Annotated in this window: 53 protein-coding genes (2 of these 53 running past the window's edge); all 53 read right to left on the bottom strand. The window is 48.3% G+C overall.

Annotation, left to right across the window (positions count from 1 at the left end):
• Positions 1–338, bottom strand: partial view of a hypothetical protein gene (locus ACOMG9_RS17075; protein ID WP_448217780.1) — the start only. It extends 4,321 nt beyond the left edge of the window; only the first 338 of its 4,659 coding nucleotides appear in the window; its start codon is at positions 336–338; the stop codon falls past the left edge of the window.
• Positions 335–6,142: an AAA family ATPase gene (locus ACOMG9_RS17070; protein ID WP_448217779.1), complete on the bottom strand. Its 5,808-nt coding sequence runs from the start codon at positions 6,140–6,142 to the stop codon at positions 335–337. Before ACOMG9_RS17070 ends, ACOMG9_RS17075 begins: the two co-directional genes overlap by 4 nt.
• Positions 6,143–6,213: 71 nt before the next feature.
• Complete coding sequence (locus ACOMG9_RS17065; RefSeq protein WP_448217778.1) at positions 6,214–12,489, bottom strand: hypothetical protein; 6,276 nt, start codon at positions 12,487–12,489, stop codon at positions 6,214–6,216.
• A gap of 52 nt (positions 12,490–12,541) precedes the next feature.
• Positions 12,542–18,727, bottom strand: coding sequence for a coiled-coil domain-containing protein (locus tag ACOMG9_RS17060; protein WP_448217777.1), 6,186 nt, complete (start codon positions 18,725–18,727; stop codon positions 12,542–12,544).
• A 78-nt stretch (positions 18,728–18,805) separates the two neighbouring features.
• Positions 18,806–25,648, bottom strand: a complete 6,843-nt coding sequence (locus ACOMG9_RS17055) for a hypothetical protein (protein WP_448217776.1) — start codon at positions 25,646–25,648, stop codon at positions 18,806–18,808.
• A gap of 293 nt (positions 25,649–25,941) precedes the next feature.
• A complete protein-coding gene (locus ACOMG9_RS17050; RefSeq protein WP_494529151.1) occupies positions 25,942–32,754 on the bottom strand; it encodes a coiled-coil domain-containing protein in 6,813 nt (2,270 codons plus the stop codon).
• Between the two features lie 94 nt (positions 32,755–32,848).
• Complete coding sequence (locus ACOMG9_RS17045; protein ID WP_448217774.1) at positions 32,849–38,308, bottom strand: hypothetical protein; 5,460 nt, start codon at positions 38,306–38,308, stop codon at positions 32,849–32,851.
• 73 nt (positions 38,309–38,381) lie between these two features.
• Positions 38,382–46,142 (bottom strand): coiled-coil domain-containing protein, encoded by a 7,761-nt coding sequence (locus ACOMG9_RS17040; RefSeq protein WP_448217773.1) that lies wholly within the window; start codon positions 46,140–46,142, stop codon positions 38,382–38,384.
• 117 nt (positions 46,143–46,259) lie between these two features.
• The gene (locus tag ACOMG9_RS17035; RefSeq protein WP_448217772.1) at positions 46,260–53,069 is read right to left on the bottom strand and encodes a hypothetical protein; all 6,810 of its coding nucleotides are present in this window, start codon (positions 53,067–53,069) and stop codon (positions 46,260–46,262) included.
• 331 nt (positions 53,070–53,400) lie between these two features.
• A complete protein-coding gene (locus tag ACOMG9_RS17030) occupies positions 53,401–59,037 on the bottom strand; it encodes a coiled-coil domain-containing protein (protein ID WP_448217771.1) in 5,637 nt (1,878 codons plus the stop codon).
• 123 nt (positions 59,038–59,160) lie between these two features.
• Entirely contained in the window at positions 59,161–64,515 is a 5,355-nt protein-coding gene (locus ACOMG9_RS17025) for a coiled-coil domain-containing protein (RefSeq protein WP_494529150.1), read from the bottom strand.
• Positions 64,516–64,602: 87 nt separating this feature from the next.
• Positions 64,603–71,079, bottom strand: coding sequence for a coiled-coil domain-containing protein (locus ACOMG9_RS17020; protein WP_448217769.1), 6,477 nt, complete (start codon positions 71,077–71,079; stop codon positions 64,603–64,605).
• Between the two features lie 266 nt (positions 71,080–71,345).
• Positions 71,346–74,324: a hypothetical protein gene (locus tag ACOMG9_RS17015; protein ID WP_494529149.1), complete on the bottom strand. Its 2,979-nt coding sequence runs from the start codon at positions 74,322–74,324 to the stop codon at positions 71,346–71,348.
• Between the two features lie 83 nt (positions 74,325–74,407).
• The gene (locus tag ACOMG9_RS17010; RefSeq protein ID WP_494529148.1) at positions 74,408–80,533 is read right to left on the bottom strand and encodes an OmpH/Skp family outer membrane protein; all 6,126 of its coding nucleotides are present in this window, start codon (positions 80,531–80,533) and stop codon (positions 74,408–74,410) included.
• Positions 80,534–80,631: 98 nt separating this feature from the next.
• Positions 80,632–86,463 (bottom strand): coiled-coil domain-containing protein, encoded by a 5,832-nt coding sequence (locus ACOMG9_RS17005; RefSeq protein ID WP_494529147.1) that lies wholly within the window; start codon positions 86,461–86,463, stop codon positions 80,632–80,634.
• Positions 86,464–86,587: 124 nt separating this feature from the next.
• On the bottom strand, positions 86,588–93,013 hold the full coding sequence (locus tag ACOMG9_RS17000; RefSeq protein WP_494529146.1) for a hypothetical protein: 6,426 nt from the start codon (positions 93,011–93,013) through the stop codon (positions 86,588–86,590).
• Between the two features lie 86 nt (positions 93,014–93,099).
• On the bottom strand, positions 93,100–98,859 hold the full coding sequence (locus tag ACOMG9_RS16995; RefSeq protein ID WP_448217763.1) for a coiled-coil domain-containing protein: 5,760 nt from the start codon (positions 98,857–98,859) through the stop codon (positions 93,100–93,102).
• Positions 98,860–99,122: 263 nt separating this feature from the next.
• Positions 99,123–105,761 (bottom strand): sbcc family protein, encoded by a 6,639-nt coding sequence (locus ACOMG9_RS16990; RefSeq protein WP_494529145.1) that lies wholly within the window; start codon positions 105,759–105,761, stop codon positions 99,123–99,125.
• Positions 105,762–105,849: 88 nt separating this feature from the next.
• A complete protein-coding gene (locus ACOMG9_RS16985; protein WP_494529144.1) occupies positions 105,850–110,859 on the bottom strand; it encodes a hypothetical protein in 5,010 nt (1,669 codons plus the stop codon).
• 86 nt (positions 110,860–110,945) lie between these two features.
• Entirely contained in the window at positions 110,946–117,230 is a 6,285-nt protein-coding gene (locus tag ACOMG9_RS16980) for a coiled-coil domain-containing protein (RefSeq protein ID WP_494529143.1), read from the bottom strand.
• Between the two features lie 124 nt (positions 117,231–117,354).
• A complete protein-coding gene (locus ACOMG9_RS16975; RefSeq protein WP_448217757.1) occupies positions 117,355–123,657 on the bottom strand; it encodes a coiled-coil domain-containing protein in 6,303 nt (2,100 codons plus the stop codon).
• An 81-nt stretch (positions 123,658–123,738) separates the two neighbouring features.
• Positions 123,739–130,032: a coiled-coil domain-containing protein gene (locus tag ACOMG9_RS16970; RefSeq protein WP_494529142.1), complete on the bottom strand. Its 6,294-nt coding sequence runs from the start codon at positions 130,030–130,032 to the stop codon at positions 123,739–123,741.
• A gap of 168 nt (positions 130,033–130,200) precedes the next feature.
• Entirely contained in the window at positions 130,201–133,047 is a 2,847-nt protein-coding gene (locus ACOMG9_RS16965) for a hypothetical protein (RefSeq protein ID WP_448217754.1), read from the bottom strand.
• 20 nt (positions 133,048–133,067) lie between these two features.
• The gene (locus ACOMG9_RS16960; protein WP_448218589.1) at positions 133,068–134,153 is read right to left on the bottom strand and encodes an IS630 family transposase; all 1,086 of its coding nucleotides are present in this window, start codon (positions 134,151–134,153) and stop codon (positions 133,068–133,070) included.
• A gap of 77 nt (positions 134,154–134,230) precedes the next feature.
• Entirely contained in the window at positions 134,231–135,769 is a 1,539-nt protein-coding gene (locus tag ACOMG9_RS16955; protein WP_448217753.1) for a hypothetical protein, read from the bottom strand.
• 9 nt (positions 135,770–135,778) lie between these two features.
• Positions 135,779–141,043, bottom strand: a complete 5,265-nt coding sequence (locus ACOMG9_RS16950) for a hypothetical protein (RefSeq protein WP_448217752.1) — start codon at positions 141,041–141,043, stop codon at positions 135,779–135,781.
• A gap of 9 nt (positions 141,044–141,052) precedes the next feature.
• Complete coding sequence (locus tag ACOMG9_RS16945; RefSeq protein ID WP_448217751.1) at positions 141,053–146,383, bottom strand: coiled-coil domain-containing protein; 5,331 nt, start codon at positions 146,381–146,383, stop codon at positions 141,053–141,055.
• A 50-nt stretch (positions 146,384–146,433) separates the two neighbouring features.
• Complete coding sequence (locus ACOMG9_RS16940) at positions 146,434–152,397, bottom strand: coiled-coil domain-containing protein (protein ID WP_448217750.1); 5,964 nt, start codon at positions 152,395–152,397, stop codon at positions 146,434–146,436.
• Between the two features lie 87 nt (positions 152,398–152,484).
• Positions 152,485–157,821: a coiled-coil domain-containing protein gene (locus tag ACOMG9_RS16935; RefSeq protein ID WP_448217749.1), complete on the bottom strand. Its 5,337-nt coding sequence runs from the start codon at positions 157,819–157,821 to the stop codon at positions 152,485–152,487.
• Between the two features lie 102 nt (positions 157,822–157,923).
• A complete protein-coding gene (locus ACOMG9_RS16930) occupies positions 157,924–164,055 on the bottom strand; it encodes a hypothetical protein (RefSeq protein ID WP_448217748.1) in 6,132 nt (2,043 codons plus the stop codon).
• A 96-nt stretch (positions 164,056–164,151) separates the two neighbouring features.
• On the bottom strand, positions 164,152–171,423 hold the full coding sequence (locus tag ACOMG9_RS16925; protein WP_448217747.1) for a hypothetical protein: 7,272 nt from the start codon (positions 171,421–171,423) through the stop codon (positions 164,152–164,154).
• 290 nt (positions 171,424–171,713) lie between these two features.
• The gene (locus ACOMG9_RS16920; protein ID WP_448217746.1) at positions 171,714–178,610 is read right to left on the bottom strand and encodes a hypothetical protein; all 6,897 of its coding nucleotides are present in this window, start codon (positions 178,608–178,610) and stop codon (positions 171,714–171,716) included.
• 71 nt (positions 178,611–178,681) lie between these two features.
• Positions 178,682–183,577 carry a hypothetical protein gene (locus ACOMG9_RS16915; protein ID WP_448217745.1) on the bottom strand — a complete coding sequence of 1,632 codons (4,896 nt, stop codon included), beginning with the start codon at positions 183,575–183,577 and terminating at the stop codon, positions 178,682–178,684.
• Between the two features lie 180 nt (positions 183,578–183,757).
• Positions 183,758–184,138, bottom strand: coding sequence for a hypothetical protein (locus ACOMG9_RS16910; RefSeq protein WP_448217744.1), 381 nt, complete (start codon positions 184,136–184,138; stop codon positions 183,758–183,760).
• A gap of 121 nt (positions 184,139–184,259) precedes the next feature.
• Positions 184,260–192,566: a hypothetical protein gene (locus tag ACOMG9_RS16905; protein ID WP_448217743.1), complete on the bottom strand. Its 8,307-nt coding sequence runs from the start codon at positions 192,564–192,566 to the stop codon at positions 184,260–184,262.
• Between the two features lie 486 nt (positions 192,567–193,052).
• Positions 193,053–198,806, bottom strand: coding sequence for a hypothetical protein (locus tag ACOMG9_RS16900; RefSeq protein WP_448217742.1), 5,754 nt, complete (start codon positions 198,804–198,806; stop codon positions 193,053–193,055).
• Between the two features lie 85 nt (positions 198,807–198,891).
• Entirely contained in the window at positions 198,892–205,689 is a 6,798-nt protein-coding gene (locus ACOMG9_RS16895) for a synaptonemal complex protein 1 (protein ID WP_494529141.1), read from the bottom strand.
• Positions 205,686–206,120: a hypothetical protein gene (locus ACOMG9_RS16890; RefSeq protein ID WP_494529140.1), complete on the bottom strand. Its 435-nt coding sequence runs from the start codon at positions 206,118–206,120 to the stop codon at positions 205,686–205,688. The genes ACOMG9_RS16895 and ACOMG9_RS16890 overlap by 4 nt, the downstream gene beginning before the upstream one ends.
• A 477-nt stretch (positions 206,121–206,597) precedes the next feature.
• Positions 206,598–208,457, bottom strand: coding sequence for a V-type ATP synthase subunit A (locus ACOMG9_RS16885; protein WP_494529139.1), 1,860 nt, complete (start codon positions 208,455–208,457; stop codon positions 206,598–206,600).
• Positions 208,458–208,547: 90 nt separating this feature from the next.
• Positions 208,548–209,249, bottom strand: a complete 702-nt coding sequence (locus ACOMG9_RS16880) for a DUF2764 family protein (RefSeq protein ID WP_422134603.1) — start codon at positions 209,247–209,249, stop codon at positions 208,548–208,550.
• A 62-nt stretch (positions 209,250–209,311) separates the two neighbouring features.
• Positions 209,312–209,998: an ATPase gene (locus ACOMG9_RS16875; protein ID WP_422134602.1), complete on the bottom strand. Its 687-nt coding sequence runs from the start codon at positions 209,996–209,998 to the stop codon at positions 209,312–209,314.
• Between the two features lie 51 nt (positions 209,999–210,049).
• Entirely contained in the window at positions 210,050–210,499 is a 450-nt protein-coding gene (locus ACOMG9_RS16870; protein ID WP_317145793.1) for an ATP synthase subunit C, read from the bottom strand.
• Positions 210,500–210,501: 2 nt separating this feature from the next.
• Positions 210,502–212,310, bottom strand: coding sequence for a V-type ATP synthase subunit I (locus ACOMG9_RS16865; protein ID WP_448217739.1), 1,809 nt, complete (start codon positions 212,308–212,310; stop codon positions 210,502–210,504).
• Entirely contained in the window at positions 212,300–212,956 is a 657-nt protein-coding gene (locus ACOMG9_RS16860) for a V-type ATP synthase subunit D (RefSeq protein ID WP_422451436.1), read from the bottom strand. Before ACOMG9_RS16860 ends, ACOMG9_RS16865 begins: the two co-directional genes overlap by 11 nt.
• A 3-nt stretch (positions 212,957–212,959) precedes the next feature.
• On the bottom strand, positions 212,960–214,363 hold the full coding sequence (locus ACOMG9_RS16855) for a V-type ATP synthase subunit B (RefSeq protein WP_422134599.1): 1,404 nt from the start codon (positions 214,361–214,363) through the stop codon (positions 212,960–212,962).
• A 374-nt stretch (positions 214,364–214,737) separates the two neighbouring features.
• A complete protein-coding gene (gene argF, locus ACOMG9_RS16850) occupies positions 214,738–215,739 on the bottom strand; it encodes an ornithine carbamoyltransferase (protein WP_422451438.1) in 1,002 nt (333 codons plus the stop codon).
• Positions 215,740–216,084: 345 nt separating this feature from the next.
• Positions 216,085–218,208 (bottom strand): hypothetical protein, encoded by a 2,124-nt coding sequence (locus tag ACOMG9_RS16845; protein ID WP_448217738.1) that lies wholly within the window; start codon positions 218,206–218,208, stop codon positions 216,085–216,087.
• Between the two features lie 19 nt (positions 218,209–218,227).
• Positions 218,228–220,129, bottom strand: a complete 1,902-nt coding sequence (locus tag ACOMG9_RS16840) for a hypothetical protein (protein WP_494529138.1) — start codon at positions 220,127–220,129, stop codon at positions 218,228–218,230.
• Between the two features lie 70 nt (positions 220,130–220,199).
• Entirely contained in the window at positions 220,200–222,449 is a 2,250-nt protein-coding gene (locus ACOMG9_RS16835; RefSeq protein WP_494529137.1) for a tetratricopeptide repeat protein, read from the bottom strand.
• Between the two features lie 50 nt (positions 222,450–222,499).
• Positions 222,500–224,635 (bottom strand): hypothetical protein, encoded by a 2,136-nt coding sequence (locus ACOMG9_RS16830; protein ID WP_448217735.1) that lies wholly within the window; start codon positions 224,633–224,635, stop codon positions 222,500–222,502.
• A 49-nt stretch (positions 224,636–224,684) separates the two neighbouring features.
• Positions 224,685–226,985, bottom strand: coding sequence for a hypothetical protein (locus tag ACOMG9_RS16825; protein WP_448217734.1), 2,301 nt, complete (start codon positions 226,983–226,985; stop codon positions 224,685–224,687).
• A gap of 67 nt (positions 226,986–227,052) precedes the next feature.
• The gene (locus tag ACOMG9_RS16820; RefSeq protein WP_494529136.1) at positions 227,053–229,164 is read right to left on the bottom strand and encodes a hypothetical protein; all 2,112 of its coding nucleotides are present in this window, start codon (positions 229,162–229,164) and stop codon (positions 227,053–227,055) included.
• 66 nt (positions 229,165–229,230) lie between these two features.
• Positions 229,231–230,686 carry the 3' portion of a tetratricopeptide repeat protein gene (locus tag ACOMG9_RS16815; RefSeq protein WP_448217732.1) on the bottom strand. Its footprint extends 695 nt past the window's final position, so 1,456 of the gene's 2,151 nt are visible here — the last part of the coding sequence; its start codon lies beyond the right edge, outside the window; it ends in the stop codon at positions 229,231–229,233.

Raw genomic sequence — 230,686 nt, 5'->3', positions numbered from 1 at the left:
TCATTCTTGCCTGTTTCAAACTGATCAACGCTGGAAACGCCGCCATCAATGCCGGGAAGAACATCCGTGAAGCACTCATAAGGAAAATGATAGCCCGCTACGGTCTGAGTCTGGTAAGGGTAGATGGTTGTGAAAGATTTGGGTATTGGCTGCCGGTCGTCACCTACAGTTGGCTGAACTATGACCTCGCGCTGGGTAAACTCCACAGGTATTTTGGCATAAATACCGAAAGATCTTGTCTGCAGTCGGCGATCGGCCATTGCCTGTGCAGTAATGATGGAAGAGCTGATTGCAACGGCCACTGCAAGTCTTAACGCATTGGGGCGAACATTTGTCATTCTACTACCTCAGAGCTGCCGAATGACTCGAAGAAGACACCCAGAGTGTAGGAGTAAGGAATACTTTCTGTATGAGAGAACGACCATTTAGGTACATTTTCCCTGAAGTATTTCTCCCAGCCATCCGCAAACAGTTTTATGGTGCGATCACGGCGTTCACGAAATTGCAGATAATTTTCGTGTCGCGTCCAGCCATACATCCTGTTGTTTGCTTTAACGCGGCTTGCATACTCTTCATCGGTTTCACTGAAGCCCTGAGGTGATGCAATAGCGGTACGTTTTAAATACGCATCGTCCGTTTCGCCAAGACCCCGCCAGCGATTAATTTTGTCAAGACTGCGTCCAAGAGGTCCAGCCAGCCATTGAGTGAGCATCTTGTTGTCGTTCATAAAAAAGTCGAAAGTGAGACTCGACGCCAGGGCGAATCCGAAGGTTTGGGCATAGGTGAACCCGGATATAAGACCATGGGCGTATGCTCCGACAGTGGCTACCGGACCCAGCACAAGCCCGGCGGTGGCAGAAGCCAGAGTTTTTACTTTTTGTGGTGTCACTCTGTGTAGCAGCGGTACCTGAACCCCTTGTCCGGAACCCATGGATTTCACTATTTCGGGCACCAGACGGGAAATACTGCGATACCTCCGGGGGTTGGCGTTGTGCTGTCTGGCAAACAGCATAGAGCCGGTTTTCAGCAGAATGACTGAGGATGCAGCTTTACCTAATGGCATGGCCAGTCCGCCCACTTCAGAGATTTGTTCAATGCCACTGTGATAGGCATATTGGCCGGTTCGGTCAAGATCAACTCGGTAGCGTTCCAGCCAGTGCTGGAAAGGTGTGAGCATTCTGTGCAGATAATCCCCCCTGTTGGTCAGGTCCAGCAAATAGAGGAACGCCATGTTTGAGAGGGACAGCGTGGTAGCCTGCGAGGCAGTATGAGTCGCCAGTAACGGTTTGTAGCTGGAGAAGTACCAGGCGACAGCCTGTACCAGGAAGGCAGAAGGTTTGACCCAGTAATCCTTTAGCTGCTGCTCAACCGCTGCGGCATGGGCCTGCATCAATGCGTTATGGATAACCTTGATCAGGTCTGATTCAGACGGGTCGGCAGCATTGGCATAAGGTGTCAGGGTATCCTGAACATGGCTCAGGAAAGCTGCTGTCCTGCGGCCATTATCAAAGGCAATATCGTCAAGCACGTAGTTGGCGATGACTGCCGCTGCGTACTCTTGCATGCCGACAACCGATTCTTTCATTCCCGCCGGACCGGATGCCATCACGGTCACAGGCATAAAGGCACGCTGCATAAGTGCCTCAGCACCCTCATCGGACAGTTTCCAGACATGGCTCTCGAACCCAGACAATCTGACGCCATGTTGGTAACCAAGAAAGTGTTTAAATTCATCCACTGTCTGATAACTGTCGATTCTTTTGACGGCTTTTATGTAGTTCTCAAGTTCAACCTTGCTGATCAGACCTTCACGCAGCAGAGTGATGATCTTGTTACCAGTGGCAGAATGGCTGGCGAAGTATTCCGAGAAGCCTTTCAGGTCAACCGGTTCATGCTCGACGGAGTGAATACCTGCTGAGCCTGTTCTTTTAATCAGGTCGTCGTATTGTTGAGCCCCTGTTTTTATCTCATTCCGTGCTCTGTGAACCAGATTCTGAATTTCTTCCAGGATATTCACGTGCCGATCTTCTGAAGGCTCTGAGGGGTTTACCGGGAAGTTCCTCTTCAGACTTTTGAAGAATTCCACTACCCGGCTGGCCTGGTCAAACGTCAGATCTTTGCCAACCTCTGCCTGCAAGAGGATGGTTGCAAATTCATCGTCAAAATCGAAACCCTTGAGATATACCAGCCTCTTGCTGTTTGCTGCAAATACTTCCAGGCCTATTGCGACTTCCAGAGCCTGTTTCCTGAGAGGGTGCTGCTGCATGAATGTGTGGATGGCGTCCAGAACTTTTACCTGTTTCGGTGTGTACTGGAAGGGGCCACCGTCATTTTCGACCGTTTTCTCCGCAATCGCCAGGACTACTTTCAGTCTGTCAATGTCTGCTTTCCTGGTTTCAATCTCAGCTTCCAACTGAACCTGAAGGTCAGTGCGGCTCCCTTCACACAACTTCTGATCGCGACGAAGAGTAGCCAGTTTTAACTTCAGCACACTTTCAACCCATTCTATTTCCTCTCTGGCGCTGGCCACCTCACGATCAAGAACATATCGGGGCTTAGGTCCCAGGCGGGCCATTTGCCTGTCAAGCTCATTCTCAATGACGGCTACACGCTCATAAACGTCAGGCTCACCCGCCTTAAAAACTTCAACATCCAACTGTCGGAGTTTTTCATCAATCAGATCGGTCTGGAGGTCGATAATGGCATCATCTTGATAGTCTTTAATGTTGAGTTGATGAGCCATTTCATTGTTCCAGGCTCTTTTGGCAACTTCATCATCATAGTTTTTGTGAACTTGATTCAGTAATTCACGGATTTTTGCTCTCAGAACAGACTTCTGGCGACGCAGCAGGCTGACATGGTTTTCTGCAAAGGTTACCTCCAGGTCTCTGGCCAGTTTTGCAGTCAATGCCAGACCTCTTTCTTTAGCTGCAACGTTTTGATCAGAGCAGATTTTCAGTTTGCGTTCTGCGTCGGTAAGATCAGGATAATAGCCATATCCTTCAATGGCTCGCTTATCGACCTCTTCGACTTTATAGGTAAGACACCTGCGAAGCATATCAAGCCATTTTGGCCGCCTTTGCTTCCCACGAGAAAAGATAATATGAGCATCAGGGCTTTCAGGTTCGGGATCTTCTTTGAAGTACACAAGTTCAAAGGCCACACGCAGGTTGTCTGTCTGCCAGATATTTTGTAGTTTATCCCGCATGTACTCCGGGATATTATCGTCATTGAGCCTTGCACGAACCCTGGCAAGTCTTGCTGCATTGTCATCATCTTCATCGATTTCGATGTTAAATACTTCTTCTATGGCTTCCAGCAGGTCCTCAGCTTTTTCCTCTGCCCACTCTCTTGATTTTGTGATGAATTCCTGCATTTCTTCAGAAATAGACTGGCGACGGAGATACACATCGTCGTTTTGATTGGGGTCATGTATCTCCATGGCTTCTTCTACGTCACTCAATATCTTGAGTACTTCAGGCATGGCTCTGGGGTGGCCTGGTGTTCTGATGTCTTCCAGTTGTTCTTCCAGCTCTTTAATTCTGGAGAGCTTGTCTCTTATTGTCGACTCCAGGATGGCGCGGTTGTCCAGTGTGGTGACTTCCCCAGAGTGTGCTGTTGCAGCAGTTGATGTTGCGGCAACCATCGTTGCGGCAACTGCTGTTGAGCTAACCGGCGCTGTGCTAACCGGCGTTGGGGCAATTGATGTTGTGGTAACCGGTTGCCTGATTTCATGAATTTTCTGGTTGATAAGCCTGGCTTTTTTTTCTGGTGGCCGGGTATTGTCCTGGTCATCAATACCGGGGTCCTCTGTCGTTTGAGCATTGAGAGCTTTTATGGCATCTGCTCTGGCATCATGAGTTTGTTGTTTCGGCGCTGTAATTCGATCGGTTATCTGCTGAAGTTTTTGTAACGGGTTTTTCTGTTCTTCCTGCTCTTGTCGATTCTGATCAGGTTGTTGAATGAGCTTAATCGCCTTCTCGTGAAGGTACTGCAGAATTTCCTGGTGACGGGCTTCCAGGTCGTTTTCGCTTTTCGGAGTCAGACCGAACTCTTCTTCAATTTCAGCCAGCCGAATCTCTTCATCGATGGGGTCTGTATTCCGTTGCAGATGTCGTTGCATATACTGAAAGAGGGTTCCCTGATCGATTTCATCGCTCAGGATAGGACCAAAACGGCCTTTAATGGCTGCATATGTTACTTTTACAGCTTCTTCATAAAACGGTCCTTTTCCAGTAATTGCTGCGACCCCCGTCTGATGGATTTGATCAATTCTTTTTTCGATGCATCTGGCTTGTTCTTCGAGTGGTTGGGTATCATCCCAGTCATCAATACCCAGTTCTACTGCCCTTCGGCTGTTGTAAGTTTTTCTGGCCTCTTCTCTGGCATCACAAAGTTGTTGTTCCAGCTTTGGCGTTCGTTTGATTTCCTGCTGAAGTTTATTTAACTGGTTTTGCAGTTCTCCTATCGCTTTTCGGGTCTCTGCAAGCCCATTCTCAATTCCCTGATTGAGCACAATTGCTAAGGGTTTTTCCGTTTCGGTGGCAGCGTCTTTCTCCGTGGCGTGTTTTAAGTGGACTCTAAGCTGGATCATTTGTCTTTCTTGTGTCTGCTGGGCTTCCAGTTGGCTTTCCACCTCAATCAGCTGTCTGGAAATATCTCTCATGACTTTGGAAGTAAACTTTTCCAAGTCCCCGGGAACATCGGTCTGTGCCTGATCGGTATGACTGCCATCCGGTATCACTTTCAGAATATTCTGAATAAATAACGGGTTAGTCAGAAGATTTCCAAGTGCAGGCTTGAAGCTGAAGTGTTTTTCGAGTTGATTATGAATCCAGGTTGGCGTGACGACCGATGAAGTGACCTCGATGTGTCCTATTGTGAGTTCAAATTCATCCACTCCATCGGAAGTAGCACTGGTTAACAATGCCTGCTGGAGATATTCATAGTATGACAGTGTTCTCAGTTCATCTTCGTAAGCAAGCGTCGTTTGTCCACCTCCGTCAGGTTTAGCATTGTGCCCTGCAGCTAACTCTTCCAGCAGTGCCATCTGCCTGCTTCGAATGGTGTACTGGTAGCTTTTGACCTTGTCTTTTTTAACCTTTACTGCTGTTTCAGAGGAGGAGGTGCAGGCAAATCCTTTCGCCCAGGTGTCGTAAAGGCCATCCACAAATGCGATATCGGCCGGATTATGTTTCTGACCATGGAACACAATAGTTTCACCCGGAGCCTCAGTCACTTCCAGTTTCGGATAACCAGCAGGCACCGGATAAACCTTTGTGTCATCCTCAACGTTGACAACATAGCCGACGGGTGGATGATATGAAAACAGATCATTCAGGGCTTCCTGTTGTAAATCTTTCCCCAGAACATGAACCTGGGTATAAGCAGAGGTGGCTGCCGCGAAAAGTGCCTCATCATTGACAAAGAGCGATTGACCCAGGCGCTGCAACCCGGGAGGCTCATCGCCCGCTGCGATAAGACGCATGAAGGTGCGCCCGTTCACTTTCACGTCATCTACTTCAATGGTGGCAAGGGCAACATAATGATTAACTTCGCCAAGGTTTCCTGCTCTTTCATTCGCGCCTCTGAGTAATCCGGTCAGTTGTTGTGGGCTGGCGATTTTTGTTAACGGTTCTAATGGTTGGATATCACCTGATTGCGCACGAACAGCCGCAATTGAATCCAGAAGGGTCATTCCGTTTCTGACTTCAATGACCAGTTTGTCGTCTTCAAGGTTATGGCTGAACCTGAATACCCCCTCATTGCCAACCTTCAGGACTTTGGTGTACTTCAGAGCAGCATAATTTTCGTCTGTTTCAAACTCGTCAACACTGGAAACGCTGCCCTCAATGCCAGAAAGCACATCCGTGAAACCTTCAGAAGGAACCCTATAGCCTGCTCTTGCCCGAGTCAGATCAGGGTAGGTGGTTGTAAAGGATTTGGGTATAGGCTGCTGGTCATTCCCCAAAGTTGGCTTAACTATGATCTCACTCTGGGTAAATTCCACATGTCCAGTGCCCTGAATATCGACAGACCTGACTTGTAACCTGCGATCGGCCACTGCCTGTGTAGCAGCAATGGAAGAGCTGATTGCAATTGCCACTGCAAGTCTTAATGAATTGGGGCGGGCATTTGTCATTCTGCTGCCTCAGAGCTGGGTACTCTTATTACCGTGAAAAGTGATTACCACAACCGGAGTGAAAGCAGCTTTCAATCAGGGTGGTCTGCCGGGGCGGCAAGTGGAAAGCTTGATTGAGGAGTATTTCTCTTGTCATGACCCTGAACTTTCTGATCATCGCCCTGTTGCTGCTCATAGAAGGCACCCAGAGTGTAGGAGTAAGGAATACTTTCTGCATGGGAAAATGACCATTTAGGCACTTTTTCCCTGAAGTATTTCTCCCAGCCATTCTCAAACAGTTTCATGGTGCGATCACGGCGTTCACGGAACTGCAGATAATTTTCGTGCAGAGTCCAGCCATACATGGTGTTATTTGCCTTGACTCGGCTTGCGTACTCTTCATCGGTTTCAACATAGCGCTGAGGTGTGGCAATGGCCGTACGTTTCACATAATCGTCCTGCGTTTCACCGACGCCTCGCCAGCGATTAATCCTGTCAAGGCTACGACCCAGAGGTCCACCCAGCCATTGAGTGAGCATCTTGTTGTCGTTCATAAAAAAGTCGTAAGTGAGACTCGATGCCAGAGCGAAGCCGAAGGTTTTAGCGTAGGTAAACCCGGATACCAGACCGTGAACGTATGCTCCGACAGTGGCTACCGGACCCAGCACCAGACCGGCTGTGGCAGAGGCCAGGGTTTTCACTTTTTGTGGTGTCACCCTGTTCAGCAGCGGCACCTGAAACCCTTGTCCGGAACCCATGGATTTCACTATTTCGGGTACCAGACGGGAAAGGCTGCGATACATGAGGGGGTTGGCGTTGTACTGTCTGGCAAACAGCATAGAGCCGGTTCTCAGCAGAATGACTGAGGAAGCGGCCTTGCCCAATGGCATTGTCAGCCCTGCGACTTCAGAGACTTGTTCAATGTCATTGTGTTCGGAATATTGGAAGGTTCGGTCAAGATCAATACCGTAGTGTTGCAACCAGTGCTGGAAAGGTGTCAGCATCCTGTGCAGGTAATCCCCCCTGTTGGTCAGATCCAGAAGATAGAGTAACGACATGTTTGAGAGGGAGAGTAAGTTAGCCTGCCAGGCGTTATGGGCTACCAGTAGCGGTTTGTAGCTCGAGAAGTACCAGGTAAAAGCCTGTACCAGAGCGGCTGAAGGTTTGACCCAGTAATCATTGAGTTGCTGTTCAACCGCTGCAGCATGAGCCTGCTTCAAGGTGCCATGAATAACCCGGATCAGTTCTGATTCAGATATTCCGGCAGCATTGGCGTAAGGTGTCAGGGTGTCCTTAACATTGGTCAGGAAAGCTGCCGTCCTGCGGCCATTGTCAAAAGCAATATCGTCAAGAACATAGTTGGCGATGACTGCAGCAGCGTACTCTGTCATGTCGGCAACCGACGCTTTCATAGCCACCGGGCCAGTTGCTGTCACAGGCGTAAAGGCATCCTGCATGAATTCCCTGGCAGCCGTGTCGGACAGCATCTGGACGGCATCTTTGAAGTGAGGCACATTGACGCCGTGCTTGTAGCCAAGGAAGTGCTCAAATTCTGCCACTGTCTGATAACCATAGGCGCCCCTGATGGCCTTCACGTAGTTCTCAAGTTCAACCTGACTGATCAGACCTTCACGCAGCAGAGCTATGATCTTGTTACCGGTGGCAGAATGGGTAGCGAAGTATTCCGAGAAGCTGCTTTTCAGGTCCTCTGGTTCACGCTCGACGAAGTGAATGCTTGCTAAGCCGATGGCGTAAATTTCGTCATCGTATTCTGGTGCTCCTGTTTCCATCTCATGCTTGGCTCTATGTACCAGATTCTGGACTTCTTCCAGAATATTCACAGGCTGATCTTCCGCAGGCTCGGAAGGGTAGGCCGGGTAATCCCTCTTCAGGGTCTTGAAGACTTCCACAATCCGACTGGCCTGTTTAAACGTTAAGTCTTCGACCACTGTCTGCAAGTGAATGGGCGCGAATTCATCGTCAAAATTGAAATCCGGAAGATGGGGTATTGTCTTACCGTTTATTACTGCCAGACCCATTGCGGCTTGCAGAGCTTGTCGTTTGAGAGGTTGTTGCCACGTGAATGTCTGGATAGCGTCCAGAACTTTTGCCTGCTTCGGCGTGTACTGGAAGGGACCGCCTTGATTTTCGACGGCTTTCTGGGCAGCCTCCAGGGCAGCCTTCATTCTCTCAATGTGTGCTTTCCTGGTTGCAATTTCACCATCCAGGGAGGCCCTTTTCTGAATCAGTTGCCGGACCTTGTCGCTGATAACGTTTTCACTGCCCAGTTGTAACTGTCTGTTTCTCAGGGCATCAATCCGTTGTTCCAGGGGGGCAGTAGCGTCTGGTTTAAGACCCACGGCTTCTTCGACGGTTTCAAGAGCTTTTTTATGATAATCCCTCAGAGCGACTTCTGCTTTTGATACAGCTTCACTTTTCTGCTTCAGGGCTGAACCCGGCTCCATGTCTCCGGAATGGATAATCTCCTGTCTTTTAGCAACCAGACCCTCCTGCGCATTCCCCTCTTCAAGGCGGGTATTGGTCAATTCCATACTTTTCCTGTCGTGCTCATTCAGGAATACTGTGACATCAGCGTACTTTTTCCTGATTAAAGTCTGTTCATCCAATACCTCATCGATTTCATCGATTGCTTTGTGAATAATCCTGTCTCTATAATTGCCGTCAGAATGAATGGAGGAATAAGCTTGTTTCAGTAAAATGGTGTCATCTGTTGTCTGAGTTTCATGATCTATTCTGGCTTTCACTTTCTCAGCGATTTCATCTCGACTTCCTTTGAAACTCCGCAGGAAATGTTTTACGGTTTTTTTTCGCTCTAAAAGGAAGTGCTTGAAGTCCTTTGCTCGCTCTTCAAGGGTTTGCTCATCACTTGCAGTCTGACCCCACTCGACCTGAAGTTGTTTTATTGCCTGATTGAGAGCTTCTTTTTCTTCATCCAAGATTCCTTGGCGGACAACAGGGTTCAAGCTAAGCAAAAGCTGTGTGACATCAATAGCATCCCGTTTTTGATAAGCAGACCCCAGCTCACTTTTAGCTTTTTCTACTGCTTGCTCGGCTCTGGCTACTGCACGATCAAGAACGTATCGGGGTTTTGGTCCCAGCCGGGCCATTTGCCTGTCAAGCTCATTCTCAATGGCCGTGATATGCTCATTAACCTCAGCAAAACCTGCCTGGTATACTTTTTGATCCAGCTGTTGCAGTTTTTTACTGATTAGAATGTTTTGGTCTTCTATGGTGGCGTCATCTTTATAGTCGTCAATGTTGAGTTGATGAGCAATTTCATTGTTTCTGTTTCTTCTGACATCCCCATGGACATAGGCTTCGTCAACTTCGTCCATTAATGCCATAATTTTTTCGCTAATTTGATACTTGTTGTAAGTCATGTGAGCATCGTTTTCATATTTCACCCCCAGATCATTGGCCAGCCTGGCGAGGAAGGCTTTACCCTTTTCTATAGCCTCATTTTTTACAACGGAGTCGACCTGCAGTTTCTCTTCTATTGCTATAAGCAGCTTTTTCTGTTGTCTTCTGGCTTGCCTGTCCGGCTCCTGGACATGAAAAGTAAGACGCCGATGAAGCTTCTCGCGTTGCAGATCCCTTTGGTCGGCAGGTGTGATGTCTTCTTTGCAGAGGGTTTGCTCTATGGTATCCAGCGTGGCTTGCGAAACACCATTGTTGTCAAGTTTTGTACAAACCCTTTCAAGTCGGATTGCTTTGTCATCAGCTTCGTTGACATTGATCTTGAGTATTTCTTCTGCGGTTTTCAGAGCAACCAGCGCTTGTTGCTCTGCCCTCTGGCTGGTTTCTGCAATGTATGTCTGAATTTTCTCAGAAATGGCATCACGACGGAGGTACTCACCATCGTTTTCATCAACGTCATTCATCTCAAGGACATTTTCTGCGGATCTCAGTGTCTCAATTACTTCAGGCCTGGCTCTGGGGTGGCCAGGGGTTATGATGTCTTGCAGTTCTGCTTCCAGTTCTGCTTCCAGTTCTGCAAGCCTGTGGAGCTGGAAGTTTACCCTTGATTCCAGTGTCTTGCGGTCTTCTGGCGTGCTGTCTCCACTCAGCTCAATACCTGAAACGGCTGTCAGAGCAGCTTTTCTGGCCCTGGTATAAGAATTCTCTATATCCAATTGATCATTCAATGTCTCAACTATTTGCAGCAGGCTTTTTTGTTGCGCAGCCATTGTCTCGATTTTATCAAGCAGGCATTCCAGCTGAACGTCAATATCTGCATTGCCATCAAAATCCTGAATGTTTAAATGTTCGGCAAGGGTTGCAAAGCGAGCTTTGGTTGCCGCTATTTTTTCGGCTTCTGTTCTGATGCTTCGTTGCTGAAAATTTTCCTGCTCGACCTCAGCTGCTTGCTGCTTCAGGTACTGTGAAAGGGATTGAGAGCGGGCATCCGGATGGTTTTCATTTTCTGGAATAATACGGGGCTGACGTTCAATAGCCGTCAGACTGGGTTCTACAGTTTCTTGCTGACGCGGTTCTGTTGCGATAACTGCTGCGAAGATGTCATTAATTCTTTCTATGATTCGTCTGGCTTGCTCTTCTAGTGGCAGGGAATCATCCCAGTCAACTATGCCAAGCTTTGCTGCTTTTTCAGAATTGTAAACATTTCTGGCATTATGAAATTGTTGTTCCAGGGCTGGAAGTCGTTTACTTTCCTGCCGAAGTTTCTGTTCCTGGTCTTTCAGGGATGCCAGTTTGAAACGGAGCTTTTCAAGCTCATCATTGATTCGTACCTTGATTTCCAGTGCTTCGAATTTTTCCTTTACTCCAGCAACCTGCGTATCCACTGCATGCTGCAACTCATTGTTGATCTCCAGGATTTTGGCTTCTTTTATATGTAGCTCCTCCATTAAGTTGTACATTTCAGGCAGCTGTCTGGCTATGTCGCTAATGACTTTGCCAGCAAAGGCTTCGTCGTTCCCAAAAGCATCGGATTGCTCTTTGTTGATTACGCCGACAACAGGTATTAACGTGTCAATAAAGCGATGCTTAGTCAGAAGATTTCCAAGTACAGGCTTGAAGCCGAAGTGTTTTTCGAGTTGAAAATGTAACCAGGATGGCGTGATGACAGATGCAGCTGTTGTGATGTGTTCCAATGCGAATTCAAATTGAGAGGCACTATCGGGAGTAGCACTGGTCAATGCCTGCTGGAGATATTCATAGTATGCAAGCATCGCCATTGGATACAGGCTAAATTCACCATCGTGATGTTCGTGTTTTGCAGCCATCTCCTCCAGCACTGCCATCTGCCTGCTCCGGATGATGTACTGGTAGTATCTGGTTTCATAGCTTTTAACCTGTGTTTTTATTGCATCAGGCAGGTTTTTACCATCATCTTCTCGCCAGAATTTAAGGAGGGTTTCTATAAAAGCGACATTGGTCGGATACTGTGAATAACTCTTGAACACAATAACCTCCCCCGGCGCTTCTGTTACTTCCAGCTTTGGATAGCCGGCAGGTACAGGGTAAGCTCGCGTGTCATCTTCGACGTGCACAACATATCCGACCGGTTTGCTGTGTGCTAACAGTTCATTAAGAGCCTGCTGTTGTATATCCCGTTCCAGTACATGAACCTGAAAATAGGCAGAGGTGGCGGCTGCCAGCAGAACATCATCATTGACAAAGAGTGACTGACCCAGACGCTGCAGGTCAGGGGGCTGGTCGCCTGCAGCGACAAGACGCATGAAGGTGCGCCCATTCACTGCAACCTTGTCTACTTCAATGGTGGCAAGGGCAACATAATGATCACTTGTGCCGAGTTTTCCTGCCCTGTTTCCGGCAGCTACGAGCACTTCGTCCAGTATGTAGGGTGAGGCAGTTTTTGTTAAGGGTTCCAGTGATTCGAAGCCTTCCATTTGCTCAAGCACAGCGGCAACTGAATCCCGATCGGTCATTCCGGCCCTGACTTCAATGACCAGTTCTTCTTCTTCAAGGTTATGGGTGAACCTGAAGACGCCCTCATCACCCACCTTCAGGGTTCTGGTGTATTTCTGAGCAACGCTATTCTCATCTGTTTCAAACAGATCAACAATGGAAACGCCCTCGTTGATGCCAGGAAGAACGCCTATAAAAGTAGGAAAGATATAGTCGTCACTGAAATGAGACATATCAGGGTAGGTGGTGGTAAAGGATTTAGGTATTGGCTGCTGGTTATCATCAAGAGTTGGTTTAACTATGACATTACTCCGGAAGAGCTGCACTTGTCCATTGTCCTGAATACCGACAAATTTTGTCTGAAGTCTGCGTGTCGCCAGTGCCTGAGTTGCCATGATGGAAGAGCCGATGGCAATGGCCACTGCAAGGGTTAATGCACGGGGGCGGGCATTTGTCATCCGGATACCTCAGCGCTGGGTAGAAAGTTTGATTGAGGGGGCATTTCTCGTATCACGGAAAGCTTGATTGAGGGGCGTTTCTCTTATCATGATTGTGAAATTTTTGATCATCGCTCTTTTGCGATTCGTAAAAGGCTCCGAGAGTGAAGAAGTAGGGAATACTTTCTGCATGAGAAAACGACCATTTAGGTACATTTTCCCGGAAGTATTTCTCCCAGCCATTCTCAAACAGTTTCATGGTGCGATCACGACGTTCACGGAACTGCAGGTAATTTTCGTGTCGAGTCCAGCCATACAGGGTGTTGTTGGCTTTAACACGGCTTGCATATTCTTCATCGGTTTCACTGAAGCCCTGAGGTGAAGCAATAGCGGTACGCTGCAAATACTCATTGTACGTTTCACCCAGGCCGCACCAGCGATTAATTTTGTCAAGACTACGTCCAAGAGGTCCACCCAGCCATTGAGTGAGCATCTTGTTGTCGTTCATAAAAAAGTCGAAAGTGAGGCTTGACGCCAGTACGAATCCGAAGATTTGTGCATGGGTGATTCCAAATAAAAAGCTATGAACGTATGCTCCGAAAGTGGCTACCGGACCCAGCACCAGACCAGCTGTGGCCGAGGCCAGAGTCTTTATTTTTTGAGGTGTCACCCGGTGCAGCAGAGGTACCTGAACCCCTTGCCTGGAACCCATGGATTTTACTATTTCGGGCACCAGACGGGTAATACTGCGATACATATGCGGGTTAGCATGGTTTTGTCTGGTAAACAGCATAACGCCGGTTGCCAGCAGTATGACTGAAGATTCGGTCCTGCCAAAGGGCATGGCCAGCCCGAGCATTTCAGAGACTTGTTCAACTCCGCCGTGGTAGACATATTGGCCGGTTCGGTCAAGATCAATACCATAGTATTCCAACCAGTGCTGAAAAGGTATGATCATTCTGTGCATGTAATCCCCTCTGTTGGTGAGATCCAGAATGTAGATGCCCAGCGTGTTTAACAAGGACACTCCGGCAGCATCCCAGGTCTTAGTCGCTGCCAGTAGTGGTTTGTAGCTGATGTAGTACAAGGTGACAGCCTGTACCAGAGAGGCTGAAGGTTTGACCCAGTAATCCTTTAGCTGAAGCTCAACTGCGGTGGCCTGAGCTTTCATCAATGTGTCATGGGTAACCTTGATCAGTTCTGATTCCAATATTCCGGCAGCATTGGCGTAAGGTGTCAGGGTATCCTGAATATTGGCCAGAAATGCTGCTGTCCTGCGGCCATTTTCAAAGGCAATATCATCCAGCACGTAGTTGGCGATAACAGCTGTTGCGTACTCCTTCATACCGGCAACAGACTCTCTCATACCTGCCGGGCCGGTTGCAGTCACGGTCACGGGAATAAAGGCGCTGTGCATAAACTCTTCAGCGCCTTTTTCGGACAGCGTCCTGACAGCCCTCCAGAAGTGGTGCGTGTCGACGCCGTGTTTGTGGCGAATATAGTAATCAAGTTCGCCCTGTGCCGGATAACCAGGGGCACCTCCTTTGACGACCTTTACAATTCGGATGATCTTTATGTAGCTCTCAAGTTCAACCTTGCTAATCAAACCTTCACGGAGCAAAGTGATGATCTTGTTACCACTGGCAGAATGGCTGGCGAAGTATTCCGGGAAGCTTTTCAGGCCCCCAGGTTCATGCTCGACGAAGTGAATGGCTGTTTTGCCCATGTCGCGAATCAGGTCGTCGTATTGTTGGGCCCCTGTTTCTATCTGACGGGTGGCCCATGCCGACAGAGTTTCGACCTGTTTGATAGCACTCTCAGGTCGATTTGCAATAGGCTCGAGAGTGGATTCCGGGAAGGTCTTCAGGCTCTTGAAAATTTCCACCACCCGACTGGCCTGTTCAAACGACAGTTTGTCCCCGAGCTGCCCCTGTATGTGAATCACTGCAAATTCATTGTCAAAATCAAAAGCTGAAAGCGTGGGTGCTAACTTACGGCTTTCTCTTGCCGCTTTTCTCAGGCCAATTGCGGCTTCCAGAGCCTGTTTTTTGAGAGGGTGCTGCTGCGTGAATTTACGGATAGTGTCCAGAACTTTTACCTGTTTCGGCGTGTACTGGAAGGGACCAGAGTCACTGTCGACAGCTTGCTCTGCAGCCTTAAGGACTCCTTTTATTCTCTCAATGTCTGCTTTCCTTAATTCAATCTTGCCTTGCAGATCAGCCTGTTCCTGAATCAGGTGTCGGACAGTGCCACCATAACCATCATTTCCTCCATACTCTACCTTTCTGTTTCTCAGGGCATTAAGCCTTTGTTCAAGGGTGTCAGCAGGGGCTGGTTCAAGACCCACGTCTTTTTCAGTGGTTTCAAGAACCGCTTTATGAAAATCCGTCAGAGCGGTTTCTGCTTTTGATACCGCATCACTGGATTGCTCAAGGGCTAAATTCAGCCAGGCCATTTCGTTTTCCCGTTCGGCTTTAGCCTGCTCATCGAAGTCTCCTGGATCGATAACCTCGCATTTTTTACGCTCCAGATACTCTTGTGTATTCTTTGCAATGGTCACTTTCATACTCTTCCTGTCGTGTTCACGCAGAAAGTCTGTGAGCTGAGTGTACCTTTTCCTGTTATAAAGCAGTTGACCCAAGGCTTCATCGTCTTCGTTCTGACCATGAGAATCTGCACAGGATGCGGTGGCAATCAAATAATAAGATGCTTCCTCTAAACCGGGGTCACCTGTTGTCTGGATGTCCAGACCTGATTTGATTCTCAGTTCCCCAAGGATTTCATCTCGTTTTTCTGCACTGGATTCCTGCAGGAAATGCCTGATGTCTTTTAGTCGCTCTTTAGTGGTTTGCTCGTCACTTGCAGCCAGACCCAAGTCGATCTGAACTTCTTTCATTCTCTGGTTGAGAGCCAGGTTTTCTGTATCCGGGATATGTTGGAGATCAGCAAGGTTCCCCGCAAATACCAGGTTTTTGCCACGAAGCTTATTCAGTTTGTGATGAAAAGCTGCCAGATCATTTTCAGCTCCTTTAATTTCTCGTTTGGCCAAGGCGACATCACGATCAAGGACGAATCGGGGCTTGGGTCCCAGGCGAGCCATTTGTCTGTCAAGCTCATTCTCGATGGCTGCGATACGCTCATTAACCTCAGGCTGACCCACTTTGAACACTTCTTCATCCCGATGTTGAGGTGAGATACTTAGCGCGTTTTCCAAAGCGATAAGCTGATTTGCCTGTCGTTTTCTGGCTCGCTGATCCGATTCGTTGATCAATAAGTTGAGACAGTCACGAATATCGGAGAGCAAGACATCCACCGGCACCGGATCACCCTCCAGATCTGGCCTGTCAGTTGCCATCCGGAGAAGCTGGTCTATGTCAGCCAATTGGTCATTTGAGACATCACCGCCATCAAGTTTTGTAAGAACCCTTGCCAGTTTTGCTGCTGTGCCATCACTTTCACTGACTCTGTGACCGATGCCGAGATTGTCTTCCAGGAGTTGCAATATGATCCAGGCCCCTGACTCTTCCCGCTGTCTGGCTTCACTGATGTATCGACGTATGTCTTCAGAAATGATCTGACGATTGTAATATATATCTTCCCTTTCATTGACGTGACTCTGCTGCAGAATTCTTTCTGCGGCACGAAGTGTCTCAAGAACTTCAGGCGTGGCTTTGGACTGGCCTGGTGTGATGATGTCTTTCAGTTGCTCTTCCAGTGCTGCATTCCTGAGAAGCGTGGAATGCATTGTTGACCTCAGAGCATTGAGCTCTTCTGTCGTGATGACTTCATTCAGCTCACTCTGGTCTTGGCCAGGGGGCGCTGCCAGAGCAGATTTTTCGGGCCTGGTGTAAGAATTCTCTGAGTCCTGTTGTTTATTGATTGTTTGAGTACTGTGATGCAGGCGTTCTGGTTGGACATTCATTGTCTTGATTTTTTCGAGCAGGCATTCTTGTTGAGTCTCAATATCTGCATTGCTATCAAAATCCTGAATGTCTAAACGTGCGGCAATGGTTGCGAAGCGGGTTTTGATTTCAGCTGCTTTTGCAGTATCTGTTCTGGTGCTCTGTTGCTGAAGATGTTGAAACACCTCCGATCCCTGCTGCCGAATGCGCTGCTGAATGGCCCAGTGACGGGCTTCAAGGTCAGCGTCGTTATCCGGGCTCAGACCGAGCTGACCTTCAATGGTAGCCAGTCTGCGCCGGGTTCTCTCATTGGCCAGTGTTGCCTGATGTTGCATATGCTGTTGAATAGACTGAAAGCGGGCATCCAGATTGTTTTCATCGACCGGGGTGATACTGAGCTCGCTTTCAATGGCTGCCAGTTTTGCTTTTACAGTTTCTTTATCAGGCTGTCCACTTGCAGTAAATGTTGCGGCTTTGGCCTGATTGTTTTCATGGATTTTATTTTTGATGAGTCTGGTTTGTTCTTCGGGTGGCTGAGTATCATCCCAGTCAGCCATGCCAAGCTCTATTGCCAGTTCTGTGTTGCGAGCCCTTATGGTTTTTGCTGCAACGTCAAGCACCTCTTGTTTCAGGTATGGAATTCGATCGGCTTCCTGCTGAAGCATCTGATTCTGATTTTTCAGATCTTTCAGTTCGATAGCAAACAGCTCAATATTCTTCTCAAGTTTCTGTTCGATTTGCTCTACTCTGAGCTTATACTCATTCTGATCAATGGCAATAGCCATTCTTTCAACGTCTTCCTTCATTTCGTGAAGTGATTTTTTGTTTAGCTCGCCAAGTTCGGCCGCTTTTGCCAGCTCCTCTTCCAGCGTGTTTTCTAACTCAAGATGCTGACGGGCCACGTTACCAATCACTTTTTTAACAAATGTTGTATCTTCTCCAATAGCAAATTGCTGCATCAGTTTGTTGACAAAGTCTGTACCTTTTTGAACGTTGTGAAGAAAATGTCGACTCGTCAGAAGATCCTTGAATGCGGGTTTGAAACTGAAGCGTTTTTCGAGTTGAAACAACATCCAGCCCGGCGCAATAGCCGATGACGCAGCACCGACATGTCCTACTTTGAGTTCAAATTCATCGGTTCCGTATGAAGTAGCAATGGTTAATGCCTGCTGAACAGATTCATAGTACGCAAGCAATACTATTTTATCCTCTTCAAGTTCAGCATCGTGCTGTATAGCTAAATCAGCAGCAAACTTCTCCAGCAGCTCCATCTGCCTGCTTCGAATGACGTATTGGTAGCTTTTGACCTTACCTTTTTTAAACTGTGCAATGGGGTCATTATCATTAAGGTCGAATCCATCCAAGGGGGCATAGAGGCTTTCCACAAAAGTGAGATCGGTCGGATTCTGCTTCTGACCACGGAAAACAATAACCTTTCCCGTAGCCTCAGTTAGTTCCAGTTTTGGATAACCCCAAGGCACAGGATAAGCCTGAGTGTCATCCTCGACAGTGACAACATAGCCAAGAGGCTGATTGTAGTAGAAGAGCTTATCCAGAGCTCGCTGTTGTAAATCTTCTCCGAGAAGATAAATCTGGGTATAGGCAGAGGTGGCTGCTGCGAAAAGCGCCTCATCATTGACAAAGAGCGATTCACCCAAACGCTCCGGTTCAGGAGGCTGATCGCCTGCAGCGATAAGACGCATAAAAGTGCGCCCGTTCACTTCAATCTCACCTACTGTAAGGGCGGCAAGGGTGACATAGTGATCAGCTTCGCCAAGATTTCCCGCTCTTTCATGCGCGCCTTTCAGCACCCCGGCCAGTTGCTCGGGACTGGCGACTTTTGTTAACGGTTCCAATGGTCGGATACCACCTGGTTGAGTGCGAACAGCCTCAATTGAATCCTGACGGGTCATTCCGTCTCTGACTTCAATGACCAGTTTGCTGTCTTCAAGGTTATGGGTGAACCTGAATATCCCCTCATTACCCACCTTCAGGATTTTGGTGTACTTCTGAGCAACGTCATTGTCGTCTGTTTCAAACTGATCAACAGTTGAAACGCCACCCTGGATGTCAGAAAGAACGTCTGTGAAGCCTTCGGAAGGAACGTCATAGCCTGCTCTGACTTGAGTCTGATCAGGGTAAGTGGTGGTAAAGGATTTGGCTATTGGCTGCTGGTCATGATCCAAAGTTGGCTTAACCATGACCTCACTCTGGATAAACTCCACATGTTTATTGCCCTGAATATCGACAGATTTTATCTGTAGCCTGCGATCAGCGAGTGCCTCTGTTCCAATAACAGAAGAACTGATTGCAATGGCCACTGCAAGGCTTAATGCATTGGGGCCGACATTTGTCATTCTGCTGCCTCAGAGTAGGGTGCTTTTATTGCTGTGAAAAATATTGCTGTGAAAAATGATTGGACGGACAAGCAGCTTTTAATCAAGACTGTATGCTGCCGAGGTTGCAGGTAAAAAGCCTGATTGAGGGGCATTTCTCTTATCATGATTGTGAAACTTCTGATCATCGCCCTTTTGCGATTGGTAAAGGGCGCCAAGAGTATAGGAGTAAGGGATACTTTCTGCATGGGAAAACGACCATTTAGGTACATTTTCCCGGAAGTATTTCTCCCAGCCATTCTCAAATAGTCTCATGGTGCGATCACGGCGTTCACGGAACTGCAGGTAATTTTCGTGTCGAGTCCAGCCATACATCGTGTTGTTGGCTTTAACACGGCTTGCATATTCTTCATCGGTCTCACTGAAGCCCTGAGGCGAAGCAACAGCGGTGCGTTGCAAATACTCATCGTCTGTTTCACCCAGGCCCCACCAGCGATCAATCCTGTCAAGACTTCGCCCCAGAGGTCCACCCAGCCAATGAGTGAGCATCTTGTTGTCGTTCATGAAGAAATCAAAAGCGAGACTCGACGCCAGAGCGAATCCAAAGGTTTGAGCATAGGTGAACCCAGATAGAAGTCCGTGGGCGTATGATCCGACTGTGGCTACCGGACCTAATACGACACCGGCTGCGGCAGAGGCAAGCGTTTTCACTTTTTGTGGGGTCACCCTGTGCAGCAGCGGTACCTGAACCCCCTGTCCGGAACCCATGGATTTCACTATTTCGGGTACCAGACGGGAAATGCTGCGATACATCCGGGGGTTGGCATGGTGCTGTCTGGCAAACAACATGGAGCCGGTTCTGAGCAGAATGACTGAAGAAGCAGCCTTACCCAGCGGCATTGCAAGCCCGCCCAGTTCAGAGAGTTTTTCAAGTTCAGTGTGCCCGAAATATTGGCCAGTTCGGTCAAGATCAACACGGTAGCGCTCCATCCAGTGCTGGAAAGGTGTCAGCATCCTGTGCGTGTAATCACCCCTGTTGGTCAGGTCCAGGAGATAGAGGAAAGACATGTTTGTGAGCGATAGTACTGCAGCCTGCCAGGCGTCAGCCAACACCAGTAGGGGTTTGTAGCTGGAGTAGTACCAGGTGACAGCCTGTACCAGAAAGGCTGAAGGCTTAACCCAGTAATCCTTTAGCTGGCGCTCAACCGCTGCAGCATGAGCCTGCATCAATATGTCATGAATGGCCTTGATCAGTTCTGATTCCGATAGTCCGGCAACATTGGCGTAAGGTGTCAGGGTATCCTGAGTATTGGCCAGAAATGCTGCTGTCCTGCGGCCATTTTCAAAGGCAATATCGTCAAGCACGTAGTTGGCGATGACAGCCGCTGCATAATCTTTCATACCGGCAACAGACTCCTTCATACCTGCCGGGCCAGGGGCAGTCACGGTCACAGGAATAAAGGCACTCTGCATAAACTCCTCAGCACCCTTGTCGGACAGCATCCTGACAACCTTGCAGAAGTGAAGCATGTCGGCACCGTGTCTGCAGGCAATAAAGTGTCCAAATTCACCCTCTACCTCATAACCATCGACACCTCTGACGGCCTTCATAAAGTTCTCAAGTTCAACCTTGCTGATCAAACCTTCACGGAGCAAAGTGATGAGCTTGTTACCACTGGCAGAATGGCTGGCGAAGTATTCCGGGAAGCTTTTCTGGTCCCCTGGTTCATGCGCTACGTAATGAATGGCTGCTGAGCCCATGCCAAAGATTTCATCGTCGTATAGCTGTGTGCCTTTTTTCAACTCCATTCTGGCACTGTCCATCAGACGCTGGACTTCTTCCAGGGCACTTAGAGGCTGATCTTCCAGTGGGGTTGCCGGGGATTGAGTCTTCAGGCTCCTGAAGATTTCCACAATCCGTCCGGCCTGATCAAACGTCAGGTCGTCTCCGACCATAGCCCGCAAGCGAATCGGTGCAAATTCACCGTCAAAATTAAAAGTCGCAAGGTAGGGTACTAACTTACCATTCCTTTCTGCAGACTCTGCCAAACCCATTGCGGCTTCCAGAGCCTGCTTCTTGAGAGAGTGCTGCTGCATGAACAGGAGCATAGCTTTGCGGGCTTTTTCCTGCTTCAGTGTAAACTGAGAGGGGCCACCCTCATTCTGGACGGCGTTTTCTGCAGTCTTAAGAGTTTCCTTCATTCTTTCAATGTTTACTTTCCCGGCTTCAATCCTGGCTTCCAGACGGGCCTGTTCCTGAATCAGTTGCTGGATCTTGCCACCAGTACCATCAAACCCGCCCAGTTCTATCCGTTTGTCTCTCAGGGCAATAAGCCGTTGTGCACTGGTGTCTGAAGGGTCTGGCTTTAGGCCCAGGGCTTTTTCAGTGACCTCAAGAGCCTCTTCATTCTCCGACAGAATTTTTTTCGCTCTTGAAAAAAAATCACTTTTCTTCCTCGGGGTGGGAATCAGCTGCTCTCTTTCGTTCTTATTCCTGGTTTCAGCCTTCTCATCGATGCTTCCAAAATCGGTAGTCTTCTGCTTTTCAGGATCCGGATTCTCTTGTGCAGAATTCATTTCAACCATTTCAGAGGCCAGACCGACAATTTTCCTCTCGTAATCATGCAGGAATTGCGTGATCAGAGAGTACCTTTTCCTGGTTAAAGGCAGTTCCCCCAATGCCTCGTCGGCGGTATCGATTACGTCAGGCTCATGAGAACTTGTGGAGACTTTAATGAGATAATCAAATGCTTTCAGTGATCCGGAGTCACCTTTTGTCTGGATGTTCGGATCTTTTGCAGCAGCTTCCAGTGTATCAATGTCCTGACCTTGTAATTTGGCATCGATCATCTGAAGTAAACGTGTTAAGTACTCTAAACGTTCTTCGAGGTTTTTCTTATCATCTGCAGACGGAACCAATTTGCTCTGAGTTCGTTTCGTTGCCTGATTGAGAGCGCTGCCGTCCTCATCCGAGACAGGCTGGACACCATCGTGAATCTCAAACAACGATGGTTTGCGATGAGGATTCAGAGTCGCCAGTCTGCGATGATCATCTGTCAGTTCACTTTCAGCTTCATTTATTGCTCGCCTGACGGTGGCCAGTTCACGATCAAGAACGTATCGGGGTTTAGGTCCCAGGCCTGCCATTAGCCTGTCAAGCTCATCATCAATGGCGGCGATACGCTCATCGACATCAGGCTCAGCCGTTTTTTTAACTTCGACATCCAGCTGGTACAGTTTCTGCTCAATCAGACTGTTCTGTTCGTCGATGCTGGCATCGTCCTTATAGTCTTCAACGTTGAGTTGACGAGCCATTGCATTATTTCTGTCTCTTCTGACACTTTCATCTTCATAGACTTCGTTTACTTCATCCAATAATGCGTAAATTCTGGCTTTCAGAACATCCTTCTGGTCAGACAGGTTGGTATCTTTTTCTAATTCCACCTCCAGATCCCTGGCCAGTCTAAAAACCAATACCTCGTCTCTTTCTTTGGCAAAAGCGTTTTCATCCGGTTTGATGTTCAGCTTTTCCTCTATTGCTTTAAGCCATTTTGTCTGTTGATCTCTGGCTCGCTCCTCCCAACTCTCGACTTTATAGTCAAGACGCACTCGAAGCCAATCGAGTTTCATAGCCTTCTCATCCAGTAGTGTTCTGACTTCAACTCCGAGGGCATTATGTATCTGATCCAGCAGGTCTTCTGAAACATCTTCGCCGTCAAGTTTTAAGCGCACGTTGCAAAGCCTTGCTGCTTTGTCATCATCTTCATTGACTTTGATGTTGAGTATTTCCTCCATTGTTTCCAGTATTTCCAGAGCCTCTTCCTCTGCCCGCTGGGCAGCTTCTTTGATGTATGTCTGCATGTCATCAGCAATAGCCTGACGACGGTGGTAGACATCGTCCTCTTCATTGAGGTCTTTCATCTTCAGAGCTTTTTCTACAGCACCCAGTTTCCGGAGGACTTCCGGTTTGGCTCTGGGGTGCCCCGGAGTTCTGATGTCTTTCAGTTTTTCTTGCAAATCTGCAAACTCGATAACCTTGCTATAGGCTGCATCTATCAGGGCGCTTCGATCCTCTAATGTGCGCTCTTCATTCATCTCAATACCGAGAATGTTCGCCAGAGCATTTTCCCTGACCTTGAGGGAAGCTTCTTTCATCCCGTCCTGAACATTGATTGCCTCAAGTTTCTTAAGCCGGTGTTTTTGATGCGCATTGATGGTCTGTAGTTTCATAAGCAGGCGATCCTGCTGCGCAAAAATTTCGGCATTGCCGTCAAAATCCTCAATGTTTAATTGCGCAGCAATGTTTAAATAGCGGGCTTTGACTGCAGTCAGTTCTTCACTATATGTTCCGGTGCTCTGAAGAAGTTCCTTATCGAACTGGGCCAGCTTCAGCTTCTGCTTCAGTTGTTTTTGAATGGTCTGGCAACGGACTTCCGGCTCATTGTCGTTATTCGGGATCAGTCCGAGCTGTACTTCAATGGTAGCCAGTCTGTTGTCGATTGCCTTATCAGTGAGTTCTAACTTTTCTTGCAGGTGCTCTTGAATAAAGTGGTAGCGGGCATCCAGATCGTTTTCACTGGCTGGATTAATCTCAAGCTCGTTTTCAATGGCCGCCAGTTTTGCTTTTACAGCGTCTCCCCGAGGCTGTTCTGTCGGGGCATCTGTTGTCGCAACAGGTCGGCTGATTTCATTAATTTTCTGTCTGATGAGTCTGGCTTGCTCTTCTGGTGGTTCAGTATTATCCCAGTTCTCAATACCAAGCTCTTTTGCCATTTGAGTGTTGTAATCTTCTCTTTCTGTCAGTATTGAGTCACGAAATTCTTTTTGCAGCGCTGGAATTCGACTGACTTCTTCCTGAAGATCCTTTAACCATAATCGGTTTTCCAGTTGTTGATGCTGAAAAACTTGATGACCTGCCTGAGCTACCCGTTGCTCAAGTTGCTGATTAATGGCCTGATGACGAGCTTCCAGATCATCCTGGTTATCCGGATCCAGACCCAGCAGATCCTCAATAGCCGCGAGTTTTGTTTTAACTGTCTTTTCCTTAGACTTTTCTGTTACGGCAGCCGTTGAGGCAACTGCTCTGATGATTTCATCAATCCTCTCTATGATGAGTCTCTCTTGCTCATTGTCGGGCTGGGTATCATCCCAGTCATCAATGCCAAGTTCTGCTGCCAGTTGAGAGTTGCGAAATTTTGTGGCTTTCACTCTGGCGACACGAACTTGTTGTTCCAGCTCCGGGATTTGATCGGCTTCCTGGCGAAGTTTATCGACCCATTTTTTCACGTGTTTCCAATCTTGAAAAAGCCATTCCAGCTGCTCGTCAATTAGCCTCTTGAGTTCTTGTGCTCTCTGCTTTTTCGCTACGCTGATATTGGCTATTTCACTTAAATACTGTAAGAAGTTTTTAAGCTCGCCGAGTTTGCCTGCTTTTAAACTCAGCCCCTCCAGCTTGTCTTCCATCTCAAGCAGCTGTCTGGTCATGTCGCCAAAGACTCGGGTAGCAAACCTGGCGTCGTCTCCAAAAGTATCGGCAGACAATTCCGTTGCAACGGGTATAACTTTCTGAACTTGTTGAACAAATTGCTCGCTGGTCAGAAGATCTCTCAGTAACGGTTTGAAGTTGAAGTGCTTTTCGAGTTGCACCTGTATCCAGATTGGCGTCATGACCGAGGAAGCGACTTTGATATGTGCTGGTGTGAATTCAAATTCATCTGCATTATCGGGATTAGCACTGGTCAATGCCTGCTGAAGCGCTTCATAGCGTGCAAGCATCAACAGTTTATTTTCTTTAAATTCAACACCGAAATAGGCAGCCAGATCCGTAGCAAACTCCTCAAGCATTGCCATCTGCTTGCTTCGGATGATGTACTGATAGCTTTTGAGCCTGTCTTTTTTGACCTTTACCCTGACTGCTGGAGCGGGGGTATCAGCGATATCTTCCTCTCTCAGGTTTAAGAGGCCTTGTACAAAAGCAATATCGGTCGGATTCTGCTTCTGACCCCGGAAAACAATAATCTCCCCCGGAGTCTGTGTCACTTCCAGTCTTGGATGACCATCAGGCACATAATAAGCCTCTGTTTCATCCTCAGCGTGTACAACATATCCGACAGGTTTCTGGTATGCCAAAAGTTCATTCAGAGCTTCCTGTTGTAAAATCTCTCCCAGAACATAAACCTGGGTATAGGCTGAGGTGGCTGCGGCTAAAAGAACCTCATCATTGATATAGAGCGATTTATCCAGCCGCTGCAGTTCAGGAGGCTGATCGCCTGAAGCGACGAGACGCATGAAGGTGCGCCGGTTCACTTCAACGTCGTCTACTTTAATGGAGGCAAGAACAGTGTACTTATCCGCTGCGCCAAGGCTTCCTGCTCTTTCACTGGCGGCTTTCAATACTCCGGCCAGTTGTTCGGGGTCGGCAATTTTTGTCAGAGGTTCTAAACGTTCGGTGTCGGCCAATTGAGCGCGAACAGCCCTGATTGAATTCCGGGATGTCATCCTGTCTCTGACTTCAATGATCAGTTCCTTTTCTGCAAGGTTATGGGTAAACCTGAAGATCCCCTCATTACCAACCTTCAGAACTTTGGTGTATTTCTGAGCAACGTCATTGTCACCTGTTTCAAACTGATCAACACTGGAAACACCACCCTCGATGCCAGAAAGAACGTCCGTGAAACCTTCAGAAGGAACGTTATAGCCTGCTCTGGCCTGAGTCTGATCAGGGTAGGTAGTTGTGAAGGATTTGGGTATGGGTTGCTGGTCATCACCTAAAGTTGGCTGAATCCTGACCTCGCTGTGGGTAAACTCTACATGTTTATTGTCGGAAATATCGACAGATTTTGTCTGCAGCCTGCGATCGGCCAGTGCCTGGGTAGCAATAATGAAAGAGCTGATTGCAACGGCCACTGCAAGGCTCAGCGCATTGGGGCGAGCATTTGTCATTCTACTACCTCAGAGCTAAGTATTTTCAGTACTGTGAAAATCGATTGCCACAAATTGCCACAACCAATGAGGAAGCGGCTTTTAATCGCTTGTTTGATTGGCTTCAGACTTTGCTGGCTCAGAAGTCGGGCTCAGAAGGAAAGGTGACACTTGACGTTAGCGTCTTAGCGGTCATTGCAGGTCGTTGCCTGTTGCCTGATTAATTCAACAGGACTTTTCCGCTTATGCTACTTTTCCTGCTTGCCCCACTTGTCATCAGTTTCGAGCTCGCCTGAGGTGGTCGATATAAAGCTTTATTGAGAGGCGTTTCTCTTACCATGAACAGGCGCCTTCTTGTCATCGCCCTGTTGCCAATTGTAGAAGGTGCCCAGAGTGTAGGAGTAAGGAATACTTTCTGCATGGGAAAACGACCATTTAGGCACATTTTCCCTGAAGTATTTCTCCCAGCCATTCTCAAACAGTTTCATGGTGCGATCACGGCGTTCACGAAACTGCAGATAATTTTCATGTCGAGTCCAGCCGTACATCGTGTTGTTTGCTTTAACACGGTTTGCGTATTCTTCATCGGTTTCAGTGAAGCGTTGAGGAGAGGCAACAGCCGTACGTTGCAAATATTCATCGTGCGTTTCACCCACGCCCCGCCAGCGATTAATCTTGTCGAGACTGCGGCCCAGGGGGCCACCCAGCCATTGAGTGAGCAGCTTGTTGTCGTTCATAAAGAAGTCGAAAGTGAGGCTAGACGCCAGTGCAAAACCTAACATTTGAGCGCAGGTAAATCCGAATATAAGACCATGAGCGTATGCTCCAACAGTGGAGACCGGGCCCATAACCAGACCGGCTGTGGCGGAGGCCAGCGTTTTTACTGTTTGTGGTGTTACCCTGTGCAGCAGGGGTACCTGAACCCCCTGTCCGGAACCCATGGATTTCACCATTTCGGGCACCAGACGGGAGATACTGCGATACATATGCGGGTTGGCATGGAACTGTCTGGTGAACAGTCTGGAGCCGGTTGTCAACAGTATGACTGAAGAACCGGCCCTGCCATAGGGCATGAACAGCCCGAGCATTTCAGAGACTTTTTCAACTCCGCCGTGGTAGGCATATTGGCCGGTTCGATCAAGATCAATACCATAGTGTTCCAACCAGTGCTGAAAAGGTATGATCATTCTGTGCGTATAATCCCCCCTGTTGGTGAGATCCAGAATGTAGAGTTCCTCCGTGTTTAACAAGGACGCTTTGGCAGCTTTCCAGGCCCCAGTCACTGCCAGTAGTGGTTTGTAGCTGGTGTAGTACCAGGGGACAGCTTGTACCAGAGAGGCTGAAGGTTTGAGCCAGTAATCCTTTAGCTGGTACTCAACCGCAGCGGCGTGAGCCTGCATCAATACGCTATGGATAATCTTTATCAGGTCTGACTCAAACAGGTCAGCAACATTGGCATAAGGTGTCAGGGTATCCTGAACATTGGTCAGGAATGCTGCCGTCCTGCGGCCATTTTCAAAGGCAATATCATCAAGTATGTAGTTGGCGACGACAGCGGTGGCATACTCTTTCATGCCGACAACAGACTCTTTCATCGCTACCGGACCAGTTGCGATCGTGGGCACAGGTGTAAAGGCACTTTTCATAAATTCCTCAACACCCTTGTCGGACAGCATCCGGACAACCATTTTAAACTGATGCACATGGACGCCTTGTCTACAGCCAATGAAGTGTTCAAATTCGTTCCCTGTCAGATAACCATCAATACTTCTGCTGATCTTCATATAGTTCTCAAGTTCAACCTTGCTGATCAGACCCTCCCGTAGCAGAGCTATGATCTTGTTACCACTGGCCGAATGGCTGGCGAAGTATTCCGAGAAGCCTTTCAAATTCTCTGTTTCGTGCCCGAAGTGTTGAATGCCTGTTGAGCCTATGCGTTTAATGACATCGTCGTAATGTTGAGCCCCTGTTTCCATCTCATTCCTGGCTCTGAAAACCAGATACTCGAGTTCTTCCAGCGCATCCACAGGCTGATTTTCCAGAGGCTTGTAAAGGCTTACCGGGAAGTCCCTCTGCAAAATCCTGAAGACTTCCACAATCTGACTGGCCTGCTCAAACGTCAGTCTGTCTCCGACCAATGCCTGTAAGCGAATGGGTGCAAATTCATCGTCAAAATGGAAAGTTGTAAGGAAAGGTGTTCCGTACTCTATTGCTGCTTCTGTCAGGCCAAATGCAGCCTCCAGGGCTTGTTTTTTGAGAGGGTGCTGCTGCATGAATTCGAGGATAGCGTCCAAAACTTTTACTTGTCTCGGCGTGTGTTGGAAGGGAGCGCGATAATTTTCGACGGCTTCCTGAGCAGTCTTCAGGTTTTCCTTCATTTTCTTAATGTCTGCTTTCCAGACTTCTCTCTCAAATGTCAGACGGGCCTGTTCCTGAATCAGTTGCTGAATCTTGCAGCCATGACCATCATTACCACCCAGTTCTACCCTTTTGATTCTCAGGGCATTAACCCTTTTTCTGATGTCACTGGTGCCTGGTTTGAGACCCACGGCTTCTTCAGTGGTTTTAATATCCGCTTCATGAGCCTCCAGAACTTCCAAAGCTTTTGCTGCAGCGTCACTTTTCTTCTTCAGGACTGCATTCAGCGGTTCAATTTCGTTCTCAGTCTCCTCTCTACTATGATCCGGGTACTTCAACGCAATACTCTTTTGAAATTCTGCTAATGCCGCGTCCATACTTTCTCGGTCATGCTTATCCAGGAATTCCCTGACCTGAGGTTTGTTTCTCAGGGCATTAACCCGTTTTCTGTTCTCAGTAAAGTCTGGTTCAGGACCCTGGGCATCTTCAGTGGCTTTAATCTCTGCCTCATGAGCCTCCGGGGTTTTCAATGTTTCTGGTTCAGTGTCACTTTTTTGTTCCGGGGCTGTCTTCGGCAGTGCCATTTTGTTTTCAAGTCCGGTTTTAGCCTTTTGATCTGCGTCTCCGGAACGGTTAATCTCCTCCTTTTTAAGATCCAGATTCTCTTGTGCACTAATTTTTTGCAACAATGCAGATGCTGCGTCCTTAGCTTTTCTGTCATGCTCATGGAGGAATTCTTTGGCCTGAGAATATTTTTTCCTGGTTAAAGGCAGTTCACCCAATGCTTCATCGGCTGCATTGATTTCGTCCCAATCATGAGCCTCTGCAGAGGCGGAAATGGCAATAATGTAGTCAGCTTTTAGCGGTGATCCCGGGCCGCCTTTTATCCGGATGTTCAGAGCTTTTGCGACAGCTCCCAGTTGCTCAACGATTTCATCTCGTCTATCTGCACCTTGCTCCCCCATGAAATGTCTGATGTCGTCTACTCGTTCTTCAGGGGTTTGTTCATCACCCACAGGCAGACCCAGTTCGGTCTGAATATGTTTCATTGCCTGATTGAAAGCTCTGTCGTCTTCATCCGAGATGGGTTCAACGTCATCACGACTCACAAAAACGACTTGTTTGTGACCAATAGCATTCAGTTTGCGATTAACATCTGCCAGTTCACTTTCAGCTTCTTCCAGTCCTCGTCTGGCTTCAGCCAGACAACGATCAAGCACGAATCGGGGCTTGGATCCCTGAGGAGCCATTCGCCTGTCAAACTCATCTTCAATGGCGGCGATACGTTCATCAATATCAGGCTGGCCCGCTACAATGACGTCTTTGTCCAGCTGCTGGAGTTTTGCATCAATCAGACTGTTTTGGTCGGCTATAGTGGCATCATCCTGATAGTCTTCAATGTTAAGTCGATGAGCAATTCTATGGTTATAGACTCTCTTGATAGATTCATCATTTTTATCTTTAACGGCTGTGTTTACTTTATTCCGTACTACCTTAATTCTGCGTCTCAGATCATACTGATGGTCAGACAGGCTGGCACCTGTAGCAAACTTTACCTCTAGAATACTGGCCAGTTTAGTTGTCAAAGTTCTGCCTCTTTCTTTAGCGGCAGGGTTTTCATAAGGATCGATATTTAGCTCATCCTCCACAGTGGCAAGATATTCTGCCTGTTTTTCTCTGGCTCGTTGCTGCGATTCTTCGACTTTAAAGGTAAGACGCTCACGAAACCTGCCGAGTCTGATATCCCTCTCTGCCGGTTCCTCCTGAGCAGTGCTGTCAGCTTCCCAAAACAGGATCTTGTCCATCTCGTCCAGCTCGTAGGGCGTGATATCACCACCATCATCAAGCCTTGTACGAAGCCTTTGAAGTCTTACTGCTTTGTCATCTCCTTCATTGATTTTGATGTTGAATAAACTTTCCAGGTTTTCCAGTACGATCAGGGCTTCTTCCTCTGACTGCTTTCTGGCTTCTCTGATGTATTTCTTGATGTCTTCAGCAATGACCATGCTATGGAAATACAAATCTTTTTCTTCACTGAGGCGCTTCTGCAGAGCTGTTTTCAAAGCTCTCAGCTCTCTGGTTACTTCAGGCCTGGCTATGGAGGGGGGCGCTCTTCTGGTGTCGTCCAGTTGTTCTTTTGAATTTGCAGGGCTGGAGGAACGGCCATGTGTTCCTTCTATCAGTGTGTCGCGTTGTTCTATTGTGCTTTCTTCATCCATTGGAACAGGTAAATCTTTTGCCACAGCATCTTGCCTGACTTTGACGTCATCTTCTTGCGAGCGGTATTTAGCATCTGGTTTCCGAATACTCCAAAGCAGCTTTTCCAGATATTCGTCGATTTCAGCATTCATTGACTGAAATCTGTTAAACAGTTGATCTTGTTCAACATTCATTTCATCAAGACGCTTTAATGCAGCATTCAGTGACTTAAATCTGTGAAACAGCCGCTTTTGTTGAGAGTCAATGTCTGCATTGCTATCAAAATCCTTAATGTTTAAATGTCTGGCAGTGGCTGCATTGAAGGCTTTGATTTCAGCTTCTTTTTTAGCATCTGTTCTGGTGCCCTGTTGCGGAAAAGAATGTTCCTGGTCGAGCGGAACTGTCGACTGCTTGAGGCACTGCTCAATGGCCTGATAAATGGCATATTGACGGCCTATCAGGTCATCATTGTTTTTCGGAGCCAGACCCAGCACTCTTTCAACGATACCCATTTTCTCCAGGAGCACCTCATGGTTCTGTTCTGCGTATTTATGAAATTGTCTTTGAATGAACTCAAAGTGGGCAGCCGGATCCTTTTCAGTGACCAGAAAAATACCAAGCCGTAATTCCAGGGCCGCCAGTATTTCTTTGGGAGAATCTCCCACAGGCGGATCCATTGAGGCCGTCAGCCTGAAGACTTCATCAATTTTTTTTCTGATCAGTCTGACTTGTTCTTTGAGTGTCTTGCTAGTATCCCAGTCATCAATACCAAGATCGTCTGCCAGTTCAGCGTTGAATGCTTTTTTGGCATTTGCTCTGACAGCTGCGATATCTGCTCTGGTATCACGTACGCGTTGTTCCAGCTTTGGAATTCCTCTGACTTCCTGCTGAAGTTTCTGTGACTGGTTTTGCAGTCCTCTCATCAGGTTACGAACCTCTAAAAACTCATCCTCAACTTGTTTCCTGCGTTGAAGAAGTCTGACTTTACTCTTTACATCATCAGAGACTCTGTTCCTTATGAGCATTAACTCCTTTTCAAGCTGGATGAGTCTGACTTCTTTTACCTGCTGCTGCTCTTCCAGCTCGCTTTCTATCTTATTCAGCTGTCTGGCCATGTCGTCTGTGACTTTGAAAGCAAACTTTCTGTTGTCCTCAAAGACATCGGCCTGCATTTCGTTGATACGGCTTATAATGGTTGTTACTTCCTGAACATTCTGAATAAAGAGCTGACTGGTCAGAAAATTTTTAATGGCGGGTTTGAAACTGAAGTGTTTTACGAGTTGACTGTGCATCCAGGTTGGCGTGGCCATTGACGAAGCCAATCTGATGTGTCCTGATGTGAATTCAAAGTTATCTGCTTTTTCCGGAGTAGCACTGGTTAATGCCTGCTGGAGAGTTTCATAGTATGCAAGCGTAATCAGTTTTGCTCTGCCAGATTCACTATTGAGCTGAACAGCTATCTCCTCCAGCAATGCCATTTGCCTGCTTCGAATGACGTACTGGTAACTTTTGACCTTATCTTTTTCTACCTGAGCTGTTGCCGGAGGAATGCTGTTGTCAGTGATGTCTTTTTGAAGGAGGTTATAGAGGCTTTCCACAAAAGCGATGTCAGTCGGATTCTGCTTCTGACTATGGAAAACAATAGCTTCCCCCGGAGCCTGTTTCACTTCCAGCTTTGGATAACCAGCGGGCACAGGATAAGCCTGTGAGTCATCCTCAATGTATACAACGTAGCCGATGGGTTTATGGTAGGACAACAGATCATTCAGGGCTTCCTGTTGTAAATCCTTCCCCAGAAGATGAACCTGGGTATAGGCAGATGTGGCGGCTGCGAAAAGAGCTTCATCATTGACAAAGAGCGATTGACCCAGGCGTTGCAGATCCGGGGGCTGATCGTCGGTTGCGATAAGACGCATGAAGGTACGCCCGTCAACTTTAACTTCGTCTACTTCAATAGTGGCAAGGGCAACGTAATTATCAACTTCGCCAAGGTTTCCTATACTTCCACTGACGCCTTTCAGTACTGCGGTTAGTAGTTCGGGGCTGGCAACTTTTGTTAAGGGTTCTAATGGTTGGGTGTCGCCTGATTGAGTTAAAATAGCTTCAATTAAATTCTGATCGGTCATTTCGTTTCTGACTTCAATGACCAGTTCCTTTTTGGCAAGGTTATGGGTAAACCTGAAGACCCCCTCATTACCTACCTTGAGGACTTTGGTGTATTTGCGGGCAACGTCATTCTCGTCTGTTTCAAACAGATCAACACTGGAAACACCTCCCTCGATGCCAGAAAGAACGTCCGTGAAGCCTTGAGAAGGAACCTCGTAGCCTGCTCTGGTTTGAGTCAGATAAGTGAAGGTGGTTGTGAAGGATTTGGGTATGGGTTGTCGGTCATCACCTAAGGTTGGCTGAACCATGACCTCGCTCTGGGTATACTCTACGTGTACACTGTCCAGAATATCAACAGACTTTATTAGCAGCCTGCGATCACCCAGTGCCTGGCTGGCAATGATGGAAGAGCTGATTGCAACGGCCACAGCCAGGCTTAATACATTGAGGCGAGCACTTGTCATTCTACTACCTCAGAGCTAAGTATTTTTAGCACTGTGAAAAGTGACTGGCACAACAGGTGGGGAAGCCGCTGCTAATCCCTTATGGCTGTCAATGTCAATCGCTTATTTTCTGTTCATCGCCCTGTTGCAAATTGTAGAAGGCACCCAGAGTGTAGGAGTAAGGAATACTTTCTGCATGGGAAAACGACCATTTAGGCACATTTTCCTTGAAGTAATTCTCCCAGCCATTTTCAAATAGTTTCATGGTACGATCACGGCGCTCACGGAACTGCAGGTAATTTTCGTGTCGAGTCCAGCCATGCATCATGTCATTTTCTTTAACGCGGTTTGCGTACTCTTCATCGTTTTCACTGAAACGTTGAGGTGAGGCAATAGCCGTACGTTTCAAATATTCAGCGTCCGTTTCACCCAGGCCCCGCCAGCGGTTAATCTTGTCGAGACCTCGGCCCAGAGGTCCACCCAGCCATTGAGTAAGCATCCTGTTGTCGTTCATGAAGAAGTCAAAAGTGAGACTCGACGCCAGAGCAAAGCCGAATGCCTGAGCATAGGTGAACCAGGAGACAAGACCATGAGCGTATGCTCCGATAGTGGCTACCGGACCCAGCACCAGACCGGCAGTAGCCGAGGCCAGAGTTTTCACTTTTTGTGGTGTCAGACTGTGCAGCAGCGGTACCTGAACCCCTTGTCCGGAACCCATGGATTTCATTATTTCCGGTACCAGACGGGAAATGCTGCGATACCTGTGCGGGCTGGCGTTGTATTGTCTGGCAAACAGCATGGAGCCGGTTTTCAGCAGAATGACTGAGGAAGCCGCCTTGCCCAATGGCATGGCCAGCCGCCCGGCCGCTTCAGAGAATTTTTCAATTCCGCTGTGGTAGGCATATTGCCCGGTTCGATCAGGATCAACACCGTAAAGTTCCAACCAGTGCTGAAAAGGTGTGAGCATTCTGTGGGCGTAATCACCCCTGTTGGTCAGATCCAGAAGATAGAGTAACAACATGTTCGAGAAGGACAGCTCGGCAGCCTGCCATACGTCATGGGTCACCAATAGTGGTTTGTAGCTGGAGTGGTACCAGGTCACAGCCTGTACCAGAAAGGCTGAAGGTTTGACCCAGTAATCATTGAGCTGCTGCTCGACCGCTGTGGCGTGAGCCTGTAACGATGTGCCATGAATAGCTTTGATCAGTTCTGATTCAGATATTCCGGCAGCATGGGCGTAAGGTGTCAGGGTATCCTGAACATTGGCCAGAAATGCTGCCGTCCTGCGGCTGTTTTCAAAGGCAATATCATCAAGCACGTAGTTGGCGATGACAGCAGTGGCGTACTCTTTCATGCCGACAACCGACTCTTTAATAGCTGCCGGGCCAGTCGTGGTCACGGACACTGGTGTAAAGGCACTCAGCATGAATTTCTCAGCACCCTGGTCGGACAGCATCCGGACAACAGCTTTGAAGTGAGGCACATTGACGTCGTGTCTGTAGCCAAGGAAATGTTCAAATTCGTCCACTGTCTGATAACCATCGACATCTCTGACGACCTTTATGTAGTTCTCAAGTTCAGCCTTGCTGAGCAGACCTTCATGTAGCAAAGTGATTATCTTGTTGCCACTGGCAGAATGGCCAGCAAAGTATTCCGGGAAGCTTTTCAGATCCTCCGGTTCAGGATCTTCGCTGTGAATACCTGCTAAGCCTATACCGTGAATTTCGTTGTCGTATTCTTGTGCCCCATTTCCTGTCTCATCCCATGCCCGGTGCGCCAGAGAGTTGACTTCTTTGATGGCATTCCGGGGTTGCTCGAGAGTGGGGGCTGGGAAGCTTGTCGTCTTCAGTCTCTTGAAAATTTCTACAATCCGGCTGGCCTGTTTAAACGTCAGTTTGTCTCCGACCCCTGCCTGCAAGCGAATCGGTGCAAACTCATCGTCAAAATCGAAAGTGACAAGGCCAGGTACTGCCTTACCGCTTTCTTTTGCTGCTTTTCTCAGGCCAATAGCGGCTTCCAGAGCCTGTTTTATGAGAGGGTGCTGCTGTGTGAGTTTGTGAATGTCCTTCAGAACTTTTGCCTGTTCCAGCGTGAACTGGAAGGGACCGCCGTCACTTTCGATGGCTTTCTCTGTCGCCATCAGGACTCCTTTCATTCTCTCAATATCTGCTTTCCTGGTTTCAATCTCGTCCTCCAGACGGGCCTGTTCCCGCTCTGCGAGGGTTTGCACTTTACCAGACAGATTCAACTCGCTCTGAAGTGCTTTAATGCTTCGTATACGGTCGGTGTCGTCCTTATTATTACTAAGCCTGTTTAGTCTGCAATGAACATCTGCCAGCTCGCTTTCGGCTTTTGCTATCATTCGTCTGGCTCTGGCTGCATCACTGTCAAGAATGTATCGGGGTTTAGGTCCCAGACGAGCCACTTGCCTGTCAAGCTCTTCATCAATGGCTGCCAGACGCTCATTAACGTCAGGCTGACCGGCTTTGAAAACTTCTTCATCCAGCTGTTGGAGTTTTGCTCTAATTAAACGGTTCTGGTCGTCGATGCTGGCATCATCCTCATAATCTATAACCTTGAGTTGATGTGCAATGTTATTGTTCCAGGCTCTCCTGGCATCTTCATTTGCATGGACTTCGTGCAGTTCATCCCGTAATTCCTGAATTCTGCCTCCCAGAGCATACTGCCGGTCAGTCAGTTGTGCATTGTCTTCAAATCCTATATTCAGATCACTGGCCAGTTTGTCTGTTAAACTTTTGCCTCTCTCTCTGGCAGCAGAGTTTTCATAAGGGGCGATATTTAACTGGTCCTCCAGAACGATAAGATGACCTGCCTGTCGTATTCTGGCCCGCTGATCCGGTTCTTCAACAATATACCTGAGGCGATGACGAATGCTGTTGAGCTTGATTTTTATCTCTTCTGGATTCCCCTCCAGATCTCTCCAGCCTGGCCCGCCAGCTTCCCAGAGTATCCTGCGCATTTCATCCAGCTCAAAATTTGAAACATGACGGGCATCAAGTCTTGCAAGAAGCCTTTCCAGTCTTGCCGCTTTGTAATCACTTACATTGACTTTGATGTTGAATAATATTTCCAGGCAGTGCAGTGCGTTCAGGGCCTCTTCCTCTGACCGCTTTCTGGCTTCTCTGATGCGTAGATCCATTTTTTCAGAAAGGGACTGACGAAGGTCATAGACATTCTCCTTTTCTCTGCAATAGAAATAACTCTTTCCCTCCAGACCTGTTAACGTGGCAAGAAGTGTCCCCAATACTTCAGGCATGACTTTGGGATGGCCTGGTGTTTTGATGTCTTCCAATTCTGTTTCCAGCTCTGAAAGCTCGAAGAGCATGTCATTTACCTTTGATTCCAGGCTGGCACGGTCCTCCAGAAAGGGGTCTTCACCCGGACTGATCCCAAGGACCTCTGCCAGAGCGTCTTTTCTGGCCCTGGTGTAAAAAGCTTCCCTATGGAGCAGGTTTCTCATTGCGTTAAGTTGTTCGCGCAGACTTTCTTCCTGAGCACTCATTGCCTTAAGTTGCTGACGCAGAGTTTCTCCCTGAACATTCATTGTCTTAAGTTTTTGAATCAGGCGTTCTTGTTGAACTTCAACATCTGCATCGCTATCGAAATCCTGAATGTTTAAATACCTGGCAACGGTTGCACAGAGGGCTTTGATGTCAGCGTCTTTTTCAGACTCTGTAATGCTGCTCACTTGCGTGTCCATTTTGTTATCGGGGACCAGACCAAGCTGACCTTCAAAAAAGATAGCCAGTTTATGCTGGACTGGCCCATGGATTAGTTCTTCATTTTGAAGCAGGTATTGTTGGATACCCTGATAGCGTAAATCCAGATCGTTTTCATTGTCAGGAGTGATTTCGAGTGTGTTCTCAAGAGCCGTCAGTATTTCTTTTATAGCTTTTGTCCGAGACTTTCCTGTTGCAGGAACCGGTCGCATTTTCTTTCTGATGAGCCTGGCTTTTTCTTCGGGGGGTTGGATATCGTTCCAGTCATCAATACCAGGCTCTGCTGCCATTGCGCGAAGCAATTTTTTGTTTGGCTTACGTATTTCGGGTTGTTTTGCCCTCAGCTTCTCCAGTTTGTTGTAAATTTCAAGCAGCTGTCTGTCCTTGTTGTTTATGACTTCGGAAGTAAACTCTTCGTATTCCTCGGGAATCCTTGTTCGATTGATATCGGCGAGAAAGGTTGTGATCTCCTGAATTCTCTTAACAAAGTGCGGATTATTCAGAAGATTTCTGAGTCTGGGTTTGAAGCGGAAGTGTTTTGCGAGTTGAATTTGTAGCCAGCTTGGCGTGATGACCGAGGCAGCGACTCTGATATGTCCTAATGTCAATTCAAATTCATCTGCCTTGTCTGGAGTAGCAGTGGTCAATGCCTGCAGAAGAGATTCATAGTACGCAAGCATCTCCGGTTGATATGCATCAAATTTAATATCCTGATATGCAGCTAATTCCTCCAGCATTTGCATCTGCCTGCTTCGAATGGAGTACTGGTAGCTTCTGAGCTTGTCTTTTTTAACTAGTGTTGTTATTGCAGGATCGGGGTAATTGCCGCCATATTGATGCCAGGTGGAATAGAGAGCTTCCGCAAGAGCAATGTCGGCTGGATTCTGTTTCTGACCACGGAAAACAATCATCTTCTCTGAAGTCTCAGTCACTTCCAGTTTTGGATAATGTTCAGCTACATGATATGCCTGAGTGTCATCCTCAACGTATACAACATAGCCGACGGGTTTATGATCAAACAACAGATCCTCCAGGACCTGCTGTTGTATATCTCCTCCCAGAACATGAACCTGGGTATAGGCAGAGGTGGCTGCTGCAAAAAGCGCCTCATCATTGACAAAGAGTGATTGTCCCAGGCGTTTAAGTTCAGGAGGCTGATCGCCTGCAGCAATAAGACGCATGAAGGTGCGTCCGTTGACTGCAACCTTTTTTACTTCAACGGTGGCAAGGGCAACATAGTGATCAGCTTCGCCAAGACTTCCTGCTCTTTCGTTGGCACCTTTGAGCACTCCGGCCAGCTGTTCGGGATTGGCAATTTTTGTAAAGGGGTCTAATGGTTGAATGTCACCTGATTGAGCACGAACAGCCGCAATTGAATTCTGATCGGTCATTCCTTTTCTGACTTCAATGACCAGTTTATCCTCTGCAAGGTTATGGGTGAACCTGAAGACACCCTCATCGCCGACCTTGAGAACTTTGGTGTACTTCTGAGCAACGTCATTCTCGCCGGTTGTAAACAGGTCAACGCTGGTAACGCCACCCTCGATGCCAGAAAGAATATCTGTGAAGCCTTCAGAAGGTATGTCGTAGCCCGCTCTGACTTCTGTCTGACCAGGGTAGGTGGTGGTAAAGGATTTGGGAATGGGTTGCTGGTCATCACCTGGAGTTGGCTGAACCAGGACCTCACTCTGGATAAACTCCACATGTTCACTGCCCGAAATATCCACAGATCTTGTCTGCAGCCTGCGATCGGCCAGTGTCTGTGTACTAATGATGGAAGAGCTGATTGCAACGGCCACTGCAAGGCTTAATGCACTGGGGCGAGCATTTGTCATTCTAAAAACCATAGAGCTGAGTATTTTTATTACCGTGAAGAGTGATTGTCACACCCGGCGGGTTTTAATTAAGTTAGTCTGCGGAGGCAGCAGGTAGAAAGCTTGATTGAGGGGCATTTGTCTTTTCACCAGCAGGCGCTTTCTTATTATTGCCCTGTTGCCAGTCGTAGAAGGTTCCGAGAGTGTAAATGTAAGGAATACTTTCTGCATGGGAGAATGACCATTTGGGCAAATTTTCCCTGAAGTATTTCTCCCAGCCATTCTCAAACAGTTTCATGGTGCGATCACGGCGTTCACGGAACTGCAGGTAATTTTCATGTCGAGTCCAGCCATACAGGGTGTTATTTGCTTTAACGAGGTTTATATAGGCTTCATCGGTTTCATCGAAGTGCTGGGGCCTGGCAATAGTCGTACGTTGCACATATTCCTCTGTCGTTTCCCCTGCGCCCAGCCAGCGATTAATCTTGTCAAGACTGCGGCCCAGAGGTCCGCCCAGCCATTGAGTGAGCATCTTGTTGTCATTCATAAAGAAGTCGAAAGTGAGGCCCGATGCCAGAGCGAACCCGAAGTTTTGGGCGTAGGTGAACCCGGATATAAGGCCGTGGGCGTATGCTCCGACAGTGGCTACCGGGCCCAGCACCAGGCCGACAGTGGCGGAGGCCAGCGTTTTCACTTTTTGTGGTGTCACCCTGTGCAGCAAGGGGATCTGAACACCCTCTCCTGAACCCATGGATTTCACTATTTCCGGCACCAAACGGGAAATGCTGCGATACATTTGAGGATTAGCGTTGTGCTGCCGGGCAAATAACATAGAGCCGGTTCTCAGCAAAATGACTGAGGAAGCCGCCTTGCCCAATGGCATGGCCAGCCCGCCCACTTCAGAGATTTGTTCAATGCCACTGTGATAGGCATACTGGCCGGTTCGGTCAGGATCAATGCCGTAATGTTCCAACCAGTGCTGGAAAGGTATGAGCATTCTGTGCAGGTAATCACCCCGGTTGGTCAGATCCAGAAGATAGAGGTACGACATACTTGAGAGAGACAGTTTGGCCGCATTCCGGCTGTCAGTGGTCGCCAGTAGTGGTTTGAAGCTGGAGTAGTACCAGGTGACAGCCTGTACCAGGGAGGCAGAAGGTTTGACCCAGAAATCCGACAGTTGCCGTTCAACTGCGGCGGCATGAGCCTGCTCCAACGTACCATGGACCACTTTGATCAGGTCTGATTCAGACAGGCCAGCAGCATTGGCATAAGGTGTCAGGGTGTCCTGAACATTGGTCAGGAATGCTGCCGTCCTGCGGCCGTTGTCAAAGGCAATATCATCAAGCACGTAATTGGCGATGACAGCAGCGGCGTATTCTTTCATGCCGGCAACAGATTCTTTCATACCCGCCGGACCAGTTGCTTTTATGCTCACAGGAGTAATGGCACTCTGCATGAATTTCTCAACCCCCTTGTCAGACAGCATTTGGACAACGGCTTTGAAGTGGGGCACATTGACGCCGTGTTTATAGCCGAGGAAGTGTTCAAATTCAGCTACTGTCGGGTAACCTTCGACAAATCTGACGGCTTTTATATAGTTCTCAAGTTCAACTTTACTGATCAGACCTTCCTGCAGCAGGGCTATGATCTTGTTACCGCTGGCAGAACGGCTAGTGAGGTATTCCGAGAAGCCTTTCAGGTCTCCTGATTCATGTTGGACGTAGTGACTATCTGCTGAGCCCATGTCACGAATTTCTTCGTCGTATTCCTGTGCTCCTGTTTCTATCTCTTGCCTGGACAATTGCACAAGCCTGTGGACTTCTTCCAGGACATTCAGGGTCCGATATCCTGCAGGCTGGTCAGGGCTTTGCGGGAAGCTGGTTTTCAGATTCCTGAAGACCTCCACAATCTGGCGGGTCTCATCAAAGGTCAGAGCGTCTCCGGCCATTGCCTGCAAACGAATGGGTGCAAATTCATCGTCAAAATCGAAAGCCGTAAGGAGTGGCATTGGTTTACCGCTCAGGGTTGTTGCCTCTGCCAGAACCATTGCAGCTTCCAGGGCTTGTTTTTTGAGAGGGTTTTGCGTGAATCTTTGGATAGCGTCCAGAACTTTTACCTGTTCCGGCGTGTATTGAAAGGGCCCGTCATCATTGTTGACGGCTTCTTCGGCAGCCTCCAGGACTTTTTTCAGTCTCTCTATGTCTGCTTTCCTAACTTTAATCTCAGCTTTCAGACGACCATGACGGACCAGTTCCTGAATCGGTTGTCGGATCCTGCGGTCGTTAACGCCCAGTTGTCTCTGTGTGTTTCTGAGGGCATTAATCCGTTGTTCATGGGTGCCAGAGGCGTCTGGTTTTAGACCCAGGGCTTCTTCAGTGGCGTCAAGAGTCGCTTCATGATGATCTGCCAGAGCTTTTTCTGCTTCTGATACAGCTTCTCTTTTCTGATTCAGGGCTGAACTCAGCAGATCCCACTCGAGCTTATTTGAGCTTGTCGATTGCTCATTAATGTTTTCAGATTCGAACATCTCCGGTTCTTTAGGAACGGTATTCGCTCGCGCAAAAATCTCCTGCTCTTTACGAACCAGATTCTTTCGCGCAACAGCTTCTTCAGTGATTGCCTCGGCTAAATCCTTACTTTTCCTGTCGTGCTCACGCAGGAATTCTGTGACCTGGGCGAACTTTTTCCCGGTCAAAGGCAATCCATCCCGCGCTTCATCGATTTCATCGGTTGTGTCCCGGCCATGACTATCTGAATTGTATTCAATAGACATAATGCATTCACCTTCTCCCACTGATTCGGGGTTGGGATGCATCTGGATGTTCAGATGGGTTCTGACTCTCAGTTCCTTCAGGACTTCATCTCGTAATTCTGCACTCTGTTCCAGCAGGAAATTCTCGATCATGAGTAATCGATCTGCATCGGTTTGCTCGTCACCTGCAGGCAGACCCAGCTCAATCTGAATCCTTTTTACCGGCTGATTGTCAGCCGGGTCATCTTCATCCGAGGGATGTTGTAGGTCAGTAGGGTTCTGTGCAGATAGCCATTGTTTGCGACCCATAGCATCCAGTTTGCGATTAGCTGTCTCCAGCTCACTTTCAGCTGCTTTCAGTGCTCGCCTGGCTCCGGCTACTTCACGATCAAGGACGTATCGGGGCTTGGGCCCCAGGCGGGCCATTTGCCTGTCAAGCTCATCCTCAATGGCGGAGATACGCTCATTAACATCAGGTTGACCCGCTTTGAAAACTTCTTCATCCAGCCATTGAAGTTTTGCATTAATCAGGCCGTTCTGGTCGTCGATACTTTCATGCTCTTTATAGCCGCAGACGTTGAGTTGATGAGCTATTTGATTGTTCCGGATTCTTTTCACAGCTTCATCGTCATAGACTTCGTTGACTTCATCCCGAATTGCCTGAATTCTGGCTGTTAGAGCATCCTTCAGGTCAGACAGGCTGACATCGTGTTCAAACTTTACCTGCAGATCACTGGCCAGTTCAGTAGTGAAAACCTTGCTCCTTTCTCTGGCAGCAATGTATACAGAAGGGTATATCTGCAGATTGTCCTCCAGGGCCGCAAGCAAACGATTTTGTTGTTCCCTGGCACGCTGATCCACTTCTTCGACTTTATAGGTCAGACGCCTGTCAAGTAGATCAAGCCATTCTTGCCTTCCTTCTTTCTCATCAGCAGGGGTAATACTTTGGTGAGGGCTCTCGACCACGGGTTTGAAGTTCTTCATCATCACCAATGTGTCGTCTTGACAGAGAATGTTAACGATCTCATCCAGCATCTGTTTTGAGACGTCATCGCCACCAAGTCTTGCACGAACCCTGACAAGTCTTGCTACTCTGTCATCATCTTCATTGACATTGATGTCGAAAACTTGTTCTACGGCTGCCAGTAGACTCAGAGCCTCTTCCTCTGCCCGCTGTCTGGCGTCTGCGATCTGTGACTTGATGTCGTCAGAAATGGCCTGGCGGCGTTGATACTGATCCTGCTCTTCACTGGGGGGATTCATCTCCAGGGCTTTTTCCACGGCAAGCAGCTTCCCAAGCACCACAGGCGTGGCTTTGGGGTGGCCTGGTGTTCTGATGTCATCCAGTTCTTTTTCCAGATCTCTAAGCCTGAAGAGTTTGGAGCGTATTGTTAACTCCAGGCCGGCGCGATCTTTCAGTGTCTTGTCTTCAGTCAGATCAACACCAGGAACCGCTGCCAGAGCATTTTTTCTGGCTATGGTATAGGAGTTCTCTGAATCCTGTTCCAAGGCCATTATATAAAGTTGTTGACGCTGCCGTTGCAGTTGAGCCTCCATTGTATCAAGCCGTTGAATCAGGCGTTCGTGTTGAGCGTCTTTATCTGTATTGCTATCAAAATTCTCAATGTTTAAATGTGCGGCAATGATTGCATAGCGGGCTTTTATTTCAGCGTCTTTTCCAGTCTCTTTGCTGGTGCTCCCTGGCTGCAGGTGCTGTTGAAGGAACCGATAGCGGGCATCCGGATTGTTTTCATTGTTTGGGGTAATACCGTGATCGCTTTCAATGGCTACCCGTTTTGCTTTTACGGCGTCTTCGTCGGGTGTTGCGGCTAAGAATGGGTTGACTTCAGCAATTCTTTCTCTGATCAGCCTGGCTTGTTCTTCGGGTGGCTGGGCATCATCCCAGTCATCAATACCAAGCTCTGCTGCCAGTTGAGCGTTGCGGGCTTTTATGGCATCTGCTCTGGTATCCCGAACGAGTTGTTCCAGCTCTGGAGTTTGTCTGGCTTCCTGTTGTTGATCCGGGAAGGGTTGTTGAACGATTTCGGTCGCCTGCTGCCTCAGGTGCTGATGAATGGCTTGGTGTCGGGCATTAAGGTCATCTTTATTTTCCGGAACCAGACCGAGATAATTCTCAAAGATAGTCAGCCTTTCCGATACTTCCTGCTCGGGTCGTATAATGTTTTGTTGCAGCCGTTTTTGAATGAACAGAAGGGTGCGCGGATTGATTTTATTGACCGGAGCAATGCCTCGCCAGCCACCAATGGCCGTTGGTTCTGCGGCTAGAGTTTCTTCATCAGGCTGCCCTGTTGCGGCCATCGATCTGTAAATTTCATTAATTATCTTTTCTATGAGTGTGAATTGTTCGTCCAGTGGCAGGGTATCATCCCAGTCATCAATACCCAGCTTGGCTGCTGTATAAGCGTAGTGAGTTTTTCTGGCAATTCTCCTGACGGTAAGAAGTATCCTTTCCAGGTCGGGAACCTGATCGGCTTGCTGCTGAAGTTTCTGTAACCGGTTTTTCAGTTCTGCGTGCTGCTCAAGGTTTTCCAGAAGCCTCTCGTGACGAGCTTTCAGGTCATCTTCTTTATCCGGGACAATGCCCAGCTGAGCTTCCAGGGTCGCCAGCTCATCTTCATTGACCAAAATAAAGCAATCCTTGTTTCCAATGCCCGCCGTTTTTGCCTTTACAGTTTCTTCTTCAGACTGTTCGGTAACCGATGGTTTTATTTCCTGGATTTTATTTCTGATGAGTCTGGCCTGTTCTTCGAGTGGCAGGGTATCATCCCAGTCATCAATACCAAACTCTGCTGCCAGTTGCGCGTTGCGGGCTTTTATGGCATCTGCTCTGGTATCCCGAACGAGTTGTCCCAGCTCTGGAGTTTGTCTGGCTTCCTGTTGTTGATCCTGGAAGGGTTGTAGAACGATCTCGGTTATCTGCTGCTGCAGGTGCTGATGAATGGCCTGGTGACGGGCATTAAGGTCATCTTTGTTTTCCGGAACCAGACCGAGATAATTCTCAAAGATAGTCAGCCTTTCCAATATTTCCTGCTCGGGTCGTATAATGTTTTGTCGCAGCCGTTGATGAATGAACAGAAGGGTGCGCGGATTGATTTTATTGACCGGAGCAATGCCTCGCCAGCCACCAATGGCCGTTGGTTCTGCGGTTAGAGTTTCTTCATCAGGTTGCCCTGTTGCGGCCATCGATCTGTAAATTTCATTAATTATCTTTTCTATGAGTGTGAATTGTACGTCTAGTGGCAGGGTATCATCCCAGTTATCAATACCAAACTCTGCAGCCATTTGAGCGTTAATCGCTTTTATGGCCTCCGTTTTGATAATATGAAATTGTGTTTCCGGTTTCGGGACTTGTCGAACTTCCAGCAGACGTTTCAGCCTCAGATTTTCCAGATCTTCCAGTTCGACATGAAGCTTTGCAAGCTTGTCCTCAACTTTCCGATACCGGTATTGTGCTTTCAGTTTTTCCTTACGACTGACATGGGCTTGCTCCAAAGTGTGCTTTAAGTTGTCTCGACTTCTGAGGAGTTTATCTTCTGCTTCCTGCAGCTTGTCCAGTTTCTTTAGTAGCTGCTTGGTCATGTCTCCTATGACTTGGGCAGCAAACTTTTTGTCCTTCTCAAGAGGATCGGTCTGCGCTTGGTTTATATCGTTGAAAACGGGTATAAAATTCTCAAGATTCTGAACAAAATGCGGGTTAATCAGAAGATTTCTAAATGCGGGTCTGAAGCCGAAGTGTTCCAGGAGTTGAGTATGCATCCAGGGCGGCGTGATAACCGCCGAAGCAACTCTGATGTGTTCCATTGTGAATTCAAATTTACTGAGATCCGTCGAGCGAGCTGCACCAGCACTCGCTAATGCCTGCTGGAGATATTCGTAGTCAACAAGCGCACGCATTGCCAGTTTATCTTCGTTTGTGAGCGTCATCGGTTGATCTTCGTGAACTTGAGCATCGTGCCGCGCAACAAACTCCTCCAATATTGTCATTTGCCTGCTTCGAATGGCGTACCGGTAGTTTGTGACCTGATGTTTTACTACTGCTGCCAATGCAGGGGCGAGGTCATTAGCCTCAGCTTCTTTCCAGAGGTTATAGAGGCTTTCTACAAAAGCGATATCATCCGGTTTCGGCATCTGACCATGGAAAACAATCACCTCCCCCGGAGCTTCTGCTACTTCCAGCTTTGGATAACCTGAAGGCACAGGGTATACCTTTGTGTCATCTTCGACGTGAACAACATAGCCGACGGGTTTGCTGCGTGCCAACAGTTCATTAAGAACCTGCTGTCGTAAATCCCCCTCCAGGATATAAACCTGGGTGTAGGCGGAGACGGCGGCTGCCAGGAGGACATCGTCATTGATAAAGATTGATTGACCCAGACGCTGCAGTTCCGGGGGCTGATCGCCGGAAGCGATAAGACGCATGAAGGTACGTCCATTCACTTCAACTTTTTCTACTTCAATGGTGGCAAGGGCAACATAGTGATCGCTTGCGCCCAGGTTTCCTGTTCTGTCGTAGACAGCTTCCAGTAATTGAGCCATCTGTAAGGGGCTGGCGATTTTCGTTAACGGTTCTTCACTATTATCAAATAGCGCATAAAATGCACGAACAGCATCAACTGAATCCTGAACAGTCATTCCGGCTCTGACTTCAATGACCAGTTCTGTTTCTTCAAGGTTATGGGTGAAACGGAAGGCTCCCTCATCTCCTACCTTCAGGACTTTGGTGTATTTCTGAGCAACGTCATTCTCGCCTGTTTCAAACACATCAACACTGGAAACGGCGACACTAATTTCAGCAAGAAATGGTGTAAAGCTTAATGTAGGAATGTCATTGGCATATTTTCTCTCTTCATCAGCTTTAACAGGGTATGTGGTTGTATAGGACTTGGGTATTGGCTGCCCGTCAAAGCCTAAAGTCGGCCGAACCATGACTTCACTATTGGTAAACTTCTTATGTCCATTGACCAGAATATTGACAGATCTGGTCTGCAGCTTCCGATCGGCCATTGCCTGTGTGCCAATGATGCAAGAGCTGATTACAGCGATCACAGCAAGGCTTAATGCATTGGGGCAAGCATTTGTCATTCGACTACCTCAGGGCTGAGTAGATTGATTACCGTGAAAAGTGATTTCCACAGCAGGCAAAGAAGCAACTTAGAATAGACCATGGCTGGCAACCCATACCTTATCTCGCGTGTAAAATCAGTTTTTTACGTGGGGGTATGCATTCCCACGCAGAGCGAGGGAACGAGTTGTATGACCGTGGACTTTTTTATCATCGCCTCGTCGCCATTCGTAGAAAGTTCCGAGGGTATAGAAGTAAGGAATACTTTCTGCATGGGAAAACGACCATTTAGGTACATTTTCCCTGAAGTATTTTTCCCAGCCATTCTCAAACAGTTTCATGGTGCGATCACGGCGCTCACGGAACTGCAGATAATTTTCCTGTCGAGTCCAGCCATACATCGTGCTATTTGCTTTGATCTGATTTGCATAGGCTTCATCGGTCTCACTAAAACCCTGAGGCGAGGCAATAGCCGTACGTTTCAAATACTCAGCGTCCGTTTCACCCACGCCCCGCCAGCGATTAATTTTGTCAAGACTACGTCCAAGAGGTCCGCCCAGCCATTGAGTGAGCAGCTTGTTGTCGTTCATAAAAAAGTCGAAAGTGAGACTCGATGCCAGAGCGAACCCGAATGTTTGTGCATAGGTGAATCCGGATATAAGACTATGAGCGTATGCTCCAACAGTAGCTACCGGACCCAGCACCAGACTGGCTGTGGCAGAGGCCAGAGTTTTCACTTTTTGTGGTGTCACCCTGTGCAGCAGGGGTACCTGAATCCCTTGTCCGGAACCCATGGATTTCACTATTTCGGGCCCCAGCCGGGAAATGCTGCGATACATCTGCGGGTTGGCGTTGTGCTGTCTGGCAAACAGCGCAGAGCCGGTTTTCAACAGAATGACTGAGGACGCGGTTTTACCCAATGGCATGGCCAGTCCGCCCACTTCAGAGATTTGTTCAATGCCACTGTGATAGGCATATTGGCTGGTTCGGTCAAGATCAAGACCATAGCGTTCCAACCAGTGCTGAAAAGGTGTCAGCATCCGGTGCAGGTAATCCCCCCTGTTGGTCAGATCCAGAAGATACAGGAACGACATGTTTGAGAGGGAGAGCGCGCTGGCCTGCCAGGCAGTATGGGTTACCAGTAGCGGTTTGTAGCTGGAGAAGTACCAGGTGACAGCCTGTACCAGAAAAGCTGAAGGTTTGACCCAGTCATCATGGAGCTGGTGCTCAACCGCTGCGGCGTGAGCCTGTATCAATGTGCCATGGATAGCCTTGATCAGTTCTGATTCAGAAAGTCCGGCCGCGTTGGCATAAGGTGTCAGGGTATCCTGAACATTGGCCAGAAACGCTGCCGTCCTGCGGCCATTATCAAAGGCAATATCGTCAAGAACATAGTTGGCGATGACCGCAACTGCGTACTCTTTCATACCGGCAACCGACTCTTTCATTGCTGCCGGGCCAGTTGCAGTCACGGTCACAGCGGTAAAGACACTGTGCATGAATTCCTCAGCACCTTTATCGGACAGCATCCGGACAACGGCCTTGAAGTGAGGGACATTGACGCCCTGTTTGTAGCCAAGGAAATGTTCAAATTCGTCCACTGTCTGATAACCATCAATTCCTCTGACGGCCTTTATGTAGTTTCCAAGTTCAATCTTGCTGATCAGTCCTTCACGCAGCAGAGCTATGATCTTGTTGCCACTGGCAGAACGGGCGGCGAAGTATTCCGAGAAGCTTTTCAAATCTCCTGGTTCATGCCCGACAAAGTGAATGGCTCTTTTGCCCATGCTGCGTATTTCGTCGTCGTATTGTTGAGCCCCGGTTTTCATCTCATTCCTGGCCCTGGCTGCCAGAGTCTGGACTTGTTCAATGAGATTCCGGGGCTGACCTTCCAGAGGCTCGACAGGGGAGGGCGGTATGCTCGCCTTCAGGTTTTTGAAGACTTCCACAATCCGGCTGGCCTGGTTAAACGTCAGATCGTCTCCGACCAATGCCTGCATGCGCATCGGTGCAAATTCATCGTCAAAATCGAAAGTTGCAAGGTCTGGTATCAGCTTACCGCTGTTTACTGCTGATTCTGTCAGGCCGATTGCAGCATCCAGCGCTTGTTGCCGGAGAGACTGCTGCTGCGTGAAGCTGTTTATAGCGGCCAGAACATTGACCTGTCCCGGTGAGAACTGGAAGGGGCTAGCGTCATTTTCGACAGCTTCCTGTGCAGCCTTCAGGGTTTCCTTCATTCTCTCAAGGTCTGCTTGTCTGTTTTTAATCTCCCTTTCCAGACGAACCTGTTCCTTGGTCAGTTGCTCGATTTTTCCGCCGGTGCCATCATGTCCACCCAGTTGTATCTGTTTGTTTCTCAGGGCATTAATCCGTTGTTCATTGGTGTCAGCAGGATCTGGTGTAAGACCCACGGCTTTTTCAGCAGCGCCAAGAAGTGCTTCCTGATTCGCCAGAGCCTTTTTCGCAACGGATACATCTTCACTTTTCTGATCCAGAACTGAATCCAGCATAGCTATTTCGTTCTTATGGACGGTTTTAGCCTGCTTAGCGGTGTTTTCAGGATTGCTAAACAGCTTTTTTTTTCGATCCAGATTCTCCTGTGCAACAGTCTCTTCAAGCAGTGCATGGGCCAATTCTGCCCTTTTCCTGTCGTGTTCATGGAGGAATTTTGTGACCCGATTGTAGTTTTTCCTGGTCAAAGGCAGTTCACCCTCAACTGCATGGGTTTCATCACGACCACAGGTTTTTTCAGAGGCTGTATTGGCACTAAAGTAATCAGCTTCTTCCGGTAAACCGAGCTCACCTTTTATTCGCAGGTTCATGGCTTTTGTGGTTTTCTCAATGACTTCATCGCGTTTTTCTGCACTGCATCCACTCAGGAAGTATTTGATGTCGTCTACTCGCTCTTTGAAGGTTTGCTCATTATCTGTAGCCAGTCCCAACTCAGTCTGAATATCCTTCATTGCCTGATTGAGGGATGTGTCGCCTTCATCCGGAACAGTTTGGAGGTCAGTATGGCTCTGGGCGAATACCCAATTTGTGCTACGAATAGCATCCAGTTTTTGACGAGCAGCTTCCTGCTCACTTTCAGCGTCTTGTACTGCTTGTCTGGCTACTGCAAGCTCACGATCAAGAACGTATCTTGGTTTAGGTCCCAGGCGAGCTATTTGCCTGTCAAGCTCATTTTCAATGGCTTCTGTACGATCATAAATACTAGGCCAACTCATCATGCAAATTTCTTCATCCAGCTCCCGAAGTCTGTCTTCAATGAGGCAAGCCTGTTCATCCTCAGAGGCATCATCTTTATAGTCCTCGATGCACAGAAGACGAGCAATTTCATTGTGTGTCTCTCTTGTGAGATCCTCATTGTCGAAGAGGTTGTTTAGTTCTTCCTTTAATGCCAGAATTTTGCCTCTCAGGGCATCCTTCTGGTCATTCAGGCTGGCTCCTTCTTCAAATTCCACTTTTAGATCCGAAGCCAGTTCAGCAATAAAATCCATGTCTCTTCTTCTGGCAGCAGGATTTTCACTTGTGTCAATGTTCAGCTCTTCCTCTATGGCTTCAAGCATTTTTATCTCTTCTCTTATGGTGCGTTCATCCAGATCCGGGATTTCGATATAAAAGGAAAGACGCCCTTTAAGTTTCTCGAGTTTTCTTTCCCATTTTTCCCTCACAGGTGGGATGTCTTCTTGCCAGAGGGTATCTTCTATCTCATCCACCATGGATTCTGAGAAATCACCTGTGTCCAGTTTTGTAAAAATCCTCTCAAGCCTTGCTGCTGTGTGATCATCTTTGTTGACATCGATTTTGAATATTTCTTCTACTTTTTCCAGTATTGCCAGAGCCTCTTTCTCTGCCTTCTGCCTGAATTTTGCCATGTATAACTCCATTTCCATAGGAATGGCGTTACGACGTTTATACACATCGTCCTCGCCATTGAGGTCATCCATCTTCAGGGCTTTTTCCAGGGCAGCCAGTTTAGCAAGTACTTCAGGCTTGACTCCGGGGTGGCCCGGGGGCTGACCTATTTCTTCTTCCAGGTCAGCAAGCCTGAGCAGCCTGGAATGTACTGCCAATTCCAGGGCTTTGAGACCTTCTGGTGTGATGTCATCACTCAGCTCAACACCGGGCATCGCTGCCAGAACACCTTTTTTGGCCCGATTGTAAACATCCTCTGGGTCTGGTTGCTCACTCGTTGACGGAACTTTCTGAAGCAGGAGCTCATATTGAGCATACATTGTCTTAATTTGTTGACGCTGACGTTCATCCCGGGCTTTCATTGTCGTAAGTTTTTTAAGCAGTTGTTCCTGTTGAGCGTCAACATTTGTATCGCTGTCAAAATCCTGAATGTTTAAATGTGCGGCAATAGTTCTATAACGGGCTTTGATTTCAGCATCTGTTCTGGTGCCCTGCTGCTGACGAAGGTGTTGAGCGACCAATGCTTGCTGTTGCCCGAGCTGTTGCTTAATGATCTGGCGACGGACTTCGGGGTCCTTTTCGTTGTCTGAGGCCAGACCGAGCTTACTTTCCAAGTCAGTCAGTGATTTCTGAATGGCCACATTGTTCAGTTTTTCCTTTTGTTGCAGCTGTTGTTGAATGGACTGATAGTAGGTATCCAGATCATCTTCATTGTTCAAAGTAATGTCTAACCTGCTTTTAATGGGCGCCAGTCTTGCTTTTACAGCTTCTTCCCATGGCTGTCCTGTTGCGGCATTTCTTTCGTCAGGAGATGTTTTGATTTCAAGAATTTTCTCCCTGATGATTCTTTCTTGTTCCTCCAGTGGCCGGGTATCGTCCCAGTGATCAGTACCGAGCTCTGCTGCCAGTTGAGTGTTGATATCTACTCTTGCTTTTGCTGCGGCATCACGAAGGTTTTTGTCAATCGTTGGAAGTAGATTGACCAGGTGCTGAAGTTTCTGTAGCTGACTTTTCTTTGCTTCCAGTTTTTGTTGATATTGACGCTGAAAATGTGGCTGTTGACCCACCTTGGCCAGTCTTAGCAGAAGGTGCATTCGAATGATCTTTTGACGGGCCGCCGGGTCATCTTTCTTAGTTGGAGCCAGACCGAGCTGACCTTCGATTATCGTCAGTTTATCCCCGAATAACTCACCAGTCTGGTCTGGATGTTGTTGCAGATGCTTCAGAATGAGATCAGTGCGACCACCCAGATCGTCTTCATTGTCTGAAACAATGCCGAGCTGGCCTTCAATCGCTGCCAGTGTTTTTTTTGCAGCTTGCTCCGGAGTCAATTCTGTGTCGATAAATGTTGCCGCCACCGACTGGTTTATTTCATCAATTTTCTTGCTGAGGAGTCTGGCTTGTTCTTCTGATGACCAGGTATCATCCCAGTCATCAACACCCAGTGCTGCAGCTATATGAGCGTGGCGAGCTTTTGTGACATCTGCTGAAGAATCAGTGACTTGTTCTGCGGTCAGTTCGGCCTCTTTTGCCCGCAGCTTTTCCAGCGTTCTTACCGTCTCAAGCATCTGTGTGGCAATGTCGCCCACAACTTTTTGGGAAAATTTTGTGCCTTTGCCAAGCGCAACCGCGTTTATCATTTCGGTGACATAGGGCATCAGGCTCTGAATATTCTGAATAAAATTATGGTGAGTCAGAAGATTTTTAAGGACGGGTTTGAAGCTGAAGTTTTTTATGAGTTGAAACTGCACCCAGGTGGGCGTGATGACTGATGAAGCCTCCCTGATGTGCCCTGTTGCGAATTCAAATTCATCGGTTTCATCTGGAGTAGCACTGGTTAATGCCTGCTGAAGAGATTCGTAATAGGTAAGCTTCGACAGTTTATCCAGGTCAAGTCCGGCATCTTGCTGTGTGGCCAACCCGGCAGCAAGCTCTTCCAGCAGCGCCATCTGCCTGCTTCTGATCACGTACTGGTAGTTTTTGATTCTGGCTTTTTTAACTTCTGCAGTGAGTTCTTGAACACTATATACATCCCATAATTCATAGTGGCTTTCGACAAAAGCGATATCGGTCGGATTCTGTTTCTGACCACGGAAAATAATGATCTCCTCCGAAGCCTGTTCCACTTCCAGCTTTGGATAATCAGCAGGCACAGGATAAGCCTTTGTGTCATCCTCGACGTGGACAACATAGCCGACAGGTTTATGGTATGACAATAGTTCATTCAGAGCTTCATACTGTAATTCTTCCCCCAGAACATGAACCTGGGTATAGGCAGTGGTGGCTGCTGCGAAAAGCGCCTCATCATTGACAAAGAGCGATTGACCCAGGTGCTGCAGTTCAGGAGATTGGTCGCCTGCAGCGACAAGACGCATAAAGGTGCGCCCGTCCACTTTCACTTGTTCGACTTCAATACTGGCAAGATGAACGAAGTCATTACTTGCGCCAAGGTTTCCCGCTCTTTCATTGGCGCCTTTCAGCACTCCGGCCAGGTGTTCGGGACGGGCGATTTTTGTCAAAGGTTCTAAATGCAGGTCGTTACCTGATTGAGCACGAACAGTTGCAACTGAGTCAGGATCGATCATCCCGATTCTGACTTCAATGAGCAGTAGGTTGCTTTCAAGGCAATGAGTGAACCTGAAGACTTCCTCATTAGCGACCTTCAGAACTTTGGTGTATTTCTGAGCAACGCTATTCTCGTCTGTTTCAAATTGATCAACACTGGAAACGCTGCCTTCGATGCCGGAAAGAACGTCTGTGAAGCCCCTGGAAGGAACGTCGTAGCCAGCCCTGGCCTGATCCTGATCGGGGTAAGTGGTTGTAAAGGATTTGGGTATTGGCTGCTGGTCATCACCTAAAGTTGGCCGAACCATAACCTCGCTCTGGATAAACTTCACATGTCCATTGTCCGGAAAATCGACAGATTTTGTCTGTAGCCTGCGATCGGCCAGTGCCTGTGTAGCAATGATCGAAGAACTGATTGCAATGGCCGCTGCAAGGCTCAATGCATCGGGGCGAGCAGTTGTCATTCTTCTACCTCAGAGCTGAGTATTTTTATCACCTTGAAAAGAGATTGCTGGCAGGCGAGGAAGTAATACCAATCGAACTTTCTAACTCCCTATTGCGCTGAAGATTTGAGCCTTAATCCTGCGTTGGCGATCGTCGCCATAGCTAAGGCTATGACTCCTCACGCCGCCTTGTCTTAAGGCTCAAATCTCCATGCTCATTGCGGGAGTTAGAAAATACGATTGGTATAATTTTTAAAATCGCTCATTCCTGTTCCGGCATGAAACGTTCACCAGACCTGTCATGTTGGTCTGCCAGGGTTGCAGGTGGAAGGCTTAATTGAGAGGCACTTCTCTAATTATGACCGTGAACTCTCTGATCATCGCCCTTTTGCAAACCGTAAAAAGCTCCAAGAGTGTAGAAGTAAGGAATACTTTCTGCATGGGAGAATGACCATCTGGGGACATTTTCCATGAAGTATTGCTCCCAGCCATTGTCAAACAGTTTCATGGTGCGATCACGGCGTTCACGGAACTGCAGATAATTTTCCTGTCGAGTCCAGCCAGGTATCGTGTTGTTGGTCTTTACACGGTTTGCATAGGCTTCATCGGTTTCACTGAAGCCTTGAGGTGAAGCAATAGCCGTACGTTGCAAATATCCATCTTGCGTCTCCCCCAGGCCTGTCCAGCGATTAATCTTGTCAAGACTCCGGCCCAGAGGCCCGCCCAGCCATTGAGTGAGCATTTTGTTGTCGTTTATAAAAAAGTCGAAAGTGAGACTAGACGCCAGGGCGAATCCGAAGGTTTGTGCATAGGTGAACCCGGATATAAGTCCGTGGACGTATGCTCCGACAGTGGCGACCGGACCCAGTACCAGGCCGGTGGTGGCTGAAGCCAGGGTTTTCACTTTTTGTGGAGTCATCCTGTGCAGCAGCGGTATCTGAACTCCCTGTCCTGAACCCATGGATTTCACTATTTCCGGCACCAGCCGGGAAATGCTGCGATAACTATGAGGATTGGCATTGTGCTGTCGGGCAAATAACATAGAGCCGGTTTTCAATAGAATGACTGAGGACGCGGCTTTACCCAATGGCATAGCCAGCCCGCCCACTTCAGCGATTTGTTCAATGCCATTGTGGCAGGCATATTGCCCGGTTCGGTCAGGATCAACACTGAAGTGTTCTAGCCACTGCCGGAAAGGTGTCAGCATCCGGTGCAGGTAATCACCCTTGTTGGTCAGATCCAGAAGATAGAGGAACGACATGTTTGAGAGAGACTGCCCGGCAGCCTGCAAGCTGGTATAGGTCGCCAGTAGCGGTTTGTAGCTGGAGTAATACCAGGTCACAACCTGTACCAGGAAGGCGGAAGGTTTGACCCAGTAATCCGACAGCTGCCGTTCAACCGCTGTGGCATGAGCTTGTACTAATGTGTCGTGGATAGCCTTGACCAGGTCTGATTCAGACAGGCCAGCAGCGTTGGCGTAAGGTGTCAGGGTTTCCTGAATATTGGCCAGAAATGCTGCCGTCCTGCGGCCATTGTCAAAGGCAATATCGTCAAGAACATAGTTGGCGATGACTGCGGCTGCGTACTCCTTCATGCCGGCAACAGACTCTTTCATACCCGCCGGGCCAGTGGCACTCAGGGGCACGGGGTTAAAGGCCATCTGCATGAATTCCTCAGCACCTCTGTCGGACAGCATCTGGATAATGCTATTGAAGTGAGGCAAATTGACGCGATGTTTGTAGCCAAGGAAATGTTCAAATTCATCCGCTGTCTGATAACCATCGACACCTCTGACGGCTTTCATGTAGTTCTCAAGTTCAACCTTGCTGATCAGACCTTCACGCAGCAGAGCGATGATCTTGTTAGCACTGGCATAGCGGGCAGCCAGGTAGTCCGGGAAGTTGTTCAGGTCTCCCGGTTCATAGTCGACGTAGTGAATGGCTGTTTTGGCCATGCCGTGAATTTCGTCGTCGTATTGTTTAGCTCCGCTTTGCAGCTCATGTCTGGCGTTGTTTACCAGCTGCTGGATTATTTTCAGGACATTCGAAGGCTGATTTTCTAAAGGCTCGAAAAGGGGGGCCGGGAAGGTCTTCTTCAGACTTTTGAAAATTTTCACAATCCGATTGGCCTGATCAAAGGTCAGAGCGTCTCCGACCAATGCCCGCAGGTGAACCGGCGCAAATTCTTCGCCAAAATCGAAAGTCGTCAAGTCGGGTATGGCCTCACCGCTTTCCAGGGCTAATTCTGCCAGACCCATGGCGGCTTCCAGGGCCTGTTTCTTGAGTGAGTGCTGCTGTGTGAAGGTGTGGATGGCGTCCAGAACTTCTGCCTGCTCCGGAGTATACTGGAAGGGGCCGTCGTCACTTTTGACGGCTTTCCCGGCTGCCTCAAGGGCATCCTTCATTCTCTCAATGTCTGCTTTCCTGACTTCAATCTCAGCTTTCAGACGGGCCTGTTCCCGGGTCCTGCTGCCAGTACTGTCATCACCGTGCGGTTGTAACATAGCCTCCAGTTTTTGATGAGCAGTCTCCAGCTCACTTTCAGCTTCTTCTATTACCCGACTGGCTCTGGCTAGCTCACGATCAAGAACGAATCGGGGTTTAGGTCCCAGGTGAGCCATGTGCTTGTCAAGCTCATCTTCTATGGCTGCGATACGCTCATTAACGGTAGGCTGACCGGCAAGGTAAACTTCATCATTCAGCTCTCGGAGTTTTAGTCCAATCAGACTTTGCTGGTAGATGAGATCGGCATCTTCTTCATAACCCTCGATGTTGAGTGGACGAGCAATTTCATTGTTTGTATCTTTTCTGGAACCTCTATTGTCATAGAAGCCTTCTACTATGTCCCTTAATGCCCGAATTTTTTCTCTCAGGGCATTCTTCTGGTCATCCAGGCTGGTATCTTTTTTTAATTCCAGTTTCAGATCATCGGCCAGTTTAGCAAGGAAATGCTTGCCTCTTTCTTTAGCAGCAGTGTTTTCGCTGATGTCGATGTTCAGTTTGTTCTCTACAGCTCTAAGTATCTTTTTCTGTTCTTCTATGGCTCGCTCATCCACTTCTTCGACATAAAAGGCAAAAATCCCATCAATTCCCCCCCGTTTTACTCCTCTTATTTCGAACATAGCCTCTTTCCAGGGGTAATAATCTGTACCTTCCAGCGCTTTTTCGTTTATGTCATCGTCCGTAAGCCCGGCACGAAGCCTATCAACTCTTTCTGTGTTGTCATCACCTTCATTGGCTATTCTGTTGAGTGCTTCTTCTAACTCTTCCAGTATCTCCAGAGCCTCTTTCTTTGCCTCCGTAAGCTTGGCACGAAGCCTGACAACTCTTTCTGTGTTGTCATCACCTTCATTGACTTTTATGTTGACTAGTTCTTCTAAATCTTCCAGTGTCTCAAGGGCCTTTTTCTCTGCTGCCTGACTGGCCTTTGTCATAGATGTCTGAATTGCCTTGGAAATGGCGTCACGACGGTAATAGACATCGCCCTTGCTATTGAGGTCATCCATCTCCAGGGCTTTTTCCACGGCAGCCAGTTTCTCAAGGACTAACGGCATGGCTCTGGGGTGGCCTGGTGTTCTGATGTCTTCCAGTTCCTGTTTCAAATCTGCAAGACTCTGATGCATTGCTTCTATCTGTGGAATGTGTTTTGCCAATGAGTCGTCTTTACTCATTACGATACGCAAAATCGCTGCGATACCGTCTTGCATGAATTTGACGTCAGGTTTTTTCATATCGCCATCATCATTCAGTGTCTGGATTTTCTGAAGCAAACTTTCTTGAATCGGGTTGAGTTGAGCATTCGTTGACTGCAGTTTGTTAAGCAGGTGTTTTTGTTCGTCATTCAGTCTATAAGCATGCTGTATTTCGGCAGTCAGTGACTCAATTCTCTGAAGCAGATGGTCTTCTTGAACGTCAATGTCTGCGTTGTTATCAAAATCCTTAATGTTTAAATGAATAGAGAGGGTTGCATAACGGGCTTTTATTTCAGCTTCGCTGTCAGCCTCTTTTCTGGTGCTCTGTTGCTGAAGGTGTTGGGTCTGGTGGCGGGCTTGCAGATCAGCTTTGTTGATTGGGGCGAGCTGACTTTTAATGGAAGCCGGATCGCAGATATCATCAATTTTCTTCAAGAGGCGTTCGACTTGTTCAACTTCTGGTTGGGTGTCATCCCAGTCATCCATGCCAAGTTTTGTTGCTATTTTAGAATGGCGAGCATTTATGGCTTTTAAATTGGCATTAGAAACTTGTTGTTCCAGCAGAGGGAATTGCCTGACCTCCTGCATAAGTTTCTTTACCAGACTTTTCTGATCTTGCAGCTTAGCAAGAGTCCATGCATGTTTAGCCTTAACTTTCTGGTAGATTCGTTGCCATTCCAGTTTTTTCTCATCACTGGCATCGGCTCTATCCGATTCAATCTCTAACTTATATTTGAGCACGAGGAACTCGGCTTCTGCACTATATAGTTCATCCAGCTTGCTGAACATCTCAGCCATCTGTCTGGTCCTTTCACTCAGAACTTTGGATACAAAACGTTTATCGTCGTATAAACCGTCGGTCTTTAATTTGACGACAACGGGTATATGATCGACAATCTTCTGAACAAAATGCTGATTAGTCAGAAGATCTCTGAGTACGGGTTTGAAGCCGAAATGTTTTTCAAGTTGATTGTGCATCCAGATGGGTGTGATGAACGACGAAGCGACTCTGAGGTCTTCCAGTGTGACTTCAAACTCCCTTATTCTATGTATTTTATCTGGAGTGGCACTGACCAATGCCTGATCGAGAGATTCATAGAATGCAAGCGCACGCATCGCCCGTTTATCTTTGTTTGAAAGTGTCGTCGGTTGATCCTGATTGAATACAGCATTCTGCCGCGCAGCAAACTCCTCCAGCACTGTCATCTGCCTGCTTCGAATGACGTACTGGTAGGCTCTGACCTGATGGGTTTTAACTTTTGTTAATACTGCTGGGGAGGGTAGGGGACCCTCAGCTTCCTGCCATATTTCATAGAGCTTTTCTACAAAAGCGACATCATCCGGGTTTAGCCTCTGACTATGGAAAACAATCACCTCCCCCGGAGTTTCTGCTACTTCCAGCTTCGGATAACCCGCAGGAACAGGATAAGCCCGTGAGCCATCCTTGACGTGTACGACGTAGCCAACGGGTTTGCTGTGTGCCAGCAGTTCATTAAGAGCTTGCTGTTGTAACGCTTCTCCCAGGACATGAACCTGGATATAGGCAGAAGTGGCCGCTGCCAGGAGAGCATCATCATTGACAAAGAGTGATTGACCCAGGCGCTCCGGTTCAGGTGTCCGATCACCCCCTGAGACAAGACGCATGAAGGTACGCCCACTCACTTCAACCTTGTCTACTTCAATGCTGGCCAGGGTAACATAGTGATCACTTTTGCCCAGGTTTCCCGCTCTCTTCTCAGCACCTTCCAGCAGCCAGAGCAGTTGCGCGGATCTGGCGATTTTCGTTAACGGTTCCAATGATTCCATGCCAGTCAATTGAAAACGGACAGCCGCAACTGAATCCGGATCGGTCATTCCGCTTCTGACTTCAATGACCAGTTCTTTTTCTTCAAGATTATGGGTAAACCTGAAGATTTCCTCATCACCCAGCTTCAGGACTTTGGTGTATTTCTGAGCAACGTCATTTTCGCCTGTTTCAAACAGATCAACACTGGAAACACCCCCACAGAAATGAGAAGCAAAACCTGTAAAACTTTTAGCCGGCATGGCATAGCCTGCACTGACATCAGTGTAATAAGAGTAGGTGGTCGTAAAAGATCCGGGTATTGGCTGCTGGTCATCACCTAACGTTGGCCGAACAATGATCTCACTCTGGGTAAACTCCACATGTTCATTGTCTTTAATATCGACAGCTTTTGTCTGCAGCCTGCGATCGGCCAGTGTCTGGGTACTAATGATGAAAGAACTGATCGCAACAGCCACTGCAAGGCTTAATGCATTGGGACAAAACTTACTCATTCTACTACCTCAGAGCTGAGAATTTTTATAACGGTGAGCTGTGATTGCCATTGCAGGCGAAGAAGCGACTTTTAATCGCTCGTGGCCGTCAGAGGGCCACGATTGCAGGTAGAAATATTTCTCTTAATGATCATGAACTTTCTGAACATCGCCCTTTTGCCACTCATAGAAGGCACCCAGAGTGTAGGAGTAAGTGACGCTTTCTGCATGGGAGAACGACCATTTAGGTACATTTTCCCTGAAGTATTTTTCCCAGCCATTGTCAAACAGTTTCATGGTGCGATCACGGCGTTCACGAAACTGCAGATAATTTTCGTGTCGAGTCCAGCCATACATACTGTTGTTTGCTTTAACACGACTAGCGTATTCTTCATCCGTTTCACTAAAGCCTTGTGGCAAAGCAATAGCGGTACGTTGCAAATACTCATCGTCCGTTTCACCCACGCCCCGCCAGCGATTAATTTTGTCAAGACTACGTCCAAGAGGTCCACCCAGCCATTGAGTGAGCATCTTGTTGTCGTTCATAAAAAAGTCGAAAGTGAGACTCGACGCCAGTGCGAATCCGAAGGTTTGAGCGTAGGTGAATCCAGATATAAGACTATGAGCGTATGCTCCAACAGTAGCTACCGGACCCAGCACGAGTCCGGCGGTGGCAGAAGCCAGAGTTTTCACTTTTTGTGGTGTCGCCCTGTGCAGCAGCGCTACCTGAATCCCTTGTCCGGACCCCATGGACTTCACTATTTCGGGCACCAGACGGACAATGCTGCGATACCTGTGTGGGTTGGCGTTGACCTGTCTGGCAAACAGCATAGAGCCGGTTTTCAGCAGAATGACTGAGGACGCGGCTTTGCCCAATGGCATGGCCAGTCCGCCCACTTCAGAGATTTGTTCAATACCCCTGTGGTAGGCATATTGCCCGGTTCGGTCAAGATCAACACTATAGCGTTCCAGCCAGTGCTGGAAAGGTGTCAGCATTCTGTGCAGATAATCCCCCCTGTTGGTAAGGTCCAGCAGATAGAGGTACGACATGTTCGAGAGGGACAGCGCGTTAGCCTGCGAGACAGTGTGAGTCGCCAGTAGCGGTTTGTAGCTGGAAAAGTACCAGGTGACAGCCTGTACCAGGAAGGCTGAAGGTTTGACCCAGTATTCCTTTAGCTGCCACTCAACTGTTGCGGCATGAGCCTGCATCAGGGTGTCATGGATAGCCTTGATCAGGTCTGATTCAGACAGGCCGGCAGCACTGGCATAAGGTGTCAGGGTGTCCTGAATATTAGTCAGGAAGGCTGCCGTCCTGCGGCCATTTTCAAAGGCAATATCGTCAAGCACGTAGTTGGCGACGACTGCGGCTGCGTACTCCTTCATGCCGACAACCGACTCTTTCATACCCGCCGGGCCTGTTGCCGTTACGGTCACAGGAGCAAAGACACTTTGCATGAATGCCTCGGCACTCTCATCGGACAGCATCTGGACAACCTTCCTGAATTCAGGCACCTTGACGCCGTGTTTATTACCAAGGAAGTGCTCAAATTCAGCCACTGTCTGATAACCGCCGACACCTCTGACGGTCTTCATATAGTTTTCAAGTTCAACCTTGCTGATCAGGCCTTCACGAAGCAAAACCATGATTTTGTTACCACTGGCAGAACGGGTAGCGAAGTATTCAGAGAAGCTTTTGAGGTCCTCCGGTTCATGCTCAATGAAGTGAACCGCTCTTTTTCCCATACCACGAATTTCGTCGTCGTATTGTTGAGCGCCTTTGCCGATCTCATTTCTGGCCTTGTACACCAGTCTCTGGATTTCTATCAGGGCACCCTGATGCCAATCGACTTTCGTCCTCAGGCTCCTGAAGATTGCCACAATCCGACTGGCCTGATTAAACATCAGATTGTCTCCGGCCATTGCCTGCAAGCGAATCGGTGCAAATTCATCGCCAAAATCGAAAGTTGTAATGTCGCGTATTACCTTACCGCTTTTTGCCGCTGACTCTGCCAGAGCTATTCCGGCTTCCAGAGCTTGTTGCATGAAAGGGTGCTGCTGTATGAAGGCTTCCATAGCGGCCCGAACTTCTGCCTGCTCCGGCGTGTACTGGAAGGAACCGCCGTCATTTTCGACGGCTTTCTCTGCAGCCCTGAGGACTTCCCTCATTCTCTCAATGTTTGCTTTTCTGGTTTCAATCTCACTTTTCAGACGGGTTGATTCCTGATTTGCTGGTGCAGCAGCCCCTCCAGGCATTGCATCGGTTTCATCCATACCTTCCCTGTCGTGCTCACGCAGGAATTCTGAGATCTGAACGTATTTTTTTCTGGCTAACGGCAGTTCACCCGATGCGTTATCGACTTCATTGTGACCATGAGCAGCCAGCCTGCGATAAACTGTCTCCAGCTCAGCTATAGCGTCTTCTATCTCCCGTTTGGCAATGGCTACCTCTCGATCAAGAACGTATCTGGGTTTAGGACCCATTTGAGCCATTTGCCAGTCAAGCTCATTCTCAATGGCTGCAATGCGCTCGTTAACGTCAGGCAGACCTGCATTCATAACTGCTTCATCCAGCTGTCCGAGTTTTTTTTCAATCAGACTGTTCTGGTCGTCGATAATGGCATCTTCTTCATAATCCTCAATGTTGAGTTGATAAGCCATGTCATTGTTTCTGGCTCTTCTGACACCTTCGTCGTCGCCGGTCTGGTATAGCTCTTCTATTAATGCCTCAATTTTTTCTCTTAGTGCCTCACTCTGTTCAGCAAGGCTGTCATCCTCTGCAAATGCTACATTCAGATCTCGGGCCAGTTTAGCAGTGAAAGCCTTGCCTCTTTCCCAGGCAGCAAGATTTTCACGAGGATGGATGTACAGCTTTTTCTCTACAGCTTGAAGCAGACCTGTCTGTCGTTTTTTGACTTGCTTATCAAGGTACGAATCTTCGACTTTATAGTTAAGAATTGCACAAAGCTTCCTGATTCTGAGATCCTTCTTGTTCAGGGCTGTGCTTTCTTCTTGCCACAGGGCCTGATCTATCTGATCCAGCAAGTGTTCAGGAAGATCTTCGCTGTCAAGTATTGCATGAACCCGGGCAAGTCTTGCTATCTGGCCGTCCTCTTCATAGCTTTTTAGGTTGAGTGCTTTTTCTGCGGCTTCCAGCAGGTCGGCCCGTTGTTTTCTGGCAGGCTTATTCGGGTCGGGGTTTTCGGCTTTATAGTGAAGGTTCGCATGAAGCTTGATGAGTTTGATATCCTTCATGTCCAGCATTCTGCGTTCACGGTACAAGAGAATGGTTTCTATCCCAAACAAAATTCTGTCCAGTATCCTGTTTGAGAGATCACCCTTGTTAAGTACTTTAACAATCCTGGTGAGTCTTGTTTTACTGTAATCCTCTTCATTGGCTTTGATGTTGAGTTCTTTTTCAACCACATCCAGCATGTCCCGGGCCTCTTCCTCTGCCCTCTGTCTGGCGTCTTTGATATATTTCTGGATGTCTTCAGAAATGTACTGACGATGAAGATAGACATCGTTGTTTTGATCAAAATCAGGCATTTTCAGAGCTTTGTGCACGGCACTCAGTGTCTCAATGACTTCAGACCTGATCCTGGGATAGTCTGGTGTTCTGATGTCATCCAGTTCTTTTTCCAGAGCAACTTTTCTGGCACTGATTTGAGAATCTACTAAATTGATCTGAGCCTTCGCTGCCTGAAGACCGCGAATCAGTTGTCCTTCTTGCTCATTCAATGCCTTGTATTTCAGAAGCAGAAGCTCTTGCGGAACGTCAATATCCTCATTGCTATCAAAATTCTCAATGTTTGCAAATCGGGCTTTGCCTGCAACTTCTTTTTCAGCCACTTCGTCAAACTGTTCTGTTACGGCCTCTGCCTGATGGGTGTCATGAATTTTTATTACGGCCTCTGCCTGATGGGTGTCATGAATTTTTAATTTTTCGTTTAGCTCGGCGAGTTGTGCCTCTTTTGCCTGCTGTTCTGCCAGTGCGCAGTCAAATTCAACCCGCTGCCTGAGTGACATGTCGTTGATGACTTTTGAGGCAAACTGTTCGTCTTCACCGGGATTAGCGAGCTGCGCCCGGTTGTTATGGCTGATATCGGGGATCACTTTCTGAATATTCTTAACTATGTGCGGGTTACCCAGAATATTTCTGAATATGGGGTTGAAGCCGAAGTTTTTCAGGAGATGATCATAGATCCAGAATGGCGTGATGAGTGACGAAGCGACTCTGACGTGTCCTAAGGTTAATTCAAATTCATCGCCATTATCCGTACTGGCACTGATCAATGCCTGCTGGAGAGATTCATAGTATGCAAGCTTCTCCAGTTGATCCTCCAGCCTGGCTTCGCTAAATTTATTAGCACCGGGATTTGTAAACATGGCATTGAGCATTTCCATCTGCCTGTTTCGAGCGACGTACAGGTAGCTTTTGACCTTGTCTTTTTTTACCTGTGTTGATACATCAGTGGCAGTGGCGGCATCAGAATCATGTTTATCCCAGTGCTTATAGAGTCCTTTTACAACGGCGATCTCGGCCGGATTCTCCTTCTGACCAAGGAAAACAATTGTCTCCCCCGTGGCTTCAGTCACTTCCAGTTTTGGATAACTGGCAGGCACGGGGTAAACCTGCCTGTCATCCTCAACGTGTACGATATAGCCGACGGGTTTATGGTACGACAACAGTTTGTTGAGAGCTTTATGTTGTAAATCTTCCCCCAGAATATGAACCTGAGCATAAGCAGAAGTGGCTGCTGCCAAAAGCGCCTCATCATTGACAAACAGCGATTGCCCCAGACGCTGGAGTTCAGGGGGCTGATCGCCCGAAGCAATAAGACGCATGAAGGTGCGCCCGTGCACTGCAACTTTTTTTACTTCAATGGTGGCAAGGGAAACATAGTTATCGCTTGCGCCAAGGTTTCCAGCTCTGCCATGGGCAGCTCTCAGCACTGCGGCCAATTGCTCGGGACTGGCGACTTTCGTTAAGGGTTCTAATGGTTGGATATTGCCTGATTGAGAACGAACTGCCGCAATTGAATCCTGGTCGGTCATACCGCCTCTGACTTCAATGACCAGTTCATATTCTTCAAGGTTATGGGTGAACCTGAAGATCCCTTCATCACCCACCTTCAGGATTTTGGTGTATTTCTGAGCAACGTCATTTTCGTCGGTTTCAAACAGATCAACACTGGAAACACCACCCTCAATGCCGGAAAGAACATCCGTAAAGCCTTCAGAAGGAACCTCATAGCCCGCTCTGGCCTGAGTCTGATCGGGGTAAGTGGTTGTAAAGGATTTAGGTATTGGCTGCTGGTCATGACCTAAAGTTGGCCGAACCATAACCTCACTATGGGTAAACTCCTCATGACTGATGCTCGAAACATCGACAGATTTTGTCTGCAGCCTGCGATCGGCCAGCGCCTGTGTAGCAAGGATGGAAGAGCTGATTGCTACGGCCACTGCCAGGCTAAATGCATTGAGGGGAGCAGTTGTCATTCTACTACCTCAGAGCTGAGTGTTTTTATTGCCGTGAAAAGAGGTTGCTTCACCGTGCGGGGAAGCAACTTTTAAAATCGCTCATGGCTATTCCGGCAAGCTGAAAGGTTCACCAGCCACAGTGGTCTGCTGAGGTTGCAGTGGAAAGCTTGATTGAGAGGCATTTCTCGTATCATGACCGTGAACGTTTTGATCATCGCTCTTTTGCGATTCGTAAAGGGCTCCAAGAGTGTAGAAGTAAGGAATACTTTCTGCGTGGGAGAATGACCATTTGGGCAGTTTTTCCCTGAAGTATTTCTCCCAGCCATTCTCAAACAGCTTTATGGTGCGATCACGGCGTTCACGGAACTGCAGATAATTTTCGTGTCGAGTCCAGCCATACAGGGTGTTGTTTGCTTTAACACGACTAGCGTATTCTTCATCGGTTTCACTGAAGCCCTGAGGCGAAGCAATGGCGGTACGTTGCAAATACTCATCGTCCGTTTCCCCCACGCCTGTCCAGCGATTAATCTTGTCAAGACTCCGGCCCAGAGGTCCACCCAGCCACTGAGTGAGCATCTTGTTGTCGTTCATAAAAAAGTCGAAAGTGAGACTTGACGCCAGTGCGAATCCGAAGGTTTGAGCATAGGTGAACCCGGATATAAGGCCGTGGGCGTATGCTCCAACAGTAGCTACCGGCCCCAGCACAAGCCCGGCGGTGGCAGAGGCCAGAGTTTTCACTTTTTGTGGCGTCGCTCTGTGCAGCAGCGGTACTTGAATCCCTTGTCCGGACCCCATGGACTTCACCAATTCGGGCATCAGACGAACAATGCTGCGATACTTATGTGGGTTGGCATTGTGCTGTCTGGCAAACAGCGCAGAGCCGGTTTTCAACAGAATGACAGAGGACGCAGCTTTACCCAATGGCATGGCCAGTCCGCCCACTTCAGAGATTTGTTCAATGCTACTGTGGTAGGCATATTGCCCGGTTCGCTCAAGATCAACACGGTAGCGTTCCAGCCAGTGCTGAAAAGGTGTGAGCATTCTGTGCAGATAATCCCCCCTGTTGGTCAGGTCCAGCAGATAGAGATACGACATGTTCGAGAGGGACTGAGCGGTGGCCTGGGAGACGGTGTGAGTCGCCAGTAGCGGTTTGTAGCTGGAGAAGTACCAGGTGACCGCCTGTACCAGAAAGGCTGAAGGTTTGACCCAGTACTCCTTTAGCTGCCACTCAACCGCTGCGGCATGAGCCTGCATCAGGGTGTCATGGACAGCCTTGATCAGGTCTGATTCAGACAGGCCGGCAGCACTGGCATAAGGTGTCAGGGTGTCCTGAATATTAGTCAGGAAGGCTGCTGTCCTGCGGCCGTTTTCAAAGGCAATATCGTCAAGCACGTAGTTGGCGATGACTGCGGCTGCATATTCCTTCATGCCGACAACCGACTCTTTCATGGCCACCGGGCCCATTGTCGTTACGGTCACAGGAGCAAAGACACTCTGCATGAGTGCCTCGGCACTCTCATCGGACAGCATCTGGATAGCCTCCCTGAATTCAGGCACCTTGACGCCGTGTTGGTAACCAAGGAAGTGCTCAAATTCAGCCACTGTCTGATAACCGTCGACACCTCTGACGGCTTTCATGTAGTTTTCAAGTTCAACCTTGCTGATCAGACCTTCACCAAGCAAAGCCATGATTTTGTTAGCACTGGCAGAATGGCTGGCGAAGTATTCCGGGAAGCTTTTCAGGTACTCTGGCAGATGCTCGTCAATGCCTTCCGTCCCGGTCACTGAAGCAAAGATATTCTGGATCAACGCCTCAGCAGCCTCATCGGTCAGCATCTGGACAACCCTCCTGAACTCAAGCAGCCCGACGCCGTGTTTATAACTGAGTAAGTACTCAAATTGATCCGATACCTGATAACCGTCGACACCTCTGATGGCCTTTATGTAGTTTTCAAGTTCAGCATTTTTGATCATACCATTACGCAGCAAAGCTATGACCCTGTCACCACTGGCAAAATGGGTAGCGCAGAATTCCGAGAAGCTTTTCAGGTCCTTTGATACATGCTCGACAAAGTGGAGGCCCGTTGAGCCTATGCCACGAATTTCGTCGTCGTATTGTTGAGATGCGGTTTTTATCTCATTCCTGGCCCTTTGCACCAGAATCTGAACTTCTTCAATGGCATTCTGAAATTGATACTCTGCAGGCTCGAAGGAATATTTTCGGAGGATCGTCTCCAGACTCTTGAAAACTTCCACAACACGGCTGGCCTGTTTAAACGTCAGTTGGTCTCCTGCCAATGCCTGCAGGCGAATCGGTGCAAATTCATCGTTAAAATCGAAAGTCTTGAGGCAGGGTATTGTGTTACCGCTTTCTACTGCTGATTCTGCCAGACCCATCGCTGCTTCCAGGGCTTGTTTTTTGAGGAAGTGCTGCTGAGTGAATGTGTGTATAGCTTTCAGAACTTTTGCCTGTTTCGGTGTGTACTGGAAGGGGCCGCCATCATTTTTGACGGCTTTTTCAGCAGCCTTCAGGACTTTTTTCATTCTCTCAAGCTCTGCTCTGGAGGCTGCAATTTTTGCTATCCAGTCTGCATTTTCAGCTGCCTCTCGGGCTTCTTGCTGAAGCAGTTGCCCGATTTTTCCGCCAGTGCCATCATTACCGCCCAGTTGTAACTGTTTGTCTCTCAGGGCATTAATCCGTTGCTCTCTGCTGTCAGAAGTGCCTGGTTTAAGACCGAGGGATATTTCAGTGGGTTCAAGAAGCGCGTCATGATCCTCCAGGTCTTGTTTTGCATTTGATACCGTTTCACTTTTATCATTCAGGTCTGAATTCAGCGGATCCATGTCGATCTTGTTTGAGGTTGCAGACTTCTCATTGACGTCTCCTGATTCGAACAGCTCCTGTTCTTTACGAGCCAGAGTCTCTCGTGCAATAACCTCTGCCGCCATCGCATTGGCTAAATCCATAGCTTTCTTGTCGTGCTCAAGCAGGAATTCCGTGACCTGACTGTACTTTTCACGGGTAAAAGGCAGCCCACCCCACGCTCTATCGTCTTCAACCGTTGCGTCCCGACCAGGCACTGGATAGGTTTGAATAGAAAAAGTTGCTTCCACCGAATCGGGGTAGCATTGTATCCAGACATTCAGATTTGTTTTGGCTTCCAGTTCCTTAATGATTTCAGCTCGTGCTTCTACACTGTATTCCAGCAGGTTATTTACGATGTCCCTTTTTCGCTCTTGATCGGTTTGCTTGTCACCTGCAGACAGACCCAGGCCGATCTGAAATTGTTTCAATGCCAGATTGAGGGGCGTTTCTTCATCCGGGATATACCGGAGATCAGAAAGGCTACCCACTTTTTTTTGAAAAATAGCTTCGTGCTCAGTTTCAGCTTCTTCTAATGCTCGCCTGGCTGTGGCTACCTCACGATCAAGAACGTATCGGGGTTTAGGTCCCAGGCGAGCCATTTGCCTGTCAAGCTCATTCTCAATGGCTGCAATACGCTCATTAAGGTCAGGCAGACCTGCTCTGAAAAGTTCATCATCCAGCTGTTCAAGTTTTGCTTTAATCAGACTGTTCTGTTCGTCTGTGCCGACATGATCCTCATAGTCCTTCATATTGAGTTGACCTGCAATCTGATGGTTTAAGGTTCTTTTGACGGCTTCATCGCTATATTTTGCGACTACTTTTATCCGTAATTCCTGAATTTTGTTTCTCAGGACCTTTTTCTGGTGAGACAGGTCGGCATCGTCTTCAAACCCTACCTGCAGATCACTGGCCAGTTTAGTTATGAAAGTTTTGCCTCTTTCTTTAGCAGCAGGGTTTTTATAAAGGTCGATATTTAGCTTCTGCTCCAGAGCAATAAGATACTCTTCCTGTCGTATTCTGGCGCGCTGATCCGATTGTTCGATTTTAAAGGTAATACCGTGACGAATACCTGAGAGCACCTGATCCGTCTCCAGCAGACCTCTCTCCAGATCTTCTTTCAGATCTCGCACCACGTCTGGTCTTTCACCTTCCCATAACAGGATCTTGTCCATCTGATCCAGCACGTGATTCGAGATATCACCGCCATCAAACCTGGCACGAACCCTATTCAGTCTTGCTGCTTTGTTATCACCTTGATTGATTTCGATGTTGAGTAATCGTTCCAGGGATTGCAGTATGGCCAGGGCTTCTTCCTCTGACTGCTCTCCGATTGCTCTGATGTGTGCCCGCATTTTTTCAGAAATGGCCTGACGATGGAAATACACATCTTCCTCTTCGGGGAGGGGGTCTTCCTCCAGAACGCTTTCCACAGCAAGAAGTGTCTCGAATACTTCAGGCAAGACTTTGGGGTGGCCTGGTGTTCTGATGTCTTTCAGTTCATTTTCCAGCTTTGAAAGATCGAAGAGTTTGTTATGCAGCACTGATTCCAGGTTGGTTGGGTCTTCCAGATCTATACCAAGAGTCTCAGCCAGAACTGCTTTTGTCGCCTTGATGAAAGCCTGCTGTATATCGAGTTGATCACCCATTGTCTTAATTTGTTGACGTTGAACTGCCTGTTGAGCATGCATTGCCATAAGTTTTTCAAGCAGGCATTTTTCCTGATCGTCGACAGCTGCATTGATATCAAAATCCGGAATGTTCAAATGCAAGGCCATGTTTGCATAACGGGCTTTGATGTGTGCTGTTTTTTTGGCCTCTGAGCTGGTGCTTTGTTGCGATTCTTCCAGAGCTTGTTTTTGAAACTCTGCTGTTGCGGCGACCAATCCGTAAATTTCATTAATTCTTTTGCTGATGAGTCTGGCTTGCTCTTCCAGAGGCTGGGTATCATCCCAGTTATCAATACCAAGCTCTGTTGCCGTTTGCGTGTTGCGAGCTTTTGTGGCATCTGTTCTGGCATCATGAACTTGTTTTTTTAGCAATGGAATTTGATCGACATCCCGTTGCAGCGTCTCTATCTGGGTTACCAGAAAATTTATCTTGCCATGAACCTCCGCAAGCTGATCCTCAACATACTGATTTAGTTCCTCCATTCTCAATTCACTTTGTTTTACCAGCACGGCCTCTATTGTCCTGAGTTTCTCCAGCTCGCTTTCCATCTCCAGCAGCTGCCCGATAAAGTCGCCAATGACTTTGGGTTCAAAGCCTTCGTCATGGCCAGAAGAGTCACTAAAAGGTTCATTATTGGGAGCACCATAATGACTGTTGGGAAAGAGTGAAGTTTCATGAATATCCTGAACAAAGTGCTGGTTAGTCAGAAGATTTCTAAGTACAGGTCTGAAGCCGAAGTGTCTTAACAGTTGAATATGCACCCAAGTCGGCGAGATGTACGCCGAAGTGAATTCAACGTGTTTGAATGCGAATTCAACTTCCTCTGATCCATATGAAGTAGCACTGGCCAGTGCATGCAGAAGATTTTCATAGTATTCAAGCTCGACCACACTATCATCGTACTCTTCACCGAAGTTGAGTCCGGTATCGTGCTTTGCAGCTAAATCCTCCAGTATTGTCATCTGAATGTTTCGAATGATGTGCTGGTAGCTTTTGACCTTGTCTTTTTTAACCCGTGCAGTTGTCTTATGATCATCACCGCCTCCTCCCCAAAAGACCATATAGAGGCGTTCCACAAGAGCCATATCGCTGGGGTTCTGTTTCTGACCACGGAAAACAACAACATCCCCCGGAGTGTCAGTCACTTCCAGTTTTGGATAACCATCAGGGACAGGATAAACCTGTGTCTCATCCTCGACGTGTACAACATAGCCGATGGGTTTATGGTCTGACAGCAGATCTTCCAGGTTTCTCTGTTGTATATCTTTCCCGAGAACATGCACCCGGGTATAGGCAGTGGTGGCCGCTACCAAAAGCGGCTCTTCATCAACAAAAAGTGACTGACCCAGACGCTGCAGCTCAGGAGGCCGGTCGCCTGCGGCGATAAGGCGCATGAAGGTGCGCCCGTCCACCTCAATCTTGTCTACTTCAAGGGTGGCAAGGGCAACATAGTTATCGGCTTCGCCAGGGTTTCCTGCTCTTTCATGCGCACCTCTCAGCACTCCCACCAGATGACCGGGGCTGGCCATTCCGGTAAAGGGTTCCAATGCCCAGGCGACCCCTGATTGACTGCGAACAGCCTGAATTGAATCCTGACGGGTCATACTGTCTCTGACTTCGATGAGCAGTTTCTCTTCTGCAAGGTTATGGGTAAACCTGAAGACCCCCTTATTACCCACCTTGAGGATTTTGGTGTACTTCCGGGCAACGTCATTCTCGCCGGTCTCAAACTGATCAACAATGGCAACGCCACCCTCGATGCCAGAAAGAACGTCTGTGAAGCCTTCAGAAGGAATGTCATAGCCTGCTCTGATTTCAGTCTGATCAGGGAAGGTGGTGGTAAAGGATTTGGGTATTGGCTGCGAGTCATCATCCAACGTTGGCTTAACAATGACCTCGCTACGGATAAACTCCACCTGTTCACTGTCCGAAATATCAACAGATCTTGTCTGCAGCCTGCGATTGGCCAGTGCCTCTGTAGCAATGATGGAAGAGCTGATGGCAACGGCCACGGCTAGGCTTAATGCATTGGGGCGGATATTTCTCATTCTATTACCTCGAAGCTGAGTATTTTTATTACTGTAAAAAGTGATTGCTACGGCAAACGAGATGGCAACTTCCAATCGCTTATGGCTGTCAATCACTTATTCGAGTGGCCTCAAGGCTCTTTTACTTTAATGGAGAAATGTCTGTGGGCTCAGAAGGTAAGCTTACACATGTCTCCATAACCGGTGTTTTGTCACTGCTGTGACAATGCTGGTGGTTGTTAGTTGTCTGATTTATTCACCGGCGCTTTCTTATTATTGTCCTGTTGCTACTCGTAGATGGCTCCAAGAGTGTAGAAGTAAGGAATACTTTCTGCATGGGAGAATGACCATTTGGGCAAATTTTCCCTGAAGTATTTCTCCCAGCCATCCTCATACAGTTTCATGGTGCGATCCCGGCGTTCGCGGAACTGCAGGTAATTTTCGTGTCGAGTCCAGCCATACAGAATGTTGTTTGCTTTAACACCGTTTGCATAGTCTGTATCGGTTTCATCGAAGCTTTGAGGCCTGGCAATAGTCGTACGTTTCACATATTCATCTGTCGTTTCCCCTGCGCCTGTCCAGCGATTAATTCTGTCAAGACTGCGGCCCAGTGGTCCACCCAGCCATTGAGTGAGCATCTTGTTGTCGTTCATAAAGAAGTCGAAAGTGAGGCTCGACGCCAGCGCGAATCCGAAGGTTTGGGCATAGGTGAATCCTGATAAAAGACCATGGGCGTATGTTCCGACAGTGGCTACCGGACCCAATACGAGACCGGCTGTGGCCGAAGCCAGGGTTTTCACTTTTTGTGGTGTCACCCTGTGCAACAGCGGTATCTGAACTCCCTGACCGGAACCCATGGATTTGACTATTTCCGGCACCAGACGGGAAATGCTTCGATACATTTGCGGGTTGGCGTTGTACTGTCGGGCAAACAGCGTGGTGCCGGTTTTCAGCAGAATGACTGAAGACGCGGCTTTGCCCAATGGCATGGCCAGCCCGCCCAGCTCAGAGATTTGTTCAATGCCACGGTGATAGGCATATTGACCGGTTCGGTCAAGATCAACACCATAAGTTTCTAGCCAGTGCTGGAAAGGTGTCAGCATCCGGTGCAGGTAATCACCTCTGTTGGTCAGATCCAGAAGATAGAGGAATGCTATGTTTGAGAGAGATAGCCCGGCGGCCTGCCGGGAGGTGTGGGTCGCCAGCAGGGGTTTGTAGCTGGAGTAGTACCAGGTCACAGCCTGTAACAGGAAGGCTGAGGGTTTGATCCAGTAATCCAGTAGCTGTCGTTCAACCGCTGCGGCGTGGGCCTGCATGAATGTGCCATGGATAATCTTGATGAAGTCTGATTCAGACAGTCCGGCAACATTGGCATAAGGTGTCAGGGTATCCTGAACATGGGTCAGGAATGTTGCCGTCCTGCGGCCATCGTCAAAGGCAATATCATCAAGAACATAGTTGGCAATGACCGCAGCTGCGAACTCTTTCATGCCGGTAACAGACTCTTTCATACCTGCCGGGCGCGGGGCAGTATCACCCCCGCCCGGCTGTGCCTGCCTGTTTCTCGGGGCATTAATCCGTTGTTTATTGGTTTCAGAAGCGTCTGATTTTAGTCCCACAGACTCTTCAGTCGCTGCTTTTTCAGCGTCTGTAACGGTTGTCTGAAGGTGTCGCTTTACCAGAGCTTCCTGCTTCTTGAATTTGGTCTTTTTTGCCCGTTGCTGCTCCAGATTGTTTTGTAACTCAAGCAGCTGTCTGTCCATGTCAATCATGACTTTGGAAGTAAACTCGTCGTCTTTTTCGGAATCGATCTGCGCTTCATTGATATCGCCGATGACGGGTATCGCCTTGCGAATAATCTGAAAAAAGTGCGGGTTCTTAAGAAGATTTCCAAGTACGGGTTTGAAGTCAAACTGTTTTGCGAGTTGATTACACATCTGGGTTGGCGTGATGACTAATGAAGCGATTCTGATGTGCTCCAGTGTGAACTCAAATTCTTCTGTTCCATATGTTTTATCTGGAGTAGCCAGTGCCAATGCCTGCTGGAGAGATTCATAGAATGCAAGTGAACGCGCCGCCAGTTTATCTTCGCGGGAAAGGATCGTCGGTTGAACTTTGTTAACGCCAGCATTGCGCCGCGCAACAAACTTCTCCAGCAGTGCCATCTGCCTGTTTCGAATGACGAACTCGTAACTTCTGATCTTATATCTTCTAAGCATTGTGATTACTGCAGGGGCGGGGTTATTACCTCCGGACTGTACCCAGAGTTTATAGAGGTTTTCTACAAAAGCGACATCATGGGGATTCAACATCTGACCATGAAAAACAATACCCTCCCCCAGAGCTTCTGTTATCTCCAACTTTGGATAGCCCGCAGGCACAGGATAAACCTGTGTGTTATCCTCGAAGTGCTCAACATAGCCGACGGGTTTGTTGTGTGCCAATAGTTCGTTAAGCGCCTGCTGTTGTAAGTCCTCTCCCAGGATATGAACCTGGATGTAGGCAGAGGCGGCAGCCGCCAGAAGAGCCTCATCATTGATAAAGAGTGATTGACCCAGACGATGCCGCTCAGGGGGCTGGTCGCCGGAAGCGATAAGGCGCATGAAAGTGCGTCCATCCACTGCAACTTTTTCGACTTCAATGGTAGCAAGGGCAAGATAGTGATCACTTGAGCCGAGGATTCCTGCTCTGGTGCTGGCAGCTTCCAACAGATCAGCCAGTTGCATGGGGGTGGTGATTTTCGTTAAGGGTTCAAATGGTGGCCTGATATCTAAATGTTCACGAACAAACGCAACTGAACCCTGCTCGGTCATTCCGCCTCTGACTTCAATGACCAGTTTCTCTTCTGCAAGGTTATGGGTGAACCTGAAGATTCCCTCACCATCTACCTTAAGGATTTTGGTGTATTTCTGAGCAACGTCATTCTCGCCTGTTTCAAACTGATCAACACTGGCAACGCCCTCATTACCGATACCATAAAGAGCTTCTGTAAAACTTATACCTATAGTGGGACGAGAATAGTCGTCATTTTCTGAAGGCGCATAGGGATAGGTGGTGGTAAAAGATTTGAGTACTGGTTGCTGGTCATCACCTAAAGTTGGCTGAACCATGACCTCATTGCGGGTATCCTCAGAACCTCCATTGTCCAGAAGCCAGGCATATTTTGTCTGCAGTTTGCGAGCGGCCAGTGCCTCTGTATTAATGATGCAAGAGCTGATTGCAACGGCCACTGCAAGGCTTAATACATTGTGACGGGTATTGCTCATCGATTTTCCTACTTGTCCCACTTCTCATCAGTTTCAAGCTGATCGTCTGAGGCGGCAGTTCGAAAGCTTGATTGATGGGCATTTCACTTCTCAGGAACAGGCACTTTTTTATTATTGTCCTGTTGCCACTTGTAGAAGGCTCCAAAAGTGTAGAAGTAAGGAATGCTTTGTGCATGGGAGAAGGACCATTTAGGCATATTTTCCCTGAAGTATTTCTCCCAGCCATTCTCAAACAGTTTCATGGTGCGATCCCGGCGTTCGCGAAAATGCAGGTAATTTTCGTGCCGCGTCCAGCCATACAGGGTGTTGTTTGCTGTAACAAGGTTTGCGTAGGCTGCATCGGTTTCATCGAAGCGTTGGGGCCTGGCAATAGTCGTACGTTTTACATATTCATCTGTCGTTTCCCCTGCGCCTGTCCAGCGATTAATCTTGTCAAGACTGCGGCCCAGGGGTCCACCCAGCCATTGAGTGAGCATCTTGTTGTCGTTCATAAAGAAGTCGAAAGTCAGGCTCGATGCCAGCGCGAATCCGAAGGTCTGAGCGTAGGTAAACCCTGATATAAGGCCGTGGGCGTATGCGCCGACAGTGGCTATCGGACCTAACACGAGAACGGCTGTAGCCGAGGCCAGTGTTTTCACTTTTTGTGGTGTCAGCCTGTGCAGCAGCGGTATCTGAACTCCCTGTCCGGAACCCATGGATTTCACTATTTCCGGCACCAGATGGGAAATGCTGCGATAGATCTGCGGGTTGGCGTTGTACTGTCTGGCAAACAGCATAGAGCCGGTTCTCAGCAGAATGACTGAAGACGCGGCCTTGCCCAATGGCATGGCGAGCCCACCCAGTTCAGAGATTTGTTCAATGCCACTGTGATAGGCATATTGCCCGGTTCGGTCAGGATCAACACCGTAGCCTTCCAGCCAGTGCTGGAAAGGTGTCAGCATCCGGTGCAGGTAATCACCCCTGTTGGTCAGATCGAGAAGATAGAGGAACGACATGTTCGAGAGGGACAGCGCGGTGGCCTGCCCGGCGGTATGGGCCGCCAGCAGGGGTTTGTAGCTGCAGAAGTACCAGGTGACAGCCTGTACCAGAAAGGCTGAAGGCTTGACCCAGTAATCCAGTAGCTGTCGTTCAACCGCTGCGGCATGGGCCTGTATTAATGTGCCATGAACAGTTTCGATCAGGACTGACTCAGATATTCCAGCGGCATTGGCATAAGGTGTCAGGGTATCCTGAACATTGACCAGGAAGGCTGCCGTCCTGCGGCCATTGTCAAAGGCAATATCGTCAAGAACATAGTTGGCGATGACTGCAGCTGCATACTCTTTCATGCCGGTAACAGACTCTTTCATACCTGCCGGGCCTGAGGCGGTAGAGGGCACAGGAGTAAAGGCACTTTGCATGAATTCATCAGCACCCTGATCGGACAGCATCTGGACAACCTTCCTGAACTCAGGCACCCTGACGCCGTGTTGGTAGCCAAGGAAGTGTTCAAACTCAGCCACTGTCTGATAACCGTCGACATTTCTGACGGCTTTTATATAGTTCTCAAGTTCAACCTTGCTGATCAGACCTTCACGCAGCAGACTTATGATCTTGTTACCGCTGGCAGAATGGGTAGCGAAGTATTCCGGGAAGCTTTTCAGGTACCCTGATTGATGCTTAATGAAGTGAACGGCTGCTTTGCCCATGCTGCGAATTTCGTCGTCGTATTCCAGAGCCCCTTTTTTCATTTCGTGCCTGGCCCGGCGAACAAGCCTGTAGACTTCTTTCAGGTCATTCCCGGGCAGATCCCCAGCAGACTGGAAAGAGGATTCCGGGAAGGCCTTCTTCAGGCTCTTGAAAACTTCCACAATCCCACCGGCCTGTTTAAACGTCAGTTTGCCTCCGACCAGTGCCTGCAAGTGAATCGGTGCAAATTCATCGTCAAAATCGAAAGCCGAAAGGTGTGGTATTTTCTTACCGCTTTCCAGTGCTAACTGTGCCAGACCCATTGTCGCTTCCAGAGCTTGCTTTTTGAGAGAGTGCTGCTCTGCGAAAGCGTTTATAGCGGTCCGAACTTTTACCTGTCCCGGCGAATACTGGAAGGGACCTCCGTCATTTTCGACGGCCTGTTCTGCAGTCTCAAGGACTTCCTTCAATCGCTCAATGTCTGCTTTTCTGATTTCAATTTCATCTTCCAGATAGGCCTGTTCCTGAACCGGATGCCGGACCTTGCCGGCAGTACCCTCATTCCTGCCCGTGACTTGAGAGGACTTTTCCCCGGTTAAAAAGAGTTCACCCTCGACTTCATGGGATTCGCTCCAACCATGGGCATTTGCGTAGTCTTGATTGCTACCAAGCCTGTTCAGTCGGCGATGAAAAACATCCAGCTCACTTTCAGCTTCTGCTAATAACCACCTGGCTCTGGCCGCATCACGGTCAAGCAGGTATCGTGGTTTGGGTCCCAGGCGAGCGAGTTGCCTGTCAAGCTCATTATCAATGGCTGCGATACGCGCATTAACGTCAGGCTGACCCGCTTTGAAAACTTCTTCATCCAGCTGTTGGAGTTTTGCTGTGAAACTTTTGCCTCTCTCTTTAGCAGCAGGGTTTTCATGGGGGTGGATATTTAGCTTGTTCTCCAGAACGATAAGGTGACTTTCCTGTTGTTTTCTGGCTCGCTGATCCGATGCTTCGACGATATGATTAAGACGATCACGAATCGTCGTGCGTTTGATATCCATCTCCAAAGGGTTTCCCTCCAGATCTTCCCAGTCTGGCCTGTTATCCCACCAGAGCACCTTGCGCATCTCGTCCAGCTCGTAATTGGAGATATCATCGGCATCAAGCCTTGTTAGAATCCTTTCCAGTCTTACTGTTTTGTAATCAGCTTCATTAATTTTGATGTTGAGTAATCTTTCCACATGGTCCAGTCTGACCCGGACCTCTTCCTCCGACTGCCGTCTGGCTTCTCTGATGTAAAACCGAATATGTTCAGAAATATACTGACGAAGGACATACACACTGTCCATTTGGTCGAAGTAAATGTGCCCCTGGAGGGCCCTTAATGTGTCACGAAGTGTCGCCAATACCTCAGGCATGAGTTTGGGATGGCCTGGTGTTTTGATGTCTTCCAGTTCAATTTTCAGCTTTGAAAGCTCAAAGAACCTGTCATTTACCTTTGATTCCAGACTGGTGCGGTCTTGCAGACGGGTGTCTTCGGACGGATCAATACCGAGAACTGCTGCCAGAGCGTCTTTTCTGGCTTTGGTGTAAGAATCCTCCCTATCGAGCTGATTACTCATTGCCTTAAGTTGCTGACGCAGACTGTCTTGTTGAGCGTTGATTGTCTCAAGTTTTTGAATCAGGTGTTCTTGTTGAACGTCAGGATCTGCATTGCTATCAAAATCCTGAATGTTTAAATATGCGGCAATGTTTGAATAGCGGATTTGCTTTTCTGCGTCTCTTTCAGCATCTGTTCTGGTGTTCTGTTGTTGAATAAGTTGTTGAGCGATCAGGGCCTGGCGTTGATTAAGCTGTTGCTGAGCGGTCTGGTGACGGTCTTCCAGATCCTTGCCATTGTCCTGGGGCAGACCGAGCTGACTTTCAAGGCTGGTCAGTACACTCTGGATTACCACATTGTTCAGTTCTGCCTTTTGTTGCAGCTGCTGTTGCATGGACTGATAGTAAGCATACAGATCGTTTTCATTGTTCAGTGTAATACCGAGCATGCTTTCCATGGGCGCCAGTCTGGCTTTTACCGCTTCTTCCCATGGCTGCACTGCTGCGGCATCTGTTGCGCCATCTGTTGCAGCAACCGATCTCTTGATTTCAAGAATTTTCTCTCTGATGGCACTGGCTTGTTTATCCAGGGGCTGGGTATCGTCCCAGTTATCAATACCAAGCTCTGCTGCCACTTGAGTGTTGATATCTGCTCTTTTTTCTGCTTCGGCATCACGAACGTTTTTGTTCATCGTTGTAATCAGATCGATCATCTGCTGCAGTTTCTGTAAGTGGTTTTTCTGTGCTTTCAGGTTTTGTTGATATTGACGCCGAGGTTGTTGTTGACTGACCTGAGCCAATTGCAGAAAAAGTTGCTTCAGAATGATCTTTTGACGGTCTTTGGGGTCATCATTGCTATTCGTAACCAAACCGAGTTGACCTTCAACGAAAGCCAGTTGATTCAGGAATACCTCACTGGACTGATCTGCCTGTTGCTGCAGATGATCCAGAATGGACTGAGAGCGGCCACCCAGATTGTTTTCATTGTCCGGAACAATGCCGAGCTGGCCTTCAATCGCTGCCAGTGTTGCTATCATATCCTGTTCCCAGGGCTGTCCTGATGCAACATAATAGGTTGATTGGCCGGTTTCATGAATTTTGTTTTCCAGAAGTCCGGCTTGTTCTTCTGGTGCCAGAGTATCATCCCAGCCATCAATACCAAGCTTTGCTGCCGCACGGGCGCTGCGAACTTTTGCGACTTCTGCCAGGGCATCTCTGACCTGTTTTTGCAGTTCAGGGATTCGTTTGAGCTCCTGCCGAAGCTGATCTATCATGTTTTTCGTCGTCAGGAAATCTTGACGAAGCCGTTCAGACTCACGCTCAAGTGTCTGTTCGGTTCGCTTCAGTTTCTGTTTTTCCTCATCATTGGCAATGGTCATTGCCGTCAACCTGTCTTCTAATTTTTTGGCCGTCATGATGAGTTCGGTCCTGCTTGCCTTGAGCTTTTCCTGGGTACTTACTATCTCAAGCATCTGTTCTCTAATGTCGGCCAGGACTTTAGAGGAAAAGGAAGAAAACCTTGTTTCTTCGGCATCAGCAAAGAGATTCATCACTTTGTTGGCGAAGGATATAAAGTTGTGCAAATTCTGAAAAAAATTATGGTTAGTCAGAAGATTTTTAAGTAAGGGTTTGAAGCTGAAGGTTTTTATGAGCTGCAACTGCATGCAGATTGGCGTGATGAGCGATGTAGCGATTCTGATGTATCCTGTTGTGAACTCAAATTCATCGGTTCCATCCGGATTAGCAGCGGTTAAAGCCTGCTGAAAGGATTCGTAGTAGGCAAGCTTGGCAAGCTTAGCCAGTTTATCTTCGTTAAGTTTGGCATCGTGCTGTGCAGCCAAATCAGCAGCAAACTCTTCCAACAGCGCCATTTGACTGCTTCTGATGACGTGCCTGTAGCTTCTGATGCTGGCTTTTTTAACCTCGGCAGTGAGCTCCAGAAACTGATGCTGTTCCCAGGGGATATGCTGGCTTTCCACAAAAGCGATATCGGTTGGATTCTGTTTCTGACCACGGAAAACAACTACCTCTTCCGAAGCCTGATCCACTTCCAGCTTTGGATAACCAGCAGGCGCAGGATAAGCCTGTGTGTGATCCTCGACGTTTACGACATAGCCGACGGGTTTATGGTACGACAAGAGATTGTCGAGCGCTTCCTGTTGCAGATCTTCCCCCAGAACGTGAACCTGGGCGTAGGCAGAGGTGGCCGCTGCCAGAAGAGCCTCGTCGTTAATAAAGAGCGATTGACCCAGACGCTGCATTTCAGGGGGCTGATCGCCCGAAACGATATGACGCATAAAGCTGCGCCCGTTCACTGCAACTTTCTCTACTTCGATGGTGGCAAGGGCAACATAGTCATCAGCTTCGCCAAGACTTCCTGCTCTTTCGCCGACACCTTTGAGCACTCCGGTCAGTTGTTCGCGATTGGCAACTTTTGTTAAGGGTTCTAATGGTTCAATGTCACCTGATTGGGCACGAACAGCCGCAATTGAATTCTGATCGGTCATTCCTTTTCTGACTTCAATGACCAGTTCCTCCTCCGCAAGGTTATGGGTGAACCTGAAGACACCTTCATCGCCGACCTTGAGCACTTTAGTGTACTTCTGAGCAACGTCATTGTCGTCGGTTTCAAACAGATCAACACTGGTAACGCCAGCCCCGATGCCAGAGAGAACGTCTGTGAAGCCTTCAGAAGGAACCTCATAACCTGCTCTGACTTCAGTTTGATCAGGGTAGCTAGTGGTAAAGGATTTCGGGATAGGCTGCTGATCATGACCTAAGGTTGGCTGAACCATGACTTCACTTTGGGTAAACTCCACCTGTTCATTGGCCTGAATATCGACAGACTTTATTTGCAGCCTGCGATCGGCCAGCGTCTGTGTAGCAATGATGGAGGAGCTGATTGCAACGGCCACTGCAAGGCTTAATGCATCGGGGCGGGCATTTGTCATTCTGCTACCTCAAAGTCGAGTACTTTTATTACCGTTGTTACCGTTATTACTGTGAAAGGTGATTGCAACGACAGGCGAGGATGCAGCTTTTGGTTAAGTTAGTTTGCTGGGGCCGCAGGTAGAAAGTTTGCTTGAGGGGCATTTCTCTTATCATGACCGTGAACTTTCTGATCATCGCCCTTTTGCCATTCGTAGAAGGCTCCAAGAGTGTAGAAGTAAGGAATGCTTTCTGCATGGGAGAAGGACCATTTAGGCACATTTTCCCTGAAGTATTTCTCCCAGCCATTCTCAAACAGTTTTATGGTGCGATCGCGGCGTTCACGGAACTGCAGGTAATTTTCGTGTCGGGTCCAGCCATGCATCCTGTCACTTGCTTTAACCCGGTTTGCATAGGCTGCATCGGTTTCACTGAAGCCTTGAGGCGAAGCAATAGCCGTACGTTGCACATATTCATCCCGGGTTTCACCCACGGCTATCCAGCGATTAATCCTGTCAAGGCTTCGGCCCAGAGGTCCACCCAGCCATTGAGTGAGCATCTTGTTGTCGTTCATAAAGAAGTCAAAAGTGAGGCTCGACGCCAGGGCAAATCCGAACGTCTGAGCATAGGTAAACCCGGATATAAGGCTGTGGGCGTATACACCGGCAGTGGCAATAGGGCCCAGTACGAAACCGGCTGTAACAGAAGCCAGGGTTTTCACTTTTTGTGGTGTCACCCGGTTCAGCAGTGGTACCTGAACCCCTTGTCCGGAACCCATGGATTTCACTATTTCGGGCACCAGACGGGAAATACTGCGATACCTGTGGGGATTGGCATAGTGCTGTCTGGCAAACAGCATAGAGCCGGTTTTCAACAGAATGCCTGAGGAAGCGGCTTTACCCAATGGCATGGCCAGTCCGCCCACTTCGGAGATTTGTTCAATGCCACTGTGGTAGGCATATTGTCCGGTTCGGTCAAGATCAACACTATAGCGTTCCAGCCAGTGCTGGAAAGGTGTGAGCATTCTGTGCAGATAATCACCCCTGTTGGTCAGGTCCAGCAGATAGAGGAATGACATGTTTGAGAGGGACAGTCTGGCAGCCTGCGAGAGGGTGTGAGTCACCAGGAGAGGTTTGTAGCTGGAGTAGTACCAGGTCACAGCCTGTACCAGAAAGGCTGAAGGTTTGAACCAGTAATCACTTAACTGATGCTCAACCGCTGCGGTATGGGCCTGTATTAATGTGTTATGGATAGCCTTGATCAGGTCTGATTCGTGCAGGCCAGCAGCAGCGGCATAAGGCGTCAGGGTATCTTGAATATTGGCCAGAAACGTTGCTGTCCTGCGGCCATTTTCAAAGGCAATATCGTCAAGAACATAGTTGGCGATGATAGCAACTGCATACTCTTTCATGCCGGCAACAGACTCTTTCATACCTGCCGGGCCGGTGGCAGTCACAGTTACAGAATTAAAGGCACATTGTATGAATTCCTCAGCACCCTTGTCGGACAGTAACTGGACAACCTTCCTGAACTCAGGCACCTTGATACCCTGTTTGTAGCCAAGTAAGTGCTCAAATTCATCCACTGTATGGTAATCGTCGACCCCTCTGACGGCCTTTATGTAGTTCTCGAGTTCGTCCTTGCTGATCAGACCTTCACGAAGCAAAGCCGTGATTTTGTTACCACTGGCAGAACGGGCAGCGAAGTATTCCGGGAAGCTTTTCAGGCTACCCGGTTCATGTTCGATAAAGTGAATGGCTCTTTTGCCCATGCCATGAATTTCGTCGTCGTATTGTTGAGCCCCACTTCCCATCTCATTTCTGGCCCTGGACACAAGTCTGTAGACTTCTTCCAGGACATTCAGAGGCTGATCTTCTGAAGCCTTGAGAACGGGTTCCGGGAAGCTCGTCTTCAGCCTTGTGAAGATTTCCACAATCCGACTGGCCTGATTAAAAGTCAGGTTGTCTCCAACCATCGCCCGCAAATGAATGGGGGCCAATTCATCGTCAAAATCGAAAGTCGTAATCCAGTGCACTGTCTTACCGCTTTCTGATGCTAATTGTGCCAGACCCAGGGCAGCATCCAGTGCCTGTTGTTTGAGAGAGTGCTGTTCTGTGAAAGCATCCATAGTGGCCCGAACTTTTGCCTGTTCCGGCGTGTACTGGAATGGACCACCGTCATTTTCGACAGCTTCCCTTGCAGCCTTCAGGACTTGCTTTATTTTCTTAATGTCTGCTTCCCTGACATCCATCTCAGCTTCCAGACGGGCCTGTTGAATCAGTTGCCAGATCTTGCCGCCATTACCATCATCACCACCCAGTTTTAGCTGTTTTTTTCTCAGGGCATTAACCCGGTCTTTATAGCTGTCAGATGCTTCTGGTTTGAGACCTGCGGCTTCTTCAGCGGCGTCAAGAGCCGCTCTATGATAATCCCTCAGAGCGTTTTCTGCTTTTGAGACAGCCTGACTTTTCTGCTCAAGGACTAAATCCGGCAGATCGCTGCCTCCAACATTGATCATCTCTTGTCTTTTTCGGTCCAGATCCTCTTGTGTATTCGTCTGTTCAAGCCGGGCATTGGTGAATTCCATACTTCTCCTGTCGTGCTCATGCAGGAATTCCGTGATCTGAGTGTATTTTTTTCTGGTTACAGACAGTTCATCCTCAACTTCATTGGTTTTGTCCAGGGCATGAGTATCCGCATAGGCTGAAATGGCAATATAGTAATCATCTTCTTCCAGTAAACCGAGGTCACTTTTAATCCGAATGTTATGAGTTTTTACGACAGCATGCAGTTTATCAAAGATTTCTTTTCGTCTATTTGCACTGTCTCTTCGAAGAATGCGTTTAATGTCGTCTATTTGCTCTCGAATGGTTTGCTCGGTATCTGCAGGCAGGCCTAATTCAAGCTGAATTTCTTTTATTGCCTGAATGAGAAGCTTTGCGTCTTCATCCACGCTAGCAGTACCGACGTCAGGATGAGCCAGAATTACCATTTTTTTTCGGCAAAGAACGCTCAGTTTGCTGCGAACACCTGCCAGCATTCTTTCAGCTTCTTTTAATATCTTTCTGGCATAGGCAACATTACGATCAAGGACGTATCGGGGTTCAGGGCCCAGACGAGCCATTAGCTTGTCAAGCTCAATTTCAATGGCTTCAATACGCTCATCAACGTCAGGCCAGCCTGCATTGAAAACTTCGTTATCCAGCTGTTGGAGTTTTGTTTCAATCAGATTGTTCTGGTCGTCTATAGTGGCGTCTTCTTCATAATCCTTAATATCGAGTTGATGAGCCATTTCATTGTTTATGGCTCTTTTGATACCTTCATCAAAGACATTGTGTAGCTCATCCATGGATGTCTGAATTTCGGTTCTTAGAACCTCCTTCTGATCTGACAGGTTATCATTCTCTTCAAATACTATATTCAGATCTTTGGCCAGTTTGGCAATGAAAGCCCGGCCTCTTTTTTTGGCGGCAACGTTTTCATGAGGACAGATACCCAGCTCGAACTCTATAGCGTCGAGCAGATTTATCTGATTTTCTTTGGCTTGTTCATCCAGGTACAAATCTTCAACATTATAGGCAAGACTCGCATGAAGCATCTTTAGTTTGAGACCCCTGTCGTCCAGAGTTGTCCTGGCTTCTTTCCAGAGGGTTTGATCTATCTGATCCAGAATGGATTCCGGTATATTATCGTCATCAATTGCTGCAAGAATCCAGGTAAGTCTTGCTGCCTGGTCATTCTCTTCATTGAACCTGATGTTGAGTATTTCTTCTATTGCTTCCAGCAGTTCTGGTTGTTCTATGGCTCGCTTACCCGGGCCCGATTTTCCGAATTTGTAGCGAAGATGTGCAACAAGCTTTATGAATTTGAGGTCCTTCTCGTCCATAGCTTCGCTTTGATAGGTCCAGAGGGTATTATCTATCTCATCCAGGATGCCATCGGAGAGGTTATCGCCGTCAAGCATTCTACGAACCTTGGTCAATCTTGTTATTTTGTCATCCTCTTCACTGATTTTGATGTTGAGTACTTCTGCTGTGGCTTTCAGAAGGTCCAGAGCAAATTCCTCTAACCGCTGTCTGGCGTTACTGATGAATCTATGCATGTCTTCAGAAATCCCATGGCGACGGATATAAACATCGTTGTTTTCATCAAGATCACTCATCTCAAGGGCTTTTTCCACGTCACTCAGTGTTTCAAGTACCTCCGGCATGGCTTTGGGGTGGCCTGGTGTTCTGATGTCATCCAGCTCTTTCTCCAGCTCTGCAAGTCTGAAGAGCCTGGAATGTAAGGTTGACTCCAGGGCGACGCGTTCTTCTGGTGTGTTATCTTCATTCAGTTCAATACCCAGAGCCGCTGTCAGAACAGATTTTGTGGCTCCGATGAAAGAATCCTCTGTTGCGATCCTGGCCTCTATTGTCTTCAGCTTTTCCAGCTTGCTTTCCATCTCAAGCAGCTCCCCGGCAAAATCGCCAATGAGCCTGGAGGCAAATCTATCGCCTTTGTCAAAAGAATCGCTGGACGGCTCATTATAAAAATAATCGCTATTGGCTTTGTTGAAAACGGGTATTACTTCGTGAGTATCCTGAACAAAATGCTGACTGGTCAGAAAATTTCTAAGCGCAGGTTTGAAGCCGAAGTGTTTAGCGAACTGAATATGCATCCAGGTTGGCATGATGTACAGCGAGGTGAATCCGACGTGTGGCATTGTTAATTCAAATTCATCTGCTCCAACTGAAGTAGCACTGGTCAGTGCCTGCTGAAGATATTCGAAGAATGCAAGCGTCCCCAGTTTCTCATCGTATTCTTCACCCGAGTCAAGTCCGGCATTGTACCGTTCAGCGAACTCCTCCAGCATTGCCATCTGCCTGCTTCGAATAACGTACTGGTAGCTTTTGGCTTTGTCTTTTTTAACCCGTACTGTTGTTTGAGGAGTGGGGGCATTGCAGCCATACTTATCCCAGATGTCATGGAGACCTTCCACAAAAGCGACATCGGTCGGGTTTTGTTTCTGACCTCGGAAAACAATAATCTTTTCCGGAGTCTCAGTCACTTCCAGTTTAGGATAACCAGCAGGCACAGGATAAACCTGTGTCTCATCCTCGACATGTACGACATAGCCTACGGGTTTCTGGTATGACAACAGAGCGTCCAGAGTATCCTGTTGTAAATCATTCCCCAGAACATGGACCTGGATATAAGCAGAGGTGGTAGCTGCTAAAAGCGCTTCATCATTGACAAAGAGCGATTGGCCCAGACGCTGCAGTTTGGGAGGCTGATTGCCTCCGGCGATAAGGCGCATGAAGGAACGCCCGCTCACATCAACTTCGCCTACTTCAATAGTGACGAGGTCAATATAGTTATCAGCTTCGCCGAGGTTTCCCGCTCTTTCATGTGCACCTCTGAGCACTCCGGCCAGTTGTTCGGGACTGGCGATTTTTGTCAGGGGTTCTAATTGCAGGTTGTCACCCAGTTGAGCACGAACCGCCGCAATTGAATCCTGATCGGTCATTCCTTTTCTGACTGCAATGACCAGTTTCTTTTCTGCAAGAGTATGGGTGATCCTGAAGACTTCCTCGTCAGAGACCTTCAGGACTTTGGTGTACTTCTGAGCAACGTTATTCTCACCTGTTGCAAACAGATCAACGCTGGAAACGCCACCATCAATACCAGGAAAAACGTCCGTGAAACCTTCAGAGGGAACGACATAGCCCGCTCTGGCCTGAGTCTGATCAGGGTAGGTGGTTGTGAAGGATTTGGGTATTGGCTGCCGGTTATGACCTAAAGTGGGTCCAACCATGACCTCACTCTGGGTAAACTCCACATGTCCATTGTCCGAAATATCGACAGATTTTGTCTGCAGTCTGCGACCAGCCACTGCGTCTGCAGCAATGATCGAAGAGCTGATTACAACGGCTACAGCAAGGCCTAACGCATTGAGGTGAGCATTTGTCATTCTACAACCATAGAGCTGAGTACTTTTATTACCGTGAAAAGTGATTGTCACACACACAGAGGGATCAGCTTTTAAGTACTTAATTAAGGTAGTCTGCTGAGGTTGCAGGTGGAAATGAACTTTCTCATCGCCAGTCGCAGAAGGCACTCAGAGTGTAGGAGTATGGAATACTTTCTGCGTGGGAAAATGACCATTTAGGCACATTTTCCCTGAAGTATTTTTCCCAGCCATTCTCAAACAGTTTCATGGTGCGATCCCGGCGTTCACGGAACTGCAGATAATTTTCGTGCCGGGTCCAGCCATGCATCAAGTCACTTGCTTCAACGCGGCCTGCATACTCTTTGTCGGTTTCATTGAAGCGTTGAGGTGTAGCAACAGACGCACGTTTCACATATTCATCGTCCGTTTCACCCAGGCCTGCCCAGCGACTGATCTTGTCAAGAGTTCGGCCCAGAGGCCCACCCAGCCATTGAGTGAGCATCTTGTTGTCGTTCATAAAGAAGTCGTAAGTAAGACTCGATGCCAGAGCGAAGCCGAAGGTTTGAGCATAGCTAAATCCGGATACCAGACCCTGGGCGTATGCTCCAACAGTGGCAATCGGGCCCAGAGCGAGAGCAGCTGTGGCAGAAGTCAGCGTTTTCACTTTTTGTGGTGTTACCCGGTGCAACAGTGTTACCTGAACCCCTTGACCGGAAGCCATGGACTTCACTATTTCGGGCACCAGACGGAGAATACTGTGGTACATATGCGGGTTAGCGTTGTACTGTCTGGCAAACAACATGGAGCCGGTTCTCAGCAGAATGACTGAGGAAGCGGCTTTACCCAATGGCATGGCCAGCCCGCCCACTTCAGAGACTCGTTCAATGCCAATGTGGTTTGCGTATTGGCTGGTTCGGTTAAGATCAATACCATAGCCTTCCAGCCAGTGCTGGAAAGGTGTGAGCATCCGGTGCAGGTAATCACCCCTGTTGGTCAGATCCAGAAGATAGAGAAATGAAACGTTCGAGAGGGATAGCTCGACAGCCTGCCAGGTGGTGTGGGTTGCCAGCAGGGGGGTGTAGCTGGAGAAGTACCAGGTGACAGCCTGTACCAGAAAAGCTGAAGGTTTGACCCAGTAATCATTCAGTTGGTGCTCAACTGCTGCGGCATGGGCCTGCATCAAGGTGCTATCGATAGCTTTGACCAGGTCTGATTCAGCCAGGCCGACAGCATGAGCATAAGGTGTCAGGGTATCCTGAACTTTGCTCAGGAAGGCTGCCATTTTGTGGCCGTTTTCAAAGGCAATATCGTCGAGAACATAGTTGGCGATGACCGCAGCAGCGTAGTCTTTCATGCCAGCAACAGACTCTTTTATACCCGCCGGATCAGAAGCAGTCACGGTCACAGGAGTAAAGGCACTCTGCATGAATTCATCAACCCCTTCATCGGAGAGCACCTGGACAATGGCTCTGAAGCGAGGCAGGTTGACGCCGTGTTTGTAGCCAAGGAAGTGTTCAAATTCATTCACTGTCTGATAACCTTCAACACCTCTGACAGCCTTAATGTGGTTCTCAAGTTCAATCTTGCTGATCAGACCCTCACGCAGCAAAGCTATGATTTTGTTACCACTGGCAGAATGGACAGATAAGTATTCCGAAAAGTCTTTCAGGTCCCGCTCGACATAGTGAATACCTGCCAAGCCCAAGCCGCGAATTTCGTCGTCGTATTCTTGTGCCCCATTTTCTATCTCAGACAATGCCTGGTGCGTCAGAATCCGGACTTCTTCGAAGGCATTCAGGGGTTGACCTTCTTCAGGCTCGGGAGAGGATTCCGGAAAGGTCGTCTTCAGGCTCCTGAAAACTTCCACAATCCGGCTGGCCTGTATAAACGTCAGTTTGTCTCCGGCCAGCGCCTGCAAGCGAACTGGTGCAAATTCATTGTCAAAATCGAAAGTCGCAAGGGATGGTGTTGCCTTACCGTTTTCTTTTGCTGCTTTTGTCAGGCCAATGGCGGCTTCCAGAGCTTGTTTTTTGAGAGGATGCTGCTGCGAAAATCTGTGGATAGAATTCAGAACTTTTGCCTGCTTTGGCGAGTACTGGAAGGGGCTACCATCATTTTCGACGGTTTTCTCTGCCGCCTTCAGGACTTCCTTTATTCTCTCAATGTTTGCTTTCCTGGCTTCAATCTCATCTTCCAGACGGACCTGTTCCTGAGTCAGTTGCCGGATCTTGCCGCCGTTACCGTCATGTCCGCCCAGCTGTACCAGTTTGCTTCTCAGGGCATTAACCCGGTGTTCACTGGTGTCAGTGGGGTCTGGTTTAAGACCCACTGCTTTTTCTAAAGGGTCAAGAAACGCTTTATGAAAATCTATCAGGTCTTCTTCTGCTTTTGATAACGCTTTACTTTTCTGCTCCAGGGCTAAATTCAGCAGGGCTATTTCGTTCTTATGGAGGGTCTCAGTGGACTCATCGGTGTTAAGCTCCTCCTTTTTAAGGTCCAGCCTCTGTTGTGTATTCCTCTCGTCAAGCCGTGCATTGCTCACCTTCATGCTTTCTCTGTCGTGAATACGAAGAAATTGCAAAATCTGAGCGTACTTGTCCCGGGTTAAAGGCAGTTCACCCAATGCTTCATACAGTTCATCGTTATTGTCCAGACTACCAGTATGTTTATTGTCTGCAACGACAGCAGAGTAATCAGCTTCTGCCAGTAAACTGAGGTCATCTCCATCTGTCAGGATATTCGCATTGGTCAGGGTTTTCTGTTGCTCAAGGATTTCATCTCGTTTTTCTTCGCTGTATTCCCGCAGGTAATGTTTGACGTCCTCCATCCGCTCTTCGGGAACTTGTGCGTCATTTGCAGTCAGGCCCAGGTCGGTCTGAAGTTTTTTCATTGCCTGATTGACAATCGTGTTGTCTTCATCAGGGATAGGTTGCAGCTCAGCACGGCTCCCTGCAAATACCACGCGTTTGCCACGCAGCCTGTTCAGTTTGCGATGAACATTTGTCAGCTCACTTTCAGCCTCTTTCAGTGCCCGTCTGGCCCTGGCTGCATCACGATCAAGAACGAATCGTGGCTTAGCTCCCAGACGAGCCATTTGCCTGTCAAGTTCATGATCAATGGCGGCGATACGCTCATTGACGTCAGGCAGGCCGACATTGACAACTTCTTCGTCCAGCCGCTGGAGTTTTGTTTCAATCAGACTGTTCTGGTCTTCGGGGGTGGCATCATCTTTATAGTCCTCAATGTTGAGTCGAAAAGCTATTTCATTGTTCCAGACTCTTCTGGCGGCTTCATCGTCGTAAAGTGCGTTTGATTTTGCGATTAATTCCTGAATTTTGGTTCTCAGGGCATCCTTTCGGTCAGACAGGTCGTCATCCATGTCAAATGCTATATCCAGATCTTTGGCCAGTTTGACAGTGAAAACCTGACCTCTTTTTTGAGCAGCAGAGTTTTCGCTAATGTCGATGTTTAGCTTGTCCTCTATAGTTTTTAGCATAGAAGTCTGTTGTCTTATGGCTCGTTCATACGCATCTTCGAAAAAAAAGTTAAGACATCTCTGAAGCCTCCAGGGTCTTGTTTCTCTTTGTTCGTAAGCAGGTGAAATGTCTCCTTTCCAGTAAGGGGAGTCTATGTCATCCAGCATTTTTTCGGTGATATCTTCGTCCTCAAGTCTGGCAAGAATCCTGTCGAGTCTTTCCTGGTTGTCATCATCGTCAATGGCATCGATCTTGAGTATTTCTTCCAGGGTTTCCAGTACGTCCAGCGCCTCTTCTTCTACCTGCTGTCTGACTTGTTCAATGTATGACCGAATTTCCCTGGCAATGGCGTCACGACGATAATACACATCGTCCTCACTACCCTGAATATTCATCGCCAGGGCGTTTTCCAGATCAGTGAGTTTCCTGAGCACTTCAGGCATGGCTATGGGGTGCCCTGGTGTTCTGATGTCTTCCAGTTCTGTTTCCAAATCTGCGAGACTGAATAACCTGTTACGTGTTGCTTCTATCTGTGTGTTGCGTTGTTCTATTGTGCTGCCTTCTTCCATAGGGTCATAAAAGTCTGTCACATAATCTCCAATGAGTTTGGCGTCAATGTCTTCTATGCCCCTTTGAGCAGGCAGTGCCCGGATACTCTGAAAGATATATTCCTGGTGTTCGTCTGGTGAATTGTCCTGATTATCAAGTCTGTCAGGCAGGTCTGCCTGCCGAAGATTCAGTCTGTTAATCTTCCCTAGTTCAGTGTTCAGTGACTGAATTCTCCGAACCAGGCGTTTTTGTTGAACGGCAATATCTGCATTGCTATCAAAATCCTTAATATTTAAATGTACGGCAATGGCGGCATAATGGGCTTTCATTGCAGCTCTTTTTCCAGCCTCTGTACTGGTCTTCTGAAGATGCTGTCGGAATAGAGTTCCCTGCTGATTAAGGTGCTTCAGAATGGCCTGGTGACGAGCTTCCGGTCTAGCTTCACTGACGCGCACCAGACCGAACTGACTTTCAACGATAGCCAGCTTGTGGCGGGCCTCGACATGGGTGGCTGCTGCATTTTGTTGCATACAATGTTGAATGGACTGAAAGCGTGCACTCAGATCGTTTTCATTGATCGGAATGATATCGAGCGGGCCTTCCATCGCTGCCAGTTTTACTTTTGCTGCTTCTTCGTCAAACTGTTCTGTTGCGGCCATCACCTGGTTGATTTCATCCAGTTTTATTGAGATGAGTCTGGCTTGTTCTTTTGCTGGTCGGGTATCATCCCAGTTATCAATACCAAGTTTTTCTGCCAGTTGAGCTTTGTAAGCCTTGTTGGCTTCTGCTCTGACATCACGGGCATGTCGTTCCAGGTGCGGGATTCGTCTGACTTCGTGTTGAAGTTTCCGAAGCAGGTTTTCCAGTTCTTCCTGCTCGGCATGAAAATGTAAAAGCTTATTCTCAAGTTGCCGATGGAGATAGATTGCTCTCTGTTTCTCCCTTTCACTGATAGTGACTTCTTCTGATACCAGCCTTAGCAGGCTTACAACCCGGGCGAGTTCGGCTTCTGTTGCCAGATGATCTTCCAGCATGAGTTCCCTCTCAATCAGTTGTCTGGCCATATCGCTCAGGACTTTGGAAACAAACGGGTCGTCGCGAAAAATATCGGTCAGTGGTTCGGAGACACCGGTTATAAGGTTCAGCATGCTCTGAACAAAACGCTGTTTAGTCAGGAGATCTCTCAGCTGGGGTCTGAAGCTGAAATGTTTTGTGAGTTGAATCTGCAGCCAGGTCGGTGTGATGGCTGTCAAAACCACTCTGATGTGTTCCAGTGTAAGCTCAAATTCATCGTTTCCATAAATGCCATAGGGAGTAGCACTGGCTAATGCCTGCTGGAGAGATTCATAGTATGTAAGTGCATGTATCATCCGTTGATCTTCGTCTGCAAGTGTCTTCGGTTGCTCTTTGTTAGCGGTAGCACCATGTCTCGCAACAAACCTCTCCAGCACTGTCATCTGCATGCTTCGAATGACGTACTGGTAGCTTTTGACCTTATATTTTTTAACCTTTGTTACCACTCCGGGGGAGGGGGGATTAACTTCAGCTTTTTTCCAGAGGTCATAGAGGTTTTCTACAAAAGCGATATCATGGGGGTTCAGCCTCTGACCATGAAAAACAATCACCTCCCCCGTAGCTTCTGTCACTTCCAGCTTTGGATAACCCGCAGGCACAGGATAAACCTGTGTGTCATCCTCGACGTTGACAACGTAGCCGACGGGTTTGCTGTGTGCCAGAAGTTCATTAAGGGCCTTTTGTTGTAAGTCCTCTTCCAGCACGTGAACCTGGATATAGGCAGATGCGGCTGCTGCCAGGAGAACATCATCATTGACAAAGAGTGATTGTCCCAGACGTTGTCGGTCAGGAGGCTGATCGCCAGCAGCGAGAGGACGCATGAAAGTACGCCCATTCACTTCAACTTCTTCTACTTGAAGGGTGGCAAGGGGAACATAGTGATGATTTGCGCCGAGGTTTCCTGCCACATAATTGACAGCTTTAAGCAAATTAGCCAGTTGTCCGGGGCTGGCGATTTTCGTTAACGGCTCTAATTCGCTGTTAACTAATTGGTAACGAACAGCCTCAACTGAATACTGATCGGTCATTCCACCTCTGACTTCAATGACCAGATTCTTTTCTTTAAGATTATGGGTGAACCTGAAGGCTGCCTCATTACCCACTTTCAGGACTTTGGTGTATTTTTGAGCAACGCCATTTTCGCCTGTTTCAAACAGATCAACACTGGAAACGCAGCCATCAACATCAGCAAGAACTTCTGTGAAGCCTTTAGAAGGAAAGGCATAGATTGCCCTGTAATCAGTCTTGTCACGATAGGTGGTTGTATAGGATTTGGGTATTGGCTGCTGGTCCTGATCCAGGGTTGGCCGAACCATGACCTCACTGTGGGTAAACTTCACATGTCCATTATTTATAATATCGACGGACTTTGTCTGCAGCTTGCGATCGGCCAGTGCCTGTGGAGCAATGATGGAAGAACTGATTGCAAAAGTCAGAGCAAGGCTTAACGTATTGGAGCGAGCTTTTGTCATTCTACTACCTCAGAGCTGAGTACTGTTTACCGTGAAAAGTGATTTTTACCTCAAGTGGAGAAACGGTTTCTAATCGCTCATGGCTGTCAGTTGCTCATGAAGGCACCCAGGGTGTAAGAGTAAGGAATACTTTCTGCGTGGGAGAACGACCATTTAGGTACATTTTCCCTGAAGTATTTCTCCCAGCCATTCTCGAATAGCATCATGGTGCGATCACGGCGTTCACGGAACTGCAGATAATTTTCGTGTCGAGTCCAGCCATACAGGGTGTTGTTTGCTTTAACACGGCTTGCATATTCTTCATCGGTCTCACTGAAGCCCTGAGGTGAAGCAATAGCGTCAGGTTGCAAATACTCATCGTCCGTTTCACCCGCGCCTGTCCAGCGATTAATCTTGTCAAGACTTCGGCCCAGAGGTCCACCCAGCCATTGAGTGAGCATCTTGTTGTCGTTCATAAAAAAGTCGAAAGTGAGACTTGACGCCATTGCGAATCCGAAGGTTTGTGCATAGGTGAATCCGGATATAAGGCTATTAGCGTATGCTCCGAAAGTGGCTACCGGACCCAGCACAAGTCCGACAGTGGCAGAAGCCAGAGTTTTTACTTTTTGTGGTGTCATTCTGTGCAGCAGCGGTACCTGAACCCCTTGTCCGGAACCCATGGACTTCATCATTTCGGGCACCAGACGGACAATGCTGCGATACTTGTGGGGGTTGGCGTTGTGCTGTCTGGCAAAGAGCGCAGAGCCGGTTTTCAACAGAATGACTGAGGACGCGGCTTTACCCAATGGCATGGCCAGTCCGCCCAGTTCAGAGATTTGTTCAATGCCACTGTGGTAGGCATATTGTCCGGTTCGGTCAAGATCAATACGGTAGCGTTCCAGCCAGTGCTGGAAAGGTGTGAGCATTCTGTGCGGATAATCCCCTCTGTTGGTCAGGTCCAGCAGATAGAGGAACGCCATGTTTGAGAGGGACAGTGCCTTAGCCTGCGAGACGGTATGAGTCGCCAGTAGCGGTTTGTAGCTGGAGAAGTACCAGGTGACAGCCTGTACCAGGAAGGCTGAAGGTTTGACCCAGTATTCCTTCAGCTGCCACTCAATCGCTGTGGCATGAGCCTGCATCAAGGTGTCATGGATAGCCTTGATCAGGTCTGATTCAGACAGGCCGACAGCATTGGCATAAGGTGTCAGGGTATCCTGAACATGGCTCAGGAAAGCTGCTGTCCTGTGGCCATTATCAAAGGCAATATCATCAAGCACGTAGTTGGCGATGACTGCGGCTGCATACTCCTTCATGCCGACAACCGACTCTTTCATAGCCGCCGGACCCGTTGCCGTTAGAGTCACTGGAGCAAAGACACTCTGCATGAAAGCCTCGGCACTCTCATCGGACAGCATCTGGACAACCTTCCTGAACTCAGGCACCCTGACGCCGTGTTTATAACCAAGGACGTGTTCAAATTCAGCCACTGTCTGATAACCGTCGACACCTCTGACGGCCTTCATGTAGTTTTCAAGTTCAACCTTGCTGATCAGCCCTTCACTCAGCAAAGCCATGATCTTGTTAGCACTGGCAGAACGGGCAGCGAAGTATTCCGGGAAGCTTTTCAGGTCCCCGGGAACATGCTCGATAAAGTGAATGCCCGTTGAGCCTATGTCACGAATTTCGTTGTCGTATTGTTGAGACGCGGTTTTTATTTCATTCCTGGCTCTTCGCACCAGAATCTGAGCTTCTTCAATGGCATTCCGAAAATGATACTCCGCAGGCTCGAAGGGATAATCCCGGAAGATCGTCTTCAGGCTCTTGAAAACTTCCACAATCCGACTGGCCTGTGTAAACGTCAGTTCGTCTCCGGCCAGTGCCTGTAAGCGAATGGGTGCAAATTCATCATTAAAATCGAAAGTCTTGAGGCAGGGTATTGTCTTACCGCTTTTTACTGCAGATTCTGCCAGACTCATCGCGACTCCCAGAGCTTGTTTTTTCAGAAGGTGCTGCTGAGTGAATGTGTGTATAGCGTCCAGAACCTTTGCCTGTTTCGGTGTGTACTGGAAGGGACCAGCATCATTTTTGACAGCTTCTTCGGCAGCCTTCAGGACTTTTTTCAGTCTCTCAATATCTGCTCCGGAGGCTTCAATTCCAGCTTTCGGGCAGGCCTGTTCCTGAATCAGTTGTTGGATCTTGTTGCCCAATCCTGCATCGACTTCATCAGTTGCGTCCCGGGCATAAGTATCTGAATGGCCTTTAATAGCAATAGTGTAATGAGCTGCTTCCAGCGAAGCGGGGTCGCCAGATATCCGGACGTCCAGATTTGTTTTGGTTCTCAGTTCCGCAACGATTTGATCTCGTATTTCGACACTGAATTCCAGCAGGAAATTTATAATGTCCTCTGCTCGCTCTCTATTAGTTTGCTCCTCACCTGCAGACAGACCCAGTTCGGTCTGATAATGTTTCATTGCCCGATTGAACGTCGTATCGTCTTTTTCTGAAGTATCTTTGAAGTCAGTATGGCTACCCAAAGGTACCAACTGTTTGCGATGAATAGCATCCAGATTGTGATTAGCAGCCTCCAGCTCACTTCCAGCTTCTTCGACTGCCCGCCTGGCTGTCGCTAACTCACGATCAAGAACGTATCGGGGTTTGGGTCCCAGGCGAGCCATTTGCCTGTCAAGAGCATTCTCAATGGCTGCAATACGCTCATTGATGTCAGGCTGACCCACTTTGAAAACTTCTTCATTCAGCTGTTGAAGCTTTTCTCTAATCAGGCTCTTTTGTTCGTTTATGCTGGCATCATTTCTGTAGCCATTAATGTTGAGTTGATCAGCAATTTTATTGTTACTGACCCTTTTAACACCTTTATTGTTATAAGTTTTCTCTACTTCTTTCATTAATTCCTGAAGTCTTTCTCTCAGGGTATCCTTCTGGTCAGACAGGTCGGCATCGTCTTCAAACCCTATACGCAGTTCATTGGCCAGTTTAGCTATGAAAGTTTTTTCTCTTTCCTGAGCAGCAGGGTTTTCATGAGGGTCAATATCCAGCTTGTCCTCCAGAGCGATAAGGTAATCTGCCTGTCGTTCTCTGGCCTGCAGATCCGATTCTTCGACTTTGAAGGTAAGGCCATCACGAATACTTTGGAGTACCACATCCATCCGCACCAGACCCCGCTCCAGATCTTTCTCCAGATCTCCCATCAGATCTGGCCCTTTACCTTCCCACCCGAGGATCTTGTCCATCTGACCCAGCTCGTGATTTGAGATATCACCGCCATCAAGCCTCGAGAGAACCCTTGCCAGTCGTGCTGCTTTGTCATCACCTTCATTGATGTGGATGCTGAGTAACCCTTCCATAGATTTCAGTACGGTCAGGGCCTCTTCCTCTGACCGCTGTCGGGCTTCTCTGATGTATATCCGGATAGCTCCAGAAATGACCTGACGATGGTAATACACATCGTTCTCTTCACGGAGGTTTTCTTTCTCAAAAACGCTTTCCACGGCAAGAAGGGTCCTGGATACTTCAGGCATGACTTTGGGGTGGCCCGGTGTTCTGATGTCTTCCAGTTCGTCTTCCAGCTTTGAAAGCTCGAAGAGCTTGTCATGTACCATTAACTCCAGGTTGGTGCGGTCTTCCAGACTTCTGTCTTCATTCAGATCAATACCCAGAACTGCTGCCAGAGAAATTTGTCTGAGCCCAGTGTAATAATCCTCCATATTGAGCTGCTCAGCCATTTTCATAAGTGTTTGAATCAGATGTTCTTGCTGATCGTCAATATCTGCATGGCTATCAAAATCCCTGATGTTTAAATATGCGGCAATAGTCGTAAAGCGTTTTTTTATTTCTGCTACTTTTTTAGCCTCTGAGCTGGTGATTTGTTGCCGGAAGGCTTGCTGATGAGGCTCCAGGTCGTCTTCATCAAGTGGAACAATAATCAGCTTGGCGCCAATTGCCGCCAGATGTTCCTCCAGAGCCTGTTTTTGTGACTGTGCTGTTGCGGCTACCAATCTGAAGATTTCATTAATTTTTCTGCTGATCAGCCTGGCTTGCTCTGCCAGTGGTTGGGTATCATCCCAGTCCTCAATACCAAGCTCTGCTGCTGTTTGAGCGTTGCGAGCTTTTGTGGCATCTGTTCTGGCACCATAAACTTGTTTTTTTAGCAATGGAATTTGATTGGCTTCCCGTTGCAGCGTCTCTATCTGGTTTATTAGAGCATCTACCCTGCCATGAGTCTTCGCAAGCTCATCCACAAGTTGCTGATTTAACTCCTCCATTCTCAAGTTTTGCCCGATACCTTGAGCGGCTGATGCCAAAAAGCGATCGGTTAATTCACTTTGTTTTGCCAGCAAGGTCTCTATTGTCCTGAGCTTCTTCAACGCGCTTTCCATCTCAAGCAGTTGCCCGACAAAGTCACCAATGACTCTGGCAGTAAAGCCTTCGCCCAGGTCAGGAGCATCATCAGAAAAATCATGCGAACTGGCGATAAAGATTAAATCATTATGAATATTCTGAACAAATAGCCCGTTAGCCAGAAAATTTCTAAGTACAGGTTTGAAGCCGAAGTGTCTTAACAGTTGAATATGCACCCAGGTTGGCGTGATCAACGGCGAAGTGAATTTGACGTGTTGTGAAGTGAATTCAACTTCATCTGCTCCATCTGAAGTAGCACTGGCTAATGCCTGCTGAAGCCCTTCAAAGTCTGCAAGCTCCTCCACCTCATCACCGACTTCTTCAACGAAGTTGAGTCCGGCATGGTGCTTTGCGGCTAAATCCTCCAGTATTGTCATCTGCCTGCTTCGAATGATGTACCGGTAGCTTTTGACCTTGTCTTTTTTAACCTGTGCAGTGTCCTTGTTAAAATAATTGGTAAAGCGATAGAGATTTTGCACAAGGGCAATATCGGTGGGGTTCTGTTTCTGACCATGGAAGACAATAATCTCCCCCGGAGTCTCAGTCACTTCCAGTTTTGGATAACCAGCAGGGACAGGATAAGCCCGAGTCTCATCCTCGACATGCACAACATAGCCGACGGGTTTATGGTATGACAGCAGATTTTCCAGGGCATCCTGTTGTATCTCTTTCCCAAGAACATGCACCTGGGTATAGGCAGAGGTGGCTGCTGCCAAAAGCACCTCATCATTGACAAAAAGTGACTGACCCAGACGTTGCAGCTCAGGGGGCTGATCACCCGCAGCGACAAGGCGCATGAAGGTGCGCCCGTCCACCTCAACCTCGTCTACTTCAAGGGTGGCAAGGGCAACATAGTTATTGGCTTCGCCCAGGTTTCCTGCTCTTTCGTGCGCACCTTTCAGTACCCTCACCAGATGATCGGGGCTGGCCATTTCAGTAGAGGGTTCCAATGTCCAGGCGACCCCTGATTGAGCGCGAACAGCCCGAATTGAATCCTGATGGGTCATACTGTCTCTGACTTCGATAAGCAGTTTCTCTTCTGCAAGGTTATGGGTGAACCTGAAGATCCCCTCATTACCCACCTTCAGCACTTTGGTGTATTTCTGAGCAACGTTATTCTCGTCTGTCTCAAACTGATCAACACTGGCAACGCCACCCCCGATACCGGAAAGAACGTCTGTGAAGCCTTCAGAAGGAATGTCATAGCCTGCTCTGACTTCAGCCTGATCAGGGTAGGTGGTGGTAAAGGATTTGGCTATTGGCTGCGAGTCATCATCCAACGTTGGCTTAACGATGACCTCGCTCTGGGTAAACTCCACTTGTTCATTGCCCGAAATATCAACAGATCTTGTCTGTAGCCTGCGATTAGCCAGTGCGTCTGTAGCAATGATGGAAGAGCTGATGGCAACGGCCACGGCAAGGCTTAATGCATTGGGGCGGATATTTCTCATTCAACTACCTCGAAGCTGAGTATTTTTATTACTGTAAAAAGTGATTGCTACGCCAAACGAGACGGCAACTTCCAATCGCTTATGGCTGTCAATCACTTATTCGAGTGGCTTCAAGGCTTTTTTACTTTAACGGAGAAATGTCTGTGGGCTGAGAAGGAGAACTCACAGACGGCACCATCACCGATGTTTTGTCACCGGTGTGGTTCTTATGGTAGTTGCTTGTTGCGTGATTAATTCACCGGCACTTTCTTATTGCCCCGTTGCTACTCGTAGAAGGCTCCAAGAGTGTAGAAGTAAGGAATACTTTCTGCATGGGAGAACGACCATTTGGGCACATTCTCCCTGAAGTATTTCTCCCAGCCATTCTCATACAGTTTCATAGTGCGATCCCGGCGTTCGCGGAACTGCAGGTAATTTTCGTGTCGTGTCCAGCCATACATAGTGTTGTTTGCTTTAACACGTTTTGCATAGTCTGTATCGGTTTCACTGAAGCTTTGAGGCTTGGCAATAGCCGTACGCTTTACATATTCAGCTGACGTTTCCCCCACGCCTGTCCAGCGATTAATCCTGTCAAGACTGCGGCCCAGCGGTCCAGCCAGCCATTGAGTGAGCATCTTGTTGTCGTTCATAAAGAAGTCGAAAGTGAGGCTCGACGCCAGCGCGAACCCGAAGGTTTGGGCATAGGTGAATCCGGATAAAAGGCCATGGGCGTATGTTCCGACAGTGGCTATCGGACCCAATACGAGACCGGCTGTGGCCGAGACCAGGGTTTTCACTTTTTGTGGTGTCACCCTGTGCAGCAGCGGTATCTGAACTCCCTGTCCGGAACCCATGGATTTCAGTATCTCCGGCACCAGACGGGAAATGCTGCGATACATCTGCGGGTTGGCGTTGTACTGTCGGGCAAACAGCATAGAGCCGGTTTTCAGCATAATGACGGAGGAAGCGGCTTTACCCAATGGCATGGCCAGCCCGCCCACCTCAGAGATTTGTTCAATTTCATGGTGATAGGCATATTGCCCGGTTCGATCAGGATCAACACCATAAGATTCCAGCCAATGCTGGAAAGGTGTCAGCATCCGATGCAGGTAATCACCTCTGTTGGTCAGATCCAGAAGATAGAGGAATGACAGGTTCGAGAGGGATAGCTCAGCAGCCTGCCAGGTGGTGTGAGCAGCCAGCAGGGGTTTGTAGCTGGAGAAGTACCAGGTGACAGCCTGTACCAGAAAGGCCGAAGGCTTGACCCAGTAATCCGGTAGCTGTCGTTCAACCGCTGAGGCATGGGCCTGCATTAATGTGCCATGGACAGTTTCGATCAGGTCTGATTCAGATATTCCGGCAGCATGGGCATAAGGTGTCAGGGTATTCCGAACATTGCTCAGGAAGGCTGCCGTCCTGCGGCCATTGTCAAAGGCAATATCATCAAGAACGTAGTTGGCGATGACCGCAGCTGCATACTCTTTCATGCCGGTAACAGACTCTTTTATACCCGTCGGGCCAGTGGCTGTGACAGCTACCGGGTCAAAGGCACTTTGCATGAATTCCTCAGCAGCCTTGTCGGACAACATCCGGACAACCTCCTTGAAGTTGGGTATATGAACGCCGTGTTTGTAGCCAAGGAAGTGTCCAAATTCATCCACTGTCTGATAACCGCCGACACCTCTGACGGCCTTCATGTAGTTCTTAAGCTCGATTTTGTTGATCAGTCCTTCCCGCAGCAGGGCCATGATCTTGTTGCCACTGGCAGAATGGCTGGCAAAGTATTCCGAGAAGCCTTTCAGATCCTCTGATTCATGTTCGACGAAGTAAATGGCTTTTTTGCCCATGCCGTGTATTTCATCGTCGTATTGTTGAGCCCCGGTTGCCATCTCATTCCGGGCCCGGTCTGCCAGAGCCATGACTTGTTCAATGACATTCTGAGGCTGATTTTCTTCAGGCTCGACAGGGGAGGGCGGGATGTTCGTCTTCAGGCTTTTGAAGACTTCCACCACCCGACTGGCCTGATAAAACGTCAGATCGTCTCCGACCGCCTGCAGGCGAATCGTTGCAAATTCATCGTTAAAATCGAAAGTCGCAAGGCAGGGTATTGGTTTACCGTTTTGGATTGCCGATTCTGCCAGGCCCACTGCGGCATCCAGAGCCTGTTGCCTGAGAGGGTGCTGCTGTATGAAGGTGTCCATATCGGTCAGAACTTTTGCCTGTCTCGGCGTGAGCTGGAAGGGACCACCATTATTTTCGACGGCTTCTTCTGCTGCCCTCAGGACTTTCTTCATTCTCCCAATGTCTGTTTTTCTGGCTTCAATCTCGGTTCTCAGGTCAGCCCATTCCTGGATCAGTTGCTTGATTTTGCCGCCACTACCATCATGCCCGCCCAGTTGTATCTTTTTTATTCTCAGGGCGCAAATCCGCTGTTCAAAGGTGTCAGTGGCGTCTGGTTTGAGACCCGCAGCCTCTTCAGCGGCGTCAAGCGCCGCTTGATGATCCACCAGAGCTTTTTGTGCTTTTGATACAGCATCATTTGCCTGCTTCAATATTAAGCCCAGCCTGTCCATTTCGTTCATATGCAGGGTTTTAGCTGTCTGATCGATGTCGCCAGCATCAATCATCTCCTTTTCTTTACGATCCAGCTTCTCTTTTGCACTCCACTCTCTAATCAGTGCATTCCCCAATTCAGTGCTTTTTATGAGCTCCTGATTCACGTATTTGTCGATTTGAAGGTACTTTTTTTTGGTTAAAAGCAGTTCACCCAATACTTCATTGTCTTCGTGCTGACCAAGAGAATCTACAGAGGCTGCAATGCCAATAAAGTCATCAGCATCGGCCACTGAACCGAAGTCATCCTTTATCTGGAAGACCAGACCTGTTTTAGCCTTCAGCTCATTAAAGATTTCATCCCGTCGTTCTCTACTGCATCCCCTCAGGAAATGCCTGAAGTCCTTTAATTGCTCCTCGGTGGTCTGTTCGTCACCAGCAGCCAGATCCAACTCGATCTGAACTTGTTTCATTGCCTGATTGAGAGCCATGTTCTCTTCATCCGAGAGATCCTGGATGTCAGCAGTGTGTCCCGCAAAAAATATCCGTTTACCACGAAGAGTCATCAGCCTGCGACGAGCGGCTGCCAGTTCACTTTCAGTTTTTTGTATTGTTTGCCTGGCCCTGGCTAGCTCGCGATCAAGAACATATCGGGGCTTAGGCCCCAGCCGGGCCATTTGCTTGTCAAGCTCACTCTCAATGACTGTGATACGCTCATAAATGGTTGGCCGACCTGCTATGCAGAATCCTTCATCTATCTCCCGGAGTTTTTCTTTAATCAGGTTTTTCTGCTCATCCAAAGAAACAGTAACCTTATATTCACCAATATTAAGTTGATGAGCCATTTCATTGTTTGTAGCCACTGTGAAATCTTCACTATCAAGGAAGTCGCCTACATTTACTCTTAATGCCTGAATTTTGTCTCTTAGTGCATTCTTCTGGTCATTGAGGCTGACACCTTTTTCAAATTCAACTTTTAGATCCCTGGCTCTTGCGGCAATATAATTCTTGAGTCTTTCTCTGGCAGAAGGGTTTTCACTCGTGTAGATGTTCAGCTCCTGCTCTACAGCTTCAAGCATCTTCCTCTGTTGGCCTGAGATACGGGCATCCACATCCGGGGTGTGGATATGAATGGCAAGACGCTCCATAAGTTTCAAGATTCTGGTTGCACTTTTTTTGCCTGCAGGCGAGACGTTTTCTTTCCAGAGGGTATTTTCCATCTCATCCAGCATGGATTCTGAGAAATCTCCGTCCTTCAGTTTTGCATAAACATTCCCATACCTTGTTGCTTTGTGAAGATCTTTGTTGACCTCGATTTTGAATATTTTTTCTACCGTTTCCAGTATTTTCAGGGCTTCTCTCTCTGCCTCCTGTCTCGCGTTTGTGATGTATGCCTGAATCTCCTCAGAAATGGCGTTACGACGGTAATACAGATCTTCCTCGCTACTGAGTTCATCCATCTTCAGGGCTTTTTCTACGGCAGTCAGTTTCTCAATGACTTCAGGCTCGGCGCCGGAGTGGCCTGATGTTTTGATGTGATGGATTTCTTTTTCCAGCTCTGCAAGCTTGAGGAGCTTGATATGTAATTCAAATTCCAGGTCGCTGAGGATTTCTGGTGAGGTGTCATCACTCAGCTCAATATCGAGCATTGTTGCCAGAAGCTCTTTTTTGGCCCTGTTGTAAGAATCCTCTGTATCCTGTTGATTAATCGTTGTCTGAACTCTCTGAAGCAGGAGTTCATGTTGAGCAGTGATTGTTCTAAGTTGTTGATGCAGGCGTTCATTCTGTTCACTCATTGTCTTCAGTTTTTGGAGCAGGTGCTCTTGTTGAAGGTCAGCATCTGTACTGGTGCTCTGTTGCTGAAGAAGTTGTTTATCAATCTCGGTTTGCTGTTGAATCAGGTGTTGCTGTATGGCCTGACGACGGACTTCCGGGTCCTTTGCGTTATCTGAGACCAGACCGAGCTTACTTTCAATGTCAGTCAGAAAATTCTGGATGACTACATTTTTCGGTTCTGCTTTTTTTTGCAGGTGTCGTTGAGTGTGCTGATAGAAAGCATCCAGATCCTTGCCATTGTTCAGAGTAATACCGAATATGCTTTCAATGGCGGCCAGTTTTGCTTTTATAGCTTTTTCACGTGACTGTCCTGTTGTGGCAACTGTTGCGTCATCTTCTGCAGCAACCGGTTTGTCCATTTCAAGAATTTTCTCTCTGATAATTCTGGCTTGTTTTTCCAGTGGCCGGGTATCGTCCCAGCCATCAATAACCAGCTCTGCTGCGAGCCTGGTATTGAAAGCGGCTCTTTCTTTTGCGACGGCATCACGAACCTGTTTGTCAATCATTGGCATTTGATTGATGAGGTGCTGAAAGTTCAGAATGGAGTTTTTCTGTGCTTCGAGCTTTAGTTGATGTTGACGCTGAAATCTTTCTTGCAGAATGACCCCGGCAAACATCATCCAAAGGTGTTTTCGGATGGTCTTTTGACGGTGTTCCGGAGTATCTTCTTTATTTGCAACCAGACCGAGCTGACCTTCAACGATAGCCAGTTTTTCCCATAAGACCTCATCGGTCTGGTCTGCCTGTTGACCGAGATGCTGCATAATCAACTCATAGCGGCCACCCAGACTGATTTCATTGTATGAAGTAATCCCGAGCCGGCCTTCAATTGCTGCCAGTGTTTCTTTTAAAGCCTTTTTCCGAGACAGTCCTGTTGCGGTCACGGATTGTTGCAATTCATGAGTTTTTTCTCTGAGGATTATGGCTTGTTCTTCCAGTGACCGGGTATCATCCCATTTAGCAATACCGAGTATTGCTGGCGCGTGAGCGTAGCGTGCTTTTGTGGTATCGGCACCGGGATCTGATGTTTTCAGTGTCTCGACGAGTTCGGCCTCTCTTGCTTTCAGCTTTTCCAGCGTGCTTACCATCTCAAGCATCTGTTCGGCAATATCGGCCACGACTTTGGAGGCAAACTCTGTGTCTTTGCCAACAGCAAAAGCCTTCATCGCATTGTGGAGTAAAAAATTCTCAATATTCTGAACAAAATTATGGTGGATCAGAAGATTTTTAAGTACAGGTTTGAAGTTGAAGTTTTTTATCAGTTGAAACTGCATCCAGGTTGGCGTGATGGCTGACGAAGCGTCTCTGATATGACCCGTTGTGAACTCAAATTCATCGGTTTCATCTGGAGTGGCACTGGTTAATGCCTGCTGAAGAGATTCATAGTATCTAAGCTTCGACAGTGTATCCTGGTTCAGCTCAGCATCATTTTGTGCAGCCAACTCCTCCAGCAGCATCATTTGCCTGCTTCTGATAACGTACTGATAGCTTTTAACCTTGTCTTTTTTAATCTGTGTACTCTGGTCTTCAAATTTATTCCAGAGATCATGGTGGCTTTCCACAAAGGCGATATCGGTGGGATTCTGTTTCTGACCACGGAAAACAATAATCTCCCCCGAAACCTGATCCACTTCCAGCTTTGGATAACCCGCAGGCACAGGATAAACCTGTGTCTCATCTTCGACGTGAACAACATAGCCGACGGGTTTATGGTAAGACAACAGATGATTCAGAGCTTCCTGCTGTAAATCGCCTCTCAGAACATGAACCTGCGTATAGACAGAGGTGGCTGCCGCCAGAAGCGCTTCATCATTGATAAAGAGCGATTGACCAAGACGCTGCAACTCGGGAGGTTCATCGCCAGCGGCGACAAGACGCATGAAGGTGCGCCCATTCACTTCAACTTCGTCTACTGCAACGGTGGCAAGGGCGACATAGTGATCAACTTTACCAAGGTTTCCTGCTCTTTCATTGGCACCCTTTAGCAATCCTGCCAGTTGTTCGGGACTGGCGATCTTTGTTAACGGATCTAATGGCTGGATGTCACCAGATTGATTTCGAATAGCCTCAATGGAATCCTGATCGGTCATTCCGTCTCTGACTTCAATGACCAGTTTTTTTTCTGCAAGGTTATGGGTAAACCTGAAGATCGCTTCATTACCGACCTTCAGGATTTTGGTGTACTTCCGGGCAGTGTCATTGTCGTCGGTTTCAAACAGATCAACATTGGAAACGCCACCCTCAATGCCAGAAAGAATGTCTGTAAAGCCTTCAGAAGGAACGTCATAGTCCGCTTTGACGTGAGTACGATCAGGATAAGTGGTTGTAAAAGATTTCGGTATTGGCTGTTGGTCATCACCTAAAGTTGCCTGAACCATGACCTCACCCCAGGTAAACTCCACAGGCTTATTGCCCAGAATATCGAAAGACTTTGTCTGTAGCCTGCGATCCGCCAGAGCCTGAGTAGCAATGATGGAGGAGCTGATTGCAACGACCACAGCAAGGCTTAATGCATTGGGGCGAGCATTTGTCATTCTATTACCTCAGAGCCAAGTACTTTTTTTACCCTGAAAAGTGATGGCCACGCCAGACGAGGAAGCGGCTTTTAATTACTCATAGCTGTCAGTGGGTCATGGTTGCAGACAGAGAACCTGATTGAGGGGCATTGCTCCGACCATTACCGTGAACTTTCTGATCATCGCCCTTTGGCCATTTGTAAAAGGCTCCAAGAGTGTAGGAGTGAGGAATACTTTCTGCATGGGAGAACGACCATTTAGGCACATTTTCCCTGAAGTATTTCTCCCAGCCATTCTCAAACAGTTTCATGGTGCGATCCCGGCGTTCGCGGAAATGCAGGTAATTTTCGTGTCGCGTCCAGCCATAGAGGGTGTTATTTGCTTTAACATGGTTTGCATAGGCTGCATCGGTTTCATCGAAGCGTTGGGGTCTGGCAATCGTTGTACGTTTCACATAGTTATCTGTCGTTTCCCCCACGCCTGCCCAGCGATTAATCTTGTCAAGACTGCGGCCCAGAGGTCCACCCAGCCATTGAGTAAGCATCTTGTTGTCGTTCATAAAGAAGTCGAAAGCGAGACTCGACGCCAGCGCGAATCCGAAGGTTTGGGCATAAGTGAATCCGGATATAAGACCGTAGGCGTATGCTCCGACCGTGGCTACCGGACCTAGCATCAGACTGGCTGTGGCCGAGGTCAGCGTTTTCAATTTTTGTGGCGTCGCCCGGTGCAGCAGCGGTACCTGAACCCCTTGTCCGGAACCCATGGATTTCACTAGTTCGGGCAACAGACGGGAAATGCTGCGATACATTTGAGGGTTGGCGTTGTGCTGCCTGGCAAAGAGCATGGCGCCGGTTCTCAGCAGAATGACGGAGGAAGCGGCCTTGCCCAATGGCATGGCCAGCCCGCCCACTTCAGACACTTTTTCAATTCCGCTGTGGTAGGCATATTGCCCGGTTCGGTCAGGATCAACACCGAAGCGTTCCAGCCAGTGCTGGAAAGGTATGAGCATCCGGTTCAGGTAATCACCCCGGTTGGTCAGATCCAGAAGATAAAGGAAGGACATGTTCAAGAGAGACTGCTCGGCAGCCTGCAGTGTGGTGTGGGTTACCAGCAGAGGTTTGTAGCTGGAGTAGTACCAGGTGACGGCCTGTACCAGAAAGGCTGAAGGTTTGACCCAGTAATTATTGAGCTGATTCTCAACCGCTGCGGCATGAGCCTGCATCAAGGTGCCATGGATAGCCTTGATCAGTTCTGATTCAGAGAGTCCGGCAGCATTGGCATAAGGTGTCAGGGTATCCTGAATATTGGTCAGAAAGGCTGCCGTCCTGCGGCCATTGTCAAAGGCAATATCGTCAAGAAAATAGTTGGCGATGACCGCTGCTGCGTATTCTTTCATGCCAGCAACCGACTCTTTCATAGCTGCCGGGCCAGAAGCGGTTACGGGCACAGGAGTAAAGACACTCTGCATGAATTCATCAGCCCCCTTATCGGACAGCGTCTGGACAACCTTCCTGAACTCGGGCGACCTGACGCCGTGTTCGTAGCCAAGAAAGTGCTCAAATTCATCCACTGTCTGATAACCTTCAGCACCTCTGACAGCCTTTATGTAGTTCTCAAGTTCAACCTTGCTGATCAGGCCTTCACGCAGCAGACTTATGATCTTGTTACCAATGGCAGAATGGGTAGCGAAGTATTCCGGGAAGCTTTTCAGGTCCTCTGATTGATGCTGAATGAAGTGAACGGCTGTTTTGCTCATGCTGCGAATTTCGTCGTCGTATTGTCGAGCCCCTTTTTTCATCCCATGCCTGGCCTTGCGCACAAGCCTGAAGATTTCTTTCAGATCATTTCCGAACAGAGCTTCAACAGGCTCTACAGAGGATTCCGGGAAGGTCGTCTTCAGGCTCTTGAAAACTTCCACAATCCGACTGGCCTGTTTAAGCGTCAGTTTGTCTCCGACCATTGCCTGCAAGTGATTCGGTGCAAATTCATCGTCAAAATCGAAAATCGGAAGGTAGGATATTGTCTTACCGTTTTCTGCTGCTAATTCTGCCAGACCCATCGCCGTTTCCAGAGCTTGTTGTCTGAGAAAGTTTTGCTTTACGAAGGCGTCCATATCGGTCCGAACTTTTGCCTGTTGCGGCGAATACTGGAAGGGACCCCCGTCATGTTTGACGGCCCGCTCAGCCGCCTTCAGGACTTCCTTCAGTCTCTCAATGTCTGCTTTCTTGATTTCAATTTCATCTTCCAGATAGGCTTGTTCCTGAACCAGATGCCGGATCTTGCCGTCAGTACCATCACCCCCACCCGTGACTTGAGTGTATTTTTTCCTGGTTAAGAGCAGTTCACCCTCGACTTCATGGGATTCGTCCCGACCATGGGCATTTGTGTAATCTTCACTGCTACGAAGCCTGCTCAGCCGACCATGAAAACCTGCCAGCTCACTTTCAGCTCTTGCTATTAAGAACCTGGCTGTGGCTGCTTCACGGTCAAGTACGTGTCGTGGTTTTGGTCCCAGGCGAGCGATCTGCCTCTCAAGCTCATCATCAATGGCTGCAATACGCTCATTAACGTCAGGCTGACCCGCTTTGAGAACTTCATCATCCAGCTGTCGGAGTTTTGCTGCAATAAGACAGTCCTGGTCGTCGATCCTGGCATCATCTTCATAATCTTTAATGTTGAGTTGATGAGCAATTTTATTGTTACAGATTCTCCTGGCACTCTCATCTTCATAGAGTTCCTCTACTCTATTCCATAATTCCTCAATTCTGCTGCTTAGAACATATTGCCGGACAGACAGGCTGGCATCGTCTTCAAACTCTACCTCCAGATCACTGGCCAGTTTAGCTGTGAAACTTTTGCCTCTCTCTATAGTATGAGGGTTTTCATGAGGGTCGATATCCAGCTCGTTCTCCAGAACGATAAGACGACTTGCTTGTTGTTCTCTGGCTCGCTGATCCGATTCTTCGATTATATAGTTGAGACGATCACGAACTGTCATGCGTTTGATATCCATTTCCGAAGAGTTCCCTTCCAGATCCTCCCAGTCTGGACAGTCTTCCTGGCAGATCGTCTTGTGCATCCCATCCAGCTCGTCTTTTGAGATATCACCGGCATCAAGCTTTGTAAGAATCCTTTCGAGTCTTGCTGTTTTATAATCACCTTCATTGATCTCGATGTTGAGTAATCTTTCCACACGGTCCAGCATGGAATGGGCCTTTTCTTCTGACTGCTTTCTGGCCTCTCTGATGTCATGATTTATGCCTATAGAAATGAACTGACGAAGGACATACACACTCTGCTTTTGTTTGAAGTATCTACCCCCTTCCAGAGCTATTAATACCCTACGAATTGTCTCCAGTACCTCGGGCATCAGTTTGGGATGGCCGGGTGTTTTGATGTCTTCCAGTTCAATTTTCAGTTTTGAAAGCTCGGAGAGCTTGTCAATTACCTGTGATTCCATACTGGCGCGGTCTTCAAGACGGGTATCTTTGGCTGGATCAATACCAAGAACCACTGCCAGAGTGTCTTTTCTGAGTTGGGTGTAAACATCCTCTATATCGAGCTGATAACTCATTGCCTCAAGTTGTTGACGCAGACCTTCTTCCCGGGCTTTCATTGTCTTAAATGTTTGCAGCAGGTGTTCCTGTTGAGCGTCAACATTGGTATTGCTATCAAAATCCTGAATGTTTAAATGCATGGCAATGGTTGCATAACGAGCTTTTATTTCAGCATCTGTTCTGGAGTCCTCGTGCTGATAGAGTAAAAAATTTTGAACAAAATTATGGTGGGTCAGAAGATTTTTAAGTACAGGTTTGAAGCTAAAATTTTTTATGAGTTGAAACTGCACCCAGATAGGTTTGATGACTGAGGAGGCGTCTCTGATATGCCTTGTCGTGAACTCAAATTCATCGGTTTCATCTGGAGTGGCACTGGCTAATGCCTGCTGAAGAGATTCATAGTAGGTAAGCTTCGACAGTTTATCTTCGTTCAGCTCAGCATCATTTTGTGCAGCCAAATCAGCAGCAAACTCCTCCAGCAGCTCCATTTGCCTGTTTCTAATAACGTACTGATAGCTTTTAACCTTGTCTTTTTTAACCTGTGTACTCTGGTCTTTAAATTTTTTCCAGAGATCATAGTGGCTTTCCACAAAGGCAATATCGCTGGGATTCTGTTTCTGACCACGGAAAACAATAATTTCCCCCGAAACCTGATCCACTTCCAGCTTTGGATAACCCGCAGGCAGAGGATAAACCTGTGTCTCATCCTCGACGTGAACAACATAGCCGACGGGTTTTTGATAGGACAACAGCTCGTTCAGAGCTTCCTGTTGTAAATCGCCTCTCAGAACATGAACCTGCGTATAGGCAGAGGTGGCTGCTGCCAGAAGCGCTTCATCGTTGATAAAGAGCGATTGCTCAAGACGCTGCAACTCGGGAGGCTCATCGCCAGCAGCGACAAGACGCATGAAGGTGCGCCCATTGACTTCAACTTCGTCTACTGCAACGGTGGCCAGGGCGACATACTTATCAACTTCACCAAGGTTTCCTGCCCTTTCATTGGCACCCTTCAGCAATCCTGCCAGTTGTTCGGGACTGGCGATTTTTGTTAACGTATCTAATAGCTGGATGTCATCAGATTGATTTCGAATAGCTTCAATGGAATCCTGATCGGTCATTCCGTCTCTGACTTCAATGACCAGTTTTTTTTCTGCAAGGTTATGGGTGAACCTGAAGATTCCTTCATTACCGACTTTCAGGATTTTGGTGTACTTCCGGGCAATGTCATTGTCGTTGGTTTCAAACAGATCAACACTGGAAACGCCACCCTCGATGCCAGAAAGAATGTCTGTAAAGCCTTCAGAAGGAATGTCATAGTCCGCCCTGACTTGAGTACGATCAGGGTAAGTGGTTGTAAAAGATTTCGGTATTGGCTGCTGGTCATCACCTAAAGTTGGCTGAACCATGACCTCACCCCAGGTAAACTCCACGGGTTTATTGCCATGAATATCGAAAGACTTTGTCTGTAGCCTGCGATCCGCCAGAGCCTGAGTAGTGATGGCGGAGCTGATTGCAACGACTACAACAAGGCTTAATGCATTGGGGCGAGCATTTATCATTCTACTACCTTAGAGCTGAGTACTTCTATTACCCCGAATTGATAACCAAGCCAAATGAGGAAGCGGCTTTTAATGGCTCATAGCTGTCAGCGAGTCGTGGTTGCAGACAGAGACCCTGATTGAGGGGCATTGCTCCGATCATTACCGTGAACTTTCTGATCATTGTCCTTTGGCCATTTGTTAAAGGCTCCAAGAGTGTAGAAGTAAGGAATACTTTCTGCATGGGAGAACGACCATTTAGGCACATTTTCCCTGAAGTATTTCTCCCAGCTATTCTCAAACAGTTTCATGGTGCGATCCCGGCGTTCGCGAAACTGCAGGTAATTTTCGTGTCGCGTCCAGCCATACAGGGTGTTATTTGCTTTAACATGGCTTGCATAGGCTGCATCGGTTTCATCGAAGCGTTGGGGCCTGGCAATCGTTGTACGTTTCACATAGTTATCTGTCGTTTCCCCGACACCTGTCCAGCGATTAATCTTGTCAAGACTACGACCCAGAGGGCCACCCAGCCATTGAGTGAGCATCTTGTTGTCGTTCATAAAAAAGTCGAAAGCGAGACTCGACGCCAGCGCGAATACGAAGGTTTGGGCATAAGTGAATCCGGATATAAGACCGTGGGCGTATGCTCCGACCGTGGCTACCGGACCCAGCAACAGACCGGCGGTGGCCGAGGCGAGGGTTTTCACTTTTTGTGGTGTCGCCCGGTGCAGCAGCGGTACCTGAACCCCTTGTCCGGAACCCATGGATTTCACTAGTTCGGGCACCAGACGGGAAATACTGCGATACATCTGCGGGTTAGCGTTGTACTGTCTGGCAAACAGCATGGCGCCGGTTCTCAGCAGAATGACTGAAGAAGCGGCTTTACCCAATGGCATGACCAGTCCGCCCACTTCAGACACTTTTTCAATTCCACTGTGATAGGCATATTGCCCGGTTCGGTCAGGATCGACACCGAAGCCTTCCAGCCAGTGCTGGAAAGGTATGAGCATCCGGTGCAGGTAATCACCCCGGTTGGTCAGATCCAGAAGATAGAGGAACGACATATTTGCAAGGGACAGCGCCTTAGCCTGCCGGACGGTATGGGTTGTCAGTAGCGGTTTGTAGCTGGAGAAGTACCAGGTGACAGCCTGTACCAGAAAGGCTGAAGGTTTGACCCAGTAATCATTCAGCTGATACTCAACCGCTGCGGCATGAGCCAGCATTAATGTGCCATGGATAGCCTTGATCAGTTCTGATTCAGACAGCCCGGCAGCATTGGCATAAGGTGTCAGGGTATCCTGAACATTGGTCAGAAAGGCTGCCGTCCTGCGACCATTGTCAAAGGCAATATCGTCAAGAACATAGTTGGCGATGACCGCTGCTGCGTACTCTTTCATGCCGGTAACCGACTCTTTCATAGCTGCCGGGCCAGTGGTAGTCACAGGAATAAAGGCACTCTGCAAGAATTCATCAAAACCCTTGTCGGAAAGCATCTGCATAACGGCTTTGAAGTGAGGCAGATTGACGCCGTGTTTGTAGCCAAGGAAATGTTCAAATTCGTCCACTGTCTGATAACCATCAATTCCTCTGACGGCCTTTATGTAGTTCCCAAGTTCAATCTTGCTGATCAGTCCTTCACGCAGCAGAGCTATGATCTTGTTGCCACTGGCAGAATGGGTTGCGAAGTATTTCGAGAAGCCTTTCAGATCCCCTGGTTCATGCTCGACGAAGTGAATGGCTCTTTTGCCCATGCCGCGTATTTCATCGTCGTATTGTTGAGCCCCGGTTTTCATCTCATTTCTGACCCTGCCTGCCAGAACCTGGACTTTTTCAATGACATTCTGAGGCTGATCTTCTACAGGCTCAAAAGGGAAGGGCGGGAAGCTCGTCTTCAGGCTTTTGAAGACTTCTACAATCCGACTGGCCTGATTAAACGTCAGATCGTCTCCGACCAGTGCCTGCAAACGAATCGGTGCAAATTCATCGTTAAAATCGAACGTCGTCAGGCAGGGGACTGTTTTACCGCTTTTGACTGCTGATTCTGCCAGACCCAGTGCCGCATCCAGAGCCTGTTGCCAGAGAGGGTGCTGCTCTGTGAAGGCTTCCATATCGGCCAGAACCTTGACCTGTTTCGGTGAGAACTGGAAGGGACCGCCGTCATTTTCCACGGCTTCCTCTGCAGCCCTCAGGACTTCCCTCATTCTCTCAATGTCTGCTTTTCTGGCTCCAATCTGACTTCTCAGGTGAGCCTGTTCCTGAAGCAGTTGCTGGATCTTGCCACCAGAACCATCATACCCACCCAGTTGTAAATATATTTTTACCAGGGCACTAATCCGCTGTTCACAGGTGTCAGTGGAGTCTGGTTTGAGACCCGCAGCTTCTTCAGTGGCATCAAGAGCCGCTTCATGATCCACCAGAGCCTTGTGTGCTTTTGATACAGCATCACTTGCCTGCTTCAAGATTAAGCCCAGCCTGTCCATTTCATTCATATGCAGGGTTTTAGCTTTCTGATCGATGTCGCCAAGATCGATCATCTCCTTTTCTTTATGCTCCAGCTTCTCTTTTGCACTCCACTGCTGAGTCTGTGCATTCACCAAATTACTGCTTTTTATATGGTGCTGACTCACGAATTTCCTGATTTGAACGTACTTTGTTCTGGCTAAAAACACTTCACCAAATGTTTCATTGTCTTCGTCCTGAACATGAGAATCCGTATAGGCAAGGCCAATGCAATAAACAGCATTTTCCACTGAAGCGAAGTCATCCTTTACCTGGATGCTCAGACCTGTTTTGGCCTTCAGTTCATCAAGGATTTCAGCTTGTCTTTCTCTGTTGTACCCCCGCAGGAAATGACTGAAGTCCCTCAATCGCTCCTCAGAGGTTTGTTCGTCAACAGCAGCCAGATTCAACTCGATCTGAACTTGTTTCATTGCCTGATTAAGAGCCATGTTCTCTTCATCCAGGAGATTCCGGAGGTCAGCAGGTTGGCCCGCAAATAACAGGTGTTTGCCACCCACAGTAATCAGCCTGCGATGAACGGCTGCCAGTTCACTTTTAGCTTTTTGTATTGCTTGTCTGGCGCTGGCTAACTCGCGATCAAGAACATATCGGGGTTTAGGTCCCAGGCGAGCCATTTGCCTGTCAAGCTCAGCATTAATGGCTGTGATATGCTCATCAGCGGTGGTAACACCTGCCTTGGGAACTTCTTCATAAAGCTCCTGGAGTTTTTCTTTAATTAAAATATTCTGGTCGTCTATAGCGGCGTCATCTTTATAGGACTCAATGTTGAGTTGATGAGCGATTTCATTGTTTCTGCTCCTTCTGACATCCACATTGTCACAGGCTTGGTCTACTTCTGTCATTAATGCCAAAATTTTGTTTTTAAGAACCTCCCTGTTTTCAGGCAGGCGAGCTTTTCGTCTAAGTTCTACCCCCAGATCATTGGCCAGTTTAGCAACGAAAGCCCTGCCTCTTTCATCAGCCTCATCGTGTACAAAGTAGAAGATGTGCAGCTTGCCCTGTACAATGTTGAGTATACTTATCAGTTGTATTCTGGCCACGCTGTCCATATCTTCGACATAAAAGTCAAGGCTACTTTGAAGATCCTGGAGTTTTGTGTTCCCTACTCTGCTCCAGAATGTGATGTCTTCTTTCCGGAGTGAATCCTCTATCTCATCCACCATGGCTTCTGTGACATCACCGCTGTCAAGTTTTGTTCGAACCCTGTCAAGCCTTGCTGTTTTGTGATCTTCATTACTGACTTCGATGTTGAGCATTTCTTCTACTGCTTTCAGCAATTTCTGAGCCACTTCCTCCTCTCGCTGTCTGACCTTTGCCAGACGTGCCTGAATTGCCTCAGAAATGGCGTTACGACGGTAATACACATCTTCCTGACTAATGAGGTCACCCATCTTAAGGACTCTTTCCACGTCAGACAGTTTCTCCAGAAGCACAGGCATGACTTTGGGGTGGTCTGGTGTTCTGATGTCTTTCAGTTCTTCGTCCAAATATTCAAGACTGCGGAACCTCTTATACATTGCTGTTTTCAGGGCAGGGTGTTCTTCCATCGTGCTGTCATCCAGCCTGATACCTAAAATCAGTGCCAGACCATCTTGCCCGGTTTTGACGTCAGGTTCTTCTGTACAACATTGGGCATTCAGTGCCTGGATTTTCTGAAGCAAATGTTGTTGATATTCGTTGCGAGTATTGCCCTGGGTATTCAGTGACTGAAATCTGTCAAACAGGCTTTTTTGTTGAAGATTCAGTATACGTTTACCCTGTAATTGAGTATTCAGTAAAGCGATTCTCCAAAGCAGCTGATCGAGTTGAACGTCAATATCTGCGTTGCTATCAAAATCCTGAAGGTTTAAACGTGCGGCAATGGTTGCATAGCTGGCTTTGATTTCAGCCTCTGTTCTGGTGCTCTGGTGCTGAAGAGCCGCCGGTGTTGTTTCTATAGAATCTCCCTCGGGCCGTCCTGTTGCCGGTCCCCTTGCCGCCAATGCCTGGTTGATTTCATGAATTTTTATACTGATGAGTTTGGCTTGTTTTTCTGGCAGCTGGCTATCATCCCAGTTTTTAATGCCAAGCTCTTTTGCCAGTCGGGTGTTGCGGGCTTTTGTGGCTTCCGCTCTGGCAGTTCGAATTTGTTTTTCCAGCTCCGGGATTCCGTCGACTTTTTGCCCAAGTTCCCGTAACGGGCTTAGCTCTTTGTCCGTTGCGTCATGATGTTCTCGGATATCATGCTCAGCCTGATACTTAAGCTGAAGTACTATGAGCTTTTGCTTTTCAATGGCAGTGGCTTTCCCCAACATGATCTTTAAGTGGTTATTAACCCGGGTGAGTTTGCGTTCCCTTTTCAGCTGGTCTGACAGTATGCTTTCCCTCTCAATCAGCTGCCTGGCCATGTTGCTCAGGACTTTGAAAGCAAAGTGGTCGTTGTCGTAAGAAACATCTGGCGGTGATTCGTCGACAACGGGTACAAGATCCATAATATCCTGAACAACATTCTGATTACTCAGAAGGTCTCTCAGTGCGGGTTTGAAGCTGAAGTGTTTTGTCAGTTGAATCTGCAGCCAGGTCGGCGTGATGACAGACGAGGCGGCTCTGATTTTTTCAAGTGTGAAATCAAATTCTATATCCGTAGTTTCCCGATCATAACTGGCACTGTGCAATGCTTGATGGAGATATTCGTAGAATGCAAGCGCAGATACCGACAGTTTATCTTCGTTTGTCAGTGTCGGCGGTTGACTTTCGCTTACATCAGCAGCGTGCCGTGCAGCAAGCTCCTCTAACACTGCCATCTGCCTGCTTCGAATAACGTGCCGGTAGCTTGTGACCTTAAATACATTAATCTTTGTTGCCAATGCAGGAGCCAGGTTATTGCCCTCGGCTTCTCGCCAGAGGTTGTGGAGCTGTTCTACAAAGGCGGTATCATGGGGATTCGGCCTCTGGCCATGAAAAACAATAACCTCCCCCGGAACTTCTGCGACTTCCAGCTTTGGATAACCCGCAGGCAAAGGAGAAACCTGTGTGCCATCCCCGACGTGTACAACATAGCCGACGGGTTTGCTCTGTGCCAACAGGTCATTAAGAGCCTGCTGTTGTAAATCCTTTCCCAAAACATGCACCCGGAAATAGGCAGAGGTGGCCGCTGCCAGGAGAGCCTCATCATTGACAAACAGCGATTGACCCAGGCTATGCAGTTCAGGGGGCTGATCGCCTGACGCGATAGGACGCATGAAGGTGCGTCCGTTCACTTCAACTTTTTCTACTTCAATGGTGGCAAGGGCGACATAGTGGTCACTGGAGCCGAGGTTTCCTGCTCTGACATTAGCCGCTTCCAGCAAGTCAGCCAGTCGTCCGGGGCTGTTGATTTTCATTAACGGCTCCATGCCAAATAGCCCATAAGATAGTTCTCGAAAAGCCTTAACTGAATCCTGGTCGGTCATTCCGGCTCTGACTTCAATGAACAATTCCTTTTCATCAAGGTTATGTGTAAATCTGAAGATGCCCTCATCACCCACCTTGAGAACTTTGGTGTATTTTTTAGCAACGTTATTTTCGTCTGTTTCAAACAGATCAACAGTGGAAACGCCACCATCAGTCATATAAAGAATTTCTGTAAAACTTGTAGTGGGAAGAGCAAAACCCCTCTCCCGAACCTGATAAGGGTAGGTGGTTGTAAAGCATTTCGGTATTGGCTGCCCGTCAGGTCCGGGAGTTGGCCGAACCATGACTTCACTATGGATATACTCGGCTTGTTCATCGGCCAGAATATTGACAGATTTTGTCTGCAGCTTGCGATCGGCCAGTGCCTGTGTGCCAATAATGGAAGAGCTGATTGTAATGGCCACTGCAAGATTTAATACCCTGGGGTGAGCATTTGTCATTCCATTACCTCAGAGCTGAGTACTTTTGTTACCGTGAAAAGTGATTGCCGTACAGGGCGAGTATGGAACTTTTAAAATCGCTGATGGCTTTTAGTCACTCATGGCTGTTAGTCGCCCATGGCTGTCAATGGGTCATGGTTGCAGATAGAGATCCCGATCGGGGGGCATCACTCTTGTTATGACCATGAACTTTCTGATGATCGCCCTTTTGCCATTGGTAAAAGACTCCAAGAGTGTAGAAGTAAGGAATACTTTCTGCATGGGAAAACGACCATTTAGGCACATTCTCCCTGAAGTATTTCTCCCAGCCATTCCCGAACAGCTTCATGGTGCGATCACGGCGTTCACGGAACTGCAGGTAATTTTCGTATCGAGTCCAGCCATACAGGGTGTTGTTTGCTTTAACACGGTTTGCGTACTCTTCATCGTTTTCACCGAAACGTTGAGGTGAGGTAATGGCTGTACGTTTCATATAGTCATCGTCCGTTTCACCTGCGCCCAGCCAGCGATTAATCCTGTCAAGATTGCGGCCCAGAGGTCCACCCAGCCATTGCGTGAGCATTTTGTTGTCGTTCATAAAGAAGTCAAAAGTGAGGCTCGAAGCCAGCGCGAATCCGAAGGTTTGGGCGTAGGTAAAACCGGATAAAAGACCGTGGGCGTATGTTCCGAAGATAGCTACCGGGCCCAGCATCAGACCTGCTGTGGCCGAGGCCAGAGTTTTTACTTTTTGTGGTGTCACTCTGTGTAGCAGCGGTACCTGAACCCCTTGTCCGGAACCCATGGATTTCACTAGTTCTGTTACCAGACGGGAACTGCTGTGATACATCTGCGGGTTGGCATTGTATTGTCTGGCAAACAACATTGAACCGGTTCTCAGCAGAATGACAGAGGCAGCGGCTTTACCCAATGGCATGGCCAGCCCGCCCACTTCAGAAATTTTTTCAATTTCGCTGTGGCAGGCATCTTGCCCGGTGCGGTCAAGATCAACGCCGTAGTGTTCCAGCCAGTGCTGGAAAGGTGTCAGCATCCGATGCAGGTAATCACCCCTGTTGGTCAGATCCAGAAGGTAGAGGAATGACATGTTGGAAAGAGATAGCCCGGCAGCCTGCCAGGTGGTGTGGGTCGCCAGCAGGGGTTTGTAGCTGGAGTAGTACCAGGTGACAGCCTGTACCAGAAAGGCTGAAGGTTTGACCCAGTAGTCATTGAGCTGCTGCGCAACCGCTGTGGCGTGAGCCTGCATCAATGTGCCATGGATAGCCTTGATCAGTTCTGATTCAGAGAGTCCGGCAGCATGGGCATAAGGTGTCAGGGTATCCCGAACATTGCTCAGGAAGGCTGCCGTCCTGCGGCCGTTTTCAAAGGCGATATCGTCAAGAACGTAGTTGCCGATGACCGCAGCTGCGTACTCTTTCATTCCGACAACCGACTCTTTGATACCCGTCGGGCCAGTGGCTGTGACTGCTACAGGGTTAAAGGCACTTTGCATGAGTTTCTCAACAGCTTTGTCGGACAACATCCGGACAACCTTCCTGAAGTTGGCTACATGGACGCTGTGTTTGTAGTCAAGGAAGTGTTCAAATTCATCCACTGTCTGATAACCATCAACACCTCTGATGGCCTTCACGTAGTTCTCAAGCTCAACCTTGCTGATCAGGCCTTCGTGCAGCAGAGCCATGATTCTGTTACCGCTGGCAGAGTGGGCAGCGAAGTATTCTGAAAAGTCTTTCAGGTCCCCTGGTTTATGCTCGACGAAGTGAATCGCTCTTTTACCCATGCCATGAATTTTGTTGTCGTATTGTTGAGTCCCGGTTTTTATCTCATTCCTGGCCCTGTGCACCAGATTATGGACTTCCTCAATGACATTCTGAGGCTGATCTTCTGCGGGCTCGAAAGGGAAGCTCGTCTTCAGGCTCTTGAAGACTTCCACCATCCGACTGGCCCGAGCAAATGTCAGATCGTCTCCGGCCAGCGCCTGCAAACGAATCGGTGCAAATTCATCGTTAAAATCGAAGGTCGCAAGGTTGGGTATTGTTTTACCGTTTTTGATTGCTGACTCTGCCAGGCCCAGTGCAGCATCCAGAGCCTCTTGCCTGAGAGGGTGCTGCTCTGTGAAGGTGTTCATATCGGTCAGAACTTTTACTTGTCTCGGCGTGAACTGGAAGGGGCCGCCGTCATTTTCCACCGCTTCCTCTGCGGCCCTCAGGACTTCCTTCATTCTCTTAATGTCTGCTTTCCTGGCTCCAATCTCATCTTTCAGGTGAATCCATTCCTGAATCAGTTGATGTTGCTTGCCGCCTTTACCATCACGCCCGCCCAGTTGCAGCTTTCTGTTTCTCAGGGCATTAATCCGATGTTCACGGGTGTCAGAAGAGTCTGGTTTGAGGCCCGCAGTTTCTTCAGTGGCGTCAAGAGTCGCTTTATGATGATCCAACAGAGCCTTTTCTGCTTTTGATACTGCAGCATTTGCTCGCTTCAATATTAAGCTCAGCCTGTCCATTTCGTTCATATGCAGGGTTTTAGCTTTCTGATCGATGTTGCCAGAATCGATCATCTCCTTTTCTTTACGATCCAGATTCTCTTTTGCATTCCTCTGTTGACGCCGTGCTTCCCCCAATTTAATGCCTTTTCTGTAGTGCTCATTCAGGAATTCCGCGATTTGACAGTACTTTTTCCTGTTTACAAACACTTCACCCAATGCTTCATTGTCTTCATCCTGACCATCAGAATCTGGAAAGGCTGCGAGGCTGAAAAAGTCAACAGCGTCGTCTGCCACTGAATCGAAGTCACCCTTTATCTGGATGCTCAGACCTGTTTTGGCCTTCAGTTCATTAAGGATTTCATCCCGTCTCACTTCTGTATTGTATCCCCGCAGGAAATGCCTGAAGTCCCCTAGTCGCTCCTCAGGGGTTTGTTCGTCAACAGCAGCCAGATCCAACTCTATCTGAACTTGTTTCATTGCCTGATTGAGGGCCATGTTCTCTTCATTCGAGAGATCTTGTAGCTCAGCGGGATGCCCCGCAAACAATATGTGTTTGCCACGAACAGCAATTAGCCTGCGATGAGCGGCTGCCAGTTCACTTTCAGCTTTTTGTAGGGTTTGTCTGGCGCTGGCTAGCTCGCGATCAAGAACATATCGGGGTTTAGGTCCCAGCCGAGCCATTTGCCTGTCAAGCTCAGCATTAATGGCTGTGATATGCTCATCATCGGTGATAACATCTGCCTTGGGAACTTCTTCATAAAGCTCCTGGAGTTTTTCTTTAATTAAAATGTTCTGGTCGTCTATAGCGGCGTCATCTTTATAGGAATCAATGCTGAGTTGATGAGCGATTTTATTGTTTCTGTTTCTTCTGACATCCTCATTGTCACAGGCTTGGTCTACTTCTGTCATTAATGCCAAAATTTTGTTTTCAAGAACATCCCTGTTTTCAGGCAGGTGAGCTTTCCGTCTAAGTTCTACCCCCAGATCATTGGCCAGTTTAGCAACGAAAGCCGTGCCTCTTTCATCAGCCTCTTCGCGTACAAAGTCGAAGATGTGCAGTTTCCCTTCTACTCTTTTGAGTGTACTTGTCAGTCTTTTCCCGGCCACGCTGCCCATATCTTTGACATAAAAGTCAAGGCTCCTTTGAAGATCCTGGAGTTTTGTGTTCCCTGTTCTGCTCCGGAATGTGATGTCTTCTTTCCGGAGTGAATGCTCTATCTCATCCACCATGGCTTCTGAGACATCACCGCCGTCAAGTTTTGTTCGAACCCTGTCAAGCCTTGCTGTTTTGTGATCTTCATTATTGACTTCGATTTTGAGTATTTCTTCTGCTGCTTTCAGAAATTTCAGAGCCACTTCCTCCTCTCGCTGCCTGACCTTTGCCAGACGTGCCTGAATTGCCTCAGAAATGGCGTTACGACGGTAATACACATCTTCCTGACTAATGAGGTCATCCATATCAAGGGCTTTTTCCACGTCAGACAGTTTCTCCAGTAGTGCAGGCATGGCTTTGGGGTGGCCTGGTGTTCTGATGTCTTTCAGCTCTTCATCTAAATATTCAAGACTGCGGAACCTCTTATACATTGCTGTTTTCAGGGCAGGGTGTTCTTCCATCGCGCCGTCATCCAGCCTGACACGTAAAATCAGTGCCAGACCATCCTGCCCGGTTTTGACGTCAGGTTCTTCCGTACAGCATTGAGCATTCAGTGCCCGGATTTCCTGAAGCAAATGTTCCTGATCTTCGTTGCGAATATTGCCCCGGGTATTCAGTGACTGAAATCTGTCAAACAGGCTTTTTTGTTGAAGATTCAGTATATGTTCACCTTGTAATTGAGCGTTCAGTACCTCAATTCTCCGAAGCAGGTGGTCGAGTTGAACGTCAATATCTGCATTGCTATCAAAATCCTGAAGGTTCAAATGTATGGCAATGGTTGCATAGCAGGCTTTGATGTCAGCCTCTGTTCTGGTGCTCTGGTGCTGAAGAGCCGCCGGTGTTGTTTCTATAGAATCTCCCTCAGGCTGTCCTCTTGCCGGTGCTCTTGCCGGTCCTCTTGCCGACAATGCCTGGTTGATTTCATGAATTTTTACACTGATGAGTCTGGTTTGTTTTTCCGACGGCTGGCTATCATCCCAATTTTCAATGCCAAGCTCTTCTGCCAGTCTGGCGTTGCGGGCTTTTGTGGCATCCGCTCTGGCATTTCGAAGTTGTTTTTCCAGCTCCGGGATTCGTTCGACTTTCTGCCGATATTCCCGTAACAGGATTCGCATTCTTTCCGTTCCGCCACGAAGATCTTGAAGCTTATGCTCAGCTTGCTGCTTAAGCTGACGTACTACGAGCTTTTGTTTTTCAATGGTACTGGCTTTCCCCAACATGGTCTTTAAGTGGTTGTTTACCTTGGTGAGTGTCCATTCTCTTTTCAGCTGGTCTGTCAGTTTCTTTTCCCTCTCAATCAGCTGCCTGGCCATGTCGCTCAGGACTTTGAAAGTAAAGCGGTCGTTGTCGTAAGAAATATCGAACTGTGATTCGTCGACAACGGGTACAAGACCCATAATACCCTCAACAAGATTCTGATTACTCAGAAGTTCTCTCAGTTCGGGTTTGAAGCTGAAGTGTTTTGTCAGTTGAATCTGCAGCCAGGTTGGCGTGATGGCAGACGAGGCGGCTCTGATGTTTTCCAGTGTGAATTCAAAATCTACTGTTGTAGTTGCCCGATCTTGACTGGCCAATGCCTGCTGGAGATATTCGTAGAATGCAAGCGCAGATGCCGACCGTTTATCTTCGTTTGTCAGAATCGGCGGTTGACTTTCGCTCACTTCAGCAGCGTGCCGTGCAGCAAGCTCCTCTAACACGGCCATTTGCCTGTTTCGAATAATGTGCTGATAGTTGTTGACTTTAAATTTATTAATCTTTGCTACCAATGCAGGGGCCGGGTTATTGCCCTCAGCTTCTTGCCAGAGGTTGTGGAGCTTTTCTACAAAAGCGCTGTCATGGGCATTCAGCTTCTGACCACGAAAAACGATAATCTCCCCCGGAGCTTCTGCGACTTCCAGCTTTGGATAACCCGCAGGCACTGGAGAAACCTGTGCGCCATCGCCAACGTGTACAACGTAGCCGACGGGTTTGCTGTGTGCCAACAGTTCATTAAGAGCCTGCTGTTGTAAATCCTTTCCGAAAACATGAACCTGGAAATAGGCAGAGGTGGCCGCTGCCAGAAGAGCCTCGTCATTGACAAACAGTGATTGACCCAGGCTATGCAGTTCAGGGGGCTGGTCGCCTGATGCGATAAGACGCATGAAGGTGCGTCCGTTTACTGCAACTTTTTCTACTTCAATGGTGGCAAGGGCGACGTAGTGGTCACTGGTGCCGAGGTCTCCTGCCCTGTCATTAGCTGCTATCAGCAAGTCAGCCAGTTGATGAGGGGTGGCGATTTTCGTTAACGGCTCCATGCCAAATAGCCCGGGATGTTGTGCTTGAACAGCCTTAACTGAATCCTGATCGGTCATTCCGGCTCTGACTTCAATGAACAGTTCCTTTTCTTCAAGGTTATGGGTAAATCTGAAGACTCTCTCATCACCCACTTTCAGAACTTTGGTGTATTTCTGAGCAAGGTTATTTGCGTCTGTTTCAAACAGATCAACAGTGGCAACGCCACCATCAATATTATGAAGAACTTCTGTAAAACTTATAGTGGGAAGGTGCGGGTCCACTCTGTCTCGAACCTGATAAGGGTAGGTGGTTGTAAAGCATTTCGGTATTGGCTGCTGGTCAAGACCTGGAGTTGGTCGAACCATGACGTCACTCTGGGTATATTCTGTATGTTCATCCACCAGAATCTTGACAGACTTTGTCTGCAGCCTGCGATCGGCCAGCGCCTGTGTGCTAACAATGGAAGAGCTGATTGCAATGGCCACTGTAAGAGTTAATACCTTGGGATGAGCATTTGTCATTCCACTACCTCAGAGCTGAGTACTTTTATTACCCTGGAAAGTGATTGCCGTACCGGGCGAGGAAGCAACTTTTAAAATCGCTCATGGTGATCTTGAGGTTTCAGATGGAAAGCTTGATTGATGGTAATTTCTCTTATCATGACCGTCTTTCTGATCATCGCCCTTTTGCCATTCGTAAAAGACTCCAAGAGTGTAGAAGTAAGGAATACTTTCTGCATGGGAGAACGACCATTTAGGCACATTCTCCCTGAAGTATTTCTCCCAGCCATTCTCAAACAGTTTCATGGTGCGATCACGGCGTTCACGGAACTGCAGGTAATTTTCATGTCGAGTCCAGCCATACAGGGTGCTGTTTGCTTTAATACGGTTTGCGTAGGCTTCATCGTTTTCATTGAAGCGTTGAGGTGTAGCAACTGTCGTACGTTTTACATAGTTATCTTGCCTTTCACCCACGCCCAGCCAGCGATTAATCTTGTCAAGACTGCGACCCAGAGGGCCACCGAGCCATTGAGTGAGCATCTTGTTGTCGTTCATAAAGAAATCGAAAGTGAGACCCGACGCCAGCGCGAACACGAAGGTTTGGGCATAGGTAAACCCTGATATAAGACCGTGGGCGTATGATCCGACCGTGGCTACCGGACCCAGCACCAGACCGGTGGTGGCCGAGGCCAGGGTTTTTACTTTTTGTGGTGTCGCCCTGTGCAGCAGGGGTACTTGAACCCCTTGTCTGGAACCTATGGATTTCACTAGTTCGGGCACCAGACGAGAAATGCTGCGATACCTCTGCGGGTTGGCGTTGTACTGTCGGGCAAACAGCATAGAGCCGGTTCTCAGCAGAATGACGGAGGAAGCGGCTTTACCCAATGGCATGGCCAGCCCGCCCACTTCAGTGACTTGTTCAAGGTCGCTGTGGTAGGCATATTGCCCGGTTCGGTCAAGATCAACACCATAGCCTTCCAGCCAGTGCTGGAAAGGTGTCAGCACCCGGTGCAGGTAATCCCCCCGGTTGGTCAGATCCAGAAGATAGAGGAACGACATATTTGCCAGGGACAGCGCGGCAGCCTGCCAGGCGGTACGGGTCGCCAGTAGCGGTTTGTAGCTGGAGAAGTACCAGGTGACAGCCTGTACCAGAGAGGTTGAAGGTTTGACCCAGTAATCATTGAGCTGTTGCTCAACCGCTGCGGCATGAGCCTGCATCAAGGTGCCATGGATAGCCTTGATCAGTTCTGATTCAGAGAGTCCGGCAGCATTGGCGTAAGGTGTCAGGGTATCCTGAACATTGGCCAGAAATGCTGCCGTCCTGCGGCCATTGTCAAAGGCGATATCGTCAAGAACATAGTTGGCGATGACCGCAACGGCGTACTCTTTCATGCCGACAACCGACTCTTTCATACCTGCCGGGCCAGTTGCAGTCACGGTCACAGGAGTAAAGGCACTCTGCACGAATTCATCAACACCCTTGTCGGAAAGCATCTGGATAACGGCTTTGAAGTGAGGCAGATTGATGCCGTGTTTGTAGCCAAGGAAATGTTCAAATTCGTCCACTGTCTGATAACCATCAATTCCTCTGACGGCCTTTATGTAGTTCCCAAGTTCAATCTTGCTGATCAGTCCCTCACGCAGCAGAGCTATGATCTTGTTGCCACTGGTAGAATAGGTTGCCAAATATTCCGAGAAACCTTTCAGATCCCCAGATTCATGTTCGACGAAGTGAATAGCTCTTTTGCCCATGTCGCGTATTTCATCGTCGTATTCCTGAGCCCCGGTTTTCATCTCATTCCTGGCCCTGTCTGCCAGAGCCTGAACTTGTTCAATGACATTCTGAGGCTGATCTTCAACAGGCTCAAAAGGGAAGGGCGGGAAGCTCGTCTTCAGGCTTTTGAAGACTTCTACAATCCGACTGGCCTGATTAAACGTCAGATCGTCTCCGACCAGTGCCTGCAAGCGAATGGGTGCAAATTCATCGTTAAAATCGAACGTCGCAAGGCTGGGTATTGTTTTACCGTTTTTGACTGCTGATTCTGCCAGGCCCAGTGCGGCGTCCAGGGCCTGTTGCCAGAGAGGGTGCTGCTCTGTGAAGGTGTTCATATCGGCCAGAACCTTGACCTGTTTCGGTGAGAACTGGAAGGGACCGCCATCATTTTCCACGGCTTCCTCTGCAGCCCTCAGGACTTCCTTCATTCTCTCAATGTCTGCTTTCCTGGCTCCAATCTGACTTCTCAGGTGAGCCCGTTCCTGAAGCAGTTGATGGACCTTGCCGCCGGTACCATCATACCCGCCGAGTTGTAAATGTATTTTTACCAGGGCACTAATCCGCTCTTCACAGGTGTCAGTGGAGTCTGGTTTGAGACCCGCAGCTTCTTCAATGGCGTCAAGAGCCGCTTCATGATCCACCAGAGCCTTGTGTGCTTTTGATACAGCATCACTTGCCTGCTTCAAGATTAACCCCAGCCTGTCCATTTCATTCATATGCTGGTTTTTAGCTTTCTGATCGAGGTCGCCAGGATCGATCATCTCCTTTTCTTTCCGATCCAGCTTCTCTTTTGCACTCCACTGTTGAATCTGTGCATTCACCAAAGCACTGCTTTTTATGTAGTGCTGATCCACGAATTTCCTGATTTGAACGTACTTTGTTCTGGCTAAAAACACTTCACCCAATGTTTCATTGTCTTCGTCCTGAACATGAGAATCTGTATAGGCAAGGCCAATGCAATAAGCAGCGTTTTCCACTGAACCGAAGTCATCCTTTACTTGGATGCTCAGACCTGTTTTGGCCTTCAGTTCATCAAGGATTTCAGCCTGTCTTTCTCTGCTGTATCCCCGCAGGAAATGACTGAAGTCCCTTAATCGCTCCTCAGAGGTTTGTTCGTCAACAGCAGCCAGACCCAACTCTGTCTGAATTTGTTTCATTGCCTGATTGAGAGCCAGGTTCTCTTCATCCAGGAGATCCCGGAGGTTGGCAGGTCGACCCGCAAATAACATATGTTTGCCATCAACAGCAATCAGCCTGCGATGAACGGCTGCCAGTTCGCTTTCAGCTTTTTGTAAGGTTTGTCTGGCGCTGGCTGCCTCGCGATCAAGAACATATCGGGGTTTAGGCCCCAGCCGGGCCATTTGCCTGTCAAGCTCAGCATCAATGGCTGTGATATGTTCATCAATGGTGGTTACACCCAATTTGGGAACTTCTTCATAAAGCTCTTGGAGTTTTTCTTTAATTAAAATATTCTGGTCGTCTATAGTGGCGTCATCTTTATAGGACTCAATGTTGAGTTGATGAGCGATTTCATTGTTTCTGCTTCTTCTGACATCCTCATTGTCACAGGCTTGGTCTACTTCCGTCATTAATGCCAAAATTTTGTTTTCAAGAACATCCTTGTTTTCAGGCAGGTAGGCTTTCCTTCTAAGTAATACCCCCAGATCATTGGCCAGTTTAGTAACGAAAGCCGTGCCTCTTTCATCAGCCTCTTCGCGTACAAAGTCGAAGATATGCAGCTTGCCCTCTACCCTTTTGAGTGTACTTATCAGTCTTATTCTGGCCACGCTCTTCATCTCTTCGACATAAAAGTCAAGGCTCCTTTGAAGATCCTGAAGTTTTGTGTTCCCTGTTCTGCTCCGGAATGTGATGTCTTCTTTGCGGAGTGAATGCTCTATCTCTTCCACCATGGCTTCTGAGACATCAACGCTGTCAAGTTTTGTTCGAACCCTGGCAAGCCTTGCTGTTTTGTCATCTTCATTATTGACTTCGATGTTGAGCATTTCTTCTACTGCTTTCAGCAATTTCTGAGCCACTTCCTCCTCTCGCTGCCTGACCTTTGCCAGACGTGCCTGAATTGCTTCAGAAATGGCGTGACGACGGTAATACACATCTTCCTGACTAATGAGGTCATCCATATCAAGGGCTTTTTCCACGTCTGACAGTTTCTCAAGTATTACAGGCATGACTTTGGGGTGGCCTGGTGTTCTGATGTCTTTCAGTTCTTCATCTAAATATTCAAGACTGCGGAACCTCTTATACATGGCTGTTTTCAGGGCAGGGTGTTCTTCCATCGTGCTGTCATCCAGCCTGATACCTAAAATCAGTGCCAGACCATCCTGCCCGGTTTTGACGTCAGGTTCTTCTGGACAACATTGAGTATTCAGTGCCTGGATTTTCTGAAGCAAATGTTGTTGATCTTCGTCGAGGGGATTGCTCTGGGTATTCAGTGACTGAAATCTGTCAAACAGGCTTTTTTGTTGAAGATTCAGTCTATGTTTACCCTGTAATTGAGCATTCAGTACCTCAATTCTTCGAAGCAGGTGATCGAGCTGAACGTCAATATCCGCATTGCTATCAAAATCCTGCAGGTTTAAATGTGCGGCAATGGTTGTATAGCTGGCTTTGATTTCAGCCTCTGTACTGGTGCTCTGGTGCTCAAGAGCCGCCAGTGTTGTTTCTATAGAATCTCCCTCAGGCCTTCCTGTTGCCGGTCCTCTTGCCAACAATGCCTGGTTGATTTCATGAATTTTTATACTGATGAGTCTGGTTTGTTTTTCTGGCAGCTGGCTATCATCCCAATTTTTAATGCCAAGCTCTTTTGCCAGCCGGGTGTTGCGGGCTTTTGTGGCTTCGGCTCTGGCATTTCGAATTTGTTTTTCCAGCTCCGGGATTTCGTCGACTTTCTGCCTGAGTTCCCATAACAGGCTTCGCTCTTTGTCCGTTGCGTCATGATGCTCTCGAATATCATGCTCAGACTGATATTTAAGCTGAAGTACTATGAGCTTTTGCTTTTCAATGGCAGTGGCTTTGCCCAACATGATCCTTAAGTGGTTGTTAATCTGGGTGAGTTTGCGTTCCCTTTTCAGCTGGTCTGACAGTATGCTTTCCCTCTCAATCAGCTGCCTGGCCATGTTGCTCAGGACTTTGAAAGCAAAGTGGTCGTTGTCGTAAGAAACATCGGGCGGTGATTCGTCGACAACGGGTACAAGATCCATAATATCCTGAACAACATTCTGATTACTCAGAAGGTCTCTCAGTGCGGGTTTGAAGCTGAAGTGTTTTGTCAGTTGAATCTGCAGCCAGGTTGGTGTGATGACGGACGAGGCGGCTCTGATCTTTTCAAGTGTGAACTCAAATTCTATTTCCGTAATTGCCCGACCTTTACTGACACTGTGCAATGCCTGCTGGAAATATTCGTAGAATGCAAGCGCAGATGCCGACAGTTTATCTTCGTTTGTCAGCGTCGGCGGTTGACTTTCGGTCACTTCAGCACCGTGCCGTGCAGCAAACTCCTCTAACACTGCCATCTGCCTGCTTCGAATAACGTACTGGAAACTTGTGACCTTAAATACATTAATCTTTGTTGCCAATGCAGTAGCCAGGTTATTGCCCTCGGCTTCTTGCCAGAGGCTGTGGAGCTTTTCTACAAAGGCGGTATCATGGGGATTCAGCTTCTGACCACGAAAAACAATAACCTCCCCCGGAGCTTCTGCGACTTCCAGCTTTGGATAACCCGCAGGTACAGGAGAAACCTGTGCGCCATCCCCGACGAGTACAACATAGCCGACGGGCTTGCTGTGTGCCATCAGTTCATTAAGAGCCTGCTGTTGTAAATCCTTTCCGAAAACATGAACCTGGAAATAGGCAGAGGTGGCCGCTGCCAGAAGAGCCTCGTCATTGACAAACAGTGATTGACCCAGACTATGCAGTTCAGGGGGCCGGTCGCCTGATGCGATAAGGCCCATGAAGGTGCGCCCGTTCACTTCAACTTTTTCTACTTCAATGGTGGCAAGGGCGACGTAGTGGTCACTGGTGCCGAGGTTTCCTGCCATGTCATTAGCCACTATCAGCAAGTCAGCCAGTTGATGAGGGGTGACGATTTTCGTTAACGGCCCCATGCCAGATAGCCCGGGATATTGTGCTTGAACAGCCTTAACTGAATCCTGATCGGTCATTCCGGCTCTGACTTCAATGAATAATTCCTTTTCATCAAGGCTATGGGTAAATCTGAAGATGCCCTCATCACCCATCTTAAGAACTTTGGTGTATTTTTTAGCAATGTTGTTTTCGTCTGTTTCGAACAGATCAACAGTGGCAACGCTACCATCAGTCATACAAAGAACTTCTGTAAAACTTACAGTGGGAAGAGCAAAGTCCACCTTACCTGGAACCCGATAAGGGTAGGTGGTTGTAAAGCATTTCGGTATTGGCTGCCCGTCAGGCCCGGGAGTTGGTCGAACCATGACTTCACTATGGATATACTCGGCTTGTTTATTGGCCAGAATATTGACAGATTTTGTCTGCAGCTTACGATCGGCCAGTGCCCGTGTGCCAATAATGGAAGAGCTGATTGCAATGGCCACTGCAAGACTTAATACCTTGGGGTGAGCATTCGTCATTCCACTACCTCAGCGCTGAGTACTTTTATTACCGTGAAAAGTGATTGCCGTAAAGAGTGAGCAAGCAACTTTTAAAATTGCTCATGGTGATCTTGAGGTTTCAGATGGAAAGCTTGATTGATGGTAATTTCGCTTATCATGACCGTCTTTCTGATCATCGCCCCTTTGCTATTTGTAAAAGACTCCAAGAGTGTAGAAGTAAGGAATACTTTCTGCATGGGAGAACGACCATTTCGGCACATTTTCCCTAAAGTATTTCTCCCAGCCATTCTCAAATAGTTTCATGGTGCGATCACGGCGTTCACGGAACTGCAGGTAATTTTCGTATCGAGTCCAGCCATACAGTGTGTTGTTTGCTTTAACACGGCTTGCGTACTCTTCATCGTTTTCACCGAAACGTTGAGGTGAGCTAATAGCAGTACGTTTCAGATATTCATCTTGTGTTTCACCCACACCAATCCAGCGATTAATCCTGTCAAGACTGCGACCCAGAGGCCCACCCAGCCATTGAGTGAGCATCTTGTTGTCGTTCATAAAGAAGTCGAAAGTGAGGCTCGACGCCAGCGCGAATCCGAAAGTTTGGGCATAGCTAAACCCTGAAATAAGACCGTGGGCGTATGCTCCGACCGTGGCTACCGGACCCAGCACCAGACCTGCGGTGGCCGAGGCCAGCGTTTTCACTTTTTGTGGTGTCGCCCGGTGCAGCAGTGGTACCTGAACACCTTGTCCGGAACCTGTGGATTTCATTATTTCGGGCACCAGACGGGAAATGCTGCGATACATCTGAGGATTGGCGTTGTACTGTCTGGCAAACAGCATAGAGCCGGTTCTCAGCAGAATGACAGAGGAAGCGGCTTTACCCAATGGCATGGCCAGCCCGCCCACTTCAGAAACTTTTTCAATTCCGCTGTGGTAGACATATTGCCCGGTCCGGTCAAGATCAACACTGTAGCCTTCCAACCAGTGCTGGAAAGGTGCGAGCATCCGGTGCAGGTAATCACCCCGGTTGGTCAGATCCAGAAGATAAAGGAATGACATGTTCAAGAGAGACTGCTCAGCAGCCTGTCCGGCGGTACGGGTCGCCAGCAGGGGTTTGTAGCTGGAGAAGTACCAGGTGACAGCCTGTACCAGAAAGGCTGAAGGTTTGACCCAGTACTCATTGATCTGCTGCTCAACCGCTGTGGTATGAACCTGCATCAATGTGCCATGGACAGCCTTGATCAGTTCTGATTCAGAGAGTCCGGCAGCATTGGCATAAGACGTCAGGGTATTCTGAATATTGGCCAGAAATGCTGCCGTCCTGCGGCCATTGTCAAAGGCAATATCGTCAAGAACATAGTTGGCGATAACAGCAGCTGCGTACTCTTTCATGCCGACAACAGACTCTTTCATAGCCACCGGGCCAGTTGCAGTCACAGCAGGAAAAGCACTCAGAATGAATTTCTCAACACCCTTGTCGGACAGCAGCCGGACAGCGGCCCTGAAGTGAGGCACATTGACACCCTGTTTGTAGCCAAGGAAGTGTTCAAATTCAGCCACTGTCTGATAACCATCAATTCCTCTGACGGTCTTTATGTTGTTCCAAAGTTCAACCTTATTGATCAGGCCATCATGCAGTAGAGTTATGATCCTGTTAACGCTGGCAGAATGGGTAGTGAAGTCTTCCGGGAAGGTTTTCAGGTCATTCGGATCACGCCCGAGGTAGTGAATCGCTGATTTGCCCATGCCGAAAATTTCTTTGTCGTATTCTCGAGCCCCGGATCCCATCTCATTTCTGGCTCTGTGCACCAGCTTCTGGACTTCTTCCAGAGGGCAGCGAGGCTCGTCTTGCGAAGCGGGGTATTCCGGGAAGGTCGCCTTCAGGTCCCTGAAGATTTGCACGATCCGACTGGTCTGATCAAACGTCAGTTTGTCTCCGACCAGTACCTGCAAGCGAAGCGCTGCAAATTCCTCGTCAAAATCGTAAGTCGGAAGGTTGGGTATTGCTTTACCGTTCATTACGGCTAATTCGGCCAGACCAGTTGCGACTTGCAGGGCCTGTCGTTTGAGAGGGTGCTGCTGCATGAATGTTTGGATAGCGTGCAAAACTTCGGCCTGTTCCGGCGTGTACTGGAAGGAACCATCTTCAAGCAGCATGTATTTTGGGATGTCACAGTGAAGTCTATCGCGAACTCTGGCCAGTCTTGTTGCTTTGTTATCCTCTTTGTTAACTTCGATTTTCAATATTTCTTCCAGTGTTTCCAGTATATCCAGAGCCTCCTGCTCTGTCTCCTCTACGGCTTTTGTTGCGTATGACTGAATTTTCTCAGAAATGGCGTTACGACGATGATACAGATCGACCTCGCTCTTATGTCCATCCATTTTCAGGGCTTTTTCTACGGCAGTGAGTTTCTCATGGGCTTCAGACATGATTTCAGGATGGGCTGGTCTTCGATCAATTTCTTCTTCCGGGTCTGCAATTGTCTTAAGTTGTTGATGCAGACCTTTTTTCCCGGCAGTTATTGTCTTGATTTTTTGAACCAGGCATTCCTGTTGAACGTCAATATCTGCACTGCAATCAAAATCCTGAATCTCTAAACGTGCGACAATGGTTGAATAGCGGGCTTTTATTTCAGCCTCTGTTCTGGTGTGCTCTTGCTGAAGATCTGGTTGAACGAGCTGAGTTTTAACGACTGCCTGTCTGCATGTGTCATCAGTTTTCTCCAGGAGACGCCTGATTTGCTCATCCAGTGGCTGGGTTTCATCCAGGTCGTCTATGCCAGGTTCTATTGCCATTTTAGAGTGGCGAGCATTTATGGTCTTTATTCTGGCCTTAATAACTCTTTTCTCCAACGGAGGAATCCGTCTGACATCCTGCATAAGTTCCCAATGGAGGTTTTCCTGATCTCTCTGCTCATCAAGAACCCTTGCATATTTATCCTTGATTTCCTGGCAGAGTCGTCCCACTTCCAGTTTTTTCTCATCACTGGCATCAGCTTTATTCGATTCAATGTCCAACTTACGTTTGAAACGCAAGAGTATGGCTTTCTCGCTATCTAGTGTAGTGCGTCGTTCTTTTTGCAACTTAACCGGCGATTAGCCCGAACGACTTTTTCTAAGATATCATTTGCCTTAGCAGTCCAGATAAACGGCTTTGGATTTTGATTATGCTTTTCAATATATTCATCAATCGCACTGACTAGCTGTGGCACACTGACAAACACACCACGGCGTAAACGCTGACTCGTGAGATCCCGAAAAAATCTCTCAACCATGTTTAACCATGATGCTGACGTTGGCGTAAAGTGCATATGAAAACGAGGATGTTTTTCCAGCCATTCTCGCACCTTCGGGTGTTTGTGAGTCGCATAGTTGTCGCAAATCAGGTGCAGCTCTTTGTCTTTTGCCGTTTCCCTATTTATCTGTTTAAGAAACTTCAACCATTCCACATGGGTATGACGCTGCTGGCACTGACCGATGACAGCACCATCAAGTACATTCAGTGCTGCAAAGAGAGTGGTTGTACCATGTCGTTTATAATCATGAGTCATTGTTGCGGCACGCCCTTTCTTCAACGGTAAGCCAGGCTGTGTTCGATCGAGTGCCTGAACCTGACTTTTTTCATCACAGCACAGCACCAACGCATGTTCAGGAGGAGACAGATAGAGTCCGACAATATCTTCAAGCTTCTCCACAAATTTCGGGTCTCGGGACACCTTGAATGTCTTTTCCAGGTGAGGCTTGAGGCCATATGCATGCCATATCCGGCGAACACTTCTCTCACTGATACCGCTAACAGCAGCCATAGTTCGGGTGCTCCAGTGAGTGGCATTTTCCGGAAGGGTGTTTGTGGTCAGACTCACAATCTCAGCAGCATCAATCTTCTTTTTACGGCCACTGCGAGCTCGATCCTGTTCAATCCCGGAGAAGCCTTCCTGAGCATATCGGTCACGCCAGCGGCTGACCTGATGACGACCGATCTTCAGTATTTGCGCAATCTCAAGATTGCTTTTTCCTTCTGCAGAGAGAAGAACAATCTGGGCACGGCGGGCCAAGCGAAGAGGGCAAGTATTTGATGAAGTAATCTTTCTGAGTCGTATTTCTTCAGAAGCATCAAGTATTATCTCTGTGGCAACTCGCATAGTAAAAACAGGCAGTGGTTGGAATAACATCCATAGTAGACCGTTAGGAGTCTTTATGTACTGTTAATTAGGTCGCACTACACTAGTTCATCCAGCTTGCTGAACAACTTAATCATCTGTCTGTTTCTTTCGCCCAGGAGTTTGGAAAAAAAATGTGCGTCGTCGTATAAAGTGTTGAACTTTAATTTGGCGCCAACGGGTATATAATTCATAATCTTCCGAACAAAATGCTTGTTAATCAGAAGATCTCCAAGTGCGGGTTTGAAGCTGAAGTGTTTTGCGAGTTCATTGTGCATCCAGTTTGGCGTGACGACTGACAGAGCGACCCTGATGTGTTCCTGTGTGACTTGAAATTCGTTGATTCCATGTATTTCATCTGGAGTAGCAGTGGCTAATGCCAGATGGAGAGATTCATAGTATGCAAGCGCATGCATCGCCCGTTTATCTTTTTTTGAAAACGTCGTCGGTTGATCCTCGCTTTCTCCGGCAGCGTGCTGCGCAGCAAACTCCTCCAGCATCGCCATTTGCCTGCTTCGAATGACGTGCTGGTAGCCTTTGACCTTATGGGTTTTAACTGCTGTTAATATTGCAGAGGAGGGGGGAGTAGCCTTAGCTTCTTGCCACAGGTCATAGAGGTTTTCTACAAAAGCGATATCATCGGGATTCAGCCTCTGACTATGGAAAACTATCACCTCCCCCGGAGCTTCAGCTACTTCCAGTTTCGGATAACCCGCAGGCACAGGATAAGCCCGTGAGTGACCCTCGACGTGGACAACATATCCGACGGGTTTGCTGTCTGCCAACAGTTTATTAAGAGCCTGCTGTTGTAACTCTCCTCCCAGGACATGAACTTTGATATAAGCAGAGGTGGCTGCTGCCAGGAGAACATCATCATTGACAAAGAGTGACTGACCCAGGCGTTCCAGTTCAGGAGGCTGATCACCCCCTGAGACATGACGCATAAAGGTACGCCCATTGACTTCAACCTTGTCTACTACAATGGTGGCAAGGGTAACATAGTCATCACTGGTGCCGAGGTTTCCTGCTCTCTCTTCGACAGCTTTCAGCAGTGCGAACAGTTGTCTGGGGCTGGCGATTTTCGTTATCGGTTCCAATGATTCCATGTCAGTCCATTGAGAACGAACGGCCCTGACTGAATCCCAATCGGTCATTCCGCCTCTGACTTCAATGACCAGTTCCTTTTCCTGGAGGTTATGGGTGAACCTGAAGATTCCCTCATCAACCAGCTTCAGGACTTTGGTGTATTTCAGGGCAGCGTTATTCTCATCTGTTTCAAACTGGTCAACGCTGGAAACGCGCCCGTCGAAATTAGAAAGAATGTCTGTAAAGCCTATAGCAGGAACAATGTAGCCTGCGCTGACTCCATACTGGTCAGGGTAGGTGGTGGTAAAGGATCCGGGTATTGGCTGCTGGTCATCACCTAAAGTTGGCCGGACCATGACCTCACTCTGGACAAACTCCACCTGTTCATTGGCTTGAATATCGACAGACCTTATTTGCAGCCTGCGATCGGCCAGTGTCTTTGGAGCAATGATGGAGGAGCTGACGGCAACGGCCACCAGAAGGCTGAATGCACTGGGGCAGGTATTTTTCATTCTACTGCCTCATAGCTGGCTGGAAAGCCTGGTTGGGGAGGTGTTTCTTTTACCATGAAGGTGAACTTTTTTGTCATCGCCCTCTCGCCATTTGTAGAAGGCACCCAGAGTGTAGGAGTAAGGAATACTTTCTGCATGGGAGAACGACCATTTCGGCACATTCTCCCTGAAGTATTTCTCCCAGCCATTCTCGAACAGCTTCATGGTGCGATCACGGCGTTCACGGAACTGCAGATAATTTTCGTGTCGCGTCCAGCCATAAATCATGTCACTTGTCTTAAAACGGTTTGCATATTCTTCATCGGTTTCATTAAAGCGTTGAGGCTTGGCAATAGCTGTACGTTTTACATATTCATCTGTCGTTTCACCCACGCCTCGCCAGCGATTAATCCTGTCAAGACTACGTCCAAGAGGCCCACCCAGCCATTGAGTGAGCATCTTGTTGTCGTTCATAAAGAAGTCGAAAGTGAGGCTCGACGCCAGCGCGAATCCGAAGGTTTGGGCATAGGTGAATCCGGATACCAGACCATGGGCGTATGCTCCGGCAGTGGCTATCGGACCCAGTACGAGTCCGGCAGCGGCAGAGGCCAGAGTTTTTACTTTTTGCGGTGTCACAGTTTGTAGCAGCGGTACCCGAACCCCTTGTCCGGAACCCATGGAATTGACTAGTTCGGGCATCAGACGAGAAATGCTGCGATACATCTGCGGGTTGGCGTTGTACTGTCGGGCAAACAACATGGAGCCGGTTCTCAGCAGAATGACGGAGGAAGCGGCTTTACCCAATGGCATGGCCAGCCCGCCCACTTCAGAAATTTTTTCAATTTCGCTGTGGTAGGCATGTTGCCCGGTTCGGTCGAGATCAACACCATGGTGTTCCAGCCAGTGCTGGAAAGGTATGAGCATTCTGTGCGCGTAATCCCCCCGGTTGGTCAGATCCAGAAGGTAGAGGAACGCCATGTTTGACAGGGACAGCGCGGTAGCCTGCCCGGCGGTTTGGGTCGCCAGCAGAGGTTTGTAACTGGAGAAGTACCAGGTGACAGCCTGTACCAGAAAGGCTGAAGGTTTGACCCAGTAATCATCGATCTGATGCTCAACCGCAGCGGTATAAACCTGCATCAATGTGCCATGGATAGCCTTGATCAGTTCTGTTTCAGAGAGTCCGGCAGCATTGACATAAGGTGTCAGGGTATCCTGAACATTGCTCAGGAAAGCTGTCGTCCTGCGGCCATTGTCAAAGGCAATATCGTCTAGAACATAGTTGGCGATGACCGCAGCTGCGTACTCTTTCATACCGACAACCGTCTCTTTCACACCTGCCGGACCAGTTGCATGCACAGGAGCAAAGGCAATTAGTGCGAATTCATCAATACCCTTGTCGGAAAGCATCTGGACAACGGCCTTGAAGTGAGGCAGATTGACGCCGTGTTTGTAGCCAAGGAAATGTTCAAATTCGTCCACTGTCTTATAACCATCAATTCCTCTGACGGCCTTTATGTAGTTCCAAAGTTCAATCTTGCTGATCAGTCCTTCATGCAGCAGAGTCATGATCCTGTTACCACTGGCAGAATGGCTGGCGAAGTATTTCGGGAAGATTTCCAGTTCATCCGTTTCACGCCCGAAGAAGTGAATCGCTGATTTGCCCATGCCGTAAATTTCTTTGTCGTATTCTCGAGCCCCGGATCCCATCTCATTTCTGGCCCTGTGCACCAGATTCTGGACTTCTTCCAGAGGGCAGCGAGGCTCGTCTTGTGAAGCGGGGTATTCCGGGAAAGTCGTCTTCAGGTCCCTGAAGATTTGTACGATCTGACTGGTCTGATCAAACGTCAGTTCGTCTTCGACCAGAACCTGCAAGCGAATCGCTGCAAATTCATCGTCAAAATCGTAAGTCGGAAGGTTGGGTATTGCCTGACCTTTCATTGCGACTAATTCGGCCAGACCACTTGCGATTTGCAGGGCCTGTCGTTTGAGAGGGTGCTGCTGCATGAATGTTTGGATAGCGTGCAAAACTTCTGCCTGTGCCGGCGTGTACTGGAAGGAACCATCGTCATTTTTGACCTCTTCCACTGCAGCCTTCGGGGCTCGTTCTTCAGTGGCTACCTCTGGATCAGGAATGTATCGGGGTTCAGCTCCCGGAGCGATTTGTCTGTCAAGCTCATTCTCAATGACGGCAATACGCTCGTTAACCTCAGGCTGACCCAGCAGATCAACATCTCTACCCAGCCACCGGAGTTCTGTTTCAATGGGCTTTATGATTTCATCACCAAAGTAGTACTTGGTGTTCTTAATATCGAGTTGACGAGCAATTTTATCGTATCCCTCTCTCGCGAGATCTTCATCGTGACAATAGTGGTCGAGGTGGTATACTTCTTCCTCTAATGCCCGAATACTGGCTTTTAGAGCATTCTTCTGGTCATTCAGGCTGGCACCTTTTTCAAATTCTACATTTAGAGGCAAAGCCAGTTCAGCAGCATCCTCCCTGCCTCTTTTTATAGCAGCAGGGTTTTCACTCTTGTCGATGTTCAGCTCGTTCTCTAAAGCTTCAAGCATCCTTACCTGTTGTTTTAAGACACGCTCATCCGGATCCGGGGTTTCGACATTAATGTCAAGAAAATCTATAAGGTTCCAGACTCTTACTTTCTCTACTTTGCTCCAGGTCATGCGTATTTTCCAGATGAAACCTTCCACCTCACGCAGCATGTATTTTGGGATGCAGCTACGAAGCACACTCTGAACTTCGGCAAGTCTTGTTGCTTTGTTATCCTCTCTGTTGGCTTTGATTTTTAATATTTCTTCCAGTGTTTCCACTATATGCAGAGCCTCCTCCTCTGCCACCTCTATGGCTTTTGTTGTGTATGAGTGAATTTTCTCAGAAATGGCGTTACGACGCTGATACACATTCTCCTCGCTGTTGTCCTCGCCCTTCAGGTCGTCCATCTTCAGGGTTTTTTCCACGGCTCTCAGTTTCATGAGTACTTCAGGCCTGACCCCGGGGTGGTCTGGTGTTCGATCTCTTTCAGCGCCTGCGCTGGTGCTCTGTTGCTGAAGAAGTTGTTCGGCGATCTCAGTTTTTTGTTGTTTAATGTGTAGATGTTGAAGTTGATGCTCGAGATCTTGTTCTTGGGCCCAGGCACATTTCAGCCAAAGGAGCTTCCGAATGTTACCCTGGCGGGCCTGGGGTCCATCTTTTTCATCTGGAACCAGACCGAGCTGACCTTCAACGACAGCCAGTTTGTCCCGAAATATCTCATCGCTCTGACCTGCCTGTTGTTGCAGATGCTTTAGAATGAACTCAGAGCGGCCACTCAGGTCGTTTTCATCGTATGGAACAATGTCGAGCTGGCCTTCAATCGCTGTCAGCGTTTCTTTATAAGGCTGTTCCCGAAACGGTTTTTTTGCCGCCACCGAATGGAGCTCAAACCATCTCTTGCTGAGCAGTCTGACTTTTTCTTCCATTCGCCAGGTATCATCCCAGGCATCAGTATCCAGTATTGCTGCGGCAAGGGCGTGACGTGCTTTTGTGGTATCTGCTATGGCATCACTGACCTGTTCTTCCAGCCCCGGGATTTGTTTGATATCCTGCCGAAATTCATGAACCATGTTTTTCAACACCCGGAACAACTTACGAAGCTCTTTAAACTCAGCCGCAAATTTCTGTCTGATCAGTTCTACTTTCAGTTTATCCTCACCACTGTCAGTGGCACTTGCCATTGTAATGTCATCTGATGTTTTGACTGCTCTGGCGAATTCGGGCACGTTTGCCAGCCGTTTTTCCTGCGTGTTAACCATCTCAAGCAACTGTTCGCTGATGTCATCCTTGACTTTGGAGGAAAACTTTGTTTTTTCGCCAGCACCAAAGTCATTTATCACGTCGGTGTCGTAGGGTATGAGTTTCTGAATATTCCGAATACTCTGAACAAAATTATGGTTAGTCAGAAGATCATTAAGTACGGGTTTAAAGCTGAAGTTTTTTATCAGTTGAAACTGCACCCAGGTGGGCGTGATGACTGATGCAGCGGCTCTGATGTAATCTGTTGTGAACTCAAATTCATAGGTTTTATCTGGAGCAGCACTGGTTAATGCCTGCAGAAGAGATTCATAGTAGCCAAGTTTCAGCAGCTTATCATCATCAAGCCTGGCATCGTGCTGTGCAGCCAGGTCAGCAGCGAACTCCTCGAGCAATGCCATCTGCCTGCTTCTGATAATGTGCTGGTAGTTTTTGATCCTGAATGTTTTCACCTTTGCAGAGAGTTCTTTAAATCGATATTCTTCCCGGATGCCAGAGTAGTGGCTTTCCACAAAAGCGATATCGGTTGGATTCTGTTTCTGACCACGGAAAACAATAATCTCTTCCGAAGCCTGTTCCACTTCCAGCTTTGGATAATCAGTAGGCACAGGATAGGCCAGTGTGTCATCTTCGACGTTTACAACGTAGCCGACGGGTCTATGGTATGACAACAGACTGGCCAGGGCCGCGTGGTGTACTTTTTCCCCCAGAACATGAACCTGGGTGTAGGCAGAGGTGGCTGCTGCCAGAAGCACCTCATCATTGACAAAGAGCGATTGCCCCAGGCGCTGGAGATCAGGGGGTTGATCGCCTGCAGCGATAAGACGCATAAAGGTGCGCCCTTTCACTTCAACCGGTTCTACTTCAATGGTAACGAGGTCAACATAGTCATCAGTTTCACCAAGGTTTCCTGCTCTTTTATATGCAGCTTTCATTATTCCGACGAATTGTTTGGTAGTGGCAATTTTCGTTGCAGGTTCTAATGGTTGGATGTCACCTGATTGGGCACGAACAGCTTCAATTGAAGCCTGATCGGTCATTCCTTCCCTGACTTCAATGACCAGCTTACTTTCTGCAAGGTTATGGATGAACCTGAAGACGCTCTCATCACCCACTTTCAGGATTTTGGTGTATTTTTGAGCAACGCCATTGTCGTCTGTTTCAAAAATATCAACACTGTAAACGCTGCCACCAATGTCGGCAATAACGTCCGTGAAGCCTTCGTAAATAACCTTGATGCCAGCCCCGATCTGAACCTCAATCTGGTCAAGGTAAGTGGTTGTACAGGATTTGGGTATGGGTTGCCGGTCATGACCTGAAGTTGGCTGAACCATGACCTCAGTCTGGGTAAACCCTGTTTGTCCATTGCCCGGAATATCAATAGATCTTGTCAGCAGCCTGCGATCGGCCAGTGCCTGTGTACTCATGATGGAAGCGCTGATTGCAAAGGCCACTGCAAGGCTCAATGCATTGGGACAGGCATTTTTCATTCTACTGCCTCAGAGCTGGCTGGAAAGCCTGATTGGGGAGGCGCTTCTTTTATCATGAACGTGAGATTTTTTATCATCACCCTGTCGCCATTTGTAAAAAGCTCCCAAAGTGTAGGAGTAAGGAATACTGTCTGCATGGGAAAACGACCATTTCGGCACATTTTCCCTGAAGTATTTCTCCCAGCCATTGTCAAATAGTTTCATGGTGCGATCACGGCGTTCACGGAACTGCAGATAATGTTCGTGTCGAGTCCAGCCATACATTGTGTTGTTTGCTTTAACACGGTTTGTGTAGGCTTCATCGTTTTCACTGAAACCTTGAGGTGTGGCAATCGTCGTACGTTTCAGATATTCATCTTGCGTTTCACCGGCACCAATCCAGCGATTCATCTTGTCAAGACTGCGACCCAGAGGTCCACCCAGCCATTGAGTGAGCAGCTTGTTGTCGTTCATCAAGAAGTCGAAAGTGAGACCCGACGCCAGAGCGAATCCGAAGCTTTGGGCATAAGTAAATCCGGATATAAGGCCGTGGGCGTACGCTCCGAACGTGGCTACCGGTCCCAGCACCAGACCGGCTGTGGCCGAGGCCAGCGTTTTCACTTTTTGTGGTGTCGCCCGGTGCAGCAGCGGTACCTGAACCCCTTGCCCGGAACCCATGGATTTCACTATTTCGGGCACCAGACGGGAAATGCTGCGATACATCTGCGGGTTGGCGTTGTACTGTCTGGCAAACAGCATGGAGCCGGTTCTCAGCAGAATGACAGAGGAAGCGGCTTTACCTAATGGCATGGCCAGCCCGCCCACTTCAGAAACTTTTTCAATTCCGCTGTGGTAGGCATATTGCCCGGTTCGGTCAGGATCAACACCGTAGCCTTCCAACCAGTGCTGGAAAGGTGTGAGCATCCGGTGCAGGTAATCACCCCGGTTGGTCAGATCCAGAAGATAGAGGAACGACATGTTCAAGAGAGACTGCTCGGCGGCCTGCAGTGAAGTGTGGGTCACCAGCAGAGGTTTGTAGCTGGAGTAATACCAGGTGACGGCCTGTACGAGAAAGGCTGAAGGTTTGCCCCAGTATTCATTGAACTGATACTCAACCACTGCAGCATGCGCCTGCATCAAAGTGCCATGGACAGCCTTGAGCAGTTCTGATTCAGAGAGTCCGGCAGCATTGGCATAAGGTGTCAGGGTCTCCTGAGCATTGGCCAGAAAGGCTGCCGTCCTGTGGCCATTGTCAAAGGCAATATCGTCAAGAACATAGTTGGCGATGACCGCTGCTGCGTACTCTTTCATGCCGGCAAGCGACTCTTTCATAGCTGCCGGGTCGGTCGCAGTCACGGTCACAGGAGTAAAGGCACTCTGCATGAATTCCTCAGCTCCCTTGTCGGACAGCATCCGGACAGCACTCTTGAAGTGAGGCACATTGACACCCTGTTTGTAGCCAAGAAAGTGCTCAAATTCATCCACTGTCTGATAACCGTCGACACCTCTGACGGCCTTCATGTAGTTCCCAAGTTCAGCCTTGCTGATCAGTCCTTCACGCAGCAAAGCGATGATCTTGTTGCCACTGGCAGAATGGCTGGCGAAGTATTCCGGGAAGCTTTTCAGAACGCCTCGCAGATGCTCGACAAAGTCAATGCCTGCTGAGCCCATGCTGCGAATTCTGTTGTCGTATTCTTTTGCCCCTCTTCCTATCCCGTGACTGGCCGCGCAAGTCAGCCGCAGGACTTTATAAGTGACACTCAGAGGCAGATGGTTTTCCGGAGGCTCGAAAGGAGGTTCAGGAAAGGTCGTTTTCAGATTTTTGAAAACTTCCACAACCCAACTGGCCTGTGCAAACGTCAGCTTGTCCCCGACCATTGCTCGCAAGCCAATGGGGGCAAATTCGTCGTCAAAATCGATAATTGGAAAGTAGGGTATTTCCTTACCGTTTTCTAATGCTAATTCTGCCAGGCCATTTGCGACTTGCAGAGCCAGTTGTTTGAGAGGGTGCTGTTGCGCGAATATGTGAAGATCGTTGAGAATTTCTGCCTGTATCGGCGTGTACTGGAAGGGACCGCCATCATCTTCGACGGCTTTTTCGGCAGCCTTCAGGACTGTTTTCATTTTCTTAATGTCTGCTTTACTGCCTTCATCCTGAGCCTCAGGACTGACCTGTTCCTTAGCCGCCAACAGTTCACTTTCAGCTTCTTTTATTTTTCGCCTGGCTATGGCTGCCTCACGGTCAAGAGCGTATCGGGGCTTGGGTTTCGGGAACAGAGCCATGTACCTGTCAAGCTTATTTTCAATATCTGCGATACGCTCATTAACGGTAGAGCTGCCCGCCTTGAAAACTTCTTCATCCAGCTGCAGGAGTTTTGCTTCAATCAAACTGTTCTGGTCGCGGATAGTGGCATCTTCTTTGTAATCCTTAATAGCGAGCTGACAGGCCATTTCATTGTTCCTGGCTCTTTTGATACTTTCATCCTGATAGACTTCGTTGAGTTCATCAATTAATTCCCAAATTTTGCCTGTCAGGGCATCCTTCTGTTCAAGCAGGAAGGCATCTTCTTCAAATGCCACATCCAGATCACTGGCCAGTCTGGCAGTGAAGGCCTTGCCCCTTTTGTTGGCAGCATGGTTTTCACGACGGAAGAAGATTTTCAGCTTATGCTCTATGGCTGCAAGCAGTTTTTTCTGTTGTTCATTGCTATGTATATCCAGATACCAATCTTCAACTTTATAGGCCAGACTCGCACCGAGCTTCCTGAGTTTGAGAGCCCTCTCGTCCAGCACTGCGCTGTCTTGTTTCCAGAGGGTTTGATCTATCAGATCCAGAGTCTCCTCTGAGGGATCACCGCCCTCAAGTATGCTATGAACCAGAGCCACTCTTGCTGCTCTGCCGTGCCCTTCATTCAATGTGAGGGTCAGTATTGATTCTACAGCTTCCAGCAGCTGGATCTGTTGCTCTGTGGCTAGCTTATTCGGAGCCGGGGCTTCGATTTTATAATGAAGATGTGCAAGGACTCTTCTGAGTTTGATATCCCTCTCGTCACGAGCTTTGCCATTGTACGTCCAAAGGCTAATGTCTATATCATTCAGAATGTCATCTGAGTGATTTTCGGTGTCAAGTTTCCTGAAAACCCTGATGAATCTTGCCATTTTGTCATCGTCTTTGTTGACGTTGAGGTTGAGTGTTTGTTCTGCGAATTCCAGTAGATCCAGGGCTTCTTTCTCTGCCTGATGTCTGGCTTTTCTGATAAGTCTGTCCATGTCTTGAGAAATATCACTGCGACGGAGATAGATATCGAACTCTTTTTTATTACAGGGGAAAGCTATCTCTAATTCCAGAGCTTCTTCCACGTCACTCACTGTCTTCAGGACCAGGGCTTCACGCATAGCTTTGGGATGGCCTGTTCCTGCTTGGGCAGCCGCTGTGCCGATTTCATGAATTTTCTGTCTAATGAGTCTGAATTGTTCTTCTGTTGGCTGGTCATCATCCCGGTTATCAATACCAAGATCTTCTGCCAGTTGAGCGTTGTAAGCCTTTCTGGCGTTTTCTCCGGCATCAATAACTTCTTGCTCCAGCTCTGAAATTCGTGCAAGTTCTCGCTGAAGTTTCTGTGACTGGTCTTGCAGTGTTTTCGTCATTTTACGCATCTGCGCAATCTCATCCTCAAACCGTTGCTTGAGTTGATGGCTATCGGTAAAAGCTTTCTCGGCTTTGAGCTTAAACTGGTCTCTAGCCTCAGTGAGTTTGCCTACTGTTGCCAGATTGAGCTTTAACTGGTCTCGAAGCTCAATGAGTTTGCCTTCTGTTGCCAGATGCTTTTCCAGCAGGAGTTCCCTTTCAACCAACTGCCCGGCCATGTCGCTCAGAATTTTGGCCATAAACGGGTCATCGTGAAACATTTTGGTCAGTGGTTCAGCGAGATTGGGTACAAGATTCAGCATACCCTGAACATAAAGCTGTTTAGTCAGAAAATGTCTCAGTACGGGTTTGAAACTGAAGTGTTTTGCCAGCTGAATCTGCTGCCAGGTTGGCGTGATGGCGTACGAAGCGACTCTGATGTGTTCCAGTGTGAGTTCAAATGTATCGCTTCCATACATTTCATCAGGACTAGCACTGGCCAATGCCTGCATGAGATATTCATAGTATGAAAGCGCATGCATCTCCCGTCTATCTTTGTCTGCCAGTATCGTTGATGGGTATTTGCTGGTGCCAGGGTACCTCACAATAAGCCCCTCCAGCACTGTCATCTGTTTGCTTCGAAGGACGTACTGGTAGCTTTTGACTTTATGTTTCATAACCTTTGTTGCTGCTGCCGCTGCCTCCGCCGGCGTGGGGTTATTAAGCTCAGCTTCTTTCCAGAGGTTATGGAGGCTTTCTACAAAAACGACATCTTGCGGATCCTGCATCTGACCATGAAAAACAATAACCTCTCCAGGAGTTTCTTTAACTTCCAGCCTTGAATAACCCGGAGGCACATGAAAAATCTGTTTGTCATCCTCGACGTGGACAACAAACCCGACGGGTTTGCTGAGTGCCAAGAGTTCATTAAGCGCCTGCTGTTGTAACTCCTCTCCCAGGACATGAACCCGGATATAGGCAGAGGTGGCTGCTGCCAGGAGAACATCATCATTGACAAAGACTGTTTGACCCAGACGTTGCAAGTCAGGGGGCTGGTCGCCTGCAGCGATAAGACGCATGAAGGTACGTCCTTCCACTGCAACTTTTTCTACTTCAACGGTGGCAAGGGGAACATAGTGATCACTTTCGCCGAGCTGTCCTTTCAGGGTATCGACACTGTTCAGCACCTCAGCCAGTTCTCTGGAGCTGGCGATTTTCGTCAGCGGTTCTAATGACAGGCTGCAAGATGATTGACTGCGAACCACCTCAATGGAATCCTGATCGGTCATTCTGCCTCTGACTTCAATGACCAGGTTCTCTTCTTTAAGGTTGTGGGTGAACCTGAAGAGTCCCTCATCACCCACTTTCAGGACTTTGGTGTATTTTCGGGCAACGCCATTTTTGCCTGTTTCAAACACATCAACAATGGAAACGTCACCATCGGCATCAGCAAGAGCTTCCGAAAAGCCTACAGAATTAAAGTGATGGCTCAATCTGTCACGAGGCTGAGCAGGGTAGGTGGTCGTGAAGGATTTGGGTATGGGTTGCTGATCATTCCCTAATGTTGGCTGGACGTTGACCTCACTCAGGGTAATCTCCACATGTCCATTACCCGGAATATCGGCAGCTTTTATCTGCAACTTGCGATCGGCCAGTGCCTGAGCACCAATAAGGGCAGAGCTGATTGCAACAGCCACTGCGAGGCTTAATGCATTGGGACGGGCATTTGTCATTCTAATGCCTCAGAGCTGGGTAGAAAGCCTGATTAAGGGGTTTTCATTTGTTATTTGTAGAAGGCTCCCAGAGTGTAGGAGTAAGGAATGCTTTCTGCATGGGAAAACGACCATTTCGGCACATTTTCCCTGAAGTATTTCTCCCAGCTATTCTCAAATAGTTTCATGGTGCGATCACGACGTTCACGAAACTGCAGATAATGTTCGTGTCGAGTCCAGCCATAGATTGTGTTGTTTGCCTTAACACGGCTTGAGTAGTCTTCATCGTTTTCACTGAAACCTTGAGGTGTGGCAATAGTTGTACGTTTTAGATATTCATCTTGCTTTTCACCCGCACCAATCCAGCGATTCATCTTGTCAAGATTACGACCCAGAGGCCCACCCAGCCATTGAGTGAGCAGCTTGTTGTCGTTCATGAAGAAGTCGAAAGTGAGACCCGATGCCAGAGCGAATCCGAAGCTTTGGGCATAGGTAAACCCAGATATAAGGCCATGGGCGTATGCTCCGGCGGTGGCTACCGGACCCAGCACCAGACCGGCTGTGGCCGAGGCCAGCGTTTTCACTTTTTGTGGTGTCGCCCGGTGCAGCAGCGGTACCTGAATCCCTTGCCCGGAACCCATGGATTTCACCATTTCGGGCAGCAGACGGGAAATGCTGCGATACATCTGAGGATTGGCGTTGTACTGTCTGGCAAACAACATGCAGCCGGTTCTCAGCAGAATGACGGAGGAAGCGGCTTTACCCAATGGCATGGCCAGCCCGCCCACTTCAGAAACTTTTTCAATTCCCCTGTGGTAGGCATATTGCCGGGTTCGGTCAGGATCAGGACCAAAGCGTTCCAGCCAGTGCTGGAAAGGTGTGAGCATTCTGTGTAGATAATCACCCCTGTTGGTCAGATCCAGGAGATAGAGAAATGACATGTTGGTGAGGGAAAGCCCGGCAGCCTGTGCGGCGGTATGGGCCGTCAGCAGAGGTTTGTAACTGGAGAAGTACCAGGTGACAGCCTGTGCCAGAAAGGCTGAAGGCTTGACCCAGTATGCATTGAGCTGATACTCAACCACTGCAGCATGAGCCTGCATCAATGTGCCATGGATAGCCCTGATCAGTTCTGATTCAGAGAGTCCGGCAGCGACGGTATAAGGTGTCAGGGTATCCTGAACATTGGTCAGAAAGGCTGCCGTCCTGTGGCCATTGTCAAAGGCAATATCGTCAAGAACGAAGTTGGCAATGACCGCAGCTCCATACTCTTTCATGCCGACAATGGACTCCTTCATAGCTGTCGGGCCAGTTGCAGTCACGGACACTGGTGCAAAGGCTCTCTGGATGAATTCCTCAACACCCTTGTCAGACAGCATCCTTACAACAGCTTTGAAATGAGGCACATTGACGCCGTGTTTGTAGCCAAGGAAATGTTCAAATTGATCTACTGTCTGATAACCGTCGACATCTCTGAAGACTTTTATGTAATTCTCAAGTTCAATCTTGCTGACCAGATCTTCACGCAGCAAAGCGATGATCTTGTTACCACTGGCAGAACGGCTAGCGAAGTATTCCGGGAAGCTTTTCAGGTCCCCTGATTCATGCTCGACGAAGTGAATGGCTGTTTTGCCCATGCTGCGAATTTCGTCGTCGTATTGAAGTGCCCCTTTTTTCATCTCATTCCTGGCTTTGTGCACAAGCCTGAGGATTTTTTTCAGGTTGCTCCGAGGCAGACCTTCTGGAGGCTCGAAAGGGGGTTCCGGAAAGGTCTTTCTGAGTCTCTTGAAAACCTCCGCAACCAGACTGGCCTGTTTAAACGTCAGTGTGTCTCCGACCATTGCCTGCATGCGAATCGATGCAAATTCATCGTCAAAATCCAAACCAGGAAGGCAGGAGATTGTGTTACCGCTTTCTACTGCCAATTCTGCCAGACCCAGCGTGACTTCCAGAGCTTGTTTTTTGAGAGAGTGCTGCTGAACAAAGGCGTCCATCTCTTCCCTGACTATTGCCTGTCTCGGTGTGTACTGGAAGGGACCTCCGTCATTTTTTACAGCTTGCTCTGCAGCATCCAGGACCAGCTTCATCCTCTCAATGCCTGCTTCCCTGGTTTCAATCTCACCTTCCAGTCGGGTCCGCTCCTGAAGCAGTTGCTGGATCTTGCCGCCAGTATCATCATGACCGCCCGGTTGAACCTGTTTGTTTCTCAGGGCATCAACCCGTTGTTCATGAGTGTCGGTGGGTTCTGGCTTAAGATCCGCAGCTTTTTTTGTGAGCTGATTGTACTTTTTCCTGGTCAAAGGCAGTTCACCCTCAAATGCGTGGGGTTCCTCCTGACCATGAATGTTTGTATAGGCTTTATTGGCAGTAAAGTATTCGGCTTCTTCCAGCAAACCGTGCTCACCTGTTATCTGGATGTTCAGAACTTTTGTGGCTCTCTCAAGGACTTCATCCTGCCTTTCTGCACTAAGTCCCTGCAGGAAGTGTTCGATGTCGTTTACTCGCTCGCTGAGGGTTTGTTCATCACCTGTAGCCAGACCCAATAGCTTTTGACGGGCAGCCTCCTGCTCACTTTCAGCTTCTTGCAGTGCCCGCCTGGCTGTAGCCAGCTCACGATCAAGAGCGTACCGGGGTTTTGGTCCCAGGGGAGCCATTTGCCTGTCAAGCTCATCCTCGATGGCTTGGATACGCCCACTAACATCAAGCTGGCCTGCTTTGTAAATCTCAGAACCGACCCGTATGAGTTTATCTATAAGTAGACGGACCTGTTCGTCAATAGTGGCATCATTCTGATAGCCCTCAATGTTGAATCGACGGGCTATTTCATTGTTTAATTCTCTTTTGATACTTTCATCTTCATAGCTTCCGCGTACTACAGCCAATAATTCCCAGGCTACGGTTTTCAGAATTTGCTGCTTCTCAGACAGGCTGATATCTTTTTCAAACTCTACCTGCAGATCATTGGCCAGTTTAGTAGTAAAAGCTTTGCTTTTTTCTATAGCGGCAACGCTTCTGCGAGGGTCGATCTCCAGCTCCCATTCTACGTTCGCAAGATAAGATGACTGTAATTCGTTGACTCGCTCTTCCGATACCTCAACCAGAGACCTGAGGCGCGGATGGATCGATTTGAGTCTGAAATCCCTTCCTCTCTGGTCATCCCGGGTTGTGCCGTAATTCCCCCAGAGGATCTTATCCATCTCATCCAGGTCGTAAGCTGAGATATCATCGCCATCAAGTCTTTTATGAATCCTCTCAAGTCTTGCTGCTTTGTCATCACCTTCATTGCTGTCGATGTTGAATAATTTTTCTGAGGCTTCCAGTACCTTCAGGGCGTTTTCCTCCAGGCGTTCTCTGGCTGCTATGATGTATTTCTGAATGCCTTCGGAGATGATCTGGCGATGAAGATAAACGTCGTCCTCATCATTGAGGCGGTCGTCCTCAAGGACTCTTTCCACTTTTTTCAGTAAGCTGAGTATTTCTGGCCTGGTTTTGGGAGCCAGTGTTCGATCCATTATTTTTTTCAGCCTTGTAAGCTCGTAGAGCGTCATATTTAGTGCCCGTTCCATGGCATCGAGTTCTTCAGCTGTGGTGTTATCATTCAGCTCAACACCAAGAGTAGCTACCAGAACATCTTCATCGCCAGAGTTATAGATGTTGCGATGATCGCTGCTTCTCTGAACTCTCTGAGGCGGCTGTTCCTGCTCAGCATTCATTGTCTCAAGTTGTTGACGCAGACGTGCTTTTTCATCATTCATCGTCTTGATTTTTTGAATCAGGCTTTCATGTTGAACGAAAACATCCGCATCCTTGTCAAAATCCTGAATGTGCAAACGTGCGGCAATGGTCGCATGCTGGGATTTGATTTCAGCTTCTCTTGTAGTATCTGTTCTGAAGCTTCGTTGCTGAAAATGTTGTTGGGCGACCTGAGCTTCTTCTTCTGCAGGGTGTTGTTGAATGGCTTGGTCAGGGGCTTCCAGATCAGCTTCGTTGACGGGGTCCTGACTGATCTGTTCAGCTCTGTGCTGGTCCAACACAGCGTATGATTCTGCTTTTTCTTGCAGATGCTTTTGAATGGACTTAAAGCGCTCAAACAGATCGTTTTCATTGACCGGAGTAATACCGAGCTGGTCTTCAATGGTGGTCAGTTTTGCTTTTACGACGTCTATATTTGACTCTTCTCTTGTCCCGGATGACGTTACCACTGCCTGCAGCAGTTCATAAAATTCTTTTATGTTGACTCTGGCTTCTTCTCCTTCTGTTTTGGCAACATCAGCCTCTTGTTTCAGCCATATAACTTGACTGACTTCACGCCGAATTATCTGATTCTGATTTTCCAGATGTTTCAGCCGTATTCTGAGCAGTTCAAGCCTGTCGTCAAAACGGTGCTTTTCTCTCAGCTTTTCCTGACCACTATGAACAGCAATAGCCATTGTTTCTTTGACTTGTTCATTTGCGCGAAGTAATTTTTCATTTAGCTCGCCGAGTTTAGCCTCTTTTGCCCGCAGCTTCGCCAGATTGTTGTAAAACTCAAGCAGCTGTCTGGTCATCATATCGCTCATGACTTTGGAAGCAAACTTTTCGTTTCCCTCAGAAGTATCGATCTGCGCCTGGTTGATATTGCTGATAGTGGGTATCACATTATGAATGTTCTGCATAAATTGCGCGTTAATCAGAAGGTTCCTGAATACGGGTTGGAAACCGAAGTTTTTTACCAGTTGATTATGCATCCAGGTCGGCGTGATGACTGACGAAACGATTCTGATGTGTTTCAGCGTGAACTCAACTTCGTCTGTTCCATGTGCTCTATTTGTAATGACAGTGTTCAATGCCTGTTGCAGAGATTCATAATATAAAAGCGCAAACGTCGACATTTTATCTTCAATTGAAATGGTCGTTGGTTGATCCGTGTTAACGCCGGAATCGAGCCGCGCAATAAACTTCTCCAGCAGTTCCATCTGCCTGCTTCGAATGATGTACAGGTAGCTTTTGAAATTATCTTTTTTAACTTGTGTTGTTAATGCCGGGGCGGGGCTCTTAATTTCTAACCAGCGTTTATGGAGGCTCTCTACAAAAGCAATATCATGGGGATTCTGCATCTGACCATAGAAAACAATAATCTCTCCCGGAGCTTCCTTTACTTTCAGTATTGGATAACCCGCAGGCACAGGATAAACCTGTTTGTCATCCTCGACATTGACAACATATCCGACGGGTTTGCTGTATGCCAATAGCTCATTAAGAGCCTGCTGTTGTACATCTTGTCCCAGGATATGAACCTGAATATAGGCAGAGGTGGCTGCTGCCAGGAGAGCCTCATCATTGACAAAGAGTGATTGACCCAGACGTTGCAGTTCAGGGGGCTGTTCGCTTGAAGCGATAAGGCTCATGAAGGTACGTCCATTCACTTCAACTTTTTCTGTTTCAATGGTGGCAAGGGCTACATAGTGGTCACTTGTTCCGAGGTTTCCTGCTCTGTTACTGGCAGCTTTCAGTACTCCAGCCAGTTGTCGGGGGCTGGCGACTTTCGTTAACGGTTCCAGTGATTGAATGCCAACTAATTGATCACGAACAGCCGCAACTGAATCCTGATCGGTCATTCCGCCTCTGATTTCAATGACCAGTTCCTTTTCTTCAAGGTTATGAGTGAACCTGAAAACACCCTCATCTGCCACCTTCAGGACTTTGGTGTATTTCACAGCAACGTCCTTCTCACCTGTTTCAAACAGCTCAACACTGGAAACGCCACCATCAACACCAGCAAGAGCGTTAGTAAAGCCCCTGGTATGAGCGAAAGAACTCTTTTTGACTGTCTGATCAGGGTAGGTGGTTGTAAAGGAGTTGGGTACTGGCTGCTGGTCATCGCCTAACGTTGGCTGAACTATGACTTCACTCTGGGTAAATTCCACTTGTCCACTGCAACGAATATCGATAGATTTAGTCTGCAGTTTGCGATCTGTCACAGCCTGTGTGCCAAGGATGGAAGAGCAGATTGCAACGGCCACCGCAAGGCGTAATGCATTCGGGCGAGCATTTGTCATTCTACTACCTCAGAGCTGAGTACTTTTATGACTATGAAAAGCGATGGCCACACCCGGCGGGAAGCAGCTTTTAATTACTTATGGCTGTCAGTGGGTCATGGTTGCAGATTGAAATCCTGATTGAGGGGCATTGCTCTTATCAGGACCGTGAACTTTCTGATTATCGCCCTGTTGCAACTTATAAAAGGCACCCAGAGTGTAGGAGTAAGGAATACTTTTTGCATGGGAAAACGACCATTTCGGTACATTTTCCCTGAAGTATTTCTCCCAGCCATTCTCAAACAGTTTCATAGTGCGATCCCGGCGTTCACGGAACTGCAGATAATGTTCGTGTCGAGTCCAGCCATACATCGTGTTGTTTGCTTTAACACGGCTTGAGTAGTCATCATCGTTTTCACTGAAGCGTTGAGGTGTGGCAACAGTTGTACGTTTCACATATTCATCTTGTGTTTCACCCACACCAATCCAGCGATTAATCTTGTCAAGACTGCGACCCAGAGGCCCACCCAACCACTGAGTAAGCAGTTTGTTGTCGTTCATGAAAAAGTCGAAAGTGAGGCTGGATGCCAGAGCGAATCCGAAGGTTTGAGCGTAGGTAAACCCTGATATAAGACCATGAGCGTATGCTCCGACAGTGGCTACCGGACCCAGCACCAGACCGGCTGTGGCCGAGGCCAGAGTTTTCACTTTTTGTGGTGTTACCCTGTGCAGCAGCGGTACCTGAACCCCCTGCCCGGAACCCATGGATTTCACTATTTCGGGCACCAGGCGGGAAATGCTGCGATACATCTGAGGATTGGCGTGGTACTGTCTGGCAAACAACATGGAGCCGGTTCTGAGTAGAATGACTGCAGAAGCGGCCTTGCCCAATGGCATGGTCAGCCCGCCCACTTCAGAGATTTGTTCAATGCCAGTGTGGTAGGTATATTGCCCGGTTCTGTCAGGATCATCACCGCAGTTTTCCAGCCAGTGCCGGAAAGGTGTGAGTATTCTGTGCAGGTAATCACCCCGGTTGGTCAGATCCAGAAGATAGAGAAACGCCATGTTTGACAGCGACAGATCGGCAGCCTGCCAGGCGCTGTGGGTCGCCAGCAGGGGTTTGTAACTGGAGTAGTACCAGGTGACAGCCTGTACCAGGAAGGCTGAAGGTTTGACCCAGTGATCATTGAGCTGCTGCTCAACCGCTGCGATATGAGCCTGCATTAATGTGTTATGGATAGCCTTGAGCAGGTCTGATTCAGACAGGCCGACAGCATTGGCATAAGGCGTCAGGGTATCCTGGAGATGGGTCAGGAAGGCTGCCGTCCTGTGGCCATTGTCAAAGGCAATATCGTCAAGAACATAGTTGGCGATGACAGCGGCAGCGTACTCTTTCATGCCGTCAACAGATTCTTTCATACCTGCCGGGCCAGACGCAGTGACGGTCACGGGCGTAAAGGCACTTTGCATGAATTCCTCAACACCCTTCTCGGACAGCATCCGGACATCGGCTTTGAAGTCAGGCACATTGACCCCGTGTTTGTAGCCAAGAAAGTGTTCAAAGTCAGCCACTGTCTGATGACCATCGACGTCTCTGACGGCCTTCATGTAGTTCTCAAGTTCAACCTTGCTGATCAATCCTTCACGCAGCAGAGTTATGATCTTGTTACCACTGGCAGAATGGCTGGCGAAGTATTCCGAGAAGCTTTTCAGGTCCTCTGTCTCATACTCGACGTAGTGAATGGCTGTTTTGCCCATGCTGTGAATGGCTTCGTCGTATTGTTGAGCCCCGGTTTGCAGCTCACCCCTGACCCAGTTCACCAGCAGCTGAACTTCTAGCAGGGCAATCATAGGCATAAATGCTATTCGCCCGGGAGGCAGGTGCGCGCAGTTCGTCATCAGGCTCTTGAAGACTTTCACTATCCGACTGGCCCGGGCAAACGTCAGGCCGTCTCCGACCATTGCCCTCAGGCGAACCGGTGCAAATTCATTGTCAAAATCGAAATCCACAAGCGAGGGGCTTGCCTTACCGTTTTCCAGGGCTAATTCTGTCAGACCTATTGCAGCTTCCAGAGCTTGTTTATTGATAGAGTGGTGTTTCATGTAGTTTTGCATATCGCTCAGAAGTTTTACCTGCTTCGGCGTGTACTGGAAGGGGCCGCCGTCATTTTCGACGGCTTTCTCTGCAGTCTTCAGGACTTCCTTCATTCTTTCAATGTCGACTTTCCTGTTTGCTATCTCAGCTGTCAGTTGGGCCCTTTCCCGATTCAGTTGCTGGATCTTGCCGCCAGTTCCATCATGTCCGCCCAGTTGTACCTGTCTGTTTCTCAGGGCATTAATCCGGTCTTCACAGGTCTGAGTGGAGTCAGGTGTAAGCCCCTCAGCTTCTTCAGTGGCATCAAGATCCGCTGCCACTTGTTTGTTACTAATAGCATTCAGTCTTTGATTAGCAGTCTCGAGCTCACTTTCAGCTTTTTGTATTGCCTGTCTGGCCTGAGCCAGCTCACGATCAAGAACGTATCGGGGCCTGGGCCCCAGACGAGCCATTTGCCGGTCAAGCTCATTCTCGATGGCTACAATACGCTCATTAACGTCAGGCTGATCGACATTGAAAACTTCTTTATCCAGCTTTTGGAGTTTTTTTCCAATCAGACGGTTCTGGTCGTCGATAGTGGCATCTTCTTTATAATCCCGGATGTTGAGTTGATGAGCTATTTCATTGTTCCAGACTCTTCTGGCAGCTTCATCATCATAGAGTGCCGCTAATTTTTCGATTAATTCCTGAATTTTGGTTCTCAGGGTAGCCTTCTGATCAGACAGGTCGTCATCCTGATCAAAGGCGACATCAAGCTCTTTGGCCAGTTTGACAGTGAAAGCCTTGCCTCTCTCTTTAGCCGCATCGTTGTCATCAGGGTAGATGCTCAGCTCGTTCTCTATAGCTCCAAGCAAACCTGTCTGTTGTTTTCTGATTTGCATATCCAGGTACGAATCGTCGATTTTATAGTTGAGAATCGCACGAATCTTGGTGAGTTTGAGACTGCTCTCGTCCAGAATTGTGCTGTCTTCTTTACAGAAGGTTTGATGTATCTGATCCAGGGCATTTTCATAGCTATCATCGCCGTCAGGTATTGTATAAATCCGGGCAGGTCTTGCTGCTTTGTCATTCTCTTTATTGAATTTGATGTTGAGTGTTTTTTCTGAGGCTTCCAGCCGGTCGGTCTGTTGTTCAGTGGCTTCGAGTTTATAGACCCACCCCCAGGCCCACGAGATGTCACTTATCTCATTCTCTATCTTATCCAGTATCTCATCTGAGAGAAGATCACTGTTAAGTATTATAAAAACTCTGTTGAGTCTTGTTGCTTTGTCATCCTCTTCGCTGACTTTGAGGTTGAGTTCTTTTTCTACGACTTCCAGTATGTTCCGGGCCCTTTTCTCAGCCAGCCGTCTGGTATTTCTGATGTATTCCTGTATGCCTTTAGAAATGTCCTGGCGACGGAGATACACATCGTCGTCTTGATCAGGGTCACCCCGGTGAAGGACTTTTTCTAAGGCACTCAGCTTCTCAAGTACTTCAGGCCAGGCTTTCGGGTGGCCCGGTGTTCTGATGTCTTCCAGCGCTTCTTCCAGTGCCTTAAGCCTGAAGTGTTTGGTATATAACATTGCTTCCAGGGCAGTGTCATCGGGTGTGCCTGGTGGGCTGTCAGTGCCAGGGACCGTAGTGAGAGCGCTGGTTTTGACCCTGGTGTAAGAATCCTCAGCAAACTCTTGATCGTGCATTGTCTGAACTTCCTGAAGCAGGCGTTGCTTTTGAGCATTCAATGTATTGATTTCTTCAAGCAGTCTTTCTTGCTGAGCATCAACATCTGCATTGCTATCAAAATTCTGAATGTTTAAATGTGCGGCAATGGTTGCATAGTGGGCTTTGATTTTTGCCTGCAGCTCTGCCTGCGTGTTGTCCAACTCAAGGTCCTTACGGACCATGTTAGCAATGACTTTTTTAACTAAGTTTGTGTCTTCGACAAGGGCAAAGCCCCTCATCAGCAGTTCGTTGAGAATGTCTGTACCTCTTTGAACATTGAGAAAAAAATGCCGACTGTTCAGGAGGTCTCTGAGTAGGGGTTTAAAGCTGAAGATTTTTTCGAGTTGAACCAGCATCCAGCCCGGCGTGATGACCGATGTCGTGACTACGATCTGTCCTGCTGTCAATTCGAATTCATCGGTTGCATCCTGACTAACAATGGTTAATACCTGCTGTATAGATTCATAGTATGCAAGTATCGCAAGTTTATCCTGGTCCAGTTCAGCATCCTGTTGTATAGCTAAATTGTCAGCAAATTCCTCAAGCAGCGCCATCTGCGTACTTCGAATGGCGTACTGGTAGCTTTTGACCTTGTCTTTTTTAACCCGTGCAATTTTGTCATTGTCATTGTCATTAGCGTCAGATTGTTCACAGAGGTTATAGAGACATTCCACAAAAGCGACATCAGCCGGATTTTGCTTCTGACCACGGAAAACAATCCTGTCCGCCGTAGCTTCAGTCACCTCCAGTTTCAGATAACCCTCAGGCACAGAGTATACCTGTGTGTTGTCCTCAGCATGGACAACATAGCCGACGGGCTGCTGGTATGACAGCAAATCCTCCAGAATATCCTGTTGTAAATGTTTCCCAAGAATATGAACCTGGGTATAGGCAGAGGTGGCTGCAGCTAAAAGAACCTCATCATTGACAAAGATCGACTGCCCCAGGCGCTGCAGTTCCGGAGGTTGATCACCTGCAGCGATAAGACGCATGAAGGTGCGCCCGTTCACTTCAAATTCGTCCACATCAATGGTGACCAGGTCAACATAGTGATCAGCCTTGCCAAGGTTGCCTGCTCTTTCGTACGCACCCTTGAGCACTCCGGCCAGGTGTGAGGGGCTGGCGATTTTTGTTAACGGTTCCAATGATGGGAGGTCATCTGATTGAGCACGAACAGCCGTAATTGAATCCTGATGAGTCATTCCCTCCCTTACCTCAATGACCAGTTTCTCTCCTGCAAGGTTATGGGTGAACCTGAAGACCCCTTCATCACCGACCTTCAGGACTTTGGTGTATTTCTGAGCAGCGTTGTTGTTGTCTGTTGTAAACAGGTCAACGCTGGAAACGCCACCGCTGATACCTGAGAGAACATCTGTGAAGCCTTCGGAAGGAACCTTATAGCCCCTTCGGATCTGAGTCTGATCAGGGTAGGTGGTTGTAAAGGATTTGGGTAACGGCTGCTGGTCATGACCTAAAGTTGGCTTAACGATGACCTCGCTCTGGACGAACTCCACCTGTTCATTGCCCGGAATATCGATAGATTTTATCTGCAGCCTGCGATCGGCCAGTGCGTCCGTAACAGAGATGGAAGAGCTGATTGCAGCGGCCACTGTCAGGCTCAAGGCATTGGGGCGGACTCTTGTCATTCTACTACCTCAGAGCAGAGTACTTTATTACCCTGAAAAAGTGATGGCTACGCCGGACAGGGAAGCAGCTTTTAATGATCCATAGCCTTCAGTGGCTCATGGTTACAGATAGAGATTTTGATTGGGGGCATTGCTCTTATCATGACCCTGAATTTTTGGATCATCGCCCTGTCGCAACTCATAGAAGGCTCCCAGAGTGTAGGAGTAAGGAATACTTTCTGCATGGGAAAACGACCATTTAGGTACATTTTCTCTGAAGTATTTCTCCCAGCCATTCTCGAATAGCTTCATGGTGCGATCCCGGCGTTCACGGAACTGCAGATAGTTTTCGTGTCGAGTCCAGCCATACAGGGCGTTGTTTGCTTTAACTCGTTTTGCGTAGGCTTCATCGTTTTCATTGAAGCGCTGAGGTGGGGCAATGGCCGACCTTTTTATATATTCATCATCCGTTTCACCCACGCCCAGCCAGCGATTAATCCTGTCAAGACTTCGACCCAGAGGGCCACCCAGCCATTGAGTGAGCATTTTGTTGTCGTTCATAAAAAAGTCGAAAGTGAGACTCGACGCCAGAGCGAATCCGAAGGTCTGGCCATAAGTGAATCCGGATATAAGGCCATAGGCGTATGCTCCGACCGTGGCTACCGGGCCCAGCACCAGTCCCGCTGTGGCAGAGGCCAGAGTTTTCACTTTTTGTGGTGTCACCCTGGGCAGCAGCGGCACCTGAATCCCTGGTCCGGTACTCATGGATTTGACTACTTCGAATGTTTGGGCATGGGTAAAGCCGGGTAAAAGTCCTTGGACGTGTATTCCCAAGGTGGCTGCCGGGCCCAGCACCAGGCCGGCTGTTGAGGCCAGGGTTTTCACTACTTGTGGTGTAACCCTGTGCAGCTGCGGCAACTGAATCCTTTGTCCGGAACCCATGGATTTGACTATTTCTGGCAACAGACGGGACATGCTGCGATACATCTGCGGGTTGGCGTTGTACTGTCTGGCAAAGAGTATGGAGCCGGTTTTCAGCAGAATGACTGAAGAGGCGGCCTTACCCAATGGCATGGCCAGCCCGCCCACTTCAGAAACTTTTTCAATTCCGCTGTGGTAGGCATATTGCACGGTTCGGTCAGAATCAACACCGACGCGTTCCAGCCAGTGCTGGAAAGGTATGAGCATCCGGTGCAGATAATCACCCCGGTTGGTCAGATCCAGAAGATAGAGGAATGACATGTTCAAGAGAGACTGCTCGGCAGCCTGCACTGTGGTATGGGTCACCAGCAGAGGTTTGAAGCTGGAGTAGTACCAGGTGACGGCCTGTACCAGAAAGGCTGAAGGTTTGCCCCAGTAGTTGTTGAGCTGATACTCAACCGCTGCGCCATGAGCCTGCATCAATGTGCCATGGATAGCCTTGATCAATTCGGTTTCAGAGAGTCCGGCAGCATTGGCATAAGGAGTCAGGGTATCCTGAACATTGGTCAGAAAGGCTGCCGTTCTGCGGCCATTGTCAAAGGCAATATCGTCAAGAACATAGTTGGCGATGACAGCAGCGGCATACTCTTTCATGCCGTCAACAGACTCTTTAATGCCCGCCGGGCCAGTCCTGGTCACGGTCACAGGGGTAAAGACGCTTTGCATGAATTCCTCTGCACCCTTGTCGGACAGCATATGGACAATGGTGTTGAACAGAGGCAAATTGACACGGTGTCTGTAGTAAAGGAAGAATTCAAACTCAGCCGCTCTGTGAAAACCTCTGGCGGCCCCCATATCGGCACTTCTGACGGCCTTTACGTAGTTTTCAAGTTCAACCTTGCTGATCAGACCTTCACGCAGCAGAGTTATGATCTTGTTACAATTGGCGGAATGGGCAGCCAGGTATTGCGAAAAGTCTTTCAGGTCACCTGGTATGTGCTCGACATAGTGAATGGCTCTTTGACCCATGCCGTTCACTTCGTCATCGTATTGTTGGGCCCCTTTTCCCAACTGACTCCTGGTCACGCAAACAAGCATGTAGATTTGTGCCATGATATTCACAGGCTGATCTTCTTCAGACCAGAAAGGGGGGTCCGGGAAGCTCGTCTTCAGGCTCTTGAAGACTTCTACAATCCGACTGGCCTGATTAAAAGACAGATTGTCGCCAACCAGCATCCGCAAATGAACGGTTGCCAATTCATCGTCAAAATCGAAAGTCGTAATCCAGGAGATTTCATTATCGCTCTTCACTGCCAGTTCTGCCAAACCCAGCGCGGCTTCCAGAGCTTGTTGTTTGAGAGCGTTATGCTGCGTGAAATCGTCTATGACGGCCCGTACTCTTGCCTGTTCCGGCGTGTACTGGAAGGGACCGCCGTCATTTTCGACGGCTGTCTCTGCCGTCTTCAGGGCTTTCTTCATTGACTCAATGTCAGCTTTCCTGGTTTCAATCTGAGCTTCCAGATAATCTCTTTCCTGAACCAGTTGCCCAATCTTGCCGCCAGTACCATCATTCCCGCCCAGTTTTAGCTGCCTGTTTCTCAGGGCATCAACCCGGTCTTGACAGGTGTCAGTGGAGTCTGGTGTAAGACCCATGGCTTCTTCAGCGGCTTCAAGAAGCGCCTCATGCTCCGGGTCTTGTTTTACATTGGCTACATCTCTGCTTTTCCTGTCATGCTCACGCAGGAATTCCGTGACCTGATTGTAATTTTTCCTTGCCAGAGGCAGTTCACCCTGTGCTTCCCCGGGGATATCGCTTTCGTCCAGACCCTTAATTGCCTGATTGAGGACCCTGTTGTCATCCTCCGAGGTATGCTGGAGGTCAGCACGGTTCCCCGCAAATGCCGCACGTTTGCCACAAAGCATATTCAGTTGCTTATAAACACCCGTCAGATCACTTTCAGCTTCTTTCAGTGCTCGTCTGGCAGTGGCTAGCTCACGATCAAGAACGAATCGGGGTTTGGGACCCAGGCGAGCCATTTGCCTGTCAAGTTCATTTTCGATGTCTGCAATGCGCTCATTAATGTCGGGCTGATCGGCATTGAAAACGTCTTCATCGAGCTGTTGGAGTGTTGTTTCAATCAGACTGTTCTGGTCGTCGATAGTGGCATCTTCTTTATAATCCTCAATGTTGAGTTGATGAGCCACTTCATTGTTTCTGGCTCTTCTGACAGCTTCATCGTCGCAGGCTTCATGTAGCTCATCCATTAATGCCTGAATTTTGCCTCTCAGAGCATCCTTCCGGGCAGGCAGGTTGTCATCCTCTGCAAAAGCTACCTTCAGATCACTGGCCAGTTTAGTAGTGAAAGCCTTGCCTCTTTCTTTGGCAGCAAGGTTTTCATGAGGATTGATACTCAGCTTGAACTCTATAGCATCAAGCATACTTGCCTGTTGATCTCTGGCTTGCTTATCCAGACACGAATCTTTGGTTTTATAGGTAAGAATCGCACTAAGCTTTTTGACTACGAGCTCCCTTGGGTTAAGAGCTTCGCTGTCTTTTTGCCAGAGGGTATCATCTATTTCTTCCATCATGTATTCAGAGGTCAAGTCTTTGTCAAGTACTTCACGAACCCAGGCCAGTCTTGCTGCCAGGTCTTTCTCTTCTTCCCATGGGATGCGGAGTATTGCTTCTACTTCTTTCAGCAGATCGAGCTGTTGTTTTCCGGTCGGGTTATCCGGGTCGGAGTCTTCGAATTTATGATGAAGGTAAGCATGCAGCTTGATGCGTATGAGATCATCCCAATCCAGAGCTCTGCTTTCATAGGCCCAGAGGGTGCCATCCAGCTCATCCAGTATCTCAGCCAGTGTGTTGTCTGAGAGATCAGCGTTGTTAAGTATTTTAAGAATCCGGGTGAGTCTTGTTGTTTTGTTATCCTCTTCATTGAGGTTGATACTGAGTTCTGCTTCTACGTCTTCCAGTATCCTATATGCTACAAACTCTGCATATTCTCTGGCGTCTCTGATGTATGCCCGCATGTGATCGGAAATGTCCCAGCGTTGGATGTGCAGGTCTTCGTTCCGATTACTTACACTTTGCCGCAGAACTTTTAGTACGGCATTCAGAGTCTTAATTACTTCAGGCCTGATTTTGGGGTGGCCGGGTGTTTTGAAGTCAGCCAGTTCTTCTTCCAGCTCTGCAAGCCTGAAGAGCCTGGTGTATACCATTTTTTCCAGGACATCGTCTTCTGGTATGCTGCCGTCACCTGGCTCAATACCAAGAACTGCTGCCAGAGCACCTTTTTTGGCCCTGGCGTGAGCATTCTCTGCATTAAGTTCAACATCCACCGTCTGAGGCTTCTGAAAAAGACTTTCCTGTTCACGAATCAGTTGTTTTTTTTGATCATCCAATGCCTTAATTTTCTGAAGCAAATGTTTTTCCTGATTATTGATATCATCATTGCTATCAAAATCCTGAATGTTTAAATATGAGGCAATGGTTGCATAGCGGGCTTTGATCGCAGCTGCTATTTCAGGCTTTTCTGTTGTGGCCACCGCTAGATTGGTTCCATGAGTTCTTATACTGGTGAGTCTGGCTTGTTTTGCTGGTGGCGGGCTATCATCAGAGTCACCAATGTCGGATTCTGCTAATCGTTCCGTGTTGTCAATGTATGGGGCTTTTGACCCGGCATCACGAGGTTGTTTCACCGGCCCCGGGGTTCGTTTTACTGTCAGGGTTTGCCTGTTGTTGGCAATCGCTGCTGCGGTTGCGCGATCTGATGATCTGCTTATCCCGGTGAGTCCGGCCTCTTTATGCTGTAGCTTTTCCCGCAGGCTTTCTATCTCAAGCAGCTTCCCGGTAAGGTCAGCAACGACTTTGGAAGTAAAGCTTTTGTCTTTGCTAAAAGTATCGCTAAACGTTTTGGTGACAATGGGTATAACCTGGTGAAGATTCTGAACAAAATGCCGGTTAGTCAGGAGATTTCTAAGTACGGGTTTGAAGCCGAAGTATTCTGCGAGTTGAAGATGGATCCAGGTTGGCGTGATAAACGACGAAGCGAATCTGAGGTGGGGTATTGTCAATTCAAATTCATCTGCTCCGTCCAAAGTAGCAGAGGTCAAAGCCTGCTGAAGATATTCATAGTATGCAAGCATCGACAGCTTACCATCGTATTCAAACGTCGTTTGTCCGGCATTGTCAGGTCCGTAATTGTGCTGTGCAGCCAGCTCCTCAAGGAGAGCCATCTGCTTGCTCCGAATGATGTACCGGTAGCTTTCGATTCTGTCTTTTTTAACCTGCGCTGTTGCTTCAGGAGGGGGGGCATTGTTATTAAATTCTCTCTTCCAGATGTCAGAGAGAGCTTTCACAAAAGTGACATCGGCCGGGTTCTGCTTCTGACCACGGAAAACAATAGTGTCTCCCGTGGCCTCAGTCACTTCCAGTATTGGATAATTCTCAGGCACAGGATAAGCCTGTGTGTCTTCCTCGACGTGTACAACATAGCCGACGGGTTTGTTGTGTGCTAATAGTTCATTAAGAGCCTGCTGTTGTAAGTTCTCTCCCAGGACATGAACCTGGATATAGGCAGAAGCGGCTGCTGTCAGGAGAACATCGTCGTTGACAAAGAGTGATTGACCCATACTTTGCACTTCAGGGGGGCGATCGCCCGAAGCGATAAGACCCATGAAGGTGCGCCCATTTACTTCAACTTTTTCTACTTCAACGGTGGCAAGGGCAACATAGTGATCACTTTTGCCAAGGCTTCCCTCTCTGTCGTCGGCACCTTCCAGTAAAAAAGCCAGCTGTATGGGGCTGGCGATTTTCGTTAACGGTTCTAATGATTGAAGGCTGCCCAATTGATCACGAACAGCCTTGACTGAATCCTGATCGGTCATTCCGCCTCTGACTTCAATGACCAACTTCTTTTCTTCAAGGTTATGGGTGAACCTGAAGACTCCTTCATCACCTACCTCCAGGACTTTGGTGTATTTCTGAGCAACGTTATTCTCGTCTGTTTCAAACTGATCAACACTGTAGACGCCACTACCAATGCCAGAAAGAACTCTTGTCAAGCTTAAGCAGGGATGGACATAGTCTTCACTTTCCTGAGGCTGATAAGGGTAGATGGTGGTAAAAGATTTGGGTATTGGCTGTTCGTCATGACCTATAGTTCGCAGAACAATAACCTCACTCTGGGTAAACTCCACATGACCATTGCCCGTAACATCGACAGATTTTGTCAGCAGCCTGCGATCGGCCAATACCTGTGGACCAACGAGAGACGAGCTGATTGCAACGGCCACTGCAAGGCTTAACGCATTGTGATGAGCATTTGTCATTCTGCTACCTCAGAGGTGAGTACTTTTTATTAGCGTGAAAAATGATTGCCACACCAGGCGAGGGAGCAACTTACAAACGCTCATTGCTCTCAGTCGCTAATGGATGTCAATTGCCTTGATTCGCTTCAGGCTCTTTGAGGTCTTTGTGGGCTCAGAAGAAAAGGTTGCATCCGGTGCCAACTTCTGATTATCGCCCCGTTGCCATTCGTACAAGGCTCCAAGAGTGTAGAAGTAAGGAAAACTTTCTGCATGGGAGAATGACCATTTAGGCACATATTCCCTGAAGTATTTCTCCCAGCTGTTCTCGAACATCTTCATGGTGCGATCACGGCGTTCACGAAATTGCAGATAATTTTCGTGTCGCGTCCAGCCCAACATATTGTTGCTTGCTTTAACACGGGTTGCATACTCTTCGTCGGATTCACTGAAGCCCTGAGGTGAAACGACGGCGGTCCGTTTCACATATTCATCGTCTGTTTCACCCACGCCCTGCCAGCGATTAATTTTGTCAAGACTACGTCCCAGGGGGCCAGCCAGCCATTGGGTGAGCATCTTGTTGTCGTTCATAAAAAAGTCGTAAGTGAGACTGGTTACCAGAGCGAAACCGAATGTCTGGGCATAGGTAAATCCAGATACAAGACCGTGGGCGTATGATCCGACAGTGGCTACCGGACCCAACACCAGACCGGCGGTGGCAGAGGCCAGAGTTTTCACTTTTTGTGGTGTTACCCGGTGCAGCAGTGGTACCTGTATCCCTCCAGAATTCATGGATTGCACTATTTCGGGCACCAGATGGGTAATACTACGATAGCTATGAGGATTGGCGTTGTACTGTCTGGCAAACAGCATGGAGCTGGTTCTCAGCAGAATGACTGAGGAAGCGGCCTTGCCCAATGGCATGGCCAGCCCGCCTGCTTCAGAGATTTGTTCAATTCCATTGTGGCAGGCAGATTGGCCGGTTCGGTCAGGATCAATACCGTAGTGATCCATCCAGTTTTGAAAAGGTGTCAGCATCCGGTGCAGGTAATCTCCCCTGTTGGTCAGATCCAGAAGATAAAGGAACGACAGGTTTGAGAGGGACAGCCCGATGGCCTCCCAGGCAGTATGAGCTACCAGTAAGGGTTTATAGCTGGAGTAGTACCATGTGACAGCCTGTGCCAGGGAGGCTGAAGGTTTGATCCAGTAATCCTTTAGCTGCTGCTCAACCGCAGTGGCATGAGCCTGCATCAATAGGTCATGGAAAATCTTGATCCGGTCTGATTCAGACAGGCCGACAGCATTGGCATAAGGTGTCAGGGTATCCTGAACGTGGGTCAGGAATGCTGCCGTCTTTCGGCCATTTTCAAAGGCAATATCGTCAAGAACATAGTTGGCGATAACAGCTGCAGTGTAATCTGTTACGCCGGCAACCGACTCTTTTATACCTGTCGGGCCCGTTGCAGCCACAACCACAGGAGTAAAGGCATTTTGTATGAGTTCTTCAACAGCCTTGTCGGGCAGCATCCGGACAATCTTCCAGAATTCTATTGCATGCACCCCGTGTTTATAACCAAGGAAATGTTCAAATTCAGCCACTGTCTGATAACCATCGACACCTCTGGCGGCTTTGATATAACTCTCTAATTCAATCTTGCTGATCAGTCCTTCACGCAGCAGACTTATGATCTTTTTGCCATTGGCGGTGTCGGTTGAGAAGTACTCCGAGATGCTTTTCTGGTCCTCTGCTGAATGCTCAACCAAGTGAATGCCCGCTGAGCCTATGCCGTGAATTGCGTTGTCGTATTCTTGGGTCCCTCTTCCCATCTCATTGATGACCTTCTGCGTCAGAGTCTGAATTTCATCCATGGTATTCAGACGATGAATTTGATTTTCTAATAAAGACTCGTAGGGATATATCCGGAAGACCGTCTTCAGGTTCTGGAAGACTTCCACAATACGACGAGCCTGATTAATCGTCACACCGAACATTGCATGCAGGCGAATCGGTGCAAATTCATCGTACAAGTTAAAAATCGGTACGATGGTACTTAGTTTGCCTCTTGCTGCTGCTAATTGTGCCAGACCTATTGCGGCTTCCAGCGCTTGTTTTTTCAGAGGGTGCTGCCGACTGAATTTGCGGATAGCGTCCAGAGCTTCTGCCTCACCCGGCGTATACTGGAAGGGACTGTACCGGAAGGGACAGCCATCATTTTCGGCGGCTTTCTCGTCGGCCTTCAGCGCTTCCTCCATTCCCTCAATATCTGCTTTTCCGGATTCAATTTCACCTTCCTGACGGGCTATTTCGTACTCTTGCAAGGTTTTACTCTTCTCATTGATGTCACCGTTCATTACCCGATAGAGAGCCGTGTCGTCTTCATTGTCAGGAAGGGTATTCAGTTTGCGATGAACATCTGCCAGCTCACTTTCAGCTTCTTTTACTTCTCGTCTGGCTGTGGCTAAGTCACGATCAGGAACGTATCGGGATTCACCCAGGCCAGCCATTTGCCTGTCAAGTTCATCTTCAATGGCTGCGATACGATCATAAATTTTAGGCCGACCCACTATGTCAACTTCTTCATCCAGCTCCTGAAGGGTTTTTTCAATAAGACTGATCTGATCCTCTAAAGGGGCATCATCCTTATAGCCCTCAATGTCAAGTTGCCGAGCGATTTCATTGTTTGCATCTCTGGTGAGCTCTTCAGTGTCGTAATGGTCGTTTACTTTTTCCCTTAATGCCTGAATTTTGTTACTTAGAGCATACTTCTGGTCATTCAGGCTGGCGCCTTTTTCAAACTCTACATCCAGATCCAATGCCAGTTCAGCGGCAAAACCCCTGCCTCTTTCTTTCGCAGAAGGGTTTTCACTGGTGTCGATGTTCAGCTCGTCTTCTACAGCTTCAAGCATCTTTCTCTGTTGCTTTGTGACCTGCCCATCGACATCCGGGGTTTCGACATGAAAGGTAATAAATTTTTGAAGTATCTCAATTTTTTTTGCGATGTGGTATCCAAGTGAGCTTTCTATTTTCCAGATAACAGCGTCTATCTCATTCAGCATGGATTCTGAGACATCACCGCTTTTTAGCTTTCTGCGAACCCTCTCGAGCCTCGTTGTTTTGAGATCATCCTGGTTGATTTCGAGTTTGAATATTTCTTCTACTGTTTCCAGTATTTCCAGAGCCTCCTTCTCTGCATTCTTCCCGGCTTCTGCAATGTATGTGTGAATTTCTTCAGAAATGGCGTTACGGCGGTTATAGACATCGTCCTCGCGATCCTGGTGATCCAACTCCAGGGCTTTTTCTATGGCCGCAAGTTTTTCTTTGAAAGCTTCTTCTCCGGGCTGACCTGTTGCGGCAACCGATGTTGCGGCAATCGATGTTGCGGCATTCGATGTTGCGGCAAGGGGTTGCTCGACTTCGTGGACTTTCTGACTGATAAGTCTGGCTTGTTCTTCGGGTGGCTGGGTATTATCCCGGTCATCAATACCAGGCGCCGCTGCCATTCGAGTGTTGTAATCCTCTCTGGCGGCGGCTAAGACTTCACGAACTTCTTTTCTCACAATTTGATTTCGTTCAATCTCTACCTGAAGGCTCAGTATCGAGTTTTTCCGTTTTGCCAGCTCTATTTCGGTCTGAGCGTCTTGCATCCTTATGTGTTCCCGAACTGCACGGCAACGAAATTCCAGGGTCTTTTTACTATCCGGGACCAGACCGAGCCGACGTTCAATGACACTCAGACTATTCTGGATTTCCTGATCGGTTCGTTCTTCCTTTTGTTGCATGTGTTGTTGAATGGACTGAAGAATAACCGGATCGTCTTCATTAACCGAAATAATATCTCGCTTGCCTATAATGACCGTCGGTTTTACGTTTACAGCTTCTTTGTCAGGCTGCTCTGTTGCTGCAACCCATTGCTTGATTTCAACAATTTTATTTCTGATGAGTCTGGCTTGTTCTTCGACTGGCTGGGCATCATCCCAGTTGTCAATACCAAGCTCTGCTGCCATTTGAGCATTGCGAACCTTTGTGGCACCTGTTCTGGCATCATGGACTTGTTGTGCCAGAGATGGAACTTGTCCTGCTTCCTGCTGAAGTTTCTGTAACCAGTCTTTCTGTAACCAGCTTTTCTGTGCTTCCTGCTCTTGTTGATTCTGAAAATGTTGTTGAAAGACCTCACGTCCCTGCTGCTTAAGGCGCTTCAGAATGGCCCGGCGACGGGCTTCAAGATTATCCTGATGGTTCGGAACCAGGCCGAGCTGTCCTTCAAAGGTAGCCAGTTTTTCCCGGACTGCTGCTGAGTTTTTCTTCAGCTGATTATGAATGAAAAGAAGGCTACCCAGATCGTCTTCATTGACCAAAATAAGAGAGTGCTTGTCTCCAATGGTGGCCGGTTTTGCTTTTACAGCCTCTTTATCAGACTTTGCTGTTGCGGCATGTGTTTTAGCTTCCGCTTGCCTGATTTTACGAATTTTTCTACTGATGCGTCTGGCTTGTTCTTCGGCTGGCTGGGTATCATCCCAGTTATCAATATCAAGCTCTGTTGCCATTTGAGCGTTGCGAACTTTTGTGGCATCTGCTCTGGCGTCATGAATTTTTTGTTCCAGCTTTGGAGTTCGTTTGGGTTCCCGCTGAAGTTTCTCAGTGGTGCTTTGTTGTCGAAGAGGTTGTCGAAGAGGTTGTTGTTCAGTCTCCGCTTCCTGCTCTTCAAGGTGTTGCAGAATGGCCTGACAACGAGCTTCCGTATCTTCATCGCAATCCGGGACCAGACTGAGCTTATCTTCAATGTATGACAGACTATTCTGGATTTTTCGATCGGTTAGTTTTGCCTTTTGTTGCAGGTGCTGTTGAATGAAATGATAGCGGGCATCCAGATCGTTTTCATTTTTTGGAGTAATGTTGTGCATGCTTTCGATGGTCGCCAGTTTTTCTTTTGCAGCCTCTTTCTGGTGCTGTCCTGTTGCGGCAGTCGAGTGCTTGATTTCATAAAGCTTTTGGCTGATGAGTCTGGTTTGTTCTTCCAGCGGCAGGGTAACATCCCAGTTATCAATGCCAAGCTCTGCTGCCAGTTGAGTGTTGTAATGTTGACTGTCTGCAGCTATTGATTCACGAACCTCTTTCTTCTGTATTGGTATTCGCTCGACTTCTTTGCGCACAATTTTCCGTGCTCGGCTTTTCGCTTTTTTCAGATCTTCCTCCAGGTTTTGAATATCCTGAACACGTTCTTGCTCAAGATAGGCTTCCAGCTTCTCAAGGTGCTGGGGAAGGTATTGGTAATCGGCTTCAAGCTCATCTTCGTTTTTCGGAACCAGACCGAGCTTACTTTCTACGATAGCCAGTCTTTTCCGGACTTGTTCATCGGTGACTTCTCTGTTTTGTCGCAGCAGCTGTTGAATGTACTGAAGGTAACCCAGACTGAATTCTTTGACCGAATCAACACCTCGCTCACGTTCAGTGGCCGCCGGTTTTGCTTTTACAGTTTTGTCATCAGACTGACCTGTTGCGGTAAATATTGCGACAACCCATCGATTGATTTTACCAATTTCTTTTGCAATGATCCTGAGTTGTTCTTCGTTTGGCTTGGTATCATCCCAGTTATCGATACCAAGTTCTTTTGCCATTTGAGCACTGCGAGCTATTCTGGCTCTTATTCTGGCGCCATGAGTTTTTATTGACTGCTCTGGATTACATTCGACTTCCTGTTCAAGCTTCTGCATCAATTTTTTCTCTTGTGCCCGCTCTTGACGAAGTTGTATAAGCTCCTTGTTAATTTGTTGTTTGAGTTGATCTGCTCTGAGTCTCCCTCTTTCACTGATAGTGTCTTTCTGCGTTTCGAGATTTATCTCTTTTCTAAGATGCCTGAGACTGAGTTCTTTTATTAGCAAGAATACCTGCTTATCATCCATCTCATTCATCTGTCTGGATATGTCGCTTATGGGTTTGGAAGTAAGCTTTTCTATGACTTCAAGAGTATCGTCCTGCAGCTGATTAAGATAACTGTCATCCACTATCTCTTCCTGAATAGTCTGAATAAAGAGTGGGTTAGTCAGAAGATTTCTAAGTGCAGGTTTGAAGCTGAAGCGTTTTTCGAGCCGATTAAGCACCCAGGTCGATGTGAGGACCGGGAAAGCGTCTTCGATCTGTTCTACTGTGAGTTCAAATTCATCTGCTCCATCTGAAGTTGCACTGGTCAATGCCTGCTCAAGATATTCATAGTGTATCAGTGTCCACAGATCCTCTTCGTATTGAAGCGTCGCTTGGCTATCTTCTTCAGTATGTAGCTCTACAGCCAAATTCTCCAGCAGTGCCATCTGCCTGCTTCGGATGGTGTGCTGGTAGCCTTTGACCTTATCTTTTTTGATTTGTGCTTTTGCTGCAGAGAGGGGATTACGGGCCTCTTCCGCCCACATGTTATAGAGCTCCTCCACAAAAGCGACATCGGCCGGGTTTTGCTTCTGACCACGGAAAACAATAACTTCTCCCGGAGTCTCAGTCACTTCCAGTCTTGGGTAGCCTACAGGCACAGGATAAGCTTGTGCATCATCCTCGACGTGGACAACATAGCCAACGGGTTGATGACAGTGCAATAGATCGTTCAGGGCTTCCTGTTGTAAATCTTCCTCCATTACATGAACCTGGGTATAGGCAGAGGTAGCTGCTGCGAAAAGCACTTCATCATTGACAAAGAGCGATTGACCCAGGCGCACTAAATCAGGAGGCTGATCGTTGGCAGCGATAAGACGCATGAAAGTACGCCCTTTCACATTCACTTCATCTACTTCAATAGTGGCAAGGGCAACATAGTTATCCATTTCGCCAAGTTGTCCCGCTCTTTCGTGCGCACCTTTCAGCACTCTGGCCAGTTGTTCGGGGCTGGCAACTTTCGTTAAGGGTTCTAATGACTGGAGGTCGCCTACTTGATTTCGAACTGCTGCAATTGAATCCTGATCGGTCATTCCGTTTCTGACTTCAATGACCAGTGCCTTTTCTGCCAGGTTATGGGTGAACCTGAATATCCCCTCATTACCTATCTTGAGAACTTTGGTGTATTTCTGAGCAACGTCCTTCTCGTCTGTTTCAAACAGATCAACACTGGAAGCGCCGCCAATGCCAGACAGAGTGTCTGTGAAGCCTTCAGAAGGCAGTTCGTAGTCTGCTCTGACCTGAGTCTGATCAGGGTAGGTGGTTGTGCAGGATTTGGGTATTGGTTGCTGGTCATTGTCCAAAGTTTGCTTAACTATGACTTCGCTCCGGGTATACTCTGTATGTCCTTTGTTCAGAATATCAGCGGATTTTGTCTGCAGTTTGCGCTCGGCCATTGCGTCTGTGGCCATGATGGAAGAGCTGATTGCAACGGCCACTGCAAAGCTTAATGCATTGGGGCGAGTATTTGCCATTCTACTACCTCAGAGCTGAGTACTTTTATCGCCGTGAAAGGTGACGCACACCCGGAGCGGGGAAACCTTTTCTAATCGCTTATGGTCAGTCGCTCATCGCTGTTTCGATAAGCCGTTGAGAGAATCTAGTTCACAGTGGCAAATCTGGTAAGCTGCTTGGTAGAATTGATTGGTTTTTTCAGGGAAGGAATACCTCCATACTTTCTGACAGGGTTAACTCGATAGTTTGATCCGAAACAATCCAGTCTGTATTTCTTTGTGCTGATTTCTTTTGGTTGGCTATGAAGGTTTCATTTCCTGACCTTGAGACCAGCTGATGCTGTTTTCACGGCTGTGGAAGGGGGCTCAGGCGCTGCAGCCCCTGACTCGAAAAGGGCACCCAGGGTATAAGAGTAAGGAATACTATCTGCGTGGGAAAATGACCATTTAGGCACATTTTCCCTGAAGTATTTCTCCCAGCTATTCTCGAACAGCTTCATGGTGCGATCCCGGCGTTCACGAAACTGCAGGTAATTTTCGTGTCGGGTCCAGCCATACATCGTGTCGTCTGCTTTAATACGGTTCGCATAGGCTTCATCGGTTTCGGTCAAGCGTTGAGGCAAAGCAACAGCAGTACGTTTCACATATTCACCGTCCGTTTCACCCATGCCTATCCAGCGATTAATTTTGTCCAGGCTGCGGCCCAGAGGTCCACCCAGCCATTGAGTGAGCATCTTGTTGTCATTCATAAAGAAGTCGAAAGTGAGACTCGACGCCAGAGCGAATCCGAAAGTTTGAGCGTAAGTAAACCCGGATAAAAGGCCATGGGCGTATGATCCGGCTGTGGCTACCGGACCCAATACGAGACCGGCTGTGGCTGAGGCCAGCGTTTTTACTTTTTGTGGCGTCACCCTGTGCAGCAACGGAACCTGAACCCCCTGGCGGGAACCCATGGATTTCACTATTTCGGGCATCAGACGGGAAAGGCTGCGATAGCTCTGTGGGTTGGCATTGTACTGTCTGGCAAACAGCGCAGAGCCGGTTCTTAACAGAATGACCGATGAGGCGGCTTTGCCCAGTGGCATGGCCAGTCCGCCCACTTCAGAGATTTGTTCAATGCCGCTGTGGTAGGCATATTGGCCGGTTCGGTCAAGATCAACAGCGTAGCGTTCCAACCAGTGCTGGAAAGGTGTGAGCATTCTATGCAGGTAATCACCTCTGTTGGTCAGATCCAGAAGATAGAGGAATGACATGTTTGCAAGGGACAGTTTGGCAGCCTGCCAGTGGGTATGAGCGACCAGAAGAGGTTTGTAACTGGAGTAGTACCAGGTGACAGCTTGAACCAGAAAGGCGGAAGGTTTCAGCCAGTAATCCTGTAGCTGCTGCTCAACCATAGCGGCATGAGCCTGCATCAATGTGTCATGGATAGCCCTGATCAGTTCTGATTCGGATAGTCCGGCAACATTGGCATAAGGTGTCAGGGTTTCGTTAATATTGGCCAGAAACGCTGCCGTCCTGCGACCATTGTCAAAGGCAATATCGTCAAGAACATAGTTGGCGACGACCGCAGCTGAGTACTCTTTCATGCCGGCAACCGACTCTTTCATACCTGCCGGGCCAGTTGCGGTCACGGTCACAGGAGTAAAAGCACTCTTTATGAATTCCTCGGCACCCTTGTCGGACAGCATCCGGACAAGGGCTTTGAGGTCAGGATTGACACCGTTTTTGTAGCCAAGGAAGTGTTCAAATTCAGCCACTGTCTGATAACCATTGACACCTCTGACGGCCTTCATGTAGTTCTCAAGTTCAACCTGGCTGATCAAACCTTCACGCAGCAGAGCCATGATCTTGTTACCACTGGCAGAGTGGGCAGCGAAGTAATCCGAGAAGCTTTTCAGGTCCCCTGGTTGATGCTCGACGAAGTGAATGGCTGTTTTGCCCATGGTGTGAATTTCGTTGTCGTATTGTTGTGCACCGGTTTTCATCCCATCTCTGGCTATGAGCACCAGAAAATAGAGTTCTTCCACGACAGTCATAGGGTCATATTTTTCAGGCCGGAGGGGCGGGAAGTTCGCTTTCAGGTTTTTGAAGATTTCTACAATCCGACTGGCCTGAGCAGACGTCAGTTCGTCTCCAACCATTGCCTGCAGGCGAATCGGTGCAAATTCATCGTCAAAATCGAAATGGGGAAGGCAGGGTATTTCCTTACCGTTTTCTACTGCTGATTGTGCCAGACCCAGTGCCGCTTCAAGAGCTTGTTTCTTGAGAGAGTGCTGCTGCACGAAGTCTTCGATTGCGGCCCGAACCTCCGCCTGTATCGGCGTGTACTGGAAGGGACCGTCGTCCATTTCGACGGCTTTCCGGGCAGTCTGCAGGGCTTCCTTCCTTCTCTCAAGGTTTGCTTGTCTGGTTTCAACCTCAGCTTCCAGACGAGCCTGTTCCTGAAGCAGTTGCCGGATCTTGCCGCCAGTTCCATCTTCCCCGCCCAGTAGTAGCTTATGGTTTCTCAGGGCGTTAACCCGTTGTTTATCGGTATCAGCAGGTTCTGGTTTGAGACCCAGGGCATCTTCAGTGGCGTCAAGAATCGATTGGTGATGAATGCCGAGAGCGTCTGCTGCTTCCGATAAAGCTGCTTTTTTATCCATAAGTTCTGAATTCAGCCGAGCTATTTCGTGCTCATGTAAGGTTTTAGTCTTTTCATCGATCTCTCCAGATTCAAGAATCTCCTCTTCTCTGACATACAGATTAATTTGTGCAATGTCCTCTTGGACCACTGCATTGCTCAGTTCCAAACTTTTTCTGTCGTGCTCACGCAGAAATCTTGTGACCAGATTGTACTTTTTCCTGGTTAAAGGCAGTTCACCCTCGACTTTATCGGTTTCGTAACGACCACGAGTGATTGCATAGATTGCAATGCGAGTAAAGTAATCCGATGCTTCCAGTAAATTGAGGTCACTAAACGTCGCGATCCGGAAAGCTTCCGTGGCAGCTCCCATTTCATCAAGAGCTTTTTCCATAGAATCAATGTTCGCGGTGCTGAGAGTTTCTGTGGCAGCTCTCAGTTTCTCAAGGGCTTCATCCTCTGTTACTGCAGAGTTCCGGCGCAGAAAATGTCTGATGTCGTCTAATCGCTCTTCAGGGGTTTGCTCATCATCTGTGGGAAGACCAAACCTGATCTGAATTTTTTTTATTGCCTGATTGAAAACCTTTTCGTGTTCTTCCATGGCAACAGGGGTATTGTCAGTTGTGCGCAAAAATAACGGTTGTTTGTGACGGATAGCATCCAGGTTGTGATTAGTCGTCTCCAGCTCACCTTCAGCGTCTTTTACCGCCTGCCTGGCTATGGCTAGCTCACGATCAAGAACGTATCGGGGTTTGGGTCCCAGCCGAGCCATTTGCCTGTCAAGCGCATTCTCAATGGCTGCAATACGCTCAGCAACGTCAGGCTGAGGCACTTTGAAAACTTCTTCATCCAGCTGTTCGAGTTTTGCTTTAATCAGACGGCTTTGGACGTCTAAAGTGGCGTCGTCTTTATAATCTTCAACGTTGAGTTGATGAGCAATTTTATTGTTCCACGCTCTCCTGTGATCTTCATCTTCATAAATTTCGCCTGCTTCTTTAACCCGTAATTCCTGAATTATGTCTCCCAGAGTATGCTGCCGGTCAGAAAGGCTGACATCGTCTTCAAACCTAACCTGCAGATCACTGGCCAGTTTAGCTATGAAAGCTTTGCGCTTTTCCATGGCTGCAGGGTTTTTATGAGGGTCAATATTCATCTCGTGTTCTACAGCTAAAAGATATTCTGCCTGTTTTTCCCTGGCTCGCTGATCCGATTCTTCGACTATCAGGGCAAGACGGGCACGGATTCTGTCGCGTCTGATATCACTCCCCTCTGGAGTCTCCAGAGATGCACTTTCATCTTTCCAGAGGAACTTATCCATCTCATTGAGCAGGTATTCCGAGATATCCTCGCCATCACGCTGTATAGTAACCCTGTCAAGTCTTGTGAGGACCCTGTCAAGTCTTGCTGCTTTGTCGTCCTCTTCATTGATTTCGAGTTTCAGTAATCCTTCCAGGGTTTTCAGTATTTTCAGGGCCTCTTCCTCTGAACGTTGTCTGGCTTGTGTGATGTATTTCTGCATGTGCGTGGAAATGTGCTGGCGACGGAGATACTCATCGTGCTCTCCAGGACAGGTAGCCATCTTCAGAGCTTTTTCCACGTTGGTCAGTTTCACAAATACTACAGGCCCGGTCATGGGGTGGCCTGGTGTTCTGATGTCTTCCAGTTCCTGTTCCAGCTTTGAAAGCTCGAACAGTTTGTCATTTACCGTTGATTCCAGTCTGGCGCGGTTATCAGGACCGGGGTTTTCGCTCAGGTCAATACCAAGAACCAATGCCAGAGCTTCTTTTCTGGCCCTGGTGTAAGAATCTTCCATATCGATCTGACGACTCATTGCCTTGAGTTGTTGACGAAGACTTTCTTGATGAGTACTTATTTCCCTGAGCTTTTGAATTAGGCGTCCTTGTTGAACGCCAATGTCTTCATGACTGTCAAAATCCCGGATGTTTAAATAGGTGGCAATGGTTGCATAGATGGATCTGATTTCAGCTTCTTGTTTAGCATCCATTCTGATGTCTTGTTTTTGAAGCTGTTTCAGAGCAATCTGAGCTTCATGACTCTTAAGGTGTTGTTGAACGGCCTTGCAACGGGCTTCCAGGTCGTTTTTATTATGTACGACCAGGCCAAATTCTTCTTCATAGTGGGTCAGTTGGTTCAGTCTTATCTGATTAGCCCGTTCCAGCTCTTGATACAGGTACTGTTGAATAGACTGAAAGCGGAAATCCAGATCGTTTTCATTGTATGGAGTGATATCGAGCTTTTTTTCAATGGCCGCCAGCTTTTCTTTTATAGCTTCTACCGGAGGCTGTTCTGTTCCGGCATCCAGGCTGTTGATTTCAAGAAGTTTGTCTCTGATGAGTCTGACCTGTTCTTCCATTGGTCTGGTGTTATCCCAGTTATCAATGCCAAGGTATTCTGCCAGTTGAGCGTTGTGATCCCTTCTGGCTGCATCTACGGATTCAAGAACCTCTTTTTTAAGCATTGGCATTTGAGCGATGTTATACCTAACTCTTCGCACATAGTTTTTGTGTTTTTGCAGCTCCACTTCCCGCTCTTTATTCTGCTGAAGACGATGTTCGCCGATCAGAGTCTCCAGTTTCTTGAGCTGTTGAGAGACTTCCTGGTTATCTTTTTCATCGGAAGCCAGAACGAACTGACGTTCAGTAGTCGGTAGCTTTGCCTGTGCAGTCGCAACCCTGAGCCGTCCTGTTTCGACAACCGCTTTGTTCATTTCATGAATTTTCTGTCGGATGAGTCTGACCTGTTCTTCTGGTGGCCGGGTATCATCCCAGTGATCAATACCCAGATCCTTTGCCAGTTCAGTGTTGTAAGCTTTTCTGGCCTCTTCTCTGGCGTCACGAAATTGTTGTTTTAGCGCCGGAATTCGATCGACTTCCTGTTGCAGTTTCCGTGACTGGTCTTGCAGTCTGAACAGCTCTTTAAGAGCCTTTGAAAGTTCATCCTCAGCCTCTTGTTTGAGTTGAAGTGCTCTGAGTTTTTTTTCCTTTTCGCTGGTGATAGCTTTATTCGATGTGACCTGTAAATGGTTTATAACCCGGATGAGTTCGAATTCTTTTCTCTGCAGCTTGTCCAGTTTGCTATACACCTCAATGAGCTGTGTGATGATGTCGCTCTTGACCTTGGAAGCAAACTGTTCGTTGTCCCCAAGAGCAGCGCCCTGCGCCCCGTTGATACTGCTTAAAATGATTGTCGTTTTCTGAATCTTCTGAATGAACAGCTCGTTAGTCAGAAGATTTCTGATTATGGGTTTGAAGCTGAAGTGTTTTATGAGTTGCTCATGCACCCAGGTTGGTGTGGCGACCGACAAAGCACTCCGGATGTGTCCTATCACGAATTCGAATTCCTTTGCCTGATCCGGAGTGGAGCTGGTCAATGCCTGCTGCAGAGATTCATAATACGCAAGCATAACCATTTTATCCTGGTCAGGTTCAGCATCCTGCTGTTCGGCTAACTCCTGCAATAGTGCCATTTGCCTGCTTTGAATGATGTACTGGTAGCTTTTTAGCTTATCTTTTTTTACCGGTATGGTTAATTCAAGGTTGGGGTAATCGGCGTCACCGCCTGCATAGAGACTATAAAGGCCTTCCACAAAAGCGCTGTCGGCTGGATTCTGTATCTGACCATGAAAAACAATCGTCTCCCCCGGAGCCTGTGTCACTTCCATTCTCGGATAACCATCAGGTACAGGACGGGCTTGTGTATCATCCTCAACGTAGACAACATATCCGATGGGCTTCTGATGTGATAAGAGTTTATTCAGCGCCTCCTGTTTTAAACTCTCTCCCTGGATATGAACCTGAGCATAGGCAGAGGTGGCTGCTGCAAAAAGAGCCTCATCATTGATAAAGAGCGATTGACCCAGACTTTGCAGTTCAGGAGGCTGGTCGCTCGCTGCGATAAGACGCATGAAGGTGCGCCCGTTCACTTCAACTTTGTCTACTTTAATGGTGGCAAGGGCAACGTAGTCATCAACTTCGCCGAGGTTGCCTGCTCTTTTATTCGCACCGTTCAGTATTGCAGCCAGTTGTTCGGGACAGGCAACTTTCGTCAACTGTTGTAATGATTGTGATTCAGTGCCTTCAGGCCGGGCGCGAACAGCCCTGATAGAATCCTGATCGGTCATTCCTTTTCTGACTTCAATGACCAGTTGCTTTTCTGCAAGGTTATGGGTGAACCTGAAGACTCCCTCATCACCTGCCTTCAGTACTTTTGTGTACCTCTGAGCAACATTACTCTCGTCGGTTTCAAATACATCAACACTGGAAGCGCCACCATCAACATCAGAAAGAATTTCTGTAAAGCCTGCTGAATGAACGCGGTAGCTTGCCCTGTCATGAGCCTCATCAGGGTAGATGGTTGTGAAGGATTTGGGTATTGGCTGCTGGTCATCACCTAAAGTTGGCTGAACGATGACTTCACTATGGGTAAACTCCGCATGTCCACTGTCATGAATATCGAAAGATTTTATCTGCAGCCTGCGGTCGGCCAGTGCCTGTGTACTGATGATGGAAGAACCGATCGCAACGGTCACTGCAAGGCTTAATGCATTGTGGCGTACATTTGTCATTCTACTACCTCAGAGCAGGGTACTTGTATTACCGTGAGAAGTGACTGCAGCACCAGGCGAGGAAGTAGCTTTTATTTAAGGCTGTCTGCTGAAGCTGCAGGTCGAAAACTCGATTGGGGGGCATACCTCTTTTCATGACCGTGAATTGTCTGATCACCACCCTTTTGCCATTTGTAAAAGGCTCCAAGAGTGTAGGAGTATGGAATGCTTTCTGCATGGGAAAACGACCATTTAGGTACATTTTCCTTAAAGTATTTCTCCCAGCCATTCGCAGACATCTTCATGGTGCGATCACGGCGTTCACGGAAATGCAGGTAATTTTCGTGCCGCGTCCAGCCATGCATCATGTCACTTGCTTTAATACGGTTTGCATAGGCTTCATCGTTTTCACTGAAGCGCTGAGGCGTAGCAATGGCCGTACGTTTGAAATATTCATCCTGGGTTTCACCCATGCCCAGCCAGCGATTAATCCTGTCAAGGCTTCGACCCAGAGGTCCACCCAGCCATTGAGTCAGCATCTTGTTGTCGTTCATAAAGAAGTCGAAAGTGAGACTCGATGCCAGGGCGAATCCGAGGGTTTGAGCGTAGGTAAAACCGGATAAAAGACCGTGGGCGTATGTTCCGAAGTTGGCTACCGGACCCAGCACCAGACCGGCTGTGGCAGAGGCCAGAGTTTTTACTTTTTGTGGTGTCACCCTGTGCAGCAGGGGTACCTGAACCCCTTGCCCGGAACCCATGGATTTGACTATTTCGGGTACCAGGCGGGACATGCCGCGATACATCTGCAGGTTGGCGTTGTGCTGTCGGGTAAACAGCATGGAGCCGGTTTTCAGCAAAATGACGGAGGAAGCGGCTTTACCCAATGGCATGGCCAACCCACCCAGTTCAGAGATTTGTTCAATTCCACTGTGGTAGGCATATTGACCGGTTCGGTCAAGATCAACACCATAGTGCCCCAGCCAATGCTGGAAAGGTATCAGCATCCTGTGCGTGTAATCACCTCTGTTGGTCAGATCCAGAAGATAGAGGAATGCCATGTTTGAGAGGGACATTTTGGCAGCTTGAAAGGTGCTAAGGACTAACAGCAGGGGTTTGTAGCTGGAGAAGTACCAGGTGACAGCCTGTACCAGACAGGCTGAAGGTTTGACCCAGTAATCATTGAGCTGCTGCTCAACCGCTGCGGCATGAGCCAGCATCACTGTGTCATGGATAGCCTTGATCAGTTCTGATTCAGAGAGTCCGGCAGCATTGGCGTAAGGTGTCAGGGTATCCTGAACGTTGGCCAGAAACGCAACTGTCCTGCGGCCATTGTCAAAGGCAATATCGTCTAGAGCATAATTGGCGATGACAGCAATTGCGTACTCTTTCATGCCGGCAACAGACTCTTTCATACCCGTCGGGCAAGTCACCGCCACAGCTGCTTTTTTATCTTTCAGGTCTAAATTCAGTCGAGATACTTTGTGCTCATGGAAGGTTTTAGTCTTTTCATCGATCTCTCCAGAATCAGGAATCTCCTTTTTTCTGAGATCCAGATTATTTTGTGCAATATTTTCTTCGACCACTGCCTTGGTCAGTTCCGTACTTTCTCTGTCGTGCTCAGCCAGAAGTTTTGCGACCGGAGTGTACTTTTTCCAGGTTAAAGTCAGCTCGCCCTCGACTTCATTGGTTTTGTCACGGCCATAAGCATCTAAATAGGCTTTAAGTGCAGTAGAGAAAGACGATAAATCGTTGCCATTTTCCACCCAGGTGTCCATAGCTTTTATGACAGCTTCGAGTTTTTCAAGCGCCTGACCGATTTCTACAGTGTCAAATTGCTCTTCAGGGGCAGGGGCATCGCCTGCAGGCAGACCCAATCTGGTCTGAATTTGTTTCCTTGCCTGATCGGGAGCCTTTTCGTCTTCATCCGTAACACTGCCTTTGGCGTTAGCAGGACGCAAAGGTAACACTTGTTCGCGACGAATAGCATCCAGATTATGATTAACACTGGCCAGCCCACTTTCAGCTTCATTGTTAGCATTTGTTCTGGTGCTCTGTTGCTGAAGTTGTTGCTTTTGTTCAGTGATCTGAGCTACCTGCTCATTAAGGTGTTGCTTGATGGCCTGACAACGGATTTCCGGGTCCTTTTCGTTATCCGGGATCAGACCGAGCTGACCTTCAATGTCAGCCAAATGATTCTCAGCTGCCTTTACTCGATCGGCCTGTTCTGCTTTTAGTCGCTCCAAGTGCTGTTGAAGAGACAGATAGCGGGCATCCAGATCGTTTTCATTATCTGGAGTAATATCGTGTTTTCTTTCAATGGCCGCCAGTTTTTCTTTCAAAGCTTCTTTCCGAGGCTGTCCTGTTGCAGCAACCGATGTTGAGGCCATTGATGCCGAGGCAGTCGATGTTGGCGCAATTGATGTTGGCGCAATTGATGTTGGTGCAATTGATGTTGGTGCAATTGATGTTGGTGCAATTGATGTTGGTGCAATTGATGTTGCGGCAACCGTTGTTGGGGTAATCAATGTTGTGATAACCGGTTGCTTGATTTCATGAATTTTCTGACTGATGAGTCTGGCTTGTTTTTCTGGTGGCTGGGTATCATCCCAGTTATCAATACCAAGTTCTGCTGCTATTTGAATGTTGTAATCTCGCCTGGCTGCTGCTGTTGCTTCAAGAACTTTTTTTTTCAGGATTGGAATTCGATCGACTTCCTCCTGAAGATTCTGAATCCAGTTATTCCGTTCTGCCAGCTCTTTTTCGATCTCAGCGTCCTGCTCCCAGATGTGTTGCTGAATGGTCTGGCAACGGACTTCCAGATCCCTGCCTTCAACCGGGATAAGGCCGAGCTGACCTTCAATGTAAGCCATATTATTCAGGATTATCCGATCGGTTAATTCTTCCGGGAGCACACCTTGCTGACAATCAATGTAAGCCAGATTATTCTGGATTATCCGATCAGTTAGCTCTCTCTTTCGTTGCAGGTGCTGTTTAATGGACTGAAGGATACCCAGATCCTCTTCATTAACCGAAGTCATATCTCGCTTGCGGCCAATGACCTCCGGTTTTGCTTTTTCAGCTTCTTCATCAGGCTGTCTTGTTACGGTAATCCGTTGCTTGATCTCATCAATTTTATCTATGATGAGTCTGGTTTGTTCTTCGGGTGGCCGGGTATCATCCCAGTCATCAATACCAAGCCCTGCTGCCATTTGAGCGTTGCGAACTTTTGTGGCTTCTGCTGCGGCATCATCGGCTTTTTTTTCCAGCTCCGGGATTCGTTTGGCATCCTCCCGAAGTTCATAAACCGTGTTTTTGATCACCTCGAACGTTTGACGAAGCTCTTTAAGCTCAGCCTCAAATTTCTCACTGAGTCGTTCTGGTTTCATTTTTTCCTCACCGTTGGCAGCGGCCATTGCCGTTGTGCCGTGGCCTAATGTTTTGGCTGTACCGGCGAGTTGCCCGGCGAGTTCGGCCTCTCCTGCCCGCAGCACTTCCGTCGTGCTTGCCATCTCGAGCATCTGTTGGTTAATGTCACCCATAACTTTGGGGGAAAAGGAGGAAAACTTTTTGCCTTCGCCATCAGCAAAGCGCTGCATCGCTGTGTTAATAGAGGATATAAATTTTTGAATATTGTGATTAAAATTATGGCTAATCAGAAGATTTTTAAGTACGGGTTTGAAGCTGAAGTTTTTTATGAGTTGAAACTGCATCCAGATTGGCGTGATGACCAATGAAGCGATTCTGATGTGTCCTGTTGTGAACTCAAACTCATCGGTTCCATCGGCAATAGCACTGTTTAATGCCTGTTGAAAAGACTCATAATAGGTAAGCTCTGACAGGTTATCTTCGTTAAGTTTGGCATCGTAGTTTTCAGCCAACTCTGCAGCCAACTCCTCCAGCAGTGCCATCTGCCTGCTTCTAATAATGTACTGGTAGCCTTTGATCTTGTCTTTTTTAACCTCTGCAGTGAGTTCTTTAACTGTATATTCTTCCCAGATGACAAGCTGGCTTTTCACAAAAGCAATATCGGTCGGGTTCTGTTTCTGACCACGAAAAACAATTATCTCCTCCGAGGCCTGATCCACTTCCAGCTTTGGATAACCCTCGGGCACAGGATAAGCCTGTGTGTCATCCTCGACGTGGACAACATAGCCAACAGGTCTATGGTACGACAGTAGTTTGTGGAGAACTCTCCGTTGTAGTTTTTCCCCCAGAACATGAACCTGGGCATAGGCAGAGTTGGCTGCTGCTAAAAGAGCTTCATCATTAACAAAGAGCGATTGCCCCAGGCGCTGCAATTCAGGGAGTTGATCGCCCGCAACCACTGGGCGCATAAAAGTGCGTCCGTTCACTTCAACTTTTTTTACTCTAATGGTGGCAAGGGCAACATAGTCATCCCTTGCACCAAGGTTTCCCGCTCTTAGATGGGCACCTTTCAGTGTTGCGGCCAGCTGTTCGGGGCCGGCGACTTTTGTTAACGGATCTATTGGTTGGATGTCACCTGACTGAGCTCGAACGGCCTCAATTGAGTTCTGATCGGTCATCCCTTTTCTGACTTCAATGACCAGTTTTTTTTCTGCAAGATTATGGGTGAACTTGAAGACTCCTTCATCACCTACCTTCAGGACTCTGGTATATTTCTGAGCAACGTCATTCTCGTCTGTTTCAAACAGATCTACACTGGCAACGCCACCCTCTATGCCAGAAAGTACGTCTGTGAAGCCTTCAGAAGGAACGTCATAGCCCGCTCTGACTTCAGTCTGATCAGGGTAGGTGGTTGTAAAGGATTTAGGTATGGGTTGCTGGTCATCACCTAAAGTTGGCTGAACTATGACCTCACTCTGGATAAACTCCACGTGTCCACTGCCCAGAATATCGACAGATTTTGTCTGCAGCCTGCGATCGGCCAACGCCTGTGTACCAAAGATGGAAGAACCGATTGCAACGGCCACAGCAAGGTGCAATGCATTGGGACGAGCATTTGTCATTCTGTTACCTCAGGACTGATTACTTTAATTACCATGAAAAGTGTTTGCCACATGTGGCAAGGAAGCGACTTTTAATCGCTCGTGGCTGTCGTTTTCCAGAAAGCGACAATGTGTTTCTACCCTCGTCGGGATAAATGGTGGTTTTTAGTTCTTTTAAAAATCTCCGAGTCAGAGCACGAGCTAATCTGCCTCATCGGGATCATAACCTTCCAACTCTCCCTGATCTTCCATTTCATCAAGATTCGGTTCATAGGGAGCCGGTTCCGGAGTACCGGAGTCATCATCATCAAGCATGAACTGTTCAGTGTCGGGTTGATCATCGTCGTCCTCTAGTCCGCTCAAGTCTGCATGGTTCACAGAGGCAAAGCCCAATGCCAATAGAATGGTCAGGAACGAGGCCCCCGAAATTGCAAAAGCCCGGAGCCTTTTGACAGAGAGCCAGTTTATTGACTCGGGTTTCCCGGGAGCGAAGGAAGCATAAGCCTTGCAATTAAATGTCTCTTTTTCTGAATTGACCCGGGGGGCATTCATTTGAGCTGTTTTTTCAGGAATGGAATACATTGTTTCGTACCTCTTCATAGGGGTGAATCGGTAGCCCAATCAGAGAGAGAAAGCAGTATGAATTTCTTTATACCGGCTTCTTCTGGATGGCTATGAAGTGAGCATCTGCTGGTTTCTGATATCAGAGTTCGTCGCGGGGATTTTTATCGTCTCCCCGATCTTCATCAAGATTGAACGCAAGACCAGCCATTGCTGGATTTACAGCTGCCGGGGATTTCTCAGGCGCTGCAGTGGGTGTCGCGGTTGTTATCGGCACAGGTTCAGAGCTTTCCCTGAATTCATCCAGTATAATGGGTGGAATAACTTCAGTCTTTGTCACCGGAGAAGTCTTCGTGGACTCGGAAAGAAGCGCTTCCACTGAAGTCATCACCGGTGTTTCACGGGGCACTGGCGTGGCACTGCCGGTGGTTGCTTGTTGCCTGGTTGATTCACCGGCCTTTTGCCATTCATAGAAGACACCTAAAGTGTAAGAGTAAGGAACACTTTCTGCATGGGAGAATGACCATTTAGGTACATTTTCCCTGAAGTATTTCTCCCAGCCATTCTCAAACATCTTCATGGTGCGATCCCGGCGTTCACGGAAATGCAGATAATTTTCATGACGCGTCCAGCCAGGCATGCTGTTGCTTGCCTTAACACGGTTTACATAATCCTCACCGGTTTCATTGAAGCGTTGTGGCGTGGCAACAGCCGTGCGTTTCACATATTCAGCGTCCGTTTCACCCACACCTCGCCAGCGATTAATCCTGTCAATACCTCGCCCCAGAGGACCACCCAGCCATTGAGTGAGCATCTTGTTGTCGTTCATGAAGAAGTCGAAAGCAAGGCTCGATGCCAGAGCGAACCCAAAGGTTTGAGCATAGGTAAATCCTGATAACAGACCCTGGGCGTATGCTCCGGCAGTGGAAATCGGCCCCAGCACGAGGCCGGCTGTGACAGAGGCCAGACTTTTCACTGCTTGTGGTGTCACCCGGTGCAGCAGCGGCACCTGAACGCCTTGTCCGGAACCCATGGATTTTACTATCTCAGGCATCAGGCGATAAATGCTGCGATACCTATGGGGGTTGGCGTTGTACTGTCTGGCAAAGAGCATGGAGCCGGTTCTGAGCAGAATGGCTGAGGAAGTGGCCTTGCCCAATGGCATTGCCAGCCCGCCTACTTCAGAGAATTTTTCAATTTCTCTGTGGTAGGCATATTGCCCGATTCGGTCAAGATCAACACCGTAGCGTTCCAACCAGTGCTGGAAAGGGGTGAGCATCCTGTGCGTGTAATCACCTCTGTTGGTCAGATCCATAAGATAGAGGAACGAAATACTTGAGAGGGCCAGGTCGGCTGCATGCCAGGCAGTGTAGGTCATCAGTAGAGGTTTGTAGCTGGTGTAGTACCAGGTGACAGCCTGAACCAGATAGGCTGAAGGTTTGAGCCAGTATTCATTTAGCTGCTGTTCAACCGCTGCAGCATGTGCCAGCACCAATGTGCTATTGATAATCTTGATCAGCTCTGATTCAGCCAGGCCAGCTGCATTGGCATAAGGTGTCAGGGTATCCTGAACATTGGCCAGGAATGCGGTTGTTTTGCGGCCGTTTTCAAAGGCAATATCGTCAAGAACATAGTTGGCGATAACTGCAGCGGCGTACTCTTTCATGCCGACAACAGACTCTGTCATACCTGTCGGGCCAGCGGCAGTCACAGCCACATTAGCAAAGGCACTCTGCATGAATTCCTCAGCAACCTCATTGTCCAGCCTTTGGACAACAGCTCTGAAGCGGGGCACATTGACTTTGTGCCTGTAGCCAAGAGCGTGTTCAAATTCATCTGCTGGCAGATAGCCATCGATACCTCTGACGGCTTTCATGTAGTTCTCAAGTTCAACTTTGTTGATCAGACCATCACGCAGCAAAGCTATGATCTTGCCACCACTGGCAGAGTGGGCAGCGAAGTATTCCGAGAAGTCTTTCAAGTCCCTTTGCTGGTGTTCGATGCAGTGAATAACCGCTGAGCCTATGCTACGAATTTCGTCGCCGAATTCTTTTGCTCCAATGTTTCTCTCAATCCATGCCCTGGTCGTGAGTGTTTGGATTTCCCTGAGAACATTTCGAGATCGATCTTCTGAAAGCAGGGGGAGCGGGAAAGCTGTTTTCAGGCTTCTGAACATTTCCACAATCTGACCGGCCTGTTGAATCCTCAGTTTGTTTCCGACTTTTGCCCGCAAGCGAATCGGTGCAAATTCATCGTCAAAATCGAAACCTATAAAGTTGGGGGGGGTCTTACCGCTATAGGCTGCTGCTTCCTGCAGGCCAATGACGGCCTGAATAGCTTGTTTTTTGAGAGGGTGTTCCTTCGAGAATTTGTGGATAGCGTCCAGAGCCTTTACCTGTCTCGGCGTGTACTGGAAGGGACCGTCCTCTTCTTCGACGGCTTTCTCTGCAGTCTTCAGGATTTCCTTCCTTCTCTCAATTTTTGCCTTCCCGGCTTTAATCTCGCCTTTGAGACGGGCCTGTTCCTGAATCAGTTGCCGGATCCTGCCGCCGGTGCCGTCGTGCCCGCCAAGTTGTACCTGTTTGTGTCTCAGGGCATTAACCCGGTGTTCACTGGTGTCAGTGGCGTCTGGTTTAAGTCCCACCGTTTTTTCCAAGGGGGCAAGAGACGTTTTATGAAAATCCGTCAGGTCCTCTTCTGCTTTTGATACCTCTTTACTTTTCAGTTTCAGGGCCAAATTCAGCCGCGCTATTTCGTTCTTATGTATGGTTTCAGCCATGTCATCAGTGTTTCTACAACGCTTGATCTCCTCTTTTTTAAGGTCCAGCTTCTGTTGTGCATTCCTCTTTTCAAACCACGCATTGGTCACCTCTAAGTTTTTCCTGTCGTGATCAACCAGAAATTGCCTGACCAGAGAGTTCTTTATCCGGGTTGAAGCCAGTTCACCCAATGATCCACCGAATTTACCGGTCCCGTACAAACCAGGAATTTTTTTGTGCAGATCGACAATAAACTCTTCATGTTCTTCCGTAAAACTGAGGACATTTCCTTTTATCTCAATGTTCCTGTTTGTTTTGGCTCTCAGTTCCTTAACGATGTTATCCCGTTGTTCCTGACTGCATCCCCGCAGGTAATGTTTGACGTTCTCCATTCGTTCTTGAGGGGGCTGTGAGTCACCCGAATCCAGACCCAGATGGGTATGGAATTCTTTCATTGCCCGGTTGATAACCGTTTTTTCTTCATCCGAAAGGTGTTGCTGGCTGGCAAGGCTCCACGCAAATACCAGGTGTTTGTCACCAATCTTATGTAGCTTGCGATGAGCTGAGTCCAGGTCATTCTCGGCCAACTTTATTGCCCATCTGGCCCTGGCAACATCACGATCAAGAACGTATCGGGGTTTAGGTCCCAGACGAGCCATTTGCTTGTCAAGCTCATTTTCAATAGTTGCGATACGCTCATTAACGCCAGGCTGACCCGCCTTGAAAACTTCTTCATCCAGCTGATCAAGTTTTGCGCCAATTAGACTCTTTTGTTCGTTTATACTGGCGTGATATCCATAGTTCTCAATGTTAAGTCGATCAGCAATTTGATTGTTACTGATTCTTTTGCCGCCTTCATCGTGATAGATTTTGTTTACTTCTTCTCTTAATGCCTGAATTTTGTCTTTTAGAGCATCCTTCTGGTCAGACAGGTTGTCATCCTGTTCAAACTCTAACTGCAGATCACCGGCCAGTTTAGCCGTGAAAGCTTTGCCTCTTTCTATAGCAGCAGGGTTTTTATGAGGGTTGATCGCCATCTGGTCTTCTATAGCCAAAAGGTATTCTGCCTGCTTTTCTATGGCTCGCTGATCAGACTCTTCGATTGCAAAGGCAAGACGCTCACGAATTGTGAAGAGTTTGAGATTCGTCTCTGGCAGATCCCCCTTCAGTGCCTCCAGGTCATGTATGTCCAGCTCACACCAGAGGACCTCGATCATTTCAACCAGCTTGTAATTTGATATATCACCGCCATCAAGCCTTGTACGAACCCTTTCCAGTCTTGCTGCTTTGTCATCACCTTCATTGCTTTGGAGGTCTAATATTTTTTCCAGGAAATACAGTGATATCAGGGCATTTTCCTCTGACCGCTTTTTGGCTTCCGTGATGAACATCCGTATACCTTCAGAAACAGCCAGACGATGGAAGTAGACATCGTCCTCTTTACGGTAAATCACCTCCTGCTCCAGGACTCTTTCCACGGCGCGAAGTGTCCCAAATACTTCAGGCATGGCTCTGGGGTGGCCTGGTGTTCTGATGTCTTCCAGCTCTGTTTGCAGTTCTTTTTCCAACTCTGAAAGCCTTAAGAGCCGGTCTTGTAATGTTGACTGCGGTTTGGCACGATTTTCCAGTGCGGTGTCTTTATTCAGGATTGCCTGATCGGTTAGTTTCAGCATATTCTGCAGGTGCGGTTGAAGGAGCCGATAGCGGGCATCCGGATCGTTTTCATCCTCTGGAGTCATAGTTTGCTTTCTTTCAATGGCCGCTGGTTTTTCCTTTAAAGTTTCTTCCCGAGAATGTAGTGCCGCGGCTCCTGTTGCGATAACCGGTGTTGTGGCAAGAGGCGTTGCGCTAACCGGTGTTGGGGCAATTGATGCTGTTGCAAGAGGCGTTGCGCTAAGCGGTGTAGTGGCAATGGATGTTGCGGTAACCGGTTGCTTGATTTCTTGAATTTTCTCTCTGATGAGCCTGAATTGTTCTTCGATTGGCTGGGTATCATCCCAGCCATCGATACCAAGCACTGCTGCCAGTTGAGCGTTGTATTTTTGAGTTTTTATTGGAACTGTTGCACGAGCTTCTTTTTTCAGAATTGGAATTCGATCGACTTGCTTCTTAATAAGCTGTAACCATGTTTTGCGTCCATCGTACTCATCTAGAAAGTTCATAAATTGTTGTTCGATCTCAAGTGACTGCTCCTGAATGCGCTGCTGAAGACCCCGGTGACGGGTTTCAAGGTCATCTTCATTGTCCGGAACCAGGCCGAGCTTGCCTTCACAAAAAGAGAGGTTTTCCCGTATTTCCTGATCGGTTAGTCCTTCCTTTTGTGGCAGTAGCTCTCGCTGTTGAACGAACTCAAGGGTATCCAGATCGTCTCCATTGATCGTAGTCATACTGCGTTTGCCGCCAATAGCGGCCGGTTTTGCTGTTGCAGCTGCTTCATCAGGCTGTCCTGTTGCCGCAACCGATGGTTTCATTTCAGCAATTTTTTTTCTAATAAGTCTGGCTTGTTCTTCGGGTGGCTGAGAATCATCCCAGTTATCAATGGCAAGCTCCGCTGCCAGTTGAGCGTTACGAGCTTTTGTGGCATCTGCTCTGGCATCACGAACTTGTTGTTCCAGCTCTTGAATTCGATTGGCTTCCTGCTCAAGTTGATTCTGAACAGGCTGTCGAGCGATCTCGGCTGCCTGCTGCTTAAGGTGCTGGTGAATGGCCTGATGTCGGGCTTCAAGATCATTTTTGTTTTCCGGAACCAGACCAAGATAATTCTCAAAGATAGTCAGCTTTTCCCGTACTTCCCGTTTGGGTAGTATTATTTCATTTTGTTGTAGCTGTTGTTGAATGAACAGAAGGGTGTTCGGATTGTATTGATTGACCGAAGCAATACGGCACCGACCACCAATGGCGGCTGGTTCTGCTGACAGAGCTTCTTCATCAGACTGCCCTGTTGCGGCCATCGACGTGTATATTTCACTTAATTTTTTTACTATGAGTCCGAATTGTTTACCGAGTGGCAGGTTATCATCCCAGTCATCAATACCAAGCTTTGATGCTGAAAGAGCGTAGCGAGCTTTTTTGCCATCTCTACTGAGAGTATGAACTTGCTTTTGCAGCAATGGAACCAGATCGGCTTTCTTCTGAAGTTTCTCTGTCCACTCTTTCTGTTTATTTGGCTCAAAGTGTCCAGGAATGCTCTGGTGACGGGTTTCCAGCTGGTCTTCATTGGCCAAAATAAGACGACGTTTGTTTCCAATGCCCGCCGGTTGTGCTTTGACCGTTTCTTCATCAGTCTGTTCTGTTGCGGCATCCGGTGGTTTGATTTCCTGAATTTTTTTTCTGATGAGTCTGGCTTGTTCTTCGGGTGGCAGGGTATCGTCCCAGTTATCAATACCAAGTTCTGCTGCCGTTTGAGCATTGCGATCTTTTGTGGCGTCTGCTCTGGCATCATGTACTTGTTCTTCCAGTGGCTGGCTATCGTCCCAGTTATCAATACCAGGCTTTGCTGCCACTTTAGTATTGTGTTCTTCTAAAATGGCTCTGGCAATACCAACATTTTTTTCCAGCTGCTGAATTTGTTTGGCTTCCTGCTGAAGTTTCTGTAACCAGTTTTTCAGTTCTTCCTGCTCTTGTTGATTCTGACCATGTTGTTTTACGGCCTCAAGTCTCTGCTCCTGAAGGTGCTGTAGAATGGCCTGGTAGCGGGCTTGAAGGTCATCTTCATTGTTCGTAACCAGACCGAGTTGAACTTCAAAGATTGCCAGATTTTTTCGGAATTCCTCACTGTTTTTTTTCAGCTGCTGTTGAACGAATTGCAGGGCACTCAGATTGTCCTCATCCACTGAAGCTATATTGGGCTCGCCACCAATGGCCCCCGGTTCTGCTTTTAAAGCTTCTTCGTAAGACTTTGCTGTTGCAGCGAACGGTCTGTAGATTGCGCGAATTTTTTCTTTAATGAGTCGTTCTTCTATTGGCAGGGCACCTGCTCTGGCATCACGAACTTGTTGCTCCAGACTGAGAATTCCTTTGATCTCCTGCTGAATTTCTCCTGGCGGGTTTTGCAGTTCATCCCTCAATTTACGATTTTCTGCAAGCGCATCCTCAACTTGTCGCTTGAGTTGAAGTGCTCTGAGTTGTTTCTCTACACTGGTAGTGGCCTTCAATGTGAGCTTTAACTGGTCTCTAAGCTGGGTGAGTCTCCTTGCTTCTGTTTGCAGCTCTTCCTGCATGCTTTCTATCTTAACCAGCTGTTTGGAAATGCTGCTGGCAAACTTTCCCTCGACCCCGGGAGCACCGTTGTGGGCCTGGTTGATAGCGGTTACCACTTTCTGAATATCCTGAATAAAGAGCTGATTAGCCAGAAGATCTTTAACTATGGGTTTAAAGCCGAAGTGTTTTTCGAGTTGATTCTGCACCCAGGTTGTCGTCACCCCTGACGAAGCCTGTCTGATGTCTTCTATCGTTAATTCAAAGTCATCGGCTTGATCCGGGCTGGCATTGGTCAACGCCTGCTGGAGAGATTCATAGTATGTAAGCGTAATCAGTTCAGCTCTGCCAACTACAGTATCGTACTGTTCAGCCAACTCCTCCAGCAGTTCCATTTGCCTGTTTCGGATGACGTACTGGTAGCTTTTGACCTTATCTTTTTTTACCTTTGCTGTTACTGGAGTGGGGTTGTTAGCGTCATCTTCTCGCCAGAGGTTGTAGAGGCTTTCCACAAAAGCGATGTCGGCCGGATTTTGTTTCTGAGATCGGAAAACAATAACGCCCCCCCGGACCTCTTCCACTTCCAGCTTTGGATAACCGGCTGGCAAACGATAAGACTGTGATTCGTCCTCAAAATGGAGAACGTAGCCGACGGGTTGATGGTATGACAACAGATCATTCAGGGCTTCCTTTTGTAAGTCTTCCCCCAGAACATGAACCTGGGTATAGGCAGAGGTGGCTGCTGCAAAAAGCGCCTCATCATTAACAAAGAGCGATAGACCCAGGCGCTGAAGCTTAGTAGGCTGATCGCCTGCTGCGATAAGTCGCATGAAGGTGCGCCCTTCTACGTCCACTTCGTCTACTTCAATGGTGGCAAGGGCAACGAAGTTATCAACTTCGCCAAGGTTTCCCGATCTTTCATTGGCGCCTTTCAGTATTGCGGTTAACTGTTCTGGGCCTGCAACTTTCGTTAATGGTTCTAATGGTTGGGTGTCGCCTAATTGGCCTAATTGAGTTCGAACAGCTGCAATTGAATTCTGATCAGTCATTCCTTCTCTGACTTCAATGAGCAGCTCCTTTTCTGCAAGATTATGGGTGAATCTGAAGACTCCTTCATTGCCAACCTTGAGGACTTTTGTGTATTTTTGGGCAATGTCATTCTCGTCTGTTTCAAACAGATCAATATTGGAAACGCCACCCTCGATGCCGGAAAGAACCTCTGTGAAGCCTTCAGAAGGAACGTCGAAGCCTCCTCTGACCTGAGCCTGATCAGGGTAGGTGGTAGTAAAGGAATTGGGGATTGGCTGCAGGTCATCATCTAACGTTGGCTGAACTATAACCTCGCTACGCGTGAATTCCGCATGTCCATTGTCTGGAATATCGATCGATTTCGTCTGTAGCTTGCGTTCGGCGAGTGCCTGTGTACCAAAGATGGAAGAACCGATCGCAACGGCCACTGCAAGGCTTAATGCATTGGGGCGAGTATTTGTCATTCTACTACCTCAGAGTTGAATGCTTTGATTACCGTGAAAATTGACTGCCAAACCGGGCGAGGGGGGCAACTTTCAATCGCTCATGGCAGTTTCGGTAAGCTGTTGAGAGAATTTAGTTCACGGTGGCTAATCCGGTTAGCTGCTGAGCAAATTTAGTTCACAGTGATAAAGGGCAGTGGCAGTATAATTGAGTGATTTTTCAGGGAAGGAATGCATTATACCAATCGTATTTTCTAACTCCCGCAATGAGCATGGAGATTTGAGCCTTAAGACAAGGCGGCGTGAGGAGTCATAGCCTTAGCTATGGCGACGATCGCCAACGCAGGATTAAGGCTCAAATCTTCAGCGCAATAGGGAGTTAGAAAGTTCGATTGGTATTAATACCTTTTAGCAGAACTTAATCGACAGACGGGTGTCAAAGAAACCAGTACGTATCGCTTTATACTGGTTTCTTTTGGATCGCTATGAAGGGTTCAGCTGAAGGTTTCACGGCTGCAGTTTTTTTCCAGACGCTGCACTACTTTCGGGAGTTGATGTGGCTTGAAGAGCATTTCTCTTATCATAAAAAGTAGCTGTCTTGCTATCGTCCTGTTGCAATGCATAGAAGGCACCCAGAGTGTAAGAGTAAGGAATGCTTTCTGCGTGGGAGAATGACCATCTAGGCACATTTTCCCTGAAGTATTTCTCCCAGCCATTCTCGAATAGCTTCATGGTGCGATCCCGACGCTCACGGAACTGAAGGTAATTTTCGTGTCGTGTCCAGCCATACAGGGTGCCGTTGGCTTTAACACGGTTTGTATAGTCTTTATCGGTTTCACTGACGCGTTGAGGTGAAGCAACAGTCGTACGTTTCACATAGTTATCTTGCGTTTCACCCACGCCCAGCCAGCGATTAATTTTGTCAAGACTACGGCCCAGAGGTCCACCCAGCCATTGAGTGAGCATCCTGTTGTCGTTCATAAAGAAGTCGTAAGTGAGGCTGGACGCCAGCGCGAATCCGAATGTTTGGGCGTAGGTAAACCCGGATAAAAGACCGTGGGCGTATGTTCCGAAGGTGGCTACCGGGCCCAGCAGCAGACCGGTTGTGGTAGAGGCCAGGGTTTTCACTTTTTGTGGTGTCACCCTGTGCAGCAGCGGTATCTGAACTCCCTGTCCGGAGCCCATGGATTGCACTATTTCCGGCACCAGACGGGAAATGCTCCGATACATCTGCGGGTTGGCGTTGTACTGTCGGGCAAACAGCATAGAGCCGGTTTTCAGCAGAATGACCGAGGAAGCGGCTTTACCCCATGGCATGGCCAGCCCGCCCAATTCGGAGATTTGTTCAATGCCACGGTGATAAGCATATTGCCCGGTTCGATCAGGATCAACACCATAAGATTCCAGCCAGTGCTGGAAAGGTATCAGCATCCGGTGCAGGTAATCTCCTCTGCTGGTCAGATCCAGAAGATAGAGGAACGACAGGTTCGAGAGGGATAGCTCAGCAGCCTGCCAGGTGGTGTGGGTAGCCAGCAGGGGTTTGTAGCTGGAGAAGTACCAGGTGACAGCCTGTACCAGAAAGGCTGAAGGCTTGACCCAGTAATTCAGTAGCTGTCGTTCAACCGCTGCGGCATGAGCCTGCATTAATGTGCCATGAACAGTTTCGATCAGGTCTGATTCAGATATTCCGGCAGCACGGGCATAAGGTGCCAGGGTATCCTGAACATTGGCCAGGAATGCTGCTGTCCTGCGACCATTGTCAAAGGCAATATCATCAAGAACGTAGTTGGCGATGACCGCAGCTGCGTACTCTTTCATGCCAGTAACAGACTCTTTCATACCCGTCGGGCCAGTGGCTGTGACAGCTACTGGATCAAAGGCACTTTGCATGAATTCCTCAACAGCCTTGTCGGACAGCATCCGTGCAACCTTCTTGAAGTTGGGTATATGGACGTCGTGTTTGTAGCCGAGGAAGTGTTCAAATTCATCCACAGTCTGATAACCATCGACACCTCTGATGGCCTTCATGTAGTTTCCAAGCTCGATCTTGCTGATCAGTCCTTCCCGCAGCAAAGCAATGATCCTGCCACCACTGACAGAGTGGGCAGCGAAGTATTCCGAAAAGTCTTTCAGGTCCCCTGGTTTATGCTCGACGAAGTGAGTGGCTCTTTTGCCCATGCCGCGTATTCCATCGTCGTATTGTTGAGCCCCGGTTTTTATCTCATTCCTGGCCCTTAGCGCCAGATTCTGGACTTCCTCAATGACATTCTGAGATTGATCTTCTGAATGCCCGAAAGGCAAGCTCGTCTTCAGGCTCTTGAAGACCTCCACCATCCGACTGGCCTGATCAAAGGGCAGATCGTCTCCGACCATTGCCTGCAGGCGAATCGGTGCAAATTCATCGTTAAAATCAAACGTCGCAAGGCCGGGTATTGTTTTACCGTTTTTGACGGCTGATTCTGCCAGGTCCAGTGCAGCATCCAGAGCCTGTTGCCTGAGAGGGTGCTGCTCTGTGAAGGTGTCCATATCGGTCAGAACTTTTGCCTGTCTAGGTGTGAACTGGAAGGGACCGCCGTCATTTTCGACGGCTTCCTCTGCGGCCCTCAGGACTTCCTTCATTCTCTCAATGTTTGCTTTCCTGACTTCAATCTCTCTTTCCAGACGGGCCTGCTCCTGACTCAGTTGCTGAATCTTGCCGCCAGAACCATCATCACCGCCCAGTTTTACCAGCCTGTTTCTCAGGGCATTAACCCGGTGTTCATTGGTGTCAGTGGCGTCTGGTTCAAGACCCATGGTTTTTTCCATGGGGTCAAGAAACGTTTTATGAAAATCGATCAGGTCCTCTTCTGCTTTTGATACCGCTTCACTTCTCTGCTCCAGGGCTGTGTTCAGGCGGGTTATTTCGTTCTTCTGTTCGGTTTCGGCCTTTTCACCGGTGTTTCCAAAACGCTTGATCTCCTCTTTTTTAAGATCAAGACTCTCTTGTGCGTTCCTCTCTTCAAGCCGTGCATTGGTCAACTCCCTATTTTTCTTGTCGTGAATACGCAGTAGTTGCCTGACCCGAAAGTACTTTTTCCTGACTGAAGGCAGTTCACCCAATAGTTCATCGAATTCATGGGTTTTGTCTTGATCGTGATTATCTCTTCTGCTCCGAATGACAATAAAGTAATCAGCCTCTTCCGGTAAAATTTCGTCATTTTCTTTTATCTGGATGTTGGTATTTGTTTTGCCTACCCGTTGCTCAACGATTAAATCCTGCTTCTCTTTGCTGTGTCCCGACAGGAAATCTTTGACATCCTCCATTATCTCTTGAGGGTGTTGTTCGTTACCTGCATCCAGCGCCAAGTCGGTCTGAGATTCTTTCATTACCTGATTGATAGCTGTGTCGTATTTATCCGAGATATGTCGGAGGTCAGCACGACTCCCGGCAAACAACACGTTTTTGCCACTAAGCCTATTCAGTTTTCGATGAACATCTGTTAGCTCTGTTTCAGCTTTTTGTATTGCTTGTCTGGCTCTGGCTAGCTCACGATCAAGAACGTATCGGGGTTTGGGTCCCAGGCAGGCCAATTGCCTGTCAAGCTCTGTATCAATGGCTGTGATATGCTCATTAATGCTGACAATACCTGCTTTGGAAACTTCTTCATTCAGCTGTTGGAGTGTTCTTTTAATTAGAAAGTTCTGGTCGTCAATGCTGGCATCATCTTTATAGGCCGCAATGTTGAGTTGAGAAGCCATTTCATTGTTTCTGCGTCTTCTGACATCTTCATCGCCATTGGCTTCGTTTACTTCTGTTATTAATGCCTGAATTTTGTCTCCAACAACATGCTTGCTGTTGTACAGGTAGTCATCGTTTTCAATAGTTAATCCCAGCTCATTGGCCAGCTTAGCAACGAAAGCTTTGCCTCTTTCTATAGCTCCATGGTTTATTTCGGAGGAGATAAGCAGAACGTGCTCTATCATTTCAAGCAGGTCTTTCTGATGATTAAAGACTCGAGCATCTGTGTTTTCGACATGGTAGGTAAGATGCCCTTGAATCTTCCTGAGTTTTGATGCCTTTTTTACGCTCGCAGGTATCATCTTTTCTTTTGAGAGGGCATCTTCTATCGTATTCAGCATGTCTTCTGAGACATCATTGCTGACAAGTTTTGTACGAACCCTTTCAAGCCTTGCTGTTTTGTAATCGTCTTTGTTAACTTGGATTTTGAATATTTCTTCTACTGTTTGCAGTATTTTTAGAGCATCTTCCTCTGCCTGCTGTCTGATTTTTATGATGTATGTCTGAATTTCTTCAGAAATGGCTTGACGACGGTGATACACGTCATCAATGCTATCGGGCTCATCCATGTACAGGGTTCTTTCCACGGCGGTCAGTCTCCCAAGTACTCCATCTTTATTGCTATCAAAATTCATGGTGTTTAAATGACTGGCAATGGTTGCATAGTAGGCTTTGACTTCTGCTTCTCTTTCAGCGTTAAGTGCTTTTGTGACATCTGCTCTGATAGTACGAACTTGTGTTTCCAGCTCCGGGATTCGTTGAGCATCCAGCAGAAGTTTCAGTTCCATATTTTCCAGATATTCCAGTTCGACATGAATCTTTACAAGCTCATCCTTAACTTCCCAATAGCGTTGTTGCAGCTCACCCAGCTTTTCCTTGCGACTGGGACTGGCTACTCCGATTCTGGACTTTAAGTAGTCATGAAGTCTGAAGAGATCACTTTCTTTTGCGTACAGCTTGTCCAGTTTTTTAAGCAGCTGTCTGTTCATGTCTCCTATGACTCTGGCTGCAAACTTTTTGTCCTTCTCATGATGACCGGTTTGCGCCTGGCTGTCATGGTTGTTAATGGGTATAACATTCTGAATATTCTGGACAAAATGCGGGTTAATCAGAAGATTTCTGAATACGGGTTTGAAGTTGAAATGTTCTATGAGTTGAGAATGCAGCCATTGTGGCGTGATGACCGACGAAGCAACCCTGATGTGTTCCAGGGTGAATTCAAATTCAGGGACCTGAATTGAACGAGCTGGAGCATTACTGGCCAACGCCTGCTGGAGATATTCATAGTGAGCAAGTGCATCTATTGCCAGTTTATCTTCGTTTGTGAGCGTCGTCGGTTCATCTTCGTGAACCAGTGCATCGTGCCGCGCAACATACTCCTCAAGTATTGCCATCTGCCTGCTTCGAATGACGTGCTGGTAGTTTATGACCTCATGTTTTTCAACCTTTGCTAACACTGTTGGGACGGGGTTATTACCCTCAGCTTCTTTCATAAGGTGATAGAGGCTTTCTACAAAAGCGATATCACTCGGACTCAGCCTCTGGCCATGGAAAACAATCTCATTGTCCGCAGCTTCTGCTACTTCAAGTTTTGGATAACCCGCAGGCACAGGATAAAACTTTGTGTCATCGTCGACGTGTACAACGTAACCGACGGGTTTGCTGTGGGCCATGAGTTCATTAAGAGCCTGCTGTTGTAAGTCCTCTCCCAGGACATGAACCTGGATATAGGCAGAGGTGGCTGCTGCCAGAAGAGCCTCCTCATTGATAAAGAGTGATTGACCCAGACGCTGCAGTTCAGGGGGCTGATCCCCCGAAGCGATAAGACGCATGAAAGTACGTCCATTCACTTCAACTTTTTCTACTTCAATGGTGGCAAGGGCAATATAGTGATCATTGGCGCCCAGATTTCCTTTTCTGTCGTAGACAGCTGCCAGTAATTCAGCCAGTTGCGGGGGGGCGGCGATTTTCGTAAACGGTTCTAATGGTTTCTCGTCATGAAATGCACGAACAGCATTAATTGAATCCTCATCGGTCATTCCGGCTCTGACTTCAATGACCAGTTTCGTTTCTTCAAGGTTATGGGTGAACCTGAAGACTTCCTCATCATCTAACTTCAGGACTTTGGTGTATTTTTGAGCAACGCCATTGTCGCCTGTTTGAAACAGATCAACACTGGAAACTTTGCCTTCAAGATCAGAAATTATTTGTGTAAAGCTTGCTTTAGGAAGGTGATAGCAGTCTTCTCTGAAGATAGTATGAGGGTAGGTGGTTGTAAAGGAGTTGGGTATTGGCTGCTGGTCAAGACCTAAAGTTGGTCGAACCACGACGTCACTGTGGGTAAACTCCTTATGTCCACTGGCCTGAATATGGATAGATTTGGTCTGCAGCCATCGATCAGCCAGTGCCTGTGTGCCAGTGAAGGACGAGCCGATCACAGCGATTACAGCAAGGCTTAAAGCATTGGGGCAAGCATTTGTCATTCTACTTCCTCGGAGATGAGTACACCGATTAGTTTGAAAATAGTTTTTTTCTCTCCTGGAATAGTGCCTTGGTCAACAAGGGCTTTTACAAGCCCGTCCCTCTGGGGGCGGGTAGTTGACCATGGGCAGAAAGTTTCTTATCGTCGGGCTTTTGCCACTCGAAGAAGGTTCCCAGAGTGTAAGAGTAAGGCACACTCTCTGAATGGGAGAATGACCATTTGGGCACATTTTCTTTGAAGTATTTCTCCCAGCCATGCTCAAAGAGTTTTAGGGTGCGATCACGGCGTTCACGGAACTGCAGATAATTTTCATGTCTTGTCCAGCCAAGCATCATGTTGCCCGCTTTAACACGATTTGCATACTCCCCGTCGCTTTCACCGGAGCGTTGAGGTGTGGCAATAGCCGTACGTCTCACATATTCATGGTCCGATTCGCCCACGCCTCGCCAGCGATTAATTTTATCAAGGCTTCGGCCCAGGGGGCCACCCAGCCACTGAGTGAGTATTTTATTGTCGTTCATAAAGAAGTCGAAAGTGAGGCTCGACGCCAGGGCAAATCCGAATGTTTGAGCATAGGTAAAACCGGAGATCAGCCCATGGGCGTAGGCTCCAACAGTAGCTACCGGACCTAGCATGAGGCCGGCGGTGGCAGAGGCCAGACTTTTCACTTTTTGTGGTGTCACCCGGCGCAGCAGCGGTACCTGAACCCCTTGCGCGGAACCCATGGATTTCACTATTTCGGGCACCAGACGGGAAATACTGCGATACATATGGGGGTTGGCATTGTGCTGCCGGGCAAACAGCATGGAGCCGGTTTTCAGCAGAATGACGGAGGAAGCAGCTTTACCCAATGGCATGGCCAGCCCGCCCACTTCGGAGACTTGCTCAATTTGATTATGGTAGGCGTATTGGCCGGCTCGTTGAGAATCAACACCATAGCGTTCCAGCCAGTGCTCGAAAGGTGTGATCATTCTGTGTGCGTAATCACCCCTGTTGGTCAGGTCCAGCAGATAGAGGAATGACATGTTTGAGAGTGACAGCCTGGCAGCCTGGCAGGCGGTATGGGCCACCAGTAGTGGTTTGTAGCTTGAGAAGTACCAGGTGACAGCCTGTACCAGGAAGGCTGAAGGTCTGACCCAGTACTCATTGAGCTGTTGCTCAACCGCTGCAGCATGAGCCTGCATCAATGTGCTGTTGATAATCTTGATCAGGTCGGATTCAGGCAGGCCAGCAATGTGGGCATAAGGTGTCAGGGTATCCTGAACATTAGCCAGAAATGCCGCCGTCTTGCGGCCGTTTTCAAAGGCAATATCGTCAAGAACGTAATTGGCGATGACCGCAGCTGCGTAGTCTTTCATGCCGGCAACAGACTCTTTCATACCGGCTGGGCCAGAGCCGGTGACGGCCACAGGAGTAAAGGCACTGCGCATAAGTTCCTCAGCCCCCTTGTCGGACAGCATCTGAACAACCTTCCTGAACTCAGGCACCTTGACGCCCTGGTTGTAGCCAAGGAAGTGTTCAAACTCATCCACTGTCTGATAACCGTCGACACCTCTGACGGCCTTTATGTAGTTCTCAAGTTCAACCTTGCTGATCAGACCTTCACGCAGCAGTGTTATGATCTTGTTACCACTGGCAGAATGGATCTCGAAGTATTCCGAGAAGCTTTTCAGGTGCCCTGATTCATGTTCGACGAAGTAAATGGCTGTTTCACCCATGCCGTTAATGATTTCGTCGTAATATTTAGCACCTCTTCCTATCTCATTCCTGGCTCGGTGCGCCAGAATCTGGACTTGTTCAATGAGGGTCTGGGGCTGATCTCTCTCAGGCTCGAAAGGAGGAGGGGGGGAGGGGAAGTCTGCCTTGAGGCTTCTGAAAACTTCCACCATCCGACCGGCCTGATCAAACGTCAGATCTTGTCCGGCCATTGCCTGTAAGCGAATGGGCGCAAACTCATCGTCAAAATCGAAGGTCGCAAGGCAAGGTATTGCCTTTCTGCTCTTTTCTGAAGAGGCTGCCAGACCTATTGCGGCTTCCAGAGCTTGTTTCCAGAGAGAGTGCTGCTGCGTGAAATCGTAAATATCAGCCAGAACTTTTACCTGTCTCGGTGTGTACTGGAAGGGGCCGCCGTCGTTTTCGGCGGTTTGCTCTGCAGTCTTCAGGTTCTCCTTCATTCTCTCAATGTCTGCTTTCCTGGTTTCTATCTCACCTTCCAGGCGGGCCTGTTCCTGAATCAGTCGTTGGATCCTGCCGCCAGTGCCATCTTCCCCGCCCAGTTGCAGCTGTTTTTTTCTCAGGGCACTGATCCGCTGTTCACTGGTCTCAGAAGAGTCTGGTTTAAGACCCACAGCTTCTTCAATGGCCTCAAGAGCCGTTTTGTGATGTTCCGCCAGAGCGATTTCTGCTTTTGATAAAGCATCACATTTCTGCTTCAGGGCCAGATCCAGCAGCTCTATCTCGTTCTCAATCGCCTCTTTTTTTCGATCCATATCCTCTTGGACAGCTAGCCCGCGAGCCACTGCCGATACATCGTTCTCGATCAAACACCTCAGGGAATCCCGTTTCTCAATATCAGTAGAGTCTGATTCAGAGCCTGTGGCTTTCTCAGTGGCTTCAATATTCGCTTTATGAGCCTCCGGAACTTTCGATGCTTCTGATTCAGCGTCACTTTTCTGCTCCGGGGTTTGCTTCAGGTCGGTCTGCTCAGGGTCTGTACTCTGCGATTCAAATTCGTTCTCATGTTCGGTTTTAACTTTTTGTTCGATGCCTCCGGCTTTGTTAATCTCCTCTTTTTTACGATCCAGATTCTCTTGTGCAAGCGCCTTTTGATGCCGTGCAGATTCTATGTCCATGCCTTTTCTGTCGTGTACACTCAGGAATTCCGTGACCTGAGTGTATTTTTTTCTGGTTAAAGGCAGTTCACCTAATGTCTCATCGACTTCATTGATTTCGTCCCGGCCATGAATTTTTGCGAAGGCTGTAATGGCAAAATAATCAGCTTGTTTCGGTAATCGGAGGTGATCTTTTATCTGGATGTTCAGGTTTTTTGTGGCAGCCTCCAGTTTATCAATGATTTCATCTCGTCTCTCTGCACCGTCTCTCTGCATAAAGCGGTTGATGTCGTCTACTCGTTCTTCAGGGGTTTGTTCGTCACCTGCAGGCAGACCCAGTTCGGTCTGTATTTTTTCCATTGCCTGATTGAGAGCGCTGTTATCTTCATCCGAGATAGGTTCAATGCCATCGCGATTTACCAGCACTAATTGTTTGCGACGAAGATCATTCAGCTTGCGATGAGCACCTGCCAGCTCAGTGTTAGCTCTTTCTATGACTTGCCTGGCTGTGGCGACATCACGTTCAAGAACGAATCGGGGTTTAGGTCCAAGGCGGCCCAATTGCCTGTCAAGCTCATCTTCAATGGCTGCGACACGCTCTTCAACTTCAGGCTGACCTGCATCCATCGATTCTTGATCCAGTTGCTGGGTCAGTTGCTGGAGTTTGCCGTTAATCAGCTCGATCTGGTCGTGGATAGCGGCATCATCTTTATACTCCTTAATGTTGAGTTTACGAGCCAATCCATTGTTAAAGGTTCTTTTGGCAGCTTCATCCCTATAGCCTTTGTGCAATTCATCCATCATTTTGCGAAGTACGGCACCCAGAGCATACATCCGGTCAGACAGGCTGAGATCCTTTTCAAACTCTAACTTCATATCACTGGCCAGCTTGTCAGTGAAAGCCACGTGTCTTTTATTAGCAGCAGGGTTTTTCTGAGGGTTGATACCCAGCTTTTTCTCAATATCAGTAAGATATTTAAGCTGGTGTTCTCTGGCTCGCAGATCGGATTCTTCGACTCGAGAGGTCAGATGCTCACGAAGCCTGTCGAGCCGCATATCTCCTTTCTCCGGATCCTCCAGCGTTATGTCGTCCGTGAGGATCTTAACCATCTCGTCCAGCTGGTATTCTGATATATCATCGTCGTTAAACTTTGAACGAACTGTTTCAAGTCTTGCTTCTTTGCCAGCATATTTGTCGATTTCGAGGTGGAATATTTCTTCCAGTGCTTCCAGGATGTTCAGAGCCTCTTCCTCTGACCTTTTTCCGGCTTCCATGATGTATGTCTTTATATCATCAGAAATAGCCTCGCGCCGGAGATAAACGTCTTCCTCTCCACCGGGGAGAGTCATCTCCATGGCATCTTCCACGGCACTCAGTTTCTCAATTACTTCAGGCTTGGCTTTGGGATGGCCCGGAATTCTGACGTCTTCCAGTTCTTGTTCCAGTTCTGCAAGTCTGGAGAGCTTCTCGTAGACGGTTGACTCCAGAGTGACGGGGTCTTCCTCATTCAGCTTAATACCAAGAACCGCTTCTAAAGCGCCTTTTCTGGCCTCGGTGTAAGAATTCTCTGCATCCTGTTGATCAGCCTCAACTTTATGATGCAGCCGTTCCGGATGGTCTTCCAGTGCCGAAAGTCTTTGAATCAGGTACTGTTTTGAATTCTCCATCATCTTGATTTTTTTAAGCAGGCTTTCTTGCTGTTCATCAATATCTGCATCGCTATCAAAATTCTGAATGTTCAGATGTGCGGCAATGGTTGCATAGCGAGGTTTGATTTCAGCGACTACTTTCGAATCTTTTCTGATGTTCTGCTGCAGAAAGCGTTCTCGATCTATCTGAGCTGCCTGCTGTTTCAGGTGCAGCTGAACAGTCTGGAAACGGGCTTCCAGATTTTTATCGTCAACCGGGAAAAGGCCGAGCTGTATTTCAATGTCTGTCAGCCTGTTTTTTACAACATCATCGGTTACTTCTATCTGCAGTTGCTTGAAGTATTGGGCGGCCTTGTGAATGGAATCAAAGCGGCTAATCAGATCGTTTTCATTGTCTGGAGTCAGTTTGAGCCCTTTTTCAATCTCCGCCATTTTTACTTTTAAAGCTTTAGCCCGCTGTTGTTCTGTTGCGGCAGCTGAACTCTCGATTTCATTAATTTTCTCTCTAATGAGTCTGGCTTGCTCTTCTGATGGCGTGCTATCAATACCAAGCTCTTCTGCCAGCTGGATGTTATATTTGTCTATGTGTGCTGTTAATGTTATGTGATAGTCTTTTCTCTTATTCAGAGTTTGATCGACTTCCTTCTGAAGATCCGTCAACTGTTTTTTCTGTATTTCCAGCCCCTGTTGATGCTCAAGATGTTTCTGAATGGCCTGGTGACGGGCCTTCAGGTCATCTTTGTTAATCGGCATCAGCCCGAGTTGATCTTCTATAACAGCCAGCGCCTCTTCTTCGGCGAGTTCTGCCCGTTGCTCCATGTACTCTTGAATAAACGCAAAGCGGGAACCAAGGTCGTTTTCATCGTCCGGAGTAATTCCTAACACGCTTTCAATCGCCGCCAGTTTTGCCTCTGGAGCTTCTTCATAAGACTCTCCTGTTGCAGCGAATGTTGCGGCCACCGCCAGGTTCATTTTATGAATTTTTTTTATAATGAGTCTGATTTGTTCTTCGGATGGCTGGGTATCATCCCAGTTGTCAATACCCAGTTCTGCTGCCAGTTGAGTGTTGTAATTTTTTATGGCCTCTTCTCTGGCATGACTAACTTGTTGTTCCAGCTCTGGAATTCGTTTGACTTCCTGCTTAAGTTGATCTGAATGCTCTTGCAGCTGTTCAATCACTTCACGATTCTCTGCAAGCTGACTCTCAACTTTTTGCTTGAGTTGAACTGCATAGAGTTTTTCTTCCTCACTGATAGCGGCTTTCTCCGACAGGAGTTTCAGCTCGTTTGTAATCTGAGCCAGCTTACCCTCTAAGGCCATATGCTTTGTCAGCTTCATTTCCATCTGAACCATTTGGTTGGCGATGTCGCTCAAGACTCTGGAAGCAAACTCTTCGTTGTGAGCTAAAGCATCGAGCATTAATGAGTCGGCGGTGAGTAGATTACTCAAAATACCCTTAGCAAAACTCTTAATGATTAGATGGTGTCTTAGTGCGGGTTTGAAACTGAAGTGTCTGGCGAGTTGAATCTGCATCCAGGTTGGCGTGATGACAGACGAAGCAACTCTGACCTGTTCCATTGAGAATTCAAATTCATCTGCTGGAGCTGCTGCAGCAGCACTGGCCAATGCCTGCTGGAGATATTCGTAGTGTGAAAGCGCACGAAACGCCTGCAGATCTTCGTCTGTATACGTCACCGGTTGATCTTTGTCAGCTCCGGTAGAGTGGGTCGCTACAAGCTCCTCCAGCAGTGCCATCTGCCTGCATCGAATGGCGTACCGGTAGCTTCCGACCTTATGTTTATTGACCACTGTTGCTGGAGCGGGTTTGTTTGCCTCTGTTTCTACCCAGAGTTTATGAAGGTTTTCTACAAAAGCGACATCTTGCGGATTCAGCCTCTGGCCATGGAAAACAATCACTCCCTCCGAAGCTTCTGATACTTCCAGCTTCGGATAGCCCGCAGGCGCAGGATAAACCTCTGTGTCATCTTCGGCCTTTACAACGTAGCCGACGGGTTTGCTGTGTGCCAGGAGTTCATTAAGAGCCTGCTGTTGTAAATCCTCTTCCAGAACATGAACCTGAATATAGGCAGAGGCGGCGGCTGCCAGGAGAGCATCGTCATTGACAAAGAGCGATTGCCCCAGACGATCCAGTTCAGGGGGCTGAACGCCCGAAGCGACAAGACGCATGAAGGTGCGCCCATTGACCTCAACTTTTTCTACTTCTATGGTGGCAAGGGCAACATAGTGATCACTTGAGCCGAGGTTTCCTGCTCTGTCGTTGGCGGCGTCCAGCACATCAGCCAGTTGTATGGGGGTGGCGATTTTTGTTGACGGTTCCAGTGATTTGATGCCATGCGATTGCCATCCTTTACGAATAACCTCAATTGAATCCTGATCGGTCATTCCGCCTCTGACTTCAATGAGCAGTTCGTTTTCTTCAAGGTTATGGGTGATCCTGAATACGCCTTCAGGACTTTGGTGTATTTCCTGGCAACATTATTCTCGTCTGTCTCAAACTGATCAACACTGGAAACTGTGCAACGAGTATTATAAAAAATTTCTGAAAAGCTTATAGAAGGATAGAGAAGGTCCTCATTTACTGCAGGCTCATAAGGGTAGGTGGTTGTAATGGATTTGGGTATTGGCTGTTGGTCATCACCTGAAGTTGGCTGAACCCTGACCACACTCTGAGTGAACTCCACATGTCCATTGCCCAGAATATCGGCAGATTTTGTCTGCAGCTTGCGATCGGCCAGTGCTTGTGTGCCAGTGATGGAAGAGCAGATTGCAAAGGTCACAGCAAGGCTTAGTGCATTGGGGTGAGTATTTGTCATTCTAATACCTCAGAGCGGAGTAGTTCTGATACTGCGAAAAGTGATTTCCATACCAGCCAAGGATGCAGATTCCAGTCAGTAGCTCATGGCTGTTAATCGCGTATGGCTGTTAATCGCTCATGGCTGTTAATCGCTCATGGCTGTCCCGGTAAGCGGTTGAGAGAATTTGTAAGTACCCAAAACTTTTAGCAGTTAAATGGAGAGCTGCAAGTTCAAGTGTCTAAATATCCAAATTCTGGCCAATGAGCAGGTAAAGATATGAGACCTGTTTCAGCTGTTTCAGAAGATCATTATTGGGAAGGTCTGATGGGAGCCAGTCACAGTTTGTTGTGTTCTCTGAGCAACGAACTGCGAAACAGGAACCTGTCAGGTGACTAACAGTAATCCCCGTCGTCTGGTGGGTGTCAAAAGGGAAAGTGTCAAAAGGGAAAGTGGGCTGAGGCGGTAGCCTCAGCCTAACTGGTGAGCCACTCAGAATCAGGCTGCGGCTGCGGTACTAATGTACTGACTCCTTAACTCTTCGATCTTCTGCAGATAGCCGTTGTATTCAGGGGAACCGTCGTGTGAATAGTTCAGGTTCTTGAGCAGGCCGGTCAGCTTGACGAAGTAGTCACGGGCAACTTCTTTATCCTTGAAGGCGTACTGCTGACTGATCAGGCTCACAACCAGCTCGAAGCAGGCCTGCTGGCGACTCAGTGGGCAACTGCTGTCGACGTCATCAAAGGCGTCCTGCTGGAGGTAAACCATATCCAGGAAGAAAGACTTCTGGAAAGTAACGTAATCTTCCAGAGTAATACCTTCTTCACCGGTCACCTGCATCATCTGGTTAATGCTGTCACCTTTGACAAGCAGAGCCTGCATTGCCTTGACGGTATCGACCCAGTCAGGGGACAGGTTTTTGCTGTACCAATCGGACAACTGATCAAGATAACGGGACCAGGAGATCAGTGGATCTATGGCAGGGTAGAAACGCTTGTAGGCGCGGTCGTACGACAGCCCCAGAAAAGTTTTGACCGTACTCAGAGTGGCCTGGGTGACAGGCTCCTCGAAGTTACCACCGGCAGGAGATACGGAGCCTACCAGAGTCAGGGAACCTTCGTCTCCTTCTTCGTTACGAATCACACCACAACGCTCGTATACACCTTTAATGGCGGAGTCCATGTAAGCAGGGAAGCCTTCTTCACCCGGAATTTCTTCCAGACGGTTGGAGGTCTCACGCATGGCCTGGGCCCAGCGGGAAGTTGAGTCTGCCAGAGCGAGGACGTTGTATCCCATCTGACGATAGTACTCACCCAGTGTCAGACCCGTGTAGATAGAAGCCTCACGGGCAGCTACCGGCATGGATGAGGTATTACAGATGATGACGGTGCGGTCGATGAGAGAGCCGCCTGTTGTTGGATCTTGCAGGTGCGGGAATTCTTCAATGGTTTCCACCACCTCACCGGCACGTTCACCACAGGCTGTTACAATGACGATGTCGGCATCGCAGTAACGGGAGAAAGAGTGCTGGAGTACCGTTTTTCCGGAACCGAATGGACCGGGGATACAACCGGTGCCACCACGGGCAATGGGGAAGAAAGTGTCCACGATTCTCTGGGTGGTGACCAGGGGAGTATCAGGATACTGACGTTCAGTTTTACCTTTTCTGGACAGGGTTTCAGAAATGGAGTGACGCACTGGCCACTTTTGAACCATGGTCAGGGCAACCTCGTCTCCCATCTGATTGCGCACTTTGGCAACAACGGTATCAACGCTGAAGGAGCCTTCCTGAATCCAGATCACTTCCACTTCACCTTCGGTGTTGAAAGGAATCATGATTTTGTGGGTAAAGCGACCTTCCGGGACCGTACCAAAGGTTTCACCCGCGTGAAGTTTGTCGCCAATCTTGGCCACAGCTGTGAATGCCCATGTCTGACTGCGATCAAGCGCATCAATCTGAACACCACGCTGCAAGAACTTGCCGTGCAGAGACGCCAGTCTTTCCAGAGGGTTCTGCAGACCATCGTAGATCATGGAAAGAATGCCGGGACCCAATTCCAGTGAGAGCAGCTGCCCCGTTTGGATGATAGCATCACCTACCGCGACACCCCGGGTGTCTTCGTAAACCTGAATATCTGCGATATCACCGCGAACCCTCAGGACTTCCGCCATCAGTTGCTCTTCAACCTGTTCATTGGAACGACGGCCGGGCATCACATAGACGACTTCGTTTTTGGTCAGTGGCTTACTGCCCAGACTCTTGATGGTGATGATATCACCCATTACGGCAACGACTTGGGCAGAGGCTCCTTGGGCCAGTGCCTGCTGTTCCGGTTCTGTGTTTGTCTGTTCACTCATTGGCGTTTTCCAAAAGCTGTTTACTGCTTGCCATGACGATAGAGTCCTCAGGCATCAGAGGGATGCTGTATCTTTTCATGGCTGCTTATATCAGGCTGTCCCCCAGGTACTGGTTCCAGATAGTGGGTGGACAAATTCGCCCAGCGCCAGGTCGGTCAATTCGTTAAAACGTTCCACTGCCTGGTCACCGTCGTAGGCTGTCCAGCGGGCGACCAGGTTCCAGCGCAGAAGATAGATCACAACCGCTTCAAAGTCGAAGCTGTGTTGTCTGCCAGCGTCGTCCAGTCGGCGCCACACGGCTTCCAGCAGGGTTTTCTCCAGTGTCAGATAGTCCTGCTTGTTCAGGCAATCAATAGCCTGTGGAATCCATGGGAAGGCATGCTGAAGGCCTAGTGTCGGGTTGCTCCAGTTGCGGCGAATGTAAGCATAGCGGGTACCGAAGCTCCACTGAGGATCGCCCGGTGCCTGCTTGCCCTGCATTTTACGACGCAGTGCTGCCATGACCGTTCTCATGTCCAGCCGCCAGTTGATCAGATCACGCAGAGTCTGGCTGGGAAGTTCTCCATGCAGACGGGCAGCCAGCTTGATCAGGGCTGCCTCGTCTACATCTTCACCCAGGTGGCTCCAGTGCATAAGCTGCTCGACCTTGATCAGGGTATCCTTGTCTTCCTGATTCAACATGGAGAGGCGTCGATCCAGTTGCAGACGGGAGATCGGAGTGATCTTGCTGTCAAACAGTGAATCGATGTGAGGCAGCGAAGTCACCAGGGTGTAATAGGCGTTTTCTGCCATTTCATGCTCCCAAAAAGTCCGGCGTTTTCAGTCTTGACTGTCAACTTCCGACTCTTAACTCATTATTTGACGATACCTTCCAGCAGCGCCCGGAAACGAGGCTGAAGGTGCCTCAGTAAGACAGCAGTGACGGTTTGGTCACTCAGTTCTACTTCGATCTCCTTGTCCTGAAGACGGAATTTGATACCGCTCTGACTGGTCTTGCCTACCGAGAAAGTCACCCCCTCCTGAAGCATTTCAGCAGCCTGACCAGTGACGAAGTCCAACAGAGGACCTTTTTTAACCAGGTCCGGGTTTTTGCGCAGCTCATCAAGACCAATGACCTTGCGAGGCAGGACCACTTCGAGGTTTTTCTCGCCATGCAGGTTATTTTCGCCCGCCACTTCAAGAATCATCTGCTTGAGCACTTCTTCTTTCTCGAGGGAGCCGCTGACCAGGGCGCTGATCTGTCCGGAGAATTTTTCCAACAGGTAATCTTTCAGCTCCAGAACGGCATTACGCTCCGCGAGTTGCAGGGCTTCCTGACCGGATTGGGTGATAAAGTCCGCCTCTTCACGGGCTTTGCTGACAATCATGTCGGCTTTCGCCTGAGCTTCCCGGACCAGCTCGGCGGCATGGCTCTGGGCCTCGCTGACAATCCGGTCAGCCCGCTCACGACCGTCCTGTACGCCCTGATTGCGCAGTTTTTCGATCAGCTCCTGGACGCCAACAGAGACGTTCTGGCCGCCAGGATTCATTGCTGCTGTCATAATTTATTCCTCTGGTTAACAGTCCACCGTCAATTGTTCACAGTCTTCTGATCAGGCCGTGATCTGCTGACCCAGCACCAGAGCAAATACGAATGCGAATACCGAAAAGCCCTCAACAATTGCAGCAGGCGCAATGGAAAGGCCAAAGACTTCCGGTTTGTTCTTGGAGGCATTGATACAAGCGGCAACTGCCTGACCCTGGTAGATAGCAGAGTACATCAGGGCAATACCGGTCAGCAGACCAATACCCAGCAGGCCCGGGGCGCTGTTATCGGAAACACCGATACCGCTGAGGGTGAACATGATTACAATGCCGTATATAACCTGTGATGAAGGCATTGCCGACAGGCCGATAAATTTACCGTAGCCACTTTCAACATCCAGCATGGCACCACAGGCCGCCTGACCAGCGACTGAACAGCCAATGGCTGAACCCACTGCCCCCAGTGCAACCGGTGCAAATACGCCTATCCAGCCCAGGGCCAAGATCAGATTTTCCATGTTTAATCCTCTTGTTTTCTAAAAGATTTGAATGGGTAGCCCTCGTCGGACAGTCCCCAGTTAACGAATTCAATCACGTTGAGACGCATGCCATGTACGACACCGCTCATGATGCAAAGGGCAAAGTTGAGTATGTGTCCCAGCAGCAGAATCAGGCCGCTGAACAGCACGCCAATGACCGGACTGGAATCCAGGGCGTCCATAGCCAGGGTGTTGAAGGTCATTGCCAGGGAGGCACCGGAAAGACCCAGGGCAAACAGACGCATGTAACTCAGCACGTCACCGAAAGCGGAGGTGATGTTATAAATACCTTTCAGGCCGTCCAGACCTCTGAGGCAAAGACTGCCGATGGAGCGAACCGGACGGGTGCTGGTAAACAGGAACACCAGTAAAGCACCTGTGATCAGCCCGGCAGGTCCAACCTTGTCGGCAAAAACAGTCGGCAGAGTACCAGTCGTGCCCAGCCACATTGACAAACCCGAGGCCATAATAATTGCCCAGCCAACCGGGGCGAGCGCATGACTGCTACCCCGGTTGACCACTGCCGTCATGATGTTGGCAATGATCAAATGTGTCACACCGACAAAGACCGACAGTTTCATCATGGCGCTGTAGTTGTTCAGGTTGATGACGGCCAGATGACCGAGAATCCCCCCCGATTCTGGTGCCACACCAAAGTAACTGCCAATCAGAACACCCCAGACAACGCCGGCCGCTGACATGAAGTAAGCCAGATTCATCAGGCGTGAACCGGCCTCGGTTTTTTTCAGGTTCTTGCGGAACATGAACACGATGCCACCAAACAGCAGGCTGTACATGGCGTCACTCATGATCATGGCGAAGAACAGTGAAAACGAGTAAAAGACCAGATTGCCCGGGTCCCAGGTACGATAGTTGGGTGTCTGGAAGAAGCCCAATGCATCTGAGCCACCGCCAATGCTGTCGGATTTTGCCAGCAGGGTAGGCGGATTGTCTTCTTCAGAGGGCTCCTCGAAGATCGCCGCAACGCCGTTTTCCAGACAAAAAGCCTCCACCGCTTTTTTCTCCGATACCGCTACCCAGCCCTGAACCAGGAAGAAAGTTCCCTCATCCTGAGTGCCACTGCTGGCTTCTTCCAGGGCAGCCTGGTCCAATCTGGCTGCCACCGTCTGACCCAGCAGATAGTGCCAGCGGGTCAGAGCTTCACGCTCTGCCAGCAGTTCTTCCAGCAGATGCTCAGACTCTTCCAGTTCCGTTTCAAGTCTGGAAAGAGGCACCATACCTACATGGGAGCGTGGTACTGGCAGCAGGTCTTCTGCCGGTTCACTGGTAGAAATGACAATCACATAGGCCTGGCGATGGTCCCTGTGAATTTCCTCCCAGGGCAGGTCATCTTCCTTCAGGACTTCGGAGAGAGCCTCCATTTCACCCAAAGGAACGACATAAAACCAGAAGCGCTGGCCATTCAGGTCGGACAGGCTGGGCAAGCTGAACTCTCCCCACTGACGAACTTCACGGATTCGCTCAACCAGTTTGTCACGGGCATCGGACACTTCCCGAACAGAGGTCTTGTTGTCCAGAACCTCGGCAACGACCTGATCAATGCAGACATGGTTTTTGTCTTTGAGCTGTCGACGTGTTCGTGGTGAGCGCTCCAGCCAGGCTATAGCTTCACTGGCCTGTGCCGGTTGCATGCGCAGGCTCTGATCCACGTTGTTATCGGACAGTGGAATCAGGTGCATGCATCCCAGAGTCTGGAGTCCCTGAAGAATCCGGCTTTTGTCTTCTCCGGGCCCGTATAGGGTAATTTTATTCAGCCGTTTAATGGCCATTGACGTCTGCCTCCAGTGATTCCAGTTCACGGGCTCTGGCCAACCTGGCTTCCTGAGCCAGCACTTTACCCTTGGAGAGCTTGGCGTTCATGACGTTGGCACGATCCTGGTCAGACAGGTAGATCTGGATTTTCTGGATACTCTTGCGGGTTTGCGGAATCAGTACCTTGGAAAACAGATTTACCCTTTGGGATGTTGTCCGGGTGGCCTTGTCGAGCTCTTTATGACGCAGCTCGCGCACCTGGTACTCAATGCGTAGACGCACCATCTGCTGAAGCAGTTCAACCAGAAAGTCGACCCAGACTGGCTTGGCCAGGTCACTGTAGGCTTTCAGGCTAATGGCGATGTTCTCTACCCTGGGTACTGCCGTACCCACGATATTCTCATCGATCAATTTGACTCTGGTTACCTTGACCAATCCTTCCAGAGGCACATCTTCCCGGGCCAGCATCGGGAGCTGTTCCCTGACCAGACGCTCAACGTCCGCCAGATGAGACCGGGTTTCTGCCAGCGCCTCTTCAGCCTTTTTCCGTTCAACCATCAACTGTTGGCGCTTCAATTCCAGTGCCGGCAGATAACGGTTGTAGGTTTTGAGGCTGCGTTTTTCTTTGTTCAGCGAGCTTTTATTGAGGGCTACCTTGGCCATGGTTTAAGCCTCTGTCGCAGCTGTTTCCGAGCCAGACTTTTCAGTGGCCCCGGCGGATTCTCTGGCTTCGTCAAGACCAGGCCAGTACTTGTCCAGCAGGCTCTGTTTGAGCAGGGTTTCTTCGGGTTCAAAACATTCAGCCAGTGTCTGCCAGCAAAGATCCAGGGCTTCTTCCAGACCCATCCGGGCTTCAAGAACCATGAAGCGACTTTTGAATTTTTCACCGAAGGCGATCGCTTTCAGGTCGTAGCTGGACAATTCAAAGGCCATGGCCTGTTTCTGCTGGGCATTCACAGAGTCGGAGTAGAAACGGATCATGGTGTTCATGATGTGAGCATGGTCGTCGCGGGTTTCTTTGCCCTGAATCATCTGTTTCAAACGGGACAGAGAACCGAATGGATCAATGACGCCATTGTGCAGGTAGAACTGACCTTCGGTGATGTAACCGGTGTTATCCGGCACCGGGTGAGTGACATCGTTGCCCGGCATGGTGGTTACCGCGAGGATGGTGACAGAGCCTGCACCCTTGTAATCACAGGCTTTTTCATAACGCTTGGCCAGCTGGGAGTAGAGGTCACCCATGTAACCCCGGTTAGCCGGGATCTTGTCCATTGCTACGCCGATCTCTTTCATGGCGTCAGCGTAGGAGGTCATATCGGTTAGCAGAACCAGAACCTTCTTGCTTTCGTTCACGGCAAAGTGCTCTGCCACTGCCAGCGCCATATCAGGCGTCAGAAGACGTTCAACGGTCGGATCAGAGGCCTGGTTGGTAAACATGACGGTACGGGAAGATACACCAGCTTCTTCAAAGGTTGTACGGAAGAAGTGGTAATCGTCGAAGATCAGGCCCATGCCAGCAAACACGACCACGTCAGCTTCAGCCTGAATGGCAATACGGGCGAGGAACCGGTTGTAAGGTTCACCGGCCACCGAGAAAATGGGGATCTTCTGTGATTCAACCAGGGTGTTGAATACGTCAATCATTGGAACATTGGTTCGTACCATTCTTGACGCCAGTACACGACGGACTGGGTTTACCGACGGGCCGTCAATTTCAACCTTGGGGTCTTGCTCCAGAGCCGGACCACCATCAATAGGTTCACCGGCACCGTTAAAAATGCGGCCCAGGATGTTGGGAGAATAGGTGGCCTTCATAGGCTCGCCCAGGAAGCAGACGGAGGCATCAGTAGAGAGGCCCTTGGTGCCGGCAAATACCTGCAGGGAAACTTCTTCGTGATCAATCTTGATGATCTGGGCCAGGGAATAAACCTGTCCGTTTTGTTCGATCATCGCCAGATCGCCATAGCTGGCCCGGGCATTGCCTGCCGTCAGGTTAGGCACTTGAACGCGAATCAAGTCACCAACAATGCTGAGAATGTTGGTGTATCGCAATAGACTCTGGGGCATTTCTGCTCCTCTATACGGCTTGGGAACTGAAAAATCGGGACGATTGACCGGAAAGCCGGAACTTAATCACCATGTGCCTCTCTTAACCTAAAAAAAGAAACTCATGGTCATGGCGGTTCAGGTCAGGATCAAAGGGCCTCTGGTTAATCATAAGTTATCTGTCGCCTATAAACTTGAGGGGCTGGCGATCAGATATTACCGGGCTGCAGAAGGTTTTGGAGTGATAGCTCCGCAGTCTCTGCAGCAGCCGGGTTGCATTGCAAAATTTACTCAATAGTAGACAATTCCGGACGTTTCAGTCTCGAGACTTTGTCAGGTTCACTCTTGGCACAATAAATATCTCTCTTCGATTACCGTCGTTTTGCTCTGACCGGTCAGGCTCCCAGTGTAGCCACCATAACGGCCTTGATGGTGTGCATACGGTTTTCTGCCTGATCAAAAACGATGGAGTGTTCAGACTCAAAAACATCTTCCGTTACTTCCAGGCCCGACATGCCGTATTTACTGGCAATCTCAAGGCCAATAGTCGTTTCATCGTTATGAAAAGCGGGCAGGCAATGCAGGAATCGGGCGTCAGGATTGCCCGTTTTTTCAAGCATAGAGGCATTTACCTGATAGGGCGTCATCAGACGTACACGCTCATCCCAGGCCGCTACCGGTTCACCCATGGAGACCCAGACATCGGTATAGATAAAGTCACATTCATGCACCGCTTCTTCTACGGACTGTGTGACGGTGATTCTGGCTCCTGATTTTTCTGCTAATGGCTGGCAGCGTTCGAGCAGTTCCTGGGCAGGGGTATAACCTTCTGGTGCGGCAATTCTGAAGTCAACGCCCATTTTGGCACAACCTACCAGAAGTGAGTTCGCCACATTATTCCGGCCATCGCCTGCATAACAAAGCTTAAGTTTGTTCAGGGGGCGCCCTTTGCCATGTTCCAGCATGGTCAGAAAATCTGCCAGAATCTGAGTCGGGTGCCAGTCATCGGTCAGGCCATTCCAAACCGGGACGCCTGAGTATTCTGCCAGTTCTTCAACATGCTGCTGGGAGTGGCCACGAAACTCAATGCCGTCGTACATTCTTCCCAGAACCCTGGCAGTGTCTTTCACAGATTCTTTACTGCCCATCTGTGAGCCACCGGAAATGTAAGTCACATTGGCACCCTGATCAAAGCTGGCTACTTCAAAGGCACAGCGGGTTCGGGTGGACGCTTTTTCAAAAATCAATGCGATGTTGCGACCCTCAAGAAAACGGGGCTCGTTACCGCTTTTTTTGGCCTGCTTCAGCTGCGCTGACAGATCGAGCAGCGAAGCAATATCCTCTTTAGTGAAATCAAGCAGTTTCAGGAAATGGTGGTTGGGCAGTCTGAAATCCATCGTTTTACTCTTGCTTTTTGGTAGGCGCATGGTTACATGCTAAATGCACTGGTCGTATCTTCCGGTGGCACTCCAGACGTAAAGGTACACGATTCCGGGAGGCAATAGAGTATATGCGCAAAAACCGGATGACACTACGTAGAATTACTATTAATGTTGCTGCTCAAAATAGATAAGGCTCTCGTAATCAGTAAGTACTTACGTTATGTTTTTCATCTAAAGGATTAAAACCCAAGAGCTTCTATTTCTTCACGAGCAATATTGCGCACCACAAAATGCAAACTACCGCTATGTGCTAAAGAGTAGGAGGTCGTTATTTCCGCGAAGGAGGCTGTTCAGTCTTGGTTACTCTTTGGAAGCTCGTACCTTGTCAAGGGCATCAAATTCGATGCATCGCCAGTATTCGTTTTTTTCTGTCGGTACACGGAAGGGGTCGACAGATCGTGTTCTTGAGAACCATTTATTCCATTCTTGATCACTGGCGCCCATCATCCTGAGACAATGGGCTTTTTGCGAATAAGCTCCAGCATTTGGAGGGTAATTTTTTATGACGGATTCCACAAACTCAAGCGCCTTGTTAAGGTTATCTTTTCCTGCCGCCGCGCCATCTTTGCTTATCTGCTTACAAGCCAGAGTATAATAGTGGATCGAGGTCGCCAGCAATGTGTTGGCACTTTTCGGATACCCGGCAATCATTTCCATAAACCCTGCTTGCCCAATGAATAATTTAAACAGTGCCGATTCACATTCATCCGAACGATATCTTGTATAGCAATGCTGAAGCAGTCTTATAGCCGGTTCCGTTTTGCCAGCCGTTTGCCAGAGTCGCACCAGAGCCAGGTCAATGTCATGATGCCCGGAAGGTTGCCACAGGCTCTCTTCACTATTATCGGGGTGTTTGCCAGTCATGTTCAGCAGCAGTCTTTCAGCCAGTTCATATTTGCCAAGCGACTGCCAGAGTCGCACCAGAGCCAGGTCAATTTCATAATGCCCAAAGGGCTTGCAAAGGACTTCTTCACCGGCATCAGGGTGCTTGCCAGTCATGTTCAGCAGCAGCCTTTCAGCCCACGCAAATTTGCTTTTTCCCTGCCAGAGTCGTACCAGAGTCAGGTCAATTTCGTGGTGCCCGCAGGGCAGGCACAGAGACAGCTCACTGGCATTGGGGTGCTTGCCGCTCATATTCAGCAGCAGTCTTTCAGCCAGTTCATGCTTCTCCATTACCTGCCAGTGTCGCACCAGAGTCAGGTCAGTGTCATAATTCCCACAGAGCTTGCAGAGGGCCTCGACACTGGCATCAGGATGCTTGCCACTCATGTTCAGCAGGAGTCTTTCAGTCATTTTATATTTGCCCATCAGCTGCCAGTGCCGCGCCAGACAGAGGTTGACATCATGATAAGCACAGGGCTTACACAGGGCATCCTCGGTGTCATCGGGGCGTTTGTTGCTCATGTTTAACAGCAGCTTTTCAGTCAATTGATGTTTGCCCATTATCTGCCAGTGTCGCGACAGGCAAAGGTTAATGTCATGGTGCTCACAGGGAGTACAAAGGATTTCCTCAGAGGCATTGAGGGGCTTGCCACTCATTTGCAGCAGCAGACTTTCAGCCGGTTTATGCTCACCCTTACACTGCCAGAGTCTTACCAGAGAAATATTGACGGTATGAAGGTATTTACTTAGTTTCTTTATGGTGCGAGGAAACGTCGATAACCGCAGCTTTTCAGTCAGCTCTGACTTTAAGTTCTGAAGTAGCGGTTCAACCAGCTCATATTTGTACAACAGCTGCCACTGCCTGGTCAGGCAAATATCAACTTCGTAATTGCGGGAAGGTTTGCACAGCGTCTGCACATTAGCATTGGGCTTTTTGTTACTGAGAGCTAAAAGTCGTGCTTCAGCGTGGAGGTTTCTTCCAAGTAGCTGTTCACAGCGGCTCAGGGTTAGATCAAGGTTATGAATGGTTGACGCCCCGTACTCAGTGAAGGTTCCGGTCAATCTGAGTTCTTCCAGAAGATAACAGGCCTCTTTCAGCTTTTCGTAGGTTTGTTCTTTCAACGATCTTGCAAGCCCTATGACTGAGCTTTGGTAGTGGAATTCACCCAGTACGGCCCTGCCATTTTGTATGATCCTTCGGAACATTCTTTCAACATTGATAAAATTTTTTTCTTTTATTAGTTCATCGAAAGCGCTATCGATCTGTTTTTGAATAGCTTCAGGACAACGGGCATTCGCCCTTGTTTGAAACTCCCGGGGAAAGCGCGATTGGAATACAGTTGTTTGCCGGTTCCTGATATTGGAGGGTCTGTTCCAATGTTCCCAGGCACACTGAGCAGGTTGATTAAACACTAAAGCTTTCGGGTCTATGGCAGATGGACGCTTTGTTGCATTATGGTCAGAACCTGAGGCACGATGCTGTAAAGGTTGCGATATTGTTCCGGTCGCAGTGCTGATTGTTGGTGGTAATCCGTAATTCATAGCAATCTAATCTCTCTGGCTATGCCTCTGAATCTGATGGGCATAAAGGTTCATGTTTATTTACTTGTTCTTTGTGGCTTAACACCTTCTGAAGAGCAGCAGATTCGCAGCTTTGCCAGGACGTATTTTTATTCTTATGTGTCCGGCTGGAGTCAAGTAAGCTGGCTTTATTGAAACAGGCCCGCCAGACCTCCTCACTGGCGCCCATCATTCTGAGACAGTGGGCTTTTTGTGAATGAGCGCTTGCATTCAGGGGGTACTTCTCCAAAACTGATTCAACATATTGAAGAGCTTTATTGAGATTATCCTTTCCTGACTTCAGGTCATCATTGATGATCTGTTCACAAGCCAGATTGAAATAATGGACCGAGGTTACCAGCAATGTGTTGGCACTTTCAGGATAATGGCTAATCATCTCCATAAATCCTGTTTGCCCGGCGTACAGACATAACAGAGATAATTGAAATTCATCCGAATGATAAAATTTGCTGCAACGCCAGAGCAGTCTTTCAGCCAGTTCATTTTTGCCCGTCACCTGCCAGATGCATGCCAGGGCCAGGTCAATGTCATGTTGCCCAGAGGGCTTGCACAGGATGTCTTCACTATCATGGGGGTCCCTGCCACTGATGTTCAGCAGCAGCTTTTCAGTCAGTGTATGTTTGCCTATTACCTCCCAGTGTCTTGCCAGAGCGAGGTCAGTGTTATGATGCGCACAAGGTTTGCAGAGGTTTTCTTCACTGTCATCGGGATGCTTGTTGCTCATGTTCAGCAGCAACTTTCCGGTCATTTCATGTTTGCCCATCTCTTGCCAGAGTATTGCCAGAGCCAAATTAATCTCATGCTGTGGACAGGGCTTACACAGGCTTTCTTCGCTGCCATCAGGGTGCTTGCCACTCATGTTCAGCAGCAGTCTTTCAGTGCGTTCAGATTTGCCCATCATCTGCCAGACGCGCGCCAGAGCCAGGTCAATGTCACGATGCTCAGAGGGGCTGCACAGTAACTCCTCACTGGCATTGGGATGTTTAACAATCATGCTAAGCAGCAGGTTTTCAGCCCATTCATATTTACCCGTCAATTGCCAGTTTCGAGCCAGAGCCAGGTTTACGGTATGGAGATAGCTGTGCCGTTTTTGTGAAGTGACAGCGGACCGGTTTGAATGCAGCTCTGTAAACAGTGCTTTTCCCATGTTCATCAGAAGTGCTTCAGTCAGCGTGTTTTTTTTCATCAACTGCCACAGTCGGGCATTAGTAATATCTGCGTCAAAATTGCCAGAAGGCGTGCACAGTGCCTGAACATCGGCATCGGACTTCAGGTTCCTCAGCGCTATAAGTCGTGTTTCAGCTTCAAGGTATTTTCCCAGTACCTGTTCACATCGGCTCAGTGTCAGATCAAGGTGATGGATGGTCGAAGCCCTGAACTCGGTAAACGATCCAGTCAACCTGAGTTTTTCCAGAAGAGAGCAGGCTTCCAGCTGCTTTTTTCGGGTTTGCTCTTTTAGCGACCTTGCAAGCCCTATGGTAGCGTTCTGGTAGTCAAATGTACTTAGTATCTGCTGGTTTTCGTTTAAAATGTTCCGGAATGCTGTTTCTGCATCGATGAATTTTCGTTTTGTCAGTTCTTTGAATGCATCATTGATTCTGCCTTTAATATCCGCAGAGTCTTTTGGCTCCGTCCATTGCGAAAGTGTCTGGGGTAAAAGCGTTTGGCATGCCGCTGCCTGTCGGTCTTTAATGTCTGAAAGTTTGACCGAATGCTCATGAACACGCTGAGCATGCGGAATAAATACTGAAGCTTCAGGGTTTAAGGTGTATTTGCTTTTTGTTATCGAACAGGTTGTTGTCGAACTGGCGGTAGCAGCCGAACCAACGGCAGCGCTCGAATGGGCTGCGCTGCTCCTGACTGGTGGTAATCCGTAACTCATAGCAATCAAGCTCTACTGAAAAACTATGCTCTTGGACAGTTAACGGAGATAAAAGTTCATCTTGATCCATTTAGTCTGTGAGGTTTTTTATTTTCTGAAGGGCAGCTGATTCCATGCTTCGCCAGCAGTCGTTTTTGTTCTTCATTGCACGTAAGGGGTCAAGGGATTTTGATTTTAGGAACAGCTCCCGCCATACAGGCTCTGCTGCACCCATCATTCTCAGGCAGTGTGCTTTTTGCGAAAAAGCGCCAGCATTCGGAGGGTACTTCTCCAATGCTGATTCAACATGCTCAAGAGCCTTGTTAAGGTTATCGTCTCCTGACTTTGGGCCATCCTTTATTATTTGCCGACAAGCCAGAGTGAAATAGTGTAAGGAAGTTGCCAGTAGTTTATTGACGCTGTCCGGATACCGGGTCATCCTTTCCATAAACACTGATTGTCCAATCGATAAACACAATAGTGCTAATTCAAATTCATCCGAACGATACAAGGCGAAGCCACGACTAAGCAGTTTTTCTTCCGATTCATATTTGCCAAGCGCCTGCCAGGTTCGTGCCAGAGCCATGTCCAGCTCTTGAATCCCGGAAGGCTTGCACAGGATGTCCTCACTGTCTCTGGTGGATTTGCCACTCATATTCAGCAGCAGTCTTTCACTCTGTTCATGGTTGCCCATGACCTGCCAGAGTATCGCCAGAGCCAGATCAATAACATATTTTCCAGAGATCTTGCACAGATTCTCTTCACTGTCATCGGGGCGCTTGCCGGTCATGTTCAGCAGCAGTTTTTCAGCCAGTTTTGTTTTGCCGATCTCCTGCCAGAGTCGCACTCGGGTCAGGTCAATCTTATTATTCCCAGAGGGCTTGCACAGGATCTCCTCACTGTCATCGGGGCTCCTGTTAATCATGCTCAGCAGCAGTCTTTCAGACAGTTCATGTTTATCCATTATTTTCCAGAGTCGCACCAGAGCTATGTCAACTTCGTAATTCCCACAAGGCTGGCACAGGATCTCCTCGTCGTTATCGGGATTGATGCCAGTCATGGACAGCAGCAGTCTCTCAGATAGTTCATGTTTGCCTGAAATCTGCCAGTGTCGCACCAGCGTCAGGTCAATATCATGATTCCCACAAGGCTTGCACAGGATCTCCTCACTGTTATCAGGGTGCTTGCCACTCATCTTCAGCAGCAGCCTTTCGGCTCGTTGATATTGGCCCATTGTCTGCCAGAGTCGTGCCAGGGTCAGATGATAATCATATCTTCCAGAGGGCTTGTACAGAATCTCCTCACTGTTATCAGGGTGCTTGCCAATCACGTTCAGCAGCAGTCTTTCAGACCGTTCATATTGACCCATCGCTATCCAGAGTCGTGCCAGAGCCAGATCAATATCACGTTTTCCGGAGGAACTGCACAGGATCTCCTCACTGTCATCGGGATGCCTGCGAATCATGCTCAGCAGCGTGCTTTCAGCCCATTTATATTTGCCCATCGCCTGCCAGTGTATTGCCAGAGAGAGATTTACGGTATGAAGGTTTCTGTGCAGTGCCTTGACAATGGCAGCGGATGAGGCCGACTGCAACCTGATAATCAGCTTTGTTCTCAGTTTCATCACTAGTGTTTCAGCCGACATGTGCTTTTCCATCAACTGCCAAAGTCGTCCAATAGTCATATCAGCGCCAAAATTGTCAGAAGGCTCGCACAGGGACTGCTCATCGGCATCAGGCTTTTTGTTCCTCAGTCTCAAAAGTCGTTTTTCAGCATCAATATACTGCCCCAGCGCCTCTTCACATAGGCTCAGGGTCAGGTCAAGGCTATGAATGGTCGAGGCCCCGAAGTCATTGAGCGGTGCTTTCGACCTGAGTTCTTCCAGACGAGAGCAGGCCTCTTTCTGTTTTGTGTAGGTTTGCTCTTTTAGAGACCTTGCAAGCCCTATGACCAGGCTCTGGTGCTGCAATTTGCTTAAGCTGCTCTCGTTTTTGTCCAGGATGAGCCGGAAAGCTGCTTCTGCATCTATGAATTTTTTATTTGTCAGTGCTTCGAAAGCCTTGTTGATCGCTTCTGTAATGGCATCAGGACAGGAAACATTCGTCCTTTGCTGAAATGTCCGGGAAGCAAAGGTTTCATCTGCAGTGACTTGCCTGCCTGAAATAGTTGGGAGCCTGTTCGAATGACCATCAATACGTTGAGCTCGTTCAGCACGTGGAATAAACTCTGGCGCATCAGGGTTAAGGCTAGATGTATGCGCTGAACCTGACGCAGGATTCTGTGACGGTTGCGATGTCGTATTGGTTGTGGCGCTGGCTGTTGGTATGAATCCGTAACTCATGGCAATCAAAACTTCCAGGGAAAACTACGCTGTTGGACAAGTAACAGATATTAAAGTTCCTTATGATCCATTTGCTCTTTCAGACCCTGCAGCTTCTGAAGAGCAGCGGCTTCGCTGCTTCGCCATAAGTTAGTTTTATCTCTGCGTGCCCGGCTCAGATCAAGGAAGTTGGCTTTATTGAAATATTTCTGCCATTTCTGCGAATCGGTGCCCATCATTCTGAGACAATGTGCTTTTTGCGAAAAACCGCCCGCACTGGTGGGGTACTTTTCCAGCAGTGATTCCACAGTCACCAGGGCTAGAGTCAGGTTTTCTTTTCCTGACTCCGGGTCATCATTTATTATCTGCTCACAAGCCAAAGTGAAATAATGGATTGAGGTGGCCAGCAATGTATTGTCATTCTCCGGATAACGGCTAATCATTTCTATAAATCCTGGTTGCCCGCAAGAGAAGATCAAGAGTGTAAATTGACAATCTTTCGAATGATATAATTCACAGCAGTTCTCAATCAGTCTCCTGGCCAGCCCACGTTTGTCAATCTTCTCCCAGAGGTGGACCAGAGCCAGGTCAATGTCATGATTTCCGCAAGGTTTGCAGAGAATGTCTTCACTAGCATCGGGACGCTTGCCACTCATGTTCAGCAGCAGCTTCTCAGCCAGATGATTTTTGTCCGCTATCTCCCAATATCTCACCAGAGTCAGATCAATAGCATGATGGCCAGAGGGTTTGCACAGAATATCTTCACTGGCATCGGGATGCCTGCCACTTATGCTTAGCAGCAGCTTTTCAGACTGTTCGTATTTGTCCATCTTCTGCCAGAGTAGCGCCAGGGTCAGGTCAATCTCAGAGTGTCCGGAGGCTTTACACAGAATTTCCTCAAGGTTTTTGGGGTGTTTGCCACACATGCTCAATAGCAGCCACTCAGCCAATCTGTATTGACCCTCATGCTCCCAGTGTCGCGCCAGAGTCATGTCAGTCTCGTAATGCCCACAAGCCTGGCAAAGGAGGTATTCACTGGCTTTGGGGTGCTTTTTACTCATGTTCAGTAGCAGTATTTCAGTCAGATGAGGTTTTCCCATTAGCTCCCAGAGCACAGCCAGAGCCATGTTAATGTCATGTTGCCTGCAGGGTTTGCACAGTCTGTCCTCGCTTGCCTCAGGGAGCTTCCCACTCATGTTCAGCAGCAGCTTTTCAGTCGGTTGATATTTGCCCATGTCCTGCCAGAGTCTGGCCAGAGCCAGATTTACGTCGTGATCTTTGCAAGGCCTGCATAGCGTCTCCTCACTGGCACCGGGGTGTTTGTTACTCATCTTAAGCAACAGATCTTCAGCCAGTTCATATTTGTTCATCGCCTGCCAGAGTCGTGCGAGAGCGAGTTTTACGATATGGAGATATTTACGCAGTCTTTTTTTATTTGCAGCGGATCGGCTCCGCTTCAGCTCGCTTTTCAGCTGTTCTTCCATTTTCAGCAGGAGTCTTTCAGACTGTGTGTGTTTTTCCATAAGCTGCCATAGTCGTATATTGGCAATATCTGCGTCAAAATTGCCAGAAGGCTTGCAGAGGGTCTCTTTATCGGCATCGGGCTTGATGTTTCTCAGCGCTTGAAGTCGCATTTCAGCATCAGGGTAGCGTCCCAGCGCCTCTTCACATCGGCTCAGGGTCAGATCAAGGTTATGAATGGTCGAGGCCCCAAAGTCATTGAGCGATGCTTTCGATCTGAGTTCTTCCAGACGAGAGCAAGCCTCTTTCTGTTTTGTGAAGGTTTGCTCTTTTAGAGACCTTGCAAGCCCAATGACGACGTTCTGGTGCTCGGATCTACTTAAGATGCTCTCGTTTTTGTCCAGGATGAGCTGGAATGCTGCTTCTGCATCTATGAATTTTTTATTCATCAGTGCCTTGTAAGCGTTATCAATCTCTTCCTTAATGGCTTCAGGACGGCGGATATTCTTCCTTTGTTGAAATGTCCGGGGAGCAAAGGTTTCGTTTGCAGTGACCCGCCTGCCCGAAATAGTTGGGAGCCTGTTGGAACGATCATCAATACGTTGAACGCGTTCAGCACGTGGAATGAACACTGGAGCTTCAGGGTTAAGGTTAGAGGTATGCTCTGAACCTGTCGCACGATTCTGTGACGGTTGTGATGTCGTATTGCTTGTGGCGCTGGCTGTTGCTGTAAATCCGTAACTCATGGCAATCAAAACTTCCGGGAAAACTAGGCTCTTGGACAGTTAACGGATATTAAAGTTCCTTGTGATCCATTTGCGCTTTGAGCCCCTGCAGCTTCTGAAGAGCAGTAGCTTCGTTTCTTCGCCAAAATTCAGTTTTACGCACATGCCCACGGTTGATGTCGAGGGAAGTGGCTTTTTTGAAGTATTTCTTCCATTCCTCAACGGTGGCACCCATCATTCTGAGACAATGCGCTTTTTGTGAAAGACCGGCTGCACTGGTGGGGTACTTTTCCAGGAGTGATTCCACAGTCTCAAGGGCTTTACTCAGGTTTTTATTTCCTGACTCCGGTTCATCATTTGTTATCTGTCCACAAGCCAGAGTGAAATAATGGATTGAAGTGGCCAGCAATCTACTTTCACCTTCCGGATAGCGGCTAACCAGTTCCATAAATCCCGGTTGCTCGCAAGATGAGATCAGGAGTGTGAGCTGACACTCCTTGGATTGATATAACTCACTGCAATTTTTAATCAGCCTCTCTGCCAGCCGATGTTTGTCAATTATCTCCCAGACGCGAACCAGAGCCAGATCAATGTCATGACGTCCGCAAGGTTTGCAGAGAATGTCCTCACTGGCATCGGGATGCTTGCCACTCACGTTCAGCAGTAGCTTCTCAGCGAGATGATATTTTTTTGTTGTCTGCCAATATCTCACCAGGGCCAGATCGACAGCATGATGGCCAGAGGGTTGGCACAGAATATCCTCACTGGCATCGGGATGCTTGTTACTCATGTTCAGCAGCAGCTTTCCAGCCCGTTCGTGTTGGTCCGACTCCTGCCAGAGTATCACCAGGGACAGGTCAATCTCAGAGTGCCCGGAGGGTTTGCACAGAATTTCCTCAAGGTTATTGGGGTGTCTGCCACACATACTCAACAGCAGCCTTTCGGCCAATCTGTGTTTGCCCCCATGTTCCCAGTGATACGCCAGAGTTATGTCAATTTTGTAATGCCCACAAGCCTGGCAAAGGAGATATTCACTGGCTTTGGGGTCCTTGCCACTCAGGTTCAGTAGCAGTCTTTCAGTCAGATGATGTTTTCCTGTTACCTCCCAATTTCGTGCCTGAGTCAGATCAATATCAAGCTGTCCAGTGGGTCTGCACAGGATGCTGTCACCGGCATTGGAGGGCTTGTTACTCATGTTCAATAGCAGTTTTTCAGCCAGGTGATTTTTGCCCGACACCACCCAGTGCACAGCCAGAGCCATGTTAATGTCATGATGCCTGCAGGGTTTGCACAGTATGTCCTCGCTTGCATTGAGGGGCTTACCGCTCATGTTCAGAAGCAGCTTTTCAACCAGTTGATATTTGCCCATTTCCTGCCAGACTATTGCCAGAGTCAGATTCACGTTGCGATTTTCACAAGGCTTGCAGAGCACCTCTTCGCTGGCACCGGGGTGTTTGCCACTCATGTTCAGCAGCAGACCTTCAGCCTTTTCATAATGGCTTTTCCCCTGCCAGAGTCGCACCAGAGCAATTTTTACGATATGGAGGTATTTATCCAGTCTTTCGGTAGTTTCAGTGGAAGTTACAGTGGATTGTCTCCACTTCAGCTCGGTTATCAGCTTTTTTTCCATGTTCAGCAGGAGTGTTTCAGCCAGTGTGTGTTTTTTCATAAGCTGCCATAGTCGTGTACTAGCGATGTCAGCGTTAAAATTGTCAGAAGGCTTGCACAGGGTCTCCTCATCGGCATCCGGCTTGATGTTTCTCAATGCTGTAAGTCGTGCATCAGCATCAGCGTACTGTAGAAGTGCCTGTTCACAGAGACTCAGGGTCAGATCAAGATCAGGAATGGTCGAAGCCCCGTGCGCAGTGAACCTTCCCTTCAACCTGAGCTCTTTCAGAAGAGAGCAGGCTTCTTTCTGTTTTTCGTGGGTTTGCTCTTTGAGCGACCTTGCAAGTCCTATCGTCAGGTTTTTCCATTCGCGATCACTCAGTTTGTTCTTGTCTTCCTTCAAGATGGTCCGAAATGCTTCTTCTGCATTGCTGAATTTTTGTTTGCTCAGCTCTTTAAAGGCGTCATTGATTTTTGCTTTTTTAGCACTCTTGGGTGGTGTCGCACTATCGCTTTGCTGAAACGTTTGTAGTGAAGGGTTTTGGCTTGCCTTTGTTTGCCGGTCCCTGATATTTGATCTGTCAGGATATTGGTGACCACGTTGAGCATGCGGACAACGCGGAATAAACGTTGGAACGTTCGTGCGTGCGGAAGATTGGCTCTTTTCGGTCGCATCCCGATGTGAACCTGACGCACGATACCCTGGCGGTTGTATTGTCGAACTGGCCGTGGTGCCGGTGGTTGCTGTTAATCCGTAGCTCATAAGTCACACAACATACTTTTAAAGTTATGCCTTTGGACAGCAAACGGATCTGAAAGTTCATTGATATCTATTTGACCTGTGAGGCCAGCACCTTTTGAAGAGCAGTGGCTTCGTTGCCTCGCCAAAAATCAGTTTTACTCCTGTAGGCCCGTCCGGGGTCAAGGGATTCTGCTCTGTTAAACCATTCCCTCCATTCTTGCTCACTTCTACCCAGCATTCTGAGACAATGCCCTTTTTGTGAATAAGCTCCCGAATTGACAGGGTATTTTTCCAGTGCCGATTCAACAATCTCAAGCGCCTTCATAAGGTGATCGCTGCCTGCCTTTGGGTCATCATTTGTTATATGCTCACAAGCCAGACTGAAATAATGGATTGAGGTAACCAGCAAGGTATTGGCACTTTCCGGATAGCGGCTGATCATTTCCAGAAATCCCGCTTTCCCGGCAGACAAGCCCAACAGGGTTAATTGACATTCATCCGAATGATATAACTCACAGCAACGCCTGGATAGTCTTTCAGCCTCTTCAAATTTGCCCATAACGGTCCATAGTCTTATCAAAGCCAGGTCAATCTGTTGATTCCCGGAAGGTTTGAACAGGCTGTCTTCATCGGCATTGAGGTGCTTGCCACTCATGTTCAGCAGCAGACTTTCAGACAGTTCAAATTTGTTCATATTCTGCCAGAGTCGTGCCCGGGTCAGGTCAATGTTATGATGCCCGAATGGCTTGCACAACTCTTCCGCAATAGCTCCGGGGGGCTTGCCAATCATCTTCAGCATCAGCTGTTCAGACCATTGATATTTGCCCATCATTTGCCAGAGTCTCACCCGAGCCAGGTCAATTTCCATGTTCCCACAGGGGCTGCACAGGCTGTCTATACTGGCACCGGGATGCTTGCCAGTCATGTTCAGCAGGAGTTTTTCAGCGAGTGTATATTTGCCAACAACCTCCCAATATCGCACCAGAGTCAGATCAATCTCATGGTGCCAGCAAGGCTTGCAAAGTTCTTCCTCGCTGGCATCAGGATGCTTGCCACTCATTTTCAGCAGCAGCTTTTCAGCCAATTGATTGTTGCCCACCTGCTCCCAATATCGCATCAGAGCCAGGTCAGTCAGATAATTCCCACAGGGGGTGCAAAGGGTCTCCTCGTTGGCATCAGGGGGCTTGTTACTCATGTTCAGCAGCAGTTTTTCAGTTCGTTTATGTTTGCCGACAGTCTGCCAAAGTCGCGCCAGGGTCAGGTCAAGGTCGTTCTGCCCAGAGGGTTTACACAGTTCTTCTTCACTGTTATTGGGGTTCTTGCCACTCACGTTCAGCAACAGCTCTTCAGCCAATTTATATTGGCCCGTCTGCTCCCACTTTCGCACCAAAACAATATTTACGGTACGGAGTTTTTGATGCAGTTTTTCAACAGCAGCAGCGGATTGCTTCTGCTGCAGCTTTTCAGTCAGCCTTGTTTTCATATTTAGCAGGAGTGTTTCAGTCAGCGTGTGTTTTTCCACAAGCTGCCAAACTCGTGTAATAGTCATATCAGCGTCAAAATCGTCAGAAGGCTCGCACAGTGCTTTCACATCGGCATCGGGCTTTTTGTTTCTCATTCTTAAAAGTCGTGTTTCTGCATCAAGGTATCGTCCCAGTGCCAGTTCACTTCGGCTCAGGGTCAGGTCAAGGTTATGAATGATCGAGGCCCCGAACTCATTGAGCGGTGCCTTCGATCTGAGCTCTTTCAGAAGGGAACATGCTTCTTCCTGTTTAGCCCGGGTTTGTTCATTCAGAGACCTGGCAAGCCCTATGTGCATCTTTTGGTAGTCGTATTGGCTCAGTACGTCCTGGTCTATGCATAAGATGGATTGAAATGCCACTTCTGCACTTCTGAATTTTTGTGTTTTCAGTGCATCGTAAGCGTCATTTATCCTTTTTACCGTATCATCAGGGTATGTTGGTTTCTCTCTCCATCGATGAAACTTCTGAAGTACATCGGTTTTGCGTTCAGTGGCTTGTCGGTGTCTGATATTTGAGGGGGTGTTCCATTGATCAGCACCCTGATTACGAGGAACAAACGGAGCGGCTTCCGGGTTTAAGGTAAATCGACGTTCTGTTGTTACAGAATCTGCATTCTGTGGCAGTTGCGGTGTCGCACTGGTCGCAGGGTTGGTGATTGGAGGTAGTCCGTAACTCATAGCAATCTAAAATGATTGGGAACTTATGCTCTTGGACGGCAAACGGGTCTGAAAGTTCACTGATATCTATTTGACCTGTGAGGCCAGCACCTTTTGAAGAGCGGTAGATTCGTTGCTTCGCCAAAAATGACTTTTAACCTTATATACCCGAGCGGGGTCAATAGCTTCTGCTCTGCCAAAGCATTCTAGCCATTCTTGCTCACTTCTGCCCTGCATTCTGAGACAATGCGCTTTTTGCGAATAAGCTGCCGCATTGGAAGGGTACTTTTCCAGTAACGATTCAAGAATCTCAAGCGACTTATTAAGGTTATCGTTTCCTGCCTCCGGACCTTCTTTTATTATCTGCTCACAAGCCAGTTTGAAATAGTGGATTGAGGTAGCCAGCAGGGTGTTGGCACTTTCCGGATAGTGACTAATCATTTCCATAAATTCGGGCCACCCGGAAGATAGGGTTAAGAGCATATACTCACATTCATTCGTCTGATACAAATCACGGCAACGCCTGAGCAGCCTTTGAGCCCATTTATTTCTGCCTATCATTTCCCAGGAGCATACCAGAGCCAGATCAATGTCATGATGACCACAGGGTCTGCACAGGCTTTCCTCACTGTCATTGAGAGATTTGTTACAAATATTCAGCAACAGTCTTTCAGTTTGTTCAGGTTTACCCATCACCTGCCAGAGTCGCGCCCGAGCCATGTCAATATCATAATTTCCACTGGGCTCATACAGGATCTCCTCAATGTCACTGGGGTGCGTGCCAATCATGTTCAACAGCAGTTTTTCAGCTCGTTTATATTTGCCTGTATTCTGCCAGTGTCGTACCAGACTCAGATCAATGACGTGCTGCCAGCAGGGCGCGCACAGAATCTCTTCTCTGGCATCGGGATGCTTGCCACTCATGTTCAGCAGCAGTTTTTCAGCCAATTTATATTTGCCGATCTGCTCCCAATATCGCACCAGAGCCAAGTCTGTTTGACCATTCCCACAGGGCTTGCAAAGGGTCTCCCTGTTGGCACCTGGATGCTTGCCACTCATGTTCAACAGCAGTCTTTCAGCTCGTTTATGTCTGCCAATTATCTGCCAGAGCCGTGCCAGAGTCAGATCAAGGTCATGATCTCCACACGACCCGCAGAGGGTCTCCTCGTTGTCATTGGGGTTCTTGCCACTTATGTTCAGCAACAGTTTTTCGGCCAGCTCATTTTTGTCCATCATTTCCCAGATTCGCACCAGAGCCAGATCAATGCTTCGCTGGCCAGTGGGTTTGCACAGAATCTCCTCAGGGTCATCGGGACGCTTGTGACTTGTTTTCAGTAGCAGCTCTTCAGACTGGTGATGTTTGTCCATCAACTGCCAGATTCGTCCCAGAGCCACATTGACGGTATCGAGGTATTTATGCAGTTTTGATGTATCAGGAATGTATGGTTTTGACTGCAGCTCGTTAATCAGCTCTGCTTGTATGTTCATCAGGAGTGCTTCAGCCAGCCTGTGTTTGCCCATAGACTGCCATAGTCGGGCATTA

The sequence above is a fragment of the Endozoicomonas sp. PH6C genome, from assembly GCF_059322965.1.
This window is presented reverse-complemented; position numbering and strand designations above follow the sequence as displayed.

Coding starts and splice junctions, on each gene's coding strand:
- ACOMG9_RS17070 (WP_448217779.1), bottom strand. CDS start 6,142: ATGACAAATGCCCGCCCCAATTCATTAAGACTTGCAGTGGCAATTGCA.
- ACOMG9_RS17065 (WP_448217778.1), bottom strand. CDS start 12,489: ATGACAAATGCCCGCCCCCGTGCATTAACCCTTGCAGTGGCCATTGCC.
- ACOMG9_RS17060 (WP_448217777.1), bottom strand. CDS start 18,727: ATGACAAATGTCGGCCCCAATGCATTAAGCCTTGCAGTGGCCATTGCA.
- ACOMG9_RS17055 (WP_448217776.1), bottom strand. CDS start 25,648: ATGACAAATGCTCGCCCCAATGCGCTGAGCCTTGCAGTGGCCGTTGCA.
- ACOMG9_RS17050 (WP_494529151.1), bottom strand. CDS start 32,754: ATGACAAGTGCTCGCCTCAATGTATTAAGCCTGGCTGTGGCCGTTGCA.
- ACOMG9_RS17045 (WP_448217774.1), bottom strand. CDS start 38,308: ATGACAAATGCTCGCCCCAGTGCATTAAGCCTTGCAGTGGCCGTTGCA.
- ACOMG9_RS17040 (WP_448217773.1), bottom strand. CDS start 46,142: ATGACAAATGCTTGCCCCAATGCATTAAGCCTTGCTGTGATCGCTGTA.
- ACOMG9_RS17035 (WP_448217772.1), bottom strand. CDS start 53,069: ATGACAACTGCTCGCCCCGATGCATTGAGCCTTGCAGCGGCCATTGCA.
- ACOMG9_RS17030 (WP_448217771.1), bottom strand. CDS start 59,037: ATGAGTAAGTTTTGTCCCAATGCATTAAGCCTTGCAGTGGCTGTTGCG.
- ACOMG9_RS17025 (WP_494529150.1), bottom strand. CDS start 64,515: ATGACAACTGCTCCCCTCAATGCATTTAGCCTGGCAGTGGCCGTAGCA.
- ACOMG9_RS17020 (WP_448217769.1), bottom strand. CDS start 71,079: ATGAGAAATATCCGCCCCAATGCATTAAGCCTAGCCGTGGCCGTTGCC.
- ACOMG9_RS17015 (WP_494529149.1), bottom strand. CDS start 74,324: ATGAGCAATACCCGTCACAATGTATTAAGCCTTGCAGTGGCCGTTGCA.
- ACOMG9_RS17010 (WP_494529148.1), bottom strand. CDS start 80,533: ATGACAAATGCCCGCCCCGATGCATTAAGCCTTGCAGTGGCCGTTGCA.
- ACOMG9_RS17005 (WP_494529147.1), bottom strand. CDS start 86,463: ATGACAAATGCTCACCTCAATGCGTTAGGCCTTGCTGTAGCCGTTGTA.
- ACOMG9_RS17000 (WP_494529146.1), bottom strand. CDS start 93,013: ATGACAAAAGCTCGCTCCAATACGTTAAGCCTTGCTCTGACTTTTGCA.
- ACOMG9_RS16995 (WP_448217763.1), bottom strand. CDS start 98,859: ATGAGAAATATCCGCCCCAATGCATTAAGCCTTGCCGTGGCCGTTGCC.
- ACOMG9_RS16990 (WP_494529145.1), bottom strand. CDS start 105,761: ATGACAAATGCTCGCCCCAATGCATTAAGCCTTGCTGTGGTCGTTGCA.
- ACOMG9_RS16985 (WP_494529144.1), bottom strand. CDS start 110,859: ATGATAAATGCTCGCCCCAATGCATTAAGCCTTGTTGTAGTCGTTGCA.
- ACOMG9_RS16980 (WP_494529143.1), bottom strand. CDS start 117,230: ATGACAAATGCTCACCCCAGGGTATTAAATCTTGCAGTGGCCATTACA.
- ACOMG9_RS16975 (WP_448217757.1), bottom strand. CDS start 123,657: ATGACAAATGCTCATCCCAAGGTATTAACTCTTACAGTGGCCATTGCA.
- ACOMG9_RS16970 (WP_494529142.1), bottom strand. CDS start 130,032: ATGACGAATGCTCACCCCAAGGTATTAAGTCTTGCAGTGGCCATTGCA.
- ACOMG9_RS16960 (WP_448218589.1), bottom strand. CDS start 134,153: ATGCGAGTTGCCACAGAGATAATACTTGATGCTTCTGAAGAAATACGA.
- ACOMG9_RS16955 (WP_448217753.1), bottom strand. CDS start 135,769: ATGAAAAATACCTGCCCCAGTGCATTCAGCCTTCTGGTGGCCGTTGCC.
- ACOMG9_RS16950 (WP_448217752.1), bottom strand. CDS start 141,043: ATGAAAAATGCCTGTCCCAATGCATTGAGCCTTGCAGTGGCCTTTGCA.
- ACOMG9_RS16945 (WP_448217751.1), bottom strand. CDS start 146,383: ATGACAAATGCCCGTCCCAATGCATTAAGCCTCGCAGTGGCTGTTGCA.
- ACOMG9_RS16940 (WP_448217750.1), bottom strand. CDS start 152,397: ATGACAAATGCTCGCCCGAATGCATTACGCCTTGCGGTGGCCGTTGCA.
- ACOMG9_RS16935 (WP_448217749.1), bottom strand. CDS start 157,821: ATGACAAGAGTCCGCCCCAATGCCTTGAGCCTGACAGTGGCCGCTGCA.
- ACOMG9_RS16930 (WP_448217748.1), bottom strand. CDS start 164,055: ATGACAAATGCTCATCACAATGCGTTAAGCCTTGCAGTGGCCGTTGCA.
- ACOMG9_RS16925 (WP_448217747.1), bottom strand. CDS start 171,423: ATGGCAAATACTCGCCCCAATGCATTAAGCTTTGCAGTGGCCGTTGCA.
- ACOMG9_RS16920 (WP_448217746.1), bottom strand. CDS start 178,610: ATGACAAATGTACGCCACAATGCATTAAGCCTTGCAGTGACCGTTGCG.
- ACOMG9_RS16915 (WP_448217745.1), bottom strand. CDS start 183,577: ATGACAAATGCTCGTCCCAATGCATTGCACCTTGCTGTGGCCGTTGCA.
- ACOMG9_RS16910 (WP_448217744.1), bottom strand. CDS start 184,138: ATGTATTCCATTCCTGAAAAAACAGCTCAAATGAATGCCCCCCGGGTC.
- ACOMG9_RS16905 (WP_448217743.1), bottom strand. CDS start 192,566: ATGACAAATACTCGCCCCAATGCATTAAGCCTTGCAGTGGCCGTTGCG.
- ACOMG9_RS16900 (WP_448217742.1), bottom strand. CDS start 198,806: ATGACAAATGCTTGCCCCAATGCTTTAAGCCTTGCTGTAATCGCTGTG.
- ACOMG9_RS16895 (WP_494529141.1), bottom strand. CDS start 205,689: ATGACCGATCAGGATTCAATTGAGGTTATTCGTAAAGGATGGCAATCG.
- ACOMG9_RS16890 (WP_494529140.1), bottom strand. CDS start 206,120: ATGACAAATACTCACCCCAATGCACTAAGCCTTGCTGTGACCTTTGCA.
- ACOMG9_RS16885 (WP_494529139.1), bottom strand. CDS start 208,457: ATGAGTGAACAGACAAACACAGAACCGGAACAGCAGGCACTGGCCCAA.
- ACOMG9_RS16880 (WP_422134603.1), bottom strand. CDS start 209,249: ATGGCAGAAAACGCCTATTACACCCTGGTGACTTCGCTGCCTCACATC.
- ACOMG9_RS16875 (WP_422134602.1), bottom strand. CDS start 209,998: ATGACAGCAGCAATGAATCCTGGCGGCCAGAACGTCTCTGTTGGCGTC.
- ACOMG9_RS16870 (WP_317145793.1), bottom strand. CDS start 210,499: ATGGAAAATCTGATCTTGGCCCTGGGCTGGATAGGCGTATTTGCACCG.
- ACOMG9_RS16865 (WP_448217739.1), bottom strand. CDS start 212,310: ATGGCCATTAAACGGCTGAATAAAATTACCCTATACGGGCCCGGAGAA.
- ACOMG9_RS16860 (WP_422451436.1), bottom strand. CDS start 212,956: ATGGCCAAGGTAGCCCTCAATAAAAGCTCGCTGAACAAAGAAAAACGC.
- ACOMG9_RS16855 (WP_422134599.1), bottom strand. CDS start 214,363: ATGCCCCAGAGTCTATTGCGATACACCAACATTCTCAGCATTGTTGGT.
- argF (WP_422451438.1), bottom strand. CDS start 215,739: ATGGATTTCAGACTGCCCAACCACCATTTCCTGAAACTGCTTGATTTC.
- ACOMG9_RS16845 (WP_448217738.1), bottom strand. CDS start 218,208: ATGAATTACGGATTACCACCAACAATCAGCACTGCGACCGGAACAATA.
- ACOMG9_RS16840 (WP_494529138.1), bottom strand. CDS start 220,129: ATGAGTTACGGATTACCACCAGTCAGGAGCAGCGCAGCCCATTCGAGC.
- ACOMG9_RS16835 (WP_494529137.1), bottom strand. CDS start 222,449: ATGAGTTACGGATTCATACCAACAGCCAGCGCCACAACCAATACGACA.
- ACOMG9_RS16830 (WP_448217735.1), bottom strand. CDS start 224,635: ATGAGTTACGGATTTACAGCAACAGCCAGCGCCACAAGCAATACGACA.
- ACOMG9_RS16825 (WP_448217734.1), bottom strand. CDS start 226,985: ATGAGCTACGGATTAACAGCAACCACCGGCACCACGGCCAGTTCGACA.
- ACOMG9_RS16820 (WP_494529136.1), bottom strand. CDS start 229,164: ATGAGTTACGGACTACCTCCAATCACCAACCCTGCGACCAGTGCGACA.